218 protein-coding genes, 4 tRNA genes, 4 other RNA genes, 1 pseudogene and 1 other annotated feature (2 of these 228 only partly in view) are annotated in these 230,686 nt (G+C 52.7%); of the genes and pseudogenes, 121 read left to right on the top strand and 106 right to left on the bottom strand.

Going from position 1 to position 230,686, the window contains the following annotated elements; all coding sequences use genetic code 11:
• The 8 genes in view from CHU32_RS05285 to CHU32_RS05250 are tightly spaced (at most 12 nt apart) and all read left to right on the top strand, a layout consistent with a single transcriptional unit that may run on beyond the window.
• A protein-coding gene (locus tag CHU32_RS05285; RefSeq protein ID WP_103674734.1) for an ABC transporter ATP-binding protein crosses the window boundary here: on the top strand, window positions 1-154 show its final stretch. 614 nt of this gene lie to the left of the window's left edge; 154 of the gene's 768 nt are visible here — the last part of the coding sequence; its start codon lies beyond the left edge, outside the window; the stop codon is at window positions 152-154.
• Window positions 155-928: an ABC transporter permease gene (locus CHU32_RS05280; protein ID WP_103674733.1), complete on the top strand. Its 774-nt coding sequence runs from the start codon at window positions 155-157 to the stop codon at window positions 926-928.
• Window positions 929-932: 4 nt separating this feature from the next.
• Window positions 933-1,913: an ABC transporter substrate-binding protein gene (locus tag CHU32_RS05275; RefSeq protein WP_103674732.1), complete on the top strand. Its 981-nt coding sequence runs from the start codon at window positions 933-935 to the stop codon at window positions 1,911-1,913.
• A gap of 12 nt (window positions 1,914-1,925) precedes the next feature.
• Complete coding sequence (locus CHU32_RS05270) at window positions 1,926-2,942, top strand: quinone oxidoreductase family protein (protein WP_103674731.1); 1,017 nt, start codon at window positions 1,926-1,928, stop codon at window positions 2,940-2,942.
• 10 nt (window positions 2,943-2,952) lie between these two features.
• Entirely contained in the window at window positions 2,953-3,366 is a 414-nt protein-coding gene (locus CHU32_RS05265) for a PaaI family thioesterase (protein ID WP_103674730.1), read from the top strand.
• Between the two features lie 10 nt (window positions 3,367-3,376).
• The gene (locus CHU32_RS05260; RefSeq protein ID WP_103674729.1) at window positions 3,377-4,165 is read left to right on the top strand and encodes a VOC family protein; all 789 of its coding nucleotides are present in this window, start codon (window positions 3,377-3,379) and stop codon (window positions 4,163-4,165) included.
• Window positions 4,162-5,667: a class I adenylate-forming enzyme family protein gene (locus CHU32_RS05255; RefSeq protein WP_103750797.1), complete on the top strand. Its 1,506-nt coding sequence runs from the start codon at window positions 4,162-4,164 to the stop codon at window positions 5,665-5,667. The genes CHU32_RS05260 and CHU32_RS05255 overlap by 4 nt, the downstream gene beginning before the upstream one ends.
• On the top strand, window positions 5,664-7,286 hold the full coding sequence (locus CHU32_RS05250) for a gamma-glutamyltransferase family protein (RefSeq protein WP_103674727.1): 1,623 nt from the start codon (window positions 5,664-5,666) through the stop codon (window positions 7,284-7,286). The genes CHU32_RS05255 and CHU32_RS05250 overlap by 4 nt, the downstream gene beginning before the upstream one ends.
• Here CHU32_RS05250 and CHU32_RS05245 read toward each other — a convergent pair.
• Window positions 7,283-8,254: an AraC family transcriptional regulator gene (locus CHU32_RS05245; RefSeq protein WP_103674726.1), complete on the bottom strand. Its 972-nt coding sequence runs from the start codon at window positions 8,252-8,254 to the stop codon at window positions 7,283-7,285. The two genes, CHU32_RS05250 and CHU32_RS05245, sit on opposite strands and share 4 nt — an antisense overlap.
• Before the next feature lie 98 nt (window positions 8,255-8,352).
• Here CHU32_RS05245 and CHU32_RS05240 point away from each other — a divergent pair, with 98 nt between their 5' ends.
• Window positions 8,353-9,573 (top strand): MFS transporter, encoded by a 1,221-nt coding sequence (locus tag CHU32_RS05240; protein WP_103674725.1) that lies wholly within the window; start codon window positions 8,353-8,355, stop codon window positions 9,571-9,573.
• 40 nt (window positions 9,574-9,613) lie between these two features.
• Here the strand turns inward: CHU32_RS05240 and CHU32_RS05235 are convergent, their stop codons facing one another.
• Window positions 9,614-10,489, bottom strand: a complete 876-nt coding sequence (locus tag CHU32_RS05235; protein WP_103674724.1) for an alpha/beta fold hydrolase — start codon at window positions 10,487-10,489, stop codon at window positions 9,614-9,616.
• Between the two features lie 161 nt (window positions 10,490-10,650).
• Between CHU32_RS05235 and CHU32_RS05230 the strand changes: the two genes are divergently transcribed.
• From CHU32_RS05230 to CHU32_RS05180, 11 genes are all read left to right on the top strand, one after another.
• A complete protein-coding gene (locus CHU32_RS05230; RefSeq protein ID WP_245880183.1) occupies window positions 10,651-11,232 on the top strand; it encodes a CGNR zinc finger domain-containing protein in 582 nt (193 codons plus the stop codon).
• 135 nt (window positions 11,233-11,367) lie between these two features.
• A complete protein-coding gene (locus CHU32_RS05225; protein WP_103674723.1) occupies window positions 11,368-11,895 on the top strand; it encodes a cupin in 528 nt (175 codons plus the stop codon).
• Between the two features lie 175 nt (window positions 11,896-12,070).
• Entirely contained in the window at window positions 12,071-13,057 is a 987-nt protein-coding gene (locus CHU32_RS05220) for an ABC transporter permease (RefSeq protein ID WP_103674722.1), read from the top strand.
• Entirely contained in the window at window positions 13,050-13,958 is a 909-nt protein-coding gene (locus tag CHU32_RS05215) for an ABC transporter permease (protein WP_103674721.1), read from the top strand. Before CHU32_RS05220 ends, CHU32_RS05215 begins: the two co-directional genes overlap by 8 nt.
• The gene (locus tag CHU32_RS05210) at window positions 13,946-15,712 is read left to right on the top strand and encodes an ABC transporter ATP-binding protein (RefSeq protein WP_245880182.1); all 1,767 of its coding nucleotides are present in this window, start codon (window positions 13,946-13,948) and stop codon (window positions 15,710-15,712) included. Before CHU32_RS05215 ends, CHU32_RS05210 begins: the two co-directional genes overlap by 13 nt.
• Window position 15,713: 1 nt before the next feature.
• Window positions 15,714-17,066, top strand: a complete 1,353-nt coding sequence (locus tag CHU32_RS05205; protein ID WP_103674719.1) for an MmgE/PrpD family protein — start codon at window positions 15,714-15,716, stop codon at window positions 17,064-17,066.
• A gap of 161 nt (window positions 17,067-17,227) precedes the next feature.
• Window positions 17,228-18,862, top strand: a complete 1,635-nt coding sequence (locus CHU32_RS05200; RefSeq protein ID WP_176691616.1) for an ABC transporter substrate-binding protein — start codon at window positions 17,228-17,230, stop codon at window positions 18,860-18,862.
• An 85-nt stretch (window positions 18,863-18,947) separates the two neighbouring features.
• Window positions 18,948-21,047: a hydantoinase/oxoprolinase family protein gene (locus CHU32_RS05195; protein WP_103750796.1), complete on the top strand. Its 2,100-nt coding sequence runs from the start codon at window positions 18,948-18,950 to the stop codon at window positions 21,045-21,047.
• The gene (locus CHU32_RS05190) at window positions 21,044-22,699 is read left to right on the top strand and encodes a hydantoinase B/oxoprolinase family protein (RefSeq protein ID WP_103750795.1); all 1,656 of its coding nucleotides are present in this window, start codon (window positions 21,044-21,046) and stop codon (window positions 22,697-22,699) included. The genes CHU32_RS05195 and CHU32_RS05190 overlap by 4 nt, the downstream gene beginning before the upstream one ends.
• 79 nt (window positions 22,700-22,778) lie before the next feature.
• Window positions 22,779-23,831, top strand: a complete 1,053-nt coding sequence (locus tag CHU32_RS05185) for a porin (RefSeq protein ID WP_103674715.1) — start codon at window positions 22,779-22,781, stop codon at window positions 23,829-23,831.
• 48 nt (window positions 23,832-23,879) lie between these two features.
• The gene (locus CHU32_RS05180) at window positions 23,880-26,192 is read left to right on the top strand and encodes a molybdopterin-dependent oxidoreductase (protein WP_103674714.1); all 2,313 of its coding nucleotides are present in this window, start codon (window positions 23,880-23,882) and stop codon (window positions 26,190-26,192) included.
• A 14-nt stretch (window positions 26,193-26,206) separates the two neighbouring features.
• Here CHU32_RS05180 and CHU32_RS05175 read toward each other — a convergent pair whose 3' ends face one another.
• The gene (locus CHU32_RS05175) at window positions 26,207-26,833 is read right to left on the bottom strand and encodes a GntR family transcriptional regulator (protein WP_245880181.1); all 627 of its coding nucleotides are present in this window, start codon (window positions 26,831-26,833) and stop codon (window positions 26,207-26,209) included.
• Between the two features lie 275 nt (window positions 26,834-27,108).
• Between CHU32_RS05175 and CHU32_RS05170 the strand changes: the two genes are divergently transcribed.
• From CHU32_RS05170 to CHU32_RS05140, 7 genes are all read left to right on the top strand, one after another.
• Window positions 27,109-28,488 carry an MmgE/PrpD family protein gene (locus CHU32_RS05170; RefSeq protein WP_103674712.1) on the top strand — a complete coding sequence of 460 codons (1,380 nt, stop codon included), beginning with the start codon at window positions 27,109-27,111 and terminating at the stop codon, window positions 28,486-28,488.
• On the top strand, window positions 28,488-29,810 hold the full coding sequence (locus CHU32_RS05165) for an MmgE/PrpD family protein (protein WP_103674711.1): 1,323 nt from the start codon (window positions 28,488-28,490) through the stop codon (window positions 29,808-29,810). The genes CHU32_RS05170 and CHU32_RS05165 overlap by 1 nt, the downstream gene beginning before the upstream one ends.
• A gap of 8 nt (window positions 29,811-29,818) precedes the next feature.
• Complete coding sequence (locus CHU32_RS05160) at window positions 29,819-30,580, top strand: sulfite exporter TauE/SafE family protein (protein WP_103674710.1); 762 nt, start codon at window positions 29,819-29,821, stop codon at window positions 30,578-30,580.
• Between the two features lie 126 nt (window positions 30,581-30,706).
• Window positions 30,707-31,756, top strand: a complete 1,050-nt coding sequence (locus CHU32_RS05155) for an amino acid ABC transporter substrate-binding protein (RefSeq protein ID WP_103674709.1) — start codon at window positions 30,707-30,709, stop codon at window positions 31,754-31,756.
• Window positions 31,757-31,782: 26 nt separating this feature from the next.
• The gene (locus tag CHU32_RS05150; RefSeq protein WP_103750794.1) at window positions 31,783-33,003 is read left to right on the top strand and encodes an amino acid ABC transporter permease; all 1,221 of its coding nucleotides are present in this window, start codon (window positions 31,783-31,785) and stop codon (window positions 33,001-33,003) included.
• Window positions 33,004-33,012: 9 nt separating this feature from the next.
• Entirely contained in the window at window positions 33,013-34,077 is a 1,065-nt protein-coding gene (locus CHU32_RS05145; protein WP_103750793.1) for an amino acid ABC transporter permease, read from the top strand.
• Window positions 34,077-34,829, top strand: coding sequence for an amino acid ABC transporter ATP-binding protein (locus CHU32_RS05140; protein ID WP_103674706.1), 753 nt, complete (start codon window positions 34,077-34,079; stop codon window positions 34,827-34,829). Before CHU32_RS05145 ends, CHU32_RS05140 begins: the two co-directional genes overlap by 1 nt.
• A gap of 147 nt (window positions 34,830-34,976) precedes the next feature.
• Here CHU32_RS05140 and CHU32_RS05135 read toward each other — a convergent pair whose 3' ends face one another.
• The 9 genes from CHU32_RS05135 to CHU32_RS05095 all read right to left on the bottom strand — a co-directional run bounded on the left by CHU32_RS05135 (window position 34,977) and on the right by CHU32_RS05095 (window position 46,284).
• Complete coding sequence (locus CHU32_RS05135) at window positions 34,977-37,370, bottom strand: phosphoketolase family protein (protein WP_103674705.1); 2,394 nt, start codon at window positions 37,368-37,370, stop codon at window positions 34,977-34,979.
• A gap of 10 nt (window positions 37,371-37,380) precedes the next feature.
• Complete coding sequence (locus CHU32_RS05130; protein WP_103674704.1) at window positions 37,381-37,944, bottom strand: nucleotidyltransferase family protein; 564 nt, start codon at window positions 37,942-37,944, stop codon at window positions 37,381-37,383.
• Entirely contained in the window at window positions 37,944-38,882 is a 939-nt protein-coding gene (locus CHU32_RS05125; protein ID WP_245880180.1) for an XdhC family protein, read from the bottom strand. The genes CHU32_RS05130 and CHU32_RS05125 overlap by 1 nt, the downstream gene beginning before the upstream one ends.
• A 4-nt stretch (window positions 38,883-38,886) precedes the next feature.
• On the bottom strand, window positions 38,887-41,094 hold the full coding sequence (paoC, locus tag CHU32_RS05120) for an aldehyde oxidoreductase molybdenum-binding subunit PaoC (protein ID WP_103750792.1): 2,208 nt from the start codon (window positions 41,092-41,094) through the stop codon (window positions 38,887-38,889).
• 4 nt (window positions 41,095-41,098) lie between these two features.
• Window positions 41,099-42,049 (bottom strand): FAD binding domain-containing protein, encoded by a 951-nt coding sequence (locus CHU32_RS05115; protein WP_103674702.1) that lies wholly within the window; start codon window positions 42,047-42,049, stop codon window positions 41,099-41,101.
• Window positions 42,046-42,606 (bottom strand): aldehyde dehydrogenase iron-sulfur subunit PaoA, encoded by a 561-nt coding sequence (paoA, locus tag CHU32_RS05110; RefSeq protein WP_103674701.1) that lies wholly within the window; start codon window positions 42,604-42,606, stop codon window positions 42,046-42,048. Before paoA ends, CHU32_RS05115 begins: the two co-directional genes overlap by 4 nt.
• Before the next feature lie 157 nt (window positions 42,607-42,763).
• The gene (locus CHU32_RS05105) at window positions 42,764-44,089 is read right to left on the bottom strand and encodes a cation:proton antiporter (protein ID WP_103674700.1); all 1,326 of its coding nucleotides are present in this window, start codon (window positions 44,087-44,089) and stop codon (window positions 42,764-42,766) included.
• 125 nt (window positions 44,090-44,214) lie between these two features.
• Window positions 44,215-45,225, bottom strand: coding sequence for a type I glyceraldehyde-3-phosphate dehydrogenase (gap, locus tag CHU32_RS05100; protein WP_103674699.1), 1,011 nt, complete (start codon window positions 45,223-45,225; stop codon window positions 44,215-44,217).
• A 78-nt stretch (window positions 45,226-45,303) separates the two neighbouring features.
• Window positions 45,304-46,284: a GlxA family transcriptional regulator gene (locus CHU32_RS05095; RefSeq protein ID WP_103674698.1), complete on the bottom strand. Its 981-nt coding sequence runs from the start codon at window positions 46,282-46,284 to the stop codon at window positions 45,304-45,306.
• Between the two features lie 146 nt (window positions 46,285-46,430).
• Between CHU32_RS05095 and CHU32_RS05090 the strand changes: the two genes are divergently transcribed.
• Together CHU32_RS05090 and CHU32_RS05085 are read left to right on the top strand one after the other, a co-directional pair.
• The gene (locus tag CHU32_RS05090; protein WP_103674697.1) at window positions 46,431-47,522 is read left to right on the top strand and encodes a fatty acid desaturase; all 1,092 of its coding nucleotides are present in this window, start codon (window positions 46,431-46,433) and stop codon (window positions 47,520-47,522) included.
• On the top strand, window positions 47,419-48,186 hold the full coding sequence (locus CHU32_RS05085; RefSeq protein ID WP_103674696.1) for a phosphate/phosphite/phosphonate ABC transporter substrate-binding protein: 768 nt from the start codon (window positions 47,419-47,421) through the stop codon (window positions 48,184-48,186). Before CHU32_RS05090 ends, CHU32_RS05085 begins: the two co-directional genes overlap by 104 nt.
• Before the next feature lie 76 nt (window positions 48,187-48,262).
• Here the strand turns inward: CHU32_RS05085 and ychF are convergent, their stop codons facing one another.
• Entirely contained in the window at window positions 48,263-49,354 is a 1,092-nt protein-coding gene (gene ychF, locus CHU32_RS05080; RefSeq protein ID WP_103674695.1) for a redox-regulated ATPase YchF, read from the bottom strand.
• Window positions 49,355-49,470: 116 nt separating this feature from the next.
• Window positions 49,471-50,055 (bottom strand): aminoacyl-tRNA hydrolase, encoded by a 585-nt coding sequence (gene pth / locus CHU32_RS05075; RefSeq protein ID WP_103674694.1) that lies wholly within the window; start codon window positions 50,053-50,055, stop codon window positions 49,471-49,473.
• A gap of 255 nt (window positions 50,056-50,310) precedes the next feature.
• Between pth and ychH the strand changes: the two genes are divergently transcribed.
• Complete coding sequence (gene ychH / locus CHU32_RS05070; RefSeq protein ID WP_103674693.1) at window positions 50,311-50,583, top strand: stress-induced protein YchH; 273 nt, start codon at window positions 50,311-50,313, stop codon at window positions 50,581-50,583.
• Between the two features lie 38 nt (window positions 50,584-50,621).
• On the opposite strand, the gene dauA is transcribed toward ychH, so the two are convergent.
• From dauA to lolB, 4 genes are all read right to left on the bottom strand, one after another.
• Window positions 50,622-52,286 (bottom strand): C4-dicarboxylic acid transporter DauA, encoded by a 1,665-nt coding sequence (gene dauA, locus CHU32_RS05065; RefSeq protein WP_176691621.1) that lies wholly within the window; start codon window positions 52,284-52,286, stop codon window positions 50,622-50,624.
• A gap of 147 nt (window positions 52,287-52,433) precedes the next feature.
• Window positions 52,434-53,381 (bottom strand): ribose-phosphate diphosphokinase, encoded by a 948-nt coding sequence (gene prs / locus CHU32_RS05060; RefSeq protein WP_003856663.1) that lies wholly within the window; start codon window positions 53,379-53,381, stop codon window positions 52,434-52,436.
• A 126-nt stretch (window positions 53,382-53,507) separates the two neighbouring features.
• Window positions 53,508-54,377: a 4-(cytidine 5'-diphospho)-2-C-methyl-D-erythritol kinase gene (gene ispE / locus CHU32_RS05055; RefSeq protein ID WP_103674692.1), complete on the bottom strand. Its 870-nt coding sequence runs from the start codon at window positions 54,375-54,377 to the stop codon at window positions 53,508-53,510.
• The gene (lolB, locus tag CHU32_RS05050; RefSeq protein ID WP_103674691.1) at window positions 54,374-54,994 is read right to left on the bottom strand and encodes a lipoprotein insertase outer membrane protein LolB; all 621 of its coding nucleotides are present in this window, start codon (window positions 54,992-54,994) and stop codon (window positions 54,374-54,376) included. The genes ispE and lolB overlap by 4 nt, the downstream gene beginning before the upstream one ends.
• A gap of 192 nt (window positions 54,995-55,186) precedes the next feature.
• Between lolB and hemA the strand changes: the two genes are divergently transcribed.
• The 7 genes from hemA to CHU32_RS05015 all read left to right on the top strand — a co-directional run bounded on the left by hemA (window position 55,187) and on the right by CHU32_RS05015 (window position 61,333).
• Window positions 55,187-56,443, top strand: coding sequence for a glutamyl-tRNA reductase (gene hemA, locus CHU32_RS05045; RefSeq protein ID WP_103674690.1), 1,257 nt, complete (start codon window positions 55,187-55,189; stop codon window positions 56,441-56,443).
• 35 nt (window positions 56,444-56,478) lie between these two features.
• On the top strand, window positions 56,479-57,561 hold the full coding sequence (gene prfA / locus CHU32_RS05040) for a peptide chain release factor 1 (protein WP_103674689.1): 1,083 nt from the start codon (window positions 56,479-56,481) through the stop codon (window positions 57,559-57,561).
• Window positions 57,561-58,400, top strand: coding sequence for a peptide chain release factor N(5)-glutamine methyltransferase (gene prmC / locus CHU32_RS05035; RefSeq protein ID WP_103674688.1), 840 nt, complete (start codon window positions 57,561-57,563; stop codon window positions 58,398-58,400). Before prfA ends, prmC begins: the two co-directional genes overlap by 1 nt.
• A 7-nt stretch (window positions 58,401-58,407) precedes the next feature.
• Complete coding sequence (sirB2, locus tag CHU32_RS05030; RefSeq protein WP_103674687.1) at window positions 58,408-58,800, top strand: invasion regulator SirB2; 393 nt, start codon at window positions 58,408-58,410, stop codon at window positions 58,798-58,800.
• 3 nt (window positions 58,801-58,803) lie between these two features.
• A complete protein-coding gene (gene sirB1, locus CHU32_RS05025) occupies window positions 58,804-59,610 on the top strand; it encodes an invasion regulator SirB1 (protein WP_103674686.1) in 807 nt (268 codons plus the stop codon).
• Between the two features lie 39 nt (window positions 59,611-59,649).
• Window positions 59,650-60,504, top strand: coding sequence for a 3-deoxy-8-phosphooctulonate synthase (kdsA, locus tag CHU32_RS05020; protein WP_103674685.1), 855 nt, complete (start codon window positions 59,650-59,652; stop codon window positions 60,502-60,504).
• 190 nt (window positions 60,505-60,694) lie between these two features.
• A complete protein-coding gene (locus CHU32_RS05015; RefSeq protein WP_133159225.1) occupies window positions 60,695-61,333 on the top strand; it encodes a hypothetical protein in 639 nt (212 codons plus the stop codon).
• Between the two features lie 132 nt (window positions 61,334-61,465).
• On the opposite strand, the gene chaA is transcribed toward CHU32_RS05015, so the two are convergent.
• Window positions 61,466-62,560: a sodium-potassium/proton antiporter ChaA gene (gene chaA / locus CHU32_RS05010; RefSeq protein WP_103750791.1), complete on the bottom strand. Its 1,095-nt coding sequence runs from the start codon at window positions 62,558-62,560 to the stop codon at window positions 61,466-61,468.
• A gap of 263 nt (window positions 62,561-62,823) precedes the next feature.
• On the opposite strand from chaA, the gene chaB reads away from it, so the two are divergent.
• Both chaB and CHU32_RS05000 read left to right on the top strand, forming a co-directional pair.
• Window positions 62,824-63,054 carry a putative cation transport regulator ChaB gene (gene chaB, locus CHU32_RS05005; protein WP_103674682.1) on the top strand — a complete coding sequence of 77 codons (231 nt, stop codon included), beginning with the start codon at window positions 62,824-62,826 and terminating at the stop codon, window positions 63,052-63,054.
• 160 nt (window positions 63,055-63,214) lie between these two features.
• Window positions 63,215-63,895, top strand: a complete 681-nt coding sequence (locus tag CHU32_RS05000) for a gamma-glutamylcyclotransferase (protein ID WP_103674681.1) — start codon at window positions 63,215-63,217, stop codon at window positions 63,893-63,895.
• Between the two features lie 33 nt (window positions 63,896-63,928).
• On the opposite strand, the gene CHU32_RS04995 is transcribed toward CHU32_RS05000, so the two are convergent.
• The 4 genes from CHU32_RS04995 to CHU32_RS04980 form a co-directional block, all read right to left on the bottom strand.
• Complete coding sequence (locus tag CHU32_RS04995; RefSeq protein ID WP_103674680.1) at window positions 63,929-64,174, bottom strand: DUF1883 domain-containing protein; 246 nt, start codon at window positions 64,172-64,174, stop codon at window positions 63,929-63,931.
• Between the two features lie 212 nt (window positions 64,175-64,386).
• A complete protein-coding gene (locus CHU32_RS04990) occupies window positions 64,387-66,171 on the bottom strand; it encodes a methyl-accepting chemotaxis protein (RefSeq protein ID WP_103674679.1) in 1,785 nt (594 codons plus the stop codon).
• Between the two features lie 107 nt (window positions 66,172-66,278).
• Window positions 66,279-66,632, bottom strand: a complete 354-nt coding sequence (locus CHU32_RS04985; protein ID WP_103674678.1) for a DsrE/DsrF/TusD sulfur relay family protein — start codon at window positions 66,630-66,632, stop codon at window positions 66,279-66,281.
• 95 nt (window positions 66,633-66,727) lie between these two features.
• Window positions 66,728-67,243 carry a YbhB/YbcL family Raf kinase inhibitor-like protein gene (locus CHU32_RS04980; protein ID WP_245880184.1) on the bottom strand — a complete coding sequence of 172 codons (516 nt, stop codon included), beginning with the start codon at window positions 67,241-67,243 and terminating at the stop codon, window positions 66,728-66,730.
• 189 nt (window positions 67,244-67,432) lie between these two features.
• Between CHU32_RS04980 and CHU32_RS04975 the strand changes: the two genes are divergently transcribed.
• Complete coding sequence (locus CHU32_RS04975) at window positions 67,433-68,818, top strand: YchO/YchP family invasin (RefSeq protein WP_103674762.1); 1,386 nt, start codon at window positions 67,433-67,435, stop codon at window positions 68,816-68,818.
• Window positions 68,819-68,823: 5 nt separating this feature from the next.
• Here CHU32_RS04975 and narL read toward each other — a convergent pair whose 3' ends face one another.
• Window positions 68,824-69,474 (bottom strand): two-component system response regulator NarL, encoded by a 651-nt coding sequence (narL, locus tag CHU32_RS04970; protein ID WP_103674676.1) that lies wholly within the window; start codon window positions 69,472-69,474, stop codon window positions 68,824-68,826.
• Window positions 69,467-71,263, bottom strand: coding sequence for a nitrate/nitrite two-component system sensor histidine kinase NarX (narX, locus tag CHU32_RS04965; protein ID WP_103674675.1), 1,797 nt, complete (start codon window positions 71,261-71,263; stop codon window positions 69,467-69,469). The genes narL and narX overlap by 8 nt, the downstream gene beginning before the upstream one ends.
• A 309-nt stretch (window positions 71,264-71,572) precedes the next feature.
• Between narX and CHU32_RS04960 the strand changes: the two genes are divergently transcribed.
• From CHU32_RS04960 to CHU32_RS04900, 13 genes are all read left to right on the top strand, one after another.
• Window positions 71,573-72,970 carry a NarK family nitrate/nitrite MFS transporter gene (locus tag CHU32_RS04960; protein ID WP_103674674.1) on the top strand — a complete coding sequence of 466 codons (1,398 nt, stop codon included), beginning with the start codon at window positions 71,573-71,575 and terminating at the stop codon, window positions 72,968-72,970.
• A 381-nt stretch (window positions 72,971-73,351) separates the two neighbouring features.
• Window positions 73,352-77,095 carry a nitrate reductase subunit alpha gene (locus CHU32_RS04955; RefSeq protein WP_103674673.1) on the top strand — a complete coding sequence of 1,248 codons (3,744 nt, stop codon included), beginning with the start codon at window positions 73,352-73,354 and terminating at the stop codon, window positions 77,093-77,095.
• A complete protein-coding gene (gene narH / locus CHU32_RS04950; RefSeq protein WP_103674672.1) occupies window positions 77,092-78,627 on the top strand; it encodes a nitrate reductase subunit beta in 1,536 nt (511 codons plus the stop codon). Before CHU32_RS04955 ends, narH begins: the two co-directional genes overlap by 4 nt.
• The gene (gene narJ, locus CHU32_RS04945) at window positions 78,624-79,334 is read left to right on the top strand and encodes a nitrate reductase molybdenum cofactor assembly chaperone (protein WP_103674671.1); all 711 of its coding nucleotides are present in this window, start codon (window positions 78,624-78,626) and stop codon (window positions 79,332-79,334) included. The genes narH and narJ overlap by 4 nt, the downstream gene beginning before the upstream one ends.
• Complete coding sequence (gene narI / locus CHU32_RS04940) at window positions 79,334-80,011, top strand: respiratory nitrate reductase subunit gamma (RefSeq protein WP_103674670.1); 678 nt, start codon at window positions 79,334-79,336, stop codon at window positions 80,009-80,011. The genes narJ and narI overlap by 1 nt, the downstream gene beginning before the upstream one ends.
• Window positions 80,012-80,117: 106 nt before the next feature.
• Complete coding sequence (locus tag CHU32_RS04935) at window positions 80,118-81,125, top strand: 3-oxoacyl-[acyl-carrier-protein] synthase III C-terminal domain-containing protein (protein WP_103674669.1); 1,008 nt, start codon at window positions 80,118-80,120, stop codon at window positions 81,123-81,125.
• A complete protein-coding gene (locus CHU32_RS04930) occupies window positions 81,122-82,138 on the top strand; it encodes an NAD-dependent epimerase/dehydratase family protein (RefSeq protein ID WP_103674668.1) in 1,017 nt (338 codons plus the stop codon). Before CHU32_RS04935 ends, CHU32_RS04930 begins: the two co-directional genes overlap by 4 nt.
• Window positions 82,116-82,922 carry an MBL fold metallo-hydrolase gene (locus CHU32_RS04925; protein WP_103674667.1) on the top strand — a complete coding sequence of 269 codons (807 nt, stop codon included), beginning with the start codon at window positions 82,116-82,118 and terminating at the stop codon, window positions 82,920-82,922. Before CHU32_RS04930 ends, CHU32_RS04925 begins: the two co-directional genes overlap by 23 nt.
• A complete protein-coding gene (locus tag CHU32_RS04920) occupies window positions 82,919-84,214 on the top strand; it encodes a F390 synthetase-related protein (RefSeq protein ID WP_103674666.1) in 1,296 nt (431 codons plus the stop codon). Before CHU32_RS04925 ends, CHU32_RS04920 begins: the two co-directional genes overlap by 4 nt.
• Before the next feature lie 22 nt (window positions 84,215-84,236).
• A complete protein-coding gene (locus tag CHU32_RS04915; RefSeq protein WP_103674665.1) occupies window positions 84,237-85,196 on the top strand; it encodes an NAD-dependent epimerase/dehydratase family protein in 960 nt (319 codons plus the stop codon).
• Complete coding sequence (locus CHU32_RS04910; protein WP_103674664.1) at window positions 85,196-86,323, top strand: glycosyltransferase family 2 protein; 1,128 nt, start codon at window positions 85,196-85,198, stop codon at window positions 86,321-86,323. The genes CHU32_RS04915 and CHU32_RS04910 overlap by 1 nt, the downstream gene beginning before the upstream one ends.
• Window positions 86,320-86,862, top strand: a complete 543-nt coding sequence (locus tag CHU32_RS04905) for a hypothetical protein (RefSeq protein ID WP_103674663.1) — start codon at window positions 86,320-86,322, stop codon at window positions 86,860-86,862. The genes CHU32_RS04910 and CHU32_RS04905 overlap by 4 nt, the downstream gene beginning before the upstream one ends.
• Window positions 86,862-88,049 carry a glycosyltransferase gene (locus tag CHU32_RS04900; protein WP_103674662.1) on the top strand — a complete coding sequence of 396 codons (1,188 nt, stop codon included), beginning with the start codon at window positions 86,862-86,864 and terminating at the stop codon, window positions 88,047-88,049. The genes CHU32_RS04905 and CHU32_RS04900 overlap by 1 nt, the downstream gene beginning before the upstream one ends.
• Window positions 88,050-88,323: 274 nt before the next feature.
• Here the strand turns inward: CHU32_RS04900 and CHU32_RS04895 are convergent.
• The 7 genes from CHU32_RS04895 to CHU32_RS04865 all read right to left on the bottom strand — a co-directional run bounded on the left by CHU32_RS04895 (window position 88,324) and on the right by CHU32_RS04865 (window position 90,545).
• Window positions 88,324-88,457, bottom strand: a non-coding RNA gene (locus CHU32_RS04895) — RtT sRNA.
• 39 nt (window positions 88,458-88,496) lie between these two features.
• A non-coding RNA gene (locus tag CHU32_RS04890) (RtT sRNA) lies at window positions 88,497-88,630 on the bottom strand.
• Between the two features lie 39 nt (window positions 88,631-88,669).
• Window positions 88,670-88,803, bottom strand: a non-coding RNA gene (locus CHU32_RS04885) — RtT sRNA.
• Between the two features lie 39 nt (window positions 88,804-88,842).
• A tRNA-Tyr gene (locus CHU32_RS04880) sits at window positions 88,843-88,927 on the bottom strand.
• A 22-nt stretch (window positions 88,928-88,949) separates the two neighbouring features.
• Window positions 88,950-89,034, bottom strand: a tRNA-Tyr gene (locus CHU32_RS04875).
• Between the two features lie 160 nt (window positions 89,035-89,194).
• Complete coding sequence (gene purU / locus CHU32_RS04870) at window positions 89,195-90,037, bottom strand: formyltetrahydrofolate deformylase (RefSeq protein ID WP_103674661.1); 843 nt, start codon at window positions 90,035-90,037, stop codon at window positions 89,195-89,197.
• Between the two features lie 49 nt (window positions 90,038-90,086).
• Window positions 90,087-90,545, bottom strand: coding sequence for a YchJ family protein (locus CHU32_RS04865; protein ID WP_103674660.1), 459 nt, complete (start codon window positions 90,543-90,545; stop codon window positions 90,087-90,089).
• Window positions 90,546-90,665: 120 nt separating this feature from the next.
• Between CHU32_RS04865 and CHU32_RS04860 the strand changes: the two genes are divergently transcribed.
• From CHU32_RS04860 to galU, 3 genes are all read left to right on the top strand, one after another.
• Complete coding sequence (locus CHU32_RS04860; RefSeq protein WP_133159224.1) at window positions 90,666-91,148, top strand: hypothetical protein; 483 nt, start codon at window positions 90,666-90,668, stop codon at window positions 91,146-91,148.
• A gap of 96 nt (window positions 91,149-91,244) precedes the next feature.
• Entirely contained in the window at window positions 91,245-92,258 is a 1,014-nt protein-coding gene (rssB, locus tag CHU32_RS04855; RefSeq protein WP_103674658.1) for a two-component system response regulator RssB, read from the top strand.
• Between the two features lie 196 nt (window positions 92,259-92,454).
• On the top strand, window positions 92,455-93,363 hold the full coding sequence (gene galU / locus CHU32_RS04850) for a UTP--glucose-1-phosphate uridylyltransferase GalU (RefSeq protein WP_103674657.1): 909 nt from the start codon (window positions 92,455-92,457) through the stop codon (window positions 93,361-93,363).
• A gap of 138 nt (window positions 93,364-93,501) precedes the next feature.
• Here the strand turns inward: galU and hns are convergent, their stop codons facing one another.
• Window positions 93,502-93,915, bottom strand: a complete 414-nt coding sequence (gene hns / locus CHU32_RS04845) for a histone-like nucleoid-structuring protein H-NS (protein WP_103674656.1) — start codon at window positions 93,913-93,915, stop codon at window positions 93,502-93,504.
• Window positions 93,916-94,472: 557 nt separating this feature from the next.
• On the opposite strand from hns, the gene tdk reads away from it, so the two are divergent.
• Entirely contained in the window at window positions 94,473-95,096 is a 624-nt protein-coding gene (gene tdk / locus CHU32_RS04840) for a thymidine kinase (protein WP_103674655.1), read from the top strand.
• 98 nt (window positions 95,097-95,194) lie between these two features.
• Here tdk and adhE read toward each other — a convergent pair whose 3' ends face one another.
• Window positions 95,195-97,873, bottom strand: a complete 2,679-nt coding sequence (gene adhE / locus CHU32_RS04835; protein WP_103674654.1) for a bifunctional acetaldehyde-CoA/alcohol dehydrogenase — start codon at window positions 97,871-97,873, stop codon at window positions 95,195-95,197.
• A gap of 472 nt (window positions 97,874-98,345) precedes the next feature.
• On the opposite strand from adhE, the gene CHU32_RS04830 reads away from it, so the two are divergent.
• From CHU32_RS04830 to CHU32_RS04800, 7 genes are all read left to right on the top strand, one after another.
• The gene (locus tag CHU32_RS04830) at window positions 98,346-98,993 is read left to right on the top strand and encodes a YchE family NAAT transporter (RefSeq protein ID WP_103674653.1); all 648 of its coding nucleotides are present in this window, start codon (window positions 98,346-98,348) and stop codon (window positions 98,991-98,993) included.
• 769 nt (window positions 98,994-99,762) lie between these two features.
• Entirely contained in the window at window positions 99,763-101,397 is a 1,635-nt protein-coding gene (oppA, locus tag CHU32_RS04825) for an oligopeptide ABC transporter substrate-binding protein OppA (protein WP_103674652.1), read from the top strand.
• 84 nt (window positions 101,398-101,481) lie between these two features.
• Entirely contained in the window at window positions 101,482-102,402 is a 921-nt protein-coding gene (oppB, locus tag CHU32_RS04820) for an oligopeptide ABC transporter permease OppB (RefSeq protein ID WP_103674651.1), read from the top strand.
• A gap of 14 nt (window positions 102,403-102,416) precedes the next feature.
• Entirely contained in the window at window positions 102,417-103,325 is a 909-nt protein-coding gene (oppC, locus tag CHU32_RS04815; RefSeq protein ID WP_103674650.1) for an oligopeptide ABC transporter permease OppC, read from the top strand.
• 11 nt (window positions 103,326-103,336) lie between these two features.
• Window positions 103,337-104,341, top strand: coding sequence for an ABC transporter ATP-binding protein (gene oppD, locus CHU32_RS04810; protein WP_103674649.1), 1,005 nt, complete (start codon window positions 103,337-103,339; stop codon window positions 104,339-104,341).
• Window positions 104,338-105,342 (top strand): murein tripeptide/oligopeptide ABC transporter ATP-binding protein OppF, encoded by a 1,005-nt coding sequence (gene oppF / locus CHU32_RS04805; protein WP_103674648.1) that lies wholly within the window; start codon window positions 104,338-104,340, stop codon window positions 105,340-105,342. Before oppD ends, oppF begins: the two co-directional genes overlap by 4 nt.
• Before the next feature lie 46 nt (window positions 105,343-105,388).
• Entirely contained in the window at window positions 105,389-106,228 is an 840-nt protein-coding gene (locus CHU32_RS04800; protein WP_103674647.1) for an ion transporter, read from the top strand.
• Between the two features lie 26 nt (window positions 106,229-106,254).
• On the opposite strand, the gene CHU32_RS04795 is transcribed toward CHU32_RS04800, so the two are convergent.
• The gene (locus tag CHU32_RS04795) at window positions 106,255-106,584 is read right to left on the bottom strand and encodes an HI1450 family dsDNA-mimic protein (RefSeq protein ID WP_103674646.1); all 330 of its coding nucleotides are present in this window, start codon (window positions 106,582-106,584) and stop codon (window positions 106,255-106,257) included.
• Between the two features lie 34 nt (window positions 106,585-106,618).
• Window positions 106,619-108,079 (bottom strand): cardiolipin synthase, encoded by a 1,461-nt coding sequence (gene cls, locus CHU32_RS04790; RefSeq protein WP_103674645.1) that lies wholly within the window; start codon window positions 108,077-108,079, stop codon window positions 106,619-106,621.
• A 145-nt stretch (window positions 108,080-108,224) separates the two neighbouring features.
• Between cls and CHU32_RS28010 the strand changes: the two genes are divergently transcribed.
• Window positions 108,225-108,398: a YciY family protein gene (locus CHU32_RS28010; RefSeq protein ID WP_133159223.1), complete on the top strand. Its 174-nt coding sequence runs from the start codon at window positions 108,225-108,227 to the stop codon at window positions 108,396-108,398.
• 32 nt (window positions 108,399-108,430) lie between these two features.
• Here CHU32_RS28010 and CHU32_RS04785 read toward each other — a convergent pair whose 3' ends face one another.
• Window positions 108,431-108,727: a YciI family protein gene (locus tag CHU32_RS04785; RefSeq protein WP_103674644.1), complete on the bottom strand. Its 297-nt coding sequence runs from the start codon at window positions 108,725-108,727 to the stop codon at window positions 108,431-108,433.
• A gap of 221 nt (window positions 108,728-108,948) precedes the next feature.
• Between CHU32_RS04785 and tonB the strand changes: the two genes are divergently transcribed.
• Entirely contained in the window at window positions 108,949-109,662 is a 714-nt protein-coding gene (gene tonB / locus CHU32_RS04780) for a TonB system transport protein TonB (RefSeq protein ID WP_176691620.1), read from the top strand.
• 30 nt (window positions 109,663-109,692) lie between these two features.
• Here the strand turns inward: tonB and CHU32_RS04775 are convergent, their stop codons facing one another.
• The 3 genes from CHU32_RS04775 to pfkB form a co-directional block, all read right to left on the bottom strand.
• Entirely contained in the window at window positions 109,693-110,553 is an 861-nt protein-coding gene (locus CHU32_RS04775) for a fructosamine kinase family protein (protein WP_103674642.1), read from the bottom strand.
• A gap of 103 nt (window positions 110,554-110,656) precedes the next feature.
• Window positions 110,657-110,947 carry a type V toxin-antitoxin system endoribonuclease antitoxin GhoS gene (gene ghoS, locus CHU32_RS04770; RefSeq protein WP_103674641.1) on the bottom strand — a complete coding sequence of 97 codons (291 nt, stop codon included), beginning with the start codon at window positions 110,945-110,947 and terminating at the stop codon, window positions 110,657-110,659.
• 88 nt (window positions 110,948-111,035) lie between these two features.
• Complete coding sequence (pfkB, locus tag CHU32_RS04765; RefSeq protein WP_103674640.1) at window positions 111,036-111,968, bottom strand: 6-phosphofructokinase II; 933 nt, start codon at window positions 111,966-111,968, stop codon at window positions 111,036-111,038.
• 315 nt (window positions 111,969-112,283) lie between these two features.
• Here pfkB and CHU32_RS04760 point away from each other — a divergent pair, with 315 nt between their 5' ends.
• The 15 genes from CHU32_RS04760 (at window position 112,284) to selO (ending at window position 126,178) form a co-directional block, all read left to right on the top strand.
• Window positions 112,284-113,042 (top strand): DUF481 domain-containing protein, encoded by a 759-nt coding sequence (locus CHU32_RS04760; protein ID WP_103674639.1) that lies wholly within the window; start codon window positions 112,284-112,286, stop codon window positions 113,040-113,042.
• A gap of 323 nt (window positions 113,043-113,365) precedes the next feature.
• Window positions 113,366-115,294, top strand: a complete 1,929-nt coding sequence (gene thrS, locus CHU32_RS04755; protein WP_103674638.1) for a threonine--tRNA ligase — start codon at window positions 113,366-113,368, stop codon at window positions 115,292-115,294.
• A gap of 3 nt (window positions 115,295-115,297) precedes the next feature.
• The gene (infC, locus tag CHU32_RS04750; RefSeq protein ID WP_071828920.1) at window positions 115,298-115,840 is read left to right on the top strand and encodes a translation initiation factor IF-3; all 543 of its coding nucleotides are present in this window, start codon (window positions 115,298-115,300) and stop codon (window positions 115,838-115,840) included.
• Between the two features lie 91 nt (window positions 115,841-115,931).
• The gene (gene rpmI / locus CHU32_RS04745) at window positions 115,932-116,129 is read left to right on the top strand and encodes a 50S ribosomal protein L35 (protein WP_001124225.1); all 198 of its coding nucleotides are present in this window, start codon (window positions 115,932-115,934) and stop codon (window positions 116,127-116,129) included.
• Window positions 116,130-116,179: 50 nt separating this feature from the next.
• Entirely contained in the window at window positions 116,180-116,536 is a 357-nt protein-coding gene (rplT, locus tag CHU32_RS04740; protein ID WP_002440151.1) for a 50S ribosomal protein L20, read from the top strand.
• 106 nt (window positions 116,537-116,642) lie between these two features.
• Window positions 116,643-116,766: a sequence feature (Phe leader region), on the top strand.
• Window positions 116,648-116,692, top strand: a complete 45-nt coding sequence (pheM, locus tag CHU32_RS28205) for a pheST operon leader peptide PheM (protein ID WP_001386830.1) — start codon at window positions 116,648-116,650, stop codon at window positions 116,690-116,692. It overlaps the preceding feature by 45 nt.
• Window positions 116,767-116,804: 38 nt before the next feature.
• Complete coding sequence (pheS, locus tag CHU32_RS04730; protein ID WP_103674637.1) at window positions 116,805-117,788, top strand: phenylalanine--tRNA ligase subunit alpha; 984 nt, start codon at window positions 116,805-116,807, stop codon at window positions 117,786-117,788.
• 15 nt (window positions 117,789-117,803) lie between these two features.
• Entirely contained in the window at window positions 117,804-120,191 is a 2,388-nt protein-coding gene (gene pheT, locus CHU32_RS04725) for a phenylalanine--tRNA ligase subunit beta (RefSeq protein WP_103674636.1), read from the top strand.
• A 4-nt stretch (window positions 120,192-120,195) separates the two neighbouring features.
• Complete coding sequence (gene ihfA / locus CHU32_RS04720; protein ID WP_006820203.1) at window positions 120,196-120,495, top strand: integration host factor subunit alpha; 300 nt, start codon at window positions 120,196-120,198, stop codon at window positions 120,493-120,495.
• A 175-nt stretch (window positions 120,496-120,670) separates the two neighbouring features.
• Window positions 120,671-121,651, top strand: coding sequence for a vitamin B12 ABC transporter permease BtuC (gene btuC / locus CHU32_RS04715; protein WP_103674635.1), 981 nt, complete (start codon window positions 120,671-120,673; stop codon window positions 121,649-121,651).
• A 27-nt stretch (window positions 121,652-121,678) separates the two neighbouring features.
• Window positions 121,679-122,230 (top strand): glutathione peroxidase, encoded by a 552-nt coding sequence (locus tag CHU32_RS04710; protein WP_103674634.1) that lies wholly within the window; start codon window positions 121,679-121,681, stop codon window positions 122,228-122,230.
• Window positions 122,230-122,979: a vitamin B12 ABC transporter ATP-binding protein BtuD gene (gene btuD, locus CHU32_RS04705; RefSeq protein ID WP_103674633.1), complete on the top strand. Its 750-nt coding sequence runs from the start codon at window positions 122,230-122,232 to the stop codon at window positions 122,977-122,979. The genes CHU32_RS04710 and btuD overlap by 1 nt, the downstream gene beginning before the upstream one ends.
• Window positions 122,980-123,059: 80 nt before the next feature.
• Complete coding sequence (locus tag CHU32_RS04700) at window positions 123,060-123,524, top strand: C40 family peptidase (RefSeq protein WP_103674632.1); 465 nt, start codon at window positions 123,060-123,062, stop codon at window positions 123,522-123,524.
• A gap of 435 nt (window positions 123,525-123,959) precedes the next feature.
• Window positions 123,960-124,670, top strand: coding sequence for an EAL domain-containing protein (locus CHU32_RS04695; protein WP_103674631.1), 711 nt, complete (start codon window positions 123,960-123,962; stop codon window positions 124,668-124,670).
• Window positions 124,671-124,735: 65 nt separating this feature from the next.
• A complete protein-coding gene (selO, locus tag CHU32_RS04690) occupies window positions 124,736-126,178 on the top strand; it encodes a protein adenylyltransferase SelO (RefSeq protein ID WP_103674630.1) in 1,443 nt (480 codons plus the stop codon).
• 6 nt (window positions 126,179-126,184) lie between these two features.
• Here selO and hemP read toward each other — a convergent pair whose 3' ends face one another.
• The 3 genes from hemP to CHU32_RS04675 form a co-directional block, all read right to left on the bottom strand.
• Window positions 126,185-126,364, bottom strand: coding sequence for a hemin uptake protein HemP (hemP, locus tag CHU32_RS04685; protein ID WP_103674629.1), 180 nt, complete (start codon window positions 126,362-126,364; stop codon window positions 126,185-126,187).
• A gap of 131 nt (window positions 126,365-126,495) precedes the next feature.
• Window positions 126,496-127,542, bottom strand: coding sequence for a 3-deoxy-7-phosphoheptulonate synthase AroH (aroH, locus tag CHU32_RS04680; protein ID WP_103674628.1), 1,047 nt, complete (start codon window positions 127,540-127,542; stop codon window positions 126,496-126,498).
• 158 nt (window positions 127,543-127,700) lie between these two features.
• Complete coding sequence (locus tag CHU32_RS04675; RefSeq protein ID WP_176691615.1) at window positions 127,701-128,477, bottom strand: MurR/RpiR family transcriptional regulator; 777 nt, start codon at window positions 128,475-128,477, stop codon at window positions 127,701-127,703.
• A gap of 196 nt (window positions 128,478-128,673) precedes the next feature.
• Between CHU32_RS04675 and CHU32_RS04670 the strand changes: the two genes are divergently transcribed.
• Genes CHU32_RS04670 through CHU32_RS04660 form a run of 3 tightly spaced genes read left to right on the top strand, consistent with a single transcriptional unit; the run spans window position 128,674 to window position 131,958 of the window.
• On the top strand, window positions 128,674-129,939 hold the full coding sequence (locus CHU32_RS04670) for a PTS sugar transporter subunit IIC (protein WP_176691614.1): 1,266 nt from the start codon (window positions 128,674-128,676) through the stop codon (window positions 129,937-129,939).
• A gap of 14 nt (window positions 129,940-129,953) precedes the next feature.
• Entirely contained in the window at window positions 129,954-130,973 is a 1,020-nt protein-coding gene (locus CHU32_RS04665) for a Gfo/Idh/MocA family oxidoreductase (RefSeq protein WP_103674625.1), read from the top strand.
• 1 nt (window position 130,974) lies between these two features.
• Window positions 130,975-131,958 (top strand): Gfo/Idh/MocA family protein, encoded by a 984-nt coding sequence (locus tag CHU32_RS04660; protein WP_103674624.1) that lies wholly within the window; start codon window positions 130,975-130,977, stop codon window positions 131,956-131,958.
• Between the two features lie 18 nt (window positions 131,959-131,976).
• Here the strand turns inward: CHU32_RS04660 and ppsR are convergent, their stop codons facing one another.
• The gene (gene ppsR, locus CHU32_RS04655) at window positions 131,977-132,810 is read right to left on the bottom strand and encodes a posphoenolpyruvate synthetase regulatory kinase/phosphorylase PpsR (protein WP_103674623.1); all 834 of its coding nucleotides are present in this window, start codon (window positions 132,808-132,810) and stop codon (window positions 131,977-131,979) included.
• A 333-nt stretch (window positions 132,811-133,143) separates the two neighbouring features.
• Here ppsR and ppsA point away from each other — a divergent pair, with 333 nt between their 5' ends.
• A complete protein-coding gene (gene ppsA / locus CHU32_RS04650; protein ID WP_103674622.1) occupies window positions 133,144-135,522 on the top strand; it encodes a phosphoenolpyruvate synthase in 2,379 nt (792 codons plus the stop codon).
• A gap of 72 nt (window positions 135,523-135,594) precedes the next feature.
• Here the strand turns inward: ppsA and rprA are convergent.
• Together rprA and ydiK are read right to left on the bottom strand one after the other, a co-directional pair.
• Window positions 135,595-135,702: antisense sRNA RprA (gene rprA / locus CHU32_RS04645), an RNA gene on the bottom strand.
• Between the two features lie 192 nt (window positions 135,703-135,894).
• A complete protein-coding gene (gene ydiK, locus CHU32_RS04640; protein WP_103674621.1) occupies window positions 135,895-137,010 on the bottom strand; it encodes an AI-2E family transporter YdiK in 1,116 nt (371 codons plus the stop codon).
• 198 nt (window positions 137,011-137,208) lie between these two features.
• Here ydiK and ydiJ point away from each other — a divergent pair, with 198 nt between their 5' ends.
• The 3 genes from ydiJ to lpxP all read left to right on the top strand — a co-directional run bounded on the left by ydiJ (window position 137,209) and on the right by lpxP (window position 141,786).
• Entirely contained in the window at window positions 137,209-140,265 is a 3,057-nt protein-coding gene (gene ydiJ, locus CHU32_RS04635) for a D-2-hydroxyglutarate dehydrogenase YdiJ (RefSeq protein ID WP_103674620.1), read from the top strand.
• A complete protein-coding gene (gene menI, locus CHU32_RS04630) occupies window positions 140,262-140,672 on the top strand; it encodes a 1,4-dihydroxy-2-naphthoyl-CoA hydrolase (protein WP_103674619.1) in 411 nt (136 codons plus the stop codon). The genes ydiJ and menI overlap by 4 nt, the downstream gene beginning before the upstream one ends.
• 193 nt (window positions 140,673-140,865) lie before the next feature.
• Window positions 140,866-141,786, top strand: a complete 921-nt coding sequence (lpxP, locus tag CHU32_RS04625) for a kdo(2)-lipid IV(A) palmitoleoyltransferase (protein WP_103674618.1) — start codon at window positions 140,866-140,868, stop codon at window positions 141,784-141,786.
• 37 nt (window positions 141,787-141,823) lie between these two features.
• Here lpxP and iraP read toward each other — a convergent pair whose 3' ends face one another.
• On the bottom strand, window positions 141,824-142,162 hold the full coding sequence (gene iraP, locus CHU32_RS04620; RefSeq protein WP_103674617.1) for an anti-adapter protein IraP: 339 nt from the start codon (window positions 142,160-142,162) through the stop codon (window positions 141,824-141,826).
• 435 nt (window positions 142,163-142,597) lie between these two features.
• On the opposite strand from iraP, the gene sufA reads away from it, so the two are divergent.
• The 7 genes from sufA to ldtE all read left to right on the top strand — a co-directional run bounded on the left by sufA (window position 142,598) and on the right by ldtE (window position 149,255).
• The gene (gene sufA / locus CHU32_RS04615) at window positions 142,598-142,975 is read left to right on the top strand and encodes a Fe-S cluster assembly scaffold SufA (RefSeq protein WP_103674616.1); all 378 of its coding nucleotides are present in this window, start codon (window positions 142,598-142,600) and stop codon (window positions 142,973-142,975) included.
• 2 nt (window positions 142,976-142,977) lie between these two features.
• Window positions 142,978-144,462 carry a Fe-S cluster assembly protein SufB gene (gene sufB / locus CHU32_RS04610; protein ID WP_103674615.1) on the top strand — a complete coding sequence of 495 codons (1,485 nt, stop codon included), beginning with the start codon at window positions 142,978-142,980 and terminating at the stop codon, window positions 144,460-144,462.
• 18 nt (window positions 144,463-144,480) lie between these two features.
• Window positions 144,481-145,227, top strand: coding sequence for a Fe-S cluster assembly ATPase SufC (gene sufC, locus CHU32_RS04605; RefSeq protein ID WP_103674614.1), 747 nt, complete (start codon window positions 144,481-144,483; stop codon window positions 145,225-145,227).
• Window positions 145,202-146,476 carry a Fe-S cluster assembly protein SufD gene (gene sufD / locus CHU32_RS04600; protein WP_103674613.1) on the top strand — a complete coding sequence of 425 codons (1,275 nt, stop codon included), beginning with the start codon at window positions 145,202-145,204 and terminating at the stop codon, window positions 146,474-146,476. Before sufC ends, sufD begins: the two co-directional genes overlap by 26 nt.
• Entirely contained in the window at window positions 146,473-147,693 is a 1,221-nt protein-coding gene (sufS, locus tag CHU32_RS04595) for a cysteine desulfurase SufS (protein WP_103750790.1), read from the top strand. The genes sufD and sufS overlap by 4 nt, the downstream gene beginning before the upstream one ends.
• 12 nt (window positions 147,694-147,705) lie before the next feature.
• Window positions 147,706-148,122: a cysteine desulfuration protein SufE gene (gene sufE, locus CHU32_RS04590; protein ID WP_103674611.1), complete on the top strand. Its 417-nt coding sequence runs from the start codon at window positions 147,706-147,708 to the stop codon at window positions 148,120-148,122.
• 98 nt (window positions 148,123-148,220) lie between these two features.
• A complete protein-coding gene (ldtE, locus tag CHU32_RS04585) occupies window positions 148,221-149,255 on the top strand; it encodes a L,D-transpeptidase LdtE (RefSeq protein ID WP_103674610.1) in 1,035 nt (344 codons plus the stop codon).
• 57 nt (window positions 149,256-149,312) lie between these two features.
• On the opposite strand, the gene CHU32_RS04580 is transcribed toward ldtE, so the two are convergent.
• The 3 genes from CHU32_RS04580 to ynhH form a co-directional block, all read right to left on the bottom strand.
• A complete protein-coding gene (locus CHU32_RS04580; protein WP_049840772.1) occupies window positions 149,313-149,549 on the bottom strand; it encodes a major outer membrane lipoprotein in 237 nt (78 codons plus the stop codon).
• A gap of 310 nt (window positions 149,550-149,859) precedes the next feature.
• Entirely contained in the window at window positions 149,860-151,272 is a 1,413-nt protein-coding gene (gene pykF / locus CHU32_RS04575) for a pyruvate kinase PykF (RefSeq protein ID WP_103674609.1), read from the bottom strand.
• Window positions 151,273-151,279: 7 nt separating this feature from the next.
• Window positions 151,280-151,474, bottom strand: coding sequence for a protein YnhH (gene ynhH, locus CHU32_RS28890; protein WP_425444879.1), 195 nt, complete (start codon window positions 151,472-151,474; stop codon window positions 151,280-151,282).
• Between the two features lie 259 nt (window positions 151,475-151,733).
• Here ynhH and fumD point away from each other — a divergent pair, with 259 nt between their 5' ends.
• Together fumD and CHU32_RS04565 are read left to right on the top strand one after the other, a co-directional pair.
• Window positions 151,734-151,949, top strand: a complete 216-nt coding sequence (gene fumD, locus CHU32_RS04570; protein WP_103674608.1) for a fumarate hydratase FumD — start codon at window positions 151,734-151,736, stop codon at window positions 151,947-151,949.
• A 14-nt stretch (window positions 151,950-151,963) separates the two neighbouring features.
• Window positions 151,964-152,764, top strand: a pseudogene (locus tag CHU32_RS04565) (sugar phosphate isomerase/epimerase family protein); the annotation flags it as partial.
• 29 nt (window positions 152,765-152,793) lie between these two features.
• Here CHU32_RS04565 and CHU32_RS04560 read toward each other — a convergent pair.
• From CHU32_RS04560 to mdtK, 3 genes are all read right to left on the bottom strand, one after another.
• A tRNA-Val gene (locus CHU32_RS04560) sits at window positions 152,794-152,870 on the bottom strand.
• 9 nt (window positions 152,871-152,879) lie between these two features.
• Window positions 152,880-152,956, bottom strand: a tRNA-Val gene (locus CHU32_RS04555).
• A 141-nt stretch (window positions 152,957-153,097) separates the two neighbouring features.
• The gene (gene mdtK, locus CHU32_RS04550) at window positions 153,098-154,471 is read right to left on the bottom strand and encodes an MdtK family multidrug efflux MATE transporter (RefSeq protein ID WP_103674606.1); all 1,374 of its coding nucleotides are present in this window, start codon (window positions 154,469-154,471) and stop codon (window positions 153,098-153,100) included.
• Window positions 154,472-154,702: 231 nt separating this feature from the next.
• Here mdtK and CHU32_RS04545 point away from each other — a divergent pair, with 231 nt between their 5' ends.
• Window positions 154,703-155,341, top strand: a complete 639-nt coding sequence (locus CHU32_RS04545) for a riboflavin synthase subunit alpha (RefSeq protein ID WP_103674605.1) — start codon at window positions 154,703-154,705, stop codon at window positions 155,339-155,341.
• A 33-nt stretch (window positions 155,342-155,374) separates the two neighbouring features.
• On the opposite strand, the gene cfa is transcribed toward CHU32_RS04545, so the two are convergent.
• Together cfa and punC are read right to left on the bottom strand one after the other, a co-directional pair.
• On the bottom strand, window positions 155,375-156,523 hold the full coding sequence (gene cfa, locus CHU32_RS04540) for a cyclopropane fatty acyl phospholipid synthase (protein WP_103674604.1): 1,149 nt from the start codon (window positions 156,521-156,523) through the stop codon (window positions 155,375-155,377).
• 278 nt (window positions 156,524-156,801) lie between these two features.
• Entirely contained in the window at window positions 156,802-157,998 is a 1,197-nt protein-coding gene (gene punC / locus CHU32_RS04535; protein ID WP_103674603.1) for a purine nucleoside transporter PunC, read from the bottom strand.
• Window positions 157,999-158,107: 109 nt separating this feature from the next.
• Between punC and punR the strand changes: the two genes are divergently transcribed.
• The gene (punR, locus tag CHU32_RS04530) at window positions 158,108-159,037 is read left to right on the top strand and encodes a DNA-binding transcriptional activator PunR (protein WP_103674602.1); all 930 of its coding nucleotides are present in this window, start codon (window positions 158,108-158,110) and stop codon (window positions 159,035-159,037) included.
• Window position 159,038: 1 nt separating this feature from the next.
• Here the strand turns inward: punR and purR are convergent, their stop codons facing one another.
• Entirely contained in the window at window positions 159,039-160,064 is a 1,026-nt protein-coding gene (gene purR, locus CHU32_RS04525; protein ID WP_103674601.1) for an HTH-type transcriptional repressor PurR, read from the bottom strand.
• A 296-nt stretch (window positions 160,065-160,360) separates the two neighbouring features.
• Between purR and cydH the strand changes: the two genes are divergently transcribed.
• Window positions 160,361-160,450 carry a cytochrome bd-I oxidase subunit CydH gene (gene cydH, locus CHU32_RS04520; RefSeq protein WP_103674600.1) on the top strand — a complete coding sequence of 30 codons (90 nt, stop codon included), beginning with the start codon at window positions 160,361-160,363 and terminating at the stop codon, window positions 160,448-160,450.
• 166 nt (window positions 160,451-160,616) lie between these two features.
• Window positions 160,617-161,783, top strand: coding sequence for an MFS transporter (locus tag CHU32_RS04515; RefSeq protein WP_103674599.1), 1,167 nt, complete (start codon window positions 160,617-160,619; stop codon window positions 161,781-161,783).
• A gap of 38 nt (window positions 161,784-161,821) precedes the next feature.
• Here CHU32_RS04515 and sodB read toward each other — a convergent pair whose 3' ends face one another.
• Entirely contained in the window at window positions 161,822-162,403 is a 582-nt protein-coding gene (sodB, locus tag CHU32_RS04510) for a superoxide dismutase [Fe] (RefSeq protein WP_103674598.1), read from the bottom strand.
• 119 nt (window positions 162,404-162,522) lie between these two features.
• Complete coding sequence (locus CHU32_RS04505) at window positions 162,523-163,332, bottom strand: C40 family peptidase (protein ID WP_103674597.1); 810 nt, start codon at window positions 163,330-163,332, stop codon at window positions 162,523-162,525.
• Window positions 163,333-163,671: 339 nt separating this feature from the next.
• Between CHU32_RS04505 and CHU32_RS04500 the strand changes: the two genes are divergently transcribed.
• Entirely contained in the window at window positions 163,672-164,019 is a 348-nt protein-coding gene (locus CHU32_RS04500) for a Grx4 family monothiol glutaredoxin (protein WP_103674596.1), read from the top strand.
• 47 nt (window positions 164,020-164,066) lie between these two features.
• On the opposite strand, the gene rnt is transcribed toward CHU32_RS04500, so the two are convergent.
• The 4 genes from rnt to CHU32_RS04480 all read right to left on the bottom strand — a co-directional run bounded on the left by rnt (window position 164,067) and on the right by CHU32_RS04480 (window position 167,066).
• On the bottom strand, window positions 164,067-164,714 hold the full coding sequence (gene rnt / locus CHU32_RS04495; RefSeq protein ID WP_103674595.1) for a ribonuclease T: 648 nt from the start codon (window positions 164,712-164,714) through the stop codon (window positions 164,067-164,069).
• Between the two features lie 104 nt (window positions 164,715-164,818).
• Window positions 164,819-165,226 (bottom strand): lactoylglutathione lyase, encoded by a 408-nt coding sequence (gene gloA, locus CHU32_RS04490; RefSeq protein ID WP_103674594.1) that lies wholly within the window; start codon window positions 165,224-165,226, stop codon window positions 164,819-164,821.
• Window positions 165,227-165,316: 90 nt separating this feature from the next.
• Entirely contained in the window at window positions 165,317-166,414 is a 1,098-nt protein-coding gene (gene nemA / locus CHU32_RS04485) for an alkene reductase (RefSeq protein ID WP_103674593.1), read from the bottom strand.
• 55 nt (window positions 166,415-166,469) lie between these two features.
• Window positions 166,470-167,066 (bottom strand): TetR/AcrR family transcriptional regulator, encoded by a 597-nt coding sequence (locus CHU32_RS04480; RefSeq protein ID WP_103674592.1) that lies wholly within the window; start codon window positions 167,064-167,066, stop codon window positions 166,470-166,472.
• Between the two features lie 109 nt (window positions 167,067-167,175).
• Here CHU32_RS04480 and CHU32_RS04475 point away from each other — a divergent pair, with 109 nt between their 5' ends.
• From CHU32_RS04475 to sodC, 3 genes are all read left to right on the top strand, one after another.
• Entirely contained in the window at window positions 167,176-167,415 is a 240-nt protein-coding gene (locus CHU32_RS04475; RefSeq protein WP_103674591.1) for a DUF1289 domain-containing protein, read from the top strand.
• A gap of 48 nt (window positions 167,416-167,463) precedes the next feature.
• The gene (locus tag CHU32_RS04470) at window positions 167,464-168,360 is read left to right on the top strand and encodes an aldo/keto reductase (protein ID WP_103674590.1); all 897 of its coding nucleotides are present in this window, start codon (window positions 167,464-167,466) and stop codon (window positions 168,358-168,360) included.
• A gap of 82 nt (window positions 168,361-168,442) precedes the next feature.
• The gene (sodC, locus tag CHU32_RS04465; RefSeq protein WP_103674589.1) at window positions 168,443-168,964 is read left to right on the top strand and encodes a superoxide dismutase [Cu-Zn] SodC; all 522 of its coding nucleotides are present in this window, start codon (window positions 168,443-168,445) and stop codon (window positions 168,962-168,964) included.
• On the opposite strand, the gene CHU32_RS04460 is transcribed toward sodC, so the two are convergent.
• Genes CHU32_RS04460 through CHU32_RS04450 form a run of 3 tightly spaced genes read right to left on the bottom strand, consistent with a single transcriptional unit; the run spans window position 168,965 to window position 172,078 of the window.
• Complete coding sequence (locus tag CHU32_RS04460) at window positions 168,965-170,977, bottom strand: FUSC family protein (protein ID WP_103674588.1); 2,013 nt, start codon at window positions 170,975-170,977, stop codon at window positions 168,965-168,967.
• On the bottom strand, window positions 170,974-171,837 hold the full coding sequence (locus CHU32_RS04455; protein ID WP_103674587.1) for an efflux RND transporter periplasmic adaptor subunit: 864 nt from the start codon (window positions 171,835-171,837) through the stop codon (window positions 170,974-170,976). The genes CHU32_RS04460 and CHU32_RS04455 overlap by 4 nt, the downstream gene beginning before the upstream one ends.
• A gap of 4 nt (window positions 171,838-171,841) precedes the next feature.
• The gene (locus CHU32_RS04450; RefSeq protein ID WP_103674586.1) at window positions 171,842-172,078 is read right to left on the bottom strand and encodes a DUF1656 domain-containing protein; all 237 of its coding nucleotides are present in this window, start codon (window positions 172,076-172,078) and stop codon (window positions 171,842-171,844) included.
• A gap of 195 nt (window positions 172,079-172,273) precedes the next feature.
• On the opposite strand from CHU32_RS04450, the gene slyA reads away from it, so the two are divergent.
• Window positions 172,274-172,714, top strand: a complete 441-nt coding sequence (gene slyA / locus CHU32_RS04445) for a transcriptional regulator SlyA (protein WP_281258284.1) — start codon at window positions 172,274-172,276, stop codon at window positions 172,712-172,714.
• 28 nt (window positions 172,715-172,742) lie between these two features.
• Here slyA and CHU32_RS04440 read toward each other — a convergent pair whose 3' ends face one another.
• Together CHU32_RS04440 and slyB are read right to left on the bottom strand one after the other, a co-directional pair.
• Window positions 172,743-174,107, bottom strand: a complete 1,365-nt coding sequence (locus CHU32_RS04440) for a sensor domain-containing diguanylate cyclase (RefSeq protein WP_103674585.1) — start codon at window positions 174,105-174,107, stop codon at window positions 172,743-172,745.
• A 255-nt stretch (window positions 174,108-174,362) separates the two neighbouring features.
• Window positions 174,363-174,830 carry an outer membrane lipoprotein SlyB gene (gene slyB, locus CHU32_RS04435; protein WP_103674584.1) on the bottom strand — a complete coding sequence of 156 codons (468 nt, stop codon included), beginning with the start codon at window positions 174,828-174,830 and terminating at the stop codon, window positions 174,363-174,365.
• A 259-nt stretch (window positions 174,831-175,089) separates the two neighbouring features.
• Here slyB and anmK point away from each other — a divergent pair, with 259 nt between their 5' ends.
• The 4 genes from anmK (at window position 175,090) to tyrS (ending at window position 178,743) form a co-directional block, all read left to right on the top strand.
• Complete coding sequence (anmK, locus tag CHU32_RS04430) at window positions 175,090-176,214, top strand: anhydro-N-acetylmuramic acid kinase (protein ID WP_103674583.1); 1,125 nt, start codon at window positions 175,090-175,092, stop codon at window positions 176,212-176,214.
• An 87-nt stretch (window positions 176,215-176,301) separates the two neighbouring features.
• On the top strand, window positions 176,302-176,625 hold the full coding sequence (gene mliC, locus CHU32_RS04425) for a C-type lysozyme inhibitor (RefSeq protein ID WP_103674582.1): 324 nt from the start codon (window positions 176,302-176,304) through the stop codon (window positions 176,623-176,625).
• A gap of 61 nt (window positions 176,626-176,686) precedes the next feature.
• Window positions 176,687-177,343 (top strand): pyridoxamine 5'-phosphate oxidase, encoded by a 657-nt coding sequence (pdxH, locus tag CHU32_RS04420; RefSeq protein ID WP_103674581.1) that lies wholly within the window; start codon window positions 176,687-176,689, stop codon window positions 177,341-177,343.
• Window positions 177,344-177,468: 125 nt separating this feature from the next.
• Window positions 177,469-178,743 carry a tyrosine--tRNA ligase gene (tyrS, locus tag CHU32_RS04415; protein WP_103674580.1) on the top strand — a complete coding sequence of 425 codons (1,275 nt, stop codon included), beginning with the start codon at window positions 177,469-177,471 and terminating at the stop codon, window positions 178,741-178,743.
• 56 nt (window positions 178,744-178,799) lie between these two features.
• Here the strand turns inward: tyrS and gstA are convergent, their stop codons facing one another.
• From gstA to blr, 13 genes are all read right to left on the bottom strand, one after another.
• Window positions 178,800-179,402 (bottom strand): glutathione transferase GstA, encoded by a 603-nt coding sequence (gene gstA, locus CHU32_RS04410; protein WP_103674579.1) that lies wholly within the window; start codon window positions 179,400-179,402, stop codon window positions 178,800-178,802.
• 112 nt (window positions 179,403-179,514) lie between these two features.
• Window positions 179,515-181,020, bottom strand: coding sequence for a dipeptide/tripeptide permease DtpA (gene dtpA / locus CHU32_RS04405; protein WP_103674578.1), 1,506 nt, complete (start codon window positions 181,018-181,020; stop codon window positions 179,515-179,517).
• Window positions 181,021-181,596: 576 nt separating this feature from the next.
• Window positions 181,597-182,232, bottom strand: coding sequence for an endonuclease III (gene nth / locus CHU32_RS04400; RefSeq protein ID WP_103674577.1), 636 nt, complete (start codon window positions 182,230-182,232; stop codon window positions 181,597-181,599).
• Complete coding sequence (locus tag CHU32_RS04395) at window positions 182,232-182,930, bottom strand: electron transport complex subunit E (RefSeq protein ID WP_103750789.1); 699 nt, start codon at window positions 182,928-182,930, stop codon at window positions 182,232-182,234. Before CHU32_RS04395 ends, nth begins: the two co-directional genes overlap by 1 nt.
• A gap of 3 nt (window positions 182,931-182,933) precedes the next feature.
• Window positions 182,934-183,554: an electron transport complex subunit RsxG gene (gene rsxG, locus CHU32_RS04390; RefSeq protein ID WP_103674575.1), complete on the bottom strand. Its 621-nt coding sequence runs from the start codon at window positions 183,552-183,554 to the stop codon at window positions 182,934-182,936.
• Between the two features lie 9 nt (window positions 183,555-183,563).
• Window positions 183,564-184,616 carry an electron transport complex subunit RsxD gene (gene rsxD / locus CHU32_RS04385; protein ID WP_103674574.1) on the bottom strand — a complete coding sequence of 351 codons (1,053 nt, stop codon included), beginning with the start codon at window positions 184,614-184,616 and terminating at the stop codon, window positions 183,564-183,566.
• Window positions 184,617-186,803: an electron transport complex subunit RsxC gene (gene rsxC / locus CHU32_RS04380; protein WP_103750788.1), complete on the bottom strand. Its 2,187-nt coding sequence runs from the start codon at window positions 186,801-186,803 to the stop codon at window positions 184,617-184,619.
• Window positions 186,796-187,374 carry an electron transport complex subunit RsxB gene (gene rsxB, locus CHU32_RS04375; protein WP_103674760.1) on the bottom strand — a complete coding sequence of 193 codons (579 nt, stop codon included), beginning with the start codon at window positions 187,372-187,374 and terminating at the stop codon, window positions 186,796-186,798. The genes rsxC and rsxB overlap by 8 nt, the downstream gene beginning before the upstream one ends.
• On the bottom strand, window positions 187,374-187,955 hold the full coding sequence (gene rsxA / locus CHU32_RS04370) for an electron transport complex subunit RsxA (RefSeq protein WP_103674572.1): 582 nt from the start codon (window positions 187,953-187,955) through the stop codon (window positions 187,374-187,376). The genes rsxB and rsxA overlap by 1 nt, the downstream gene beginning before the upstream one ends.
• A gap of 77 nt (window positions 187,956-188,032) precedes the next feature.
• Window positions 188,033-188,473, bottom strand: a complete 441-nt coding sequence (locus tag CHU32_RS04365; RefSeq protein ID WP_103674571.1) for a DUF2569 domain-containing protein — start codon at window positions 188,471-188,473, stop codon at window positions 188,033-188,035.
• An 80-nt stretch (window positions 188,474-188,553) separates the two neighbouring features.
• Window positions 188,554-188,769: a transcription modulator YdgT gene (ydgT, locus tag CHU32_RS04360; protein ID WP_103674570.1), complete on the bottom strand. Its 216-nt coding sequence runs from the start codon at window positions 188,767-188,769 to the stop codon at window positions 188,554-188,556.
• 265 nt (window positions 188,770-189,034) lie between these two features.
• Window positions 189,035-190,435 carry a glycoside hydrolase family 1 protein gene (locus CHU32_RS04355; protein ID WP_103674569.1) on the bottom strand — a complete coding sequence of 467 codons (1,401 nt, stop codon included), beginning with the start codon at window positions 190,433-190,435 and terminating at the stop codon, window positions 189,035-189,037.
• Between the two features lie 110 nt (window positions 190,436-190,545).
• Complete coding sequence (gene blr, locus CHU32_RS04350) at window positions 190,546-190,683, bottom strand: division septum protein Blr (protein ID WP_103674568.1); 138 nt, start codon at window positions 190,681-190,683, stop codon at window positions 190,546-190,548.
• A 211-nt stretch (window positions 190,684-190,894) separates the two neighbouring features.
• Here blr and CHU32_RS04345 point away from each other — a divergent pair, with 211 nt between their 5' ends.
• On the top strand, window positions 190,895-191,938 hold the full coding sequence (locus tag CHU32_RS04345; protein ID WP_103674567.1) for an oxidoreductase: 1,044 nt from the start codon (window positions 190,895-190,897) through the stop codon (window positions 191,936-191,938).
• A gap of 38 nt (window positions 191,939-191,976) precedes the next feature.
• On the opposite strand, the gene add is transcribed toward CHU32_RS04345, so the two are convergent.
• The 3 genes from add to malX form a co-directional block, all read right to left on the bottom strand.
• Entirely contained in the window at window positions 191,977-192,978 is a 1,002-nt protein-coding gene (add, locus tag CHU32_RS04340) for an adenosine deaminase (protein ID WP_103674566.1), read from the bottom strand.
• Window positions 192,979-193,077: 99 nt separating this feature from the next.
• Window positions 193,078-194,250 (bottom strand): MalY/PatB family protein, encoded by a 1,173-nt coding sequence (locus CHU32_RS04335; RefSeq protein WP_103674565.1) that lies wholly within the window; start codon window positions 194,248-194,250, stop codon window positions 193,078-193,080.
• Between the two features lie 67 nt (window positions 194,251-194,317).
• Window positions 194,318-195,910 (bottom strand): maltose/glucose-specific PTS transporter subunit IIBC, encoded by a 1,593-nt coding sequence (gene malX / locus CHU32_RS04330; protein ID WP_103674564.1) that lies wholly within the window; start codon window positions 195,908-195,910, stop codon window positions 194,318-194,320.
• A 168-nt stretch (window positions 195,911-196,078) separates the two neighbouring features.
• Here malX and malI point away from each other — a divergent pair, with 168 nt between their 5' ends.
• On the top strand, window positions 196,079-197,107 hold the full coding sequence (malI, locus tag CHU32_RS04325) for a Mal regulon transcriptional regulator MalI (protein ID WP_103674563.1): 1,029 nt from the start codon (window positions 196,079-196,081) through the stop codon (window positions 197,105-197,107).
• Between the two features lie 24 nt (window positions 197,108-197,131).
• On the opposite strand, the gene CHU32_RS04320 is transcribed toward malI, so the two are convergent.
• Both CHU32_RS04320 and manA read right to left on the bottom strand, forming a co-directional pair.
• Window positions 197,132-198,742, bottom strand: a complete 1,611-nt coding sequence (locus CHU32_RS04320; protein ID WP_103674562.1) for a YdgA family protein — start codon at window positions 198,740-198,742, stop codon at window positions 197,132-197,134.
• A 100-nt stretch (window positions 198,743-198,842) separates the two neighbouring features.
• Window positions 198,843-200,021 (bottom strand): mannose-6-phosphate isomerase, encoded by a 1,179-nt coding sequence (gene manA / locus CHU32_RS04315; protein ID WP_103674561.1) that lies wholly within the window; start codon window positions 200,019-200,021, stop codon window positions 198,843-198,845.
• 198 nt (window positions 200,022-200,219) lie between these two features.
• On the opposite strand from manA, the gene fumA reads away from it, so the two are divergent.
• Both fumA and fumC read left to right on the top strand, forming a co-directional pair.
• Window positions 200,220-201,866: a class I fumarate hydratase FumA gene (gene fumA, locus CHU32_RS04310; RefSeq protein WP_103674560.1), complete on the top strand. Its 1,647-nt coding sequence runs from the start codon at window positions 200,220-200,222 to the stop codon at window positions 201,864-201,866.
• Window positions 201,867-202,030: 164 nt separating this feature from the next.
• Window positions 202,031-203,434: a class II fumarate hydratase gene (gene fumC / locus CHU32_RS04305; RefSeq protein ID WP_103674559.1), complete on the top strand. Its 1,404-nt coding sequence runs from the start codon at window positions 202,031-202,033 to the stop codon at window positions 203,432-203,434.
• Here fumC and tus read toward each other — a convergent pair.
• From tus to rstA, 3 genes are all read right to left on the bottom strand, one after another.
• Window positions 203,421-204,356 carry a DNA replication terminus site-binding protein gene (gene tus, locus CHU32_RS04300; protein WP_103750787.1) on the bottom strand — a complete coding sequence of 312 codons (936 nt, stop codon included), beginning with the start codon at window positions 204,354-204,356 and terminating at the stop codon, window positions 203,421-203,423. The two genes, fumC and tus, sit on opposite strands and share 14 nt — an antisense overlap.
• Window positions 204,357-204,428: 72 nt before the next feature.
• On the bottom strand, window positions 204,429-205,730 hold the full coding sequence (rstB, locus tag CHU32_RS04295; protein WP_103674557.1) for a two-component system sensor histidine kinase RstB: 1,302 nt from the start codon (window positions 205,728-205,730) through the stop codon (window positions 204,429-204,431).
• A 26-nt stretch (window positions 205,731-205,756) separates the two neighbouring features.
• Entirely contained in the window at window positions 205,757-206,473 is a 717-nt protein-coding gene (gene rstA / locus CHU32_RS04290) for a two-component system response regulator RstA (RefSeq protein ID WP_103674556.1), read from the bottom strand.
• A gap of 126 nt (window positions 206,474-206,599) precedes the next feature.
• Here rstA and CHU32_RS04285 point away from each other — a divergent pair, with 126 nt between their 5' ends.
• The gene (locus CHU32_RS04285) at window positions 206,600-206,935 is read left to right on the top strand and encodes a GlpM family protein (protein ID WP_103674555.1); all 336 of its coding nucleotides are present in this window, start codon (window positions 206,600-206,602) and stop codon (window positions 206,933-206,935) included.
• On the opposite strand, the gene folM is transcribed toward CHU32_RS04285, so the two are convergent.
• The 3 genes from folM to ydgH all read right to left on the bottom strand — a co-directional run bounded on the left by folM (window position 206,932) and on the right by ydgH (window position 210,226).
• Window positions 206,932-207,651, bottom strand: a complete 720-nt coding sequence (folM, locus tag CHU32_RS04280; RefSeq protein ID WP_103674554.1) for a dihydromonapterin reductase — start codon at window positions 207,649-207,651, stop codon at window positions 206,932-206,934. The two genes, CHU32_RS04285 and folM, sit on opposite strands and share 4 nt — an antisense overlap.
• 36 nt (window positions 207,652-207,687) lie before the next feature.
• Entirely contained in the window at window positions 207,688-209,070 is a 1,383-nt protein-coding gene (locus tag CHU32_RS04275) for an amino acid permease (RefSeq protein ID WP_103674553.1), read from the bottom strand.
• A gap of 211 nt (window positions 209,071-209,281) precedes the next feature.
• Complete coding sequence (gene ydgH, locus CHU32_RS04270) at window positions 209,282-210,226, bottom strand: DUF1471 family protein YdgH (RefSeq protein ID WP_103674552.1); 945 nt, start codon at window positions 210,224-210,226, stop codon at window positions 209,282-209,284.
• 508 nt (window positions 210,227-210,734) lie between these two features.
• Between ydgH and pntA the strand changes: the two genes are divergently transcribed.
• Both pntA and pntB read left to right on the top strand, forming a co-directional pair.
• On the top strand, window positions 210,735-212,264 hold the full coding sequence (pntA, locus tag CHU32_RS04260) for a Re/Si-specific NAD(P)(+) transhydrogenase subunit alpha (RefSeq protein WP_103674551.1): 1,530 nt from the start codon (window positions 210,735-210,737) through the stop codon (window positions 212,262-212,264).
• Between the two features lie 10 nt (window positions 212,265-212,274).
• The gene (pntB, locus tag CHU32_RS04255) at window positions 212,275-213,663 is read left to right on the top strand and encodes a Re/Si-specific NAD(P)(+) transhydrogenase subunit beta (protein WP_103674550.1); all 1,389 of its coding nucleotides are present in this window, start codon (window positions 212,275-212,277) and stop codon (window positions 213,661-213,663) included.
• 89 nt (window positions 213,664-213,752) lie between these two features.
• On the opposite strand, the gene uspE is transcribed toward pntB, so the two are convergent.
• From uspE to ogt, 3 genes are all read right to left on the bottom strand, one after another.
• Window positions 213,753-214,703, bottom strand: a complete 951-nt coding sequence (gene uspE, locus CHU32_RS04250; protein WP_103674549.1) for a universal stress protein UspE — start codon at window positions 214,701-214,703, stop codon at window positions 213,753-213,755.
• 140 nt (window positions 214,704-214,843) lie between these two features.
• Window positions 214,844-215,596 carry a fumarate/nitrate reduction transcriptional regulator Fnr gene (gene fnr, locus CHU32_RS04245; RefSeq protein ID WP_133159226.1) on the bottom strand — a complete coding sequence of 251 codons (753 nt, stop codon included), beginning with the start codon at window positions 215,594-215,596 and terminating at the stop codon, window positions 214,844-214,846.
• 184 nt (window positions 215,597-215,780) lie between these two features.
• Window positions 215,781-216,296: a methylated-DNA--[protein]-cysteine S-methyltransferase gene (gene ogt / locus CHU32_RS04240; protein ID WP_103674548.1), complete on the bottom strand. Its 516-nt coding sequence runs from the start codon at window positions 216,294-216,296 to the stop codon at window positions 215,781-215,783.
• Between the two features lie 561 nt (window positions 216,297-216,857).
• On the opposite strand from ogt, the gene smrA reads away from it, so the two are divergent.
• Complete coding sequence (gene smrA, locus CHU32_RS04235; RefSeq protein WP_103674547.1) at window positions 216,858-217,421, top strand: DNA endonuclease SmrA; 564 nt, start codon at window positions 216,858-216,860, stop codon at window positions 217,419-217,421.
• Window positions 217,422-217,425: 4 nt separating this feature from the next.
• Here smrA and CHU32_RS04230 read toward each other — a convergent pair whose 3' ends face one another.
• The 4 genes from CHU32_RS04230 to CHU32_RS04220 form a co-directional block, all read right to left on the bottom strand.
• Window positions 217,426-218,229, bottom strand: coding sequence for a trypsin-like serine peptidase (locus CHU32_RS04230; protein ID WP_103674546.1), 804 nt, complete (start codon window positions 218,227-218,229; stop codon window positions 217,426-217,428).
• Between the two features lie 100 nt (window positions 218,230-218,329).
• The gene (gene ydgU / locus CHU32_RS29020) at window positions 218,330-218,413 is read right to left on the bottom strand and encodes a small membrane protein YdgU (protein WP_483883553.1); all 84 of its coding nucleotides are present in this window, start codon (window positions 218,411-218,413) and stop codon (window positions 218,330-218,332) included.
• A gap of 69 nt (window positions 218,414-218,482) precedes the next feature.
• Window positions 218,483-218,833 carry an acid resistance repetitive basic protein Asr gene (asr, locus tag CHU32_RS04225; RefSeq protein WP_103674545.1) on the bottom strand — a complete coding sequence of 117 codons (351 nt, stop codon included), beginning with the start codon at window positions 218,831-218,833 and terminating at the stop codon, window positions 218,483-218,485.
• A gap of 141 nt (window positions 218,834-218,974) precedes the next feature.
• Window positions 218,975-220,225: an MFS transporter gene (locus tag CHU32_RS04220; protein ID WP_103750786.1), complete on the bottom strand. Its 1,251-nt coding sequence runs from the start codon at window positions 220,223-220,225 to the stop codon at window positions 218,975-218,977.
• Window positions 220,226-220,332: 107 nt separating this feature from the next.
• On the opposite strand from CHU32_RS04220, the gene CHU32_RS04215 reads away from it, so the two are divergent.
• From CHU32_RS04215 to bioD, 3 genes are all read left to right on the top strand, one after another.
• Entirely contained in the window at window positions 220,333-221,235 is a 903-nt protein-coding gene (locus CHU32_RS04215; RefSeq protein ID WP_103674543.1) for a LysR family transcriptional regulator, read from the top strand.
• Window positions 221,236-221,348: 113 nt separating this feature from the next.
• A complete protein-coding gene (mlc, locus tag CHU32_RS04210; RefSeq protein ID WP_103674542.1) occupies window positions 221,349-222,569 on the top strand; it encodes a sugar metabolism global transcriptional regulator Mlc in 1,221 nt (406 codons plus the stop codon).
• Window positions 222,570-222,696: 127 nt separating this feature from the next.
• Entirely contained in the window at window positions 222,697-223,392 is a 696-nt protein-coding gene (bioD, locus tag CHU32_RS04205) for a dethiobiotin synthase (protein ID WP_103674541.1), read from the top strand.
• Here the strand turns inward: bioD and clcB are convergent.
• From clcB to CHU32_RS04165, 8 genes are all read right to left on the bottom strand, one after another.
• A complete protein-coding gene (gene clcB, locus CHU32_RS04200; protein ID WP_103674759.1) occupies window positions 223,366-224,640 on the bottom strand; it encodes a voltage-gated ClC-type chloride channel ClcB in 1,275 nt (424 codons plus the stop codon). The two genes, bioD and clcB, sit on opposite strands and share 27 nt — an antisense overlap.
• A 188-nt stretch (window positions 224,641-224,828) precedes the next feature.
• Entirely contained in the window at window positions 224,829-225,977 is a 1,149-nt protein-coding gene (gene osmV, locus CHU32_RS04195) for an osmoprotectant ABC transporter ATP-binding protein OsmV (RefSeq protein WP_103674540.1), read from the bottom strand.
• Window positions 225,977-226,624 (bottom strand): osmoprotectant ABC transporter permease OsmW, encoded by a 648-nt coding sequence (osmW, locus tag CHU32_RS04190; protein WP_103674539.1) that lies wholly within the window; start codon window positions 226,622-226,624, stop codon window positions 225,977-225,979. The genes osmV and osmW overlap by 1 nt, the downstream gene beginning before the upstream one ends.
• A 9-nt stretch (window positions 226,625-226,633) precedes the next feature.
• Window positions 226,634-227,536, bottom strand: a complete 903-nt coding sequence (osmX, locus tag CHU32_RS04185; RefSeq protein WP_176691613.1) for an osmoprotectant ABC transporter substrate-binding protein OsmX — start codon at window positions 227,534-227,536, stop codon at window positions 226,634-226,636.
• 19 nt (window positions 227,537-227,555) lie between these two features.
• Window positions 227,556-228,272, bottom strand: a complete 717-nt coding sequence (gene osmY / locus CHU32_RS04180) for an osmoprotectant ABC transporter permease OsmY (RefSeq protein WP_103674538.1) — start codon at window positions 228,270-228,272, stop codon at window positions 227,556-227,558.
• Between the two features lie 317 nt (window positions 228,273-228,589).
• Window positions 228,590-229,204 (bottom strand): Tat proofreading chaperone DmsD, encoded by a 615-nt coding sequence (gene dmsD, locus CHU32_RS04175; RefSeq protein WP_103674537.1) that lies wholly within the window; start codon window positions 229,202-229,204, stop codon window positions 228,590-228,592.
• A 30-nt stretch (window positions 229,205-229,234) separates the two neighbouring features.
• A complete protein-coding gene (locus CHU32_RS04170) occupies window positions 229,235-230,092 on the bottom strand; it encodes a dimethyl sulfoxide reductase anchor subunit family protein (RefSeq protein ID WP_103674536.1) in 858 nt (285 codons plus the stop codon).
• Between the two features lies 1 nt (window position 230,093).
• Window positions 230,094-230,686, bottom strand: the 3' portion of a protein-coding gene (locus CHU32_RS04165) for a DMSO/selenate family reductase complex B subunit (protein ID WP_103674535.1). 28 nt of this gene lie beyond the right edge of the window; the window shows 593 of its 621 coding nt (coding positions 29-621); its start codon lies off the right edge, out of view; its stop codon occupies window positions 230,094-230,096.

Here is a 230,686-nt window from a genome sequence, read left to right as displayed (position 1 = left end):
GGAAGAGGCGGTGATCCTCGCGGACCGGATCGTCATTTTGCAGCCCAATCCCGGGCGCATCAAACAGAGCGTGGCGCTTACGCTGCCGCGCCCAAGACTGCCCACCGGGCGCGATGTCGCAGAGAAAGTTCGCCTGCTGAGGCTGGAGGTGTAGATGCGTATATTACGTAAAAAAGGTTCGCTGATCGTTCAACGGCTGGCGCTGCTGGCCATCTTCTTTCTGCTGTGGCTGCTGGCCGCACGCAATATGCCGGCCTTTGTGCTGCCGGGGCCGGAAAAAACCTTTCAGGCGCTGCTGGCATTATGGCGCAACAATACGCTATGGCAGGACATCGGCGTAACGTTTTCACGGGTATTCAGCGGGTTTCTGCTGGCGACCATCGTCGGCACCCTGGCCGGGTTAGCGTTGGGAGCCAGTCGTCGGCTGGCGCAATTTTTTGAACCGCTGCTGGCGGTATTTAACACGGTCTCGTCTGCGATCTGGGCCATCTTCGCCATCATCTGGTTTGGCATTTCCAGCGCCACCACCGTCTTCGTGGTGTTTATGACCGCTATGCCACTGATACTGACTAACGTCTGGCAGGGCGCACAGACCGTCGAGCGGCAGTATGTCGAACTCGCGCGCAGCGTTCGTATGAGTCGGCTGCAAACCCTGACCAAAATCTATCTGCCGACCATCCTGCCGTATTTCTTCTCCGGCGCGCGGCTGGCGTTTGGTTTCGGCTGGCGCGTGTCGCTGGTCGCTGAAACCCTGGGCGCGTCGGACGGAATTGGCTACCGGCTGCGTCAGGCCGGAGATCTGGTACAAACCGATCAGGTCTTCGCCTGGACGCTGTTGCTCGTTTCATTGATGCTGCTGCTGGAAGGCGGGCTGCTTAAGCCGCTGGAGCGCCATCTTTTTCGCTGGAAATCACCCACACAGGAATAACGGTATGAAAAACTGGTTAAAGGCGGCCACCCTGGCTGCCGGGGCGCTCTTTGCCCTGAACACGGCAGCGGCAGAAAAAGTCCGCATCGGCTACTGGAGCAGCGGCGTGAGCCTCGGTTACGGTACCGTGCTGGAAAATAAGGATTTTTTAGCCAAACGCGGCATTGACGCCGAATTCGTTCACTTCCCGGACGTTAACGCGCCGATCAAAGCACTGGCCTCGGGGTCCATCGATCTGGCCTTTGCAGCGCCGCTGGCGGGCGTGTTCAGCAGCGCAGCGCAAGGGGTGCCGATCAAAATTTTTGTCGCCACCCAGCCTGCCGACGTGCAATTTGTGGTGCCGCAAGGCTCGCCTATTACCTCGCTCGATCAGCTTAAAGGTAAGAAGATCGGCATGTCGCCCGCCGGATCGTCAGTAGCAGTGGTGGCCTCCACACTGTTACAGAACAACAATCACATCGCCCCGAATGAATTCCAGCTTATAGGCGGTAACGAGTCGCGGCTGGCGCAGTTCCTCGCGCAAAAGCAGGTGGATGCTGCCGCGCTGCGTTCGCTGACTATCGCCCAACTTGATGAACTGAACGTCACCTCGCTCGGCAACTTTGCCGATGAATGGAAAAAAATGACCCACAGTGATGCGGTGCCATACATCGGCGTCGGCGCGGTGCGCAGCCAGCTCATTGATGAACATCCTGACACCGTCGCGCGGGTGATCGCCGCCCTGCGCGACACGCTGGCGTGGGGCAAATCTCACCCGCAGGAGGTCGTCGCGCTGCTGCAAAAAAATGCCAATCTGCCCAAACACGATGCTGAGGTCTATTACAGCCGCTGGGACAGTATTAATCGGGTCACCTTTGAGCCTGCTGATATCGACACCCTGAAACACCAGCACCAGGTGTTTGTCACCAGCGGAACGGTGAAAGGCGATGTTCCCGACAGTCTGTACAACGATACCGCGTATCGCGCGGCCAAATCCATTCACTAACCGGAGATCACCGTGAGCCATACCATGAAAGCGTTACAGCTCAACGAGCACGGCAGTCTGGACAATCTGTCCGTCGTCACCGATAAACCGCGCCCGACGTTGCAGGCAGGGCACGTGATTGTGCGCGTCAAAGCCTCGTCGTTTAACTACCACGACGTGTTTACCGTCAACGGCATGCCGGGGATCAAAGTCCCGTTGCCGGTGGTGCCGGGCCTTGATTTAGCCGGGATCGTGGATGAGGTAGCCGACGACGTGACGGGCTGGAAAACCGGCGATCGCGTGCTGGTCAACCCGCTCAAACCGGGCATCGGGCTGATGGGGGAGATGACCGACGGCGGCATGGCCGAGTACGCGCTGGTCGACGTCGCCCAGTTAATTCGGCTGCCGGACGCGGTGAGTTTTTCCCAGGCCGCCGCGCTGCCCGTCGCCTACGGTACCGCCCACCGCATGCTGGTCACCCATAACACCATCAAAAAAGGCGATCGGGTACTGATCCTCGGGGCCAGCGGCGGCGTCGGCAGCGCCTGCGTGGTGCTGGCGAAAAAGCTGGGCGCGGAAGTCATCGCCTGTGTCGGCAGCGCTGAAAAAGGCGAGGCGCTTACCGCTCTGGGGGCGGATCAGGTCGTGAATTACCGCGAAGAGGATTTTTCCCGCTGGGCCATTAGCCGCTACGGCAAGCCGCAGCGACGAACCTATGAAGGCGGCGTGGATGTGGTGATTAATTTCACCGGCGGCGATACCTGGCGTCCGTCACTGAAATGCCTGAAGCGCGGCGGCACGCTGCTGGTCTGCGGCGCAACGGCAGGCTACGACCCGGCGGAAGACCTGCGCTATGTCTGGAGCTTCGAGCTGAACATCAAAGGTTCCAACAGTTTTTATCAGGAGGATCTACAGGCCTTAGTGCAACTGGTGGCCGACGGCGACATCGTACCGTTGATTGACCGGGAAGTGCCGCTGGAGCAGGCCGCGGAAGGGCTGCGTCTGATCCGCGATCGTGAAGTGCTGGGCAAAGTCATTGTCACCCCATAAGGAGAATCCGATGAGTGAAACAACGTTAAGCGCCGCCGGGGTGCAGGAAAAACTGCTGAAAGGGCCATATCACCAGTGGCTGGGGCTGGAAGTGGAGGAAGTGGCGGAAGGGGAGATCACCCTGCGCGCGCGCTTTCGTGAGGAATGGGTGGTTAACCCGGTAGGCGGCTACATTCACGGCGGTATCCTCGCGGCGCTGGTGGATCTGACCGCCGACTGGGCGCTGGTGGCCTGGACCGGAAAGGGCGTACCGACGCTGGATATTCGCGTCGATTACCATCGTGCGGCACGCGGCGATCTGCGCATTAAAGGCAAGGTTATCAAGGTCGGCAAACAGGTCTCCAGCGCGGAAGCCTGGGTGTATGACAGCGAAAACCGCCTGGTAGCAAGCGGGCGCGGGCTGTACGCCATGCCTGCTGCCTGAGGAAATCGCCATGCCGCTGGTGCTCGATCATCTCGTCATCAATAACCATTTTGAGCTCGCCCCCACGCGCGATCTGTTTGCCGCGCTGGGGTTTACGCTCACGCCGGAAAGCCATCACACGCTGGGGTCGATGAATCAACTGGTGATGTTCCGCGATCATTATCTGGAACTGATTGGTCTGCCGCGCCACAGCGCGACGATCCGCCAGGAATTGCTCGACAGCCCGCGCGGCATTGACGGCCTCGTTTTTCGCAGCCACGATGCGGAAAAGACCGCCCGACAGCTCGCACAGCAGGGGTTTTCCGTGCAGCCGGTACAGCATTTCTCCCGCGCGGTGGAGGCTGACGGCGAGCGCGGAGAGGCGCGGTTCAGCACTGTGCGCCTGGCCCCCGGCAGCTTCGCGGCGGGCCGGGTCTATTTTTGCCAGCATCATACGCCGCAGTGGCTGTGGCGTGCGCCCTGGTTGTGCCATGCCAATGGCGTTGCCGGTATTGAACGCCTGACGCTGGTGACGGAGGACGCCGAACGGGAAAGGCTGGCGTGGCAGCGTCCCGGCCCGCTGGCGGTAGGCTTTGCGCTTCAGATACTGTCCCGCGAGCAATGGCGAGCGTACGCCGCCGGACTGCCGGGGCTGGACGATACGCGTCGCAGCCAGTTTGCTGCCATCACCTTTCGCGGCGGTGACCCGCAAACACTTGTCAGCGCTGCCGATAATGCCGGGCTGGCGTATGTTCAACATCCGGGGCGGCTACTCATCGCCGTTCCGGCCATCCACACTTTACTCGAGTTCAGGCTATGACCCTTACCAATCTCGGCGCGCTGCCGCTGGCGGCACGCGACAATTCTCAGGCGGCCTTCATCCTGCCCTCAGCGCCTGACGCGCAGACGATTACCTTTAGCGAACTGGATGCGCAGGCCGATGCGGTTGGCGCGGCATTGCGCGATCGGGGATTCCCGGCGGGTGCCCGGGTGGCGCTGCTGGGGCGTAATTCCATTGCCTGGATGGTGGCCTTTTTAGGTGTTCTGCGCGCCGGGCTGGTGGCTGTGCCGGTGAGCATTAAATTCCCGCCCACCATGCTGGATAACATTCTGGCCGACTGCGATGCCCGGCTGGTGATGGGCGAGCGCGAACAGCTTGATAACCTTACGTTCGCCGCGCCGCAGTGGGCATTTGAAGCGCTGCACGATCTTGAGCCCGTCACCGGTTTCACGGTTTTCCAGCCGCAGCCCGACAGTCTGGCGATGCTGCTTTACACTTCAGGCTCGACCGGCATGCCCAAAGGCGTGCGCCTGACCCACGCCAGCCACCGCTGGGTGGTAGAAACCCGACTGGCTGACGATGAACTGACCGGGCAGCGGGTGCTGATTGCCGCCCCGTTTTATCATATGAATGCCCTGGCGCTGGCGCTGCTGACGCTTGCCAGCGGTGTGACTACCGTCCTGCTCGCGCAGTTTCAGGTCCGCGATTACATTGCCGCTATCGCCCGCTACCGCTGCACCTGGCTGACCGCCGTGCCGCCGATGATCGCCATGATGATGAAAGAAAAAACGCTGCTCGCCGAAAGCGATCTCTCTTCGGTACGCGTGGTGCGGATGGGTTCGGCCCCGGTGAATGAGGGATTGTTTCAGCAAATCCGCCAGATTTGGCCGCAGGCGCGGATTATCAATGCTTACGGCACCACGGAGGGTGGGCCGATTGTGTTTGGTCCGCATCCGCAGGGGCTGGCGGCCCCGCTGTCTTCAAATGGCTATCCGCATCCGGCGGTCTCGCTGCGCCTGCGTGACGAGCACGGGGCGCTTGCCAGCCACGGCGTGCTGGAGATTAAAAGCCCGGCGCTGATGCAGGGTTATCACCAGCGACCGGACGTCGCCAGCCCCTTCACCGCCGATGGCTATTACCGCAGCGGCGATGTGTTTAATCGCGATGAAAATGGCTTTTATTTCTTTATTGGCCGCCAGGACGACATGTTCGTGTGTGGCGGCGAGAATATTTATCCGGGCGAAGTGGAGCGGCTGCTTGAGCAGCATCCCGACGTGCAGCAAGCCTGCGTGGTGGCGGTTGCCGATGAGATCAAAGGCAGCAAGCCGGTGGCCTGGGTGATTGCGCGTGAAGGGCATTTCCCTGAGCCGCAAGCCATTAAAGCCTGGACCTTACAACATGGCCCGGCCTACCTGCATCCCCGGCATATCTGGCTGGTGGAGCGCTTTCCGCTGGCGGGCACCAATAAAGTGGACCGTCATGCATTACGTGCGCAGGCCATCCGGCGACTTGCGGATAAGCAGGCAGGAGACGCAGCATGATATTTAACTGGGATAACCCGTATCCGACCACGCGCACGCCGCTGTTTGCCCGTAACGCGGTGGCGACCTCGCATCCGCTGGCGGCGCAGGCAGGTAATCAAATCCTGATCGACGGCGGCAACGCGGTTGATGCGGCCATCGCGGCGGCGGCAACATTAACCGTGGTCGAACCGGTCTCAAATGGCCTTGGCAGTGACGCCTTTGCGATGGTCTGGGACGGGCAGCAGCTTCACGGGCTGAATGCCTCGGGCACCGCGCCTTCACACTGGGACAGCGGATGGTTTTCCCGCCGTTATGGCCTCGACGAACGCGGTCATGCCCGGCGTCCGGAGCGCGGCTGGGACAGCGTTACCATTCCCGGCGCGATTGCCGCCTGGGGCGCATTGCATGAACGCTTTGGTCAATTACCCTTTTCCCGCCTGCTGGAAACCGCCATTGAGATTGCCGAACGCGGAGTGACTATTGCGCCAATGGTGGCGCGTAAATGGCAGGCAGCAGTGCCCATCCTAAAAGATAAACCCGGTTTCGCCCGCACGTTTATGCCGCAGGGCCGCGCGCCCGCCATTGGTGAAAAATTCGTCATGCCGGAGGCGGCACGCACGCTGCGTCTGCTGGCGGACCAGGGTGCACGGGCGTTTTATGACGGGGAGATTGCGCAGGCTATCGTGCGGTTTGCCGTGCAGAGCGACATCCCGCTATCAGCTGAGGATTTTGCCCGCTATCAACCCCAGTGGGTGACGCCCATTTCTCGTCGCTATCGGGGATCTGATGTTTATGAACTGCCGCCGAACGGGCAGGGTATTGCCGCGCTAATGGCGCTTGGTATCCTCGAAAAGTTCGACCTGTCCGGCGTTTCATGTGACAGTGTCACATCACAGCATTTGCAAATTGAGGCTATGAAACTGGCCTTTGCCGACATTTACCGCTACGTCGCTGACCCGGCCAGTATGGACGTCACGCCCGAACAGATGCTCGACGACAGCTACCTGAGCGAGCGGGCAAAACTCATCGATCCCCGGCGCGCCTCTCAGCCGCAGGCCGGGATGCCACGCAGCGGCGGTACGGTGTATCTGACCACCGCCGACGAGCGGGGCATGATGGTCTCTTTTATCCAGTCCAACTACATGGGGTTCGGCTCAGGAGTGGTGGTGCCGGAATGGGGGATCAGCCTGCAAAACCGTGGCGCGGGTTTCTCCAGCGATCCACGATCGGCCAATGTGGTTGCGCCAGGCAAACGGCCATTCCATACCATTATTCCAGGTTTTTTGATGAAAGACGGTCTGCCGCAAATGAGCTTCGGCGTGATGGGCGGCGATATGCAACCGCAGGGACATGTCCAGACGCTGGTGCGGATGCTTGATTATCAGCAACAGCCGCAGGCTGCCTGCGATGCGCCGCGCTGGAAGGTCAACCGCGATTTTACGCTGGATCTGGAAGCGCGTTTTGATCCACTCGTGATGCAACAGCTGGCGCAGCGCGGGCACACATTTAAATCCGTCAACGATCCGTATATGGATTTTGGCTCCGGGCAGTTTATCTGGAAACTGACTACGCAGGGCAGCGACGGCTACGTGGTCGCCAGCGACAGCCGCCGTGACGGACAGGCGGTCGGTTTTTAATCGCGGGCGTCAGGCCGTTTCAGGCGGCTGGCCCCCGGTGGCAGACCGGTGACGCGTTTGAACGCCCGGCTGAATGCCGCCTGCGAGGTGTAGCCAAGCCGCTGGGCGATGGTATCAATCGGCAGCGTATGTTCGCTGAGCCACTGGCTGGCCAGATGCATACGCAATGTGGTCGCATAACGTAGCGGAGAGGTGCCGATGGTCGCCTGAAAACGGTCGGCAAAAACCGAGCGCGAAACATGGCATTCCGCGGCCAGCTCGCTTACCGTCCAGTCGCGTCCCGGTTCGCGGTGCAGTGCCAGAATGGCGCGCGCCAGCCGGGGATCGCGCAGGGCGGCGACCAGACCGGAAGCGTTATCGCAGCCGCATTCCACCCAGCCACGAACGATCATCGCGGCAACCACATCCGCCAGCCGGGCGAGGATACCGGCAAAACCGATGCGGGACGAACACATCTCCCGCTGCATGGCGTCCAGAATCGGCACTAAGCCGGGATAGCGGCCGCCGGTGGTATCAATCAGCATAAGATCCGGCATTAACGGTCCGAGGCCCTGCATACCGCCAAGACTGAACTCCATACAACCGTAAAAGAAGACCGCCCCCGAGGTGGCGTCCGCTTTTGCGCAGGTCTTCACTGCACACACGGTTTCGCCCAGCGGTGCGGCATCAAGACTCTCCAGGCACTGCACTGGCGCAGAAGCCTGCGACACCAGTTGATGCGCCGATCCTGCGGGCAGGAAAACCGCGTTTCCGGCGTTCAGCCGGTGAAGCTGCCCATCATGCATACGCAGCAGCATGGAACCGACGGCGAGAAAATGAAAATAAGCGCGCCCGGGTTTAGCAGGAAAATCAAGGCCAAATTCCGCGCCGGTGACCACGCGCCGGTACTGCACGCCGCGCAAGCGCATTCCGGTTAATAGCTCGCTAATCAGTTCTGATGACAGGGCAAAGGGCGTTAACTGGCTCATTTCAGGTGTTCTGGTCAAAAATTGCGGGTTTCACATCATAGACCATCCGGCTCTTCGCCTCCAGAATTTCACTTCCCTCTTTTTTCAGGATTGATGTGATGAGTCAAAGTGTTTGCGAGAGCCGTTCCCTGTCACCCGAGCATGTCGCACCCGCGACGCCCGCCTGGATGGCCGTCTTCTCCCTGGCGATGGGCGTGTTTAGTTTACTGACGGCAGAATATCTGCCCGCCAGCCTGCTAACGCCAATGGCCGCCGAACTTGGCGTTTCTGAAGCGCTGGCAGGGCAGGCGGTTACCGTCACCGCTGGCGTGGCGCTGTTTGCCGGACTACTGGTGCCGGGGCTGACCCGGGGGATTGACCGCAGGGCAGTGCTATTGATTTTCACTACTTTGATGATCGCCTCAAACCTGCTGGTGGCCTGGTCATCAAGCCTGACGGTGTTGCTGCTGATGCGCGTTCTGCTGGGTATTGCCCTGGGCGGCTTCTGGAGCATGGCGGCGGCGGTGGCGATGCGACTGGTGCCTTCTGCGCTGCTGCCACGCGCGTTATCGATTATTTTTAGCGGCGTGGCGGTGGGCACTGTTGTTGCGGTGCCGCTCGGCAGTTATATGGGAGGATTATTCGGCTGGCGCAGCGCGTTTATGGCTTCCGCCGCGGTCGGCGCGCTAACGTTGGCTTTTCAGTTTTTCACTTTACCATCGCTGGTGCCCGGCAAGCCTGCACGGTTGAGGACCATTGTGGAGGTTTTACTACGACCCGGTATTGCGCTGGGCATGTTCGCCTGTATCCTGGCGCATGCGGGGCATTTTGCGTTATTTACCTATATCCGTCCCTTTCTGGAACGGTCAGGCGGGCTGGATGCACAAGGCATCGCGCTGATGCTGCTGGGGTTCGGGGTGGCTAATTTTGCCGGGACGCTGCTGGCCGGAGGATTGCTGGCGCGTAGCATCCGCTGGACGATGGCCGTGATGCCTGCGCTGGTGGGACTGGCGGCGCTGGGGCTGGTCGTCCTGCCAGCCTCCCTTTTCATACAGACGCTACTGGTGGTGCTATGGGGACTGGCGTTTGGCGCTATTCCGGTTGCCTGGTCAAACTGGGTGACGCGCGCTGTGCCGGACCGGGCGGAGAGCGCCGGGGGAATGGTCGTCGCCTCGGTGCAGTCGGCCATTGCCGCTGGTGCAGCCGGTGGCGGGATCATGTTCAGTTTTAGTGGTATTAACGGCGTCTTTATTGCGGCAAGCGTAGTGATGTTGGCCGCCGGGTTGCTTATCGCATGGCGGGTACGGGTAGATATTGCCACTGTCCTTGCAGCACGTTAATAGCCCAGGTCGCGCGGCACGACGCCGCGCGGTTTTTAACTTATTGCACGGCGTCACCAATGACGTCGCGAATACGCCTGGCGATGTGTTCGACGTGGGTTTCCAGCGCGAAGTGGCCGGTATCCAGCAGTTCCACTACCGCACGTGGGTTATCACGTTGCCAGGCGTGGGCACCGGGTGGAATAAAGAACGGATCGTGTTTACCCCAGATCACCAGCGTGGGTAACTGCCTGACACGGAAAAATGCCTGAAAATCCGGGTAGCGCGTCAGGTTATTGGCATAATCGAGAAATAAATCCAGCTGAATATCTTTATTACCGGGCCGCTCCATCAGCAGGGTGTCAAGATGCCAGGTTTCCGGCGCGACCAGTTGCGGATCGCTGACGCCGTGTAAATATTGCCAGCGTATTCCTTCCATATTTAACACCGCGTCGTTGACCACCTGACGATTTGCGGCCGACGGATCGTCCCAGTAAGCACGCACGGGAGCCCACGCGTCGCCCAGCCCTTCGAGATACGCATTGCCGTTTTGTGAGATCAGGCCGCTAACCCGCTCAGGATAATTGAGCGCCAGACGCAGACCGGCGGGCGCGCCGTAATCAAATACGTACAGCGCATAACGTTGCAGATCCAGCGCATCGACAAAGGCAGTCAGTGTCTGACCGAACGCATCAAATGAGTAGTGATAACGGCGTTCGTCGGGCACCTCCGTAAAACCAAACCCCGGCAGGTCAGGTGCAATCAAATGGAATTTATCCGCCAGCAGAGGAATTAACTGCCGGAACTGATGCGAGGAGCTGGCAAAACCGTGGACCAGCAGCAGGGTGGGGAGCGACGGATCGCCCGCTTCCCGGTAAAAAACGCGCACGCCATCGGCGTCGGCAAACTGATAGCGAACAGGATAGTGAGTATTCATGGGCACAGGGATCTCCAGATGTAACTGTTAAAAACCATTTAAGGGGTTACTCAATTTCAGTATGCGAGAAATAAGTAACCAGTCAAGTTGTTTTTAAGGGTTACATGCGTCAGCGATATCGGCTATCATTTGCGCAAAGTAAGTGAATGTTGAGGCGATTTATGTCTTCTGAGATGGCGGCACATAGTGACAATGCTCCCCTTTTTCTGGCTGACCACGTGGCGCTGGATTTTCTTAATACCGTGATGCAGGTCAACGGGCAGCCGCAGGACTTATGGCAGTCAGATGACGATGTGCTGGCCTGGCTTGCGCGCGCAGAGCTGGCTACTCCCGGGGAGACCGTGTCATGGCCAGCGGGAACGTTGCTGCATGAAGCGCGACGGTTGCGGGAGATCATTCGCACGCTGGTGGCGCAGAAGAAAGCCGGAGAAAAGCTGCAACCCGAGGCCCTGAATGCTTTTCTGGCCACCATCCCCGCCTGCAAGCAACTCCATGCTGGCGAAACGTTGCACATCGTAAAGGTTTATGTCAGCAATAACCCGGCCCGCCTGCTGGCACCGGTGGCCGAACTGGCGGCCTCGCTGCTGGTTGATCCGCATGGTGAACTTATCCGGACCTGTGAGCATCCCGACTGCACGCTGTGGTTTTACGATCGCACTAAATCGCATCGCCGCCGCTGGTGCAGCATGGCCCTGTGCGGCAACCGGGCAAAAGTGGCCCGCTTTCGCCAGCAGCAAAAATAACGACCGCCTTGCATCGGTATGAAGAATAAGAGAAGGACAAGTCGGATAAGGTGGCGTCTTAAAAACCCTGAACGACAGGGGACTATCTCAATAATGGCTAAACTAAAAGGGTGTTGACTACCACGGAGAATAGCGATGCCCGCCCATCCTCATCAGACCGTTTTACCGCAAACCCAGCATTTTGTTGCCCATGAATGGGTACCCAATCATCCGCATCTGACCGTGCTGATTTATCAGCGTGTCGTCACAGAGGGGGATATTGCTCGCCAGTTCGAACAGCGATTTGCGGCCAACGGCTGGCCGCCCCAGTGGCGCGACGGTATTTTTGATTATCATCATTATCACTCTACTGCCCATGAAGTGCTCGGCATCGCCGCCGGTACAGCGCGGCTACTGCTGGGCGGACCGGGAGGAAAAGAATTTGATGTACGAAAAGGCGACGTTATTTTGCTGCCCGCAGGTACCGGGCACCGGCGGTTATCGGCCTCGGATGATTTCCTTGTCGTCGGGGCCTATGCACCGGGGCAGGAGCCTGATTTGTGCAAAGAAGCCCCTGACGCCGCGATGCTTGCCCGCATCGCCTCGTTGCCGTTTCCCGGGAGCGATCCGGTAAATGGTAAAACACATCCGCTGACTGAATATTGGCAAAACGCAGAAAAATAAATGCCAGCTGCTTTTCTGAAATAAGACTTTTCTTTGCTGATTTTGGCATTTCAGCATTACTGTATACATTGGTATTCTTTCCCGGTTTCTGTTGCATTGCAACCTGGTGGCTTCAGTTGAATATCGCATCATGCGATCTGAAGCCGCTATTTCATGAGCCGGAGCGTTACTGCCTATGTTAAATCTGATAATCAAACGCCTGTTGCAGGCATGCCTGGTGATTTGGTTAATGGCAACGCTGGTGTTTTTTGCGCTACATGTCATTGGTAGCCCGGTTGATATTTTATTATCCCCCGATGCCACTGAGCGGGACAGGCAGCAACTGATCGCGGAGCTTGGTCTTAATCTTCCGCTTTGGCAGCAGTATGGTCTTTTTTTACAGGGCCTCCTGCACGGCGACTTAGGCCGCAGTTATGTCTTTAATCAGCCGGCCTTAACGCTTATTCTGCAACGTTTTCCGGCCACGCTGGAACTGGCGATAAGTGCGACAGTGCTGGCTATTGTTATTGCGCTTCCCCTCGGACTTTATGCGGGGCTTAAACCTGATAGCTGGCTGTCAAAAACCATTATGGCGGGCAGTATTCTGGGGTTTTCACTGCCCACGTTCTGGGCCGGATTACTGTTGATTATGTTTTTTTCAGTCGGTCTGGGATGGTTGCCCAGCGGTGGGCGTGGCGAGATGAAAACATTCCTCGGCATTCAATGGTCTTTTATGACCGTCGATGGCTTACGTCATCTTATATTACCTGCCATTAACCTGGCCTTATTTAAAACTTCGCTTTTATTACGTCTTACCCGTGCGGGTGTACGGGAAGAAATGTCGGCGAATTATATGCGACTGGCCAAAGCGCGGGGGCTATCGGGCCTGCGGATCACCTTTGTTCACCTCTTAAAAAATATTGTGATCCCGCTTATTACTATCGTGGGAATGGAGTTTGGTTCGGTGATCTCCTTTTCCGTGGTGACCGAGACAATATTTGCCTGGCCCGGGATGGGTAAATTGATTATTGACAGTATTAATATGCTCGACCGGCCGGTTATTGTCGCGTACCTGATGATCATCGTCACGATTATCGTAGTCATTAATCTCGTCGTCGATATTTTGTCATCGCTGCTTAATCCACGGATCAGAATGAACACAGGAGCCAACGCGCATGGCTGAGGCAAATGTGGTACTTCCATCAACGCCGTCGCGCACGCCCGGCATACGATATTTTTTGCGGCTTTACGCACGGTCAAAAAGCGCGCTATTTGCCGCGCTGCTGATGGCGTTGATTATTGTTATCGCCTTTGCCGCGCCGCTGCTGGCCCCGCAGAATCCCTACGACCTACAGCAGCTCAGCATCATTGACGGCCAACTGGCCCCCGGAGCACAGAGTAGCGCTGGTTTTATTTTTTGGTTGGGCAGCGACGACCAGGGACGAGACATGCTATCGGCAATCATGTACGGGTTGCGTATTTCGCTGGGCGTCGGTTTTATTTCTGTGGTGTGCGCGGCGATTATCGGTGGGTCGCTGGGCCTGCTGGCGGCTTATCGCGGCGGCAAAACCGATGCACTGATTATGCGGCTGGTGGATTTACAGCTCTCGTTTCCGGCCATTCTGGTGGCGCTCATGTTATTGGCGTTTCTGGGTAAAGGCATTGGCAATGTGGTGCTCGCACTGGTGATCGTCGAGTGGGCGACCTACGCCCGGACCACACGCAGCACGGCACTGGTCGAGAGTAAGAAAGGTTACATTGAGGCTGTGCTCTGCCTCGGTCTGCCTTTACATCGCATTCTTTTTCGCCATCTTTTACCGCAGTGCCTGCCGCCGCTGATTGTCATTTCTACCGTACAGGTGGCGCGGGCGATTGCGCTGGAAGCGACGCTGTCTTTTCTGGGCTTAGGCGTACCGGTGACCGAACCGAGTCTCGGCCTGCTTATTGCCAATGGCTATCAATATATGTTGTCGGGTGAATACTGGATCTGCTTCTACCCAGGCATTGCACTGATGATCACCATTGTCGCCCTCAATATGGCCGGGGATCGCCTGCGGGATGTGCTTAATCCATGGACACGATAAATGATTTAGCCCCGACGGGGAGAGGCATTATGACGCCGGTTCTGCAAGTCGATAATCTCTGTGTAGACATTCAGTCTGACAGCCAGTGGCGGTCTGTTGTGCGCCAGGTTTCTTTTGTCCTGGAGGCAGGCAAGACGCTGGCGCTGGTTGGCGAGTCTGGATCGGGGAAAAGCGTGACGGCGGCGGCGATCATGCGTTTGTTGCCTGAACATAATACCCGTATTACTGGCAGCGTAACGCTGAACGGGCAGGCGCTATTACCGCTGAGTGAAAAACAGATGCGCGCCGTGCGCGGTGGTGATATCGGCATCGTTTTTCAGGAAGATTGCCTGAACCCGGTTTTTACCATTGGTTATCAGTTAAGCGAGCATTTGATTCAGCATCAGCAGATGCGCCGCCGCGAGGCACGACAGGAAGCCATCGGCCTGTTAAAGAAAGTGCGGATACCCGCCGCTGAAAAACGGATGCAGGATTATCCGCATCAGCTTTCCGGAGGAATGCGCCAGCGGGTGATGATTGCTCTGGCGCTGGCAGGACGTCCGAAGGTGCTGATTGCCGACGAGCCTACCACCGCGCTGGATGTCACCATCCAGGCGCAAATTATGGCATTGCTGAGGCAATTGCAGCGTGAAGAGGGAATGGCAATTCTGTTTATCACTCATGATATGGGCGTGGTCGCTGAAATGGCCGACCGCACGCTGGTGATGCAGGCAGGAGAGGTGAAAGAGATGAATGCCACCGCCGATCTGTTTGCGCATCCCCGTCATGACTACACCGCGCGGCTGCTTGCGGCCGCCCGCCATCTTATCCATCCGCCCGCCTTGCCCGCCGTGGCGGAGCCGCTGCTGGAAGTTGAAGGCCTGACCTGCCGTTTTAACCTCCGCGCGGGTGTGCTGGGGCGAGTGACGCAGCGTATTCATGCGGTGGAGCAGATTTCCTTGCAGCTCAATCGCGGCGAGACGCTGGCCCTGGTGGGGGAATCGGGTAGCGGCAAATCCACGCTGGGCCGAACGCTGGTGGGGCTGGTTGCGCCCCAGGCGGGGCGCGTACGCCTGAATGGTGAAGAAATCCTCGCAGCGGGACGTCCGCTACGCACTGACCTGGCGCGCCGTGTGCAGATGATCTTCCAGGACCCATGGTCCAGCCTCAATCCGCGGATGACCATCGGTGAGGCCATTGCCGAACCGTGGGTCTATCATCATCCGGGTGAACGGCGACAGGCGCGTGACCGGGTGGCAGAACTCCTGCACCTGGTGGGACTTACGCCGGAGATGGCATCGCGGTATCCCAATCAATTTTCAGGCGGCCAGCGCCAGCGCATCTGCATTGCGCGGGCGCTGATGCTGGAACCCGACGTGATCATTGCTGACGAATCGGTTTCCGCCCTGGATGCGCTGGTGAAAATGCAGGTTATGCAGCTCCTGAGCGAGCTACAGCAGAAATTTGGCACGGCTTTTTTGTTTATTTCTCATGATATGTCGGTCGTCAGACAGTTCAGCCACCGCGTCGCCGTGATGCAACGCGGCGTGATAGTCGAAGCGGGGCGCAATGAGGATATTTTTCACCGGGCGCAACATTCCTACACCCGGCGTTTACTTGGTGCAGTACCGGTCGCCGATCCGGCGCGGCGCAACAGGACGCCAGAACTGGATAACAGCGAAATCGCCCACGCCATTATGCCAGTCAATACCGTGATCCCGCCGTTAGTCTACCGTCAGGTAGCGGCGGAACATCAGGTGGTGGTGAACTGCTGATATGGTCAGAATGCTTACCCGCGAATTTGGCGATATGATTGCCAGCGCCAGCCAGAGACCGATTAGCGATGCAGCACTGGATTATGCCAGGCGCGATCTGATCGATACGATTGCTGTGATGCTGGCCGGACGAAACGATGATACCGTCGTCAGGCTGGTACAAACGCAGCGCCTGCTGGCAGATGGCACGCCGCCGGATATTCTTGCCCTCGCGCTTCAGGCGGGGACTGCCGCGCATATACTGGACTATGACAACGTTGCGCTGGGCGGGCATCCGGGTGCGACGCTGATCCCGGCATTGCTGGCGCTGGCAAAGCGCTTTCCGCTGTCAGGACGTGCGTTACTGATGGCCTGGGCCACGGGGTACGAAATCTGGGGCGAACTACGTCGACGCCACCCGGTACTGGCTCATGCGGCGGGTTGGCATCCCAGTGGTTTAATCGGTCCTGTGGCAGCTGCCGCAGCCTGTGCGTCGGCGCTTGCACTGAATACGGATCAGGCCCGGCATGCGCTGGCGATTGCTGCCTCGCAAAGCGCGGGACTGATGGCGAATTTCGGCACGCCGGTTAAAGCGTTGCATCTTGGTTTTGCCGCCAAAGCAGGGGTGTTTTCCGCATTGCTGGCACGTCAGGGTATTACGGGCAATGACGCTATTCTGGAGCAGGATAACGGCTGGCTGAATACCTGGTCGCCGCATCATCCCGCAGACAGAACGACGGCCCTGGCATTGGGGCAGCAGGACTGGTTACTGGCGCGTCAGCCTACAGCGATCAAATATTATCCGCTATGTTATGCCGCCCACCGGATTGTGGATGCCGCCTGCCAGCTTCATCCGCTGGTGGCGTCGCGCACGGCGGATATTGTGCGTATTCGCCTGACGACCAGCCAGCGCCATAGCGATATTTTGCGCTTTCGTGAGCCACAAGACCGCACGCAGAGTGGCTTTAGTCTGGAGTTTGCGGCGGCAAGCGCGCTTGTTGATGGCGAAATCACGCTGTATTCCTTGCAGCAAGAACGGCGTGCACGTGCACAGGTGAAGCTCCTTATGGCTTGCTGTGAACGCATCGCCAGTGCAAAGGCCGATCCCGAGCGAGAAGGTTTCGCATTGCATGACCAGATCGAGATTGTGTTTCGACAAGGTGACACGCTTTGCAGTCCGCCGATACGCTATGCCACCGGCGATCCGCGAGTGCCATTAACTGCGCAACAGCGGCGTAAAAAATTTGATGATTGCCTGCGCTGGGGCGGCATATCAGAAAATATCACTGGCTTGTGGCATACATTACAGAATATTGAACAGGTACCCTGCATTGGTGAAATGGCTATTTATCATTTGTTAGAGTGTGACCAATAATAGTTATTCAATATTAAATATATCCATAGTGATATTGTTTATTAAAATAAAACTGCGCCATGGTTTATTCTGTCGCAGGTACGGAAAATGCACTTTCGGTTTTTAGCATAAAACAAGTTAATAAATATAATTTATCCAAAATTAATCACCAGGAGACAGTCATGGGTATTAACAGAAGACAATTTCTCTTCCGTACTGGCGCGCTGGCAGCAGCGTCGTTTATTCCTCTCGCGGTCAGCTGGCCAGTGACGGGCTGGGCTGCCCAGTCAGCGGATAGCCTGGTATTGGGGTTCAGCAATGAGCCATCTTCGCTCGATCCGCATTGGCATATTGTCAGTGCCAATGCGGCATTAACGACCTATTTATTTGACCGTCTGGTAAAGTCTGATAATACACAGCGCCCGCGGCCAGGATTAGCGAAATCCTGGAAAGTGATTGATGATACGACCTGGGAATTTGAATTACAGCCAAACGTGAAGTTTCATAACGGTGAGCCATTAACTGTCGATGATGTTATTTTTTCTTTTGACCGCGCCAGCCATATTGTTGGATCACCCTTCGCGTTACGAACCTATTTGCATGATAAAACCGTTGTCAAAATCAGCGATAGCGTATTCAGAATAAAAACCGCGGCCCCCAATCCAATCGTGCCTAACGAACTGGCAACAGTGGCGATTATTAGCCGCAGCGCCGCAAAGGCGACCACCGCAGATTATAACAGCGGCAAGGCTGTGAATGGTACGGGGCCGTATAAGTTGGTTAACTACATTCCCGGCAACCGTATTGTCCTCACCCGTAATGAGAACTACTGGAGTGACAAGCCACAATGGAAAGAGATCACCATTCGGCCCATTAGCGCAGACGGTGCGCGCGTGGCAGCACTGCTGTCAGGCGATGTCAATGTCATTGAAAAAGTGGCACCCACCGATATTGCCCGTCTGAAATCCAATGGCGCGATTAACCTGACCCGCAGCGTGACCAATAGGGCGATTTTTCTCAGCTTCGATCACGGGCGCAAGCGTTCGCCGTTTATTCGCGATAATGCGGGTCAGCCGATAGATAATCCGCTGCTGGATTTGCGGGTCCGCCAGGCATTTCAACTGGCGATTGATACCCAACTGATCGTCAGGCACATTCTGACCGACGCCGCGGAAGTTGCCAGCCAGCTAGTACCGCAGGGTATTTTCGGCCATAGCAATGCTATTAAACCCGTGCGCGCAGATCCGCAAAAAGCCAAAGCGCTGCTTACTGCTGCCGGGTATCCGCAGGGCTTTCGCATTACGCTGCATTCACCAAACGATCGGTTTATTCGTGACAGTGCCGTGGCGCAGGCCGTCGCGCAAATGCTATCGCGAGTGGGTATCAAAACCGAGGTCGAGACCATGCCCAGCAGCGTATTCTACAAGCGTGTGACCGGCGATGCTAACGGCAGCGACTTCAGCTTCTTTCTCGTCGGCTACGGCAGCGCCACCGGAGAATCATCCTCACCCCTGCGTTCGCTGCTGCACACCATCGACAAAGAGAAGGGGTTCGGCTCCAGCAACCGCTCTTTCTACAGCAATAAAAAAGTGGATGCGCTTATCGAGCAGGGCCTGATTACCCTCGACGATTCAAAACGTGAAGCGCTTTTTTCCTCTGCCATTGAACTGGCTATCGCGGATGTGGCGCTGCTGCCGCTTTACCATCCCATCAACGTCTGGGGACTGCGTAAACCGCTGGTCTATCCGGGGCGCAGCGATGAACAAACTATCGCCATGGATATCGGCACGACTGGCAGTGTGGAATCGCAAAAATGAAACATTGGCCAAACGGGCGCACTGTTAATCCGCTGTACCAGTCTGCTGTCAGCAACTCATTAAGTTTATAAAACGGAAACCGGTTATGTCACAACGAGGAACCCGAATAGCTGTCGATATCGGCGGTACCTTTACCGATATTGTCTTGCAGCGCGCCGACGGCACGCTGGTGTCCGCCAAACGACTGACGACGCACGGTGCGCCAGAAGAGGCGGTCTTGCAGGGTATTGACGAACTGCTACATGAAACGGCGACGTCAGCCGCTCAGGTCAGCGCCATTGTGCATGGCACAACCCTTGCCACCAATGCGCTGATTGAGCGTAAAGGGGCCAAAACGGCGTTAATTACTACCGCAGGCTTTCGCGATACGCTGGAAATCGCCCATGAACATCGCTTTGATGTTTCAGATCTTTATATGCAACGCCCGCAGCCGCTGGTTCCGCGTGAGCGGCGATTCGAAGTGGCTGAGCGGCTGGCTGCCGACGGTAGCGTATTGAAACCGCTGGATCACCAGTCGCTTGCGGCGCTGCTGCCGCAACTGGATGCGCAGGAGATCACCTCCGTCGCGATTGGATTTCTGCACAGTTATGTTAACGGCGATCACGAGCTTCAGGCGGCGGCATTTCTCCGTCAGGCGCGGCCTGAGCTGGCGATTACTCTGTCGCATGAGGTATGCCCGGAGATCCGTGAGTATGAGCGGATTTCCACCGCCTGCGCCAATGCTTACGTCCAGCCGGTCATCGCCCGCTATCTGCAACGGCTGGATCGCGGGTTACGCCTGCGCGGTATCGCAGGTCAGACCCTGCTGATGATGTCAAATGGCGGTCTGACTTCGCTTGAACAGGCCTGCCGCTTTCCGGTGCTGCTGGTGGAATCCGGCCCGGCGGGTGGGGCTGTTTTTGCCGCGCATATTGCCCGTGAAGCGGGGATCGCACAAGCCGTTGCTTTTGATATGGGCGGTACCACGGCAAAAGTGGTGTTTATTGATAATGGCGTTCCGCAATACGGTCGTGAGCTTGAGGTGGCACGAGCGTATCGCTTTCTGAAAGGCAGCGGTATGCCGCTGCGTATTCCGGTAGTCGATATGGTCGAAATCGGCGCGGGTGGCGGTTCGCTGGCGAAGCGTAATGCACTGGGACTGATCGATGTCGGCCCTGAAAGCAGCGGCTCGGAGCCTGGCCCCGCCTGTTACGGGCGTGGCGGTGAATTACCGGCAATCACCGATGCCGATCTGTTGCTGGGCAAAATAGAGACATCACGCTTTGCTGGCGGCAAGATCGCGCTGTCGAAGGCCAATGCCGTGCGTGCGCTGCAAACCCATCTTAGCGATGAGAGCGATGATGAGGGGCAGCAGGCCGCGATGGCGATGGTTGAAGTGGTTGATGAGAATATGGCCAATGCCGCGCGGGTTCATGCGACTGACCGGGGGCTAACTCTGGAAGGGAGGACGCTGATTGCCTTTGGCGGCGCGGCACCGATGCATGCGGCGCGTGTCGCGCAAAAAATGGGCATTACGCAAATTATTGTGCCCAAAGGCGCGGGCGTCGGCTCGGCCCATGGTTTTCTGCTCGCGCCGCTGGCCTGCGAAGTCGTGAAAACACACCTTCTGGCACTGAATAGCTTTGATGCTCAGCAGGTAAATGCCATTTTTGACCAGTTATATCAGCAGGCAAAAGCCACACTGGCGGTCAGTCCTCAGCAGGATGCCGCACTGCATCAGGAACACACGGTTTACATGCGTTATCAGGGACAGGGGCATGAAATTCCGGTGCGGTTAAGCGGAAAAATACGCTATGAGGAGCGCGATGTGGCCTGGCTTACCGCTCGCTTTGAAGAAGAATACGCCCGTCATTTTCACCGCATTATTCCCGGGATGCAGGTGGAGTGCCTGACCTGGGGTTTGAGGCTTAGCCTCCACACCCCGGTCCAACCGCTCCCCGCCGCGCTGGTGCAGGAAGTTTACACGCCTGAGCCGCAGCACGAGCAGAGGCTGGTCGACCTCGCCACGCTTACCGCACAGCCCGCGGGCGTTTTCCGGCGTGAAGATTTACGCCCCGGCGCACGCTTACAGGGGCCGGCAATTATCGCGGAAAGTGAAACCAATACTGTTGTGCCGCAGGGCTTCAGCGTCAGTGTAAGCCGCGATCAGCATCTGATTTTGCATGCCAACCGGGAGGGAAAATGAGCGCCACTATTTCCGATATACAGTTACAGGTTATCTGGAGCCGCCTGATTGCGGCGGTAGAAGAGCAGGCGCGGAGCCTTATCCGTGCCGGTTTTAGTACGTCGACCCGTGAGGCGGGAGATGTGTCCGCCGGGGTCTTTTCCCGCGACGGTGACATGCTGGCCCAGGCGGTGACCGGCACCCCGGGCCATGTGAATTCGATGGCCCGCTCGGTGAAACATTTTTTGGCTGCTTTTCCGCTGGACTCGCTGGCGCAGGGCGATGTACTGATTACTAATGATCCGTGGAAAGCGACCGGCCATCTGTCTGATATTTCGGTAGTGACACCGGTGTTTCGTCACGGTCGCGCGGTGGCGCTCTTCGCCTGTACGACCCACGTTGTGGATATCGGCGGCAATGGGCCGTCGCCGGAATCGCGTCAGGTGTTTGGTGAGGGGCTATTTATTCCCATCATGAAGCTCGCTTCGGGCGGAGTAGTGAACGAAAGTCTGCTACACATTATTCGCGCTAACGTCAGGGAGCCGGTACAGGTTGAAGGCGATATTTTCGCCCTGATGGCCTGTAATGATGTGGGCAATCGCCGTCTGCAAAAAGTGATGGACGAGTACGCACTGGATGATTTTACCGGGGTCGGCGCGCGTATCCTCGACTTTAGCCAGCGGGCGATGATGGCCGCTATCAGCCGCTTGCCGCACGGCACCTGGCGCAACAGTATGCGCGTTGACGGCTATGAACAGCCCATCGACCTGATGGCCGCAGTCACCATCAACGACAGTGGTATTCACATTGATATGGAAGGCACCTCCGGGCCGTCGCGCTTTGGCATCAACTGCCCGCTGTGCTACACCGAAGCCTACGCGGCGTTTGGCGTGAAGAGCCTGATCGCCCCCGCGCTGCCGAATAATGCGGCGACGCTGGGGTGCATTACGCTAACGGCACCTGAAGACTGTATTGCGAACGCCCACTGGCCACGCCCGGTGGTGGCCCGCTCGCTGGTCGGCATGTTTTTGCCGGACCTTATTTTCGGCTGCCTGCGCCAGATCCTCGCCGATAAAACCCCGGCGGAAAGTACCGGCAGCCTGTGGAATGTAAGGCTGGCCGCGCCTGCCTCCGCATGGGGTAAAGCCTATATGACGACCAGCTTTCACAGCGGCGGTGCGGGAGCCAGGCCGCAGAGCGACGGGCTTTCCGCGACGCCGTTTCCTTCGGGCGTTAAAAACGTGCCGGTGGAAATCACTGAAGCCATGACCAGCGTGGTGGTGTGGGAGAAATCCCTGCTTCAGGATTCCGGCGGCGCGGGACAATTTCGCGGCGGGCTGGGGCAAAAAATGGTGATCGGTAATCGCTTTCCTGTGCCGCTGGCACTCTATGCGCGCTTTGACCGGGTTAATCATCCCGCACGCGGCAGCGAAGGTGGGCTGCCAGGGCGTACCGGGCGACTTTATCTGGCCTCGGGTCAGGCGCTCAACCCTAAAGGTATCCAGGAAATTCCCATCGATGACCGACTGGTGCTGGAGATGCCCGGTGGTGGCGGCTGGGGAAAACCGCAGCAACGGGCAGAAAACGATATTCTTGCCGATGTTGCCGCCGGGTATATCAGTAAGACGCAGGCTATCGCCGTTTATGGCATTGACGCGCAGCGCCTGAAATAACGTTATTAACGATGTTAGTACATTGGTTCATTCGGGTGAATGGACTGATGATTTTATTATCTTCACTCTGGGAAACGTAATGAAAAAAATAATTCTTATGGCATTATTTGTTAGCGCCTCCGCAAGCCATGCGGCGGAAATTTTTAATAAGGATAAAAATAAGCTGGATTTATACGGCAGCGTCAGGGCCAGGCATTATTTCAGCGATAGCGACAGCGTTGATGGCGACGCCTCTTATGTCAGGTTGGGATTTAAAGGTCAGAGTCAGATTAACGATAGCCTGACCGGATTCGGCCAGTGGGAATATAATTTCCAGGCCAATAACTCTGAGGGTAGCGATGCGCAGGATGGCAATAAAACGCGCCTGGCGTTTGCCGGTCTCAAGTTTAGCCGCTTCGGATCTATCGACTATGGCCGTAACTGGGGGGTGACGTATGACGTGGCATCAATCACCGATAAAGCGCCCATCTTCGATGAGCTTACCTACAGTACCGCGGATAACTTCATGACCGGCCGTTCCACCGGGCTATTGACCTGGCGCAACAGCGATCTTTTTGGTGCCGTTGACGGGCTGGACGTGACGGCCCAGTATCAGGGACGCAATTCAGATCGCTCGGCCACCGCCACCAATGGTGATGGCTACGGCTTCTCGCTGAGTTATGAACTGGTCGATAATCTGACGGTGCTCGGTACGTATAGCACCTCGAAAAGGACGGAGGCCCAGCAGCAGTTGAAATGGGGTGAGGGCGAGCGCGCCGAGATATGGGCCACCGGCATCAAATACGACGACAATGATCTCTATCTCGCTGCGCTGTATTCGAACAGCCATAACCTGAACAAAATTAGTTCGTCAGGCTATGCCAATGAAGCCAATAGTTTTGAAGCTGTCGCCTCTTATCTTTTTTCCTCGGGTATCAAACCGTTTGCAGGCTATTTCCAGTCGCGCGGCGAGGATATTGAAGGCGTAGGTAAGGCGGATATTATTAAGTATGTTGATGTCGCCATCTCATATTTTATTAATAAAAATATGCTGGCCTATGCCGATTATAAAATCAACCTGCTGGATGATGATAATCCACTGGGCGTCAACAGCGATGATAAATTTGGTATCGGGCTGACTTATCAGTTCTGATAAAAGCATACAGGCACAATAACGTAGTATTAATCACAGGGTGGCGGCATGAGCAGTGAAAAAATGCATAGTTCGCATTGGGGAGTCTTTCGCGTGTCGGAAGGGGATCATGACCTGAGCGTTACAGCATGGGGGGATGATCCGGACCCCAGCCCGCTGTTGGGTAATTTTACTGATGCTGCCGACCACCCGGTGCGAATTGGTAAGCCCGCTGTCCGACGCGGCTGGCTTGAGCACGGCCCGGGCCCTGATAATCGCCGTGGCGCAGATGAGTACATTGAGGTTGAATGGGAGCAGGCGCTGGACCTGGCGGCGGCTGAACTGGCACGGGTTAATCGTGTTTTCGGAGCGGAAGCGGTGTTTGGCGGTTCCTACGGCTGGTCAAGCGCAGGCCGCTTTCATCATGCCCAAAGCCAGGTGCATCGCTTTCTGAATACCACCATTGGCGGCTATGTTCGCTCGGTCAACAGTTACAGCTCAGGGGCAGCAGCAGTGATCCTGCCGCATATTATCGGCGAGCTAAACGAAGTGGCGCGGCGCGGCGTGAGCTGGGACGATATTGTGGCCCATACCGATATCATCCTTTCATTCGGGGGGATGGCGCTGAAAAATTCCCAGGTCGCCAGCGGGGGTATTAGTCGTCATACCGAGCGGGAGTCGATGCGCCTGGCCGCCGAAAGAGGGGCCAGATTTATCAATTTCAGCCCGCTGCGCAGCGATATGCCGCCGGAAGCCCGTGCCAGATGGCATGCCATCGCGCCCGGAAGCGATGCGGCGCTGATGCTGGCGCTGATCCATGACATTGTGGTCAACGGTGATGCGGACAAGGCGTTTCTGGAGCGCTACTGCGAGGGCTGGTCGCAGTTTGAAGACTATGTTCTGGGGAAAGCCGACGGACTGGCGAAGACGCCGCAGTGGGCCGCGGGGATTTGTCGCTACCCGGCGCAGGCCATCGCCGCGCTGGCGCGCGAGCTGGCCGAAAAGCGGGTCCTGATAACGGTGTCGCATTCGCTACAGCGGGCGGAACACGGCGAACAGCCGGTATGGCTGGGACTGGCGCTGGCAGCGGTTCTCGGCCAGCCTGGCCTGCCGGGAGGCGGTTACGCCTATGCGCTGGGTGCGATAGGACATTATGGCAAGCACCATAATATCGTCGCCTTCCCGCCGTTCCCGCAGGGCGTTAATCAGGTTAACACCTTTATTCCGGTCGCCAGAGTTGCCGATATGCTGCTTCACCCCGGCGAGCATTATGATTTTAACGGTCAACGGCTGACTTATCCGCATATCCGACTGGCATGGTGGGCGGGTGGCAACCCGTTCCATCACCATCAGGATCTTGGCAGGCTGCGGCGTGCCTTTAGCCAACTGGATACGCTTATCGTCCACGAACCGTTCTGGACGGCCACGGCTCGACATGCCGATATTGTCCTGCCTGCCACCATGACTCTTGAGCGTGACGACGTTGGCGGCACGCCGACCGATCCGCTACTGGTGGCGATGCAAAAAGTGCGGGAGCCGCAGGGTGAGGCGCGGGATGACTATACGATTTTTAGCGCGCTGGCGCGACGTCTTGGCGCGGAACACACCTTTACGCAAGGGCGCAGCAGCCAGCAATGGCTACGCCATCTTTACCGCCAGATGCAGGATAAACTGGGCCAGCACGGTTTGAGTGCTCCTGACTTCGATACTTTCTGGCAGGCCGGATCGCTGCTCTTGCCGCAAACGAAAGATGGCGACCGCCTGTTACGCCATTTCCGCGCTGACCCTGGTGGCGCGCCACTGCCCACGCCCAGCGGCAAAATCGAACTCTTTTCCCGCACCATCGCGGGCTTCGGCTATGCGGATTGCCCCGGGCATCCGGCGTGGCTGGCAGCGAGACAACAACCCGATGCGCATCATCCACTGTGGCTTATCGCCAACCAGCCCGCCACACGACTGCACAGCCAGCTCGACTTTGGTCAGTGGAGTGCAAGCCATAAGCAAAACGAACGCGAAATATGCCAGATTCACCCCTGCGACGCTTCGAAAAGAGCGATACGCAACGGCGATATCGTCAAGATTTTCAATCAGCGGGGAGCATTGCTGGCCTGCGCGCGGATAACAGAAGATATCATGTCGGGTGTGGTTCAGGTGCCCACCGGGGCGTGGTTCGCGCCACTCGAACCGCTGGCCGATAAACCGTTTTGCGTTCACGGTAATCCGAATGTTGTTACATCCGACACCGGCACCTCATCGCTGGCGCAAGGGTGTACCGGACAGATCGCCATTGTTGAGATTGTTAAATTTGACGGACCATTACCAGCGATGAACGCCTTTAAACCGCCGCACCTGACGAAGGGGCTTAACCCCGCGTCAGAGTGAGGGGTATAGGGCGTTTAGTTCTCCTGCTGACTGATAATTGCCAGCCGGGCGCGATAACCGTTGCGGATATGTTGGCAGGCCGCAGCCTGTGCCGCATCGGTATCGCGGCGGGCGAGGGCGTCAACGATGGCCTGATGCTCACATTTCGCCTCCTCCGCGCGATCGGACAACGCATAGGTGGTGCCGCGCAGCAGCGAGAGATGAATACGCAGGTTATCAAGCATTTCATTGAGATAGGGATTGTGCGTGGAGCGATAAATCTGACGATGAAACAAGCGATTATGATCGTGCAGCATTTTACTGTCGGTCAGGGTTTTTTCCGTATCTACCATCCGTTGCAGAAGGGCGATCTCTTCGTCTGACGCGGCAGCGACCGCCAGCTGCATGGCGATGTTTTCCAGCCCTTCACGGACGGCAAAAAGCTGACGCAGGCGGTCATAGCTGATACTGGCGACGATCAGTCCACGGTGCGGTCCTGGTTCAGCTAAACCCAGGGTTTCCAGCCGGTGAAGCGCTTCACGAATCGGCGTCCTGCTCAACCCAAACTGCGCGGCCAGCCGCGTTTCCTGTAAACGTTCGCCGGGTAAGATCTCTCCCCGTTCAATTGCTGCAATCAGTACCTCAAAGGGTGACAGTGTCACCTTATTCTCGCCGGTCTTTAAGTTCATAATAATGTGAGTAATTATCCAGTTTACAGGCTGTTTTCATCGGCAATAGCGGCCGAAAGGATAAGGTCATATTGCCACAACCTGTCAGGTTTTATTGTTCATTTTGTTCTTAGCATAGCTAAAAATCATCTTTTGACCTTTGCGTCCGCGCTGGTATGTTGAAGATAGTATTTTATTGTATACAAATGAATCCAATAAGGCATCTTGCTGTTTTGTCATGTTTATTTGTCAGCATCAGGGAAACTATTATGACCACTCCACAGCGTTGGCCTCGCAACGCGCAGCTTAGCCATTTTATTCATCATGCGCAGACAATGCCTGTCCCGCAGGCGGTATTGCATGAGGCGAAACGCGCGCTGATTGATTACCTGGGCGTGGCGCTGGGCGCGGTTAATGACGACGCCGTGCGCGCTGTGCGTCAGGTCGCCCGTCAGTGGAATGCCAGCGGCGCGGCGCGTGTGATCCTCGGCGAAACCACCACGCCGGGACTGGCGGCGCTGATTAACGCCACCATGGCGCATGCCGCGGACTATGATGATACCCATCCGGCAGGCGCGGGGCATCCTGGCGGGCCGTGCTGGTCGACGGCACTGGCGATGGCGCAGGCGCATCCTGTCAGCGAAGAGCAGGTGTTAAAAGCGTTTATTGCCGGGTTTGAAGTGATGGCGAAACTGGGCGGCGGCTGGGTGCCCGGTGTCGGGCGCAATCTGCAACGCCGTGGTTTTCATCCGACCTCAATCGTGGGGCGCGCCGGGGCGACGGCCGTGGCAGCGTCAGTACTTGGTCTTGACGAACTGCAAATACAAAACGCGCTTGGCGCAGCGGCAACCATGATGGGCGGACTGCAAAAATCCTCCGGCACCCACGGCAAGCCTTTTCATGCCGGGAAGGCGGCAATGGACGGCATTCTCGCCGCGCAACTGGCCGCCGAAGGCTTTGTCGGCGCGCATCACTTTTATGAAGCCGACGGCTGGGTAAAAAACTTTATTCAGGACGGCAGCGCGGAAATTCCGCCGCTGGATTTCACCGAAAGCTGGGAGTTGTTAACCAATGGCTACAAGCTGTATGCCAGTTGTCGGGGAACGCACGCCTCTATTGAAACCGCACGGCAGCTTTATCCACACCTGAAAGGCCGCGGGATCACGCGCATTGAAGCAAAAGTGCATCCGATGGGAATGGTGAATGCCGGAATACTGAACCCACAAACGCCGCTGGAGAGCAAATTTAGTATTCCTCACTGCATTACGCTGGCGCTCTGCGGTTATGCCCTGACCGATACCGATTTCACGCCGCAGACGGTTGCCGACCCTGCGCCGCGCGCACTGCTGCCGCTGCTGCATGTCGAGGCCGTCGAAGGGCAGTCGGCCAGTTCTGCCTTTATAGACGTCTGGCTGGAGGATGGCGAGGTACTGCACGCCCGGACGGAGGTCTATCGCGGTCACGCACAAAATCCGCTGACAGACCAGGAGCTGCGCGCCAAATTTGACGCGCTGGCGATCCCGGCGCTCGGCGCTGAAAAAAGCGAGGCGCTGTATCAGGCGGCCGCCCATTTTGAACGTCCTGGCTCACTGGCAACCCTCACCGCGCTGCTGGCAGGCGATAACACTGCATGTAAGGATAACCATTGATGACTATCGCCCGACAATTCGCCGCCAACCTGCTGCACTTCTCGCGCCAGACCTTTTCTTCGCAGGCGCACGAGCAGGCGCGAACCGCCATTATTGACACCCTCGGCGTAACGCTGGCCGGTGGCGTCCAGGACGGGGCGCAAAAACTGCGTCGCGTGGTGGCTCCTTCGGCGGCAGCCGGAAAAAGCCGGGTACTGGGTACCGATTTGCGCCTGAATGCGCTGGATGCCGCGTTGCTTAACGGCACATCGGCGCATTTACTTGATTTCGACGACTCCAATTCCTGGCTGCACGGCCACATTTCGGTTGCCGTCTTACCCGCCGTACTGGCGCTGGCGGATGAGCATGGCCTTAACGGCGAGGCGATCCTTCGCGCTTATCTGTGCGGCTATGAAACGGCGGTGCGGATGGGAAAAGCTGTCAGCCCGTTCCAGTACCGCCACGGCTGGCATCCGACCACCACGGTAGGGATTTTTGCCGGTGTGGCCGCCTGCGCCGTACTGCTGGAATTAACAGAAGAACAAACTGCCACGGCGCTGTCTATTTGCGCCTCGCTGTCGTCGGGGATTAAATCCAATTTCGGCAGCCAGACCAAAGCGCTGGTGGTTGGTCAGGCGGCGCGCAGCGCAGTGATGGCGACATTACTGGCGCAGGAAGGTTTTAGTGCCGGACAAACCGCGTTCGAGCATCATCACGGTTATTTCAATGTCTTTAACGGTAGCGAGAATGTCGATCCTTCAGCGCTGACCGAACGCTGGGACGGCACGCCGTATATTCTTGATCGCGAAAAGAGCAATAACTTTAAGTATTTTTCCTGCTGCTACGCCATTCTTTCACCGCTTGACGGCGTGCTGGCGCTGCGCGAGCAGACGGGTCTGACACCGCAGCAGATCGAACGCATCGACGTTCAGGTACATCCGATCCGCTTCCCGCATATCAATATTCCGCAGCCGGAAAATCCGCTGGCCGGAAAATTCAGCCTGCATTACTGCGTGGCACGCGTCTTTGTTGTCGGGACCCTGACGCTGGACGATTTTATTGATACCGCGCGCTTTGCCGATCCGGCCACCCAGGCGCTGATGCACAAGGTGACGCTGAGCTGCCACGACCAGCCGACGACCCACAGCGCGACTGTGACGCTGACCACTACCGACGGGCGTCAATTTCACCAGCAGATCAGCGGCGCGCGCGGCTCCAGCCCGGCGAATCCGTTACCGGAAGGGTTACTGGCGCAAAAATTTATGGATTGCGCTACCCGCGTGATGACCCCGGATGATGCGCAGGCGTTGTATGCCCGTCTGCTGCACGATGATTATCGCTGAGAGCCGTCATGACCTTATCGCTTATTCCCGCTGAGATCTCGCCGCTGTTTGCCGCCGTCATGGTGTTTTGTAGTTTTTTGACCTCGGCGCTGACCGCGGCGATGGGGCTGGGCGGAGGCACGGCGCTGCTGGCGGTGATGGGACTGGGAATGCCGGTTGCCAGCCTGATGCCGGTGCACGGGATGGTTCAACTGGGATCGAACCTGAGCCGTACGCTTATCCAGCGCGTCTACGTGGTCTGGCCGCTGGTGCTGTGGTTTTTACTCGGCAGTACGGTGGGCATCGCGCTCGGTGCGCCGCTGGCCGCGGCGATCCCGGACAGCATCGCGCGCATCGCGCTGGCGCTGTTTATCTTGTGGACGGTATTTCACAAACGCAGCGCGGCCAGGCCGACAAATAAATTGTTTTTTGTGATTGGCGGCGGGCTAAGCAGCATCGGGACAATGATTGTTGGCGCGACCGGGCCGATGGTCGCAGGACTCATCAGCGCCCAGGGGCTGAAAAGACAGCCGCTGATAGCCACGCATGCCACCTGCATGGTCCTCCAGCACGGGCTAAAAATTCTTGCTTTTGGCCTGATGGGATTTGCCTGGGCTGCGTGGCTACCGGTGCTGATAGCGATGATCGTCAGCGGCGCGCTGGGCACCTGGCTCGGCTCGCGCCTGCTCGACAACCTGCCGGAAAAGCTGTTCCGGGTGGTATTTCGTCTCACCATGCTGTTGCTGAGTCTGCAACTGCTCTGGCAAGGCGTTCAGGGGTGGTTGCGTTAGATGATTTTTGCATGAGCTGCGCCAGAATCCTTCTTTGCCACAGGCAGGGCGTAACGCACAACATAAGCAGATACGTTGATAGCAAAAGCGTTGTAAATACAAAATTAACCAGGAAAAAAGGCGATTATGCGCAATAAAATAAAAACGTTAGCGGCGGTCTTATTGATCGCCACCGGTAACCTTGCCTTTTCGGCGCACAGCGCAGACGCGCCTGCCACTAACGGTGAGACGCTGAAGAAAATTAAAGCCCGTGGTGAACTGGTATGCGGCGTTCATCCGGCGCGCCACGGCTTCTCCGCCATTGACAGTAAAGGGCAGTGGGTCGGGCTGGACGTTGATTTCTGTCGTGCGCTGGCGGCGGCGGTATTTGGCGATGCCAAAAAAGTCCGCTTTACGCCACTGTCTACCGCGCAGCGCTTCCCGGCCATTCAGTCAGGTGAAGTGGATGTTCTGTCGCGCAATATTACTGCCTCGCTGACCCGTGACGTGTCGCTCGGGCTGAATTTTGCCCCGCCAAACTTTTATACCGGTACCGGTTTTATGGTCCGCGCCAATAGCGGGGTGAAGAAAATCGAGGATTTGGACGGGGCCACTGTCTGCATCACGCCTGGCAGCAGTACCGAGCAGAACGTGGCGCAAATTTTCACTTCCCGCCATCTGCACTACACCCCGGTGGTTATTGAGAATAACAAAGAGTACGTGGCGGCCTACCTCGCCGGGCGCTGTGACGTCCTCGCGCGTGACAAAGTAGCGCTCCCCGGCGTGAAAAACTTCGACGCGGAAAACCCGGATGACCATGTGATCCTGCCGGGCATTTATTCAAAAGAGCCGCTGGCGATGGCGGTGCGTAAAGGCGACGACCAGTGGTTTGATATCGTCAAATGGGTGGTTTATGCCACCTTCAACGCAGAAGAGTTAAAAACCAGCCAGGCGAATGTCGATGAGCAACTGAAATCGACCGATCCGGATGTGCAGGGACTGCTGGGCGTCAGCGGCGGTTTCGGCCAGAAGCTGGGGCTGGATAATAAATGGGCTTACAACGTGGTTAAACAGGTGGGTAACTACGGCGATATTTACAACCGCCACTTTGGTCCACAAAGCACGGAGCCGCTCGACCGTGACCTCAATAAGTTATGGAACGACGGTGGCCTGCTGTATGGCTTACCGATTCGCTAACCCACGTTTGTGCCTCCGATCCTGACATGATGAAACACTCACAACATACCGCCAGTACGGAAACCCTGAATGCGCCGACGCAGGCTGGCGCATTCAAGCCCATTACCCTTTTAGGCAGTAAAACCACCCGCGGCTGGTGCTATCAAATCCTGCTGGCCCTGGTGCTGGTCGGCTTTTGCGGCTGGCTGTATCACAACGTGGTCGAAAACCTGCAAACGCAGCGCATTACGACCGGCTTTGGTTTTTTACAGCAAAGCGCACAGTTTGCGATTGGTGAAACGCTGATCGACTATACACCGCGCGATACCTATGCCCGCGCCGTGCTGGTCGGTTTACTTAACACTCTATATGTAACGGCATGCGGCATAATTCTGGCGACGGTGCTGGGATTTATTGTCGGTCTTGGGCGCGTGTCAAAAAACTGGCTATTGGTAAAACTGGCCGAAGGTTATGTGGAATTGCTGCGCAATGTGCCGGTGATCTTACAGGTAATTTTCTGGTCGGTGACCATCCGCAATCTGCCATCACCGCGGGGAGCCATTGAACTGGCGGGGCTGGGCTTTCTGACCAATCGCGGCCTGACGTTTGCGGTGCCAGAAGCGCATCCTGGCTGGCAGTGGACGTTGTGGGCGCTGCTGGCGGGTATTGTCCTCAGCGTTGCACTGTCAATGCTGGCGCGACGGCAGCGTGAACGCGGCGGACGGCTGTGGCCGGTCGCCCGCCTGCGGGTGGCGCTTATCGTCGGCTTACCGCTGGTGGTCTGGTGGCTGTGCGGCGCACCGCACGGTATCGATCGCCCGACGCTGCGCGGCTTTAACTTTCGCGGCGGTTTCACCATCAGCCCGGAATTTACCGCGCTGCTACTGGGGATTGCGCTCTATTCCTCAGCGTTTATCGCGGAAATTGTCCGCGCCGGGGTTCAGTCGGTGCCAAAAGGGCAGCTTGAAGCGGCGCGCTCGCTGTCATTCTCACCCTGGCATGTGATCCGCCACGTCATTATACCGCAGGCGATGCGGGTGATCGTCCCGCCGCTGGCCAGCCAATATGTTAGCCTGGCGAAGAACAGCTCCATTGCCGTGGTGGTGGGCTATCCCGAACTGGCAAATATCAGCAACACCCTGATGAATCAGACCGGGCAGGCGCTGGAAGCCATTGCCATCATGATGGTGGTCTACCTGATTATTAGCATTACCACGTCGCTGCTAATGAATATCTTTAACCGCTACGTCGCCATTAAAGAGCGCTGAGGAGTGGCAATGCAACATACTGCAATTGACTGGCTGCGGCGTAATTTGTTCAGCAGCCTGCTGCAAACGCTTTTAACGCTGGTCCTGCTGACGATCCTGGCGATTGTCGGTGCGGCATTAGTGCGCTGGGGCATAACGGACGCGGTATTCAGCGGTGGGGCGGCACAGTGTCGTGCCGCCGCGGGTGCCTGCTGGGCGGTGATTGGTGAAAAGTACCGGCCCATCCTGTTCGGCCTCTATCCTTACGATCAGCAGTGGCGTCCGGCGCTGTGTATGCTGATCTGGTTTGTATGCACCGGGCTTTCCTTGTCGCCCGCGTGCTGGCATTCCCGCGTGTTGTGGCCGCTGTGGGTGGTGGCGCTGGCGGCGATGTCCTGCCTGATGAGCGGCGGCGTGTTTGGCCTGCCGCCGGTACAATCTGCCGAATGGGGCGGGCTGCCGCTGACGTTGCTGCTGTTTTCTGGCACGGTGATTATTGGCATGCCGGTATCGGTGGCGCTGGCGCTGGGACGTCGCTCACCGCTGCCGTTTTTGCGTGGGCTGTCGGTTACCTTTATTGAGGGGCTGCGCGGGGTGCCGCTGATTACCATTTTGTTTGTCGCAGTAAACGTGTTTCCGCTGTTTCTGCCTGCGGACATGGAGGTGAATAAACTGCTGCGTATTATTATTGGCATCGCGCTGTTTTTTGCCTGCTACCAGGCTGAGGTCATCCGCGGCGGCTTACAGTCCGTGCCGCGCGGTCAGTATGAAGCGGCGACGGTGCTCAATCTCGGTTACTGGCACACGACAACCAAAATTATCCTGCCACAGGCGCTGCGCATCTGCCTGCCGGCGGTCACTAACCATATTATCGCCGCCATGAAAAATACCTCATTTGTGATCATCATCGGCCTGTTCGATGTGCTTACCGCCACCAGCGCGGTGATGCAGGACCCGCAGTGGCGGCGCTATTACATCGAAACCTACGTTTTTATCTCGGCAATTTATATTTTGTTCGGCTTTGTGCTTTCCCGCTACGCCATCTGGGTAGAAAAACGCATTGATGCCAGCCACCACTCAGAAGGAGTCGCCTGATGTCCGCCGCATTACCAAAACCGATCATCGAAATGAACGCCGTCAGCAAATGGTACGGAAAATTTCAGGTGCTGGACAACGTCTCGCTGAATGTGCAGAAGGGGGAGCGAGTGGTGATTTGCGGCCCGTCCGGGTCGGGGAAATCGACGCTGATCCGCTGTATCAACCGGCTGGAGGAGCATCAGCAGGGGCAAATTTGGGTCAACGGCATCGAAATGAACGACAACGTGCGTAATATCAACCGCATCCGGTTAAGCATCGGGATGTTGTTCCAGCAGTTCAACCTGTTCCCGCACCTGAGTGTACTGGATAACCTGACTATCGGCCCCCGGTTGGTGCGCAAGATGAGCCAAAAGCAGGCGACGGAGCTGGCCATGCATTATCTGGAGAAAGTGCATATCGGCAATCAGGCGCATAAATTTCCGCTCCAGCTTTCGGGTGGTCAGCAGCAGCGGGTAGCGATTGCCCGTGCGCTGTGTATGCAGCCTGAAATTATGCTCTTTGATGAGCCAACGTCAGCGCTCGACCCGGAGATGATTAAAGAAGTGCTGGATGTGATGCTGGATCTGGCCGAGGGCGGAATGACAATGATTGTCGTCACCCACGAAATGGGATTTGCCCGCACCGTGGCGGATAACGTGATCCTGATGGCCGATGGCCGGATTGTAGAATCCGCGCCGCCAGCCCGGTTCTTCAGCCAGCCGGAGCATCCGCGCACCCGGCAGTTTTTAGAGCAGATTTTGAGCCATTAAACCCAGCGGATCGCTGGATAAGCCGCGCACTGTAATAATGCCGGATGGCGGTTACGCCTTATCCGGCCTGCACTCGTTGAAACGTTAGCTCGTTTTTGCAGGCCGGATAAACGAAGCGGCATCCGTTACGCGACGGCCTGCATTGCGCTACTCGGGAATATTCTCTCCCCCTTGCTGCGACGGCCATTTCCATCCCTGGACTTCCGGCAAATCTTCACCATGTTCCCGCACATAACGATGATGTTCGGCAATTTTTTCCGCCAGCGCGTCGAGAATATCGTCGGCTTTCCCCTGGAGCGCGGGCACGCGCAAAATTGCTTCCTGCGCAAGGTGAAAGCGGTCCAGCTCGTTCATCACCGTCATATCAAATGGCGTGGTAGTGGTGCCTTCTTCCATAAATCCGCGAACGTGGAAGTTCCGGTGGTTATTACGCTGATAGGTTAAGCGGTGGATCAGGCTCGGATAGCCGTGAAAGGCAAAGACGACCGGTGTATCGGCGGTGAAAAGGGCGTCAAAATCCTCGTCGCTCAGACCGTGAGGATGCTGATCCTGGGTTTGCAATGCCAGCAGGTCAACGACATTGACCACCCGTACGCGCAGATCCGGAAGATACTCACGCAGCAGATCGACCGCTGCCAGCGTTTCCATGGTCGGCACGTCGCCAGCGCAGGCCATCACCACATCCGGGGCATGGCCCTCTTGCTCGTTCCCGGCCCAGCGCCAGATGCCCATTCCTGCCGCGCAGTGTTTTTCCGCCTCCGCAAGCGTCAGCCACTGTGGCGCGGGTTGCTTGCCTGCGATCATCACATTGATGCGGTCCCAGGTTTTCAGACAGTGATCGGCCACGCACAGCAGAGTGTTGGCATCCGGCGGCAGGTAAATGCGCACAATATCGGCTTTCTTATTGGCGACATGATCGATAAACCCCGGGTCCTGATGACTATAGCCATTGTGATCCTGCCGCCAGACATGTGAGGACAGCAGGTAATTGAGCGAAGAAACCGGCTTGCGCCATGCCAGGGCTCGGGAAACTTTGAGCCATTTGGCATGCTGGTTAAACATTGAGTCGACAATATGAATAAAGGCTTCATAGCAGTTAAACAGGCCATGCCGCCCGGTAAGTAAATAGCCTTCCAGCCAGCCCTGACACTGATGCTCGCTGAGAATTTCCATTACCCGCCCATCTTTTGCCAGTTGCTCGTCATACGATTTAACCGGCTCCTGCCAGGTACGGCTGGTGACGTTGAAGACTTTGCCCAGCCGGTTAGAGGCCGTTTCATCCGGGCCGAACAGGCGGAAATTATCGGCATTGTGCTGGAAAATTCCGGCGAGGTAGCTGCCAAGGGCATCGGTTGATTCTGCCTGGGTTTCGCCGGGTGACTGAACATTAATCGCGTACGCCGTCAGCGACGGGGTCACCAGCTCGCGCCTGAGCCGTCCACCGTTGGCCCATGGTGTTGAACCCATTCGCTTGTCGCCCTTCGGGGCCAGGGCTTGTAGTTCACGCTTAAGCTGTCCATGTTCATCAAACAGATCCTCCGGGTGATAGCTGCGCATCCAGCCCTCGAGGATGTCCCGGTGCGCATCATTTTCCCGGCAGGCTGATACCGGCACCTGATGCGCGCGCCAGAAATCTTCGACTTTTTTGCCGTCCACGGTCTGCGGTCCGGTCCAGCCTTTCGGGCTGCGCAGAATAATCATTGGCCAGCGGGGAAGTTCAGCGGGAGCCGTGCCGCTGCGCGCCTGCTGCTGATAGCGCTGAATGCTGTCCAGCGCCACAGCCAGCGTCCCGGCCATTGCCCGGTGCATTTTCTCCGGCTCATGACCGCTGACCAGCAGCGGTTCGTAACCCAGACCGCTGAAATACTGACGCAGATTATCGTCGCTTTCGCGTCCCAGAATGGTCGGATTGGCAATCTTATAGCCATTGAGATGCAGGATTGGCAATACCATACCGTCGCGGGCGGCATTTAGAAACTTGATGCCCTGCCAGCTTGAGGCCAGCGGTCCGGTTTCCGCTTCACCGTCGCCAATGACGCAGGCGGCAATAAGCGATGGATTGTCAAACACCGCGCCAAACGCGTGCGAGAGCGAATAGCCCAGCTCGCCGCCTTCGTTAATCGAACCGGGCGTTTCGGCGGCAGCGTGGCTCGGAATACCGCCGGGAAAGGAAAACTGTTTAAACAGTTTTTTCATACCGTCAGCATCCTGGCTGATATCGGGATAAATCTCGCTGTAACTGCCCTCAAGCCAGGTATTCGCCACCATGCCCGGCCCACCGTGGCCCGGACCACAAATATAAAGGATATCCAGATTGCGCTGGCGTATGGCGTGATTGAGATGAGCATAAATAAAATTGAGGCCCGGCGTGGTGCCCCAGTGGCCGAGCAGGCGCGGTTTGATATGCTCCGGTTTAAGCGGCTCACGCAAGAGCGGGTTATCCATCAGATAAATTTGCCCCACCGAAAGATAGTTCGCGGCGCGCCAGTAGCGGTCCAGCAGATGAAGATCGTTATCGGTGAATGAGGATGCTTCTGTCATGCCTTTCTCCTTAAGGTGTGTTATCGCGCAGGGCGCGCCGGCGGACGATCCGCCTTGCCCTGACGAGATCGCCTGGGGTATCAATGTCGTAAATAATCCCCGCGTCGTTGAGCGCCAGATCCCGCACGCCGCCACTGACTCTGGCGGCACGAACAATGGACGCTGCGCCAGTGTCGGCGCTCAGTGCGGTAAGCGCAGTCAGATGGTTTCGCGCAAAGCCGACCGGGTGACCAGCACGCTGACGAAACCGGGGGACCACGACGCAATGAGAGGCGAGGGCACTGGCGACGCGTTGCAGGGTAAGAGGGCGGATCAGCGGAAGATCGCCTGGTAAAATAAGCCAGCCGTCGGCGTCAAGGGTGGCGTTGACGCCGGCGGCGATTGACGCACCCATCCCGGCCGTCCCGCCTGCGGGACGTACCAGATGCCAGGGCAGGCCGGAGGCTTCTGCCGCCGCCAGCACATGGTGCAGTACAGAGTGGCCTGCCAGCGAGGCGTCGAGCTTATGGCACGTTCCGCCCGCCGCCAGAAATCGCGCTCCCCGCCCCGCAGCAAGAATAATAACGGTCGGCATCAATGCCCTTCCAGCATGGCGGTACGCGCGGCGGCCACGTCGGCCAGCACCGAAAGCGCCAGTGAACTGACGTCGCGGGCTTTGGCAAACAAGCCGATGGGGGCTTTAATGCGGGCGATAGCCTGCGGCGCGTAACCGAGCTGAAGGAGCCTCTCACTGCGCCGTTGATGGGTGCGGGCGCTGCCCAGCGCACCGATATAAAACGGCGAAGCGCCAAGCGCGGCGTCAAGAAACGGCAGTTCCTGATGCAAATCATGGTAGAGCACGATCACCGCCGTATCGTCATCAATACCTCCGGCGGCATGGGCTGGACGCCAGCCGTCGCAGGAGAACACCTCATAGCCTGCGGCCTGAGCAATTTTTGCCGTCACCTCGGGAGCAATAGCACGGCCTGCGATCATCAAACGCGCGCGCGGGCGGTAGCCGACCTGAAATGTCTGCCCGTCCCGACCGGTTTTCACCGCGCCGGTAACTGCCGTCACACCTGGCATATCCGCATTCCAGCGTAATCCCGCCGCCTGCCGCCGCCCAAGCGCGTTAAGCACCGTCAGTAGCGGCTGCGCCTGGTACAGCGGACGGATGTGCAGGGTAATGCTACCCCCGCAGGGCAGGACAATATCCATATACGGCGATCCCTGCCCGTAAACCACATCGCGATAGCAGCCGGTATGGATCACCTCCAGCGCTTCGCAGGCCGCGGCGGCTTCCACGCAGCCGCCGGAGACTACCCCGCAATACTGGCCATCTTCCCGTACCGCCATCTGCGCACCCCGGGGACGGGAGGAACCGCCGCGAATATCGGTGAGCGTGACCAGCGCGGTCGCCATCCCGGCGAGTAGGGCATCGGCGGCGAAGCGCAGCACAACCAGTGGATCGTCGGTATGTAGTGCCGCATGCGGCGTACATTGCGGCGGATGAAACGTTACGTGTTGCAGCACGGCATCATCCTTCTGGCGTCGGTTCAGGCATCGCTGCCAGCAGTTTGTCGAGTGTAATGGGATACTCCCGCACCCTGACGCCGGTGGCGTTGTAAATCGCATTGGCAATCGCTGCGCCAACACCGCACAGCCCCAGTTCGCCCACGCCTTTGGCTTTCATGGGGGAGGAAACCGGGTCGGTCTCATCAAGGAAAATCACCTCCTGCTCGCCGATGTCGGCATGCACTGGTACTTCATAGCTTGCCAGATCGTGATTGACGAAATAGCCTCGCCGGGTATCCACCACCAGCTCTTCCATCAGCGCCGCACCGACGCCCATCGTCATTGCGCCAATCACCTGGCTGCGGGCGGTTTTCGGATTCAGAATGCGTCCCCCGGCGCACACGGCCAGCATGCGCCGGACCCGTACTTCGGCGGTAAACCGGTCGACCCCGACTTCAACAAAGTGGCCGGCAAACGTGGACTGCTGGAACTGTTTGTCCAGATCGCCATATTCCATCGTGTCCTCTGCGCTCAACCGGCCGGCGCGAGCCGCATCGGTCAACGGAAAACGCTGGTGGCCCGCCTGTACATAACCGTCACAGAAATCCAGCCCGGCGGCGTCAAGGCCGAGCTTTTCCGCCACTTGTTCACGCAGTTTAACGCAGGCGGCGTACACGCCCGCGGTAGAGGTGTTCGCTCCCCACTGACCGCCCGAGCCTGCCGAAACCGGGAAATCAGAATCGCCCAGTTTCACGATGACCTTTTCCAGCGGGACGCCGAGCATTTCCGCTGCCGTCTGACCGATGATGGTATAGCTGCCGGTGCCAATGTCGGTCATGTCGGTTTCGACCGTTACCGTGCCGTCCGGGTCCAGATGCACGCGTGCTGCGGATTTGTCGACCATATTGTTACGAATGGCGGCGGCAACGCCCATCCCCACCAGCCAGCGTCCGTCACGAACCTGTCCGGGTTGCGCAACGCGATCCTGCCAGCCAAAGCGTTCCGCGCCCTCGCGCAGGCAGGTAGCGAGCTGGCGATGGGAGAAGAAGCGCTCAGGTTGCGTGGGATCGACCTGCGTATCGTTAAGGATGCGAAAAGCGATCGGATCGATGCCGACTTTTTCTGCCATCTCATCAATCGCAATTTCCAGCCCCAGTAATCCCGCCGCTTCGCCCGGGGCGCGCATCGCATTGCCTTCCGGCAGATCAAGTTCGGCCAGTCGCAGGCCGGTATGACGATGCTTGCCGGCATACAGCAGATTGGTTTGCTGTACGGCAGTTTCCGGTGTGCCACCCGGCAAATTACCGGACCAGCTAATGTGCGATATGGCAGCAATATGCCCGGTAGTATCGGTGCCGATGCGAATCTGCTGGATAGTCGCCGGACGATGGGTGGTGTTATTCGCTATCAGCGGGCGTTGTAGCATTACTTTTACCGGACGCTGTAGCGCTTTCGCGCCGAGTGCCGCCAGCAGGGCGTCGCTGCGCAAGAATAATTTACTGCCAAAGCCGCCGCCAATATACGGCGAGTAAATACGCACGTTCTCTGGTTCAATGTTCAGCGTCGCAGCCAGTTCTTTACGACACCAGGCAATCATCTGGTTTGAGGTCCAGAGGGTGACGTTATCACCATGCCAGGCGGCCATTGACGCGTGAGGCTCCATGGCAAAATGCGACTGGTCCGGCGTGGTGTAGATGGCATCCAGTTGCACCGGGGCGGCGGCAAATGCCGTTGCAAAATCACCGGTAACGTTGTCCGGCGTATCCTCAGGTGGCTCTTTCACCTCCGGTCTGGCTTTCGCCAGGTCGTATTCCCCCGCCTGTTTTTCGTAGGTCACCTCCACCAGACTCGCCGCCGCGCGCGCCTGCTCAAAGGTCTCCGCGACCACCAGCGCCAGCGCCTGGTGATAATGTTCAATCTGTGGACCGCCGAGCAGGGTGGCGGTGTTCATTTCGCCTTTGCCGAGAGGCCCGGCGTTTTCCGCCGTGACGATGGTCAGCACGCCGGGCGCACGGCTGGCGGCGCTGGTATCAATGCTACTAATTCGCCCTTTAGCGATGGCCGATCCGACGACATAGCCGTAGGCCACATTGTCGACCTCTTCGTGCCATTCATAGGCATAATGAGCGGAGCCAGTGGTTTTCAGTGGCCCGTCAATGCGGTCACGGGGCTGGCCGACGACTTTTTGTCGATCGATGGGATTTTGAGTGGCTGGTTGATCGAATTTCATTTTATTATCCCCTCGCTTGCGCCAGTACTAAGGCGAGTGTGCGTTCCGCCAGAGTGAGTTTGAACTGATTTTCAGGCGTGGGCTGCGCACCGGCAAACAGATGCTGGCAGACCGCTTTGGCCCCATGGGGGAGTTCGGCGTCCGCCTGCGCTGTGCGCCACGGCTGATGCGCCACACCGCCCATGGCGACGCGACCGCTGCCGTCGGGATGAATAATGGCGGCTACAGATACCAGCGCAAATGCGTAGGAGGCCCGGTCGCGCACTTTATGATAGATCTGCACGCCGCCCACGGGCGCGGGCAGGGTAACGGCAACGATCAGTTCGCCTGGCTGAAGGTGCGTTTCAAGGTGCGGTGTGTCACCTGGCGGGCGATAAAACGCCTCCAACGGTATCTGACGTTCTGTGCCATCCGCTAATACCGTTTCAACCACTGCATCCAGCACGCGCATCGCTACCGCCATGTCGCTGGGGTGGGTTGCGATACAGTGCTCGCTGGCCCCGACCACTGCCAGTTGACGGCTATAACCGTCGAGGGCAGAACAGCCGCTGCCGGGCAGACGTTTATTACAGGGTTGATTAGGATCGTAAAAGTAGGGACAGCGGGTGCGCTGAAGCAGGTTACCCGCCGTGGTGGCCTGATTACGCAACTGACCGGAAGCGCCAGCCAGCAGCGCCCGGGACAGCACCGGGTAATCACGGCGCACGCGCAGGTCAGCGGCCAGATCGGTATTGCGCACCAGCGCACCGATGCGCAGACCGCCTTCAGGCGTGCCATCAATTTGATCCAGTGGCAGACCATTAACATCAATCAGGTGCCCCGGCGTTTCGATTTCCAGCTTCATCAGATCCAGCAAATTGGTGCCGCCGGCGATAAATCGCGCGCCAGTATGGCTGGCCGCGCTGCTTGCCGCCTGGGCGAGGGTTGCCGCACGCTCGTAGGTGAACGATTTCATGGTTTTTCACCTCCGGCAACGTCGTTAATGGCGGCAAGAATGTTGCTGTAAGCACCACAGCGGCAGATGTTACCGCTCATCCGTTCCCGCACTTCATCGGGCGTCAGGCCTGCGGGTGCCAGAAGGTCGTCGGTAACGTGGCTGGGAATGCCTTGTTCAATCTCACTGAGCATGGCAATTGATGAACAGATTTGCCCGGACGTGCAGTAGCCGCATTGAAAACCGTCGTGTTTAACGAAGGCCGCCTGCATGGGATGCAAATTGTCTGCCGAACCCAGGCCTTCAATAGTAGTGATCTCAGCCTCCTGGTGCATCACAGCAAGCGTCAGGCAGGCATTGATCCGTCGTCCGTTTACGATAACAGTACAGGCTCCACACTGACCGTGGTCGCAGCCTTTTTTGCTGCCGGTAAGATGCAGATGTTCGCGCAGGGCGTCCAGTAATGTGGTTCGGGTATCAAGATTCAGTTCGTGTATCTCACCATTGACGGTGAATTTCAGAAACGCCGTTTCAACGGGCAACGATGCGCCAGCGGCGATGGACGATTGCTTACACATAAAGATTCTCCAGGATTCAGGGAGCAAAAAAGGACTCAGGGCGCAGTGCGCTATTTTTTATGTAGCTTTAAGCGTAGTCGGCTTTTCTGGCTTATGAAGCGTGCTGAAGGAAGGTAGCAGGGCGCGACGCAGGCAGTAAGGGGCGCGCCCTGGCGTTTTAATGCTGTTCTTTCTTGCGCCGTAAGGTCAGCAATGGCGTCACCGTAATGCCATGGACCAGTACGCTAATCGTGACAATAGTGATGGCGGTATCGGTGACCAGCGTAGCGTCATCGCCCTGGAAGCCATGCAACCATGCGTAAGCAATATAATTTAAGCTGCCAATGCCGCGTATGCCGAGCCATCCGAGGCTTAGCCGGTGTAGCCACGGGCTTTGTGAGCGCCATGTCACCAGCAATACTGCAAGTGGTCTAATTAAAAAGAAGATCAAAAAGGCCAGCGGCAATGCACTACTATTCCAGTGCTGGGCCAGGGTCACGCCAAGGATAATGATAAGCGCGGCGGCGAAGAGCCGTTCCACCGTGTCGCCAAAGGACAGCGCGTCACCAATGATAAGCCCCACCGACTTGATCGGACTCTGGATGTCCAGTCCGTGTCGGGTGTGCGGATTGACGAGCATTTCAGCCGGTAAATCATCGTCATCTTCTTTCTGGTCCGCATGCCTTTTTTGCACGCTCACCTCGGTACTGCGCAATCCTACGCCCGCCGCGAAGGCGGCCAGAAATCCGGATGCGCTGACCCACTGCGCCAGGGCAAAGCTCAGACAGATTAGCGCCAGCGCGACAAAATCACTGGGCGCGACTTCTCCCTGTGCATGGCGCGAGCGGGTCGCCATGATGCCGATAAAGCGGCCGAGCAAAAAACCAATCGCTAATCCGCCCATCAGCGCCCAGACCAGATCGACGCTAAACCATTTAAGCAATTCTTCACCGCTGAGCGCCGACCCGGCTTGATTCCACAGCAGCGCGAGGATAAGAAAAGGCAACGCCGTGCCGTCGTTCAGTCCCGCCTCGCTGGACAGCGAGACGCGCAACCGGTCGCCATCCTGGGCATCGTTAATAGCGACCAGACTCGCCAGCACCGGGTCCGTGGGGGCGAGGATCGCCGCCAGCGCCAGCGACAGCGGCCAGGAAATGCCGGTCAGAAAATGCGAAACGACCATAATGCCGCCAATGGTTAATAGCATGCCCGGCAGCGCCAGCATAATGCCGGTTTTCCAGAAGGCGTACTTCAGCGGCAGGCGGATTTTTAGCCCGGTAATAAATAAGGAGGCCGCCATCGCAATCTCTGTGATACGGCTGGTTAACGGCGCATGATCCACGATATCAATGCGCAGGATGCCAAGCTCCCACGGGCCGCAGACGATACCGACCAGCAGATAAAGCCCAAATACCGGAACCGCAAAGCGGCTGATCCAGCCATAAGATAACGACATTAACAATAGCAAAACGCCCGTCGCCGCTGTCCACCCCAGATACCCCATACTTCACCTCTAAACGAACAGCTCAATCAATAGGTTATAGTTGCTAACGAAAGGATGTTCCAGAAAGGCGGGCAGGGAGACGTGAGGTACAGAGGGAAGCGGCTGGGCGGCCAGCCGCGAAAAGATTATTGTTCGCGCTGCGCCATCAGCAACGCCAGGTCGACGAGGCGGTTTGAGAATCCCCATTCGTTATCGTACCAGGCGAGAATTTTTACCATGTTGCCGCCAATCACCAGCGTTGAAAGACCGTCAATAATCGATGACCGTGGATCGCCCTGATAATCACTGGAGACCAGCGGTTCGTCGCTGTAGCCGAGGATACCCTGTAACGGACCAGATGCAGCAGCTTCCCGGAAGGCGGCGTTTACCTCCTCTGCCGTCACGTCGCGACTGAGGGTAACGGTAAGATCGACAACAGAGACCACCGGCACCGGGACGCGCAGCGAATAGCCGGTCAGACGACCGTCAAGTTCCGGAATCACTTTGCCCAGCGCTTTAGCCGCGCCACTGGAATAGGGGACGATGGACAGGGCGGCCGCCCGTGCGCCGCGCAGATCTTTTTCCGGCTGATCGTGCAGCGCCTGGCTATTGGTATAGGCGTGCGTGGTGTTCATCAGGCCATGTTCAATACCAAAATGCTGATGCAGGACCTGCGCCGCCGGAGCCAGCCCATTAGTGGTGCAACTGCCGTTACTGACCACCTGGTGTTTTGCCGGATCGTACAACTGATGGTTGACGCCCATCACCACCGTCAAATCATCGTTTTTGCCCGGCGCGGAGATGATGACGCGTTTCGCGCCGCCGCTGTCAATATGCACGGCAGCCTTGTCACGTTCGGTGAAGAAGCCCGTCGCTTCGATGACAATATCTACACCGACATCACGCCAGGGAATATTCGCCGGATCGCGTTCACTGAACACGCGTATCTGCTGGCCGTCAACCTGTAGCAAACCGTCTGCAGCCTCAACCGGGACGCGGAGAGTACCGAGCAGCGAGTCATATTTCAGCAAATGGGCAAGGGTTTTACTGTCCGTTAAATCATTGATTGCCGTAATCTGAATATCCGGGTTGCCCAGCGCGGCGCGTAAAACATTGCGGCCAATCCTGCCGAAACCATTAATACCGACCTTAACCATAATCAACTCCTTCTCTCAGTTGTCTGGTATTACTGTAGGGAGCAGGCATAATGGCGTAAATGACAAAAATAGATCACTTTACGCCATTTTGCGGCAGTGGAAGCGCTGACGATAATCGCCAGGGGTAAGGTGCAACTGCTTTTCGAAAATTCGTCGCAGATTAATGCTGCTGCCAAAGCCGGTGTGTTCTGCAATGCGCTCCAGCGAATCCGTGGTTTGTTCAAGACGTTCTCTGGCGGCAGCAAGACGCGCTTCCGCTACGTAGCGTGCCGGGGATACGCCGGTTTCGCGGGTAAACACGCGGGTAAAATTGCGCGGGCTCATCGCCACCTGTTCCGCCAGTTTTTCGACGCACAAGTCATCAGCGATATGCTGCAAAATCCACGGCAGTAATGCGCTGATGGGGCCGGAGGCGGTGGCTTGCTTGAGATTGAAGCGGCTGAACTGTAGCTGACCGCCGGGACGACGTAAGTACATCACAAGGTCTTGGGCAATGTTGCGTGCCAGGGTAAAACCATAGTCTTCTTCAATTAACGCCAGGGTTAAATCGAAACCTGAAGTGACGCCGCCGGAGGTCCATATCGGGCCGTCCTGAATATACAGCGGTCCACTCTCAACGTTGACGGCCGGGTAAGTCGATTGCAGGGTTTCCAGTAGCCGCCAGTGGGTAGTCGCACGTCGTCCATCAAGCAGACCCGTCTGCGCCAGCAGCATCGCCCCGCCGCAGATTGAGGCTATGCGCCGGGCGTGTGGCGCAGCGAGGCGCAGCCAGTCAACTACCGCAGTGCCTTCCTGCTCGTCGAGCCCACGCCCGGTGATCAGGATCGTGTCACACGGCGCGCGCGGGTCGATATCGGACAGACGGTGGTCGGCAAGCAGGTTCAGTCCTGACTGACCGTGGATCACCGGATGAAGCTGCGGCGTGGCGAGGGTGATGCCGTAGCGCGGGGAAACGACGCCTTCCATTTGCAGGCGATTGGCCTGCATCAGAATGTCAGCAATACCCGCGGCTTCAAAGAGCATTCCACCATCAGGGACAATAATCAGTATTTTCTTCATGTCCTGAAAAGTACATCTTATATAAAATAAGTCAATCCTGATAATAACGATTTCTGGCAAAGCTAAGTTATTTAAATTCGTTGTCATAGCCCCTGCATTACCACATCGTCACAGCAATCAGAAGAGCGAAGACGGTGTAAGGATAAATGCGTAAACATGAAACGGCTTATTTAGATCAACAGCAACGCGCGCTTATCCGTCAGTGGGCGGGAAGCTGGCTGTGGCGCAGCGAATTGCCTACCTGGATTATCATCGTCATTATTTATGGCGGCTGGTTGATGACGCTGGCGCACTGGAAAACGCTGGGATTGCTGCCCGCGACAGCTTTACTTATCTGGTTCAGCAGTTGGTATATGTCCCTACAACATGAACTGATCCACGGCCATCCCACCCGTTATCCGCGAGTGAATCAGCTATTGGGTCTGATGCCGCTGGCGATATGGTATCCGTACGGTTTATATCGTGACTCACATCTGGCGCATCATGATAATCATCATCTGACAGTGCCGCCAGACGATCCGGAGTCTTACTATGTTACTGACGCCAGCTGGCGCAGTTTTCCACCATGGCGGCGAAAACTCATTCATATGCGAAATACCTTTTGTGGCCGTTTACTTCTTTCTCCGCTGCTGGATATCGCCAGTACGCTAAATCATGCCGCCACGGCCTTTCGCCAAAGGCAGAGCAAAGCGATAGCGATGTGGCTGGGGCATGGCGTGCTGCTGCTGGCGACATTTGCCTGGCTTAGCAAGTGTGATTTTCCGCTGTTCTGGTATGTTCTTGCGGTCAGTTACCCGGCATTGGCGCTCACCAAAGTGCGCTCGTTTCTGGAACATCGCGCGGCAGAGGACCCACTGGCTCGTTCGGTAATAACTGAAGCGGCGCTGCCCTGGCGTCTTTTGTTTCTGAATCTTAACTATCATTCAGTACATCACGATCTTCCTGGTGTGCCGTGGTACGGATTGCGAAAAGTGTATTTATACGAAAGCGTCCGTTATCAACAGCGTAATGGTGGATTTATTGTGCACGGGTACGGGCAATGGCTACGTCAGTTCTTCCTCAAACCCGTTAACGTCAACGTACATCCTGGCTTTGAAAAGGGCAGCAAAAATGGATCGGATGCTTTCGCTCCCGATGTACCGAATGAAGAGTGTCGAAACGCTGGCGCTCCTTCAGGCCATTCAACAACTTCTGGCAGCGCGCAACATCCGCGCAGGCCTGGTTTTTCCGGCTTCTGATCTGCTTGCCCACTGGCGCAGCCGCGATCTGTTGTTGAGCCAGACCTGCGGTTTTCCCTTAATGACGCAGCTGCCGGATGTACAGGTAGTGGGCTGTTTTCATTATTCCGCACCGGAATGTGAAGGGGTGAATTACCGTAGCCTGCTGGTAACGCGCCGTGAGGACGGGCATAAAACACTGGCAGATTTTTATGGCCGATGCGCGGTGTATAACGCGGCGGATTCGCAGTCCGGCTATAACGCGCTGTTAAAAATGGTAGCCCCGTTAGCAAAGAACGGCGCGTTTTTCGCCCGGACTATGGTCAGCGGCAGTCATCATCAATCGCTGGCACAAATCGATCGCGGTAAAGCAGATATTGCGGCTATCGACTGCGTAAGCTGGGCATTAATGCAGCGTTATGAACCGCAACGGTGCAACGGGTTGTCCGTCATTGATGCCTCTGCTGGCGTGCCGGGGCTACCGCTAATTACCTCGGCGGATACGTCAGGCCAGATGCTGCAGTGCCTTAGAGAGGTGTTACACGAACTGGTGACGTCTGCGCGCTACAGGAAAATCTGTGCGGCGTTGTTGATTACTGGTTTCAGTGAGGTAATGCGTCAGTCCTATACGGTGCTGACGGACTGGCGCAGGCAGGCGCAGGAGCAGGGGATTACCCGACTATGAATAAGCGCGGGGGCGGAATGCAAAAATCCACGCCGTAGCGTGGATTGACAGAGACAGGCCGTAACAGCAGGGATAATTAAACGTTGAACAGGAAGTTCATCACATCGCCATCTTTGACGATATAGTCTTTCCCTTCCGCACGCATTTTGCCTGCTTCCTTCGCGCCCTGTTCGCCTTTATACGTTATGAAATCTTCAAAAGCGATAGTTTGTGCGCGGATAAAGCCTTTTTCAAAGTCGGTGTGGATTTTGCCCGCCGCCTGTGGCGCGGTAGCACCGACCGGGATAGTCCACGCGCGCACTTCTTTGACGCCTGCGGTAAAGTAGGTTTGCAGGTTCAGCAGCTCGTAGCCTGCGCGAATAACGCGGTTCAGACCCGGCTCTTCAATGCCCAGCTCGGCCATGAATTCGTCACGATCGGCATCGTCCAGTTCGGCGATGTCAGATTCGACGGCGGCGCAGACAGCGACAACCACCGAACCTTCTTTTGCCGCGATTTCACGGACTTTATCCAGATACGGGTTATTTTCAAAGCCGTCTTCATTAACGTTGGCGATGTACATGGTCGGCTTCAGGGTCAGGAAGCTGAGATAGCGGATCGCCGCTTTATCTTCGTCCGTCAGATCCAGGGCACGCAGCATCCCGGCGTTTTCCAGCTGCGGCAGACATTTTTCCAGGGCGGCCTGTTCAGCTTTAGCGTCTTTATCGCCGCCTTTGGCTTTTTTCGACACCCGGTGCAGGGCACGTTCGCAGGTATCGAGATCCGCCAGCGCCAGTTCGGTATTAATGGTGTCAATGTCTTCTGCCGGATCAACTTTGCCAGCAACGTGGATGATGTTGTCGTTCTCAAAGCAGCGGACAACGTGACCGATGGCTTCAGTTTCACGGATATTGGTAAGGAACTGGTTGCCAAGGCCTTCACCTTTGGACGCGCCTTTAACCAGACCAGCAATGTCGACAAACTCCATGGTCGTTGGCAGTATGCGCTGCGGTTTAACGATTTCGGCGAGCTTATCCAGACGCGGATCGGGCATCGGAACGACACCCGTGTTCGGCTCAATGGTACAGAACGGGAAATTGGCCGCTTCAATACCGGCTTTAGTAAGCGCATTGAACAGAGTGGATTTTCCGACGTTAGGTAAACCGACGATACCGCATTTGAATCCCATGATGTAAATCACCTTAATATCTTGATAATCAACCTGTTATAACTAACAGATTGCAGAAAAGTAAATAACTTAGCCTATTATACACGGAGCCAGGCAAAAATACCGCACATCGCCGCTTAAAGCGCGCGGAAAGCATGTAAGCGATTAGTCGCTTTGGTCAGGCCATCCTTAAACCATACCTCGGTACAACGTGCCGCTTCGTCAATCGCATCATCAATAAGTTTTTGTTCTGCCGCCTGTGGTTTACCCAATACAAACCCAACAACTTTGTTTTTATCGCCGGGATGGCCGATACCCAGCCGTAAGCGGTAAAAATTGGGGTTATTCCCTGATTTGCTGATGATGTCTTTTAAGCCGTTGTGGCCGCCATGTCCGCCGCCGAGCTTGAATTTCGCCACACCCGGCGGTAAATCCAGTTCGTCATGCGCCACCAGAATTTCATCCGGATTAATACGATAAAAAGTGGCCATCGCAGCGACCGCTTTGCCACTCAGGTTCATAAAGGTCGTGGGGACCAGCAGGCGGACATCTTCCCCTGCCAGATTAATGCGCGAGGTATAGCCAAAAAACTTACCTTCTTCACGCAGCGGAGCGCGATGACGTTCGGCCAGTAAATCAACATACCAGGCACCCGCGTTATGACGCGTCGCCGCATATTCTGCGCCGGGATTCGCCAGCCCGACTATCAGTTTTATGGTCACTATTCTTTCCTGAAGGGTCGATATATTGCGCGTAGTGTACTGTGTGTTACGGTCAATAACAAAGGGACGAGTAACAGCATTAATTGCCAAAATGAACTATTAGAATTTGATGCGATTCAACGGCTTATTTGTAAATTTATGTTGACTTTATCATCGGGAATGTGATCGGTTACGCAATCCTCACCCGCGCTGATGGCTATACTTTACCCACAAGGAGAAGGAGTTTCCCTTCCACCCAACGATCCGGAGGTTCCTGTGAAACGTAAAAACGCGTCGTTATGCGGTAATACACTTATGGTGTTGGGCCTGGTGGTAATGGTCGTCGGCGTAGGATATTCCATCTTAAATCAGCTTCCTCAGCTTAATCTGCCGCAGTTTTTTGCCCATGGTGCAGTGTTCAGCATCTTTCTTGGGGCAATACTGTGGCTTGCCGGAGCGCGTATTAGCGGACATGAGCAGATTAGCGATCGTTACTGGTGGGTTCGTCATTATGACAAACGCTGCCGTCGCGACGGTCGTCATAGCTAACGACAAAAAATGGCCCTCACAGGAGGGCCGTTTACGTCTTAATCTGCTGTTGGCACATCTGCCAGAGCGGCGTCACGGTTGGGGTAGAACGCCAGACGACCCGGCATCGGTTTTATGCCAGCGCGCGCCATGGTGCGCAGCGGCTGAAATTCCAGATTTGACACCCGCAGCTCGCAGCCTTCCGGCAGTTTGTTAACAAAGCGCTGGAAGGCATCCAGGCCCCCCGCGTCAAGCACCGGTACCGCATCCCATTTCAGAACCACGATTCGTTTACCGACAATGCGTGATTCAAGCTCGGTAAATAGTCCTTCTGCCGCCGCAAAAAACAGCGGACCAATCACCCGCAGCACCAGCACATCGTCTGGGACAGTGACATTGACCGCAGCAAAGCGGGTCATGCGGGCAATTCGACGCATAAACAGTAATGATGCGAGCACGATACCAACGCTAATCGCAATAACCATATCAAACAGCACCGTCAGCGACATGCAAATCAGCATTACAATGATGTCGTCTTTTGGCGCACGGCGCAGCAGGTTAATGACTTTGTGCGCTTCACTCATATTCCACGCCACCATCAGCAATAGCGCCGCCATTGCCGACAACGGAAGCCATGACAGCAGCGGGGCCAGTACCAGCAGCGCAAGGATAACCAGCACCGAGTGGATCACCGCTGATACCGGGGAGGTTGCGCCGGCACGCACGTTTGCCGCCGAGCGGGCTATAGCGGCAGTAGCGGTGATGCCGCCAAAGAACGGCGCGACCAGGTTACCCAGCCCCTGACCAATTAACTCGCTGTTTGCTTTATGCTTGGTGCCGGTCATGCCATCGAGCACCACCGCACAGAGTAGAGACTCAATCGCCCCCAGCATCGCCATAGAAAAGGCGGCGGGAAGCAGCGCGCGCAGAGAGTCCCAGCTCAGGGTAAAGGTGGAGCCGGGCAGATCCCACGGCAGGATAAGCTGCGGTAGCAACTGAGGAATACCGTTGCCCGTTGAGCCGTCGGCCAGCACATAGTGGAACTGTGAGCCGATCGTCGCCACATTGAATCCCATCATGTTGACGAGCGCCATCACGGCGCACCCTGCCAGTAGCGCGGGCAGATGACCAGGCAGGCGAATGCCCAGCCGGGGCCAGAAAATCAATGTACCCAGCGTGACGATGCCGATCGCTGCATCGCCGACGTTAATGGTAGGCAGCGCCATCACCAGCGCAGCAACTTTTTGCAGGTAGTGTTCCGGCACGTGCGCCATGTGCAGACCGAGAAAATCTTTAATCTGCATGGTACCGATGGTAATACCGATCCCGGAGGTAAAACCGAGGGTCACTGAGAGTGGAATATACTCAATCAGTCGTCCAAAGCGCGCCAGCCCAAAGAGCACTAAAAACAGGCCGGAGATCAGGGTCGCCATCAGCAGCCCAGACAGGCCGAACTGCTGTGCTACCGGGTAGAGGATCACCACAAAAGCCGCGGTCGGGCCGGAAACGCTGAAGCGTGAACCGCCGCTCAGCGCAATGACGATACCGGCCACGGCGGAAGTATACAGGCCGTACTGGGGCGCAACGCCACTGCCAATCGCCAGCGCCATTGCCAGCGGGATCGCAATAATGCCAACGGTGATGCCCGCAATTAAATCGCGCGTAAAGCGTGAAGCGGTATACTTTTCTTTCCAGCACGCATCAATTAGCGCGCGAAAAGGCATCACATGTGGAGAAAGAATATTTTTCACGATGGTGATCGTCCGTGAGCGCATCATCGGTGAATAAGACCGATGAAGGAGGCATTAGTCATACAAATAAACATAACCGATAAAAAAACCCGCCGTAGCGGGTCTTTTATACTGGCCCGATTAATGCTCGAACATAGCAGAAATCGACTCTTCGTTGCTGATACGACGAATCGCTTCCGCCAGCATGCCTGACAGCGTCAGAGTACGCACGTTCGGTAACGCTTTGATTTCATCAGATAGCGGAATGGTGTCACAGACGACAACTTCGTCAATCACGGAGTTGCGCAGGTTATTTACCGCATTACCTGAAAAAATCGGGTGAGTCGCGTAGGCAAACACACGTTTTGCACCACGTTCTTTTAATGCTTCCGCCGCTTTACACAGCGTACCACCGGTGTCGATCATGTCGTCAACCAGCACGCAGTCGCGACCGGCCACATCACCGATGATATGCATCACCTGAGAAACGTTAGCGCGGGGACGACGTTTGTCGATAATCGCCATGTCGGTATCGTTGAGCAGTTTGGCAATCGCACGTGCGCGAACCACGCCGCCGATATCCGGAGAAACCACGATCGGGTTATCCAGATTTAACTGCAGCATATCTTCGAGCAGGATGGGGCTACCAAATACGTTATCAACCGGTACATCAAAGAAGCCCTGAATCTGTTCAGCATGCAGGTCAACGGTCAGTACGCGGTCAACGCCAACGCTTGACAGGAAGTCAGCGACGACTTTCGCGGTGATGGGTACACGGGCGGAACGTACGCGACGATCCTGACGAGCATAACCAAAATAAGGGATAACGGCTGTGATGCGGCCTGCAGAAGCACGACGCAGGGCATCAACCATAACAACCAGTTCCATCAGATTGTCATTGGTGGGAGCACAAGTGGACTGGATGATGAAAATATCACCACCGCGTACATTTTCATTGATTTGTACGCTGACTTCGCCATCGCTAAAGCGACCTACGGCGGCATCGCCAAGGGAAGTGTACAGGCGGTTGGCAATACGTTGTGCTAGTTCCGGGGTAGCGTTACCAGCAAAAAGCTTCATATCAGGCACGAGAAGAACCTCAGGCATGCGTCCAGTGGTGGATGAAATGTGCCAAAAACTGTGCGGGCCAGGTACGATTTCATCCAGGCGGTGTATTAAAGAGCGCGGTGCAACGTCTGAAACAAGGTGACGTTGTCACCGAAACTCAGTGAGCCCCGAAAGGGTTTGCTGTAGCGGCGAGTGATTCACACCACGTGCTACAAAGCCTTGCAGCCATTCCGGGGCTTGCTCTAGCACCTGACGAGCGGCGGATTCGGTCTCGAATTCAGCAAAGACACAGGCTCCTGTGCCAGTCAGGCGCGACGGCGCGTATTCTAACAGCCAGGAAAGCGCCGCATCAACCTCATGAAAACGTTTTCTTGCGATAACCTCGCAATCGTTGCTGAATTCACATTTTAATAACGTTTCAATTGACCTTTGCGGGGTATTACGCGGCAGGTCAGGATCGTTAAAAATAACCGGCGTCGGAATGCTCACGCCAGGATGTGCCACCAGATACCATTTTTCTGGTACCGTCACCGGCGTCAATATCTCACCGACCCCTTGCGCAAAGGCGGCATGGCCGCGAACAAATACCGGCACATCCGCACCCAGCGTCAGCCCCAGCGCCGCCAGCTCATCAACCGACAGCCCGCATTGCCACAGCGTATTTAACGCCACCAGTACCGTGGCGGCATTGGAGGAGCCGCCGCCAAGGCCCCCGCCCATGGGCAGACGTTTTTCAATGCTGATATCAACACCGCTGCCAACGGGCAGGCGGCCTGACTCGGCGGCAACGTGCATTAATTGTCGTGCAGCACGGATGATCAAGTTTTCGTCATCTGCGACGCCGCTGACCGACGTCAGCAGGCGCACCTGACCGTCATGACGCCGATCAAAGGTGAGCGTATCGCCGTAGTCGAGAAATTGAAACAACGTTTGCAGCGTATGATAACCGTCCGCACGCTGCCCGGTGATATACAAAAACAGATTCAGTTTCGCCGGAGAAGGCAAGCGTAGCGTCATTTAACGATCCAGTTGTCCATTTTCAGCTTGATACGCTGAGCGCCTTCGGTCAGTTCCATGTTGGATGGCAACGCTGGCTGCGTTTTGCTGTCGTAGCCGCTGTAGACCACTTTCCAGGTTTTACCGTTCTGAGTGTAATTCAGCTCGCTTAAGCGGTACTGGCTGTCGAGTTTATAATCTGTCGCCTCGCCAGGCAGGCCAAGTATCCATTGGCGTAAACTGTTAAGCGGGATAGGCATTCCAGTCAATTTGCCGATCATCTCTTCCGCGTCGTCTGCGTTGTAGTGCTGGCCCTTATTATCCACCAGTTCAACCGAACCCGGTTTGGCATTCAGTTCGAGCTCGGTGCTACCCAACGGGTTAGTCAACAGCAGGCGATAGTTATCCTGCCCGGTTTGTTGCCAGAAGAAGCGGGCATAGACTTTCTGGCTATCGGAGAGATAGGCAAACGCACCCCGCGTCTGATACTGGTTCAGTTGACGAATTTGCTGTTGGTGCTGACGCCACTGCGGTGAGTCAGGACTGGTCGCTGGCCCTTTAGGTGGATGAATTACACAGGCGCTCAGAACCAGCGCAGTTAGCGGCAGCAGGCGAAATAAACGGCGTTTTATCATCATAAATCCTTGATGTGCGTTGCGAAGTTATCACTTAATGCTAGCGTTACAGTAAGAGACCGTCTACGTTCACGTTATCTTAAATACGATTATCGTCAGGTACCCCAAAAGGGTAGCGTCTCTTTTATTGACTCCGCGCATCCTGTATGATGCGCTCAGACTAACCTTATCAACGCTGGTACTACTCCCGCATCCATGACCCTTTTAGCGCTTGGCATTAATCACAAAACCGCTCCTGTCGCACTGCGAGAACGCGTTGCGTTCGCGCCGGACACGCTCGATCAGGCGCTGGAAAGCCTGCTGGCGCAGCCGATGGTGCAGGGTGGGGTGGTGCTGTCAACGTGCAACCGGACCGAGCTTTATCTGAGCGTTGAAGAACAAGGCGACCTGCGCGAGGCATTAATTCGCTGGCTGTGTGATTATCACAATCTCAATGAAGACGATCTGCGCAGCAGTCTGTACTGGCACCAGGACAACGACGCGGTCAGCCATCTGATGCGCGTGGCCAGCGGCCTCGACTCGCTGGTGCTTGGCGAGCCGCAGATCCTCGGTCAGGTTAAAAAAGCGTTTGCGGATTCCGAGCGTGGGCACCTCAACGTCAGCGAACTGGAGCGGATGTTCCAGAAGTCGTTCTCCGTTGCCAAACGCGTGCGCACAGAGACAGACATCGGTGCCAGCGCGGTGTCGGTGGCGTTTGCTGCTTGTACCCTGGCACGGCAGATTTTCGAATCGCTCTCTACGGTAACGGTGATGCTGGTGGGCGCGGGTGAAACCATTGAGCTGGTGGCCCGTCATCTGCGCGAGCACCGCGTCAATAAAATGATTATTGCCAACCGTACCCGTGAACGGGCGCAGGCGCTGGCGGAAGAAGTGGGTGCGGAAGTGATTGCCCTGAGCGACGTCGATGCCCGTTTACAGGATGCCGATATTATTATTAGCTCCACCGCCAGTCCGCTGCCGATTATCGGCAAAGGGATGGTAGAACGTGCGTTAAAAGCGCGGCGCAATCAGCCGATGTTGCTGGTAGATATCGCCGTCCCGCGTGACGTGGAGCCGGAAGTGGGCAAGCTGTCCAACGCCTATCTGTACAGCGTTGACGATCTGCAAAATATTATTCAGCACAACCTGGCGCAGCGTAAGGCGGCGGCAGTGCAGGCTGAGACTATCGTGGAGCAGGAAGCCAGTGAGTTTATGGCGTGGCTGCGCGCGCAAAGCGCCAGTTTCAGCATCCGCGAATACCGCAGTCAGGCCGAGTCAGTGCGTGATGAACTGACGGCGAAAGCGCTGGCGTCTCTGCAACAGGGGGGCGATCCGCAGGCCATTATGCAGGATCTGGCGCGTAAACTAACCAACCGCTTGATCCACGCACCAACCAAATCTCTTCAGCAGGCCGCCCGTGACGGGGATGACGAACGCCTGCATCTTTTGCGCGACAGCCTCGGGCTGGAGTAGCACAACCATTCTTATAACAGGGTGCATTAACGCCTATGAAGCCTTCTATCGTTGCTAAACTGGAAGCTCTGCATGAGCGCCATGAAGAAGTTCAGGCGCTGCTGGGCGATGCGGGAACCATCGCCGACCAGGAGCGGTTCCGGGCGCTGTCGCGGGAGTACGCGCAGCTTAGCGATGTTTCACGCTGCTTTACTGACTGGCAACAGGTTCAGGAAGATATTGAAACCGCGCAACTGATGCTCGACGATCCTGAAATGCGCGATATGGCGCAGGAAGAACTGCGCGACGCAAAAGAAAAAAGCGAACAACTGGAGCAGCAGCTTCAGCTGTTATTGCTGCCCAAAGATCCGGATGACGAGCGCAATGCGTTTGTCGAAGTCCGCGCCGGGACCGGCGGCGACGAAGCGGCGCTGTTTGCCGGCGATCTGTTCCGTATGTACAGCCGCTATGCAGAATCCCGCCGCTGGCGCGTTGAAATTATGAGCGCCAGCGAAGGTGAGCACGGCGGTTATAAAGAAGTTATTGCCAAAGTGAGCGGCGAGGGCGTTTATGGTCGCCTGAAGTTTGAGTCCGGCGGACACCGCGTACAGCGTGTCCCGGCCACTGAGTCGCAGGGCCGTATCCATACCTCGGCCTGTACGGTAGCGGTGATGCCAGAACTGCCAGAGGCGGAACTCCCGGACATCAACCCGGCGGATCTGCGTATTGACACGTTCCGCTCCTCCGGGGCGGGTGGTCAGCACGTTAACACCACCGATTCGGCGATTCGTATTACCCACTTGCCCACCGGGATTGTGGTCGAATGCCAGGACGAACGTTCTCAGCATAAAAACAAAGCGAAAGCGATGTCGGTGCTCGGCGCACGTATCCACGCCGCCGAAACCGCGAAGCGCCAGCAGGCAGAAGCTTCGACGCGGCGTAATTTGCTGGGCAGCGGCGATCGCAGCGATCGCAACCGCACCTATAACTTCCCGCAGGGCCGCGTGACGGATCATCGTATCAACCTGACGCTCTACCGTCTGGATGAAGCAATGGAAGGAAAGCTGGATATGCTGATTGAACCCATCGTCCAGGAATTCCAGGCCGATCAACTGGCGGCGCTGGCCGATCAGGAATGATGGATTTTCAGCAGTGGCTGCGTCTCGCCGTTGACCGCTTAAGCGAAAGCGAAAGTCCGCGCCGCGACGCGGAAATCTTGCTGGGCTACGTCACTGGCAGGGCGCGCACGTATATTCTGGCGTTTGCGGAAACGACGTTAAGTCCCGCTGAGCTGGAACAGCTTGATACGCTCCTGGCCCGGCGTGAGCGCGGCGAGCCGATTGCCCACCTTACCGGACAGCGTGAGTTCTGGTCGTTGCCGTTATTCGTCTCGCCGGTGACGCTGATCCCGCGCCCGGACACCGAGTGTCTGGTCGAGCAGGCGCTGGCGCGTGTGCCAGCCGGGGCGTGCCGTCTTCTCGACCTCGGGACAGGTACTGGCGCGATAGCGTTAGCCCTGGCCACCGAACGGCCAGATTGTCAGGTGACGGCGGTCGATTTTCTTCCCGAGGCGGTGGCGCTGGCAACCCGCAATGCGCAGCATCTCGATGTCGGTAATATAAACATCCTGCGCAGCGACTGGTTCAGCGCGCTGGCAGGACAGCAATTTGCGCTCATCGTCAGCAACCCTCCGTATATTGACGAAGCCGATCCGCATCTGGCGCAGGGCGATGTGCGGTTTGAGCCGAAAAGCGCGCTGGTGGCGGCGGAAAAAGGGCTGGCCGATCTGGCGCATATCGTGACTGCCGCGCGCGATTTCCTGCTGCCCGGTGGTTATTTACTGCTTGAGCACGGCTGGCAGCAGGGCGACGCGGTGCGGGCGTTATTTACGGCGGCGGGCTATCAACAGGTGGAAACCTGCCAGGATTATGGCGGCAACGATCGCCTGACGCTGGGGCAGTTACGCAGACAGGAGTGACGCACGGATGACGCTTTTTATGCTGGTGTTTTATACCCATATTACGGCGGTGATACTGTCGGTGAGCCTGTTTGTGCTGCGCTACTGGTGGCGTTACCGCCGCAGCCCGCTCGCGGCAATGCGCTGGACGCGGATCGTGCCGCATATTGTCGATACCGTTTTATTGTTAAGCGGCGTTGGGCTTATCGCAATAACGCACTATCTGCCCTTTACCGACCGGGGCGCATGGCTGACTGAAAAGCTATTTGGCGTTATCATCTACATCGTTTTGGGTTTTGTTGCGCTTGGCCGTCGTTGCTCGCGCAGCCAGCAGACGGGTTTTATCGCCTTTATGCTGGGGCTGGTGGTGCTCTACATCATCATTAAACTCGCCACCACAAAAATACCGTTATTGGGGTAAGCTATGAGGTCGTTAGCCGATTTCGAATTTAACAACGCATCGCTGTGTGAAGGTGTGATCCGGATTTCAAATATCGTTCGTGATGATTTTCCGACGCAAAGCGTCTATCACGAACTGGAAAATCTGGTGAGCCTGGCGCAGGAAGAGATCAGCGCGGCCTGGAGTGAAGAGCGGCAGCTTGAAAAGCTGTTGGAACTGTTTTTTACCGAGTGGGGATTTGGTGCCTGCCGCGGTGTGTATCGACTTTCTGATGCCTTATGGCTGGATCAGGTCCTGCAAAAACGCCAGGGCAGCGCGGTGGCCCTTGGTACGATCCTGCTTTGGATTGCCAGCCAGCTCTCGTTGCCGCTGGCACCGGTCATTTTTCCGACCCAGCTGATCCTGCGGGCTGAAACCGCAGAGGAATTATGGCTGATCAACCCTTTCAACGGCGATACGCTTGATGAACATACGCTTGAGGTATGGTTGAAAGGTAATATTAGCCCGATTGCGGAACTTTTTAACGAAGATCTTGACGAAGCTGACAATGCGGAAGTCGTGCATAAAATGCTTGATACCCTTAAAGCGGCGTTGATGGAAGAGGGTCAGATGGAAATGGCACTGCGGGCCAGCGAAGCGCTGTTAGCCTTTAACCCGGAAGACCCGTATGAAATCCGGGACCGCGGTCTGATTTACGCGCAGCTTGAATGCGATCACATTGCGCTGACGGATTTAAACTATTTCGTCGAGCAGTGTCCTGAAGATCCGATCAGTGAAATGATCCGCGCGCAAATTAACGCGATTTCGCATAAATCTATAACACTGCACTAATCTGGAATGAATCCGATTTAACACTGATAAGGCGATCCTATGAAACAAAAAGTGGTTAGCATTGGCGATATCAACGTCGCAAACGACCTGCCGTTTGTGCTGTTTGGCGGCATGAACGTCCTTGAGTCGCGTGACCTGGCAATGCGCATCTGTGAACATTACGTGACGGTGACTCAAAAACTGGGCATCCCTTACGTATTCAAAGCCTCTTTTGATAAAGCCAACCGTTCTTCCATTAATTCCTATCGCGGTCCAGGTCTGGAAGAAGGCATGAAAATTTTCCAGGAACTGAAACAGACGTTTGGCGTGAAAGTGATCACCGATGTGCACGAAGCCAGCCAGGCGCAGCCGGTTGCCGACGTGGTAGACGTGATTCAGCTGCCTGCTTTCCTGGCACGCCAGACCGATCTGGTCGAAGCGATGGCTAAAACCGGCGCGGTGATTAACGTAAAAAAACCGCAGTTCGTCAGCCCTGGACAGATGGGCAATATCGTCGATAAGTTTATTGAAGGCGGTAATGATAAGGTGATCCTTTGCGACCGCGGTTCGAACTTCGGTTACGACAACCTGGTTGTGGATATGCTGGGCTTTGGCGTGATGAAAAAAGCGTCTAACAACGCTCCGGTTATCTTCGATGTGACCCACTCCCTGCAATGCCGTGACCCGTTTGGTGCTGCCTCCGGCGGTCGTCGTGCTCAGGTCACTGAACTGGCGCGCGCCGGAATGGCGGTGGGCCTGGCGGGTCTGTTTATTGAAGCGCATCCGGACCCGGCTAATGCGAAATGCGACGGCCCGTCCGCACTGCCGCTGGATAAGCTCGAACCGTTCCTGAAACAAATGAAAGCGATTGACGACCTGGTTAAGAATTTTGAAGCGCTGGATACCAGCAACTAATTACCAGGCACATTAACCGAATTGATGAAGCTCTGACGTTCTGCGTCAGGGCTTTTTTTGTGCCTGTTGCACGCTTTTCCGGCGCTAAAATACGCGGCAAATCACAAGGCGGTGGGGCGCTCAGCGAGTTTGTCTTTTGCGGTGCTGAGCTTTTCTTGCGCTGCTTCGGGTTTAATCAGGGAACGAAAACATGAGCAGATGGTTAAATTTAATCTGGTTACTATTGCCTCTTAGCGCCACATTGGCAGGTACGCCTTGTGATGGTGTGAGTCGGGATTTGGGGCTGACGCCCGAGCAAATTATTACGCTAAAGGCGAATATTGGCTTACAGGTCGACTCTGACCATGTTGATATTGAAGATGTTTATCAAGAACAGGGATGGTCGATTATCTTTATTGATTCTCATAATGCCGATAAATCTTATCTTGTTTTTTCCGATGATGTTCTGACTTCTCGCTATATTACTCGATGGAGTGGCGCGGCGACGATTTTTGAAAGAGCGAAACTGACGGCACAGTTTAAAAAAGAAGCACCGGGGATACCGGAGCATTCAGCTCACTGTATAGCCTGGCATATTGCTGAACAGGGTAAACTTCCCGGGGTTTATTCCAGCATGAAATTTCATTCGTCAGATACAGGTGATGTTCTGGGTGATGAAATCATGATTGGTTTTACGGATGACGGCAATTACTGGGCTGTATTTCAGCATGCGGAAGGTGGGTTAATGCAACCGGTTATCGTCCCGGTTAAAAGAGATCGTTCAAACGGAATTTCACCTTTCGTTTACCTGGCGACATGGCGACATGGGGTGAATTTCACGGCATGGTAACGTTGGATGATGAACTGATTGGCGTCTTTGATAATGGCTATTCGGTAAAACTGCCGCGAAAAGCGAGTTTCTGGCAATAAATTCCAGAAAGATTTTACCGGGCAGGGCGTAGCCGCTACCCGGTATCCAGTGTCAGGCAAAGATCGTCATCAAATAAGCGATAAACAACGCCAGGTGCGCTGCACCGTTCAGTACGTTGGTGCGTCCGGTCGAAAACGAGATCTGGCACAGCACCAGCGAGGCGAGCATAACGATCATTTCCGGCCTGCCCAGCGCAAACATCAATTCGTTACCCGTCAGGTAGGCAATCATCGTTACTACCGGTACGGTTAAGGAGATGGTTGCCAGTACCGAGCCAAAAAACAGGTTCATTGCGCGCTGGACCTGGTTATTGAGCACCGCTTTTAGCGCACCCAGACCTTCCGGCGAGAGAATTAACAGCGCAACCAGGAAACCAGTAAAGGCGACAGGCGCATTTAACTCTGTCAGTAACGCTTCCAGCGGCGAGGCGTTCATCTTGGTGACGGCAATGACTGCAATCAGATGGACGATCAACCAAAGGGTATGCCACACGCTGCTGTGGGCGGAAGGCTTACCATGGTGCGGATCGTCACCGTCATCTTCATGCTCATAGACAAACAAACTCTGATGCGTTTTGGTCTGGATCAGCAGAAATACACCATACATCGCCGCAGAAATTACCGCGACCAGCAGCGCCTGCGCGGTGCTGAAATTGCCGCCGGGGAGCGCCATTGGAAATACCAGCACAATAATCGCCAGCGGGAATAGTGCGATCAGATACTGCTTAATGCCGAACAGGTTGACATATTGGGTGGCAAATTTACGTCCGCCAAGCAGAAGGGCAAAGCCAACTAACCCGCCCGTAACAATCATAATGATCGAATAAAGCGTATCGCGCATTAATGTCGGTGCCGCATCACCTGTGGCCATTAATGCAGAAATAAGGCTGACTTCAAGAATAACGACTGAAAGGCTTAAAATAAGAGAACCAAAGGGTTCACCCAGACGGTGGGCCAGAACATCTGCATGGCGAACAACGCTGAATGCGCTGGCCAGGATACCGACTAATGCCAGCGCATTAATACCGATAACCACTGGCAGTGACTGACTGTTTCCCCAAAACAGCAGCACTGCCAGGGCAAGCACCGGGAAAATCAGCGAGGTCTCCTTATGGCGGGTTTTAACCGCCTCTGAGGTATGAGGCATGAAACATCTCCATGGTTGCAGGTATTGTAATTATAGATATCCAAAGACCATAACGTAGCAGAATAGAAGGGTTTTCAGATGCATTTTTACTTTTATTTACCTCATGCACTAAAAACCATCCAGGTATGATAATCTCCACTTTTATGAAATATTATTCTTAAATTACAACAGGATAATAAAAAGCGATTATCACTTTGGTTAATGACTGGCATGTCAGCCCATTCTGAACCAGACTTAATGTTTATGGTTAAAAGGGGAAGGTTATGCCGTACAAAAACAAAAGCGATCTGCCTGACAACGTGACCAATGTATTACCTGCGCACGCACAGGACATTTATAAGGAAGCGTTTAATAGCGCGTGGGAACAATATAAAGACAAAGAAGACCGGCGGGGCGATGCCAGCCGGGAAGAAACTGCACACCGGGTTGCCTGGGCGGCGGTGAAAAATGATTATGAAAAAGGCGACGATGATAAGTGGCATAAGAAAAAATAGCCGCTGGCCTCCACCACGCTTTTTTCCTGCGCAGCGGCGCTTGTGCGGTTGCATCCGGTCTGTATTTTGCATATCGTGGGTACAGGCTGAGTAATAAAGCATCAGCGCAGGGATGAACGACAGTCGCAGGACGCCGTAGTCGTGGTGGAGGTAGATAAACGTGTTAACCCGTGATTTCTTACTGAATGCAGATTGCAAAACGGCATTTGGTGCGATTGAGGAATCGCTGTTGTGGAGCGCCGAACAGAGGGCGACCTCGCTGGCGGCAACGCTGGCCTGCCGGCCGGATGGCGGCCCGGTATGGATTTTTGGCTATGGTTCGCTGATGTGGAACCCGGTGCTGGAATATACCGAGTCAGCCACAGCCACCCTGCCGGATTGGCACCGCGCCTTTTGTTTACGCCTTACCGCCGGGCGCGGCACTGCCTGTCAGCCGGGCCGCATGCTTGCCCTGAAAGAGGGCGGGCGCACTACCGGAGTGGCCTACCGCCTGCGCGATGATGTGCTGGAAGATGAATTAACCTTGTTGTGGAAGCGTGAGATGATCACCGGTTGCTACCTGCCAACCTGGTGTCAGCTTGATCTGGATGACGGTCGCACGGTCAACGCGCTGGTATTCATCATGGACCCACGCCATCCCCTTTACGAATCGGATACCCGTGCCCAGACGATTGCACCATTGATCGCTGCGGCCAGCGGTCCGCTCGGGACAAACGCACAATATCTTTTCTCGCTTGAAGAAGAACTGATCAAACTGGGTATGCACGATGATTGTCTGAATGAGCTGGTGGGGAAAGTACGTACGCTGCTGCGTGGGACGCGGCTGTCGGGAATGGCCTGAAGAGATGCCCGGCAGAGTTACCGGGCATTAAAATCAGGCGGCTACGTAGCTGATAGAGTGTTCCAGCGACTGGCTGTGGCTGTCAATCAGCACGTTCCAGGTCCCGCTATAAGGTACCGTCATATACGCATTCTCACGATCCTGTACGCTAAGAATATCAGACTGCGGACCCTGAGCTTGTTGCTGAGCGCTCATTAAATGGATATGGCAGCGCTCAGAACAACGAACGACCACCGTATCGCCACCAAATAACCTTAAACTTGCTTTCACCAGTGCCATTTTTTACCCCATAGAAAGAATCAACGCATTCCCTGCCGGAAAATCCTGTCTGTGATGTTGTTCACAATTCACTCTCTGCATAACACCAAATGGGGAGGTGACGAATGCTGATTTCGATCAAATAAAACTATAAAGGTTAAACAAAAATGACAATATTCCTGAAATGTTTCGGCTGACGCGCTAATCAGGGGCATACGCGCGTCAGCGTAATATTAAATCCGGAAATGGCCGGCGGTTTCAGCAAGGTCACCCGCCTGGCCCTGTAGCGCGCCGGCAGCGGCGGCAGATTCCACCACCAGCTCCGCGTTCTGCTGAACCATGCGATCCAAATCGTTAACCGCATGATTTATTTCACGAATACCACGCATTTGCTCGCTGCTGGCGACGCTAATTTCACGCATTATGCCCGATACACTGCCAATACTGGCGACAATTTCCTGCATACTTTCACCAGCAAGGCGCACATAGCGCGAGCCGGTAGCTACGCTTTCGGTGGTAGCATCAATCAGGGATTTAATTTCTTTTGCGGCCTGTGCACTGCGGCTGGCCAGATTGCGTACTTCGCCTGCGACCACGGCAAAGCCTCGTCCCTGTTCACCTGCTCGCGCGGCCTCAACCGAGGCATTCAACGCCAGGATATTGGTCTGGAAAGCAATCCCGTCAATCACGCTGGTAATGTCACCAATTTTAGTCGATGCACTCTCGATAGTGAGCATGGTCTCAATAGCATGAGAAACGACCTCGCCGCCACGTGATGCGGCCTGGCTGGCTTTTTGCGCTTGCTCATTGGCATCTACAGCAGACTCGGTAGATTGGGTGACAGAAGCGGTGATTTGCTCGACGGCGCTGGCGGTTTCACGCAGGCTGGAAGAGGCCCGCTCGGTACGCGTGGACAGATCCTGATTGCCCGCTGCAATCTCACGGGCGGCGGTTTGTACCGAGGTACTGGCGTCACGAATCTGCACCATCACCACGGCCAGTTTGTCGCTGAAGGCGTTAAATGCGTGGGCAATTTGCGCTATTTCATCGCGGCCGGTTTCCGGCAGGCGCTGTGACAAATCGTTGGTACCATTGCTGATGGCAAGCATGGCATCGCGAATGGTCAGCAGCCGTTTTAGCAGGGCAGCGACAATGGTATGTACGACGGCACCGCCAAGCAATACCAGCACGATGAGCGATAACGCGGAGGCTTTTAACAGCGACACCATCCCGGCGGTGGCATCTTTACGATCCAGCGCGATAACCAACAGCCATTGCGTACCTTTGACCGGCGTTGCTGACAAGATTTTATCTGCACCTGCAAGCTGACCGTCAATCGTGTGTCCTGCCGACAGGGCAGTAAAATCCGCCCCGTTCACCGCCTCGCCAAAAGGTTTCATTGTCAGCGCGGGATCGCTTGCTGCAATGATGGTGCCGTCGTGGTCGAGTAAAAGTCCACTGCTGGCCGGGGTTGGGTGAATTTCATGCACGTTAGCGACGACGTTATCCATGGAAACGTCCCCGGCGACGACGGCCTTCAGTTCACCGTTTTCTGTCACCGGCACGGCAAATGTCACCACCAGCTTACCGGTGCCGGCATCAATATAAGGTGCGGTGACAACTGGTGCCTGGCTCTTTGCCGCCTGCTGATACCACGGACGAATAGTGGGATCATAGTCAGTGGGAATGCCGTTGGCATCAGAGAAGGTGGCCTTATGACTGGCATAGCCGATGTAAACGTTAATAAACCCGCCCGCGCTGGCAATTTGCGACAGCATCGGCAGCGGGTCGGCAGAGAGCGCCGCCGATTGCAACGACGCGATCATGCTCAGTTTACCTCTCGCCCAGTCGGCTATCGCCATACCGTGGCTGTCCTTCGCGCTGGTCAATATCTCCTGTTGAGAACGCTGATTATTCTGGCGCGTGACCTGATAATTGATCACGGTATTGAGAAGCAGAGCAATGGCTAAACAGGCGGCCGTTGCGGCAATAATACGAGTGCGAATTGACCTGAACATAATAAGTGTACCTGCGGTGTTGTTTGACAACATATCGGCAACACCGCGGGTAAACTTGATGCTATGATTTAAGCCATAAGAAAAAAATATGAAGTGGCGCTACAGTTTTAAAACGTTAATACTTTTTCGGCTGCCAGCGTCCACTGCGCAAGCTCTATAAGCGTGCCCACTTCAACACCGTCAACCAATGGCAGGGCGGTTATACCGCGGCCATCAGTGCATGTTTTACACAGCTTAACCGGAACATTTTGTGCCGTCAGAATTTCCAGCATTTGCTGGATATTATAACCCTCTGCTGGTTTTTGTCCGCGAAGTCCCGCCGTTACCGCATCTGACATCAGGAACAAACGTAAATCCAGATCCGACTGCTGCTCGCGCAAGGCAATGGCCAGGCGTAGGCTATTAAACAGGGATTCGCTGCCATAGGCTGCGCCGTTGGCAATAATCACGATACGTTGCATCACTATTCCTTTTACATAGTCAGGGATTCAAAGCCCTATGCTACCGCGATGAGGTGAGGCTTCCAACGCCTGTGCACTAAATTAACGATGCGACTCTACTGTCCGAAACGACCGATTAACCCCGCAGCAGCCAGTGTTTTTCCCTTCAGCTTTTCAAAAAGCTGCTCCCGGGTCAGTCCCGCCGGGAGGTCAGGGGCCTGAGTGGTGGCAATAAGGGTAAACGTGTAGTGATGTGCACCACTGCCGGGCGGCGGACAAGGCCCGTGCCAGCGATCGTTGCCGGGCGTATTTTTACCGCCGGTAAAACCTTTACCGTCGCGTAGCGCATCGGCAGCGAATCCGGTTGCTGAGGCCGGGATGTTATAGGCCACCAGATGTGTCACGCCCAATCCTTTTGCACCTTCGGGATCGTGAACGATAAGCGCCAGGCTTTTCGTTTCCTGCGGTAAGTTGCTCCAGACTAGCGGTGGGGAGTTATTCTCACCAGTACAGTTGGGATTGTTACTGGCGTTACCGGCAAATTTCTTATCCATCATCCCGTTGTCGGCAAAGGCGGGAGATTGCAGCATAAAAAGTGGCTCGGCCATTGCGCCGCCGGCGTATATCAGCATTGCGCCGCACAATAAAGGTTTAAGGGTTGTTAGCATGGTGATGCTCTCCAGAGGGTCACGCATTAACTGTAGTTAAACCGCAGCGGCAGGGTTAGGGATTTTCCTGAAATTTCGTCCAGGGATGAAAACTAACGGCAAAAAGGCTAAGGTAACGTTATGCCATTGCCTGCCTTTATCTCTGCGAGGTTGATGTCCAGAGACTACCTCTTATTACCTCCCGTCACCTTACTCTTGCTGCTGGCAGGAGGCGTCGCCTGTGCTCAAAACGCCTTCGTTCAGCAGGCGCAAAATCCGCTGGATAATAATCAGGACGGATTACCGGATCTGGGGCTGGCAGAGCCGACGCGGGAAGGTGAAAAAAGCCTCGCGGAGATGGCAAAAGCCTTTGGTGAAGCCAGCATGACGGATAACGGACTGGATGCGGGCGAGCAGGCGAGGATTTTTGCCCTCGGTCAGGCCCGTGATGCGTTAAGTTCGCAGGTCAATGATCAGTTGCAGAGCTGGCTGGCCCCGGGTACCAACGCCAGCGTTGAACTGCGCGTCAATGATGAGGGTGATTTCACCGGCAGCCATGGCAGCTGGTTCTTTCCTCTTCAGGATCGCGAGCACCGTCTGAGCTGGAGCCAGTTCGGCGTTACCCGGCAGGAAGACGGGCTGGTGAGCAATGCCGGGATTGGGCAGCGCTGGACCGCCGGGCACTGGCTGGTGGGCTATAACACCTTTTATGATAATCTGCTGGATGAACATCTCTCCCGGGCGGGCCTTGGGGCCGAAGCGTGGGGAGAGAATTTGCGCCTGTCAGCGAATTATTATGAACCGCTACAAAGCTGGCACGACACCTCAATGACCCTCCAGCAGCGGATGGCGCGCGGTTACGATGTCACCGCGGCAGCACGTCTGCCTTTTTATCAACATCTCAATACCAGCCTCAGTCTGGAGCAGTATTTTGGTGACAGTGTGGATTTGTTCAGCAACGGTTCAGGAGAGCACAATCCGCTGGCCGTAAATCTGGGACTCGATTATACCCCAGTGCCGCTGGTTACGTTGAATGCCCGGCATAAGCAAGGTGAGGGCGGCACCAGCCAGAACGATGTCGGACTGAAGCTCAATTACCGTTTCGGCGTGCCGTTAAAGAAACAGCTCCAGGCCAGCGAAGTGGCGGCCAGCCGATCGCTGCGCGGAAGTCGTTATGATGAGGTGCAACGCAGTAATCTGCCAGTAATCGAATCGCGCCAGCGCAAGACACTGGGGGTATATCTGGCGACGCCGCCCTGGGATCTTAAGCCCGGCGAAACGGTGGCACTTAAAATCCAGATCCGCAGCCACTATGGCATCAAAACCCTGGAGTGGCAGGGGGATACGCAGCCGCTCAGCCTGACACCGCCGGCGCAGGGCAATTCAGCCGAGGGGTGGACGATTATTATGCCGGCATGGGACGCCACACAAGGGGCAGAAAACCGCTGGCGACTGGCTGTCACGGTGGAGGATAACCGGGGACAGCGCGTCTCATCCAATGAGATCGTGCTGGCGCTGACCGAACCACTGGTGGCCCTCAAAAATGAGGGTATGCAGTAGCGGACTTAAAAAATGCGTTCCTGATGAACCCAGACGGCGGCTTCGACGCGGGATTTAAGCTTCATTTTCTTCAGCATGTGTTTAACGTGGACTTTTACCGTGCTCTCGGTAATGTCCAGACGGCGAGCGATCATTTTATTCGGCAGGCCCTGCGCTATCAGTTTGAGGATATCCCGCTCGCGCGGCGTCAACTGGCTGACATCCCGGTCGGACGTCGCGCGATTCGCCCGCAGGCTGGCCGCCAGCACCGGGGTTAATGCCTCGCTCAATACCATTTCTCCCGCAGCGGCTTGCTGAAGGGCTTTCAATAAATCTTCCGGCTCCATGTCCTTCAATAAATAACCATCCGCGCCACGTTTGAGGGCAGTAATCACATCTTCTTCGTGATTAGAGACGCTGAACACCACAATGCGCCCGGACAGGGTTTTCTCTCGCAGTTTATCCAGCGTTTCGAGGCCATTCATACCGGGCATGTTCAAATCGAGCAGGATCAGGTCCGGGTCCAGCGACTCCGCCAGTTCAATGCCCTGTTCGCCATTGCTGGCTTCGCCAACGACCTGAATATCCTGCGCCATGCTAATAAGTTGTTTGACGCCGGTGCGCAACATCGGGTGATCGTCAATCAGCAGGATCGTTGCCCGTTCCTGATTACTCATGGGTATCTCCTTGTTGTAATGAAAGTGATTTTTCGGGGATAAAATTGACAATAACTTCAGTGCCGCCCGACTCGCGACGGCGGACCTGACAATCGCCGCGCAGGCTTTGCGCCCGGTCACGCATGATGATCAGGCCATAATGATTAGTCCGCTCGGCACTATCCGGCACGCCGCAACCGTTATCCGTGACGACCAGTTTTACCTGATTATCTTTCTGGGTCACACTGACGTTTACGTCGCTTGCACCGGCATGTTTAAGGCAGTTACTCAGCGCCTCACGGGCTATTTGCAACAAATGAATGGCCTGATGAGAAGGTACAAGGCGTGGCGGAAGCTGGTAATCCAGCCGTACCGGAAAACCAAAATGGGCGCTGTATTCCAGACAGCTTGCTTCCAGCGCCGGGCGCAGTCCCGGTTCGCTGAGTTGCAGGCGGAAGGTGGTCAGCAGTTCACGAAGCTGCGCCCAGGAGGTATTCAGCTCATGACGAATTTGGCCCAGCAATTGACGGCTACTTTCCGGCAGACTGTCGCCCTGCATTTGCAGACAACTGATCTGCATTTTCATGCAGGAGAGGGACTGGGCAATGGAGTCGTGCAACTCGCGGGCAATGGTGGCACGCTCTTCCATCACAATCAGCTGCTGCTGGCGCTCCTGATGGCGATCCAGTGCCAGGGTGGCAGTAATTTGTTCGACCAGGGTATCCACCAGTTGTTGTTGGTCGTGACTCAGATGACAGCCAGCGGGAAGCGTGGCCAGCAGTATGCCGTACTGGTTGTGCGCGTCCGTAAGCCGCCACTTCAGCGTGGTCCCACCCCCAGGCACCAGCGGAATATCACGCGGGCAAAGATGGCAACCCATATCATCGCAGCGGATGCTGGAGTTGCAGGTAAATTCCTGATGGTTCTCTTCGTCTTCTATGTCGTAGACCCGCACTTCGATTCCGCGCAACAGGGTCAGACCCTGCAAGCCGTTCAGCACCGGAGAGAGACGTTCGCACAGCGAGGCCTGGGAATGCAGGCGGCGGTTAGCCTGCCATAAAAAGGACAAAATTTGATTTTTCTGTTCAAGACCGGCGGTTTTCTCCCGCACCCGCTGTTCCAGTACCGCATAACTTTCAGCCAGCTCTCCTGACATGTTATTCAACGACGTGCCGAGGGTTGCCATTTCATTACGCCCGCTGATATTCACCCGCTGAGTAAAGTCACGCTGGCTGACGGCCCGCGCCATTTGCAGTAACTGTTGCCACGGCCGGAGTAACCGCGCACGCAGCCAGATAATCGTAAATACCAGCAGCAGTGCCATGAAAATGGCCATCGCCCGCTGAAGCCAGACCACGCGCTGAATACGCGTTTCGGTGGTGCGATCGAATGACGATACCAGATCGTCAATGCGGGCGACGAATTTAACAATATCACCTTTCACCGCCGCGGGATCGCGGGCGCGCTGGATGTCCGGAGCCAGTTCCGTTTGCCAGTATTGCTGCAATGCGGTTAACTGATCGACCTGGCCGTCACGGCGGGCAGCCTGCGCCAGCTCTTCACTGAAGGCGGTTTTCTGCATGTGATCCAGAAGATACCGATCTTCCTCATGCAGGGGGATGGCAGAAAGCAGACGGTAGCTCTGCATCCGCAGTGAGCCTGCTTTATTAATCGCATGCGCACTTCCCTGGACCCCCTGGATCAGCCAGCCTGATACCGCCATGTTGGCAATGCCAATGGCGGTAGAAAGCAGAACAATCAACGCAAGCTGATTAACCAGCGTTAGTGGGGTGAACAGGCGTTTAAACATGGCGGTATGGCTCCTGACCGGGAATATTGTCCGGCGTGCGGCTATTCTGAGACATCACCTGGAGTATACCCATACCCCAAAAGGATTACCCCTTTATTGCCAGTAGGTATCAGGTCTGAGAGGCGACGTTGTCAAATGTCATCAGCCATGTGAAAAACCACATCTTTTTTGCCGGTTTAACCTACCTATTTAGAAGGATAATGATTTTCGGTCAAAGATAACCCTGACTTTTCCTTTGATTTATATCAACTTACCGTCGGTGATAAACCCTATGGTGACTGCGGTGAATATCAATAATCAGAGGTGTCTATGAGTCACTCAAGCGTCCCGTCACGGGATACGGGCCCGGTCATTAGTGACTGGCGTCCGGAAGATCCGCAGTTCTGGCAGCAACGTGGTCACCGCGTGGCAAGCCGTAATCTGTGGATTTCCGTTCCCTGTCTGCTGCTGGCGTTTTGTGTCTGGATGTTGTTTAGCGCTGTTGCGGTAAATCTTAACAAAGTAGGATTTCATTTCGAAACCGATCAGCTGTTTATGCTGACCGCTCTACCGTCGGTTTCCGGCGCGTTACTTCGCGTTCCGTACTCTTTCATGGTCCCTGTTTTTGGCGGTCGCCGCTGGACAGCCTTTAGCACCGGGATTTTAGTGATTCCCTGTGTCTGGCTGGGATTTGCCGTGCAGGATACCTCCACGCCGTTTAGTACCTTTATTATTATCGCGTTATTGTGCGGTTTTGCCGGGGCAAACTTTGCGTCCAGCATGGCGAACATTAGCTTCTTTTTTCCTAAGGAAAAACAGGGCGGGGCATTAGGTATTAATGGCGGGTTTGGTAATCTGGGGGTGAGCGTAATGCAGTTGGTCGCCCCGCTGGCCATATCACTTTCCCTGTTTGCGGTGTTTGGCGGCACGGGTGTAGAGCAGCCTGATGGTACGCGTATTTATCTGCAAAATGCGGCCTGGATTTGGGTGCCGTTCCTGATTGTGTTTACTCTTGCGGCCTGGTTTGGCATGAATGAGCTGTCAACCTCGAAAGCCTCTTTGAAAGCGCAACTACCGGTGTTAAAACGCGCACATTTATGGATTCTTGGTTTTCTGTATTTGGCCACGTTTGGTTCGTTTATCGGCTTTTCCGCCGGATTTGCCATGTTGGCAAAAACGCAGTTTCCGGACGTTAACATTCTGCACTTTGCCTTTTTCGGCCCGCTGGTGGGAGCACTGGCGCGCTCGGTGGGCGGGGCGATGTCTGACCGCCTGGGTGGGATTCGGGTGACGCTGGTTAACTTTATCTTTATGGCATTATTCAGTGGCTTGTTATTCCTTACGCTGCCATCTGCGGGTAGCGAGGGCAATTTTATCGCTTTCTTTGGCGTGTTCTTGCTGCTGTTTTTAACCGCCGGGCTGGGAAGTGGTTCCAGTTTCCAGATGATCGCGTTTCTTTTCCGTAAGATGACGATGGCGCGGGTAAAAGCGGCGGGCGGCACAGAAGAACAGGCGATGCGTGAAGCCGCTACCGATACGGCAGCCGCGCTGGGCTTTATTTCCGCCATTGGTGCTATCGGCGGCTTCTTTATTCCAAAAGCGTTTGGCACGTCGCTGGCGTTAACCGGCTCGCCCGCCGGAGCCATGAAAGTGTTCCTCGTGTTCTATATTGCCTGCGTTGGGATCACGTGGGTGGTGTACGGACGTAAAAAATATAATAACAAGTAATGTTTGATTATCCTGCGCGGTGTATACCGCGCTTTTTTTTTACACCTGTTAGTTACAACATACTTTTATGCGAAATAATAGTGTACAACGCAGGCGACTGACCAAATTCATTCTTTCAGATCTCTCTACCCCCTAATACCCGGGGAGCAGCAGTAATACCATTTTACTCCGCGATTTAGGAATAAAGTTCAATAAAAACAATGTATTGAAAAATAACTTTTTATGCCACTTTGGTGGTATTTACTGATTTCCGCTCACGCCATAACCACCCGCGCCTTGATCGCCGTCAATTATCCCAATGTTTCAAAAGGTTAATTTCGCGGCATATGCAGCAATGTCGATTTATCAGAGAGCCGTCAGGCTCCATACAGGAGAGACCAGATGAGTAAATTCCTGGACAGGTTTCGCTACTTCAAACAGAAAGGTGAGACTTTTGCCGATGGGCATGGACAGCTTGTTGAGACCAACCGCGACTGGGAGGAAGGCTATCGTCAGCGCTGGCAGCATGACAAAGTGGTGCGTTCTACCCACGGCGTGAACTGCACTGGCTCCTGTAGCTGGAAGATCTATGTTAAAAGCGGCCTGGTGACGTGGGAGACGCAGCAAACCGACTACCCGCGTACCCGTCCGGATATGCCGAATCATGAACCGCGTGGTTGCCCGCGCGGGGCCAGCTATTCCTGGTATCTCTACAGCGCTAACCGCCTGAAATATCCGCTGATGCGCAAACGCCTGATGAAGATGTGGCGCGAAGCGAAAGTTCAGCACAGCGATCCGGTTGATGCCTGGGCTTCAATCATCGAAGACAGCGCGAAAGCCAAAAGCTTTAAGCAGGCGCGCGGTCGCGGCGGTTTTGTGCGCTCTTCCTGGCAGGAAGTCAACGAACTGATTGCCGCATCCAACGTTTATACCGTGAAAACCTACGGCCCGGACCGCGTGGCGGGTTTCTCACCGATCCCGGCGATGTCGATGGTGTCTTATGCTTCTGGCGCGCGTTACCTGTCGCTTATCGGCGGCACCTGCCTGAGCTTCTACGACTGGTATTGCGACCTGCCGCCCGCCTCGCCGATGACCTGGGGCGAGCAAACCGACGTGCCGGAATCTGCCGACTGGTATAATTCCAGCTATATCATTGCCTGGGGATCAAACGTTCCGCAAACGCGTACCCCGGACGCTCACTTCTTTACTGAAGTTCGCTATAAAGGCACCAAAACCGTGGCCGTCACGCCGGACTACGCCGAAATCGCCAAACTGTGCGACCTGTGGCTGGCACCAAAGCAGGGCACCGATGCGGCCATGGCGATGGCGATGGGCCACGTGATGCTGCGTGAGTTCCATCTTGATAATCCGAGCCAGTATTTTACCGACTACGTGCGCCGCTATACCGATATGCCGATGCTGGTAATGCTGGAAGCGCGCGACGGCTACTATGCCGCTGGCCGTATGCTGCGCGCCGCCGATCTGGTGGATGCGCTGGGTCAGGAAAATAACCCGCAGTGGAAAACGGTTGCCGTCAACAGCAATGGCGAGATGATCGCGCCGAACGGTTCCATTGGCTTCCGCTGGGGCGAGAAGGGCAAATGGAATCTTGAGCAACGCGACGGCACCTCTGGTGAGGAGGCTGAACTGAACCTCAGCCTGCTGGGCAGCCATGACGAGGTGGCAGAAGTCGGCTTCCCGTACTTTGGTGGCGAAGGCACTGAACACGTTAATAAAGTCGAACTGCAAAATATCCTGCTGCACAAACTGCCGGTGAAACGCCTGCACCTGGCTGATGGCAGCAGCGCGCTGGTCACCACAGTTTATGATTTGACCCTCGCGAACTATGGTCTGGAACGTGGTCTTGGCGATGAAAACTGTGCCAGCAGCTACGACGACGTTAAAGCGTATACCCCGGCCTGGGCGGAGAAAATCACCGGCGTTCCGCGCGCCCACATCACCCGTACCGCGCGTGAATTTGCTGATAACGCGGACAAAACCCACGGTCGTTCAATGATCATCGTCGGTGCCGGGATGAACCACTGGTACCACATGGATATGAACTACCGCGGCCTGATCAACATGCTGATTTTCTGCGGCTGTGTCGGTCAGAGCGGCGGCGGCTGGGCGCACTATGTCGGCCAGGAAAAACTGCGTCCGCAAACCGGCTGGCAGCCGCTGGCATTTGCTCTCGACTGGCAGCGTCCACCGCGCCATATGAACAGCACCTCTTACTTCTATAACCACTCAAGCCAGTGGCGTTATGAGTCGCTGACGGCGAAAGAGTTGCTTTCTCCGCTGGCCGATGCGTCGCGCTATACCGGCCATTTGATTGACTTCAACGTCCGCGCCGAGCGGATGGGCTGGTTGCCATCAGCGCCGCAACTGGGCACTAACCCGCTGCGCATCGCCGCGCAGGCGGAAAAAGCTGGCATGTCGCCGGTGGATTACACCGTCAAATCGCTGAAAGAAGGTTCGATTCGTTTTGCCGCTGAACAACCGGAAAACGGCAAAAATCATCCGCGCAACCTGTTTATCTGGCGCTCCAACCTGCTCGGGTCTTCCGGTAAAGGGCATGAGTACATGCTTAAGTATTTACTGGGGACGGAAAACGGTATCCAGGGCAAAGACCTGGGCAAGCAGGGCGGCGTAAAACCGGAAGAGGTCGAATGGCATGATAATGGCCTCGACGGCAAACTGGACCTGGTGGTGACGCTGGACTTCCGCCTGTCGAGCACCTGCTTGTATTCCGACATCGTGCTGCCGACCGCGACCTGGTATGAAAAAGACGACATGAATACCTCGGACATGCATCCGTTTATTCATCCGCTCTCTGCGGCTGTCGACCCGGCCTGGGAGTCAAAAAGCGACTGGGAGATCTATAAAGGCATCGCGAAGAAATTCTCGGAAGTTTGCGTCGGTCATTTGGGTAAAGAAACCGATATCGTGACGTTACCGATTCAGCATGACTCGAGCGCCGAACTGGCGCAGCCGCTGGACGTGAAAGACTGGAAAAAAGGCGAATGTGACCTGATTCCGGGGGTAACGGCTCCGCATATTATGACCGTCGAGCGCGATTACCCGGCAACTTACGAACGCTTTACCTCCATCGGTCCGCTGATGGACAAAATCGGTAACGGCGGTAAAGGCATTGCCTGGAACACCCAGAGCGAAATGGATCTGCTGCGCAAACTCAATTACACCAAAGCGGACGGCCCGGCGAAAGGCCAGCCGATGCTGAATACGGCGATTGATGCAGCAGAGATGATCCTCACCCTGGCCCCGGAAACCAACGGCAACGTGGCGGTAAAAGCCTGGGCCGCGCTCAGTGAATTCACCGGGCGTGACCATACGCACCTCGCCACCAATAAAGAAGAGGAAAAAATCCGCTTCCGCGATATTCAGGCGCAGCCGCGTAAGATTATTTCCAGCCCGACCTGGTCCGGTCTTGAAGATGAGCACGTTTCTTACAATGCCGGGTATACCAACGTTCATGAGCTGATCCCGTGGCGTACGCTGTCCGGTCGTCAGCAGCTGTATCAGGATCACCAGTGGATGCGTGATTTCGGTGAAAGCCTGCTGGTGTACCGTCCGCCCATTGACACTCGCTCGGTAAAAGCAGTGATGGGCGAGAAGTCCAACGGCAACCCGGAAAAAGCGCTGAACTTCCTGACGCCGCACCAGAAGTGGGGTATCCACTCCACCTACAGCGACAACCTGTTGATGCTGACCCTGTCGCGCGGCGGTCCGATTGTCTGGATGAGCGAAGTCGACGCCAAAGAACTGGGCATCGAAGATAACGACTGGATCGAAGTGTTCAACAGTAATGGTGCGCTAACCGCTCGTGCGGTGGTGAGCCAGCGCGTCCCGTCCGGGATGACCATGATGTACCACGCGCAGGAACGTATTGTGAACCTGCCGGGGTCGGAAATTACCGGTCAGCGTGGTGGCATCCATAACTCGGTCACCCGTATCAGCCCGAAACCGACCCACATGATTGGCGGCTACGCGCAGCTGGCTTACGGCTTTAACTACTACGGCACCGTAGGCTCTAACCGCGATGAGTTCGTGGTGGTACGTAAGATGAAAAATATTAACTGGCTGGATGGTGAAGGCAATGACCAGGTACAGGAGAGCGTAAAATGAAAATTCGTTCACAAGTCGGCATGGTGCTGAATCTTGATAAATGCATCGGCTGTCATACCTGTTCTGTGACCTGTAAAAATGTCTGGACCAGCCGGGAAGGGATGGAGTACGCGTGGTTTAACAACGTGGAAAGCAAACCCGGCATCGGTTATCCGAACCAGTGGGAAAATCAGGATAAGTGGAAAGGCGGCTGGATACGTAAAATTAACGGTAAATTGCAGCCGCGCATGGGCAACCGCGCGCTACTACTGGGTAAAATCTTTGCTAACCCGCATCTGCCTGGCATCGACGATTACTATGAGCCGTTCGATTACGATTATCAGCACCTGCACAATGCGCCGGAAAGCAAGCATCAGCCGATTGCACGTCCGCGCTCGCTGATTACCGGCCAGCGAATGGACAAAATCACCACCGGTCCGAACTGGGAAGAAATTCTCGGCGGTGAGTTTGAGAAACGCGCGAAAGATCAGAACTTCGCTAACATGCAGAAAGCCATGTACGGCCAGTTCGAAAACACGTTCATGATGTACCTGCCGCGTCTGTGCGAGCACTGCCTCAACCCGGCATGCGTCGCCACCTGTCCAAGCGGTGCTATCTACAAACGTGAAGAAGACGGCATCGTACTGATCGACCAGGACAAGTGCCGTGGCTGGCGGATGTGCATCACCGGCTGCCCGTACAAAAAAATCTACTTCAACTGGAAGAGCGGTAAATCCGAGAAGTGCATTTTCTGTTACCCGCGTATTGAAGCCGGGCAGCCGACCGTGTGTTCCGAAACCTGCGTAGGCCGTATTCGCTACCTCGGCGTGCTGCTGTATGACGCCGATGCGATTGAGCAGGCCGCCAGCACCGAGAATGAGAAAGATCTTTACGAGCGTCAGCTCAGTATCTTCCTCAATCCGAACGATCCGGCAGTGATTGAACAGGCGCTGAAAGATGGCGTACCGCAAAGCGTGATTGACGCCGCGCAGCAGTCGCCAGTGTATAAAATGGCGATGGACTGGAAGCTGGCCCTGCCGCTGCATCCTGAATACCGCACGCTGCCGATGGTCTGGTACGTGCCGCCATTGTCGCCGATTCAGTCCGCCGCCGACGCGGGTGAACTGGGCAGCAACGGCATACTGCCGGACGTGGATAGCCTGCGTATCCCGGTTGAATACCTGGCGAACATGCTGACCGCGGGCGACACCAAACCGGTGCTGCTGGCGCTGAAACGGATGCTGGCGATGCGCCACTATAAACGTGCAGAAACCGTTGACGGCAAGCTGGATACCCGCGCGCTGGAAGAGGTGGGCTTAAGCGAAGCCCAGGCGCAGGAAATGTACCGCTATCTGGCGATTGCCAACTATGAAGATCGCTTCGTGATCCCGAGCAGCCATCGTGAACTGGCGCGTGACGCCTTCCCCGAGAAGAGCGGTTGCGGCTTTACCTTCGGCGACGGTTGCCACGGGTCCGACAGCAAATTCAACCTGTTTAACAGCCGTCGCATTGATGCCATCGATGTGACCACCAGAACGGAGCCGCACCAATGATTGAACTCGTCATTGTTTCGCGCCTGCTCGAATACCCGGATGCTGCCCTGTGGCAGCATCAGCAGGAATTGTTTGATGCGCTGGCATCGTCAGAAAATCTGCGTAAAGAGGATGCGCAAAAACTGGGCATTTTCCTGCGCGATTTAACCGCGCAGGATCTGCTCGATGCGCAATCCGCCTACAGCGAATTGTTCGATCGCGGTCGTGCGACGTCGCTGCTGCTCTTTGAACACGTTCACGGCGAATCCCGCGATCGCGGTCAGGCTATGGTGGATCTGCTGGCGCAATACGAGCGTCAGGGTCTGCACCTCGACAGCCGCGAACTGCCGGATCATCTGCCGCTGTATCTCGAATATCTGGCGCAGCTCCCGGTGAGTGAAGCGCTCGGCGGTTTGCAGGATATAGCTCCCATCCTGGCGTTACTCAGCGCGCGTCTGCAACAGCGGGAAAGTCGCTACGCGGCCTTGTTCGATCTGCTGCTGCAGCTTGCCAATACGGCCATTGATAACGTCAAAGTCGCGGAAAAGATCGCCGATGAAGCCCGCGATGACACGCCGCAGGCGCTGGACGCCGTCTGGGAAGAGGAACAGGTGAAGTTCTTTGCCGAACAGGGCTGTGGCGAGTCGGAAATCTCCGCGCACCAGCGTCGTTTTGCCGGTGCCGTGGCCCCGCAATATTTGAATCTCTCCACTGGAGGACAGCACTAATGCAATTTTTGAATATGTTCTTCTTCGATATCTATCCTTATGTTGCGGGTACGGTATTTCTGGTGGGCAGCTGGCTGCGCTATGACTACGGTCAGTACAGCTGGCGCGCGGGTTCAAGTCAGATGCTGGATCGCAAGGGTATGAACATGGCGTCAAACCTGTTCCACTTTGGCATTCTCGGGATTTTCGCCGGTCACCTGCTGGGTATGCTGACCCCGCACTGGATGTACGAAGGCTTTTTACCCATCGACGTGAAGCAGAAAATGGCGATGATCGCGGGCGGTGCCTGCGGCGTGATGACCCTGGTCGGCGGCTTGTTATTACTGAAGCGTCGTCTGTTCAGCCCGCGTATTCGGGCAACCACTACCGGCGCGGATATTCTGATCCTGACCTTGCTGATGGTGCAATGCGCGCTTGGCCTGCTGACCATTCCGTTCTCCGCGCAGCATATGGATGGTAGTGAAATGATGAAGCTGGTGGGCTGGGCACAGTCAGTGGTCACGTTCCACGGCGGTGCATCTTCTCATCTTGATGGCGTGGCATTTATTTTCCGCGTCCATCTGGTGCTGGGCATGACGTTATTTGTACTGTTCCCGTTCTCACGGCTGGTGCATGTCTGGAGCGCGCCAGTGGAATATTTAACGCGGAAATATCAGATTGTTCGTGCTCGTCGTTAATTAACACCCTAACACTATAAAACCCGGGGACCATTTTTCCTGGGTTTTTTTTGCTTTTGATTTCTATATCATGATGCGAATCGTGGAATTAAGAAGTGAAAGCATAATGGAATATTTAACCGATCCCGGCGCTCCCCTTGCGTTAAAAATCATTGCGACGGGTATCGCGGTTCCGCCAGCGCGGATTACCTCATCAATGCTGGATACCCGACTCGGCAAGCCAGCCGGCTATGTACAAAAACGCTCGGGTATTGTCTGGCGCTATCATGCTACAGACGACGCCAGCCAGGCAGAACTGGCCGCTCAGGCGCTACACAACGCGCTGAATGCTGGTTCGTTGTCTCCGTCTTCGGTTAATCTGCTAATTTGCGCCTCGGCGATTGCCGTACAGGCGTTGCCCTGTAGCGCGACGCATATCCTGAAAGCTGCCAGCATGCCCGCAGGTATGGCAGGTTTCGATATTAATAGCAGCTGCGTAAGCTTTATTTCCGCGATGGAAGTTGCTGCCGGATTGCTGAATACGGGAATATATCGCCGTATCGCCATTGTGTCGGCGGATATCGCCTCCCGCGGAATCGACTGGGCGCATGAAGAATCATCGCTGATTTTTGGTGATGGTGCGGCCTGCGCAATTGTGGAGCGCGGTGATGGTTCATCCGGTATTCTTGCGAGCCTGATTGAAATGTATCCGCAGGGCAGTGAACTGTGTGAAATTCGCGCTGGCGGTACGCGCCGGAATCCACGAGCGGGCATGAACGACAGTGATTTTTTGTTTCATATGCAGGGCAAACCGCTGTTCCGCTATGCTTCATCATTAATCAATGGCTACCTTGCCAGGCTACTGGAAAAAAGCGGCGTTACGCTGGCAGAGATGGCGACGGTGATCCCGCATCAGGCAAGCCATCTCTCGCTCGAACATATGCGCAAGCGGCTAAATATACCGCAATCGGTACTGATTGATATCTACCGTCATTATGGGAATCAGGTGGCGGCATCGATTCCCACCGCGCTGCACGAAGCGGTAATCAGTGGACGATGGATTAGCGGTCGACCCGCGATGATGATTGGCACGGCGGCAGGGCTGACGCTGGCGGGTATGGTATTGCTGCCGTGAAGATCCTGCTAACAGGCGCAACCAGTGGACTTGGACGCAATGCCGCAACCTATTTGCTTCAGGGCGGGCATGAGGTTATCGCCGTCGGGCGTAATCCGGTGCAGGGAGCGGAACTTCAACAGAGCGGAGCCACCTTTATCCCGTTTGATTTGACGCAGGCAGACGCGAAAGATTGTCTCAGGCTGGTCGCAGGCTGTGATGCAGTATGGCACTGCGCAGCAAAATCTTCCCCCTGGGGCAGCCGTACTGACTTTTATAATGCCAATGTACTGGTGACGCAGCGTCTGGCGCAGGCGGCGGGAAGGGCGCAGATCCCCCGGTTTATTCATATTTCCACCCCGGCGGTGTATTTTGATTTTCAGCATCATTATGACGTGCGGGAAAGTTATCTTGCGCGGCGGTTCAGTAGTCACTATGCCCGGAGTAAGTATGCAGCGGAACACGTCATTGCTGACGCGGTGAAACAGTTCGCCTCGACAACCTGGATTCTGCTGCGCCCGCGCGGTTTGTTTGGTCCACACGATAACGTGATTGTCCCCCGACTGTTGCAACAACTTCAGCGTGATAAAGGCGTGTTGCGCCTTCCGCGCGGCGGCGAGGCGCTACTGGATCTGACTTTTGTGCAGAATGTGGTTTATGCCATGGCGCTGGCGACCCGCGGGGAATCGCTGCGTTCGGGGAGCATTTATAACGTCACCAATCACCAGCCGCAGCGTCTGAATGTGATGCTGGATGCGTTGCTTGGTGAACAACTGGGGCTGCGGTATCAGATCCGGTCAGTGCCGTGGCCAGTGCTGTCGCTGGCGACGCGCAGTCTGGAAGTTCTGGGACATTGTTTTAACAGGGAGCCGCTGGTAACCCGCTACAGCGCAGGTACAGTCTGTTTCGATATGACGTTAAGTGCAGAGAAAGCCATCACTGAACTTGGCTACCGGCCCCGGTTTTCGATGGCGGAAGGCATTGCGCTGACCGGAGAATGGATGAGGGAACATGGCAAAAATTACCACCTTTGAAATCGGCTATTGTACGCATATTGGTTGCATGGCGCTGAAAGGGGCCGGACTGCGCGTATGTAAATTTCCGTCACGGGCGTATCTGCTGGAGGCCGGAAATCAACGCTGGTTGTGGGATACCGGCTATGCGTCCTGGTTTGAACAGTATACCCGCTCCGGCGTTTTCAGAATTTATCGCCAGGTAACGCCAGTGTATTTTGACTCTGAAACCTCCCTGGTCAAACAGCTGCTGGCGCAGGGGCTGGTCGCTGGCGATATCAGCGCCATTATTCTTTCGCATTTTCATGCAGATCATGTCGCCGGGTTACGCGATTTCCCTGATAGCAAGTGTATTTGTTCTGGCGAGGGTTGGGCGCAGGTCAGAGCGCTACGCGGATTGGCCGCCCTACGTCAGGCGTTTGTACCAGGACTCTTCCCGGCGGGTTTTGAGTCGAACCTGACCTTTATTGAACATTTCCCCACGCTGGGACTGCCTGCGGTGCTGGCTCCCTTTGAGCAGGGGTATGTCCTGCCGGGGAGCGAGGGGCAAATCATTTTAGTGCCGCTGCCGGGTCATGCCGCCGGACATATTGGCGCATTTATTCTTACGGATGACGGCTGGACCCTGCTGGCGGCTGACGCGGCCTGGTCGCCGGCAAATTACCGCGAGCTGCGTGGACCTTCACGGCTGGCCCACCTGGTGATGTCTGACACAGCGGCGTATTACCAGACGCTTGGTCGACTCAATCAACTCTGGCATAACGGCGTAACGGATATTCGGCTCTGTCATGAGGGCGACTTATGATCCCCGTCAGGCTTCTGTGGCACTATTTTCGTACCCGCCGGCTACATTTCACCGACCGCGCTGCGCTGGAGGCGTGGCAGGCAAAAAGATGGCGGACCTTTCAGCGCCGGGTGCTGGTGAAAAGCCCGTGGTTCCGTCGTTATCTCTCGCTGCCATTAAGCGAATGGCCGACGATGAACAAAGCGCTAATGATGGCCCACTTCGATGAAATGAATACCGTCGGGCTGCAACGTGAAACGCTGCTGACGTGTGCGTTGCGCAGTGAACAAAGCCGTGATTTTTCGCCGACAGTCGGGCCGTTCAGCGTTGGTTTATCGTCCGGTACCTCCGGACAGCGCGGTCTTTTTGTGGTGAGCCCGCAGGAACAATCGCTCTGGGCGGGGGCGATTCTGGCAAAAGTTCTGCCCGAAGGATTGCTGGCGGGAGAACGCGTCGCCTTATTTTTACGGGCAGATAATAATCTGTATCGCAGCGTGAATAATCGCTGGCTGAGTCTGGCATTTTACGATCTCCTCGCCCCGTTTCAGCCGCAACTTGCAAAGCTTGAAATGCAATCACCCACGCTCATCGTCGCACCCGCTCAGGTGCTGCGTGCGCTGGCGCTGGCCGTGCTCGACGGCACGCTGAAGGTACAGGTGAAAAAAGTCATTTCGGTGGCGGAAGTGCTGGAAGAACAGGATCGGAATCTGCTGCGCCAGGTGTTTGGCCAGGTGGGCGAGATTTATCAGGCGACGGAAGGGTTTCTGGCCTCGACCTGTGCTTTCGGTACGCTGCATTTGAACGAAGAATTTATTCACGTGGAGCCTGAGTGGCTGGATGAACATCGTTTTATTCCGGTTGTGACTGATTTTACCCGTTCTACCCAACCGATTGTCCGCTACCGCCTTGATGACGTGCTGGTGGCGAGTGATGTCCCTTGTCCTTGCGGTAGTGTGACGCGCGCCATTGCACATATTGAGGGGCGTCACGACGATCAGTTACTGTTTCCTGATGCTACGGGAAAAGGTCAGGTGGTCTTCGCTGACGCCTGTAGCCGGGTGCTGGCAATGACGCTGCCGCCCACGGCGGATTATCGGCTGGTGCAAACGGCGGCGAATGCGTTAAGACTGACGGCTAACTGCCCATTGCCGGTTCTGACATCGTGCCAGAAAGCGTTAGATGATTTGTTTGCCCGTCAGGGGATCAACGTGCGACAACTGACATGGACGCTGGAAAAACGGGACCCCGGTTCGCTGTTCGCGGCAAAACGGCGACGCATCATTCGCCAGTGGGCCCGGGCATCAGGACGCTAATTTTTTCTCAGGGAGACAGGCAGTGAACATAGTGCTGACCGGCGCGTCCGGATTTATTGGCGGCGCTTTTCTGCGGCGTTTTGCCAACGTTCCCGGCCTGTCGCTGTGCGGCGTGGGTCGACGAAGTGTGCGTGATTTACCTGCATCGGTACGCTATTACAATCTTCCTCTGGACAGGCTGGGGGAGATTAATGTTGCGCCGGATGTGGTGATTCACGCGGCGGGCAGGGCCTCTCCCTGGGGAACCGCCCGCGAATATTATTGTGATAATGTACAGACCACGGAATGGGTCATCGATTTTTGTCTGGCCCGTGGCCTGCCGCGCCTGATCTTTCTTTCCACGGCGGCGGTTTATTACCGCTTTGCTCATCAATACCACCTGACTGAAGATGCTATCGTGGGACCTGCATTCACCAGCGAATATGGTCGCAGTAAATATCTTGCTGAACAACGGGTCGGTCAGTATAGCGGTGAGAAAACGATTTTCCGTCCCTGCGGGGTGTTCGGCGCTGGCGACAAACTGTTATTTCCGCCGCTGCTGGATGCGGCGCGCAAAAAAAGGCTGATTAATTTGCACAGTGAAAGCCCGGCGCAGGCGGAGTTACTGTCCGTTGATATCCTCTGCGATTACCTGCTGCAGGCGGCAACCGCCCCTCAGGTGAGGTCCTGCTATAACATTTCGGCTGCCCATCCTGTTGCCACGCGGGATTTACTGCATGAGGTACTCAGCCGGCTTGATTTGCCGCCGCCGACCCGCACACTGTCGGCGACTGCCGCGCTGCGTTTCGCAGGTGCACTGGAATGGTGTTGGCGCAAATTACTTCTGCCGGGTGAGCCGCCAATTACCCGCTTTGGCATTGGTGTTTTCAGTTATTCAGCGGTACTTGACGTTAGCCGAATGCTGGCCGATTTCGGTGCGCCAAAGGTGGCTTTCGACGATTGTCTGAGCCAGTTTTTGCAACAATATAAGGCGCAACAGTGATGATAGCGATAGCGTTATTCTGGCTGGCGATACTGCTGTTTAAGCTCTGGTTCGCACTGAAAATGCTGTATACGCCAGCGCAATCCTCCCCGCACGACATCAGCGACGTCAGCGTGATGCAACCGATCTTAAGTGGCGATCCGGCGCTGTCTGCGGTCCTTGCCTCTAATCTGCACAATTTACCTGAAGCGCATTTCTTGTGGCTGTTGGATGACGATGACGAGCAAGGCTGGCGCGTGGCGCGAGCATTACAGCAATGTCATCCGCAATGCGATATCACATTGCTTCGTTACCCCACTGCGCCAGAAGGGTGGAATCCCAAGCTGTATAAACTGGAGCAGGCGAGGGCGCAGGTCAAAACCCGTTGGATGATGGTGCTGGATGACGATGTCACGCTGAGTGCCGCCTCGCTGCACAGCATGTTAAGCCAGCTGACGGCGCAAAATCTGGTAACCGCGCTCCCCTGGTATCGTGCGGCGGATAATCTGTCCTCACGTCTGCTGGCGCAATTTGTCAATGATAATGCGGCGCTGACCTACCTTCCGTTATTACCTTTTGCGCCGCCGCTTACGTTGAACGGCATGTGTTATATCCTCCCTCTGGCCGTGCTGGAACAGGTTGGGGGATTTGCGCCTGTGATGCGCCACTTGACCGACGATTTGGCGCTGGCAACGTTGTTGACTCGTGAAAAAGTCAATATTGTTCAGTCTGTAGCCCCCGTTCAGGTGCAAACCAGCGTCCCCGATCTCAGGCGGTATAGTCGGCAAATGCACCGCTGGTTTTTATTTGCCACCTTGCTGATGCGGGAGAAGTCGTTAGCGGTAAATCTGGCGATTTTTATTCTTCAGGGACTGCATCCACTGTTGCTCTGGGTGATGCTTATTCTGACCTGTAATGGCGGCGCTTTCGAGGTCGTTACTCTGGCTATGGTGCTGGCGATTCGTCACGCGGGGCTACGCCGGGTGCAACGGGCGGTCTCAGGGCAAATACCGTCCCATCCATTATTATCGCTGTTATCTGAACTGCTCCAGCCAGTGCATCTATGCCATGCGATATTTAAGCGGACTGTTCATTGGCGCTCACGGCGCTATCGTATCTTCAGCAACGATCGTTTTACCTCACGATGAGCTTACAAATTGCGTTCATTACTGGCAGAAGCCAGCCGGGGAAAACCGCGTTAAGTCCGCCGCAACGCGCGTTTATCAACACCTTGTCACGGGAAGGCGAGGTGGTACCGGCAAATTTTCCATGGGTCATTCAGCGCGATGTCTGGCAGGAAACGCCGCTTGTACAAGCCAGTATTAATAATGCACGAGATTATCTGGGGTCGCGTCGCCCTGCCTTTGTCCGCACGTATCAGGCTGCAGCAGTGGCGTTGCTGGAGTCGGCTGAGCATACGTTGTTGCTTTCCGGAAGTTGCGGGCTTGAGCTGTTTAATAATCTTCAGTTGCCGAACTCGCTAATGTCACGCGTCAGCCTGTTTGCCTGGGGGCCGGTTGCGCAATGCCGCCCTGACTGCCGTCATCTGTTGGTTCAGGGGCGGCAGGACTGGATTTCCCGCCTCTGGTTTCGTAAACCGGATGTGTATATCACCTGCGGGCATATGAATTATCTTACGCAGCCCGCGCTGGCCGATCTCTGTATTCGTTTTATCAGGACGTTTTAATGCAACGCTTATTCGATCTCATCCCCGCCGGGGTAACCTACATTGACCTGCTTGCCCCACCTTTTGCCGGACATCTGCATCCGGTTCTGGCAATGGGAAAAGCGTTATCGGCGCATTATCAGGTACGGATCATCAGCACCCATGGGGCAAAAAAGAGAATTGAGGCGGCCGGGCTATCTGCGCTTATCCTGCCGGGAGAATATGACCAGCCTCTGTTGGCTGTTGCGAATCCCCGTTATGCCATTAAATCCAGCCCGCTTAAGCTTTATCAGCAGTTTCGCCATGTTGTGGGACTACTGAAAAATTTTGCCGATGAACTGGAACAGATCTGGCAGCAAAACGGTAAGCCTGAGCTGGCGATTGCGGATTTTACGTTGCCGATTGCAGGCGAGGTCTGCCGTAAAGCTGATGTGCTTTGGTGGACCAGCATGCCGTCCCCCTGTGTACTGGAAAGCCCTGATGGGACGCCTGCCTACTGCGGTGGTTTAATGCCAGCGAAAACAATGCTGGGGCGCAACTGGCATTTCCTGCATCGTAAAAAAGTCAGGCTGTTTAAGCTGGCCATATTCTGGCTTTTCCGTGATGCAATCCGCCAGACCGGTATCACACGTCTTTATCGACACGATGGCAGTGAGAGTGCATATTCACCGACCCGTATCCTTGCCTTGAGCGAACGAGATTTTGAGTTTCCGCAGCGCTGGCCCGCTGCGCTGACCTTTATAGGGCCAGCACTTTATACCCCGGCGCTCGGTTATCAGGCTCCGCCTTTTAAAGTAGGGAAAAGGCATGTGCTGGTCACGCTGGGAACACATCTTGACTGGCATAAAGATGCTGTGGCTGACGCGGTACGTGTACTGGCCGGAACAATGCCGGACTGGGAATTTCATTTTACCGATGGTAACGCCGCGGGGGACGACAACCAGCAGCAGGGTAATTTCTGCCGGATACCATGGGTGGATTACGATTGCTGGCTATCTCACTACGATGTCGTGATCCACCACGGTGGCGCGGGGATTATGTGGCACTGCCTGAAACGTGATATTCCAGCGCTCGTCTACCCGGTGGATTATGACCAGTTCGATCATGCAGCAAGGCTGGCATACAGCGGAAAAGGGATCTGGTTGCGCGGTGGGTTGAAAAAGCTAGAACAGGCAGGGGCACTGCTACGTGAGGTTGTGAGGAAATAAATCTGTGATGGTGGTGGGGGAAGGATTATTCGGCGCTGAAGTTTCTGAGATTAATGATAAACCTGTGTTCGCCGTTTTGCCGGGTGGCGGCTTCGCCTTACCCGGCCTACAATCCGCTGAATATTAATAGCTTATTGGTAACTCGTAGGCCTGTGCAAGCGAAGCGCCGCCAGGCATAATTCCACGGTATACGTTTGTCAGCAGTCAGTCTCATTTTTCCCCTCAGGGACTGGCGTAAATCTGATAGCGTGAAAAAATGCGAGGATATCTGTGATGGTGGTGGGGGAAGGATTATTCGGAGCTAAAGCTCCTCACCCTTCGGGTCGTTGCCTGACGGCAACGCTTTCTCGCTATCGCTCGAATCGAACCTTAGTCGAAGCTTCTCATCCTTCCCCTCAGGGACTGGCGTAAATCTGATAACGTGAAAAAATGTGAGGGTATCTGTGATGGTGGTGGGGGAAGGATTATTCGGAGCTAAAGCTCCTCACCCTTCGGGTCGTTGCCTGACGGCAACGCTTTCTCGCTATCGCTCGAATCGAACCTTAGTCGAAGCTTCTCATCCTTCCCCTCAGGGACTGGCGTAAATCTGATAACGTGAAAAAATGTGAGGGTATCTGTGATGGTGGTGGGGGAAGGATTATTCGGAGCTAAAGCTCCTCACCCTTCGGGTCGTTGCCTGACGGCAACGCTTTCTCGCTATCGCTCGAATCGAACCTTAGTCGAAGCTTCTCATCCTTCCCCTCAGGGACTGGCGTGAATCTGATAGCGTGAAAAAATGTGAGGATATCTGTGATGGTGGTGGGGGAAGGATTCGAACCTTCGAAGTCTGTGACGGCAGATTTACAGTCTGCTCCCTTTGGCCGCTCGGGAACCCCACCAGGGGGATATATCGATTTGAAGTGGTGGTGGGGGAAGGATTCGAACCTTCGAAGTCGATGACGGCAGATTTACAGTCTGCTCCCTTTGGCCGCTCGGGAACCCCACCACGGGGTAATGCATATTTACTGGCCTGCTTCCATCTCGGGAAGCGGGGCGCATCATATCAAATGACGCGCCGCTGTAAAGCATTCCTTTGCTCAACATGAATCGTTTGCGTACTTTTCATCCGTAACGCAGCAATGCTAATCAATTCATTTTGTTAACGATTAAAGAATAATCGTGCGATTGCCGTAAACAAACACCCTTTGGGCCAGAACCTGATACAGCGCACGGCTTAATACATTTTTCTCGACGTCCCGTCCGGCACGCATCATATCTTCAGCAGTGTAAGTGTGATCAACATGAATCACATCCTGCATAATAATTGGCCCTTCATCCAGGTTGTCATTCACATAATGCGCGGTGGCACCAATAATCTTTACACCGCGCTCGTACGCCTGATGATAAGGACGTGCGCCAATAAAGGCGGGCAGGAATGAATGGTGAATATTGATGATTTTATTCGGGAAACGCGACACAAACTCCGGGGTCAACACCCGCATATACTTTGCCAGAACAACGTAATCAGGCTGATGGGCATCAATTGCGTCAGCCATTAAGCGATCGTGTTCTTCACGGGTATGGCCTTCGTGGCTGACCAGCTCAAACGGTATATCAAATCGTTCGACCAGGGAACGCAATGTTTCATGATTACCAATAACGGCGGAAATTTCTACGTCCAGGCCGCCATAATTGGCTTTCATCAGCAGGTCGCCCAGACAATGCGCCTCTTTGGTCACGAGGATAACAACACGGCGGCGACCGGCTGGATTTAACTCGCGAATTGAGCCTTCTGGCAGGGCGCTATCAAGGTCGGCCAGCAACGTGGTGTCATTAAAAATCCCCTCAAGCTCGGTGCGCATAAAAAAGCGCCCGGTGCGATGATCGACAAATTCGTTGTTCTGCACGATGTTAAGTTCGTGCTTGTAGCAAATATTGGTAATTCGCGCGATTAAACCTTTTTGATCGGGGCAGATAGTGCGCAGTACTTTACGTTGTAGTGAATGCATTGCAGGGAAAATCCTGTTGATGATGTTGTCGTGAGTTATGCTGGCCCGGCTATTGTCCACAGCACTTTTTAAATTTTTTACCTGACCCACAGGGGCAAGGGTCGTTTCGACCAAACTGTGGGTGGGTTCCGTCGATATAATACCACTTTCCCTCTACCTTTAAGAATCGGGAACGTTCGAGGATAACGCCCGGCTTACCCTTCTCGCTGAATTTGGCAATGAAACTGACGAAACCCTCTTCCGGGTTAGTGCTTTCTTGCGTCGCAAAAACGGTTAGCCCATGCCATTCGGTCTGCGCAAAGCTACGTTCGATGTCAGCGCGGAAGTTACTGGCCTGACAAGAGGGATGCCAGGTATTGATCAGATAGTCCGCGTTTTTCATCACAAAGGCGCTGTAGCGCGAGCGCATAAGATGTGATGGATCTGGCGCAACTTTCTCGCCGGACACAAATTGCTGGCAACATAGGCTATACTCGACAGCGCTGCCACAGGGACAGAGTTTTAACAAAATTGTCACCTTGTTTAAATAATAACGGCGTGAGTGCGCCAGGTTGCATTATGTTAACTGAGGGATGCCAATGATGCACGCGACACGCAGAGGAGAAGTTTACCGGCCATAATGAAAATAATGACAACGGAGATAGCGTATTACCATGACGTTATCCAGGGTTTTTCACCGTTCACGATGCTAAAAGCCCGGCAAAAATCACAGACTCAACATTATATTGGCGCAAACTTCTTACTTTGTTGTCTGGTAGAGGCTGTTGTTGGTAAACCTGTTATTTCCATGTTCAGGGTAAGGTTGTTATCTCTTCCTACGATTGTCAGGCCCTCTCACGTATTTTTCTCCTCCATTTTTCGGATATCTGATAAAGATACCGGCTTTCTGTCGCAACCTAATGCCGCCCGTGGCAGACTGTATAGCTGCACCGGGCGTGGGAGAAAAGTTGTTAGCAACCATAAGCAAAAGGTTGATATTTTGTTACAACTTTTCCATCATTATATTTTTATGGGTGGATTACTCCTGCGCAGGTGGTTACGGGTTGCCATGATGTTGTCAGCCGGAGAAAAAACTCTAAATAACAAATTTGTGGTTCTTTGCAATGTTTAAGCGTGCTGTGTTTTTAAGATTACTTCAGCAAAATCTGACAAGCGATAGCGCAGATAGCATGCCAGTATTAAGTTATCGTAAGTCAGAGGAGATACCATGACGCAGCCACTGGCGGGAAAACATATTCTCATAGTTGAAGACGAGCCCGTTTTCCGTACTCTGCTGGACAGCTGGTTATTGTCACTTGGCGCAAGTACTACCCTGGCCGAGGACGGTATGGATGCCATTGAGAAAATGAATGCTCTTCAGGTTGATTTGATGATTTGCGACATTGCGATGCCGCGAATGAATGGTCTGAAATTGATCGAGCATCTGCGCAATGCGGGTGATCCGCTTCCAATACTGGTGATATCGGCGACGGAAAACATGTCGGATATCGCGCGTGCGCTTCGTCTTGGGGTGCAGGATGTGCTGCTAAAACCAGTTAATGATTTTAAACGACTTCGCGAGACCGTCTTTGCCTGTCTCTACCCGGACATGTTTAATTCTCGGGTGGAAGAAGAAGAACGTTTGTTTGAGGACTGGGACGCGCTGGTAAGTGACCCGGCGTCGGCCGCTAAACTCCTTCAGGAATTACAGCCTCCTGTACAGCAGGTGCTTTCACATTGCCGGATCAACTATCGTCAACTGGTTTCCGCCGATAAATCTGGCCTGGTGCTGGACATTGCGCCTCTTTCAGATGATGACCTGGCATTTTATTGCCTGGACGTTACCAGAGCAGGGGATAACGGCGTGCTGGCAGCATTGCTATTGCGGGCGTTGTTTAATGGATTACTGCAAGAGCAACTTTCACAGCAAAGGCAACGTCTGCCAGAGATGGGAAGTTTACTCAAGCAGGTTAATAATTTGCTGCGTCAGGCCAATTTACCCGGACAGTTCCCGCTATTTATTGGTTATTACCACAGTGGTTTAAAAAATTTAATTCTGGTCTCAGCAGGGCTTAATGCCACGTTAAATACGGGTGAACATCAGATTCAGATCAGCACCGGCGTTCCACTTGGTACGCTGGGAAATACGTATTTTAATCAAATCAGTCAACGTAGCGAGGCCTGGCAGTGTCAGATTTGGGGCGCGGGCGGGCGTTTGCGTTTAATGCTGTCTGCAGAATGAGCAAATGAATGTTGTCACGGCGATAGGTTTACCTGCCAATCTGGCGCAGTGATACTATGCTTATGTTTATGCGTAAAAATCCTAATTCGAGGTTATCGCGCCTGTTTCAGACCAGGATTGCCTTCCGGTACTGATATACTCAACGCGTTAATTTATTAATGAGAAGTTCAGATTTCGAACACTTCAGGAGAGTGCAATGGCTGCTTTAAATTCAAAAGTCAAAAAAGCCGTTATCCCGGTTGCGGGATTGGGTACGAGGATGTTGCCAGCAACCAAGGCTATCCCTAAGGAAATGTTACCACTGGTTGATAAACCTCTTATCCAATATGTGGTGAACGAATGTATTGCAGCGGGCATTACTGAGATTGTACTGGTTACCCACTCTTCCAAGAATTCGATTGAGAACCACTTCGATACCAGTTTTGAACTTGAGGCTATGCTGGAAAAGCGTGTAAAACGTCAGCTTCTGGAGGAAGTGCAATCTATTTGCCCACCTCACGTCACTATTATGCAGGTACGTCAGGGACTGGCTAAAGGGCTGGGGCATGCTGTACTTTGCGCACAACCGGTTGTTGGCGACGAGCCTGTGGCGGTCATTCTGCCGGACGTTATTCTGGATGAATTTGAATCCGATCTTTCCCAGGATAACCTGGCTGAAATGATTAAACGTTTTGATGAAACGGGTTGTAGCCAAATAATGGTTGAACCTGTCGACGATGTTACGGCTTATGGTGTGGTTGATTGCAAAGGTGTCGCTTTGCAGCCGGGCGAAAGTGTACCTATGGTGGGAGTTGTTGAGAAACCTAAAGCCAACGTTGCGCCGTCAAACCTCGCCGTGGTTGGCCGCTATGTGCTGAGCGCAGAAATTTGGGCTCTATTGGCTAAAACGCCTCCAGGTGCAGGCGATGAAATTCAGCTGACAGACGCGATTGATATGCTGATTGAGAAAGAAACTGTTGAAGCCTACCATATGAAAGGTAAAAGCCACGATTGTGGTAACAAGCTGGGCTATATGCAGGCTTTCGTCGAGTATGGTATCCGTCACAATGCCCTGGGCGAAGAATTTAAAAGCTGGCTGGAAGATACCGTTGGTATCGCGAAGTAGTCATTAATGACAAAAAAAACCGGGGCATACCCCGGTTTTTTATGCTCATCCTATGCTGAGACAGGGATATTGATAAAGAACAGGATGATATTCAGATAAAAAAAATCCCGCCGTAGCGGGATTTCAGAGAAGGTAAGATTAATTTTTAATCAGGAAATCATCCAGCTGTTTACCTTGCTCATCCATGGCTTTTTTGATTACTGCCGGAGTACGACCCTGGCCAGTCCAGGTTTTAGTTTCGCCGTTTTCATCGGTGTAGCTATATTTAGCCGGGCGCGCAGCGCGTTTTGCTTTAGTACCCGTTTTTGCTGCAGTGATGCTATTCAGTAATTCATTAGGATCAATACCATCAGCAATCAGCATTTCACGATATTGCTGCAGCTTGCGCGTACGTTCTTCAACTTCCGCAGCAGCGGCGCTATCTTCTTCACGACGCTCGTTTACAACAACTTCTAATTTTTCCAGCATCTCTTCTAAAGTCTCAAGGGTGCATTCTCTGGCCTGAGCACGAAGAGTACGGATGTTGTTCAGAATTTTAAGTGCTTCGCTCATTGTAGTAATCTCAAACTTATATTGTGGGGTGGTTTGTTAAGCTAATAATAGAGCGTTAATTTGAGATGTGCAATAGGGAGAAATGTAAGGAACTCAAAATTGTCTATTATTTTTTGCAGCGGTATTTCCTGTTAACTTAAATTTTGCTCGCTATCACGCTTTCGCTATTCATATAGTGTCCGTTAAAAACCATCGTTAACCCCTGATGAGATATGATTTTTTCCGGGAATGATCTGCAATGAATTATACGCATAAGGGATAAATATCGAACCTGTGTATTAGTAGAACGATACCCTTGCAGCCCTGAAACTTAATACACTGTTAGCGTCTGCAAGTGAAATCAACGGTGGCTATGGTTGTTAGAAGAATGTAATGACCAGAAAAAAACGGACGGCGATGAACAATTGCATCAAAATAGTGCTTAGCGTCACTATATCAGCAGTCTCACTGATGCCAGCAAAGCGCGTTTTGCGTATACGGCAGTCACAGAGTTGAAGCCGAAAATATGCTACACTCGCCACCGCTATTATTACACTTTGATTGGGGTTATGCGGCCAATGGCACAACTATATTTCTACTATTCAGCAATGAATGCAGGGAAATCCACCGCTTTGTTACAGTCTTCATACAATTACCAGGAACGGGGTATGCGGGCTGTTGTATATACTGCAGAAATTGATAACCGTTTTGGTACCGGTAAGGTGAGCTCCCGTATCGGCCTGTCGTCGCCCGCGAAACTTTTTAACCAGCAGACTTCATTGTTGGCCGAAATTCGCGCTGAGCACGCTCAGGAAGCGATCCACTGCGTGCTGGTCGATGAAAGCCAGTTCCTCACGCGCCAGCAGGTCCACGAGCTTTCTGAAGTCGTAGATACGCTGGATATTCCTGTACTGTGTTACGGTCTCAGGACGGATTTTCGTGGTGAGTTATTTGTCGGCAGTCAGTATCTGCTGGCGTGGGCAGATAAACTGGTTGAGCTAAAAACGATCTGCTTTTGCGGGCGTAAAGCCAGTATGGTACTTCGTCTCGATCAGACCGGTCGCCCTTATAACGAGGGGGAACAGGTAGTGATTGGCGGTAATGAGCGCTATATCTCGGTATGTCGTAAGCACTATAAAGAGGCGCTTCGTGTAGGTTCGTTGACCGCCATTCAGGAGCGTCATCGTCAGTCCCCGTGTTAAGGCGTGGCATAGCTGTCATCGCTCACGACAGACGACATCACAGCCATAAAAAAAGCCTCATCCAGGATGAGGCTTTTTAGTCAGTATCAGCTTAAGACTTAAGCGGTTTTTTTCGCTTTTTTGTCAGCTTTTACAGCCGGAGCTGCCACTGCTTTCTCTGCAGGGGTACCTTCGGTGTATTCACGACCGTAGTAGGTATCCATCAGAATCTGTTTCAGTTCGGAGATCAGCGGATAGCGCGGGTTAGCACCAGTACACTGGTCATCGAAAGCATCTTCAGACAGTTTATCAACGTGAGCCAGGAAGTCAGCTTCCTGTACGCCAGCTTCACGGATAGATTTAGGAATACCCAGTTCAGCTTTGATTTCTTCCAGCCATGCCAGCAGTTTAGCAATCTTCGCTGCGGTACGGTCGCCCGGCGCGCTCAGACCCAGGTGGTCTGCAATTTCAGCGTAACGACGACGAGCCTGCGGACGGTCGTACTGGCTAAAAGCTGTCTGCTTGGTCGGGTTGTCGTTCGCGTTGTAGCGAATCACGTTGCTAATCAGCAGGGCGTTAGCCAGGCCGTGCGGAATGTGGAACTGTGAACCCAGTTTGTGTGCCATGGAGTGACATACACCGAGGAAGGCGTTCGCAAACGCGATACCGGCGATGGTCGCTGCACTGTGAACGCGTTCACGGGCAACCGGGTTTTTAGAACCTTCATGGTAAGACGCCGGCAGGTTTTCTTTCAGCAGTTTCAGTGCCTGCAGAGCCTGGCCGTCAGAGAACTCAGACGCCAGAACAGAGACATACGCTTCCAGAGCATGCGTCACGGCATCCAGACCACCGAAAGCACACAGTGATTTCGGCATATCCATCACGAGGTTTGCATCGACTACCGCCATATCCGGCGTCAGCGCGTAGTCTGCCAGCGGATATTTCTGACCGGTTGCATCGTCGGTAACAACCGCGAACGGCGTTACTTCGGAACCCGTACCGGAGGTGGTAGTAACGGCGATCATTTTCGCTTTCACACCCATTTTCGGGAACTTGTAGATACGTTTACGGATATCCATAAAGCGCAGCGCCAGTTCTTCAAAGTGAGTTTCCGGATGTTCGTACATTACCCACATGATTTTCGCGGCGTCCATCGGGGAACCACCACCCAGCGCGATGATCACGTCTGGTTTGAAGGAGTTCGCCAGTTCAGCACCTTTACGGACTACGGTCAGTGTCGGATCGGCTTCTACTTCGAAGAAGACTTCAGTTTCTACGCCCGCGGCTTTCAGTACGGAGGTGATCTGATCGGCATAACCGTTGTTGAACAGGAAGCGGTCAGTCACGATCATAGCGCGTTTGTGACCGTCAGTAATCACTTCATCCAGCGCGATAGGCAGTGAGCCACGGCGGAAGTAGACAGATTTCGGAAGTTTATGCCACAACATGTTTTCAGCTCGCTTAGCAACGGTTTTCTTGTTGATCAGGTGTTTTGGACCAACGTTTTCAGAGATGGAGTTACCACCCCATGAACCACAACCCAGCGTCAGGGAAGGTGCGAGTTTGAAGTTATACAGGTCACCGATACCACCCTGTGAAGCCGGGGTGTTAATCAGGATACGCGCGGTTTTCATTTCAGCGCCAAACTTCTGCACGCGCTCAGGCTGGTTATCCTGATCGGTGTACAGACAGGAGGTATGGCCGATACCGCCCATAGCAACCAGTTTTTCGGCTTTAACAACGGCGTCGTCGAAATCTTTCGCACGATACATTGCCAGCGTCGGAGAAAGTTTTTCGTGAGCGAAAGGCTCGCTTTCATCAACAACCGTAACTTCACCCACCAGAATTTTGGTGTTAACCGGCACGCTAAAGCCTGCCAGTTCAGCAATTTTATAAGCTGGTTGGCCAACGATACCGGCATTCAGCGCACCGTTTTTCAGGATGACGTTCTGAACCGCTTTCAGTTCACTGCCCTGAAGCATGTACGCACCGTGGCTGGCGAAACGTTCGCGAACAGCATCATAAACCGCGTCAACGACGATAACAGACTGCTCAGACGCACAGATTACGCCGTTATCGAAGGTTTTAGACATCAGAATAGAGGCGACAGCACGTTTGATGTCAGCGGTTTCATCAATAACGACTGGGGTGTTACCTGCGCCAACACCGATTGCTGGTTTACCGGAGCTGTAGGCTGCTTTAACCATGCCCGGACCACCGGTCGCAAGGATCAGGTTAATATCAGGGTGATGCATTAAAGCGTTGGACAGTTCAACGGACGGTTGATCAATCCAGCCGATCAGGTCTTTTGGTGCACCAGCAGCAATGGCAGCCTGCAGCACAATGTCAGCCGCTTTATTAGTAGCATCTTTTGCACGTGGGTGCGGAGAGAAGATAATGGCGTTACGGGTTTTCAGGCTGATCAGTGATTTGAAGATAGCGGTAGAGGTTGGGTTGGTCGTCGGAACAATACCGCAGATGATGCCGATTGGCTCAGCGATAGTGATAGTACCAAATGTGTCATCTTCAGACAGCACACCACAGGTTTTTTCATCTTTATAGGCGTTGTAGATATATTCAGAAGCAAAGTGGTTTTTAATCACTTTATCTTCGATAATACCCATACCGGATTCGGCAACGGCCATCTTAGCGAGAGGGATACGAGCATCAGCAGCGGCCAGGGCGGCAGCACGGAAGATCTTATCAACTTGCTCTTGAGTGAAACTGGCATATTCACGCTGGGCTTTTTTTACACGCTCTACGAGTGCGTTAAGTTCAGCGACATTAGTAACAGCCATAATGGTCTCCTGATAATGTTAAACTTTTTTAGTAAATCACCGGCCTGATTGGTCAGTATAGACAGACCCGACACAGCTTGCGAAAGTACTTACAAAACAATGACTTTCTTACACTTGATTTACTGATTTACTAAAACAGCTTCACTTGACGCATCATCTGGCATTTTCATGCTCCCCCGTGATGTCAGTAAGGTTACTCACTTCTGAGTACGAAATACGTGATCTACATCAAGTTTAAGCAAAGCTGACTCCTTTCAGCAGGCTGTTTTAGCCGATTTGTATCAAGTGTTAAATGATTACAGTTAAACCAAAATCAACATTATCATAACTACTACAAATATATAACATGGTGGAATGTCAGGTTTTTTTGACAGATTTGTGGTGAAGTGTGCTGACAAAAAGCGTATCTTCAGCGCGGAATTATACTAACGTGTCGTCAACTACCACTTTGGATGAAGGTGCGGAGCCTGCCGTGAGCCAATCGCTTTTTGATTTTCCAACGTATTTTAAGTTTTTTATTGGCCTGTTCGCCCTGGTAAACCCCATCGGGATCATGCCCGTTTTCATTAGCATGACCAGTTACCAGACGGCGCTGGCGCGTAACAAAACCAATTTGACGGCAAACGTTTCTGTTGCCATTATCCTCTGGACCTCTCTTTTCCTTGGTGACAGCATTCTTCAGGTGTTTGGGATCTCAATCGATTCCTTTCGTATTGCTGGGGGTATCCTGGTTGTCACGATTGCCATGTCGATGATTAGCGGTAAGCTGGGCGAAGATAAACAGAATAAGCAGGAAAAATCAGAAACGGCAATCCGTGAAAGTGTAGGGGTCGTTCCTCTGGCGTTGCCGCTGATGGCAGGGCCGGGTGCCATCAGTTCCACTATTGTCTGGGGAGCGCGCTACCACAATTTGATGCATCTGCTTGGATTCTCGGTGGCGATAGCCCTGTTTGCATTTTGCTGCTGGAGCGTTTTCCGCATGGCACCCTGGCTGGTCAGACTCCTGGGGCAAACCGGTATTAACGTTATTACACGAATTATGGGGCTACTGCTCATGGCGCTGGGCATTGAATTTATTGTTACTGGCATAAAAAGCATCTTTCCTGGTCTTGTTCACTGAATCCTTCCTTTATTACCCTCTGCGCAAATGGAGGCACCTTCGTTTGCGCCATTATTAGCAAAGCAGATATATAAAGCTGATTTTGTACTTATTCATAATAAAAACCATTGATAGCTAACTGCATTACATTTCAACGAGTTAAAACCAAGTCGCCGTTTCAGCTGTACAGATTATCACCGGGTGATGTGTTATTTTTCTCACACCATACTCTTGGGCTTGCTCCGGGATAATTGAAATGTTATTAGTAATTTGAAGGTCACAGCAGATAAATGTGCTAAATAGTAAGCAAATGTTAATGTTTTGCAAAATTACCAGCAATGAGGGATCGTCGCCTCGCTTTGATGTGACTTTTTCAACTATTGTGCTGAAAACTAATGTATTTCATGCGTTGTCGTGTGATTTGTAACCACTTTTACGATGAATTGTTATTGCATAAAAGAGAATTAGTTAACAAATTTGCAAATTATATTGGCGGCGCGGCAGGGCATTTGATACTTTCCGGCCAGTTAATTTGTAGCATAACCTGCGTAGATGAGAATTATTTTCAAATAGATTGTCGCACGCTGTAAATCAATATGTCTCGACAGGGGAGACGTATTAAAGAATCGACAGAAGGTGGCCCTCAGAGCCATCCGTAATAAATAAGTCGGTGATAGCAACAAGAAAGCAACCCGGCAGTCGCCTAAAGCTCCTGCATTGACCGGGCCCCTAACGGGAACTGAAGAGGCTGGCTCAGGCCAGTAATTATAATTATTGGAGTCTTAACACAATGTCCATCATCACGAAAAAAAGTCTGGCTGCGGCGAGCGTTCTGGCAGCGCTTATTGCAGGAAATGTTGCCCTCGCGGCGGATATCCCGGCGGGTGTCACGCTCGCTGAAAAGCAAACCATGATCCGTAATAACGGTGCTGAACCTCAGTCACTGGACCCAAACAAGATTGAAGGGGTGCCTGAGGCAAACGTCAGTCGTGACCTGTTTGAAGGTCTGCTGGTCACCTCCCCGGTAGACGGCCATCCGGTGCCGGGCGTGGCTGAGAGCTGGGATAACAAAGACTTTAAAGTCTGGACGTTCCATCTACGTAAAGACGCCAAATGGTCAAACGGCGAGCCCGTTACCGCGCAGGATTTTGTCTATAGCTGGCAGCGTCTGGTCGATCCTAATACCGCTTCTCCTTACGCAAGTTATCCTCAATACGGACATATCCTCAATGTTGATGAAATCGTTGAGGGTAAGAAAAAGCCGTCTGAACTGGGTGTGAAAGCAATTGATGCAAACACGCTGGAAGTCACGCTGAGCGAGCCGGTACCTTATTTTTATAAGCTTCTGGTAAACCCGGCCATGTCACCTGTGAATAAAGGTGCCATTGATAAATTCGGTGAGAAATGGACTCAGCCAGCGAATATCGTCTCGAACGGCGCTTACAAACTAAAAGACTGGGTCGTTAACGAACGTATCGTGATGGAGCGTAATACCAACTACTGGAATAATGCGAAAACCGCCATCGACCAGGTCACTTACCTGCCTATCTCCTCGGAAGTTACCGATGTGAACCGCTATCGTAGCGGTGAAATCGATATGACGTATAACAATTTGCCGATCGAGCTTTTCCAGAAGCTGAAAAAAGAAATCCCGAATGAAGTGCATGTTGACCCGTATCTGTGCACCTATTACTACGAAATCAACAACCAGAAAGCACCATTTACCGACGCACGTGTTCGTACCGCGCTGAAGCTGGGTCTGGATCGCGATATTATTACTAACAAAGTGAAAGCGCAGGGCGACCTGCCAGCCTTTGGTTATACGCCGCCCTACACCGACGGTGCCAAACTGACTAAACCGGAATGGTTTAGCTGGACCCAGGAAAAACGTAACGAAGAAGCGAAAAAACTGCTGGCAGAAGCGGGTTACACGGCGGATAAGCCACTGACCTTCAATTTACTGTACAACACGTCCGATCTGCATAAAAAACTGGCTATCGCCGCTGCGTCCATCTGGAAGAAGAACCTGGGCGTAAACGTTAAACTGGTCAATCAGGAATGGAAGACATTCCTTGATACCCGTCATCAAGGGACCTATGACGTGGCGCGTGCGGGCTGGTGTGCGGATTACAACGAACCGACCTCCTTCCTCAATACTATGCTCTCTGGCAGCTCCATGAACACCGCGCACTATAAGAGTCCGGCGTTTGACAGCATTATGGCTGATGCGGTTAAGGCTACCGACGAAGCAAAACGTACCGAGCTGTATGATAAAGCCGAACAGCAACTGGGCAAAGATAGCGCCATTGTTCCGGTCTATTACTATGTGAACGCGCGTCTGGTAAAACCATGGGTGGGCGGTTATTCCGGTAAAGATCCGATGGACGATCTCTACACCAAAGATATGTACATTATTAAGCACTAATGGCAATAAGCGGGGCAGCGTATTTCTGCCCCGCAGTGTCTTATTTCATCGCACTACAAAGGCACACGCCAGAAGGTACGGGCAATGTTAAAATTTATTCTACGTCGCTGTCTCGAAGCGATTCCAACGCTATTTATTCTTATTACGATTTCTTTCTTTATGATGCGCCTCGCGCCGGGCAGTCCTTTTACCGGAGAGCGCACCTTACCGCCAGAAGTCATGGCGAATATTGAGGCGAAATATCATCTTAACGATCCTATCTCCACGCAATACTTCAATTATCTGAAGCAACTGGCGCATGGTGATTTCGGACCCTCGTTTAAGTACAAAGATTATTCCGTTAACGATCTGGTTGCGGCCAGTTTTCCGGTCTCCGCGAAGCTCGGTGCAGCGGCATTCATCCTGGCTGTGATCCTCGGCGTTTCCGCTGGCGTCATTGCGGCGCTAAAGCAAAATACGAAATGGGATTATACCGTGATGGGGGTGGCGATGACCGGGGTGGTCATTCCCAGCTTTGTGGTTGCTCCATTGCTGGTGATGATATTCGCCATCACCCTTAAATGGCTGCCGGGAGGCGGCTGGAATGGCGGGGCGCTCATTTATATGATCCTGCCGATGGTGGCGTTATCGCTGGCGTATATTGCCAGTATCGCGCGCATTACCCGTGGTTCGATGATTGAAGTGCTGCACTCCAACTTCATCCGCACCGCCAAAGCCAAGGGATTGCCGATGCGCCGCATTATTCTTCGCCACGCGTTAAAACCCGCGCTGCTACCGGTGTTGTCCTACATGGGGCCAGCGTTTGTCGGCATTATCACGGGTTCCATGGTTATTGAAACCATTTATGGTCTGCCGGGGATTGGCCAGCTGTTCGTTAACGGCGCGCTTAACCGCGATTATTCGCTGGTATTGAGCCTGACTATCCTGGTTGGCGCGCTGACTATTTTGTTTAACGCGGTTGTCGACGTGCTGTATGCCGTCATTGACCCGAAAATTCGTTACTGACGCTGGAGTTCGCCATGATGTTAAGTAAGAAAAACAGCGAGGCGCTGGAGAACTTCAGTGAAAAACTCGACATTGAAGGACGCAGTTTATGGCAGGATGCGCGACGTCGCTTTGTGCATAACCGTGCGGCAGTGGCCAGCTTAATTATGCTGATTATTATCGCGTTATTTGTCATCTTAGCGCCGATGCTGTCGCAATTTACCTACGATGATACCGACTGGGGCATGATGTCAGCGGCACCGGATACGGAATCCGGGCACTATTTTGGTACTGACTCGTCGGGGCGCGATCTGCTGGTGCGTGTGGCTATCGGCGGGCGGATCTCACTGATGGTCGGCATTGCTGCCGCACTGGTGGCGGTGATTGTCGGTACGCTGTATGGCTCGCTGTCCGGCTATCTTGGTGGCAAAGTTGACTCGGTCATGATGCGTTTACTGGAGATCCTGAACTCGTTCCCGTTTATGTTCTTCGTGATTCTCCTTGTCACCTTTTTTGGGCAAAACATTCTGCTGATTTTTGTCGCGATCGGCATGGTTTCCTGGCTGGATATGGCGCGTATCGTGCGTGGTCAGACGCTAAGCCTGAAACGTAAAGAGTTTATTGAAGCAGCCCAGGTTGGCGGCGTATCCACGGCGAATATCGTGGTGCGTCACATTGTGCCCAACGTGCTGGGGGTGGTGGTAGTGTATGCCTCTTTGTTGGTGCCAAGCATGATCCTGTTTGAATCTTTCCTGAGCTTCCTTGGGCTGGGTACACAAGAGCCTCTTAGCAGTTGGGGAGCGTTATTGAGTGACGGCGCTAACTCAATGGAAGTGTCTCCCTGGCTATTACTTTTTCCGGCAGGTTTCCTGGTGGTCACCCTGTTTTGTTTTAACTTTATCGGCGATGGCCTGCGTGATGCCCTCGACCCGAAAGATCGCTAAGGAGCGCCGCCATGAGTATGATTGCTACTTCTCCGGTGGAACAGAAATCCGGTCTGCTGCTGGATGTTAAAGACCTGCGCGTGACGTTTAAAACGCCGGATGGTGATGTCACCGCCGTCAACGACCTTAATTTTAGTCTGCGGGCTGGTGAAACGCTGGGGATCGTGGGTGAGTCCGGCTCCGGTAAATCACAAACAGCATTCGCGTTAATGGGGCTACTGGCTTCCAACGGGCGGATTAATGGCTCTGCGTTGTTTAACGGCAAGCAAATCCTCAACCTGCCTGAGGGTGAGCTGAACACCCTGCGGGCGAAGCAAATCTCAATGATATTTCAGGACCCGATGACCTCGCTTAACCCTTATATGCGAGTAGACGAGCAGCTCATGGAGGTCCTGATGCTGCACAAGGGGATGGGGAAAGCCGAGGCATTTGAAGAATCGGTGAAAATGCTGGATGCCGTTAAAATGCCGGAAGCGCGCAAACGCATGCGTATGTATCCGCATGAATTTTCTGGCGGCATGCGCCAGCGCGTGATGATTGCGATGGCATTACTGTGTAAACCAAAGTTGCTTATTGCCGATGAACCAACCACGGCACTGGATGTAACGGTTCAGGCGCAGATCATGACCTTGCTAAATGAACTCAAACGTGAGTTCAACACTGCGATTATCATGATTACTCACGATCTCGGGGTGGTTGCCGGTATCTGCGATAAAGTGCTGGTGATGTATGCCGGACGCACGATGGAGTATGGCCAGGCACGGGATGTGTTTTATCAGCCCGCCCATCCGTACTCTATTGGCCTGCTAAACGCCGTTCCGCGTCTGGATGCTGAGGGCGAGTCGTTGCTGACCATTCCCGGTAATCCGCCAAACCTGCTGCGCCTGCCAAAAGGTTGCCCGTTCCAGCCGCGCTGTCCGCACGCGATGGAAATCTGTAGTAGTGCGCCGCCGCTGGTGGAGTTTGCCCCAGGCCGCCTGCGCGCCTGCTTTAAGCCGGTGGAGGAGCTGGTATGAACGCCGTGACAGAGAACAGAAATGTACTGCTTGAAATCGCCGATTTAAAAGTGCATTTCGATATTAAAGATGGCAAACAGTGGTTCTGGCAGCCAGCCAAAACGCTGAAAGCCGTGGATGGTGTTACGCTGCGGCTTTACGAAGGTGAAACCCTGGGGGTGGTGGGGGAGTCAGGATGCGGTAAGTCAACCTTCGCACGGGCCATCATCGGGCTGGTTAAAGCTACGGACGGTAAGGTCGCCTGGTTAGGCAAGGACCTGCTGGGGATGAAGCCGGACGAATGGCGCAATGTCCGCAGCGACATTCAGATGATTTTTCAGGACCCACTGGCATCACTAAATCCGCGCATGACCATCGGCGAAATTATTGCCGAGCCACTGCGTACCTATCATCCGAAAATGCCGCGCCAGGAAGTGCGCGATCGGGTGAAAACGATGATGATGAAAGTCGGTCTGCTGCCTAACCTTATCAACCGTTATCCGCATGAATTTTCCGGCGGGCAATGCCAGCGTATCGGCATTGCCCGGGCGTTAATTCTTGAGCCCAAACTTATCATCTGTGATGAACCGGTCTCGGCGCTGGATGTGTCAATCCAGGCGCAGGTCGTCAACCTGCTTCAGCAGCTACAGCGTGAAATGGGCTTGTCGCTGATTTTCATTGCCCACGATCTGGCGGTGGTCAAACACATCTCCGATCGCGTGCTGGTGATGTATCTGGGCCACGCGGTAGAACTGGGCACCTATGATGAGGTGTATCACAATCCGCTGCACCCTTACACGAAAGCGCTGATGTCCGCGGTGCCAGTACCCGATCCGGATCTGGAAAAGAATAAAACTATCCAGTTGCTTGAAGGCGAGTTACCTTCACCCATTAATCCGCCTTCCGGCTGTGTTTTCCGCACCCGTTGTCCGATCGCCGGGCCAGAATGCGCCAAAACACGCCCCGTACTGGAAGGAAGTTTCCGTCATGCGGTGTCCTGTCTGAAGGTCGACCCGTTATAATCGTAAGGGCTGACACTGGTCAGCCCTTCTTTAATGAGGTTGCAGCGTGATTGCCATTGGTCCATTTCGTCAGCACGTTTATCATTCATTATTCGATCATCATACTCCGTGCGCTCGGCGCTTTGAGGCGCTGTGTGGATTTTTGGCTCTTCTGAGCGTTATCACTATTTTCTTTGAGTCAGGAATAGGGACCACATTTCGTCTTTCCTGGATTGAATGGCACTTTTTTGTTTGGCTGGAGGCCGGGTTTACTTTTCTCTTCACCCTTGAATATTGTCTGAGAGTGTTTAGCTGGCCGAAACCAGCAAAATATGTTTTTGGTTTTTGGGGGATCGTCGACCTTGTCACCATACTGCCGCTGTATGTTATTTTATTGTGGCCAGAGATAGGTCTTGAATATGTCTTTGCCTGGCGTGCACTCCGCGTTATTCGCGTGCTGCGGATATTAAAATTACTCCGACTGATGCCAGCCCTGAACGGGTTATGGGCCGCGATGGTCAACTCCCGGCATCAACTGATCTTATTTTATTCCTTCATCGCCATCATTATGGTGATTGCCGGGGCATTAATGTATGGCATAGAAGGGCCAGCCAATGGTTTTACCACCCTAAGCACTGCGGTGTATTGGGCAATTGTTACTGTTACAACGGTCGGCTATGGTGATATTGCACCCCATACCCCGGCAGGCAGAATTGTGGCGTCAATACTTATTTTGATCGGCTATTCTGTCATTGCGATCCCAACCGGCATTATCACCTCGCAAATGACCAGCGAAATACAAAAACGCCGGCTGGCGAGAATATGCCCTTATTGTCAGCAAAACGGCCATGACATCATGGCAAAATTTTGTAAATCCTGCGGACATCCGCTTAAAGAAGAGAAATAAAAAGGGCAGCGTCGCTGCCCTTAAAACTACTCACGCCACAGAATGTGGCACAGCTTATGATCTTTTTCCCGGCACAAAAGCACGCGCGCAAAAACGTCGTTCAGTTCGCCGCCATCGGTATCAGCAAGGCCGATCACCACTTCGGCAAAAAAGTCCGGGTTCAGGTCATAATCGACGTGCTCCTGCCAGTCTTCTGCCGGATCGAATAATTCAGCGCCGCCACGTTCTTCAAACTGTAAATTGAACAGGATGATATCAGCGGGATCGAGGTTATCCGCCGCCAGCTCAAGAAAAATGTCATACGCTTGTTCAAGCGTTTCGTCTTCGGTCAGACGGTTGTTGAGATCCATATCCATAATAAGTACCTGTTAGCTATCTATTGCGCTCGTTTTACAGCAACGGACTGAAGAAGTAAAACAGTCGCTCAGTGATCCGCTGCCACAGCGGGCGTTTTACCCACAGACGGATATCCAGTAACCGTGAGCGGGAAATATAATCATCCTGAACTGCCGCTAAATCACCGCCAAAGCCTGCATCATCAATAACCAGCGTAATCTCAAAGTTCAGCCACAGGCTACGCATATCAAGGTTGACCGTACCAACCAGACTCAGCTCGCCGTCCACGAGCACGCTTTTGGTATGTAGCAGGCCACCTTCAAACTGGTAAATCTTGACGCCTGCCGCCAGCAATTCCGTAAAGAAGGCGCGGCTGGCCCAGCCGACCAGCAGCGAGTCATTCTTTCGCGGTAAGATTATGCTAACGTCAACCCCACGCTGGGCAGCAGTACAAATTGCATGTAGCAGGTCATCGCTGGGCACAAAATAGGGCGTGCTCATGATTAAATATTCGCGGGCCGCATAGGTTGCTGTCAACAACGCCTGATGGATAAGATCTTCAGGGAAACCGGGCCCCGAGGCAATAGTATGGATAGTGTGCCCGCTGGCCTCTTCAAACGGCATGATATTGTTGTCAGGCGCAGGAGGTAAAATGCGTTTACCCGTTTCTATCTCCCAGTCGCAAGAATAGACAATCCCCATTGCCGTAGCGACCGGACCTTCCATACGCGCCATCAGGTCAACCCACTGACCTACGCCTGCGTCCTGTTTAAAGAAGCGCGGGTCGACCATATTCATACTGCCGGTATAAGCAATATAATTGTCAATCATGATCATTTTGCGGTGCTGACGCAGGTCCATGCGGCGCAGAAATACACGCATTAAATTAACTTTTAAAGCCTCAACCACTTCGATACCCGCATTGCGCATCATGCTTGCCCACGGGCTGCGAAAGAAGGTGACGCTGCCTGCCGAGTCCAGCATTAAGCGGCAATGAACGCCACGGCGCGCCGCAGCCATCAGCGATTCCGCCACCTGATCGGCCATCCCGCCCGGCTGCCAGATGTAGAACACCATCTCAATATTATGTCGTGCGAGCTGAATATCGCGGATCAGCGCCTGCATCACATCATCTGAGGTGGTCAATAGTTGCAGCTGATTGCCTTTCACGCCGGCAATACCCTGCCGACGTTCACAAAGTTTGAACAAAGAGGAAGCAACGGCACTATTTTCTTCGGCAAAAATATGCTTACAGGCTTTGAGGTCGTTGAGCCATTTCGCGGTAGAGGGCCACATCGCCCGGGCGCGCTCGGCCCGTCGTTTACCAAGATGCAATTCGCCTACCGACAGATAAGCGATGATACCGACCAGCGGTAAAATATAAATAATTAATAGCCATGCCATCGCGGAAGGAACTGCACGGCGCTTCATCAGGATGCGTAAGGTAATACTCGCAATGAGCAACCAGTATCCAAGAACGAGCAGCCAGCTCATCACCGTGTAGAAGGTTGTCATAGATGAAAAAATCCTTTTGATAGCCTGTTGTTATGAGTGTACGCGGACTGAAACTTCTGGCAAATAAAAAGCGGCAATGAAAAGCGCTGTTCTGACGGCTGCAAGGGTTTATAATGCACGTTCTTCCTTTATAAGAGCGGTAAAAATGAAGCGTAGTAGAACGGAAGTGGGACGCTGGCGCATGCTGAGGCAGGCAAGTCGTCGCAAGTCCCGCTGGCTTGAAGGCCAGTCTCGTCGCAATATGCGTATTCACTCCATTCGTAAGTGTTTACTTAATCAGCACCGCAATATTCTGCTGTTTGCGATTTACGACCTTTAAGTAAAAAGGGCACCTGAACGGTGCCCATTATCTTAGAAGACTTTTTTGTACGGTTTTATCGTCACATTCTGATAAACCCCCGCCGCGACATAAGGATCGGCATCAGCCCACTCTTTCGCCGCTTCTGCGGATTCAAATTCAGCAATCACGGTGGAGCCGGTAAACCCTGCGGCACCAGGATCGTTACTGTCAACCGCAGGCATTGGGCCTGCGGTCAAAAGACGGCCTTCATCATGAAGTAATTGCAGGCGTGCCAGATGAGCAGGGCGCACTGCCTGACGTTTTTCCAGAGAATCAGCGACATCTTCAGCGTAAATAACGTACAGCACGGTAAAACTCCTTATCTACAGTTTGCTGAAACACGGTAAGTGAAAGTGGGGCAGACTGCAATCATCAACCTCTGTCATTGGTAAAAGCCTTGCGAAAAATGCGGATAAATCGTGCCAATTCAGGGAAAAAATGGGCGAAGGGGAAATGCCTTATTGAATATGATTGCTATTTGCATTTAAAATTACGCCATCATTTTTCAACTGAAACGACTATGACTTCAATGGCCCTTGATTTACCACGCCGCTTTCCGTGGCCAACATTGCTCGCTTTGTCTATCCACGGTGCCGTAATAGCAGGTTTGCTGTACAGCTCGGTAAATCAGGTTATTGAACTGCCCGCGCCCGCCCAGCCCATCTCCATCACTCTGGTTGCACCACCGGAGCCTGAACCGGTAGTTCAGCCTCCGGCACCTGAGCCGGTTGTGGAACCTGAACCGGAGCCGGAACCTGTGGTTGAAACGCCAAAAGAAGCGCCGGTGGTCATCGAAAAACCTAAGCCCAAACCTAAACCAAAGCCGAAACCTAAACCGGTTAAAAAGGTTGAGCAGCCAAAACGGGACGCGAAACCAGCGGAACCCCGTCCGGCGTCGCCGTTTGAGAATAGTACGCCGACGCGTCAGGTAAATAATACGCCACCTGCAGCAAAACCGGCGGTTGCAACACCTTCCGGTCCGCGAGCGCTCACGCGTAACCAGCCTTCCTATCCGTCCCGGGCGCTGGCCCTGCGCGTGGAAGGAAAAGTAAGAGTGAAATTCGACGTAACTGCTGACGGGCGTGTTGATAACGTGCAAATTCTGTCAGCCCAGCCAGCGAACATGTTTGAGCGAGAAGTGAAAACAGCTATGCGCAAATGGCGTTATGAATCAGGCAAGCCGGGCTCCGGGCTGATTATGAACATCGAATTTCGCATCAACGGCGGCGTTCAGATAAATTAATAACTCTACGCCTCCCGTTCTTCGGGAGGCTCAGGCTCCCAGTACCCTTTCTAACGCTTTCTGCGCCGTCACCAGATGCTGTCCGCCAAAAAGAATCGCCCGGTTCAGGAGCGTATAGAGCTGATAAACGGGTTGTCTGTCCAGAAAGCCTGACGGCAGGGGCGAAATGGCCTGATAGCCGTCATAAAGTTGCGGCGGTTGATCAGGATGTAATGGCAACATCGCTAAATCACACTCTCTGTCGCCCCAATAACAGGCAGGATCGTAAATAAACGGCCCATCAGGTCCCAGCGCGCAGTTTGCTGACCATAAATCACCGTGCAACAGCGATGGCTGCGGCTGATGATTGCTCAGGCGCTGCTGGATTTGCGCAACAATCGTGTCGATATTGCCAAATTCCAGCCCTTTTTCCGCGGCCAGTTCCAGTTGCCAGCCGATACGTTGCTCGGCAAAAAAAGTGGACCAGCGACGTTGCCAGGCATTGGGTTGGGGGGTGGTAGAGATATGGTTGTCAAAATCCAGACCAAACTGGGGTTGATCGCTCCATTGATGAAGGCGTGCCAGCTGTTGTCCTAACTGAAACGCACTGTGGGCATCAAGCGGCCTCGCAGGAAGATAGTCCATTACCAGAAAAGCATAATCCCTTTCGCTACCTACTACCCACACATGAGGCACAGTGACGGTTTTACTGCGCGACAACAGCTCCAGTTGATCGGCCTCAGCGGTAAAACAGGGCAACAATTCACGCTCATCGCATTTGACAAAAAAATCGCGGCCAGCATAACGGATTTGCCATGCGGCATGAATTTCTCCGCCGGGCAGTTCGTGACGTTGTTCGATCTCACCGTCGCCAAGTTGCTCACTTAACAGTCGACTAATAGCCTGCCACATGTGTTCTCTCCCATGTTTATTGCCATATCATAACGTTAGCGCACAAATGCTCTGAAAAAACCGAACTCACGCACAATTGAAAAAGCTGCTGGCCGAATGGCACTTATTGCTTATGCGTTAACCATTCGTCAAAAGCCACAACGTCAACATCGGGGGAGACGTCGAGCACACCCTCGGCAAGACCCGTTGCCAGATCCCTGACCTCATTCTCGCTCTGAGGGGTAATAATACCAAATGTGTTTGTCCCCAGTTCATGCACCTTACCGTGTTCATCGCTGAGTGTCAGTGTGAATCCGGCGCGGGTAAGCTGGTTGTTCAGTTCATTAATTTGGGTTAGCGTCTCTTCGTGAAACCGTATCGTCACCACATAACGCTTTATATCACCTTCGCTCATTATTCACCTCGCGAGTCAGTTGAATTTTTTTAGCATAGTAGAGGGTTGTTATTTAGCGACCTGCGTTTCGTTAGCTCACGCCGGGTGACTAAATACGCCGCAGGTAATCATATATTTTTTGCGTATTTTCTCGTGAGCACAGTCGCGTGCCCTGATTAATCGTGGCGGCACTCCCGGCAGCAACGCCGTAACTAACCATTTCTTCAAGAGTGGCATTTTCTGCCATTTTTAAGGTCATTGCGCCAACCATGCTATCGCCCGCACCAACGGTGCTCTGGCTTTTAACCGGTGGGGGGACGACTTGTACGCAGTTATCACCATCGACGGCCAGTGCGCCCTGAGGACCAAGAGATACCACTACGCGCAAGGCTTTGCCACTGCGCACGATTTCTTGTGCCGCCTCCCGAACATCATCAGGTTGCGTGAGTTCCCGCTGCACTAATGCACTTAATTCCTTTTGGTTGGGTTTTACCAGTTCGATATTGCCGACAGCCAGGGCAGCAGCGAGGGCATCTCCGGAACTGTCAATAATGCAGCGGATTCGATGCTGTTGTACTGCTTTCACCAGTTGTACCAGCCGTTCAACGTTAATACCTGGAGGAAGGCTTCCGCTTATTACCAGAAGTGAGTTTTCTTCAATCTCCAGTACGCGCTCCTCAATCTGGCGAAATTCATCGTCAGTGAGCGAGGCTCCAGGCATAACAAAACGATATTGCTCACCGCTGGATTCGACGTGCACATGTAGATTCTGCCGGGTCCAGTCCGTAGTCTCAATGGCTTGTACCGGTACCTGTTCATCGGCCAGTAAATTGACCAGATGCTCTCCTGTGGCACCACCAGCCGGAAAAATAGCGGTGGCTTTACCGCCAAGGAAGGTGATGGCCCTTGCTACATTAATGCCACCGCCGCCAGGTTCGAAAACCGGCGCGCTACAGCGTAACTTTCCTTCAGGATAAATTTGCGGCGTCAGGGTCGCGCTGTCCAGAGAAGGCGCAAGCGTGAGAGTATAAATTTTAACCATGTTAATGCCTCCTTTTTATATTCCTTCAAACAAGGTCCAGTTACGGATTTCATTAAGCCTGGCATCGAACTGCCAGGAAGGGTAGGGCAACAGCATGATTTTACAAATAAATACGCTATCGGTATATCAATGCCATTGCGAACAGAAGTGCCGTTTTGGGAGCGTTCTTATTCAAAAAATCCTGCAATATTTCATTGCTATGTTAAATGAGCCTTTTTATAATTTGTTACCTTTCTCTGGATCGTTAACGTTGATCCCCACGAAAGTTTCCAGGACCGTGATGGTCTCTTATTTGGTTGTACGGACTTATTATAAATGAAGCTCTTAAAGACAGTTCCCGCCGCTATGCTGCTGGCGGGAGGCGTGTTTGCGTCAATGTATGCAACAGCCGACGATACCGTTTTTACTGTCATGGACGATCCCTCCACTGCGAAAAAACCGTTTGAAGGCAATGTTAACGCGGGCTATCTCTCTCAGTCAGGGAATACGAAAAGCTCCTCGCTTACTGCCGACTCCACCTTGACCTGGTACGGTAATACTACCGCCTGGTCTTTGTGGGGTAATGCCAGCAATACCTCATCAAATGATGAACGTTCTTCAGAGAAATACGCCGTCGGTGGACGTACCCGCTATAACCTTTCAGATGAAAACTATCTGTTTGGTCAGGGGAGCTGGTTAACGGACCGTTACAATGGCTATCAGGAGCGCGATATTTTAACTGCAGGTTATGGTCGCCAGTTCCTGAACGGGCCGGTACACAGCTTGCGTTTTGAATTCGGTCCGGGTGTGCGTTATGACGAATACACGGATGGCGGTAACGAAACGCAGCCACTGGGCTATGCATCCGGTACTTACGCGTGGCAGATGACTGATAATGCTAAATTCACGCAGGGCGTTTCTGTTTTTGGTGCTGAAGACACAACTGTTAACTCGGAAAGTGCGCTTAATGTCGCGATTAACGAGCATTTCGGTCTGAAGGTTGCTTATAATCTGACCTGGAACTCGAACCCGCCGGATACTGCGCCAGAGCATACAGACCGTCGTACCACGCTTTCACTGGGTTATAAAATGTAATATTACCGGGCCGAATAATTGCGGCCCGTTTTATCATATCTCTCCTCCGTCAGCTATTATCCCTACGCAAGTTCATCATCTCCGGCGGGTAAAAGACGGAAAGCAAAAAAAGCCATTTGAACCAATATCAAACACAGTGGTGCACACACTCTTTTTTTAATGTTACTATTCTCAGGCGGTGTGAATACCGCGCACCGATTTTCAAATTGCGTGCCAATTTAGCAATTGTTGGTTAGATGGCTTCGCAATTTACTGTTCATAAACGATTATTCTCTTTGTATGTGATCTTTCGTGTGGGTCACCACTGCAAATAAGGACATAGAATGCCTGTAATTACTCTTCCTGATGGCAGCCAACGCCAATTCGATCGCCCTGTAAGCCCCCTGGATGTTGCTCTTGATATCGGCCCCGGTCTGGCAAAAGCCTGTATCGCTGGTCGCGTTAACGGCGAACTGGTGGATGCTTCCGATCTCATTGAAAACGATGCGCAATTAGCCATTATTACTGCGAAAGATGAAGAGGGCGTGGAGATTATTCGCCACTCCTGTGCGCATCTGCTGGGCCATGCCATCAAACAACTTTGGCCTACTACTAAAATGGCGATTGGCCCGGTTATCGACAACGGCTTTTATTACGACGTTGACCTCGATCATACGCTGACCCAGGAAGATATCGACGCGCTTGAAAAGCGGATGCACGAGCTCGCCGAGAAAAACTACGATGTCATCAAGAAAAAGGTTAGCTGGCATGAAGCGCGTGAAGCGTTTGTACAGCGCGGCGAAACCTACAAAGTCTCCATTCTTGATGAAAACATTTCCCATGATGACAAGGCCGGTCTTTACCATCATGAAGAATATGTTGACATGTGCCGTGGACCGCACGTGCCAAACATGCGTTTTTGCCATCATTTTAAATTGATGAAAACGGCCGGTGCATACTGGCGTGGCGATAGCGATAACAAAATGCTTCAGCGTATTTATGGTACTGCCTGGGCAGACAAAAAAGCGCTGAATGCTTACCTGCAACGTCTGGAAGAAGCCGCCAAGCGCGATCACCGTAAGATCGGTAAACAGCTTGATCTGTACCACATGCAGGAAGAAGCGCCAGGCATGGTTTTCTGGCACAACGACGGCTGGACCATTTTCCGTGAACTGGAAACGTTCGTGCGCAGCAAGCTGAAAGAGTACCAGTATCAGGAAGTAAAAGGCCCGTTTATGATGGACCGTGTACTGTGGGAAAAAACCGGTCACTGGGACAACTATAAAGATGCAATGTTTACGACCTCTTCTGAGAACCGTGAATACTGCATCAAACCGATGAACTGCCCCGGCCACGTACAGATCTTTAATCAGGGGCTTAAATCCTATCGCGATCTGCCGCTGCGCATGGCAGAGTTTGGTAGCTGCCACCGTAACGAGCCGTCAGGTGCGTTACATGGTCTGATGCGGGTCCGTGGTTTCACCCAGGATGACGCCCATATTTTCTGTACCGAAGAACAGGTGCGTGATGAAGTCAACGCCTGCATTCGTTTAGTCTATGATATGTATAGCACCTTTGGCTTCGAGAAGATCGTCGTCAAACTTTCCACTCGTCCGGAAAAACGTATCGGCAGTGACGAGATGTGGGATCGTGCTGAGGCGGACCTGGCCGTTGCGCTGGAAGAGAACAATATCCCGTTCGAGTATCAGCTCGGTGAAGGGGCGTTCTACGGTCCGAAAATTGAATTTACATTATATGACTGCCTCGATCGTGCATGGCAGTGCGGAACAGTACAGCTGGACTTCTCTCTGCCGTCTCGTCTGAGCGCCTCTTATGTAGGTGAAAACAACGAGCGTCAGGTACCGGTAATGATTCACCGTGCTATTCTCGGGTCGCTGGAGCGCTTTATCGGCATCCTCACCGAAGAATTTGCCGGCTTCTTCCCGACATGGCTTGCACCAGTGCAGGTCGTTGTGATGAATATTACCGATTCTCAGTCCGAATATGTCAGTGAGTTAACGCAAAAACTGCAAAATGCAGGCATTCGCGTAAAAGCGGACTTGAGAAATGAGAAGATAGGCTTTAAAATCCGCGAGCACACTTTACGTCGTGTCCCTTACATGTTGGTCTGTGGCGACAAAGAGGTTGAAGCCGGCAAGGTTGCCGTGCGCACCCGTCGTGGCAAAGACTTGGGCAGCCTGGACGTAAACGAAGTTATCGAGAAGCTGCAACAAGAGATTCGCAGCCGCAGTCTTCAACAACTGGAGGAATAAGGTATTAAAGGCGGAAAACGAGTTCAAACGGCACGTCCGAATCGTATCAATGGCGAGATTCGCGCCCTGGAAGTTCGCTTAACAGGTCTTGAAGGCGAAGCTTTGGGTATTGTGAGTCTGAGAGAAGCTATCGAAAAAGCTGAAGAAGCTGGAGTAGATTTAGTTGAAATCAGCCCTAACGCCGAACCGCCAGTTTGTCGTATTATGGACTACGGCAAGTTCCTTTATGAAAAGAGTAAGTCTTCTAAGGAACAGAAGAAGAAACAGAAAGTTATCCAGGTCAAGGAAATCAAATTCCGTCCTGGCACCGATGATGGCGACTACCAGGTAAAACTCCGCAGCCTGGTTCGCTTTCTGGAAGATGGCGATAAGGCTAAAATCACGCTGCGTTTTCGCGGTCGTGAAATGGCCCACCAACAGATTGGTATGGAAGTGCTGACGCGCGTTCGTGACGATCTGAGTGAACTGGCAGTAGTCGAATCCTTCCCAACGAAGATCGAAGGCCGTCAGATGATCATGGTGCTCGCTCCTAAGAAGAAACAGTAAGGCCATCAAGTAATCTTACCTGTGGGCTTCGGTCCACAGGTGGATTCGCCTTTGTTTCGTTTATTAACAATGCGAAGTGGAAGTTATTAAAATGCCAAAAATTAAGACCGTACGCGGTGCTGCTAAGCGCTTCAAAAAAACCGGTAAAGGTGGTTTTAAGCACAAGCACGCTAACCTGCGTCACATTCTGACCAAAAAAGCTACCAAGCGTAAACGTCACCTGCGTCCGAAAGCCATGGTTTCTAAAGGCGATCTGGGCCTGGTCATCGCGTGCCTCCCGTACGCATAAGTCGTTAACCCTTTTAACTTTTTAATTAGAATAGATACAGGAGAGCACATATGGCTCGCGTAAAACGTGGTGTAGTTGCCCGTGCACGTCACAAGAAAATTTTGAAACAAGCCAAAGGCTACTACGGTGCGCGTTCACGCGTCTACCGCGTTGCCTTCCAGGCTGTTATCAAAGCTGGTCAGTATGCTTACCGTGACCGTCGTCAACGTAAGCGTCAGTTCCGTCAACTGTGGATTGCGCGTATCAACGCAGCAGCACGTCAGAACGGTATTTCTTACAGCAAATTCATCAACGGCCTGAAAAAAGCCTCTGTTGAAATCGACCGTAAGATCCTGGCTGACATCGCCGTATTCGACAAAGTAGCGTTCACCGCTCTGGTTGAAAAAGCGAAATCAGCTCTGGCATAAGCCAGACAGAAGAGGGAGCCTGGCTCCCTCTTTTTTGTTTTGATTGACATTTTTCCGCTAAGCCTTTTCAATAACGCTTTACGGCCCTGATTTACACAAGGTAACGCAAGCATGAATGCTGCTATTTTCCGCTTCTTTTTTTACTTTAGCACCTGAAACCAGGAGGCTAGCGCGTGAGAAAAGAAACGGAAAACAGCGCCAGAAAGCCTCCCAGTGGAGGCTTTTTTTGTATCTGGCGTTTATATATCGTCACATAATGAGGAAAATCATGTCACATCTCGCAGAGCTGGTTGCCAGTGCGAAGGCAGCCATTAACCAGGCGTCAGATGTTGCCGCGTTAGATAACGTACGCGTTGAATATTTGGGCAAAAAAGGGCACCTTACCCTGCAAATGACGACCCTGCGTGAACTGCCGGCAGAAGAGCGTCCTGCGGCAGGTGCAGTGATCAATGAAGCAAAGGAGCAGGTTCAGCAAGCGCTGAACGCGCGTAAAACCGATCTGGAAAGCGCCGCGCTCAATGCCCGTCTGGCTCAGGAAACGATAGATGTTTCCTTGCCGGGACGCCGTATCGAAAACGGCGGTTTACATCCGGTCACCCGCACCATCGATCGTATCGAGAGTTTCTTCGGTGAGCTGGGCTTTACCGTGGCTACCGGCCCGGAAATTGAAGACGATTATCATAATTTTGATGCTCTGAATATTCCCGGTCATCATCCGGCGCGTGCCGATCACGACACCTTCTGGTTTGATGCTACCCGTCTGCTGCGTACCCAGACCTCCGGCGTGCAGATCCGCACCATGAAAAATCAGCAGCCGCCAATCCGCATCATTGCGCCAGGCCGCGTTTACCGTAACGATTACGATCAGACCCACACCCCAATGTTCCACCAGATGGAAGGGCTGATTGTCGATACCAATATCAGCTTTACCAATCTGAAAGGTACCCTGCACGACTTCCTGCGTAATTTCTTTGAGGAAGATTTGCAGATCCGCTTCCGTCCGTCTTATTTCCCGTTCACCGAGCCGTCTGCGGAAGTTGACGTGATGGGTAAAAACGGCAAGTGGCTGGAAGTGTTGGGTTGCGGCATGGTACATCCAAACGTACTGCGTAATGTCGGTATCGACCCGGAAATTTATTCTGGTTTCGCCTTTGGCATGGGAATGGAGCGTCTGACCATGTTACGTTACGGTGTCACCGATTTGCGCGCGTTCTTCGAAAACGATTTGCGTTTCCTCAAACAGTTTAAATAAGGGCAGGATAAAAAAATGAAATTCAGTGAACTGTGGTTACGCGAATGGGTAAACCCGGCAATGGACAGCGCAGCGCTGTCCGATCAAATTACGATGGCAGGCCTTGAAGTTGACGGCGTCGAGCCAGTCGCAGGGGCCTTTAATGGCGTCGTAGTTGGGGAAGTGGTGGAATGTGGCCAACATCCGAATGCCGACAAGCTGCGTGTAACGAAAGTCAACGTGGGTGGAGAACGCCTGCTGGATATCGTCTGCGGTGCGCCAAACTGCCGTCAGGGACTGAAAGTAGCGGTAGCGACTATCGGCGCAGTACTGCCGGGCGATTTTAAAATTAAAGCCGCTAAACTGCGTGGTGAGCCGTCAGAAGGCATGCTGTGTTCTTTCTCCGAGCTGGGGATTTCCGACGATCACAGCGGTATTATTGAACTGCCAGCCGATGCGCCTGTTGGCACGGACATTCGTGAGTATCTTAAGCTTGACGATAACACCATTGAAATCAGCGTTACCCCGAACCGCGCCGACTGTTTAGGCATCATCGGCGTGGCACGCGATGTCGCCGTGCTGAACCAGTCACCGCTGGTCGAGCCGGAAATTACTCCCGTCGCGGCGACCATCGACGATGTCCTGCCAATTACCGTTGAAGCCCCTGACGCTTGCCCGCGTTACCTGGGCCGGGTGATCAAAGGTATTAATGTTGGCGCGCCGACACCACTGTGGATGCGTGAAAAGCTGCGTCGCTGCGGCATTCGATCCATTGACGCGGTGGTAGATGTAACCAACTACGTCCTGCTTGAGCTGGGCCAGCCGATGCACGCGTTTGACAAAGATCGCATCGAAGGCGGCATCGTCGTGCGCATGGCGAAAGAGGGTGAAACCCTGGTTCTGCTTGATGGCAATGAAGCAAAACTTAGCAGCGACACCCTGGTGATTGCCGATCGCCAGAAAGCGCTGGCAATGGGCGGGATCTTTGGCGGCGAGCATTCTGGCGTCAACGGTGAAACGCAAAACGTCCTGCTGGAATGTGCCTTCTTCAACCCGCTGTCCATTACTGGCCGTGCTCGCCGTCATGGCCTGCATACCGATGCGTCCCATCGCTATGAGCGCGGCGTCGATCCTGCGTTACAATATAAAGCGATGGAACGCGCCACGCGCCTGCTGCTGGACATCTGCGGTGGTGAGGCTGGTCCGGTTATTGACGTCACGCATGAGGCCGCGCTGCCAACACGCGCAACCATCACTCTGCGTCGCAGCAAACTGGATCGTCTGATCGGTCATCCTGTTGCTGATGAGCAGGTTAGCGATATCCTGCGTCGCCTGGGTTGTGATGTCACCGAAGGTCAGGATGAATGGAAAGCTGTCGCCCCGAGCTGGCGTTTCGACATGGAAATCGAAGAAGATCTGGTCGAAGAAGTGGCCCGTATCTACGGCTATAACAATATTCCGGATGCGCCTGTGCAGGCGGGCCTGATCATGGGCCACCATCGTGAAGCGAATCTGTCGCTCAAGCGCGTAAAAACACTGCTTAACGATAAAGGCTATCAGGAAGTCATCACCTACAGCTTTGTCGATCCTAAGCTGCAACAGCTGATTCATCCGGCACAGGACGCGTTGATCCTGCCAAGCCCGATTTCCAGCGAGATGTCAGCCATGCGTCTGTCCTTGTGGACGGGGCTGCTGGGCACGGTGGTATATAACCAGAACCGCCAGCAAAACCGGGTGCGGATTTTTGAATCAGGTTTGCGCTTTGTCCCGGATACGCAGGCGGATTTAGGCATTCGTCAGGATCTTATGCTGGCGGGCGTCATCTGTGGCAACCGTCATGATGAGCACTGGAATCTGGCAAAAGAGAGCGTTGATTTCTATGATTTGAAAGGCGATCTGGAATCTATTCTGGATTTGACTGGCAAGCTTGCCGACATTCGGTTTAAAGCGGAAGCTAATCCTGCGTTGCATCCTGGCCAGTCGGCAGCGATTTATCTGAAAGATGAACGTATTGGTTTCATTGGTGTTGTTCACCCAGAACTGGAACGTAAACTGGATTTGAATGGTCGCACGCTGGTGTTTGAACTGGAGTGGAACACGCTTGCAGACCGCGTGGTACCTCAGGCGCAGGAGATTTCTCGCTTCCCGGCAAACCGCCGCGACATCGCTGTGGTCGTGGCTGAAAATGTCGCTGCAGCAGAAGTTTTGGCAGAATGTAAGAAAGTTGGCGTAAATCAGGTAGTTGGCGTAAACTTGTTTGATGTGTACCGCGGTAAGGGCGTAGCGGAGGGTTACAAGAGCCTCGCTATTAGCCTCATCCTTCAGGATACCAGCCGTACACTCGAAGAAGAGGAGATTGCCGCTACCGTTGCCAGATGCGTAGAGGCACTGAAAGAGCGATTCCAGGCATCATTGAGGGATTGAACCTATGGCGCTTACAAAAGCTGAAATGTCAGAATATCTGTTTGATAAGCTGGGGCTTAGCAAACGGGATGCCAAAGAGCTGGTTGAGCTGTTTTTCGAAGAGATCCGTCGCGCTCTGGAAAATGGTGAGCAGGTTAAACTGTCCGGTTTTGGTAACTTTGATTTGCGTGATAAAAATCAACGCCCGGGACGTAACCCGAAAACGGGTGAAGATATTCCCATTACAGCCCGGCGCGTGGTGACCTTCAGACCCGGACAGAAGTTAAAAAGCCGTGTCGAAAACGCTTCGCCCAAAGCAGAGTAATCTGAACTAACTAAAAAGGCCGCTTTTGCGGCCTTTTTTCTTGCCACAAGTCTGGCTGGCGAAGTATTTCTATTCATTGAAAAATCCCGTATATTTCAGCGGATTCTTCTCCACGGGCGTGGGGAATTTATTAGCAGAAACCGCTACAACTGCCCGGTGTCAAGGAGGCGTACACATGCTGGTCTGGGAACAACGACAACAGCGACGCAACCGATATTGGCTTAGTGGTCTTTTTCTGACGCTGGTGTTGGTCATGCTATTTGGTATTTGCGCAGGTGAGCAGTGGATCGGCCCCGCCTCATGGAACTCTGCGCAAGGACACCTTTTCGTCTGGCAAATACGATTACCCCGCACGCTGGCGGTGATGCTGGTCGGCGCATCACTGGCGCTGTGTGGCGCGATTATGCAGGCGCTTTTTGATAACCCGCTTGCTGAGCCAGGATTATTAGGCGTCTCAAACGGTGCGGGTGTCGGGCTTATTGCTGCCGTATTAGCTGGGCAGGGCAGATTACCCCAATGGTCGCTGGGGCTATGTGCCATTGCCGGGGCGCTCACCATCACGCTTATTCTGCTGCGATTTGCCAGATGTCATCTTTCAACAAGCCGCTTATTGCTCGCGGGCGTCGCGCTGGGCATTATTTGTAGTGCTTTTATGACCTGGGCTATCTACTTTTCCACCTCATTCGATTTGCGTCAGTTAATGTACTGGATGATGGGCGGCTTTGGCGGTGTGGACTGGCAGCAGGTCTGGCTAATGACAGCATTGCTACCAGTAATGATATGGGTCTGCTTTCAGTCGTCGGCGCTGAATTTGCTGGCGCTGGGGGAAACGTCTGCTCGCCAGCTTGGATTGCCAATGGGACTATGGCGCAATTTGCTGGTAGTGGCGACCGGCTGGATGACAGGAATTAGTGTGGCCCTGGCGGGGGCGATTGGTTTTATTGGGCTGGTTATTCCGCATATCCTGCGCCTGTGTGGCCTGTCCGATCACCGCGTCCTGTTGCCAGCCAGCGCTCTGGCCGGGGCGATCGCATTATTGATTGCCGATATTATTGCCCGCCTGGCACTGGCTTCTGCTGAATTACCCGTGGGTGTGGTTACCGCAACATTAGGCGCACCTGTTTTTATCTGGCTATTATTAAAGGCCGGGCGATAAGACCCGTAAATTGACTAAGGGGACGCTATGCAACACGATATTCTGACTACCGGTGTGACGACCATAGATGGCGAAAACACCACGCTTGAGCACTATAAAGGGGATGTTCTGCTCATCGTCAACGTCGCATCGAAATGCGGCCTTACGCCACAGTATGAAGGGCTGGAAAATATTCACAAAGCCTGGGCTGATGCGGGATTTAAGGTGTTAGGTTTCCCCTGCAACCAATTTTTGGGGCAGGAGCCAGGCAGTGAAGAGGAAATCAAAACCTTTTGTAGCACCACCTACGGCGTGACGTTCCCATTATTCAGCAAGATCGACGTCAATGGTGAAAACCGTCATCCGCTGTATAAAAAACTTATCGCGGCGGCACCCACAGCCGTTGCTCCTGAAAGTAGCGGCTTTTACGAACGTATGGCAAGTAAAGGTCGGGCACCGCTTTATCCTGATGATATTTTGTGGAATTTTGAGAAATTCCTTATCGGACGGGATGGACAGGTCGTTCAGCGTTTCTCACCCGATATGCAGCCAGAAGATCCTATTCTGATGGAAGCTATCAAACTGGCTTTAGCAAAATAATGCCGACGCTGCTGCAAATGCGCAATGTCGAGGAGGACGGGCGCTTAGGCCCGCTCTCTGCCGAAGTTAAGTCCGGCGAGGTTATTCACCTTGTCGGTCCTAACGGCGCGGGTAAGAGCACGTTATTGAGCCGTTTAGCCGGCCTTACCGGAGGTAAGGGAACAATTCTCTTCAACGATCGCCCCCTGATGCAATGGTCCGCTACGGTACTGGCGCGTCACCGTGCTTTTTTGACCCAGCAGCAAACGCCCCCTTTTGCTATGCCTGTGTGGCACTATCTGAAACTGCATCAGACGGGTCAGGCGCACGAGGAAATACTGGAGGCGTTTGCCGGCAAACTCGACCTGAGCGATAAGCTGGGGCGTCAACTCAATCAGCTATCAGGCGGTGAATGGCAGCGCGTGAGACTGTGCGCGGTCATTTTGCAAATCCATCCCGCCAGCAATCCGCAAGGACAGCTATTATTACTTGATGAACCCATGAACAGCCTTGATGTTGCTCAGCAGGCAGGGCTTGACGCTGTGCTCAGAGAACTTAGTGAGGCCGGGATTGCCATTGTGATGAGCAGTCACGATCTTAATCATACGTTACGCCACGCGCACAGGGTCTGGTTACTGCGCGGCGGAAAAATGATTGCGTGCGCCACGGCAGATAAAGCGCTCACGCCTGTACGGCTTGCTGCCGCCTATGGCATGCCGTTTCGTCGTCTGGAGGTGGAGGGACACAATATCCTGCTTACCGGCGGGTAGCACGAATGGTCTCTTGCCAGCCAGATAATTACCAGGGTAAATTATTCCGTCATCTAAAAGCGTAGAAGGATCGCACGGACATGCGTTGCTGGTTTATTTTATTCACGGCACTCCTTTTAGCCGGTTGTAGTTCGCATCGGGCACCGCCGCCAAATCCGCGACTGGCAGACTCTATTGTCGTCATCGCGAACCTTAATGAACAACTTCACGACTGGCGCGGCACACCTTATCGTTATGGGGGGATGAGCCATCGAGGGGTCGACTGCTCGGGTTTTGTCCTGATGACGTTCCGCGATAAATTCGCGCTCAAGCTACCGCGAGAAACGCGTCAGCAGGCGAGGATAGGGACTGAGATCGACAAAGACGATCTCCTCCCGGGCGATCTGGTATTTTTCAAAACAGGGTCCGGTGAAAGCGGCCTGCATGTCGGCATTTACGATACCGACAATACGTTTATTCATGCCTCTACCAGCCGGGGTGTGATGCGCTCTTCGCTGGATAACGTTTATTGGAGTAAGAACTTCTGGCAGGCCCGCCGCATTTAACAGGTCACCCTGTTAAATGCGCCTCCCCGCAATAAAAGATGATTTAACGCAAACTTCTGAAATAGTTCTGAACGTATTATCTGCGTTCCGGTTACAGAAACGTTTGTTAATCTGCAACATTCTGGATTAAACCTTCTTTCATCCCTGGTTTATAAAAGCCTGCTCATCATGACGATCTTTTTACGAAAAGAGAGTCTGCTAAGTAATGACTCAGCGAATGTTTCATTAGAAGGCCGCGCTTAAATCAGAGATTTCTGCCGGTGGCTGTAATTGTGTTACTTACCCAATATAGATTACACTGAGTCTCTGAGGGTAGGGAAAATCCGTAATGAAAATGGACAATATGCAATACTCTTCATTAAAAGCCATGTGGCTGAACTACTTAACTTATCATTTTAAAAAGCTTGTTCACGCCCTTAATGAGGGGTTAGTGCAATGATAGTTTCTCTGGATAACGATTATCGTTCAGATTTATTATTTCTGCCTGCCAGAAATGGTAGTGGAGAATTGGCAGGGCTGGAAGTTATCGCAACGTTCTCTGCCGACAGAGCGGATGTGCGGTTTCCCGTTGAACTGCTTACCCACCATCTCAGTAGTGAGCAAGAGCTTTGTCTTTTCCGGGAAAAACTGGAGTTACTGGCAACCTGCCAGATATTTTTTATTCAACAGCATTTATTAGCCTGGATTGCTATTACTCCAGTCATTGTTGACGCCCTACTAACAGATGCCGAATTTGCCTCCCTTATTGAACGATTTCCTTTTCTGGAATTGACGTTAAATGAGAATTATCCAGGGCTGGATTCATTAACAGAGACGCATCCGCTGGTGGCGTTATCTAAGCGCTATCCATTGGTACTTGCCAATTTTGGCGCGGGCGATACGAACATGAATGCTGTATTCAGCGGCCTATTTAAACGTGTCGCGCTTGATAAGAATTTTGTTCAGCGGCAATTATCCGGTATCGCGTTTGAGCCCTTTATGCGTGCCCTATTTGCGCAGATTAGCCCGTTCTGTGAATCCGTAATGATCGCAGGAATAGATAGCGAAGAAATGCGCCAGCATGCCACTGCATTTCCGTTTAGTGCTATGCAGGGGGCATTGTGGCCAATGGTTAACAAAGCGCAGGTCACGTCGCTGGTGCAGTGATAACCCTGCAGATTCTCCGTGTTTAGTCCCGCCGCAACACACTACACTTACAGACAGGAGGATCTATGAACCTGTCTTTTATCAACAGCTGGCGCGATGAACTGCCAGATTTTTATACGGCGCTGTCCCCAACGCCACTGCACAATGCCCGTTTACTCTGGCGCAACGACTCTCTGGCAGAACAACTGGGTATTACGGAGAATTTATTTAGTCCGGCTCAGGGCGCTGGTGTCTGGGGAGGAGAAATACTGTTACCCGGTATGTCTCCTCTCGCTCAGGTATATAGCGGACATCAGTTTGGCGTCTGGGCCGGGCAACTTGGTGACGGTCGCGGGATTTTACTCGGTGAGCAGCAGTTAGCAGACGGGCGAAAGTTTGACTGGCATCTGAAAGGGGCCGGGAAAACGCCTTATTCCCGTATGGGCGATGGACGAGCAGTTCTGCGCTCGGTCATTCGTGAAAGTCTTGCGTCAGAAGCCATGCACTGGCTGGGTATTCCTACCACCCGTGCGCTTTCAATCGTGACCAGCGATACCCCGGTACAACGTGAAACCACCGAGCAAGGTGCGATGCTGATGCGCATTGCCGAAAGTCACGTTCGTTTCGGCCATTTTGAGCATTTCTACTATCGCCGGGAGCCAGAAAAGGTACGCGAACTCGCCGACTATGTTATCCGTCATCACTGGGCGCACTTGCAGGATGAGTCGGAAAAATATGCGTTGTGGTTTCGCGACGTGGTTGAACGCACGGCAGTGATGATTGCCCGCTGGCAGAGCGTCGGCTTCGCCCACGGGGTCATGAATACCGACAATATGTCGATTCTTGGCCTGACCATTGACTATGGTCCCTACGGCTTTCTGGATGATTATCAACCCGGTTTTATTTGTAATCATTCCGATTATCAGGGCCGTTATCGTTTTGATAATCAGCCAGCGGTCGGGTTATGGAACCTGCAACGTCTGGCGCAAACACTGTCTGTGCTCATGGATGTTGATACGCTAAATACTACGCTCGATCATTACCAACATACCTTGTTAACCCAGTATGGCCAGGCGATGCGACAAAAGCTGGGATTCCTTACGCAACAAAAAGCCGATAATGAATTATTGAATGCGTTTTTTGCGCTGATGGCACGTGAAGGGAGCGACTATACGCGCACGTTTCGCCTGCTGAGTCGGACGGAACAGTCTAATGCCGCTACGCCGCTGCGTGATGAGTTTATCGATCGCGGTGCGTTTGATGCCTGGTTTGCCCGCTATCGCGAACGTTTACAGATGGAACACATTGACGATAGCCAGCGTCAACAGGCTATGCAGGAGGTTAATCCTGCTGTTGTGCTACGCAACTGGCTGGCCCAGCGTGCTATTGAACAGGCAGAGCAGGGGGATGTGACGGAACTTGAACGGCTGCATGCCGTGCTACGGGAGCCTTTCCGCGAGAGAAATGATGACTACTCCCGTCGCCCACCTGACTGGGGCAAGCGACTTGAGGTCAGTTGCTCAAGTTGAAGCGTCTCACTTCGTCAGGATGAGTTTACCCGCCTGAGTTTGACGCAGAAGATACTGTTGGCCATCATGTTCGATGACGACGCGGCCTTCGCTGCCCAGTAATGTATCACTGTCGATACGCCGATCGTCTGGCTCCGGGTGCGGGGGGCGTGGTTTGCAGGTGTCCGGAAGATCTGTTGGTTGCATAGCCTAATTATACAGAATGATTATCAATTGCTTAGTGATAATCATTATCATAAATGTTGCGTCAGGCATCAAGCATTATTGTTGCAACAGGTATAACGCCAGCGCGTGTGCGAAAGCGTTATATTGGCAGGTTAAAAACGCGTATCGACCGCGTCAGCCAGTTTTTCCAGCAGACGCTCGCTGTCTTCCCAGCTCAGGCACGGATCGGTGATCGACTGGCCATAAATGAGGGGCTGGGCGGCGATAATCTTTTGCGAGCCTTCACGCAGGAAACTTTCTGCCATGATCCCGGCGATGGCGGTTGAGCCATTGCGAATCTGTTGACAGATGTCATCGCAAACCTCCAGTTGCCGGCGGTGCTGTTTTTGACAGTTACCATGGCTGAAGTCGACCACCAGATGCTCGGGTAAATCAAACTCATGCAGTGTATCGCAGGCGGCGGCAATATCCTCCGCCTGGTAATTAGGTTTCTTACCGCCACGCATGATGATGTGGCCATAAGGATTGCCTTGAGTCTGGTAAACGGTCATCTGACCATTTTTATCCGGCGAAAGAAACATATGGCTGGCACGGGCTGCACGAATGGCATCAACAGCGATACGCGTATTACCATCGGTGCCGTTTTTAAAACCCACCGGACAGGAAAGGGCGGAAGCCATCTCGCGGTGGATCTGGCTCTCGGTCGTTCGTGCACCAATGGCTCCCCAGCTTATCAGGTCGGCGATAAACTGACCGGTCACCATATCCAGGAACTCAGTTGCCGTAGGCACGCCCAGTTGGTTAACCTGGAGTAAAAGCTTACGCGCCAGCTCAAGGCCATAATTAACGCGGTAGCTGCCGTTCAAATCCGGATCGGAAATCAGTCCTTTCCAGCCTACGACTGTGCGCGGTTTTTCAAAATAAGTGCGCATCACGATTTCAAGGCGCGACTGGTATTTCTCGCGTACGGGTTGCAGTCGGCGTGCGTAATCCAGCGCCGCATCCAGATCGTGAATGGAACACGGACCAATGACCACCAACAATCGGCGATCTTCTCCGTTAAGGATTTTTTCAATACCACGTCGTGAGGTGGTGACATGTTCCGCGACGCCAGGCGTGACGGGATAACGTAACGCCAGTTCAGCAGGTGTCACGAGGCTGTCGATCTGCGCGGTACGCAGTTCATCTGTCTTATTCATCAGGTGTCTCAAAATTTTTTACTTACCCGACATCAGCGCCGGAAAGTGATGCGCATCACGATAAACCAATCCCATACGATTTCAAGTACGGCGGGATTATCTCAAGAGACAAAGAATAACAGCATTTCATGAATCATTGAACTAGTTTGATAGTACGGTCAGGGCATCTTTTGAATAAGGCCAAACCATAACGCATTGAAAAGATAATTCAGTGAGTCTGCTTCAATAAGTCGTGCTAATGGATGCGGGGTAGATTTGTACCAGAAAGGCAGAACTAATGGACAGCGCAACGACAGTGGAGATGGATGGCTACCCGTGATGGCAATGACGGTTTGGTTCATCTGCAGTAAAAGGTCGGCCGCATAAAGGCATAGCGGATTGTTGCCCGTGCGAGAGAGAATGATGGAAAGATTATCTGCGGTTATATTATTGATATGATCGTCTTCAACATAATGAAACGTCTGAACTGTTTTACCCGTAGTGGAGAGTTTACGTGCCGCAATATGCGCATAGGGTAAATTGTTGCCTGTAGCATAGATATCAATGTTGTTCGTTTGACGTAATGCATCTAGCGATAGCCTGAAATTTTCAGCACATGCCTGTAAAAGCCTGCTATTTTGCTGGTCGATTGTATTCCTTAATGTTTGAGAAAATGCCTCTGGAGTCATTTCCGGAACGGCAAAATTCTCAAGAAAGCTATCACAATCCAGACAGCGATTTTTAAGATCGGCCACCGCATTCAGTTTAAAGTCAGCAAAGCCTTTATAACCTAATTTACGACCCAGACGATTGAGCGTGGCGGCACTCGTCCATGTTAATTGTGCAAGTTGTTCGGCAGAATGATTTGCAATAGCCTGGGGATGCTGATGCAGATAGTCAAGGATTCGTTTTTCCTGCGGCGTAAAGTGAAGGGGCGAGGATGTTGTCGAATTCATTTTATCTCTCCGGGAGATGAAAGAACCTTTCATTTTCACGGCCAGTATGATTCTCATAAATGAAAAGTTCAACCTTTATTCCTCGCTGACTTGATTTGGTTAAGAAAGCGGGTTTATAAGAGTTGCACAGGTTCTGAGATTTTTATCATGTATCCACTCTACATTAATGGGTTACTTCAGACAATGGATTAGTAGAATGAATAAAAAGAAAATTTCAATAGAAAAAGTATCTGACTATATTATCAACGTAGTCGCCAGCCCTATGATTCGGTTAGGTGAATATCCGGCGGTATGTTCAGTACGTGATGGACTTGTGGCAACCGTGCCGTTTGTTATTCTTGGCAGTTTATTGTTGTTACTGGCTATGTTAGGACAGGACAATACGTTCAGCACACATGCATTATTGCCGATTATTACACCGTACTCCGCAAAAATGATTTTGTTTTTTCAGTTAACTATGGGATTTGTTGCATTGTATGCTGCTGTAGCCATAGGTATTATTTACGCAGGCTTTTTATCTGTTGATCGCATCAGTGCCGCGTTACTGTCGCTGGCATCGTTCATACTCTTTAATATTGATAATATAGAGCATGGCATGAACGTTTCCGGTTTTTCCGCTGGCGGGTTGTTCACTGCGATTACCAGCTCACTGCTAAGTATTCGTTGTTATCATTTTTTTGTACAGCGGAATATTGTGATAAAAATGCCGGAAGGGGTTCCGCCAAATGTGATTAATGCGTTTGTAGCGTTAATTCCATATACTGTGATATTAACTGCCTTCTGGCTAATTCGCTCATGTTTCAATTTCGATTTCAATCAGTTTTTAAACGCTTTTTTAATCCCCTTTGTCAATGCCTCGGACAATATTGTTGTTTATACGGTCATTAAATTTATCACGCTAATGCTATGGGGAGTGGGGATGCATGGCGATAATATGCTTTCTCCGGTCGTATCTCCAATGCTGCTGCAGTGGGTGGGTGAAAATGCAAAAGCAGTAGCGGAGGGTGTCGCCCTGACTGAACTGCCTCATATTTGGACAACGGTTGTCGATCGTCTTAGTATGTGGCCTGCAGCGGTATGGAGCGTCTTGTTCCTGATGTGGCGTTCGCCGCTTAAGCACGCGCGTCAACTGGCAATGATGGCGACGCCCGCTTCAGTATTCACCATTGTTGAACCAATTGTTTTTGGTTTACCGCTGGTCCTCAATCCTTATCTCTTTGTCCCGTTCATCCTTTCAGGAACGGTGGGTTCATTAGTGACTTATGCTTTCTTTGACCTGCATTTAATTAACCGGGTATTTGTTGAACTTCCCTGGGCAACGCCCCCTTTTATTTCTGGCTATATCGCTACTGGTGGTGACTGGATGGGGGTTGTGGTCGTTATTATTAACTTTTGCCTTGGCACTTTGATCTACTATCCGTTCTGGAAGGCCTGGGAAAAATCACAGCTCAACACTAACTGAATGAGGATGTTTCAATGTTGAAAATAGCTTTTGTTGGCTATGGAAATAGCGTGCGCAATTATCATCTCCCTTATCTTGTTAACGTAAATGAAATTGTTGTGAAAAAAATATTTCGGCGGGAGCAGGATCGTATTAATGATATGAAGGCTGAAGCCTGGTATCCTGATGTCGAGTTTACTTCACAGATAAAAAATATTTATTTAGATGATGAAATTGAGTTGATTGTAGTAAATACGCACGTCGATACTCATGCCGAATATGCAATAGGAGCATTAAAGCATGGAAAAAATGTCCTCGTGGAAAAACCTTTTGCGCACAATGCTGAAGAAGCACGTCGTATTTTCGCCCTGGCAGAGGAAAAAGGTCTCATTGTCATGGCGAATCAAAATCGCCGCTATGATGGCGATTTTTTAACACTGAAGAAAGTCATTGATAGTGGGAAGTTAGGTAACATCGTTGAAATACAATCACACTATGACTATTTTAATCCTGTGGCCGTTAAGCCCGGATTTGGTATGCTTTATGGTTTAGCCGTGCATACGTTAGATCAAATGTGGTCTATATTCGGCCAGCCGGATCGGGTGGTATATGATGTACGCAGTTTTTATTATCCGGGAGAAGGTGATGACTTTGTCGATATAGATTTATTTTATGGCGGCACCAAAGTAACCATTAAATGTAGTCAGTTCGTTAAAAAAGAGTTCCCAAAATTTGTGGTCCATGGAGATAAGGGAAGCTTTATAAAATACAGTAGCGGGCATCAGGTAAAAAATCCACATGGGCCAACGGTAGTCAATTTTAGCCCAGAAGAAGAAAAACAATGGGGCGAGCTTTATTATCGCGACGAGCATGGGCAGGATCGCCTGGAGAAGGTGCCTTCAGAAGTCACGGATTATGGACTGTTGTATCGCGCACTTTACCAGTCTATTCGCACGGGTGCGGCTAAGCCAGTTAGAGATGACGAGGTTCTGGGCGTGATGCAATTACTGGAACAGGGCGTGGCCCACGCGCGAAGTCAAAAAGCGGAGGCATAACATGCGTATTGGTACCATCGGTAGCGGAGCAATTACCGCCCAATTTATCTCTGCAGTTCAGGCGACACCCGGCATGGAAATTACGGCCGTGTATTCCCGCCAAAAAAGCCGGGCCGAAGCATTTGCTGCCCAGACCGGTGTGAAAAGCGCCTATGACAACTTGCTGGACCTTGTGTCAGATGATGACATCGAGGTCGTTTACGTCGCTTCTCCTAATAGTATGCACTATAACCACTGCAAACAGGCGCTGGAGGCAGGTAAACATGTTATTTGTGAAAAACCATTTACCTCAACTGCGCTGCAGTTAAGCGAGCTTATTACCCTGGCAAAAGAGCACAACCTGATGTTGTTCGAGGCGATATCTGTAATTTATATGCCTAATTTTGCACTTATAAAGCAGTACTTGCCGGTACTGGGACGAATTCGCATGGTACAGTGCAATTACAGCCAATATTCATCTAAATATCCTGCTTTTCTCGAAAAGCGCCTGCCCAACGTTTTTAATCCTGCCTTTTCTGGCGGTGCGCTGATGGATATCAATGTATATAATTTGCATTTCCTGTGCGAACTTTTTGGCGAGCCACAACAGGTACATTATCTGGCGAATAGATGTGAGGGTATCGATACTTCCGGGATTGTTACTGCGCAATATGCCGACTTCGTCGCCGTCTGCAGCGGCGCGAAAGACTCATTTAGCCTTAACTTTGCGCAAATTCAGGGTGAAAAGGGCTATCTTAATGTGACGGGTGGAATTAATGGTTGTGCGCAAATTCACCTGCAAACCGCTCAGGAAACCACCATACTCAATGCCCAGTTACCGCTAAACAGATTGTTGCCCGAAGTGCAGGCATTAAAGGACATGCTGATACAGAAAGATTATGCGCGTTGCCATTCCCGGCTGGAGCAAAGTTTGCGTGTAATGAGATTACTGGATGCCGCGCGCTCATCAGCAGGAATTCATTTTCCTGCCGATTCGCTAAGCTGAAGCGTTAAAGATAAGAGGTTAGTACATTCGGCGGCTTAATCCCATAATATCAAGGATCTTAGTCGCCATTTCTTCTACTGAAAAGTTAGTACTATTAAGGAAAGGGATTTGGTGTTTGCGATAAAGCGCTTCTACCTCGGCCACTTCCATTCGGCACTGACGCATTGAGGCGTAGCGGCTATTTTCCCGGCGTTCTTCACGAATTGCCGCCAGCCGCTCGGGGTGGATGGTTAAGCCAAACAGCTTAGGCTGTAGAGGTTTTAGCGCTGCTGGCAACGTGAGATTATCCATATCATCAGCAATAAAAGGGTAGTTGGCTGCGCGGACCCCAAACTGCATTGCCAGATACAGACTGGTTGGCGTTTTACCACAGCGCGAGACGCCAAGCAGGATGACCTGCGCCTGATCAAGATTACGTAACGAAATACCATCATCATGGGCCAGCGTATAATCAATGGCGGCAATACGCGCATCATATTTGGTCAGATTGCCCGGCGTCAGGCCGTGCGTGCGATGAGCGATTGGCGTAGGATCGAGTTTTAACTCCTCCTGCAGCGGCGCGACCAGCGCCTGAACAATATCCTGGCAAAAACCTTCGCTCTGTAAAATTATCTGCCGGATCTCAGGGATCACAATCGAATAGAACACCAGTGGACGAATGCCCGTTTGTTGAAAAATGGCATCAATTTGATCTTTCACAACCCGGGCGCGACTTTCACTTTCCACAAAGGGCAGCGTAATACTGTTTATTGCGACCGGAAACTGTGACATCACAGCATGCCCCAACACTTCAGCGGTGATGGCGGTACCATCAGAAATATAAAAAACGTGGCGGTCTACAGAATTATCCATTTTGTTGATCTCGTTTATTTTGTCTGGTCATAGGATGGATGAAATAAGTTAAACACATTGCTGCCATTTTTGTCTTTGATTTAGAAAATGAAATGGCGTTTTTATTTTTTATGAAATGTCAGGTTCAATTTAGTTGTAAGCAATATACCGGTGGTCTGCAGGGGAATCTATCTGAATCATAGAGTTAGCAAGGGCGGGTAAACTCTCCTAAAATTAAAAAAATCCGCTTGCTTGAACGATTCACCGTTTTTTTTAACGAGATAATTATGTCAGGATAAATGACGAATCAGTTGATTCTTATCTCTCGCACATAAATCACAAAAGGATTGATCGATGTCCAACAATGGCTCGTCACCGCTGGTGCTTTGGTATAACCAACTCGGCATGAATGATGTAGACAGAGTCGGGGGCAAAAATGCCTCCCTGGGAGAAATGATTACTAACCTGGCATCCGTGGGTGTTGCCGTACCCAACGGATTTGCCACGACCGCTGATGCGTTTAATCAGTTTCTTGATCAAAGCGGTGTCAACCAGCGTATTTATCAACTGCTGGATGAAACTGACATTGATGATGTCTCCGAACTGGCGAAAGCCGGGGCGCAGATCCGCCAGTGGATTGTCGATACGCCATTCCAGGGTGAGCTGGAACACGCTATCCGGGAGGCTTACGATCAGCTTTCATCTGATGACAGCGAAGCTTCGTTTGCCGTACGTTCATCGGCAACGGCGGAGGATATGCCAGATGCCTCTTTTGCCGGGCAGCAGGAAACCTTTCTTAACGTGCAGGGCTATGACGCCGTGCTGGTAGCGGTAAAACACGTTTTTGCCTCGCTATTTAACGACCGTGCAATCTCATACCGGGTGCATCAGGGATACGATCACCGCGGTGTGGCGCTGTCTGCTGGTGTTCAGCGCATGGTACGTTCCGATCTGGCATCGTCAGGCGTCATGTTCTCCATTGACACCGAATCCGGCTTCGACCAGGTCGTCTTTATTACCTCAGCGTGGGGCCTGGGGGAAATGGTGGTACAGGGTGCGGTTAACCCGGATGAATTCTATGTGCATAAACCCACTCTGGAGGCCGGCCGACCGGCGATCGTGCGCCGCACCATGGGGTCAAAAAAAATCCGCATGGTTTACGCGCCGAGTCAGGAACATGGTAAGCAGGTTGATATTGAAGATGTGCCGCAGCAACAGCGCGATGTGTTTTCTTTGACCAATGACGAAGTACAGGCACTGGCGCAACAAGCGGTGCAAATTGAGAAGCATTATGGCCGGCCTATGGATATCGAGTGGGCGAAGGATGGCCATACCGGTAAATTATTTATTGTTCAGGCGCGTCCGGAAACCGTGCGTTCTCGTGGACAGGTGATGGAGCGCTACACACTGCACGCGCAGGGTAAAATCATTGCTGAAGGCCGGGCCATTGGTCATCGCATTGGCGCGGGTCCGGTAAAGGTTATTCATGATATCAGCGAAATGAACCGTATTCAGCCGGGCGACGTGCTGGTCACCGACATGACCGATCCTGATTGGGAGCCGATCATGAAAAAAGCGGCCGCCATTGTCACTAACCGGGGGGGACGGACCTGTCACGCGGCAATTATTGCCCGTGAGCTGGGGATACCTGCGGTAGTCGGTTGCGGTGATGCGACTGAGCGAATGCAGGATGACGATGACGTAACCGTCTCCTGTGCCGAAGGCGATACTGGCTACGTTTACGCCGAAAAACTTGAGTTCAGCGTGAAAAGTTCCAGTGTGGATAAAATGCCTGACCTGCCGCTGAAGATTATGATGAACGTCGGCAATCCGGATCGCGCCTTTGACTTTGCTTGCCTGCCTAATGAAGGCGTTGGACTGGCGCGGCTGGAGTTTATTATTAACCGCATGATCGGCGTCCATCCGCGTGCGTTGCTCGAATTCGACGACCAGGACGTTAAGCTACAAAACGAAATTCGCGAACTGATTAAGGGCTATGACTCGCCGAAGGAGTTTTATGTCGGGCGTCTGGCGGAGGGAATAGCCACCCTCGGCGCGGCCTTCTGGCCGAAACGGGTGATTGTGCGCCTGTCCGATTTTAAATCGAATGAATACGCAAATTTGGTCGGCGGTGAGCGTTACGAGCCGGAAGAAGAAAACCCGATGCTGGGCTTCCGTGGCGCGGGCCGTTACGTTTCAGACAGTTTCCGTGACTGTTTTGCCCTTGAGTGCGATGCGGTGAAACGTGTGCGCAATGAGATGGGGCTAACCAACGTTGAAATCATGGTTCCCTTTGTACGGACCGTGGAGCAGGCGAAAGCGGTGGTTGAGGAGCTGGCGCGTCAGGGGCTGAAGCGCGGTGAGCAGGGGTTAAAAATCATCATGATGTGCGAGATCCCGTCCAATGCCCTGCTGGCTGAGCAGTTCCTCGAACATTTTGATGGCTTCTCGATTGGTTCTAACGATATGACTCAGCTGGCGCTGGGACTGGATCGCGACTCCGGCGTCGTTTCTGAACTGTTTGACGAACGTAATGAGGCGGTAAAAGCGCTGTTGTCGATGGCAATCCGCGCCGCGAAGAAGCAGGGGAAATATGTCGGTATTTGTGGTCAGGGTCCCTCCGACCACGAAGATTTTGCCGCATGGCTGATGGAAGAGGGCATTGACAGCTTGTCTCTTAACCCGGACACCGTGGTACAAACCTGGCTGAGTCTTGCAGAGCTAAACAAATAAGTAGAAGAAAATCATGTTAATCCCTGGCAGAAATGCCGGGGATTTTTTTATTATAAATAATAACGAAAATACATAAAAAAAAGCCCATCATAGGAGATGGGCAAAGACTACACACAGCAATTCATTGTTTCACTCAGGGGATTTCCATGCTTATAAATCAAGGCGTTGATTTATAACCGTGATCTGATAATAGAATGCGACACCCCGGGCGTCGATCGGATTCATCTCATTAGTTTAATAAATGTGATAGGTCGACAGAATATATTTTCCCCGAACGCGTGAAATAATGGCCTGCATTGCTGATGAGCTTAACTATTAATTAGTAATACTTAACTATTTGCGGCAGCCTGTTTATTCACAGGCTGCCGAAGATTAGCGATCGGAAGAGGAATCCGGCAGCGGATACTCTTCCAGCACCTCGTCAGTATTGTCCTGCGGGGGCGGAACTTCCTTAACCCAGGCATCAAACAGACGCCACGACACAGCCAGCAAAACCGGGCCAATAAACAGACCTATCATGCCAAATGCGACCAGTCCGCCGATAACCCCGGACAGAATCAGGATCATAGGGAGATCTGCGCCCATACGAATCAGTATGGGACGCAGCACGTTATCGATAGTGCCGACGACGCAGCTTATCACCAGCAGTACCGTTCCCCACGTGGTATCACCGCTCCAGTACAGCCAAATGATAGAAGGAACCAGTACTGGCAATGGGCCAAGCTGAATAAGACAGGAAAACAGCATGACCACAGTAAGAATCGTGGCATAGGGCACGCCAGAGATAGCCAGACCAATTCCCCCCAATACGGCCTGTACCAGGGCGGTAACCACGACACCCAGCGCGACAGCACGGACAGCTTGCGCAGCCAGCACTACTGCCGCGTCGCCGCGTTTAGCCGCAAGGCGCGTAGCAAAATGGCGAATGCCGCGGGCGACTTTTTCTCCCTGCCAGTACAACAAAGCGCTAAATAGCAGCATTAGCGTACAGTGCATCATAAAACGTCCGATATGCGCGGCTTGCCCGACAAACCAGGTCGTCGTTGTACCGATATAAGGGCGAATTTTCGCCATGATGGCCGTACCGCCCATATCGAGAAGATTATGCCAGCCGGTGTACAGGCGCGCGCCGATAACCGGAACACTGTTAAGCCAGTTCAGATCAGGCAGCGTCATTTCGCCTGAGGAAACAGAGCGAATCAGCGGTACGCCGCTATCGACCATGCTGTTGACCAGAAGCGCTATCGGAATGATAAAGAGTAAAAACAGTAACAGCGTCATCACCAGCACGGCCAGCGAACGGCGACCAAAAAGCAGACGTTGTAAACGAATTAACACCGGCCATGTGACAATAACCACCGTCCCTGCCCACATAAAGCCCAGGATAAAGGGTCGGACTATCCACAGACAGGCGACAATCATGAGCGATAAAAACAGTACCGACAGTAAAATTTGCGGCACATCCCTGGGCTGGCTTGAAGTAACCATAACGTAAATTTACCTTTTTCATCTCGCCACAATGCGGGCGCGGCATAAAGCTGGACCAATAATGATACCAGTGATTTCGACAGTGGTTATAGTCCGTAATTCTATCAGGCAGGTAAGAAAAAAATGTGGTAAAACGATGAATGCACAACGCAAACGATTAATCACTCACATTACAACAGTCAGGCAGGGTCAACAGTAATGATCCCACAGATTTCTCAGGCTCCAGGCGTCGTTCAACTGGTGCTGAATTTTTTGCAGTCACTGGAGCAACAGGGTTTCACAGGTGATACCGCCACCAATTATGCCGACAGGCTTACGATGGCGACCGACAACAGTATTTATCAGCTTCTTCCCGATGCCATTGTTTTTCCCCGGTCAACGGCGGATGTTTCATTGCTGGCACGGGTCGCAGCAGAAGAACGTTTTAAATCACTGATCTTTACTCCACGAGGCGGCGGAACCGGGACTAACGGGCAGGCGCTGAACCAGGGCATTATCGTGGACATGTCCCGCTATATGAATCGCATCATAGAAATCAACCCCGAAGAGGGGTGGGTGCGCGTCGAGGCCGGGGTTATTAAGGATCAGCTTAATCAGTATTTGAAGCCGTATGGTTACTTTTTTGCTCCGGAGTTATCAACCAGTAACCGTGCGACGCTCGGCGGGATGATCAATACGGATGCGTCCGGGCAAGGGTCGCTGGCCTACGGTAAAACCTCCGATCACGTGCTTGGTGTTCGCGCGGTGCTGACCGGCGGCGATATCCTTGATACGCATCCTATGCCAGTGGCGCTGGCAGAAACCCTGGCAAGAGAACAGTCCGCCTCCGGGCGTATCTATCGCACCGTTTACCAACGCTGTCTGGAAAATCGGCAGCTGATAGTGGATAAGTTTCCAGCGCTGAATCGCTTTCTTACCGGTTATGACCTGCGTCATGTATTTAATGATGCGATGACGGAGTTTGACCTTACCCGCATACTGACTGGCTCAGAGGGAACGCTGGCGTTCATAACCGAAGCACGGCTGGATATCACCCGCTTGCCGAAGGTCCGCCGTCTGGTCAACGTTAAATATGATTCGTTTGACTCTGCGCTGCGCAATGCGCCATTTATGGTGCAAGCCAACGCGCTTTCAGTTGAAACCGTGGATTCAAAAGTGTTGAACCTGGCGCGAGAAGACATTGTCTGGCATTCGGTCAGTGCGCTAATTACCGACGTACCAGACAAAGAAATGCTGGGGCTGAATATTGTTGAGTTCGCCGGTGACGACGATATCCTGATCAATGAGCAGGTCGCTACGCTGTGCGCGGGCCTGGACGCGTTAGTGGCGCAGGGGAAAGGTGGCATTATCGGCTGGCAGGTTTGCGACGACCTGACGGGCATTGAGCGCATCTATGCAATGCGTAAAAAAGCGGTGGGGCTGCTGGGTAATGCAAAAGGCATGGCCAAACCGATTCCTTTTGCCGAAGATACCTGTGTGCCACCGGAACATCTGGCGGATTATATTACCGAATTCCGCGCGCTACTTGATGGGCACGGTTTAAGCTATGGCATGTTCGGTCACGTGGATGCCGGAGTACTGCATGTTCGCCCGGCGCTGGATATGTGCGATCCGCAGCAGGAAATGTTGATGAAACAGATTTCTGATGAGGTGGTAGCACTGACGGCAAAATATGGCGGCCTGCTGTGGGGCGAGCATGGAAAGGGATTTCGCGCCGAGTACAGCCCGGCCTTTTTCGGCGAACAACTCTATAGTGAGCTTCGCAAAATTAAAGCCGCATTTGATCCGGAAAACCGTTTAAACCCGGGAAAAATTTGCCCGCCGGAAGGGGTTGATGCGCCAATGATGCAAGTCGATGCCGTCAAACGCGGCACCTTCGACCGCCAAATTCCGATCGCTGTCCGCGGCGCATGGCGAGGGGCTATGGAGTGTAACGGCAACGGTCTGTGCTTCAACTTTGATGCAAAAAGCCCGATGTGCCCGTCAATGAAAATCACCAGCAACCGTATTCATTCGCCGAAAGGGCGCGCTACGCTTGTGCGAGAATGGTTACGCTTACTGGCCGACCGCGGCGTTGATCCTAATCAACTGGAAAAAGAGCTTCCTGGGCAACGAGCCAGTCTGCGCACATTAATTGATCGTACGCGAAATAGCTGGCATGCACGCAAAGGCGAGTATGACTTTTCACACGAGGTGAAAGAGGCCATGTCAGGCTGTCTGGCCTGCAAAGCTTGTTCCACCCAGTGTCCTGTAAAAATTGACGTTCCGGAGTTTCGCTCGCGCTTTCTGCAGCTTTATCATTCCCGTTACCTGCGGCCATTACGCGATCATCTGGTCGCGTCGGTAGAGAGCTATGCGCCATTGATGGCGCGGGCACCCAGGACGTTCAACTTTTTTATGAGCCAGCCGTGGGTGCGTAAGCTGTCAGAAACGCACATCGGCATGGTCGATTTACCGCTCCTGTCTTCTCCCTCGCTGGCACAGAAGATGGTGACCCACCGTTCGGCTAATATGACGCTTGAAGAGCTTGAAGCTATAGATGCCGGGCAAAAATCCCGCATCGTGCTGGTGGTGCAGGACCCCTTTACCAGCTATTACGATGCGCAGGTTGTTGAAGATTTTGTCCGTCTGGTTGAAAAAACCGGTTATCAGCCCGTGCTGTTGCCCTTTTCACCCAATGGCAAGGCTCAGCATATTAAAGGCTTTATGACGCGCTTTGCGAAAACCGCCAGTAAAACGGCAGACTTCCTTAACCGGGTCGCTAAGCTTGAGATACCGATGGTCGGCGTGGACCCGGCGTTGGTGCTGTGCTATCGCGATGAGTATAAGCAGGCTCTGGGAAATCAACGTGGCGATTTCCACGTGATGCTGGTTCATGAATGGCTGACGCAGATCCTTACCGAAGAGGCGCGTCGTGAGCTCAGCGGGGAGTCCTGGTACTTGTTTGGTCATTGCACTGAGGTCACTGCACTGCCTTCTGCCCCCAGTCAGTGGGCGAGCATTTTTGCCCATTTTGGAGCAAAACTGGAAAGTGTGAGTGTTGGCTGCTGCGGTATGGCAGGCACCTACGGCCATGAAATAAAAAACCATGCGAATTCGCTCGGGATTTATGCGCTTTCCTGGCAGCAGGCGATGCAGCGTTTGCCACGTAACCGCTGCCTTGCGACCGGCTATTCGTGTCGTAGCCAGGTGAAGCGAATTGAAGGCAATGGCGTGCGCCATCCGCTACAGGCGCTACTGGAAATAATGGGATGATCTGGAAACGTGCGGTGACGCTTGAGGCGCTGAATGCGATGGGCGTAAATAATATGGTCGGACTGCTGGATATTCGCTTTGAGACTATCGCTGATGATTATCTTGAAGCTACGATGCCGGTGGACGAGCGAACTCACCAGCCGTTTGGGTTACTGCACGGCGGTGCGTCTGTGGTGCTGGCAGAAACGCTGGGCTCGGTGGCAGGATATCTTTGTACGCAAGGTGAACAAAAAGTGGTTGGTGTTGAGGTTAATGCCAATCATCTTCGTTCCGTCCGTAGCGGCCGGGTACGTGGCGTATGTAAAGCGCTACATACTGGTGGCCGACATCAGGTCTGGCAAATCGATATTATGGATGAACAGGGGCGGCTATGCTGCTCCTCACGGCTAACCACAGCAGTGTTATAGCCGTTCGGGCACCTGTCTGAAAAGATATGTGCCCGCATGAAATATCCTTTTACTTTAATTCCCCCGTGATATGCTGCGCCGACGGATTTCTTTCCCTTTTTGCTTGTCTCAGTTAAACCCGTATCGCGTAATGACTAATGAATACGTTCGTTTCTCCTTTAAGCGCTACTCCACTTCCGCTTAAGGAAACACTATGGCTCGTCCGCCGTTTTCACTCGCCTTTCTTCACCCGCGTCACTGGCTCACCTGGTTTGGTTTAGGCGTCCTCTGGCTGCTGGTACAGTTGCCGTATCCTTTTTTGTTCTGGTTTGGTTCTGCCCTTGGTCGAACTTCGCAGCGCTTTCTCCAGCGGCGGGCAAATATTGCCAACCGCAACATTGAACTCTGCTTCCCCGGCATGGGGGATGAGCAGCGCAAAATGATGATAGAGAAAAACTTCGCCTCCCTGGGTATGGCGCTGCTTGAGACCGGCATGGCCTGGTTCTGGTCCGATCGGCGTGTGCGGAAATGGTTCGATGTTGAAGGCTATCATTATCTGCTGGAAGCGCAGCGCAAGCAGAAGGGGGTGATGGTGGTCGGCGTGCATTTTATGTCGCTGGAACTGGGAGGGCGTGTCATGGGGCTGTGCCAGCCAATGATGGCCACCTATCGCCCGCATAACAGCCCGGTCATGGAGTGGGTGCAAACGCGGGGTCGGCTGCGCTCAAATAAATCGATGATAGACCGGCATAATCTTAAGGGGCTGGTTGGCGCGCTGAAAAGTGGCGAAGCTGTCTGGTTTGCCCCAGATCAGGACTATGGTCCAAAGGGAAGTACATTTGCGCCTTTTTTCTCCGTGCAGAATGCAGCAACCACTAACGGGACGTATGTTATATCCCGGTTATCCGGCGCTGAAATGTTAACTATCTCAATGGTACGTAAAGAGAATGCGCGCGGCTATGCGCTACATATCGGGCAAAAAATGGAAGACTTCCCGCGCGGGAGTGAATTCGAAGCCGCCAGTTATATTAATAAAATGATTGAGCACGAAATTTTACGTGCGCCAGAACAATATCTGTGGATACATCGCCGCTTCAAAACCCGTCCGACGGGCGAAGCCTCTCTCTATGTCTGATTAACGTAAGGTTATCGGGGCAGCGGCCCCGATAACCTTATTCCTTATTCTCATCGTTTGATGTCACCGCTTTTATTGCGTCGATATCAAGCTCAGCCTCTACTCTGGTTAGCAATTGCGCCATAGACAAGATTTCATTGAATTCATTAAGCAGAATTTCTGCGTCAGATTTTAACGGGCTCTCGGCCAGCTCAACGGCGGCGTTAATGGCTTTTTTGACCGCTTCAACCATCTCCAGTGCGCCACCTTCTTTCCCGGTAGCCAGTAAAAAAGCACCCAATAACAGTGATTGTGCCTCAATGCGCGCGGTAAGCTGTTTCGTCTCAGCGTCCATTCTTGATATCTTGGCAATCATACCTAAAATGATATTAGTCATCTTTTTCTCCCGGAGAGTACCAGCGCTAATGGCAAAAGTGCCCCTTTAACGGAGGCGAGTTTGTAAAGTCCCACTAACTGTGATGAATAGCGTTAAGCCAGTGTTGCACTTTCTTATCCATCCCGCACGCAGATTAAAGCGAAATTATTATGTCATATCGCATAATTGCCTTTTTTTGATTTCAAAAATAGGTATTGCCTATACATCTTTCCAATGTGCCTGTGCAGCCCCTGTTATCTTTTATAAAAGTAATCAAAATCAATAGGATAATTCACGCAGAATCCTTTCTATAAGATGTGATCGACGGTCTATGCTTAATACATGAGCAATAAAAAGAACATTATGATCAATACCCGCACTGCGAGTGGGTTGAAGTGATAATCATTATCACTAACATAGTGTTAACTTTTCAGTCTCTTAACGTGAGGTGGACCGATGGATGTGCATGCAGGGACTTTTGATCCCAATGAATTTGCCTGGCGTGGTTTGACGATGACGGCGTCTGCAGCTGAGCATATTCGTCAGCTGGTCAGTAAGCAACCGGGTATACAAGGTTTGCGGCTTGGCGTGAAGCAGACAGGCTGTGCAGGCTTTGGCTATGTCCTGGATACGGTTAATGAGCCACAGAAAGACGATCTTCTTTTCGAGACCGATGGCGCACGCCTGTGGGTACCTTTGCAGGCAATGCCTTTTATTGATGGTACCGAGGTTGATTATGTCCGTGAAGGCTTAAACCAAATCTTCAAATTTCATAACCCAAAAGCGCAGCATGAATGTGGCTGTGGCGAAAGTTTTGGGGTGCAGGCGGAATAATTATGTCACGTAATACTGAAGCAACTGACGATGTCAAAATGTGGTCCGGACCGCTGAATTATAAAGAGGGTTTTTTCACTCAACTCCAGACGGACGAACTCGCGCATGGGATTAATGAAGAGGTTGTGCGTGCGATATCCGCAAAACGTAATGAACCTGAGTGGATGCTGGAGTTTCGTCTTAATGCGTACAATGCCTGGCTGGAAATGGAAGAACCGCATTGGCTGAAAGCCCATTACGATAAGCTGAACTATCAGGATTACAGTTATTACTCCGCACCATCCTGCGGTAACTGTGATGACACCTGTGCTTCCCAGCCCGGTGCGGTCCAGCAAACGGGGCCAGCCTCTTTTCTGACTGATGAAGTGGAAGCGGCGTTTAACCAGCTTGGGGTGCCGGTCCGTGAGGGGCGTGAGGTCGCCGTTGACGCTATTTTTGACTCCGTTTCCGTCGCCACCACCTACCGGGAAAAACTGGCTGAACATGGGATTATCTTTTGCTCTTTTGGCGAAGCCATCCACGATCATCCGGAGCTGGTGAAAAAATATCTCGGAACCGTGGTCCCGAGTAACGACAACTTTTTTGCCGCGCTCAATGCGGCAGTGGCCTCTGACGGCACGTTTATTTACGTACCAAAAGGCGTGACCTGCCCGATGGAGCTTTCAACGTACTTCCGGATTAACGCGGAGAAAACCGGCCAGTTTGAACGCACGATCCTGGTGGCCGATGAAGGCAGCTACGTGAGCTACATTGAAGGCTGCTCTGCGCCAGTGCGCGATAGCTATCAGCTTCATGCGGCGGTGGTCGAGGTCATCATCCATAAAGATGCCGAGGTGAAATACTCTACGGTGCAAAACTGGTTCCCTGGTGATAACCATACCGGCGGTATCCTTAACTTCGTGACCAAGCGGGCGCTGTGTGAAGGTGAAAACAGTAAAATGTCCTGGACCCAGTCAGAAACCGGTTCGGCTATCACCTGGAAATATCCAAGCTGCATTCTGCGTGGCGACAACTCGATCGGTGAATTCTTCTCTGTCGCGTTGACCAGTGGTCATCAGCAGGCGGATACCGGTACGAAAATGATCCACATTGGTAAAAACACCAAATCGACCATTATTTCGAAAGGGATCTCTGCCGGCCATAGTCAGAACAGCTATCGTGGCCTGGTCAAGATCATGCCCACCGCCACCAATGCACGTAACTTTACCCAGTGTGACTCTATGCTGATTGGGCCGGACAGCGGGGCGCATACGTTCCCGTATGTGGAATGCCGTAACAACAGTGCCCAGCTTGAGCATGAGGCGACGACATCGCGTATTGGCGAGGACCAGCTTTTTTATTGTCTGCAACGCGGGATCAGTGAGGATGATGCCATCTCCATGATCGTCAATGGTTTTTGTAAGGACGTTTTCTCGGAACTGCCGCTGGAATTTGCCGTTGAAGCGCAAAAACTGCTGGCTATCAGCCTCGAACACAGCGTCGGTTAAGTATTAAAGGGAACAGCCATGTTAAGCATTAAAGATTTACAGGTATCAGTAGAAGACAAAGAAATCCTGCGCGGCCTCAATCTTGAGGTTCGCCCCGGAGAGGTGCATGCGATCATGGGACCGAACGGTTCCGGGAAGAGTACCCTGTCAGCCACTCTGGCAGGCCGTGAAGATTATGAAGTAACGGGCGGCAGCGTGGAATTTCGCGGCAAGGATCTGCTGGAACTTGCGCCTGAAGATCGCGCGGGCGAGGGCATTTTTATGGCCTTCCAGTATCCGGTTGAGATCCCTGGCGTCAGTAATCAGTTTTTCCTGCAAACGGCGCTGAACGCGGTGCGTGCATACCGTGGTCAGGAGTCGCTTGACCGTTTTGATTTTCAGGATCTGATGGAAGAAAAAATTCAGTTACTGAAGATGCCGGAGGATTTGTTGACCCGTTCGGTGAACGTGGGCTTTTCCGGCGGCGAGAAAAAGCGCAATGACATTTTGCAAATGGCGGTACTGGAGCCTGAGTTGTGTATTCTCGATGAGTCCGATTCCGGTTTAGATATTGATGCGTTGAAGATCGTTTCAGAAGGGGTCAACGCGCTGCGTGATGGCAAACGCGCCTTCATCATTGTCACCCATTATCAGCGTATTCTCGACTACATCAAACCGGATTTTGTTCACGTCCTCTATCAGGGGCGCATTGTGAAATCGGGTGATTTTACTCTGGTCAAACAACTGGAGGAGCAGGGCTATGGCTGGCTTACCGAACAGCAGTAACGCACTGCAACAATGGCATCATCTTTTTGAAGCTGAGGGCGCAAAACGCTCGCCGCAGGCCCGTCAGCATTTGCAGCATATGCTGCGTCTCGGTCTGCCGACGCGCAAGCATGAAAACTGGAAATATACGCCGCTGGACGGGCTACTGGACAGCACCTTTGTGGCGGTTGCGCCAACAGAGGTGACTGCCGGGCAGCGTGATGCACTGGCGTTGACTATTGATGCCGTCAGGCTGGTTTTTGTCGACGGGCAATTCAGCGCGGCACTGAGTGACAACGTTGAGGGCAGCGGCTTTGACGTTCAAATGGCGCAAGAAGGGCAGACATTACCCCAGGCAATCCAGCCTGAAGTCTTTCTTCATCTGACCGAAAGCCTCGCGACTGCTGCCACCCTGATCCGCGTTGCCCGCAATCAACGCCCGGCAAAACCGTTGCTGTTAATGCATATTACCCGTGGCGTAGCGGGGGCAGAAATGAACACCGCGCATTATCGCCATCATATTGAACTGGCTGAAGGTGCCGAAGCGACGCTGATTGAACATTATGTCAGCCTGAACGACGAACGCCATTTTACCGGCTCGCGGGTAACAATGAATGTCGCAGCAAATGCGCACCTGCATCATCTGAAACTGGCGTTTGAAGCGCCGGTAAGCTATCACTTTGCCCACAACGACATTGTGCTGGCGCAGGATGCTGCCGCGTTCAGTCATAGTTTCCTGCTGGGTAGCGCGGTATTGCGGCACAATACCAGCAGTCAGCTTAATGGCGAAAATACGACGCTGCGGCTTAACAGCCTGGCAATGCCGGTCAAATCAGAAGTGTGTGACAGCCGTACCTGGCTTGAGCATAACAAAGGTTACTGTAATAGCCGTCAACTGCACAAAACCATCGTCAACGATAAAGGCCGCGCGGTGTTTAATGGCCTTATCAATGTGGCACAGCATGCGATTAAAACCGACGGTCAGATGACCAACAATAATCTGCTTTTAGGGCGTCTGTCGGAAGTGGACACTAAACCGCAGCTGGAAATCTACGCCGATGATGTCAAATGTAGCCATGGCGCGACAATTGGCCGCATTGACGATGAACAGCTTTTTTACCTGCGTTCGCGCGGCATTGATGAACAGGCGGCGCAGCAGATGATTATCTATGCCTTTGCCGCTGAACTCACGGAAGCTATCGGCGACGAGGCGCTCAAACAACAGGTGCTGGCCCGCATTGGCCAGCGTCTTCCCGGGGGCAAAGCATGACATTTTCCGTTCAGCGGGTGCGGGAGGATTTCCCTGTACTGACGCGCGAAGTTAACGGACAGGCGCTGGCATATCTGGACAGCGCAGCAAGCGCGCAAAAACCCAATCAGGTGATTGATGCAGAAAGCGAATTTTATCGTCATGGCTATGCAGCAGTGCACCGTGGCATTCATACGCTCAGCGCGGAAGCCACGCAGCGCATGGAGCAGGTGCGCCTGAAGGCGGCGTCATTCCTCAATGCACGCTCGCCGGAGGAGCTGGTTTTTGTCCGTGGTACCACTGAGGGCATCAACCTGGTCGCCAATAGCTGGGGCGAAAGCCAGATCCAGCCGGGCGATAATATTGTGATTACTGCCATGGAACATCACGCCAATATCGTACCGTGGCAGATGCTGTGCGCGCGTAAGCAGGCGGAACTGCGAGTGATACCGCTGACGGCGGAAGGCACGCTCGCGCTGGAGGCGCTTGCTGGTCTTCTGGATGCCAAAACGCGTTTAGTGGCCGTTACCCATGTATCAAACGTGCTGGGTGTTGAGAATCCGGTCGCGGATATTATTCGCATCGCTCATCAACACGGTGCGAAGGTGCTGGTGGACGGCGCGCAGGCGGTAATGCATCATGCGGTAGACGTGCAGGCGCTGGACTGCGATTTTTATCTTTTTTCAGGGCATAAACTGTACGGGCCGACCGGTATTGGCGTGTTGTACGCAAAAGAAGAGATCCTTCAGGATATGCCACCCTGGGAAGGCGGCGGTTCGATGATTGCTACCGTCAGCCTGACGGAAGGGACGACGTTCGCTAAAGCGCCCTGGCGGTTCGAAGCCGGGACGCCGAATACAGGAGGCATTATTGCTCTCGGCGCGGCGCTGGATTACGTCAACGCGCTGGGGCTTGAAAATATCCACGCTTATGAGCAGACGCTAATGGAGTATGCGCTTGCCGGACTCGCCAGCGTACCCACTCTTACTGTTTATGGTCCATCTCAGCGGCTGGGCGTTATCGCCTTCAACCTGGGGCAGCATCATGCGTATGACGTCGGTAGCTTCCTTGATAACTACGGCATCGCCGTGCGTACCGGGCATCATTGTGCGATGCCGCTGATGGCGCATTACCAGGTCCCTGCGATGTGCCGGGCATCGTTCGCTATGTATAACACCCATGAAGAAGCGGATCGGCTGGTGGCAGGGTTAACACGTATTCATCAGCTACTGGGCTAGCAGGGAGACTTTATGGCTGAACTACCGGACAGAGAAAAGCTGCTGCGCAATTTTCAGCGTTGCGCCAACTGGGAAGAGAAGTACCTTTACATTATTGAGCTGGGGCAGCGTTTGCCTCCGCTGAGCGAAGAGGCTCACAACCCGAAGAATATTATCCAGGGCTGCCAAAGCCAGGTATGGATCGTTATTCAGCGCAATGAAGACGGTATTATCGAATTGCAGGGCGACAGTGATGCCATGATTGTAAAAGGGCTTATTGCCGTCGTGTTTATTTTATACCACCAGATGACGGCACAGGATATCGTCGCCTTTGATATTCGCCCCTGGTTTGAGAAAATGGCCCTTACCCAGCATCTTACCCCATCCCGCTCACAAGGGCTGGAAGCCATGATCCGCGCAATTCGTACCAAAGCTGAAAATCTCGGCTAAACTCTAAAAACAGCTTTCATTCTGTTACGCGAGGCGGTTATTCCGCCTCGCTGGTTTTCAGCTTTCTGGCATTCAGCCGGTGATTAAGGAATTCCAGTATGAAACGCGCGTCTCTTATTACTCTAAGTCTTATCGGATCGCTCAGCGCTGCTCAGAGCGTTTGGGCCGTGGATTATTTATTACCTGCTCCGGGCAGTCGACTTATCGGGCAAAACCAGACTTACGTGGTCCCCGGTGACGGTAAAAATCTGGAGGCCATTGCCCAGCGTTTTGACACAGGTATCCTGCTGTTGCTGGAGGCAAATAATACGGTCGATCCGTTATTGCCGACACCCGGCAGCGAACTGACCATCCCTTCACAAATGTTGCTCCCGGATGCGCCACGGGAGGGGATCGTTATTAACCTGGCTGAGCTACGGCTGTATTATTATCCTCCGGGTAAAAATATCGTTCAGGTCTTCCCGATTGGTATCGGGCAGCAGGGGCGTGAAACGCCGGTAATGACTACACGCATTATCCAGAAGATCCCTAATCCAACATGGACGCCAACGGCCAATATCCGCGCCCGCTCTCTGGCGCAGGGAATTAAGTTGCCTGCGGTCATCCCGGCCGGGCCAAATAACCCGCTGGGACGCTTTGCCTTACGTTTAGAGCAGGGCGGAGGGGAGTATCTGATTCACGGTACCAATGCGCGCAACAGCGTGGGTTTACGGGCCAGTTCTGGCTGTATGCGTATGCGTGCGGCGGATATTCAGACGCTGTTCTCTCAGGCGTCGTGGGGAACGCGGGTACAGATCGTCAATGAGCCAATAAAATTTTCCGTAGAGCCTGATGGCCGGCGTTATGTTGAGGTCCATCAGCCGCTTTCGCAGAATGACTGGGAAGATCCCCAGACGGTGCCCATTGCCGTTACTGCAAGCTTTGGTCGTTTTGCAGATGATGCGGGCAGTGATGGTCAGGGTATCAGCAGCGCAATTACGCGGCGAGCGGGTTATCCGGTGCAGGTCAATGCCACTATGACCCCCTCCATGCCAGCGACAGGTATACAAAGCGTCAGAGCGACGCCTGCGCCTGTTACTCAGGCCGTGGGAACGTTAGTGACAGCGAATAGTCTTGTCGTGCAGCAGCAGTAAATAAAGGGCAAAAAAAATGGCGCACAATGTGCGCCATTTTCATTAGACCAGTAACACTTATTTTTTGTAAGTGCGAGTCTGGTTGTCCAGACGCTGGTTAGCACGAGCTGCGTCGTCTTTAGCAGCCTGAACGTCGGAACGGATTGCGTTCACGTCGTTGCTCAGCTGGTCAACTTTAGCGTTCAGAGTCTGAACGTCAGAAGACAGCTGATCGATTTTAGCGTTGCTGGAGCAACCTGCCAGCAGAGTAGAACCCAGGATTACCGCGCCCAGTACCAGTTTAGTACGATTCATTATTAATACCCTCTAGATTGAGTTAATCTCCATGTAGCGTTACAAGTATTACACAAACTTTTTTATGTTGAGAATATTTTTTTGATGGGAATGCGCTTATTTTTGATCGTTCGCTCAAAGAAGCATCGAATGGCGCTGTTACATCAAAAAAACTGTGTGAAAACAGGAAGCTTCCATCGGATTCATCTTAGATAATTGGCATTTTAAATAGTAAAATACGATTTGCTTTTCTATTGACAGCTTCGGCACAGCAAATAAAAAAAGCGCCCCGAAGGACGCTTTTTAAACAAATCAACACATCTGGAAATAATTACAGTACGTGAACGGAAGCCGTATTGGTAGTGCCGCTTGGAACCAGCGCACCAGAAACCATTACTACGACGTCGCCTTTCTGTGCCAGACCGCTGTCTACGGCAACTTCTTTGCCGAGACGGTAGAAATCATCGGTGGAGTTAATTTCTTTCACCAGCTGCGCGACAACGCCTTTGCTCAGAACCAACTGACGGGCGGTCACTTCATTGGTGGTCAGTGCCAGGATAGTGGCATCAGGGAAATATTTACGTACAGCACGTGCAGATTTACCGCCGTTAGTCGCCACAACGATCAGCGGCGCGTCAAGTTTCTCCGCGGTTTCAACTGCGCCACGGCAAACCGCTTCGGTGATACGCAGTTTACGGCTGTCGTGATTATCATCCAGACGGCTGGTCATGACACGGTCAGTACGCTGGCAGATGGTCGCCATGATGCTAACGGCTTCCAGCGGGTATTTCCCTTTGGCAGATTCGCCTGACAGCATGACGGCGTCGGTACCGTCAAGAATGGCGTTGGCAACGTCACCGGCTTCCGCACGGGTCGGACGTGGGTTTTTGATCATGGAGTCAAGCATCTGGGTAGCAGTAATCACCACTTTACGTGCGCGGATGCATTTCTCAATCATCATTTTCTGCGCGAAAATAACTTCTTCAACCGGAATTTCAACGCCCAGGTCGCCACGCGCAACCATGATACCGTCAGAAGCCTCAAGAATTTCGTCGAAGTTGTTCAGGCCTTCCTGGTTTTCAATTTTGGAGATGATCTGAATGTGTTCACCGCCATGCGCTTTCAGATGCTCACGAATTTCTACAACGTCAGAACGCTTACGAATGAACGAGGCAGCAACAAAGTCAACGCCTTGTTCACAGCCGAAGATCAGGTCCTGTTTGTCTTTTTCAGCCAGAGCAGGCAGGGCAATGGAAACGCCCGGCAGGTTAACGCCTTTGTTCTCGCCCAGGTCACCGTTGTTCAGTACTTTACAGATAACCTTGTTACCTTCGATAGCCGTTACTTCCATACCAATCAGGCCGTCATCCACCAGAACGGTGTTGCCAACGGACAGGTCAGAAGTGAAACCTTCGTATGTGACCGCCACGGTATCGGCGTTGCCGACAACGGTTTTATCCGTTGTGAAAGTGAATGTCTGGCCGGCTTTCAGCGAGACGTCATTACCACCTTCAAGTTTGATGGTACGAATTTCCGGACCTTTGGTGTCCAGCAAGATCGCCGCTTTTTTACCGGTTTTGCTCATCACGTTACGCAGATTCTGAATGCGCTGACCATGTTCTGCATAGTCGCCGTGGGAGAAGTTAAGACGCATAACGTTCATGCCCGCGTCGAGCATTTTGGCTAACATCTCTTCGGATTCGGTTTTTGGGCCGATGGTGCAAACAATTTTGGTCTTTTTCATGACAGTCTTAGTCTTTAAGTTGAGAAGAATATGAAGGTGACGGACCGGGGATATAGCGCCACGGTGTCAAACCAGTGATGCGAAAACTGCGATGCCACAGGATAAGGATAGGTGACATCAAAAAAGCGTGCAGAGGAATGTGCGCTGGCGGTTCAGCCCATGACGTTAAATGAAGATGTACGCGTTTGAGTAAATAGTTCAAGGCGCTGAAACCATTCAATTAAGAAACGGTGCGCATTATACGATGTTACAAAGTAAAAGGAAAATAAAAACAGCGTTTTAATAAATATTTGGGCGTTCGAATAGTGGTTGTTGGATGAATGTTAGAAGCGCGTAAGCAACCGCAGTAGAAGGTGTGAAATCTTAGCCTTCGTCAGGAGCACTTTATCAGGTTGTTGTTTGATTCAGCATGGTTTTTTGGCAATAATGTAAGCATGTTGTTAAAATTTCAGGACTAAAATATGGGCAACAGAGCAAAAGGTGATGAGCTCTATCAGGAGATGTGTCGGGTGGTAGGCAAAGTCGTGCTTGAGATGCGTGATTTGGGCCAGGAGCCGAAACATATCGTCATTGCCGGGGTAGTAAGAACCGCTCTGGCTAATCAAAAAATTACCCGTTCAGCGTTAAACCGTGAAGCGATGGAGCAGGTGATAAGCGCACTGGCCGGTCACTCCTGACCTGAGGATAAAAAATGCGACGTTCTATTGCCACCGTTTCACTGGGTGGCAGCCTGCCAGAAAAGCTACACGCCATTGCGGCGGCTGGTTTCCACGGCGTTGAAATCTTCGATAAAGACCTGGAGGATTACCCCGGCACGCCGGCTTCTGTACGTCGGCTGGCTACCGAACTGGGACTTACTATTACGCTTTTTCAGCCATTGCGTGATGTGGAGGGAGGAACGCGCGCCGCTTTCGCTAACGCACTGGAACGTGCAAAGCGTAAAATTGGGGTGATGCACGAGCTTGACTGCGATACCTTACTGCTCTGTAGCAATACCTCCCCAGAGTCATCTTCTGACATTGCACAACAATATGAGGATTTACGGACAATTGCCGACCTTGCGGAGCAGGAACAAATTCGGGTTGGCTACGAGGCGCTGGCGTGGGGGCGCTATGTCCGACGCTGGCGACAGGCATGGGAGCGGGTGAATGCTGTCAATAGCCCGGCAATGGGCATTGTGCTGGATAGCTTTCATATTCTGTCATTGGGCGACACGCTTGACGGCCTGGATAAGGTGCCGCTGGAGAAGCTGATTTTTGTGCAGTTGGCGGATGCGCCCGGGATGCAGATGGATGTCCAGCAATGGAGCCGTCATTTCCGCTGTTACCCTGGAAAAGGGCAGATGCCTGTGGTTAGCCTGGCGCGTGAAATCGATCGGCGTGGCTATAATGGTCCCTGGTCGCTGGAAATTTTCAACGACAGCTATCGGGCAGCTTCAGTACAGGATATGGCAAAAGAAGGTAATCGCGCTTTGCTCTGGCTGGAAAAACAACTTAATGAGTAAAACGGGAAGATTATGAATGGTGCGTCCGAGTGGACTCGAACCACCGACCCCCACCATGTCAAGGTGGTGCTCTAACCAACTGAGCTACGGACGCACTGAGAGATGGTGCGTTCAATTGGACTCGAACCAACGACCCCCACCATGTCAAGGTGGTGCTCTAACCAACTGAGCTATGAACGCATTGTTGTGCCTGACAACGGGGACGAATATTAGCGGCAGTGGGAGAATGTGGCAAGCGCTTTTCTTTCCAAATTCACCCGACTGCGGAACTACTGTGCAATGTGTTGAGAAAGTAGCCGCCTGGCGACGGCTACTTCAGGCTTAACGCGCTGCGCGCTGTAAAATCACACTCGATGGTTGACGTTGCAGAAAACGCATTCTTACCATCATCATTATTGCCGCCGAGGTCAGGCCGATAATAAAACCAAGCCAGAACCCGGCCGGACCCATCGGTGCTACGATCCAGTCCGTCAATGCCAGCATATAGCCACTCGGTAAACCCAGCACCCAGTAGGCGATGAACGTAATAAAGAAAATGGAGCTGGTGTCTTTATATCCTCGCAAGATCCCGCTGCCAATCACCTGAACAGAGTCTGAAATCTGGTAAATTGCCGCCAGCAGCATAAGTTGTGCGGCCAGCGTCACTACTTCGGGGTTGTCATTGTAGAGCAGCGCGATGTGCTCACGCAGTGAAACCGTGAAGATAGCCGTGATGATGGCCATACAAACGCCAACGCCGAGGCCCGTGCGGGCTGACGTCTGCGCTTCAAGGGTTGAGCCCTGACCGAGACGGTAGCCCACCCGAATAGTGACCGCTGCTCCCAGTGACAGAGGTAACACAAACATCAGTGAGCTAAAGTTCAGCGCAATCTGGTGTCCGGCGACGTCAACGATGCCCAGCGGGGAAACCAGCAGGGCGACGACCGCAAACAGCGTAACCTCAAAAAACAGCGCCAGCGCGATGGGCAGGCCAAGTTGCACCAGACGCAGCATAGTGGCTAACTCCGGCTTACCAAAACGCATATCGTTGCGAATATCACGCATCGACCGTGCTCTCTTAATATAAGAGAGCATACAGAACAACATGACCCAGTAAACAGACGCCGTTGCCACGCCGCAGCCGACGCCGCCCAGTTCCGGCATGCCAAAGTGACCGTAGATGAAAATGTAGTTCACCGGAATATTGACCATTAGCCCGCAAAAACCAATAAACATTGCCGGTTTGGTCTTCGCCAGCCCGTCACACTGGTTACGAGCGACCTGAAAGCACAGATAACCCGGCGCACCAAACAGCAGGGCGCGCAAATAGCGAACCGCTTTATCCGCCAGTTCAGGATCGATGTTATGCATGGCATGAATAATATGCCCGGCATTCCATAGCACGACCATCACCAGCACGGAGACAAACCCCGCCAGCCAGAACCCCTGGCGAACCTGATGTGCAATGCGATCGCGACGGCCTGAACCATTAAGTTGCGCAATGACAGGGGTCAGAGCCAGTAACAGACCATGACCAAAGAGAATTGCGGGAAGCCAAATGGAGGTGCCGATGGCCACGGCGGCCATATCGGTGGCGCTGTAGCCACCCGCCATTACCGTATCGACAAACCCCATTGCCGTTTGCGCTACCTGGGCAATGATGACCGGAATTGCCAGCGCCAGAAGCTGACGCGCTTCACTGAAATACTTCTGCACGTGAACACCTTGAGTATTGTTGTTATTAGAGAGACTAAAAAAGCCGCCGTAAATGGCAGCAAGAAGAATTAACAAGAGGTTATGCTGCTATTGTAACGAGGATTAATTATTACGCCAGTGAAAACGTCGATAGCGCACACTCCGCACTGGCAAGGCTATTTTCCACCTGTTATTGTGCCTGACAGAACAGCGGGGATAAGACCGTTTTTATCGTATACAGGAGTTAATGGCATGTTTACTGGAATCGTACAGGGCACGGCAAAAGTCGTGTCCATCGAGGAGAAACCCAATTTTCGAACTCACGTTGTGGCCCTGCCTGACAATATGCTCGCAGGACTGGAGACGGGCGCGTCGGTAGCGCACAACGGTTGTTGCCTGACAGTGACAGAGATCGACGGTAATCACGTCAGTTTTGATTTAATGAAAGAAACGCTGCGCATCACTAACCTGGGCGATTTACAGCCGGGTGATGAAGTTAACGTCGAGCGGGCGGCAAAATTCAGTGATGAAATTGGCGGGCATCTGATGTCAGGCCATATTATAACAACGGCAGAAGTGTCGAAAATCATCACTTCAGAAAATAACCGGCAGATCTGGTTTAAATTGCAGGATGCCACGCTGATGAAATATATCCTGTATAAAGGATTCATCGGCATTGATGGTATTAGCCTGACCGTGGGTGAAGTCACGGCTAGCCGTTTTTGCGTGCATCTGATCCCGGAAACACTACAGCGCACTACGCTTGGGCAAAAAAAACTGGGACAGCGGATTAACATTGAAATCGACCCACAAACGCAGGCGGTGGTAGATACCGTGGAACGGGTGCTGGCAGCCCGTGAGGCCGCGCTATTGCAAAAAGAAGCGGAATAAGAGGAAAACCCCGGCGTGCCGGGGTTTTATATATCAGCGGGCAACACGTAAGCCATTTTCTACGCCGCGCGAGAAAACCACCTGCCAGAGCTGAATATCCCGCGCACGAAATGCGCCCGCGCAGGCATTCAGATAGTAACTGAACATGCGCTTAAAGCGCTCAGAGTAATTATCGGCAATGTCGGGCCATGCAGCCTGAAACCGCTCGAACCACGCCATCAGCGTTTTGTCATAATCAGCGCCAAAATTATGCCAGTCTTCCATAATAAAATGGGTTTCACTGGCAATGGCTATTTGACGCACTGAAGGTAAACAGCCGTTAGGGAAGATGTATTTATCAATCCACGGATCGACATTATTATCAGTTTTTTTCGAGCCAATAGTATGCAACAGGAATAACCCATCCGGCTTGAGGTTACGATCCACGACTTCAAAATAGGTTTTGTAGTTTTTAGGCCCGACATGCTCGAACATGCCAACGGAAACAATACGATCGAACTGGTCATCCAAATCGCGATAATCCTGAAGCAGAACGGTAACGTCAAGCCCCGCGCAGCGTGCCTGGGCCAGTTTTTGCTGTTCGGCGGAAATGGTCACACCGGTCACGCTAACCTTGTAATGTTTAGCCATCCACGAGGCGAGACCGCCCCAGCCACACCCAATATCCAGTACCCGCATGCCTGGCTCAAGCTGCAGTTTTTCGCAAATAAGCTGTAATTTTGCTTGCTGGGCATCGACCAGGTTATCGGCCTCTTTCCAGTACCCACAGGAATATTGCATATACGGGTCGAGCATGCGGGTAAACAGATCGTTTCCGAGATCGTAGTGTTCTTTGCCAACAATCCACGCGCGCTTTTTACTTTGCAAATTAATCAGGCGGGTCGCGGCGATGCGAAGCGTGTCTTTCAGATGATGCGGTAGCTGGCTTTCCAGTCCGGCACGCAGGACCCGGGTGAAAAAAATATCCAGCCGATCACATTCCCACCAGCCGTCCATATAACTCTCGCCAAGACCGAGCGAGCCTTCCTGCAGCACACGCTTAAAGAAATGCGGATTTTTAATCCGTAAATCATAAGGAGCGGTACCGTTAATCGCAATCCCCGCACGGCTCAACAACTCATTAGTAATGCGATACCAGTCGTCGTCCGGTATGCTAACGTCTTCTATACACGATGAACTCATAGCTTCTCCATCACGCGTATGTGATCAGAACCTTAAAACAGCGTAGATGCTATTTTGGATTGTGAGAAATCTTACGGAAACTCCGTAAGCCTGCTATCCGACGTAGAAACAGAGGAAGGGAGAGTACCCTTACCGAAATGCCGTCCGTGGTGGAAACGGGTGAGATCCATCACCCGTTAAATAATTCTGGTTTTATTGTAGTTATGAGGTAACGAGAATGAGTATAGGACGCCAAACCGGCTGATTCAATACAAAAATGTTAGCATGCTAATCACTCGTCACTGACCTGCCTGCGTCTTGTTAGCCTCCGATGTTCTTATTGCTTGCGCCGTCTGTTGCATTCGGTAGCCTGAGCCTGCCAGCAGTACTGTTACCAGCATGACGCTGGTGGTGGTTAACAGCGGGGTCGCCACCAGCCAGGACACACCGAGGCTTGCCAGAAAGCACAATCCAAGCTGCAACGTATTTTGTAGCGCGGCGGCGCGGCCCGTTGCCTGAGGAAAGGGACGCAAAGCCTGAGCGACAACGATCGGGTATATTGCGCCGTTCGCCATCGCCATCACGCAGAAAGGAATTAACAGCGCTGTCAGCGAGACACCGCCGAGCAGCCCTGTGCCCCAGGTTGCAACCACACTTAACGCATAGAGGCTTAACAGCCAGGGTAATAACTGCTGACCCTGCCATTTTTGCAAAGCTGAACGACAACCGTAACCCCCTGCCAGAAATGCTATTGTCTGCGGAACGTAACTCAGACCAATCACCGCCGGACCATAACCCATTTCACTGAGAATAAAGGGCGAGCCGGTTAACCAGGCAAAGAAACTGGCCGAGCAGGCGGCATAAATCAACACATTGCCAACATATAAGCGCGAGCGTAGTAGCGTGGCGAACGTCAGCGCAGGAGCGCTTTCCTGTTTTTTGGCCGCAGCGGGCTTCAGGCGCAGCGCTGGTAGCATCAGAATAAGGGTAATAATAAATAAGGTGGCAAAAATAGCCTGCCAGTCAAAATGCGTCAGTATCCAGCTGCCGAGCAAAGGAGCCAGCGCCGGCGAGAGTCCGACCAACGGCATGATAGTGGCGAAGATACGATTCACCCGCTGTGCCGGATAATAATCGGTGACCATCGCCTGCCAGGTTACCGCAGCGGCACAGACGCCTGCGGCCTGGACAAAGCGTAATACCAGTAGCATCGTGGCATCCTTGACCCACAGCATGCCCAGGCAACCCGCCGCAAAAATACTCAGCCCGGCGAGTAACACCGGGCGACGACCAAAACGATCCGATAGCGGTCCCCAAATGAGCTGAGCCAGGGCAAAACCCGCCAGAAACAAACTCAGGCTGGCGCTGACCGCAGCGGCCGGCGTATTAAGATCCTGCTGAATCACCGCAAAGGCGGGCAGGTACATATCGGTGGCCAAAAATCCCAGCACGCTTAATCCGGCGAGCCAGACCAGAAACCCTTTTCCAGGCTGCATAAATATTCTCTTTAGACGCAGATGACAGGCGGGAAAGTGTAGGCAGTGCATTGTGGCTTGTGAAACGCTAATATTTGCGTGGTGTTATCAAAAAATTTGCAGGCATAAAATGTGGTCAGAATATTCACTTGAAGTGATTGATGCGGTAGCCCGGAATGGTAGCTTTAGCGCAGCCGCGCAGGAACTGCATAGGGTGCCATCTGCAATCAGTTATACGGTGCGGCAAATGGAAGAGTGGCTGGGCGTTCCTCTGTTTGCGCGGCGTCATCGCGATGTGGAGCTCACCCCGGCAGGCAGCTGGTTTTTAAAAGAAGGGCGCTCTGTTATCAAAAAAATGCTGATCACCCGACAGCAGTGTCAACAGATCGCTAATGGCTGGCGTAGCCAATTGCCGATTGCCGTTGATAACATCGTCAGGCCGGAACGAACCCGCCAAATGATTGTTGATTTCTATCGCCATTTTCCTGATGTCGAATTGATAGTCTTTCAGGAAGTATTTAATGGGGTGTGGGATGCGCTGGCAGATGGCCGGGTTGAGCTGGCGATTGGGGCAACGCAGGCGATCCCTGTGGGGGGACGCTACGCGTTTCGCGATATGGGCATGCTGAGCTGGGATTGTGTGGTGGCCTGCGACCATCCGCTGGCGAAACAGGCGGGACCGTTGAGCGACGATGCGTTGCGCAACTGGCCTTCGCTGGTGCGAGAAGATACTTCTCGCTCGTTACCCAAACGTACGACCTGGTTGCTGGATAACCAGAAGCGGGTCGTGGTACCAGACTGGGAGTCATCGGCAACATGCATCTCGGCAGGATTATGTGCAGCGATGGTGCCATCACATTTTGCCAGACCATGGATAAACTCGGGGCAATGGGCGTCGCTCATTCTGGAGAACCCTTTTCCTGATGCGGCATGTTGTTTAACCTGGCAACAAAGCGATGTTTCACCCGCGCTGGGATGGCTGCTGGAATACCTGGGGGACAGCGAAACTTTGAACAAAGAATGGTTGCGGGACCCGGAGGGACCGGTTCCCGCTGGCTGACTTAACGGCGATAATCGAGGAATGGACCGTCGGCTACCGAACGGCGCTCAATCAGGCGAGGATGGACCTCAATCGATTTTGACTCCACGCGCTTATTCACAATACGGTCCAGCAGGGTATTAAAGGCCGCTTCGCCCAGCGAATCTTTCGGCTGGTGGATAGTGGTCAGGGCGGGGGTAAAGAAACGCGCATTACGCACATTATCATATCCGATCACCGAAATATCCTGTGGCACGCGCAGGCCCATTTCATCGGCGGCGCAGAGCGCACCCATCGCCATGATATCCCCGCCGCAAAAGACGGCCGTCGGGCGTTGAGGCTGATTAAGGATTTGCTGCATGGCCTGATAGCCGGATTCCGGCTCAAAATCACCCTGAACGATCCACTGTGGCGGAACGCTTACCTGCGTCTCTTCCATCGCTTTCATAAACCCGGCCAGCCGTCCGGCACCGGTATTACGTTCCAGTGGTCCGGGAATAATACCGATGTCACGATGGCCGCGCTCAATGAGATAGCGCCCGGCCATATAACCCCCTTTAAAGGCGTTATCAATCACTGAATCGGTGAAATCGGCTTTGGATTCGCCCCAGTCCATTACCACCATAGGAATGTGGCGATACTCTTCCAGCATACTTAAAAGCGATTCAGGATATTCTGAACACATAACCAATAACCCATCGACGCGTTTTTGCGCCATCATGGACAGGTAAGCACGCTGTTTTTCGATATCATTCCAGGCGTTGCCGAGGATCAGGGTATAGCCTTTCTGGAAACAGCTTTTTTCTACCGCTTCAATGATTTCGGCAAAATAGGCAGCTTCGCTGCTGGTTGCCAGCAGTCCAATGGACTTAGTATGGTTGACCTTCAGGCTCCGTGCGACGGCGCTTGGAGAATAGTGAAGTTCTTTAATTGCCGCCCACACCGCATTACGCGTATCTTCAGCAACAAAACGGGTTTTGTTGATCACGTGTGACACAGTTGTAGTGGAAACGTTTGCGCGTTTCGCGACATCTTTAATTGTTGCCATTAAATCTTACTCCGGACCCTGGCCTGAACGCCTGCAAATGGGAGGGTAAACGTTTGCCTTTATACACCCCTGGCGCAATTTTTTGTCATTGCTTGTAGGTCGGGAAAACGACACTGGTCAGGTGGGGGGTCAATGGCTGGTACGCTTATTATTAAGCGTGGAATTTTGGCCGATCCTGATGAAAAGTGAAAGCGAAAAAATGTATATCAATCTAAATCCTGCAAGATTTTCACCGTCAAGTGTGTAAAAATGAACAGGCTCACTTTTCACAAGGGTATAACAAGGAGTAAAAATTGATGAGTACCGATCTTAAGTTTTCTCTGGTAACCACCATTATTGTGCTCGGTCTGATCGTGGCAAGCGGTCTGGTTGCGGTATTACACTGATTTATCCGGGGGAGAACTCTCTCCCTCACACCGTTTTTGCTGATTTTTCACCAAATTGCAAAACTCTTTTGCGTTTTCATTCACTTTTGTTTTTTTGTGATTGATGTCATGCTTTTGACTTCTTTTTGTCGTGTCGTGGTGATAACGGCTAAAACGGAGTCTGTTCATGAAAGTTAATTTTCCCCTGCTGGCGCTGGCTATCGGTGCGTTTGGCATTGGAACCACCGAGTTTTCCCCGATGGGGCTACTGCCAACCATTGCCAGAGGCGTTGATGTTTCTATTCCGACCGCAGGGATGTTAATTAGCGCTTATGCGGTGGGCGTTATGGTCGGTGCGCCGATCATGACGTTATTACTCTCGCACCGTGCCCGCCGACATGCGCTGGTTTTTCTGATGGCGATATTTACTCTGGGTAATGTGCTTTCAGCACTATCCCCGGATTACACCACACTACTACTGTCCCGCATTGTCACCAGCCTCAATCATGGCGCGTTTTTTGGTCTCGGATCGGTTGTGGCCGCGAGTCTGGTGGCGAAACATAAACAGGCCAGCGCAGTTGCCACTATGTTTATGGGATTAACCATCGCCAACATTGGTGGCGTTCCGGCAGCAACCTGGCTGGGCGAAGCCATTGGCTGGCGGATGTCTTTTTTTGCGACCGCAGGGCTGGGCGTCATTGCCATGCTGAGTCTGTGGTTCTCGCTGCCAAAAGGCAGCGCCGGCGTACGGCCAAATGTGCGTCAGGAACTGTCTGTGCTGATGCGTCCCCAGGTTCTCAGCGCGTTGTTAACGACTGTACTGGGAGCAGGGGCCATGTTTACGCTCTACACCTATATTGCCCCGGTTCTGCATAGTCTGGCTTCTGCAACACCACTCTTTATCACCGCGATGCTCGTGCTGGTCGGCGTTGGGTTTTCCATCGGTAATTATCTCGGCGGTAAATTTGCTGACAGGTCGGTCAATGCGACTCTGAAAGGTTTTCTGCTGTTATTAATGGCGATTATGCTGGCGATCCCACTTCTGGCGCGTAACGAAGCAGGGGCTGCGCTAAGTATGCTGATCTGGGGAACCGCGACCTTTGCTATTGTGCCCCCGCTTCAGATGCGTGTCATGCGGGTAGCCAGCGAAGCGCCGGGACTCTCATCTTCAGTAAATATTGGCGCATTTAATCTGGGCAATGCGTTGGGGGCGATGGCGGGCGCGGCGGTAATCTCCGGCGGTCTGGGGTACAGCTTTGTACCGGTCATGGGGGCGATTATCGCGGGTCTGGCGCTGCTGCTGGTAATAGTGTGTGCACGACGATCAGCACACGAGACGTGCATTAGCCAGTAATAAACCATGCAGAAGGCGTAAGCCTTCTGCACAGGACCTCAGGCAGCCAGGTTTTTAGCCACAAAAGGCCAGTTTACCAGCGCCCAGAAGTGCTCAAGATAACCGGGGCGGGCGTTGCGATAATCGATATAATAGGCGTGTTCCCACACATCGACGGTGAGCAAGGGGGTGTCACCCGTGGTCAACGGAGTGCCCGCGTTAGAGGTTGAAACAATTGCCAGACTACCGTCCGCTTTTTTTACCAGCCATGTCCATCCGGCACCAAAGTTTTTAATCGCCGCTTCGGTAAACCGCCTTTTGAACTCCGCGACGCTGCCAAAAGCCTGAGTAAGTGCCTCAGCCAGCGCATCCGTTGGTTCACTGCCTGCCGCTGGGGCAAGACAGTTCCAGTAAAAGGTGTGGTTCCAGACCTGCGCCGCATTGTTGAAAATTCCGCCCTCAGCATGACGGACAATATTCTCCAGCGATTTATTTTGCCATTCTGTACCCTCAATAAGATTGTTGAGATTAGTGACGTAGGTCTGGTGATGTTTGCCGTGATGGTAAGTCAGGGTCTCTGCAGAAATGTGCGGCTCAAGCGCGTCTTTTGCATACGGTAACGCAGGTAATTCGAACGACATTGCATGCTCCTTTTTAATTTTGATAACCTAATATCCACATAATAATCATGGTTATATTAACAAATTAACGGAGAGGGCAGAAGAAGAATTATCCTGCCGCTTTCACAGCAGGATAACGATTAGCGGATGGTTTTAGGCGTCATTACCCGACGAGCGCCAACATAATGGCGAACCCAATAATCTTCACTTAATGAGGAGATTTGAATATCCTGACCGCTACGGGGTGACTGAATAAATTTACCGTTACCCACATAAACACCTACGTGATCGGCAGTGCCCCGGCCCTGTGTGCGGAAAAAGACCAAATCGCCGCTTTCCAGACTACTACGTTCGATTGGTGCGGCATCACGCAGGTGATACATCTCGTTTGCCGTTCGTGGGATCTGGAACTTAACCAGATCTTTATAAGCGTAATAAACCAGACCGCTGCAATCAAAGCCGGTACGAGGAGACGACCCGCCCCAGTGATACGGCTTACCAATCTGATTCATCAACTTAGACATGGCCGTTTTTTGCGCTTTCTGCATCCGCGCTTTATGAACTTCGCTCAACGCCAGCGGTTTGGCTGAGGCGTTAAGGCATTTATTCTTGTAACCCTTGCGGACCGTACATTTTTTATCTGCCAGTTTCACCGCCGCCGTTTTCATCGGTTTCGTCTTATCGCGTCGGGATTTACTGGAGGTGAGGGTGGTTTTGGTTTTGGTCTTGCTGGTGCTTTTGCTGGATTTTGTCGCTGTTTTAGTCGCGTTTTTGCTGGATTTTTTACTGTTCGTTTTAGCGTTGTTTTTGTGTTCCGACGTTTTAACCAGATGCGTTTTTTGTACGGCAGACGCTCTCGCCTGCTCAGAGGCCTGAGCAAGTGGAGTAAAAGCAAGCGATGTAAACAGTAAAGCACAGAGCGTGATTGAGACGTTATTGATCCGCGCCACTGAGCATTCCCCTGATTCGGGCAGGCATACCGGGATACCTGCGGATGATGACAAAAATCCTGTCGATTCTAATGCATAAAAAGCCAGAAAGTTAATAGTCTTTTTGCATCAATGATAGCGATTCGTTACCTGGCGCAAAAAAAACATCCTCGATGGTGCGAAATGTGTGCAATTGACGCGATTAATTAATGTGGCAAATAATAAAAACGTATTGATAAAGCATCTTCAGGCTTCAGACGATACAATACTGACGAGTGAATAAAATGTTATTTTCGGTCAGGGGTCTTAAACGCTACAATGTCAGACTACTGCCGTAAAAGAAGTTAAGGAAGCATGACAATGAGTACGACAATTGAAAAAATCCAGCGCCAAATCGCTGAGAACCCGATCCTGCTGTACATGAAAGGGTCACCAAAATTACCGAGCTGTGGTTTCTCGGCGCAGGCGGTTCAGGCGCTGTCAGCCTGTGGTGAGCGTTTCGCCTATGTGGATATCCTGCAGAATCCGGATATCCGCGCAGAGTTGCCGCAATATGCTAACTGGCCGACGTTCCCGCAACTTTGGGTCGATGGTGAACTGGTTGGCGGCTGCGATATCATTATTGAGATGTATCAGCGCGGTGAGCTTCAGTCTCTGATCAAAGAGACGGCTGCAAAACATGCCACCGATGGTTCTGACGCCCAGTAAGGGTTACCGGAAAATAAAAAAGCGACGCTGAGTCGCTTTTTTTATCGCTATTGCTCGCTGACCAAAGGAAGCGGCCAGCCGCCAAGGCGTTTCCAGCGGTTAACGATCTCGCAAAATAGTAGCGCGGTTTGTTGCGTATCATACAGTGCGGAATGGGCCTGAGTACTGTCAAAGTTGAGACCAGCAGCTGTACAGGCTTTAGAGAGAACGGTTTGTCCAAGTGCTAATCCGCTAAGCGAAGCGGTATCAAAAGTGACAAATGGGTGGAAAGGGTTACGCTTCAGCGAAGCACGCTCGGCGGCAGCCATCATAAAGCTATGATCAAATGTCGCGTTATGCGCCACCATAATCGCCCGATTACAATTCTGATCTTTGATTCCTTTGCGTACCGCTTTGAAAATGGCGTGTAGCGCATCATGTTCGCTGACAGCGCCCCGCAAGGGATTAGTCGGATCGATACCGTTAAATGCCAGCGCTTCTGGCTGTAAATTTGCCCCTTCAAAAGGCTCAACGTGAAAATGCAGCGTAGTATCCGGCATCAGCCAGCCGTGATCATCCATTTTCAGGGTAATAGCAGCGACTTCGAGTAGCGCATCGGTTTTGGCATTAAAACCAGCCGTTTCGACGTCAATTACAACAGGATAAAAACCGCGAAAACGGTCGCACAGACCAGTCAGTTGAGCGTTATCGGACATCAGTATCTCTTAACAAAAAAAAGTAGCGCGCATTATGGCAAATTTTGCCAGCGGATGCAGTAGCCGCAAGAGAAAAGGGCGGGCCAGAGCAGGCCCACCGCAGATTAATCGCCCAGACCTTTACCCGCGTCTTTCGCTTCAATCAATTCAATTTTATAGCCATCCGGATCTTCAACAAAAGCGATAACAGTCGTGCCGCCTTTAACCGGACCAGCTTCGCGGGTGACATTCCCTCCGCTCTGACGAATTTTTTCACAGGCTTCAGCCGCGTTATCAACGCTGAGCGCAATATGCCCATAAGCGGTGCCTAAATCATAATGATCGGTACCCCAATTGTAAGTCAGTTCAATGACTGCCTCTTTACTTTCCGGGCCATAACCGACAAAAGCGAGGGAATATTTGTATTCCGGGTTTTCACTGGTCCGCAACAGCGACATGCCCAGCACGTTGGTGTAGAAATCAATTGAACGTTGCAGGTCACCAACGCGCAGCATAGTGTGAAGTAAGCGCATCTCTTCCTCTCAGGTAATGGATTGTCTTTCATTTCAAACAGAAACGTCATTTTAGTATAGCGGCGGAACCTCGCCGCTATCAATGAAGGATTACAAAGAGGGGTAATCGGTATAACCTTCAGCGCCACCGCCGTAGAAGCTCTCCGGACGCTGCGGGTTTAATTCGGCTTTCCGCGCCAGGCGTTCAACCAGGTCAGGGTTGGCGATATAGTCGCGACCAAAAGCAACAGCATCGATCAAACCTTTGGCGATCAGAGGGGCAGCTTTCTCGAGGGTGTATGCGCCCGCGCCAATGATCGCGCCATCAAAACGCTCGCGGACTTTCTGGCGGAACGACTCGGAATAAGGTTGGCCCCCAGCCCAGTCTGGTTCAGACATGTGCAGATAAGCAATACCGCGTTTGTTAAGCTCTTCAATCAGATACAGCGCATCTTCTTCTTCATTCGGACCGTTGTCGGTGTTCTGGAACGTACCGACCGGCGATACACGGATGCCAATGCGATCGGCGCTCCACTCTTTACTCACCGCATCAATCACCTCCAGGACCAGACGAGCACGATTTTCGACACTGCCGCCATACTCATCGGTACGCTGATTAGAGGAAGGAGACAGGAACTGGTGCAGCAAATAACCATGCGCCGAGTGCAGTTCGACTAAATCAAAACCTGCCTCACGCGCATTCGCCACAGCCTGACGGAAATCGTCGACAATGCCTGGGATTTCACTGGTTTCCAGCGCACGTGGGGTAGACGTTTCTACCCGGATAGCATGGCCGTTTTCATCACGCAGAGAGGTACGCGTACCGGCGTTAATCGCTGAAGGCGCAACCGGGGCCTGACCACCAGGCTGAATGCTGCTGTGGGAGATACGACCAGTGTGCCAAAGCTGGACGGCAATACGACCATTTTCTGCATGCACGCCTGCGGTAATTTTCTGCCAGGCTGCAATTTGCTCGGCGCTGTGCAGACCCGGTGCGCCCGCATAGCCCTTGGCCTGGGCGGAAATCTGCGTCGCTTCTGAAATAATCAGCCCTGAGCTGGCGCGCTGGCGATAATATTCCGCCATTAGCGGAGTAGGAATATCGCCCGGCTCAATGCTGCGCAGGCGAGTGAGCGGGGCCATAAAGACCCGATTAGGCACGGTAATAGCCCCCACGTTTAGGGGGGTAAACAGTTTTTCAGTTGACATATTCACTCCTGAGTAGACCGGTCGTCTTGAAAATTGGTTAAAAAAAGCACCTGAGCTACTCAGGTGCGGCAATGATTGTTTTGACGTGGGCAAGCGCACTTTCCAGCGGGAGAGTGTTGCGGGACATTTTGGTCTGCAAATTAGCGCCCAGCCAGAGAGAATAAAGAACTTGTGCCTGAATCTGTGCATCACCTTTAAACACCAGGCTATTTTCTTTTCGCCCTTGTTCCAGCACCTGCGCCAGCAGCGAAATAACCATACTAACGCCCGTATGCATCTCGGTACGCATCGCTTCCGACAGATCGCAGACTTCGGCAGACAGTTTCACCGTTAAACAACCGCCAATCGTGCCGTGCTGGCAAAATTGTTCAATCAGTTGCTGATACCACGCCAGCAGGCGAGCGCGGGCGGTGCCTTGCGATGGGAAAAAATGCTGGTGGATCGTATGTTGATAACCCGCGTAATGTCGGTGAAGCATGGCAACGCCAAAGGCTTCTTTAGAGCGAAAATAGTGATAAAACGACCCCTTAGGAACGCCGGCCGTTTTTAGTAGCTCGCTTAATCCCATGCCGGTAAAGCCTCGCTGTATGCAAAGCTCCTCGCCGACGGCAAGGATATGTTCACGCGTATCATGTTCAGTATGTCTGGTCATCGGGATACTGTAATAGACCAGTCGGTCTAATGCAAGTGAGTATTTAACCTTGCATGTCTTGCGATGTGCGTCTTCAATAACAGTAATTACCTGTACGCGGGAGGCGCTTATGGCAGAACAACTGGAGTTTTTCCCGCTGCAAAGCCCTTGCCGTGGGATTTGTCAGACCGATGAACGCGGTTTTTGCCGAGGCTGTATGCGTAGTCGGGAAGAGCGTTTTAACTGGCAACAGTTTAGCAATGCGCAAAAACAAGAGGTTTTACGGTTGTGCCGCCAGCGCTTACTGCGCAAATTACGTGCAAACAGATCCTCTCATGATGAAGAACCGCAGCAACCCTCACTTTTTTGATGTCGACATTACGTATACTCACCCCAAATCTTCATTGAGGGAAATATAATGGTTCAGCGTATTACTATGGCTCCGCAGGGGCCGGAATTTTCACGTTTTGTCATGGGTTACTGGCGTCTGATGGACTGGGGTATGTCAGCCCGGGAATTAGCCGGTTTTATTGAGTCCCATCTGGAGCTTGGGATCACTACCGTTGATCATGCCGATATTTATGGTGGATATCAGTGTGAAGCGGCTTTCGGCGAGGCGCTAAAACTCGCCCCGCAGCTGCGGGAGCGGCTGGAGATTGTCACAAAATGCGGCATCGCCACCACCGCCCGCGCGGAAAATAAGCTGGGGCATTATATTACCGATCGCCAGCACATCATTGACAGTGCCGAACAGTCGCTTAAAAATCTGGCGACAGATTATCTCGATTTATTGCTCATTCATCGCCCCGACCCGTTAATGGATGCAGATGATATCGCGGAGGCGTTCCTCGCCCTTCATCAGAGCGGCAAAGTGCGCCACTTTGGTGTATCCAATTTTACGCCTCGCCAGTTCTCGCTCTTGCAGTCCCGCTTGCCTTTCACGCTGACAACTAATCAGGTGGAAATTTCTCCCGTCCACCAGCCGCTGCTCCTGGATGGAACATTAGATCAGCTTCAGCAATTGCGGGTGCGCCCCATGGCGTGGTCGTGTCTTGGCGGAGGGCGGCTGTTTAATGATGAGTCCTTTAAACCCTTACGTGATGAACTTGAACAGGTAGCAAAGGAACTCAACGCCGGGAGCATTGAGCAGGTGGTTTACGCCTGGATACTACGTTTGCCCTCACAGCCGCTGCCTATCATCGGTTCCGGTAAAATTGCGCGCGTGCGCTCAGCGATTGCCGCCGAAAACCTGCAATTAACCCGGCAACAGTGGTTCCGTATACGTAAAGCCGCGCTCGGCTACGATGTGCCCTGACGCACGCTTTTAAGTACTTTCCGGTGAAAGCAGTATCGTTGGTTTACACTTATTCGCGGATACTGAATTTACCGGAGGTTATATGAAGCGTTTTAGTCTGGCTATGTTAGCACTCGTAGTCTGTAGTGGCGCGCAGGCTGCGAGTGAAGAGGTAAAGATGAATTTGGTCACCTCGCAGGGAATTGGTCAGTCGATCGGTAAGGTAAAAATTAGTGAGACCGACAAGGGGCTGGAGTTCGCACCGGATCTTAAAGCATTGCCCCCGGGTGAACGCGGGTTTCATGTCCATGCCATGGGCAGTTGTGAGCCGGCAATGAAAGACGGTAAACCGAGCGCAGCAGAAGCCGCTGGCGGGCATCTCGACCCACAGAAAACAGGTAAGCATGAAGGTCCAGAAGGGCATGGCCATGCCGGAGACCTCCCTGTGCTGGTGGTGGACAAAGACGGCAAAGCAACAACGCCAGTCGTTGCCCCGCGCCTGAAGAAACTGGATGAAGTAAAAGGTAAAGCGCTGATGATCCACGTCGGGGGGGACAACATGTCCGACAAACCTGAACCGCTGGGCGGTGGCGGGGCACGTTTCGCCTGTGGCGTTATTAAATAATTAGTGTTGAATTGTCCCGGCGTCTGCCGCAGCCTCCAGCTGTGAAAGTGAACATTGTAATCGCCATACAATCGCCGCCAGGTCCCTGGCGGCAGGCTGGTGATGCCTGGAAAGTGTGTCGCTGATGCGCTGTAATTCCGTTAACGTAACCGCCAGAGGACGCCGCTGTACACCGCGTTCACTCATCACATTTCGCAACAGCGCCAGGCAAATATCCTGTACCTGGGCCAGTGGATCGGAGCGCGTCTCCCAGTCACGAAGTTCCCATACGACATGCGAGCAATTAAGAAGCACCACCCCCCAGCGCAATAGCCAACGTCGTGCCAGCGCATCCTGACTGTTACTTAACTGATTAATCCGGTGATAAACCAACGATTCAAATTCAGCCTCACTATGTACCGGATGGGAATGCAACTGATCGATAAAGTGACGCCGTAACGCCCTAATGTGACGGCGACCTTTTCGTGCATCAGAGCCGGGACGCAAGACAGCAAAAGCCAGCCATGCCATCCCGACGCCAATTATTTTCGCGATATTATCATTGAGAAAGTCTGCGAAATCATAAACGGGTGGATTGGTCACAGCGATAAACGATCCCATAAATACGATCAACTGCCCCCACAAACCCGCTTGCTTCGGAATTTGCAATTTGAACAATTGCATAGTGGTCAATAAAGGAAATAAAAACAGCAAAAACTGCCATAGCTCAGTGATCTGTACCATAAGGCCAAATTTCACTATGAAGCTAAAAAGTGAGAGTAGTAGCAATGTACGCATGAGAAGCGTGAGCGAGTTAAACGGCGATGGGACCGTCGAGTAAATTACGCAGCCGATGGCCGTCATCGTTAATGCTGCCGCGCCTGAATCCCATTGGGTATTGATACTCCATGCGCCCACTATCATCAGAGCACTAAAAGCGCGAAATCCGTTCCACAGCGCCTCGGTATAATCAGTATGCCGTGATAGTGCCGGGCTGGCAGGGACATCAAATTGTGTCACCGCTGAGGCATTTTCAAGCGCTTTTAGCCACCGGCTGTTGCGCAGATAAATACGACAAAAATAGCGCAGTCGTTGCCAGAAAGCATGGTGGCGATAATCCTGTGGGTCATGAGGCGCAAGCGGCGCAATAATTCGTGACAGGGTATAGATATCAGCATCGGTGCGTGCAAGGGCCTGAATCAGATTGCTCAGGATCTGCTGGATATTTTCTGGTGGATTGGGCCAGTTCATTAGCATTCGTCGCTGACTGGAGATAAGGCTGGTCATGCGTAGCTGTTGATGCAGCAGATAATTAAGCAAATTATTTTGCCGGCGAAAGCGATAATGACTCCAGAAGGCCTGAATACGTAGCAGGTTCATTGTCAGTATCTGGCGAATAACCCCTTCATGCGCGGTGCGAATTGCATCCGTTATTTCAGGTTGCCAGAGAAGATCGGCATGCTCCAGCAGTCGGGCATGCATGTTTTTAAGTGAAGCCAGCAGCGTCGTGCCGTCCGGGGTACTGGGCAGTATCATCATCATCAACCCACCGCACAGAATACCGAGCATCACTTCGCAGACGCGTGCCTGCGCGATATGCCATAGCAGAGTAGCATCGACAATATTAATAACCGGAAAAGCGATAATGGCGGCGGTATACCCTGACAACTGGAACGCGTAGGTGACATTATTATTAAACAACGCACAGATAAATGTGCACAATGTTATCCATGCTGAAATGCAAAAAAGAAAAAGCCACGGGTCAATCAACGTATGTCCGGCGATAATCAGTGCCGCCATTGCGCCGAAAAGACTGCCTGCAATGCGGCCAAAACTTTTACTGATAACACCGCCCACCGTCGGAAAACTAACCACTGCGGCAGACGTCATTGCCCAATACGGTTCATCCAGATTTAAACAATAAGCGATACTGAGTGCCAGACACATCGCAATGGTATTGCGCAGCGCATAACGCCACTGGGCCTGCGTCGCTTTATACCAGGGCAGTACTCGCCAGAAGTGCAGGGAGATCATTTGCGCTCGCCAATTGCCACACTGCATGTCGTACCGGATACCAGAGTCAGGCCAGAGGGAATCTGGTCAAATTCGATGCGGACCGGGACGCGCTGTGCCAGTCTGACCCACGGAATGTTGGGTTTAATATCGGCAACCAATCCGCTGTCGCTTTCCACACTTTGGTCGTAGATCGCTCTACCAATGCTGGAAACGTGACCCTGTAACGTTTGATCGCTGCTGTAAAGGATGATTTTTGCTGTGTCTCCGGGGTGAATATGACGCAGCTTGGTTTCTTCAAAATAGCCAATAGCATAAAAAGAATGGCTATCGATAAGGGCAAACACCGGTTGTCCTTCGGAAGCGTAATTACCGGTGCGCGTGGAAAGGTTAGTTATCCAGCCGTCAACAGGCGCTTTGACTGTGGTTTGCGCCAACTGCCACTTTGCATGATCGAGCGTTGCTTGCGCCGCCTCGACGCTTGCTTTCATTGCATCAACCGTAGTGTTAGCCGTATCAAGGTCTTCCGCAGAGATATAGTTTTGCGGCAGGTTATGCCGCCGACTGGCTTCATGGCTGGCTCTGGCAAGGTCGGCACGTGCTTTAGCCAGTTGCGCCTCAGCATTAAGCACGGCGATGCGCCAGGGGGTTTCATCAATGCGGAACAGCTCGTCGCCGGCATGAACAAACTGGTTATCAATGACGTTTAAGGACTGTATGGTGCCAGACACTTGCGGTGTGATATTAACCAGCTCTGCGCGAATTTTTCCATCGCGGGTCCATGGGGATTGCATATAGAAATTCCACATCGCCCAGACCGCAGCCACTGCAACGACTGCCACCAGTAAGGTAGAAAAATATTTTAATTTTTTGAAGGACATAGCATCACCATGAAATCAGGATAGCCAGCGCCAGGCAGACTGAGAGCGCAAAGAATGAGAGATCCATTAACATTGGGTGCCAGATGTCACCTGCATACATCCAGTCACGCAACAGGCGATGGACAATAAGCCAAATGAGAAAACCCACGATGACGGCTTTAAAAAGGGGCGGAAAGTAGATTGATGCCCCTGCCACCAGATCCTCCAGGAGTAATCCTGAAGCGTTGAAAATCGACTCCACGGACAGAAATCCTTTGCGATAAATAAGTATTGACGTGCCAGCATCAACTAAGCTTGCAAACGGTGCGCCGGTTTTACACAGTGTAAATCATTGCAATTCCCGGGGTGAATGCAGTAATGCATTTGTTTTGGCAATACAAATGCTGCACACTATTCTAAAATCAGTATAATAACTTAGCAAGCTAATTATAAGGAGATGAAATTGGAATCGCCATTAGGGTCTGACCTTGCACGATTAGTGCGAATCTGGCGTGCTCTGATTGACCATCGCCTGAAACCTCTGGAGTTAACGCAGACACATTGGGTTACGCTGCATAATATTCATCAGCTACCTCCCGAACAGTCGCAAATTCAGCTGGCAAAAGCGATAGGCATTGAGCAGCCCTCCCTGGTCCGTACGTTAGATCAACTGGAAGAAAAAGGGCTTATCTCCCGGCAAACATGTGCAAATGACCGGCGGGCCAAACGCATCAAACTCACGCCAAAAGCTGAGCCTCTCATCGCAGAGATGGAAGGCGTCATCAGCAAAACGCGTGCAGAGATCCTTTCTGGTATCTCTGCTGAGGAGCAGGACGCTCTCATCAGTATGATTCATCGCCTGGAGCGCAATATCATTGATCTTCAGGCGAAAGGGTAATAACCGGGCCTTGCCGCAGGCAAGGCTCTTATTCTTTCCACACGACGACCCGATTACGTCCTGTTTCCTTAGCCTGGTACATGGCCTTATCCGCTCGCTCTACGCACGCTTCGGCGGTAAGTTCAGGGCTGGTGGCAGTATACACCCCCAGTGAAAGGGTGATGGATTCGGGTAACTGCTGTTGGCTGGAGGTGGCATCGTGACCCGCAATGGTTAGCCGGATACGTTCGGCAACATGTTGTGCATCTTCAGCCGTAGTATTATTCAGTAGCAGGGCAAATTCTTCGCCGCCAATGCGTGCAGCCACATCATCCAGCCGAATAACGTGCTGCAGTACGCTGGCAACAAACTGAATCACCTTATCGCCCTGAAGATGTCCATAGGTATCATTAATACGCTTAAAGCGGTCAAGGTCACTGACGATGATTGAGACCGGCTTTAGTGGCGACGCTTCAGCGAGTTGCCTGACAAGCGTGTCGTAAAAATAGCTACGATTGTGTAACCGGGTAAGAGGGTCGCGGATCGAATTTTGATACGAATGGAGGTATTTATCCTGCGAATCGCGATAAAGATTAAAAATGTCATACAGCAGGGTAAAGATAATGAAGAGGGTTGAAGTTGTTTCAAAAAAACGCGCCTGGTACCAGGCAAGCCCGTCACTGTTACGATCGGACAGTAAAAAAAGCATGGTGAAAATATAGCAGATGCAAAAGAATCCGCCGCTAAACCAGAAAAAACTGCGCAATTGGGTAATGCGTAGTAATAGCAGTAATGTCATGGTCCATAATGCTATTAATAACCAGCTGAAAAAGTGATTCCACAGGGATGTAAACGCATGTGTTTTATTATCGACCAGCGAGATGTCCAGTGTCGGATTAAAGCTTGAGTATAAATACGCCAAAAGTAGCATCATTAATGTAAAAAGGATAATCCCAGAAACCACCATCGTATGAAACCACGCACCGCGAGCGGCCCATTTTTGCTGGTGAAATAATACGATTGAGGTGGTAAACAACATCGCCATCATCATATTACGGAAGGTAAAAAAGATGATGGCATCATTATAATTAGCCACGGTCGTAGAATGGCATATAAACCATGCTGGAAAACTGTTGAGCGTGCCGAGCATCATGATGGCAGAACCCGCGAAAGCGCAGGCAATGGCGACCAGGTAAAGATGCTTTTTGTCGCAAAAGTATTTCATCAACATAAAACCCGCCACCATAATATGAAATACCAGTAAAAATATGGTCATCGCCGGAAACAGCAGGGGTGAAGGCGACGAGTCCAGTTGGGCAACCTGTCTGAAAGCCAGTTCCAGCAATGTAATGGCAACAAAACCGATGGCAAAGAGAAAAAAATAGCGATGCAGGTGATTTTTCGTTTCAATCATGTATGACTTCCTGTTGTCTTGTTAAATACCAGCAGGCGTTTCTGTCCATTGTTAGACTTTTAGCCGACTTGTTAACGATTTTATAACGTTAACCGGCTAAAAATATTGCGCGGAAACAAATTATTTTGCTGAGGAGAAAATTAATACATTCATGATGTGAATGTATTTAATGGAAATATATTTGTACGGAATGATTTGAGGGTAATTAACGGCAAGAGGAATGCGCGTGGTGAATGTCCACCACGCGCATAAGCATTAACGCGGAGAGACGGTGATTTGGCTACCATTACTGGCCATCGCAACACGCTGGCCGGCAGAAAATTTAGAATCACCCTGTTTCTGTACCACCATGACGGTGTTACCGTCATCCTTACGAATTTCCAGTTCCACGCCCTGGGTTTTATTCATGGCACCCTGGACGCCCTGTCCCGCGACGCCACCCGCTACAGCACCCGCAGCAGTTGCCAGTGAACGGCCAGCGCCACCACCAATCGTATTGCCGAGGAAGCCACCCAGGACAGCGCCGCCAATGGCACCGATAGCATTTGAATCATTGCCACCCTGAATTTGTACCGGACGGACATGAACAATTGTGCCGTAAGTCACATTTTGTACCTGCTTGGCTTCTGATGCAGAGTAAACGTCCCCTGACAGGCCACTGTTATTGACACAGCCTGCCAGCGTAAAACCTATCATCGAAACGGCTAAAACACGTAAAATCATCTATGAATCTCCTGTTCACCAAGAAAGCTCAGGCGAGCATCCGTCTAACACTAATTATATGCGTTTCAACGCCACAGTTCATAGCCTGTGGCGAAACAATAGCAAAAATAATAGGCTGCTGAATATTAACCACACATAAACAAGTCTGTAGCGAGGCTTCCCATACAGCCTGTTTTGATAAAAAATGGCAATGCATCATAGTAATGGCGGTGGTTTTATGATGCAGTAAAATCCTGACCAGACAAATTAAGGAAGACGTATGATTTCGGGTCGCTATATTGGTGTTATGTCCGGTACCAGCCTTGATGGTGTAGATGTGGTCCTCGCTACCATTGATGAAACCAGAGTGGCGCAACTGGCAAGCCTTTCATGGCCGATTCCGCTGGCCCTCAAAGAGGCGGTGCTGGCAATATGTCAGGGGCAACAGCTGACGTTATCTCAGTTGGGCCAGTTAGATACGCGTCTGGGAAGGCTGTTTGCCGAGGCGGTGCAGGCACTGATGACGCGGGAGAATCTGCGGGCGGAAGATATTGTTGCCATCGGCTGTCATGGGCAAACGGTGTGGCATGAGCCTGGCGGAGATGCGCCACATACTCTGCAAATCGGTGATAACAATCAGATTGCTGCCCGTACCGGGGTGACTGTTATTGGTGACTTCCGCCGTCGGGATATGGCGCTTGGCGGGCAGGGGGCTCCGTTGGTTCCGGCTTTTCACCATGCGCTTTTAGCACATCCTCAGGAGCGCCGGATGGTGCTTAATATTGGTGGTATTGCGAATTTATCGCTGCTGATCCCGGGGACACCCGTGCGCGGTTACGATACCGGTCCAGGAAATATGTTGATGGATGCGTGGATTTGGCGTCAACGGCAAAAGCCCTATGATAAAGACGCGCAATGGGCCAGTTCAGGCCGAGTGGTTATTCCGCTTCTGCAGGCGATGTTAAGCGATCCTTACTTCGCGGCCCCGCCCCCTAAAAGTACCGGGCGCGAATATTTCAACTATGCCTGGCTGCAGTCCTGGTTATCTCGCTATCCGGGACTGGATGCGGGCGATGTCCAGGCAACACTAGCGGAATTAACGGCAGTCACCATTGCTGAGCAGGTGTTACTAAGCGGTGGCTGCGATCGCTTACTGGTCTGTGGCGGAGGAAGCAGAAACCCGCTGTTGATGACCCGGCTGGCCGGGCTTCTTGCCGGCACTGAAGTCACTACCACGGATGCTGCCGGTATTTCTGGCGACGATATGGAAGCGCTGGCATTTGCCTGGCTGGCATGGCGAACCATCGCCGGTAAACCGGGGAATCTACCCGCCGTGACTGGCGCGTCGGAGGCTACCGTGCTGGGCGCTATTTTCCCCGCTAATCCGCGGCAAAATAAGAGTTAACCGAATAACTTGCCGGGGGCTCTGCCGTTAGACTACTTATTTCCAGGGAGGATGCATGTGTCCTCCCGCGTCCGGAGGTTCTGTCTAATGAAAAAAATAGCTATTATTGCGCTCCCGATCCTACTCACTGGCTGCAGTTACTACGGGCAAATGGTTGAGCGAATGCATACCGATACCCTGGAATATCAGTGCGATGAGCAGCCGTTAACGGTCAGGCTCAATAATACGCGCCAGGAAGTGCATTTTGTTTATGACAATAAACCGTTAACCCTCAAGCAAGGACTCTCCGCCTCTGGTGCCCGTTACACTGACGGAATTTGGGTATTGTGGTCTAAAGAAGAGAGTGCCACGGTTTATAATCGCGATCGTATCGTTTTAAACAACTGTCATTTGCCCACGCCGAAGCGTTGAGATTTAGGCCTGGGCAGCGCACAATAGTGTGCTAAATGGTTAACAGTCCAGGTCAAACGCTATGCCAGATAACGACGAATTACAGAATATTGCGCATTTGCGCCGTGAATATACGCAGGGCGGCCTTCGTCGTCGCGACCTTCCTTCTGAACCTCTGGTACTGTTTGAACGCTGGCTCAAACAGGCTTGTGACGCCCGCCTTGCTGATCCTACTGCCATGGTCGTCGCCACTGTCGATGAGCGTGGACAGCCCTATCAACGAATCGTGCTGCTAAAGCATTTTGATGACAAAGGTCTGGTTTTTTATACCAACCTTGGCAGTCGCAAAGCCCATCACCTTGAACGCAATCCTTGTATCAGTCTGCTTTTCCCCTGGCATATGCTGGAACGTCAGGTGATGGTTATTGGTAAAGCAGAACGACTATCTACCCTCGACGTTATCAAATATTTCCATAGTCGCCCCCGTGACAGTCAAATTGGGGCATGGGTATCTCAACAGTCGAGTCGGATTTCTGCACGTGGCATTCTGGAAAGCAAATTTCTCGAACTGAAGCAGAAATTTCAGCAGGGAGAAGTTCCGCTGCCGAGTTTTTGGGGCGGTTTTCGGGTGAGCTTTGAACAAATGGAGTTCTGGCAGGGCGGTGAAAATCGCTTACACGATCGTTTTTTATACCAGCGTGACGGTAATGAGTGGAAAATAGATCGTCTGGCCCCCTGATGATGGCAAAATGTTGTTTTATGTACTGGTACTCCTGATTCCAGCGCTTTATTCTATGTTCCTTCGCATCAGGCGAACAGTCGTGTACCGGCAAAGGTGCAGTCGTTTTATACATGGAGATTTTGATGGCAAGCAGTAACTTGATTAAACAATTGCAAGAGCGGGGGCTTATCGCCCAGATTACGGACGAAGAAGCGTTAGCAGAGCGACTGGCGCAAGGGCCAATTGCACTCTATTGCGGTTTCGATCCTACCGCTGACAGCTTGCATTTGGGGCATCTTGTTCCATTGTTATGCCTGAAACGCTTCCAGCAGGCCGGGCATAAACCCGTTGCGCTGGTGGGCGGTGCAACCGGTCTGATCGGCGATCCGAGCTTTAAAGCCGCTGAGCGCAAACTCAATACCGAAGATACCGTGCAACAATGGGTGGATAAAATCCGCAAACAAGTTGCGCCATTCCTTGATTTTGACTGCGGCGAAAATTCCGCAATTGCGGCCAATAACTATGACTGGTTTGGCGGCATGAACGTGCTGACTTTCCTGCGCGATATCGGCAAGCATTTCTCTGTTAACCAGATGATTAATAAAGAGGCAGTCAAGCAACGCCTGAACAGGGACGACCAGGGCATCTCGTTTACCGAGTTTTCCTACAACCTGCTTCAGGGCTATGACTTTGCCTGCCTGAATAATTTGCATGGTGTTGCACTGCAAATTGGCGGCTCCGATCAGTGGGGGAACATTACCTCTGGTATCGACCTGACTCGCCGTCTGCATCAAAATCAGGTGTTTGGTTTAACCGTGCCGCTGATCACAAAAGCAGACGGCACTAAATTTGGGAAAACAGAAGGGGGAGCCGTCTGGCTCGATCCGAAAAAAACCAGTCCTTATAAATTTTATCAGTTCTGGATTAATACCGCTGACGCGGATGTGTACCGCTTCCTTAAATTCTTCACGTTCATGGACATCGCTGAGATCAATGCCCTGGAAGAAGAAGATAAAAATAGCCGTAAAGCGCCGCGCGCGCAGTATGTACTGGCAGAGCTGGTGACTCGCCTTGTTCATGGTGAAGAAGGGTTGACCGCTGCGAAACGCATCACGGAAAGCCTGTTCAATGGCACCTTAAACGCGCTAAGCGAAGCGGATTTCGAACAACTGGCACAGGATGGCGTACCGATGGTTGAGATGAAAAGAGGGGCCGATCTTATGCAGGCGCTGGTTGACTCTGAGCTTCAGCCTTCTCGCGGTCAGGCGCGTAAAACCATCGCCTCAAATGCCGTCACCATTAACGGCGAAAAGCAAACTGACCCGGAATATACCTTTGCTGATAGCGATCGTTTATATGGTCGTTATACCCTGTTACGTCGGGGTAAGAAAAATTACTGCCTGATTTGCTGGAACTAATCCAGCAACATGTGCAGGGGCGTGGAAATCACGCCCCTGCGTGATGCCATATTTATTTACAGCCCTTCTGCTGCCAGCGCGGCGGCCACGGCTGGCCTTGCCGCCATACGTGCCATATATGCCTTGATATTGCTCAGACCGTCCATCTCCAGTTTTACCGCTTGTGCCCAGCGCAGAACGGTAAAAAGATAAGCATCCGCAATAGTAAAGCGCAGACCATTGATCCATTGCTTATCACTTAAGGCTTCCTCGATAAACTGAAGTTTTTTCTCCAGAAGCCCGCGCACCACGGGTTTATATTCTTCCGGTGTATCCGGACGGAAAAGCGGTGTAAACCCTTTGTGCAGCTCTGTGGCAACGTAATTTAGCCATTCCAGTGCTCTGTATCGGGTGATGCTTCCTGGCGGAGCGAGGAGTTGACGATCTGGTACGCTGTCAGCGATGTACTGCATTATTGCCGTACCTTCTGTGAGCAGCGAATTGTCATCCAGTTGGATCGCGGGCACCTGGCCTTTCGGATTGACATTAAAAAAGTCACCGCCATTTTCCAGATGTTTATTCGCCAAATCTACCTTCTCCAGCGTAAAATCTACGCCGCTTTCGCGCAGAACAATATGCGAAGCAAGAGAGCAGGCACCGGGCTTGTAAAATAGCTTCATTGTAAACTCCTTCGGGGCGACTATATGCATAGTCGTATGGTAGTGCTATGGCAGGTAAAAAAAAAGCCACTAACAACGTTAGCGGCTTAAATATGTCTGTTTCCCGATGATATTACGCGGCAGGCGTTTGCGCTGCCTTAACGTCGTTTTCGTCGTTTTGTGTCATGCGGTTAAGCTTCGGTGCGGTGAGCAGCATCAGGATAGCAATAACGCCAGTCGCTATACCAATCTGCATAAATACATGACCATATACCTGCAAGGACACCAGCGGATCGGTAACATCTTCCGGTACAGCCATCATATTCGCAACATAACCACCAATCAGGTTCGCGCCAGCAGTGGTCAGGAACCAGCTACCCATGATGAAGCCCATCAAACGTTGCGGTACCAGCTGTGCAACCATTGCCAGACCAAGACCAGAGATCATCAGTTCGCCGATACTTTGCAGAGCGTAGCTCAATACTAACCAGCCTACTGAAACGATGCCTGCATCGGTGGCAAGTTTTGCACCCAGCGGCAGGACCAGGAATGCTCCCGCACATAACACCATGCCAATAGCAAACTTAGTAGGCATCGGCAGGGTATCGCCCATTTTGTTATAGATAGCAGCCAGGATAGGACTACCAACAATGATCCAGAACGGGTTCAGCGCCTGATACTGTTCGGGCTGAACATTCATTCCCAAAATGGCATGTTCAACATTGTGAATAGCAAAGAAGTTCAGTGACGTTGGCATTTGACTGTACAGCACGAAGAAGATAATGGCCTGCAGCATCAGTATAAACGCGACGATCATTTTACGGCGCGCTGCGCCATGCATCCCAAACGCCTCTTTAGCAAAGATGCACACAATACCCAGCGCGATAACGCCAAGCACCATACGTGCGATTTGCTGGTTGTGTAGCAGCCATGTCGCGATAGCGATCAAAACGACAACGCCGACCAGCGTCATCAACAGTTTACCCACCTGCAAAGGTTCAAAGTCTGGTTTTGAGCCGTATTGTTTTACCCAGCGCTGGCAGAAAGCAAAGTTGACCACGGTGATAAGCATACCTACGACGCTCAGGGCAAACGCCACGCTCCAGCCAAATTCGGCGGCCAGCCAGGGGGTTGCCAGCATTGAGAAGAAGGAGCCTATATTCACCGCCATGTAATACATGGTGAATGCGCCATCAAGACGAGGGTCATCCTTTGCGTAGCACGTGGACAGCAGGGAGGATGGGTTAGCTTTAAATAAACCATTACCCACAGCAATCGCAGCCATACCCATATAAACGACGGCAACATCATGCCCGGACCAGGCGACAAGCGCGTAGCCAATCGCCAGAACGATTGCACCAAGCATGATGACGCGTTTAGTTCCAAGGACTTTGTCGCCCAGCCAGCCGCCAATGGCGACCAGACCATAGACCAGGGCACTAAAGGATGAAAACAGCGTGATGGAATCCGTTTCGGTCATACCCAGTTGTTTCACCAGGTAGACGGCCATAATCCCTTGCAGGCCATAGAAGCCAAAGCGCTCCCATAACTCAATTGAGAAGATGAGATAGAACGCTTTAGGTTGTTTGAAAGCGTTTAAACTGACGCTTTCTGCTGGTTTTTTGTTTGCAGTTGACACATATACCTCTTTTTTTACATCCCATATCAACGGGGGCGTTTTCGGCGGGATGCATAATAAACATCCGCTTTATAGTTATTCTGGAGGGGAAACGGCAGCTAATGTTCACTATCCTGTCCAGTCAGGCAAGACTTTTGTAATAGTCTGTTACACATAAATTTTACCGTACATTCGACCTGCTATGCAAATGTTATCCAGCGTTTAATTTCAACGATTCGTTTTAAATGGTTTTTTAAACTATCAAAAGCCGGATGGCAGGGCGGCATGGCGATATATTTTGCTGTTTTGGACTTTTTATAGTGATATAGGCCATATTCTGAAAATTATGCAGTTCATTGTTTTGTATTGTGTTGGTTTCATAAAAGTAATTGATTTGTAATTACCTGGAAATTAAACAATTTTTTAACATGGCGTTAAATGTTATCGCCACCCGTGCTGCTTAGAAAATTTTAAGCACAAAAAAACGATTTAACCGCTTTTGGGTTCTAATGCAGGGGAAAATAGGGGCTTAAGAGGGAACTTAACGCTTTTTCATGCATGAGACCGCTGCCGGCAGACAGCGGGTACAACCGGTTCTCAGGCGTACACTTTTTCTTTATATTCACACAGATCTTCGATTATACACGAGCCGCAGCGCGGTTTACGGGCAATGCAGGTATAACGCCCATGCAAAATTAACCAGTGATGACAGTCAACTTTAAAGTCGGTGGGAACCACCTTGAGCAATTTCTCTTCAACCTGCTCTACATTTTTACCTGGTGCAAATTGAGTACGATTACACACGCGGAAAATATGCGTATCGACGGCAATCGTTGGCCAGCCGAACGCGGTATTAAGCACGACATTCGCGGTTTTGCGTCCCACCCCGGGTAATGCCTCAAGGGCTGCTCTGTCTTCTGGTACTTTCCCATCGTGAAGCTCTATTAACATGCGACAGGTTTTAATGATGTTCTCGGCTTTGCTGTTATAAAGGCCAATGGTTTTAATGTAGGTTTTTACACCTTCCACCCCCAGATTAAGTAAGGACTGGGGGGTATTCGCAACAGGATACAGTTTGGCAGTGGCCTTATTGACACTGACATCGGTTGCCTGTGCTGAAAGCAGTACGGCAATCAGCAGCTCGAATGGTGAATTAAAATGAAGTTCGGTGGTTGGATGCGGATTATTTTCCCGCAAGCGAGTAAGAATAGTCAGTCGTTTGGCGTTATTCATTATGCTTTCTCTGATGCTGCTGGTGCGGAATGCACGCTATCAATCACCGCCTGCGCCCGGCGTTTTTTAGCGCGTTCATCAATCAGGTATTTTACCGCTAGCATCATACCAAGGCCAATAAAGGCACCGGGAGGCAACATTGCCAGTAAGAACGGGGTATCGGTATGAAAAACCTCAATGCGTAGCGCTTTCGCCCATGGTCCAAGTAGTGAGTCTGCACCGTCAAAGAGCGTTCCATTACCTAATATTTCACGCAGGGAACCAAGCACAAACATTGCGCTGGTTGCTCCCATCCCAATAGAAAAACCGTCAAGCGCTGATAGCGCAACGCTTTTTTTGGCGGCAAAAGCTTCCGCACGCCCAATAACGATACAGTTAGTGACAATAAGGGGAATAAAAATACCCAGTGACTGGTATAAGCCGTAAGCGTAAGCATTGATCAGCATTTGTACGACACTAACCACACTGGCAATGATCATCACATAAATCGGAATACGTATTTCAGCAGGAACCCAGCGACGCAGGGCCGAGATTGCCGAGTTTGTCAGGGTTAATACCAGCGTGGTCGCCAGCCCCAGTCCAAGGGCATTGGTGGCCGTTGACGTCACGGCGAGAAGAGGGCAGAGCCCAAGCAGTTGAACCAACGCCGAGTTATTTTTCCACAGGCCCTGGACGATAACGTCTTTTACTTCGCTCATGGTTTATTCTCCACAGGCTGGCAATTGCGAGAGTTGCGCAGGTAAGGTTACGGCAAATAGCCCTGTGCGTTTAACAGCGTTGACAACAGCACGAGGTGTAATTGTCGCCCCGGTAAATTGATCAAAGTCGCCGCCGTCTTTTTTTACTGCCCAATGACTGTCATTTTCACCATTAATTTTTTTCCCGGCAAAATGCGTGATCCAGTCAGACAAGCGCAATTCTATTTTGTCACCCAGCCCAGGCGTTTCATGATGCGCTATAACGCGCGAACCGAGGATAGTGCCGTGAAAATCTGCGCCAACCAGAAGTTGTATCGCACCGGAATAACCATCAGGAGCCGTACTCTCCAGCACCGCAGCAACCGGAACATCTCCGCTTTTGGCGATATAAACCCGATGTTGCCCTTTACCGAGTGCCGGCGCACTCACCAGATAGCAACTCTTTTGTAAATCGTTATCATAAAGCTCAGCGGGGACGACCTGATCAAAAAGAGCTCGCTGTTGCCCGGCCGCCTGTTGCGCAATTGTGTTTTGGGTCAACTGATTAATGGCGGCGGTCAGTCCGGTAGAACCCACGGCAAAAAGTGCCAGCGTGACGCCATGTTTACGCATAGTCTTGAGCATAGTCTTTCCTCAGCGATGACCGTAAACGCGTGGACGCGTGTAATAATCAATCAGCGGCACGGTAATATTTGCCAGTAACACGGCAAATGCCACACCATCAGGATAACCGCCAAAGCTACGGATAAGCCATACCAGTAGTCCCACCAGAGCGCCATAAATCAACCTGCCGCGATTGGTGGTAGAGGCGGTAACGGGATCGGTCAAAATAAAAAAAGCACCCAGCATTGTTGCCCCTGAAAGCAGGTGAATTGAGGGCGGGGCTAAGTGTTCGGGATCAATTGCCCAGCCGAGCAAGGAGCATACTGCGAGACTAAAGATAAAGCTCAGGGGAATATGCCAGCGTATTGTTTTTTGCCACAGTAAGTACAGGCCGCCTGCCAGATAAGCCAGGTTCACCCACTGCCAGCCGATACCCGCCAATGCGCCATGATAGATGGTGCTCTGCATAATCTGTGAAACGTCTTTCCCGGCATGCAGGGCGGTTTTGAAGGTATCCAGCGGCGTTGCCTGGCTAATGCCGTCAATGCCAAGGCGCAGCGTATTCATATCATCACCGCTGGCAGCATGCCCGGTAAAAATAATCTGCAATACCTCAATGATGCCCGGTGTACTGGCAGCAATGTCCTGCGGTGGCAGCCAGGATGTCATTTGAACCGGAAATGAGATAAGTAGTACCACATAGCCAATCATCGCCGGATTAAACGGATTATGTCCGAGACCACCATAAAGCTGTTTGGCAATGATTATGGCAAAAAGGGTTCCCAGAACCACCATCCACCATGGTGCGAGCGGCGGGATGCTGATCGCCAGTAATACTCCAGTCAGCCATGCTGAGTTATCCGCCAGCGTCCGACCAACAGGCTGTTTGCGTAATTTAGCCACAAAAGCCTCTGCGCACCAGGCGGCGACACTACTCAGAATAAGTTGAACTAACGTCCCCCAGCCAAAAAACCACAACTGCGCGGCAATGCCAGGCAAAGTCGCCAGCAATACCAGCATCATAATGCGTGAAGTCTGACGCTGGTTATGGGTATAGGGGGAGCTTGCGATTCTGAAAACCATTTAATCCTCGTTAACGGCCTGCTGTGCAGATTTGCGCGCCTGTACACGCGCGATAGCGGCTGCTACCGCCGCCTTACGCGGGTCAGTCTGATCGGTAGGTAAAGCGTCCTGCGTCTGTTCAGCCTTGCGGGCTTTGGCGCGGGCAATGGCCGCTTCAACCGCGGCTTTACGCGGGTCAGTTGTTTCTGGTGTGGCGTCCTGCGTCTGTTCAGCCTTGCGGGCTTTGGCGCGGGCAATGGCCGCTTCAACCGCGGCTTTACGCGGGTCTGCTGTTTCTGGCGCGGCGTCCTGCGTCTGTTCAGCCTTACGGGCTTTGGCGCGGGCAATGGCCACTTCAACCGCGGCTTTACGCGGGTCTGTTGTTTCTGGGGCGGCGTCCTGCGTCTGCTCAGCATTACGGGCTTTGGCGCGGGCATTGGCCGCTTCAACCGCGGCTTTACGCGGGTCTGCCGTTTCTGGTGCGGAGTCCTGCGTCTGCTCAGCTTTACGGGCTTTGGCGCGGGCAATGGCCGCTTCAACCGCGGCTTTACGCGGGTCTGCCGCAGGGGCTACCTGCTGCGCTTTGGCGCTTTGGTTTGCCCGGGCCTGTGCTTTACGTGCCTCACGTGCGGCGATTACCTCGCTGTTATCAGGTGTTTTACCCGCCTGGATAACCACGGCTTCTCCTGTCACCTGATGATTTTCGCGTACCCTGGCGATGGCTGCCTGAATCGCATCTTTATCCTGCGCTGCTGGTTGGGCTGCGGAGCGTTTATGGCGTTCCTGACGGCGTACTTTTTCCCGTTCGAGTCGCGCCTGACGTGCTTCGAAGCGGGCTTTTGCTTGCGCAGCACGTTTGTCTTCCAGACTAATGGCGTAAATTTCGGCCTTCTCCTGACGGAAGTATTGCACCAGCGGAATATTGCTCGGGCAAACCCAGGCACAGGCACCGCACTCAATACAATCCTTAAGATTGTGCGCAGTAGCTTTGTCGTGTTGTTGACCTTTGCTGAACCAGTACAACTGTTGGGGAAGCAGGTCAGCCGGACACGCATCAGCACAGGCGCTACAGCGTATACAGCCTTTCTCTTCCTGAGGTTCGCCCATTTCACTCACTGACGGGGCCAGCAGGCAGTTAGTGATCTTCACCACCGGTACCTCTAACCACGGCAGGGTAAAGCCCATCAGCGGACCGCCCATAATAACCATCTGATCAGATGACGGGCAAAATTCAGCAAATTCCAGTAAATGACGCACCGGGGTGCCCAACCGCGCCCAGACATTACCCGGTCGGGCGACTGCCTCTCCGGTCAACGTAACAACGCGCTCTGTCAGCGGTTCACCATCAATAACGGCGCGTTTAATTGCGTATGCGGTACCCACGTTTTGCATTAAGACGCCTATATCAGATGAGCGTCCGCCCTGGGGAACCTGTTTACCGGTCAGAATTTGGGTAAGCTGCTTTGCGCCACCCGAGGGATATTTGGTTGGAATAACGCGTAGAGAAATATCATGCACGTCAGCCAGCACGGCGCGCAGCATAGAAATCGCCTGAGGTTTATTATCCTCAATACCAATAAGCACCTGACGAGGCTGCAGAATATAGGCAAGAATACGTATGCCGTCGATGATTTGCGCGGCGCATTCCTGCATCAGCCTGTCGTCAGCGGTAATATAAGGCTCACACTCTGCAGCGTTAATAATCAGTGTTTCGATTTTATCTCCACCACCGCGCAATTTATTGCCGGTAGGGAAGCCAGCACCACCTAGCCCTGCCACCCCAAACTGATGAATCCGCTCAATAAGCTGCTCGCGACTTTTGGCTTGATAGTCTTGCCAGCCGTCGCGATCGATCCAGCGATCTTCACCATCAGCATCAATAATCACACTTAACTCAGCCAGCCCGGAAGGGTGGGCGGTTGAGTGGGGGGCAATGGCACTTACCACGCCGGAAGTGGGTGCATGAACGGGAAGCATGCTCCCCCATCCGCGGGTCAATGGCTGACCGCGTAATACACGATCGCCCGCTTTCACACACAACTCGCCCTCAGCACCGATATGCTGCTTTAGCGGAATGATGAATCGCTGCGCCAGGGGCACCTGCCGTAACGGCGTGCCGCTGGACTGGAGTTTCATCTCCGGTGGGTGAATGCCGCCATTGAAATCCCAGATCTTATCTTTTCTGAGTGCCGAAAATAGTTTAAACATGGTGTTCCACAGGAATGATACGGACGGGAATCGTCTGCAAATCCCATTTCCAGTTTTCAGTCGTGGTGGCCGCCGGTTGCAGCGTAATACACCGCGTCGGGCAGGGGTCCACACAAAGATTACAGCCGGTACACAGGTCACTCATCACGGTATGCATAGCGCGCGTTGCACCGATAATGGCATCAACCGGGCAAGCCTGAATACACTTGGTGCAGCCAATACAGTTATTTTCATCAATAATGGCCAGCATGCGAACGGGTTGCTGCGCCTGCACGTCGCCCTCAACAGGTTGCGGATCTACATTAAGCAAGCCCGCTATTTTCAGCATCACTGCCTCGCCACCAGGCGCGCATTTGTTGATGCTCTCGCCATTTCGCCCGACTGCTTCGGCATAGGGACGGCAACCAGGAAAGCCACACTGACCACACTGGCTTTGTGGCAGGATGGCGTCAATTTTTTCGACAATGGGATCTTCCTCAACCGCAAAACGACGGGAGGCATAGCCCAGCACTATACCGAAAATCAGCCCCAACACGCCGATGGCAATAATGGCTACCCAGATTGCCGTCATCATAATTTCACCAGCCCACTGAAGCCCATGAAGGCCAGTGACATAAGACCTGCAGTAATCAGAGCGATCGCATTACCGCGAAAAGGTGCGGGAATATCAGCCACGGCCAGACGTTCGCGAATAGCGGCAAATAACACCATCACCAGTGAGAAGCCTGCAGCGGCAGAGAAACCGTATAAAGCTGACTGAAGAAAATTATGCCCGAGATTAATATTTAACAGCGCTACCCCGAGTACCGCACAGTTGGTGGTAATCAGCGGCAGAAAAATGCCCAATAAGCGGTACAAAGCCGGGCTGGTTTTACGCAATACCATCTCGGTAAACTGCACGACGACGGCAATAACCAGGATAAATGCCAGCGTCCGCAGGTAGACCAAATCCAGCGGGATTAAGATCCAGTTATCAATCAGCCACGCACAGACAGACGCCAGCGTCATCACAAATGTGGTAGCCAGTCCCATCCCCATTGCTGTTTCCAGCTTTTTCGAAACCCCCATGAAGGGGCACAGACCCAGAAACTTCACCAGTACGAAGTTGTTTACCAGGACTGTTCCTGTGAATAGCAATAAATAGTCAGTCATCATTCGACCTGAAACAAAAAAAGCCGTCTATTATCGGTCAAACCGGACCAGGCGACAACAGGTTAACTGTAGGGTTATTACGGGTTAACGAATGTACTTTTAACCCGCTGCGATCGCCTGAAATAAGGAGCGAGTAGCGCTGCGGCGAGAAGTGGGAACAGCAGTTGTCGCATTGCCAGAGCATCTGAAACCGGGGAGAAAGCAAAGGCCTTTATCGCCAGTAAGACGGAGAGAAGTAACCAGAAAATATAGTGTTTAGGCACTGAGCGGCGACGTTTGAAAAAAGCAATGGTCAGCCACAGCGTATAGGACCACATCACCACCGCAAAGGCACAGGAAACAATCCATAGCGTAATATGGGTGGTACTTTGCGCTTTCAATGAAGTGAGCATCTCGGGTGTCAGCAGTGCACCTGCATAAATCAACAACGACAGCGAAGCGCTGAATAATGCCAGTAACAGCCAGGCTAAAGGTGCTAACAGCCATCCGCCAATACGTTCACCGGATTTTACAGACATGCTTACTCCACAAATTAGCGCCAGAAAAGAGGTCAACGAGCGGAGGAGTATAAAACAACTGGCGCTACTATTTACAGACTTTATTGCACGTATCGCCAGACAGTCTTCGGAACCTGACCGATGTCGAACAGTTTGCCGCCTGAAACCAGCTCAGCGCGACGGTGATCGGCTGCCCGGTACATGTTGATGATTTCCGCCTCATCAGTGAGATTATAGTTGAGGTGATCAAACAGTTTTTCCAGGCTTTCAAGAGAGCTAATTTTGCGAAACTTTAATAAATAGTCCTGAACGGTCATATTAAGTAGGTCCATTTTATAATGAGAATAATTATATAAATTAAGATTTATCAAATCTGGATATGCATCGCTGGCAGGGTGTTTATCGCGGTTCTGCCTATCAGAAATCCCCAGAAGTTCCTCTTCTGATTACTGAATACAATACACATTATTTAAGCCACCAAAGGTAACGGCAAAAACACGCATTATCCTGACGTACTTAACAGGGATGTAAAGCGTATCCGATTGATATCGCAGGTGTCGGACGACACCTGCGGTGAGAAGATTAACGCTGTTCGCCGTGGCTGGCAATAACGTTCTGATACCAGTAGTAACTCTTTTTGCGTTTTCGTGCTAAATTCTGTGTATGATCGACGTAAACAAAGCCATATTGCTTTTTGTAACCGTTCAGCCAGCTCAAAAGATCGATAAAAGACCAGGGATAATAGCCGCGAACATCGGCACCCATCGCGATGGCATTTTCCAGTGCATCAATATGCATCCGCAAATAGTCAATGCGTGGATCGTCCACCACTTCTCCATCTACAATAGGGTCTTTAGCACCCAGGCCATTTTCTGTAATGTAGATGGGAATATCGCCGTAGCGCGCTTTAATCATCATAATGCCATCAGTTAATCCCTGCGGCCAAATCTCCCAGTCCCAGTCGGTATAAACCCCTTGCGGATTGCGCACAAATTTAAACAGTCCTTTAAAGCCAAACTCACCTGCACTTTGCCGCTCACCACTGTGGTTAGCCTGAGTACTTGTTTCTCCTGGATTCGCAGCAACGGTTTCGCGGCGATAATAGTTAAGCCCAATAAAATCACAGCGGTTATCGCGTAGCAGCGCCATATCGCCAGGTTCGCACTGTGGTACACCCCATAAACGTTGAGTTTGCTCAAGCAGTTCCTCAGGATAAGCGCCTTTCAGGATCGGATCATAAAACCAGTGGGTATGAATAGCATCGGCCAGTTCGGTCGCGGCGATATCTTCAGCACTTTGGGTCAGTGGCGTGTGCGGCTGTAAGACGTTAACGAAGCCAATTTCTCCCTGAATATCTGTGTTGCGAAACGCCTGTACAGCGAGGGCATGCGCAACAAAAACATGGTGACAGGCCTGGATCGCACGCGCGGTGTTATTCACCGAAGGCGGATGACTTCCGGTTATATAACCATGGCCGATAAACACAATTGTCTCGTTAAATGTGGCCCAACGTTTTACCCGGTCACCATACCGGGCATAACACAAGCGGGCATACTCAACAAACGCCGTGGCGGTGGCACGTGATTCCCAGCCACCTTCATCCTGTAGCGCCTGAGGCAGGTCCCAGTGATAAAGGGTGATCATGGGTTCAATATTATTTGCCAGCAATGCATCAATAAGATCGCTGTAAAAGGCCACTCCTGCTTCATTGACTTCACCACGTCCCGCAGGCAGCAGACGCGGCCAGGAAATGGAAAACCGATAACTTTGTAGCCCCATTTCCGCCATTAACGCAATATCCTCGCGGAAACGATGGTAATGATCGACGGCGACGTCGCCATTGGTATCCTGATAGGTCGTACCAGGTTGATGTGAAAACACGTCCCAGATGGAAAGACCTTTACCATCTTCATCATGCGCGCCTTCTACCTGCCAGGCTGCGGTGGCCGCGCCCCACAAAAAATTATCCGGAAAAGCTGCCATGCTTAGCTCCTTCTGTTAAAGATAACAGTGTAAGAAGACTTTTTACGCAGATGCAACCGGTTTCAGAAACCGGTTACGGCATTGCGAGCACAATCACAGTCTCAGGCGGATCACGTGTGTTGCAAAGGTGTCTCTTTTTGCGGGGGTGTATAGCGATCGATTTGATGTGCCACTAAGAGCAGGATAACGGTGAGGCCCACTACGGCCCAGCCGATAAGTTCAAGGAGGCGTGAAAAGGGGGATGACATATTCTTGATTTTCCCGATGTAAACGTCGGTAAATGCTACCTGGCACAGGCAGCGCCAGCAAGTCTGTCTGCTATTTAATTCAGGCCGCGACTTTCTTTTGTGATTATTGATAATGAACATGAAAACAGTGTTGATATGCTGCGTTAATAATTTGTTGTCGCCTCCCGGGAGATGAGGTGAAATAGAGTCTAATTACTAAGAGGGCGAAAAAATGAGTGATAGTTTACGTGTTGGATTAATTGGCTATGGTTATGCCAGTAAAACGTTTCATGCACCGCTCATTGACGGCACTCCAGGACTGGAACTGGCGGTCGTATCCAGTAGCGATGAACAAAAAGTTAAGGCTGACTGGCCAGATGTGAAAGTCGTGTCCGAACCCAAACATCTGTTTAACGATCCCTCAATCGATCTTATTGTCATTCCTACCCCTAACGATACCCATTTCCCGCTGGCAAAAGCGGCGCTTGAAGCCGGGAAGCATGTCGTTGTTGATAAACCTTTCACCGTGACGTTGTCACAGGCACGTGAGCTTGATGCCCTGGCAAAAAGTTTAGGACGGCTATTGTCAGTGTTTCATAATCGCCGCTGGGACAGTGATTTTCTTACCGTTAAAACGCTTCTTGCAGAAGGCAAATTAGGTGAGGTGGCCTGGTTTGAATCTCATTTTGATCGCTATCGTCCACAGGTGCGTAATCGCTGGCGCGAACAAGGGGGCCCTGGCAGCGGTATCTGGTATGACTTAGGGCCGCATTTGCTGGATCAGGCGGTGAATTTGTTTGGCCTGCCGGTGAGTATGACGGTTGATCTGGCTCAGCTTCGCCCCGGCGCGCAGTCTACTGATTATTTCCACGCGATCCTGAGCTATCCGCAGCGCCGTGTTGTTCTTCACGGAACGTTGTTGGCCGCGGCGGAAACGGCACGTTATATCATTCATGGCTCACGTGGTAGTTATATAAAATATGGCCTCGACCCGCAGGAAGAGCGGTTAAAAAACGGTGAGCGTTTACCGCAGAAAGACTGGGGCTATGATATGCGCGACGGTGTATTGACGCAGGCGGTGGGAGAAGAGCGGATGGAAGAAGCGACGCTACTCACCAGCCCCGGTAATTATCCGGCCTATTATGCTGCAGTACGGGATGCGCTAAACGGTCATGGTGAGAATCCGGTTCCTGCCAGCCAGGCCATTCAGATCATGGAGCTGATTGAGCTGGGCATCGCGTCTTCAAAACAGCGCGCTACGCTTAATCTGGTATAACGTATACCCCGCTCATCAGGCAATGAGCGGGGCGTTCATCAGGATTTCGCGACTCGCTCAATCAGGGCATTTTTTTCCTGGGCGGTCAAAAAGGCCATTTCCAGTCCGTTAATTTGCGCCTGGCGAATTTGCTGCGGGCTTAATCCTGCGGCAGGGGCTGCCACCGTATATTCGTGAATAATATCCACACCCTGCACAGCTGGATCGTCGGTGTTGAGGCTGGCCAGCACGCCTTGTTCAAGAAAGGTTTTCAATGGGTGATGGGCGAGAGTTGACACCGTGCTGGTCTGAATATTTGACGTCAGGCACGACTCAATGCCGATCCGCTGTTCGCGCAGAAATGTCATCAGGTGAGGATCTTCAACGGCTTTAACGCCGTGACCGATACGCTCAGCGCCCAGTTCGCGGATCGCCTGCCAGATGCTTTCCGGGCCAGCGGCTTCACCCGCATGCACGGTGATATGCCAGCCTGCATCTCGTGCACGGTTGAAATGGCTCAGGAACAATGAGCCCGGGAAGCCCAGTTCATCACCGGCAAGATCCAAAGCGGTAATACCTTCGCGATGTGCCAGCAACGCTTCGAGCTCCTGTAAACAGGCCGCTTCGCCGAAGGTCCGACTCATAATACCAATCAATCGAGCTTCGACGCCGAAATCACGGCTGCCTTCGCGCACGCCAGCGATCACCGCCTCAACCACGCCTGCCACAGGCAGATTGTGCGTCATAGCCATATAACCCGGGGAGAAACGTAACTCAACATAATGCAGGCCGTTACGCGCAGCATCTTCCATATTTTCATAGGCCACGCGCCGACAGGCATCCAGCGAGGCGAGAACTTTTACGCCCCAGTCAAGCTTTGCCAGAAAGCTGACCAGATCAGGCTCGTTACGGGTGACCTGAACGTGGGGGATCAGGCCATTAAGATTATCAGCAGGAAGCGCGAGATTATACTGGCGACCCAGGTCAAGAATAGTTTGGGCGCGAATATTGCCATCCAGATGGCGGTGAATGTCAGTCAATGGGAGGGTAGTATCAATCATGATCGCACTCTTTTTTTAAGTAAAGTGCGTTCTATTATAAAAACAAACGAGGGCAAAAAGCTATTTTGCGCAACAGATTTCTCTCTTGCGCAAAAGACATCAGCGTAATGAATGAATCCCGGCAATGAGCCGTTCAACACCTTGCTCAAGCTTGCTGCGTGGGCAACCGGCATTGAGGCGGATAAAATGCTCACCTTCAGCGCCATAGGTATAACCAGGCATAATCGCGACTTTTTGCTGTTCGATCAGCACCTTTTGCAGGGCATGAACATCCACGTTAAGCGGTGCCAAATCAATCCATGCAAGATACGTCGATTGTGGCGGCTGCCAGTTTAATGCAGGGAACGCGCCATTGAGGGCATCAGCGATATACTGCAAATTAGCCTGTAAATATTGGCGCAGTGCGTCCAGCCAGGGGGCACCCTGCTGATACGCAGCGATATGGGCTACCAGCGCGGGCACCGACGGGGAAGAGAGGGCATCGCGATTTTTAAGCGCGTTGAGGTAAGCATCGCGCGATGTATTGTCGCCGATTAAACCATATGCACCGGTGAGCGCAGGGATATTAAAACTCTTTGAGCCAGAGGTTAATAGCGCCCAGCGGCTGCGTGCCACGTCACACCAGGGGATATGCTGGTGGTCTCCCCAGATCATATCCATGTGAATTTCATCACTGATGACCGCAACGTTATGCTTCTCGCACAATGCAGCCATCGTCGTCAGTTCTTCATGCGTCCAGACTTTACCGCTGGGGTTATGCGGGCTACAGAGCAGCAAAATGCGGTTTTGCGGCGCTGCCAGCGCGTGCTCAAGCTGCCCGAAATCACAGTGCCAGTCATTGTTTATCTTCTGTAACGGAACGGCCACCACCTGCCGCTGATTACCTTCAATTGTTTTGTAGAAGGCGTCATAGGCGGGGGTATGCACGATCACGCCTTCACCGGGAGCGGACCACTGGCGGATCATCTCCGCGACCATGTAGATTACCGAGGGGCCATACACCAGTTGCTGGATGTCGATCTGGCTGTTAAAGCGTGAGGCGTACCAGTGGGCGACAGCGGCCAAAAATTGGTCGTTTTTCCAGCGGCTGTAGCCCAGTACGCCATGCTCAAGCCTTGCATGTAACGCATCCAGTATGCACGGGGCGGTAGCAAAATCCATATCGGAAATGGTGAACGGTAAAAGATCGGCCGCCCCAAAGCGGTCGGCAACATAATCCCACTGCGTGCACCAGGTGCCGTGTCGGTCCACCGGGGTTGAAAAATCAAACATGTCAGCGTCCTTATCTTTATTAGTAAGGCTGATTTTCCCCCTTCAGCATGAAGAGGGAAAGGCTAATTTAGGCCTGAACCGAATTCATCAGGGTTGTCATTTCATCTTTCACCGACTGTACCTGAGGACCTATAACAACCTGCAGGTTATGTTGATTAAGCTGGACCACCCCGATAGCGCGCAAATTCTTTAAGGCCACGCTGTCAACTTTACTCATATCCTCTACCGACAGACGCAGACGAGTAATACAGTTATCCAGCGAAACGATATTTTCTGCTCCCCCCAGCGCCGCCAAAATAGCCGGTACGTTATAACCGGATTTACCGGTTGCGCCTGCAACTGCTTTTTCCAGCGTGCTGGTGGTATCCACTTCACGACCCGGCGTTTTGATGTTAAAGCGTACAATAGCGAAGCGGAAGATAGCGTAGTAGGCCACAAACCAGATGATTGCGACCACCGGAACCATGTACCAGCGCGTCGCCAATCCATGCAACATACCAAATACAACAAAGTCGATGATATTGCCGTCGGTATTGCCAATGGTCACGCCGAGAACCGCCATGAGGGTGAAACCCAGACCGGTTAGCAGGGCGTGAATGACGTACAGTACCGGTGCGACAAACAAAAACAGGAACTCCAGTGGCTCCGTGGTGCCGCCCACTACGCAGGCGACAACGCCTGAGATCAGCAGCCCTTTCACTTTAGGGCGATTTTCAGGACGTGCACAGTGGTACATTGCCAGCGCCGCGCCGGGTAGCCCGCCAAGGAAAGATGGCATTTTCCCCTGCGACAGGAAGCGCGTTGCACTTTCAGCAAATCCCTGCGTTTCAGCACAGCCCAACTGGGCCTGGAAGATCGTCAACGCACCGCTAACGCTATGGCCACAAACATCAAGCGTACCACCCGCTTCGGTAAAGCGGATCAGCGCCACCAGAATATGATGCAGACCAAAGGGTAACAACAGGCGCTCACCGGTACCGAAAATCATCGGACCAAAATCACCTGCACTGTTGATGGCATAACCCAGTGCGTTGATCCCCATGGCAAATACGGGCCAGATTAGCGGAATAGCCAGACCGACCAACCCCAGCACTACTGAGGTAATGATAGGCACAAAGCGTGTGCCGCCAAAGAATGCCAGCGCATCCGGTAAGCGAATCGTATGAAAACGCTCGTGCAGCATCCAGACGATGATGCCGGCAATAACCGCGCCGAGAATCCCCGTATCGATTGACTGAATACCCAAAATATTCTGGACGTTGTTTGCTTTCAGAATAGCCGCATCCGTGGTCGGCAGGATGCCTTTGACGGTCAACCAGAAGTTAACCGCGAGGTTCATCACGGCATATCCTACAAACCCCGCAAAGGCGGCAACACCTTTATTGTCACGTGCCAGCCCCAGCGGGATCGCAATACAGAACATGACGGGTAAAAAGCTAAAAGCGAATGAACCGACTTTGCTCATCCAGCCAAAAATGGCCTGCAAAAACGGTGTGTTTAGCCATGGAAGTAGGGTTGTGACATCATGGCTGCTCAGGGAACTGCCTATTCCCATCATGATCCCGCAGAAAGAAAGTAACGCTACGGGCAGCATAAATGTTTTGCCAAGCTGCTGAAAAAACTCCCACAGCGTTATTTTTGGTGTTGTTTTTGCATTCATTGATGACTCCTTGTCAACGCAACGGTCAATAGTAACGAGGCGGCAAGATAAATCGTTTTACCTAACTTTAGTGAGATTTCTATCACATTCTGAAGCTAATATAGTGTCTTTATAATAAAATGATGGATAAAACGTTTTACCTGTCAGCTAACAGTAACGGATGCGCAGATGACAATGACTAAAAAGATTACAATCAATGATGTTGCGCAGGCAGCAGGAGTATCCGTCAGCACGGTGTCCCTGGTATTAAGCGGTAAGGGACGAATCTCGTCGGCAACCGGTGAGCGCGTTAATCAGGCGATTGAACATTTAGGGTTTGTTCGCAACCGCCAGGCGGCCTCGCTCAGAGGGGGGCACAGCGGCGTGATAGGGCTGATTGTGAGCGATTTGCGCGCACCGTTTTATGCTGAACTGACGGCGGGTATTACCGCAAGGCTCGAATCTCAGGGGCGGATGGTATTTTTAATCCAAAGCGCAGGCGAAGCTGACCGCTTATTACCCCGGCTGGAAATGCTGATTTCTCAGGGGGTGGACGGGGTTATTATTGCCGGCTCACTAGCGCACGGAACGGAACTGCGTCAGGCGGCCGATCGGTCGGGTATTCCTGTCGTTTTTGCCTGTCGCGCCAGTTACCTTGATGAAGTTGATCTTATTCGTCCTGATAATATGCAGGCTGCGCAAATTCTCACGGAACAGCTTATCCAGCGCGGGCATCAGCGTATTGCCTGGCTGGGTGGGCAAAGCGCTTCATTAACGCGTGCGGAGCGGGTCGGCGGTTACTGTGCCACGCTGCTCAAATTTGGTTTGCCTTTTCATAGCGAGTGGGTAGTAGAGTGTGAATCCAGCCAAAAACAGGCGGCAGAGGCGGTAGGGATTTTGCTGCGTCAGAATCCGACCATCAGCGCTATTCTGTGCTATAACAGCGTTGTGGCGATGGGAGCATGGTTTGGTTTGCTACGTGCCGGTAAGCACGGTGATGAGAGTGGCATTGAGCGCTACTTTGAACAACAAGTCGCGCTGGCAGCATTTGCCGATGTGCCGGAAAGGGCGCTGGACGATATTCCCATCAGTTGGGTGATTACCCCGGCAAAGGAGATGGGAGAAAGCCTTGCAGAACGGATTATGCAACGTATTGAAAACAACGCCTGCGAACTGCGCAATCACATTATGTCGCCAAGACTGGTCACTAAAAATTAGCCCCTCTGGCGAGGGGCTATATGACTATTGCTGCGGGGCCGCTGGCGGAACCGGCGTGGCCGGGTCAGCAGGCGTGGCAGGGATCGCCGGCACCGCTGGCGTTGCGGGTTCGGCAGGGGCAGGTGAGATCGCCGGGTTACCAGGCTGCGGCGTCGGAATGCCAAGATCGGGCATACCAAACATGCCAACAAAATCGGTTAGCGGCATTTTTTGCCCATTCAATGTCACCTGACCGTTACTGTATTGCAGGCGGGTGGTGATATTATTGTCTTCCATCGTAGTGATGCGGAACATCTGGCCCATTGCCGCGAGGCCTTTCACCTGCTGGTTAGCCAGCTTCGCAGCTTCCTCATTTTGATAACCTTCAAGACGGGCAATCTGCGTCATAAACTCGGTCGCCATGTCGGTCGGGATCACCAGTTTGGTATCCAGGGATTTCACACTGCGATCCACTTCCTGCTCCAGTGTCTGAGCAGGTTCAGTAGCCTGACCCGGATCTTTGAGGAACAAGGAAAGATTAAAGGTGGTTTCACCCTTGCTGTTCTTCCAGCTCAGGGGGGCGACGGTGATCACCGGTTCTCCTTTAAGCAGAATGGGCAACGCGCCGAAAAACGCTTCAGTCATTTTTTGCTGATACAACTGCGGATTTTGTACCACTTCAGGCTGCGCCATCAGCGCGCGGGACTGAGCATTGTATTGTTGGCTGAACTGATGCCATGCCTGACCATCAATTTGACCGATTTTCACCGTCAGTTTGCCGTTACCCATGTCCTGATTTTGCAGCTTCAAACTATTCAGGGTGTAATCAAGCTGGGAGTCAATCGTTTTACCATCTTTACCCAGCTCGGATTTACCAACGATGTCCATGCCTTCCAGCACCGCCAACTCTTTACCTTCAACCGAAATAGACAGTTTTTCGACACTGAGTTTCTGATTGCCAATACGCTCATCAAACGAGGTCAACTTACTGTCACCCTCAGTTTTTAGCTTATTAAAGGTCATTTGCACGCGCTGGTTGTATTCGTTAACGGCATCAACCATCCCGCTTTCGGCATCGCCGGTAAGGGAGAACACATTACCCTCGCGATCGGCATCCAGCTGGAATTCACCGCCGCTGAAGGCGACTTTTTCACCGTCTTTTTCATAATTTAACGGCTTAAAGCTAATATCTGAATGACTATCACCGGAATAACCAATCCGTGTATTAGCCTCGAAAGGCGTTTCACCTTTCGCAATATCGTAAACAGGTTTAGAGGCTTCATTATTCGCCAGTGTGGTTTTAACTGACGCCATGGAGGGAATCAAATTGAATTTCTTCAACTGAGCCAGCGGGAAGGGACCGTGATCGACGCGTTCGTTAAATACCACGCTTTGACCTGTTTTCAGCCACGGACTGGTAGCGCCGTTCACAGGCTTAATCACCAGATCCAGATGACTGGTGAATACACCGCGCTGATAGTTAGCGTAACTCAATTCAACGTTCGCTTCAGGAGCGGTACGTTTGAGCTGTTCATTAGCCTGTTGAACGACCGTCGCAATTCGATTTTCGAACTGTTTCCCGGTATACCAGGCTCCCGCTGTCCAGATGACGCCCAGCGCAACGATAATACCGGCAGCTACCACAGTTTTTTTCATAGTGTTTATCCCTAAAAGAAAAACGGGCGGAACATCCCGCCCGATAAGCATGCAAGGCTACTCTTAAGCGTAGCAAGACTTCTCAAAAAAGTTCAGTAACTTACTTCAACTGGTTATAAACTCGCGCCAGGCGACCCGTTCCGCTTACTGCCACCGGAGATTCAGCACTGCTGATGAAAGCCGACTCGCCTGGTTTTAACACCAGCTGCTGCTGGTCTTTACGCAGGACCGCTTCGCCCTCAACGCAAAACAGGATCGCCGCGCTCTGCTGGGCGATACGGCTTTCCTGATTCGACAAATCGTGCAGGGAAAAAGCAAAATCCTCCACGGGGATAGGAAAATCAAGTTGCTGGCCATTCTTCACCGGCTGGGTAAGCAACTCGGCTGCCGGTTTAGCCACAAATTTCACATTGGCCACCAGCTCCGGGATATCAATATATTTTGGCGTCAGGCCCGCGCGCAGGACGTTATCTGAATTCGCCATCACCTCAAGCGCGACACCCTGCAGATAGGCATGCGGCGTCTCGGCGAACAGGAACATTGCTTCACCCGGGTTAAGCTTGACCACATTAAGTAGCAACGGCGAAAAAAGGCCGCTGTCATCAGGGTAAAATTCAGAAATCAGGCGGATAGTCTGCCACGGCTCGCCTTGCTGGGTATCCAGCGCGGATTTAAGGATCGCCAGCGCACGGCTTTTTTCTTCTCCCTCCAGTGCCAGCAGGCTGGCAAAAAGCTGCTTCAGCCGCTCTTCGTCGGGTTGTTGCAGGAAATGCGCAATGGCAGTATGTGCGCCAGCGACCGGTTGCAACAAAGAGACAATCTCGGAAAATTCGCGAAAAGCATTCATTGCCAGAAAGGGAGTAAGGGCAAAGACCAGTTCCGGTTTATGGTTGGGATCTTTGTAATTACGTTCAGCGGCATCCAGCGGAATGCCTGCCGCATTTTCTTTGGCAAAACCCGCTTCGGAGGCTTTCTTGTTAGGATGCACCTGGATCGAGAGCGGTTGCGCGGCGCAAAGCACCTTGAACAAAAATGGCAGTTCGCCAAAACGGGCAGCAACGTGTTCGCCAAGAATCGCGGTTTTATCAGCTTCAATCGTCTCACGCAGCGAACATTCATTACCGCTGGCGTCCTGAACTTTTGAGCTGCTCTTCGGATGAGCGCCCATCCACAGCTCTGCCATTGGCAGGTTCTGCGGATTGGCGATACCGTAGAGATCCGTTAACGCAGAATGACTTCCCCAGGCGTAGTTTTGCACTGAGTTGATGAGTTTTTGCATTATCAAGCCCTGTATTTAATGGAGTTAATCCCGGTATTAAACCAATAAACCGACAAGAAGTAACCCTCGGGTCTAAAAAGTCGTATTACTCTCAGTTTTTGTTAAAAAGTTGTGTAGGATAAGCGGACTCGCTTTGAACAGGGCAAATGGAATATCTGCCTTTATACATAACCAGATTGAGTCATCAGTGAGAGCAAAATGTCGAACAAACCCTTCTATTATCAGGAACCTTTCCCACTGGCAAAGGATGACACTGAATATTATCTCCTCAGTAATGATTACGTTTCTCTCGAAGAATTTGCCGGCGAGCAAATCCTGAAAGTCGATCCGCAGGCATTGACGTTGTTAGCACAGCACGCCTTCCACGACGCCTCATTTATGCTGCGTCCTGCGCATCAGCAGCAGGTAGCTAATATTCTCAATGACCCCGATGCCAGCGAAAACGATAAATACGTTGCGCTGCAATTCCTGCGTAACTCTGAAATCGCAGCAAAGGGCATTCTGCCGACCTGCCAGGATACCGGCACCGCCATCATTATGGGTAAAAAAGGCCAGCGCGTATGGACCGGCGGTGGCGATGAGGCGGCACTGGCGCGCGGAGTATATAACACGTATATCGAAGATAACCTGCGCTATTCACAGAATGCGGCGCTGGATATGTATACCGAAGTGAATACCGGGACCAACCTGCCTGCGCAGATTGATCTCTACAGCGTAGACGGCGATGAATATAAATTTCTTTGCATCGCTAAAGGCGGTGGCTCGGCAAATAAAACCTATCTTTACCAGGAAACAAAGGCGCTACTGTCACCCGGGAAGCTGAAAAATTATCTGGTCGACAAAATGCGCACGTTGGGCACGGCGGCCTGTCCGCCTTATCATATCGCTTTTGTGATTGGCGGCACCTCAGCGGAAGCCACGCTGAAAACCGTTAAGCTCGCTTCCACCAAATATTATGACGGGCTGCCGCAGGAAGGTAATGAATGGGGCCAGGCATTCCGCGATGTTCAGCTTGAGCAGGAACTGCTGACCGAAGCGCAGAATCTGGGCCTCGGCGCGCAGTTTGGCGGCAAGTACTTTGCCCACGATATTCGGGTGATCCGCCTGCCGCGCCACGGAGCGTCGTGTCCGGTGGGGATGGGCGTTTCCTGTTCTGCAGACCGTAATATTAAGGCGAAAATTAACCGCCACGGCATCTGGCTGGAGCGTCTGGAAAATAATCCGGCGCGTTATATTCCCGAAGCGCTGCGCGAAGCGGGGGAAGGAGAAGTCGTCCAGGTCGATCTCAATCGTCCGATGAGCGATATTCTGGGGCAACTGTCGCAATACCCGGTTTCCACCCGCCTGTCGCTCACCGGCACCATAATTGTGGGCCGTGATATCGCGCATGCGAAGCTGAAAGAGCGTCTGGATCGCGGTGAAGGATTACCACAATACATTAAAGATCACCCGATTTATTACGCCGGTCCGGCGAAAACTCCGCAGGGTTATGCGTCGGGGTCGCTGGGGCCAACCACCGCCGGGCGTATGGATTCCTATGTTGATCAGCTTCAGGCCAACGGCGGCAGTATGATTATGCTGGCAAAGGGCAACCGTAGCCAGCAGGTGACCGACGCCTGCCATAAACATGGTGGATTTTACCTTGGCAGTATTGGCGGCCCGGCAGCGGTGCTGGCGCAAAGCAGCATTAAAAGCCTGGAATGTGTTGAGTATCCTGAGCTGGGGATGGAAGCCATCTGGAAAATAGAGGTGGAAAATTTCCCGGCGTTTATTCTGGTCGATGATAAAGGGAATGACTTTTTTCAGCAGATTAACAGCGGCCAGTGCGCGCGCTGTGTGAAATAATAACCATAACTTATCGTTTCCCGGCAGTGCATCTGCCGGGAAACACGTTGCGTTTCTTCTTAAGCGCACGAAGCATTAAGTGAATTGCCTAAAATATCTGATACTTCATCTCTGTTGCAGGTGAGCAATGTCGACCCTTCCATCATTTATTCAAGGAGCCAGTCATGACAACGCATCGCAGTGAGAAAGATTCGATGGGGGCTATTGAGGTCCCGGCAGACAAACTGTGGGGAGCCCAGACCCAGCGTTCGCTGGAGCATTTTCGTATTTCCACCGAGAAAATGCCGGTCTCACTGATCCGCGCGCTGGCGTTGACCAAACGCGCTGCCGCCAAAGTAAACCAGGATTTAGGGCTGCTGCCCGCCGAAAAAGCCAATGCCATTATTCGTGCCGCCGATGAAGTGCTGGCCGGTCAACATCCGCAGGAGTTCCCGCTGGCTATCTGGCAAACCGGTTCCGGTACGCAGAGCAACATGAATATGAATGAGGTGCTGGCCAACCGCGCCAGCGAGTTACTGGGTGGCGTCAGAGGGATGGAGCGCAAGGTGCATCCTAATGACGATGTGAATAAAAGCCAAAGCTCCAACGATGTTTTCCCGACCGCCATGCATGTGGCCGCGATTATCGCGCTTAAAGAAGAGCTGATACCGCAACTCAATGTACTGAAAAACACGCTGGCCGCGAAATCAGAAGCCTTCCGCGATATTGTCAAAATTGGTCGTACCCATTTGCAGGATGCCACGCCACTGACTCTCGGGCAGGAAATTTCCGGCTGGGTGGCTATGCTGGAGCATAATCTTCGTCATATTGAACACAGTTTGCCGCATTTGAGCGAACTGGCGCTGGGAGGCACCGCCGTCGGTACCGGGCTGAATACGCATCCTGAATATGCACAGCGTGTAGCGCAGGAGCTGGCGTCGCTCACGGGCCAGGCCTTTATTACCGCGCCCAATAAATTCGAAGCCCTGGCGACCTGCGATGCGCTGGTCCATTCTCACGGCGCGTTAAAAGGGCTGGCGGCGTCGATGATGAAGATCGCTAACGACGTGCGCTGGCTGGCATCTGGCCCCCGTTGCGGGATTGGTGAGCTTTCCATTCCTGAAAACGAACCCGGCTCGTCAATCATGCCAGGCAAAGTTAACCCTACTCAGTGCGAAGCGATGACCATGCTGTGCTGTCAGGTGCTGGGCAACGACGTGGCGATTAACCTGGGCGGCGCATCGGGCAATTTTGAACTGAACGTGTATCGTCCGATGGTGATCCACAACTTTATGCAATCTGTCCGCTTGCTGGCAGACGGTATGGAGAGTTTCAACGAGCATTGCGCCACTGGCATCGAACCTAACCGCGAGCGCATTGCGCGGCTGCTTAACGAGTCGCTAATGCTGGTCACCGCGCTGAATACGCATATTGGCTATGACAAAGCGGCGGAAATTGCGAAAAAAGCCCACAAAGAAGGGCTGACCCTGAAAGAATCTGCCCTCAAGCTTGGCTATCTGAGCGAAGAGGAGTTTGACAACTGGGTGCGCCCACATGAAATGGTAGGCAGTATGCCTAAGACTCGTTAGCCACATACAGGTGCAGTCGGGGAATAATCGGCGTCAACGACTGCGCCTCTGGTTTATAGCGGTGCTGCACGTTTTCTGCATCATAATCCAGTAGTTCACCGATATCCGGCACGCTGACGCCGCCAGTGCCGGAAATAAGCGCGATAATCGGGCTGGGGCAGGCGTGCTGAACCTGTTTTTGCTGGCCCGGATACCATACCCGGGCAATGGGCTGCACTTTCACCGGCCGTTTAATTTTGAGTTTTGCCCGTTCCGGCAGCGCGGCCACATCCTGGTGTTCACGCTCAAGCCGGGCCTGCCACTGCTCGCGGGTCCAGGGCGCAACGGCGCGCGGTGACTTGAGACTCTTCTCCAGTTGCGCCAGCACCTCATCACGGGTCAAATTTTTAATAATATGTTTATTCGCCCAGCCAAAGCGCAGGGTGCCCGGGTCGTTGAGCAGCGTTACGGTACGGTAGGCATTGAGCGTAATCAGCCCCGGTAGATAGCGGTGAACCCATTCGAAGCGCGCCGTCGTTGGCAAACCGGATTCAACGGTAACAATATTTTCAAACGTCATTTTTAACGTATTGATATGAGCGACGCGATCCTCAATTATTTTCTGTTGTGGCGGGGTGACCTGAAAGCAGATAACGCCGGGTAAACGAACCGCCGCTTTACTACTACGTGCCTCAGACTGCTGCTGGATAAACAAATGCCCAAAGTGGCCGAGTGCCTGTGCCAGGGCCGCTTTACCCACATGCTGGATCACCCGAATACGGGTGAGCGGTGAATGCTCATCCTCTTTTTTTACTTCCGGTAATTCAAAAACGCGGCCCGCCAGCAGTCGGCAATTTTGCAGATCGTCGCGAAGCGCGGCCAGTTCATGCTCCAGCTCGCGAAAGGTAGAGGTTAATCGCTCAACAATATCATAACTGGCCATCGGGTTTTCCATTAGTTACAACATACTCTATAACGCCTACTGTACGCATACTGAGACTTCAGTGCAACTTTTTCAGGCAGGAACGGGAAGGGCGATGTTATGCCACAAGGGCCAGCTAAAGCGGAAACGTGCGCCGCCCGTTGGGCTGGATTCGCAGGCTACTTCACCAGCCATAGCGTGGGCAATGGACGAGACAATAGCCAGCCCCAGGCCACAGCCGCCGGTAGCGCGATCCCGGCTGGGATCGAGGCGCACAAAGGGTTCAAAGACGCGCAGACGCTCGGTCTCGGCGATGCCGCAACCGTCATCATCCACCGTCAGGCAGGCCCGGTTACCGGTCCGCTCCAGACTTATGGTGACCTGCTGTTGGCTGTAACGCAGGGCATTATTAAGTAAATTATCCAGTACCCGTTCCATAAGGCGCATATCCAGCGCACCGTAGTCTCCGGGAATGATTGTTGCGGCAACAATTTTTCGCTGCGGATTAACGGATTGTACATCCTCAATATGGGCAGCAACCCAGGCTGGTAAATCCGGTGTTGTCAGGGTTAACGCATTTTGTGGTCGATCGAGGCGGGCGTAGGTTAGTAGCTCCTCAATGAGCGCTTCAAGCTGTCCAATATCGCGGTTCAGCGCCCGTAATTCGTCGGGTGTAAGTCCTTCACTCATTTCAAGGCGATAACGCAGGCGCACCAGCGGGGTACGCAGTTCATGGGCTATTCCATCAATCAGCTGCTTTTTGCTGGCTATCAACGCATTGATGTTATCTGCCATCTGATTGAACGCCACGCCAAGACGCTCAAAGCTGGACATGCTGTCAAAATGGATACGCTCAGCTAAATGTCCTGCGCCAAAGCGCTGCGCTGCCGATTCAAGGCGAAGCATATCCTGCCAGTGTGGTCGCATCCAGATGAATACCGGGAATGCCAGCGAGATGCCAATAAACGCCATTAATGCGACGTCAAGCAGCCGCATCTGATGCATAAAATAGAGATACGGCACAGGGCCAACCGCCAGGACGTAATGACTACGCGGAATACGCTGAACGAAAGTATACTGGTCGTCCAGCGCCACAATATCCCCGGCGCGCAGATGCTGCATATCGCCAGCATCAAGTGTAAATTTCGCCAGTGGCTCAATGCGCAAATCGAAAGACAAATTAAGATCCAACTGCTTGAGGGTTTTATTCCACGCATGAGGGGGGATTTCTCGCAGTTCGCTACGCATAAGATAGAGCGAACTTTTCATCAAGTCATCAAGCGACTGGCGTCCTGCGCGCTCGGCGGTAAATTTATAAACCAGCCCGACCAGCATTGTCATCACCAGAAAACAGACAAAAAGCAGGAGGTAAAACTGCACAAACAGTTTCTTCATAACATTACTCTATGCGTGTCTAAACGTTAATTATCCCAGGCATGCGGGGCAAATAAATAGCCTTTATTGCGCACGGTTTTAATGCGATAGGGTTCGGTCGCACTATCCTGCAATTTCTTACGCAGGCGAGAGATGGCAACGTCAACACTGCGATCCATGCCGTCATAGCTAACGCCGCGCAGGTTTTTCAGCAATGCATCACGATCCATAATTTGCCCGGCATGAGTGGCTAACTCCCACAGGAGATCAAAATCAGCCGTAGAAAGGACGATATTATCACTGCCTAATAATATTTGGCGGTTTATCGGGTCTATGGTCAGCGTGCCAAAACGCATAGTTTTATGCGGGGTCAGGGCGGTGGTGACCGGCTTTGACGACGTGGTAATGTGCTGGCGAAGGTGTAAACGCAACCGGGCCAGAAGCACGGCGGGAGGTGTTGTTTTTAGAATATAATCGTTAGCGCCGAGCTCAAGAGAAAGGATATGGTTCATATCGCTATCAAGCGAGGTCAAAAGGACAATTGGGCCCTGCCACTGGCTGCGTAAATCACGACATATCGTCATCCCATCCTTTCCCGGAAGCATAATATCCAGCAACACGAGATCGGGCGCTTCGCGAAGAATTATCTCTTCAGCGCGATCGCCACGCGTTTCAATGATGACCTCAAAATCATGTTTCCCGAGCCAGGCGGCAATGAGCGCGCCAACTTCAGGATCGTCTTCGACAAAAACAATTTTATTCATGCGATTGATACACTACCAAAAAAGCTAACATACACCCCCGGGACAAAAGCTTCCATTAATCGTTCATAAACAGAGTGACTTCCGTTATGCTGCGCTAATTGTTATCTATCTGTTAAAGGCAAAGGAATGGGACTCTTGATCAAAGCGATGCTGGGTGCGCTGGTAGTGGTTCTTATTGGATTATTAGCCAAAACAAAAAATTACTACATCGCTGGATTGGTCCCACTATTTCCAACTTTCGCACTCATTGCACATTATATTGTCGCAAATGAGCGGGGGACTGAAGCATTACGTACCACCATTGTTTTTGGTATGTGGTCTATCATCCCTTATTTCCTCTATTTGCTGACTTTATGGTTCTTCACTGGTGTTATGCGCCTTCCGCTGGCGCTGGGTTGGGCAGTACTGTGCTGGAGCCTGAGCGCCTGGTTGTTGATATTGGTCTGGAGTCGTTTTCACTAACGTAGCGGTCGCCCACCATCAACGGCGAAGCTCCGCCCGGTCACGTAGCAACTGACGAGCAGATAATTAACCAGATCGATAATTTCTTTCTCACCAGGCGCAATTTTCATTAATGATTTGTTCAACACCTGCTGACGATAATCCGCATCGTCCTGTTCATTAAACAGGATCAATGAAGGCGCGATGGCATTAACTTTCACCTCAGGTGCCAGCTTGCGGGCAAAGGAACGGGTCATATTGTCCAGCGCCGCTTTACTGGCAGCATACGCGATGTGCTTGTCGCTGCCACGCTCAACCACGTAATCGGTAAAATGGATAATATCGCTGGCGGCATGACCGCGTCTGCGCAACAAATCTTCCAGCGCATGATTGAGCAAATAGGGAGCATGAACGTGAACATGCAGCATGGCGGAGAGCACGTCAGATAAGGAGGTACCGGATTTTTCCGCCGCCCATGTGCTGGCATTATGGATGATGGCCCGCAGAGATGACGTCTGTTTTTTCACGTCTTCGGCAAATGCCAGAATGCCTTCATCGTGGCAAAAGTCAGCCTGGATACAAATAGCACCGGCTTTTTCCAGACCATCAATGGCGGCGTAGCGGGTGCGATAGCTGACGATAACCGGCTGAAAATGATTCAGGAAGTGATGTGCCAGAGCGAGGCCAATACGCCGGCCTCCACCGGTGATCAAGATCGGATGTGGCTGGCTTCCCATCGTTATCTCCTTAAGCGATTAGCGATGGGGCGCGGCTTACCCCATCAATATCCAGGTTGCTGGAACGGCGGCAACCAGTAAGAAAACTATCAAGGCCTGTTCGCCTGCTCTTAATTTACTGTCATGGTGATGCGTACGGCGTGCGTAGATAAACACCATCAGCCCCGGCGCATACAATATGACTGATAGCAGTAAATGCAGAGGACCGGAGGCATACAATAACCATAAACCATAAATACAGGCTCCGATACCTACGGCACGTTGAAGAGGCCGGATGGCAACTTTCACCAGAAATGCCCCTACCAGGAAATAAGGAACCAGGATCATCTCTGAGGCAATATTCAGTAGCGTGTTGTAATCTGAATGCGTCAGCCAGATAAGCAGCAGACACACCTGCACGCTGATATTCGTTAGCCACAATGAAGCTGCCGGGGCATTATTTTTGTTCTGTCTGGCAAACATGCGCGGGAATGCTTTATACGTTGCTGCTACCAGCGGAACTTCGGCAGCCATAATGGTCCAGCTGAGATAAGCACCGCACACGGAAATAATTAAACCTGTCGCAATGATCACCTCTCCCCATGAGCCCATCATCCTGACCATCAGACCGGCCATTGACGGATTGCGCATTTCTGCCAGTTCGGGGCGCGGAATAACACCCAGAGAAAGCAGGGTGACCAGCAAATAAACGGCCAGTGCGGATAGCACTGCCAGTAATGTGGCCCGCCCGACATCACGCTTATTTTGCGCCCGTGCCGACACAACCACTGCGCCTTCTACCCCGATAAATACCCATAACGTGATCAACATCGTACCTTTGACCTGCTCCCAGACCGGCATCGCTAACTCCACGCCGCGGAAATCGAGCGTGAAGATATCAAGACTAAACGCCATACCGGCCAGCACGATGAACAACCCCAGCGGCAAGAGTTTTGCAAGAGTGGCAACCAGGTTAATCCCCGCCGCGGTTTGTACACCGCGCAGGACCAGCGCATGCACGATCCACAGCAGAATGGAGGAGCCGGTAATGGCTTGCCAGGTATTGCCATCACCAAAGAAACGCAGTTCGGGTGAGTCGGTAAAAAAACTGAGCGCGGAGAAAACAATGACCAGATATGAAACATTAGCAATGACCGCGCACAGCCAGTAACCCCAGGCGGAGCAAAACCCGATTAGCTCACCAAAACCCTCGCGCGCATAGGTAAATATGCCACCATCAAGTTCGGGACGCAGGCGGGTTAATAGCAGCATGGCAAAGGCCAGTAGCAGGATGCCAACGCCGGTAATCGCCCAGCCGATCATCAACGCCATCGGGCTTGCGACCTGTGCCATATTCTGCGGCAGGCTGAAAACTCCCGCCCCTAACATAGAGCTCAACACAAGTGCAGTTAATGCACTAAGACCAAGTTTCTTTTCCATGGCTATCCTGTGGCAAAAAAGGTGCGCTGACGAATATTTATCTTAATAAAGCGCATAAAGATGGTTGATCGCTCTGAGGCGCGGGATTGTACGAAGTGTGTTACTGAGATGCAATAATGAAAGACGGGAATAGAGAGAATAGTGTCAAAAATAGGTTGTGGAACAGGATCACTCTGAAACCCGACTCAGGAGCCGGGTTTAGAGAAAAGGCTTACTTAAAGAGATCGGCACTGATAGTGACATTACCGCCGCGTTCCTGCCACTGGCGAGTAATATGGTAGTATTTAGCGCCTTTTTTGGCGGCGCGTTTGGCTACCTGATAAGATACTTCGGTCATATTTCCGTAATTGCCGGTAAATTTGACACTGTCAAAAGGCACCATTTGGGCAGCAGTGATTTTATTGACCTCTTCGATTTTTGTGCCGTCAGGTAAGGTGACGGTGTAACGTCCACCTTTAGATGATTGCGTTTCGAAGAAACGGCCTATCTCTGCACTTGGCGCAGCGCTGGTTGCAACGCCTGGAATCTCGACTTTTTTCGCTTCTTCCCCACCTTTAGCCAGTGCGGCGCGTCCAGCCTCAGAATCAGCCGGGATCGCATCAGGGCTTTGCAGCACGCGTTTTTTTGCATCAGCTTTATACACGAACGCCGTGATGCGCTGGTTGCCGCCCTGATTCGCATCAACCTGGCGAACAATATAGAAAGAGGCAGCCCCTTTTTGTTTAGCGGCTTTGGTAATCGCGTCATTCACTTCCGGCTGACTGCGGAAAAAACCCTGAATAGTTACAGTGTCAAATGGCTCAAGCGCGACAGCCTGATCTTTCGGTAATTCCATGACCCCGTTAATCACGCGATTTTGCGGCTTATCCGCCTGCGGCGCATTTTCTTTATAGACATCTGCGATTACGCGCCAGTTGCCGCTGTTATTAGCATCAGACGTATCCTGAATGTAGAAAGACGCTGCGCCCATTTTATCTGCACGCCGGGATACGGCACTAACCGCATCGCCGATGGCATTGAAGCGACCAGTGACCACTATGCGGTCATAGGGCTTCAGCGCTGCTGCCTGCTCCGGCGTTAATTCTGTTGCTGCCTGTGCCGAAAGCGCGCTGGCAGACAGGAGTGCGGATGCCAGGAGTGTGTTCTTAAGCTTCATAAAAAAGAGTCCTTCGCCTTGCGCAAACCAGTAACTGGTATCGTTGTTGACTAAAATTCTGCTGATTATTGCATTTAAACGGCGTAATTGTCTGCGTGATTTTTCACCCCCGCTTATTCTTGCGCTCATCAGGCAATGACATCTTGCACTATGATGCCAAAACGGGCGCTTGACCGTTAAAACTGGTAATGAATATGACTTTTATAAGTTAACGCAATGTTAAATCTATTTTTTTGCAGCCCATGATCATTATTTTTAGACCACTTCAGTGAGCTGATTATCAGTCATGCTAATGATTTACCGGTGAAAAACGTGGCCTGTTGCGATCAATCAGGGTGTTTACGCAATAAATTCGCAAATAGTTTTTTCTTGCGGTGGATCACAGCCGTTATTTTCAGTAGGTTATAGAAAGTTTGTTACTGTTTTATTTTTCAGAAGCGATGAGTCACGTTGACATTGCTTCTGACGATATAACAACCATCTTCAAAAATCGATGGAAGGGAAAACTATGCGTATTGGGGTACCAAAAGAGCGGTGGGCCGGTGAAACGCGAGTTGCAGCAACGCCAAAAACGGTTGAGCAGTTGCTAAAGCTTGGTTTTACCGTCGCAATTGAGAGCGGCGCGGGCAAACTTGCCAGCTTTGATGATGAATCATTCACCCAGATAGGGGCTGAGATTGTTGATGAGAACAACGTCTGGCAATCAGATATCATTCTTAAAGTAAATGCACCTGCAGATACGGAGATCGCATTACTGAATCCGGGCACGACGCTTATCAGCTTTATCTGGCCTGCACAGAATGCGGCACTGATGGAGAAACTGGCAGCGCGCAATGTGACGGTAATGTCGATGGACGCGGTGCCGCGTATTTCGCGCGCGCAGTCGCTTGACGCGCTAAGTTCAATGGCGAATATCGCTGGCTATCGCGCCATTGTCGAAGCAGCACATGAATTTGGTCGTTTCTTTACCGGGCAAATCACGGCTGCAGGTAAAGTTCCGCCTGCTAAAGTCATGGTGATTGGCGCGGGCGTCGCGGGCCTGGCGGCCATCGGTGCGGCTAATAGTCTTGGCGCTATTGTTCGTGCCTTCGACACCCGTCCGGAAGTAAAGGAACAGGTCCAGAGTATGGGGGCTGAGTTTCTTGAGCTGGATTTTAAAGAAGAGGCGGGCAGCGGCGATGGCTATGCTAAGGTAATGTCCGAGGCGTTTATTAAAGCGGAAATGGAATTATTCGCTGCGCAGGCGAAGGACGTTGATATTATTGTCACGACCGCGCTGATCCCGGGCAAACCCGCACCTAAGCTCATCACCCGCGAGATGGTCGATTCCATGACCTCCGGTAGCGTCGTGGTCGATCTGGCCGCGCAAAACGGCGGCAACTGTGAATATACTGTTGCCAATGAAGTGGTTACCACCGCAAACGGCGTTAAAATCATTGGCTATACAGACTTGCCGGGGCGTCTACCCACCCAGTCCTCGCAGCTTTATGGCACCAACCTCGTTAACTTGCTGAAACTGCTGTGCAAAGAGAAAGATGGCAACATTACCGTGGATTTCGAGGACGTTGTCATACGTGGCGTGACCGTTATTCGTGATGGCGAAGTCACCTGGCCTGCGCCGCCGATTCAGGTTTCCGCTCAACCGCAGGCCGCGCCGAAAGCGCCTCCAGCGCCTAAAGAACCCGAAAAACCGGCCTCACCATTGCGTAAGTATGTGCTGATGGCGCTGGCGATCATTCTCTTTGGCTGGCTTGCTGATGTAGCACCTAAAGAGTTTCTCGGCCACTTTACTGTGTTCGCGCTTGCCTGTGTGGTCGGTTATTACGTGGTATGGAATGTGTCGCATGCATTACATACGCCACTGATGTCGGTCACGAATGCCATCTCAGGCATTATTGTTGTGGGTGCGCTATTGCAAATCGGGCACGGCGGGTGGGTAAGCTTCTTCAGCTTCATCGCCGTATTAATTGCCAGTATTAACATTTTCGGTGGCTTCACCGTGACTCAGCGTATGCTGAAAATGTTCCGGAAGAACTAAGGGGTAACATATGTCTGGAGGATTAGTTACAGCTGCATACATTGTTGCCGCGATCCTGTTTATTTTTAGTCTGGCGGGACTATCAAAACATGAGACCTCTCGCCAGGGAAATACATTCGGTATTGCCGGGATGGCGATTGCGCTAATTGCCACTATTTTTGGGCCGGACACCGGCAACGTAGTGTGGATCATCGTCGCAATGGTTATTGGCGGTGCGATTGGTATGCGTCTGGCAAAACGCGTCGAAATGACCGAAATGCCTGAACTGGTTGCCATTCTGCACAGCTTCGTCGGTCTGGCCGCGGTGCTGGTCGGCTTTAACAGCTACCTGTATCACGAGCCGGGAATGGAACCGGTACTGGTCAATATTCATTTAACTGAAGTCTTTCTTGGCATCTTTATCGGTGCGGTAACCTTTACCGGTTCGATTGTTGCTTTTGGCAAACTGCGCGGCAAGATTTCCTCAAAACCACTGATGTTGCCGAATCGCCATAAGCTGAACCTGGCAGCGCTGGTCGTTTCATTCTTGTTGCTGCTGGTCTTCGTGCGTACCGAGAGTGTGACCTTACAGGCACTGGCCTTGCTGGTAATGACCATTATTGCCCTGGCATTTGGCTGGCACCTGGTAGCGTCGATAGGCGGAGCGGATATGCCGGTGGTGGTGTCGATGCTGAACTCTTATTCAGGATGGGCGGCCGCAGCGGCAGGCTTTATGCTCAGTAACGATCTGCTGATTGTTACTGGTGCGCTGGTCGGTTCGTCGGGTGCGATACTGTCTTACATCATGTGTAAAGCGATGAACCGCTCGTTTATCAGCGTTATCGCAGGCGGTTTCGGTACCGACGGTAGTTCTGATGGCAGCGAAGGTGAAGTGGGTGAACATCGTGAAATCACCGCTGAAGAAACGGCAGAAATGCTTAAAAGTTCACAAACTGTCATTATCACTCCCGGATATGGCATGGCGGTAGCGCAGGCACAGTACCCGGTGGCTGAAATTACCGAGAAACTGCGTGCTCGCGGTATTAAAGTGCGCTTTGGCATCCATCCGGTTGCCGGACGTTTGCCGGGCCATATGAACGTCTTGCTGGCTGAAGCCAAGGTACCTTACGACATTGTGCTGGAGATGGATGAAATCAATGACGATTTCGCTGACACCGACACTGTCCTGGTTATTGGTGCTAATGACACGGTAAACCCCGCCGCGCAGGACGATCCGCGCAGTCCTATTGCGGGTATGCCTGTATTGGAAGTCTGGAAAGCGCAAAACGTCATAGTATTCAAACGTTCAATGAATACAGGCTATGCCGGTGTGCAAAACCCATTGTTCTTTAAAGAAAATACCCAAATGCTGTTTGGTGATGCCAAAGCCAGCGTAGATGCTATTTTAAAAGCGCTTTAAGGTGTATTCTTTGCAAAGTAAAAACCCGCTTCGGCGGGTTTTTTTATACAGGCGTAAGGTGCTGACCCGGCAAGCCGGGCCTTTTTTGACTAATCGTCTTCGTCGTCGTCCAGTTCTACGGGCGTCTGAAACTGGTCAGGTTTGATCACCAGCAAGTCACAGCGCAGATGGTCGATAACCTGCTCAGCGGTGTTACCCAGAAAGGCGGCTGAGAGACCTGTACGCCCAACGGTCCCGAGCACGACTATGCCGGCTTGTAAATGCTCGGCCAGATCCGGAATGACCTCTTCAGGCAACCCTTTTTCGACATGCGTCATATTCTCGCTAATGCTGAACTTCTGACGTAAGGTTTTCATTGCCAGCAGGTGCTGCCCGCGGATGGCGTCATTGTATACGCTGGGGTCGAAATCGGGGAGTTCGATCGCGATATTGATAGGCGTAACCGGATAAGCGCCACCAAGATGCACTTCAGTATGATTCACATGTTCGGCAAGACTGAGGGTCTCTTTGACCAGTTTCTCATTCAGTGAATTATGATATTCCTCTTCGCTGGCAAGGTTAACCGCGACCAGTGCTTTTCCCCCTTCAGGCCACGGCTGGTCTTTAACCATCCATACCGGGCAAGGGCATTTACGTAATAAATGCCAGTCAGTTGGGGTAAAAATCACAGATTCGAGTTTGTCATGTTGATGGGTCATTTTCAGCAGTAAATCGTGATCGCCAGTTATCACCTCCTGAATGATCGCTTCAAAAGGACGATTATGCCAGACCACTTTAATGTCGACAGGGATGCCAGCATCAAGATAAAATTTTGCCTGCTCACGTATCCACGCCGTGCGTTGTCCAATCACGCCCTGACGCATTGCGGTGCGTTCGTCTGGCGAGAGAAGGGTGGTCATCTCATAAGAAAAATCATAGATGGGCAGAAAGGCTTTGATACGGCCACCGATGCGTTGGTGCAAATAAACGGCGCGCCGCAATGCGGGTTGATCGTCCTGATTCGGGTCGATAGCGACCAGCATATTTTGATATTTTGCCATAGTGGGTCTCCTTACAACTGTCGCCACAGTCTGTAACTACAAGATAACTCATCTATGTAAAATGAAACAGAGGATTACCCTCGCCAGATCAATAAATCAGAAAAATATAACGTCTGGCGAAGGCGGGGGGCAAATGACAATCAGGCAGGGTTGCGGCTATGTCCCGCCAGCTGTGCCAGCGTGTCATTATTTTCAATGGTAATATACTTACCTTTCACTGCCAGCATGCCGCTTTTCTGAAAACGGCCCAGCAGGCGGCTAATGGTTTCAACCGTAAGACCTAAATAGTTACCAATGTCACCGCGAGTCATGGTCAGGCGAAACTCGCGCGGTGAAAAGCCCCGCTGAGCGAAACGACGTGACAGATTGTAGATGAAGGCGGCCAGGCGTTCTTCGGCATTCTTTTTAGACAACAACAGGATCATATCCTGGTCGCCTTTGATTTCGCCGCTCATCAGACGCATCATTTGTTGGCGCAGGTTCGGCATCTTGCCGGACAAGTCATCCAGCGTCTCGAAGGGAATTTCACATACCATTGAGGTTTCAAGCGCCTGCGCGAAGCTTGGATGATGGCCCGTCCCGATAGCATCAAAACCGACTAAATCGCCCGCCAGATGAAAGCCTGTGATCTGCTCATCACCTTGTTCAGTGATGGTATAGCTTTTGATCGTGCCGGAACGAATGGCGTACAGCGATTTCAGTTCATCACCCGCTTTAAAGAGCGTCTGGCTTTTCTGGATGGGCTTCTTCCGCTCGATAATATTATCGAGTTGATCGAGCTCATGCTCATTCAGCGTGAATGGAATGCAAAGTTGGCTGATACTGCAATCCTGACAATGGATCGCACATCCGCCAGACTGAATGCGCCGTATAATTCGCTTTTCCGGGATCATAGGTCTGCTCAGGCCGTTATTGATATTGGTCAATTTTATCATCTTTTTTGTGAGCAAGTAACCCTGCTAAAACCGCATTCGCTGAATAATGAAATAGTTCAAAAAGATATAAATTCATCCCCTTGATATTGCTAGGGTTATAGGACAGGTCAACAAACGTAAACCTGAAACTGCGCACGTATAATCAAAGTAAAAGATAGCCTTCATGGCGCAAAAGCCACTCTTTACGGGCAATGCCACCCGCATAGCCCGTCAGGGTACCGTTTGTGCCAATCACCCGATGGCACGGCACAACGATACTGATCGGGTTTGAGCCATTAGCTGCCCCGACGGCTCTGGCCGCTCCGCTGCGTCCCAGCTTTGTGGCCAGTTGACCATAATGCATGACCTGGCCACAGGGGATGTCACGCAGCGCTTTCCACACTTCGCGCTGAAAAGGGGTGCCAGCAGTTTCCGTCGGGAGTGTGTCAATAATAGCCAGATCTCCCTCAAAATAGTTTGCGAGTTTCTGGCTAAGATCGCCGGGGTTCACGGCATCCTTTCGACAATATCCTGTTTTTTTGTAGTGCAGATCGAGTAGAAGCTCCATGCGCGCGCTATATTCATCCCATTCCACCGCGCGCAGGCGAAATTGCTCATCACAAATCAGCCAGAGCAAACCTAACGGTGTCGAAATTTTATCCTGTAAAAGTGTCAACATTATTTTTTCCCGTTACTGTGAAGGATAAATAATGTGCATCTTTTGCCGGGGACGCAAGCATTACCTTTTTTGCTTATAAATTAATCATGCTCAATATTTTTATCGCAGGTGATCTCAGGGGGAAGCAATATAGATAAGTTATGGTTATGAATTAAGCGGTGAAAGCAAGAGAAAGATAGACCAGTAAAGCGCGAAAGCAGGAGGGTGGCAAAAAACGGATAAAAAACAGAGCCTGCCGACATCCAACAGACTCCAGAGTGATTAAGTATCGGGTTCCTTCGTTTTTTCCACATTTATTTTCCGTGATGCGGATAGATTAAGTTATAACAAGTTATCAGATATTTTCCAGCGCTATCGGGTGATATATTTCACAGATCTTTAAGGATGATCAATATATTAACTCTGGTTAATGACTATTAAGCGCTATTAAACTTTTCACTTCCTGGTATATTTAGCCTACGGCAGGCCACACGCGCTATGCGGGTGAACAGTGTAAATCGCGTTGTGAGTGTGAGATGACGCCGCTATAGTAAATTCGTAAGGGTAGCCGGAGGATAGAACATGAACCTTGACGACAAATCGCTATTTCTTGACGCCATGGAGGATGTCCAGCCACTTAAACACTGTAGTGACGTAAAATGGTATCCGACCCGCAATACTCGCGCGCCTGCGCGTATCGATTTGCTTCAACTGGATAACTTTCTGACAAGCGGTTTTTTAGACGTGATCCCGCTTGCAACGCCTCTGGAATTCAAACGTGAAGGTGTACAAACTGGCGTACTTGAGAAGCTCAGGCAGGGGAAATATCGCCCTCAGGCCAGCCTGAATTTACTTCGCCAGCCAGTCGAAACATGCCGGCAAAATCTGTTCAGATTTATAACTCAGGCCTGTAAAGACGGTTTGCGCAATGTGGTGATAGTCCATGGAAAAGGGCGAGATGACAACGCGCATGCCAATATTATCCGCAGTTATCTTGCCCGCTGGCTGGCTGAGTTTGATGATGTGCAGGCTTATTGTGTAGCCTCTGCACATCATGGCGGTAGCGGGGCCTGTTATGTTGCGTTGCGAAAATCCAGCGAAGCGAAGATAGAGAACCGGGAACGTCACGCTAAGCGGAGCCGTTAAAACGCTATTCTTTTGCCAGTGCTTCCAGCTTGTCAGTAAAGCCGGTCACCGCAATAGCGCGGTTATCGGCCCGCCAGCGGTCTTTTGCGCCAGGAGCCGAGCTTTGTACTGCAATAAGCTGCCAGCCTTGTGCGGTTTTTAACATCAGCGGTGAACCGCTATCTCCCGGTAACGTGTCGCACTGATGTGAGAGCACCGCGTTTTGCGCCCAGCCGGTAACGATACAATCCTGATGGCTGTAAAGATCGTCAAGATGATCAACCGGGTATCCCGACTGAGTCACTTTGCGGTCCGCGGCTTTCAGCGCGGCGGTGAGGGCTGATTTGTTGCCCTCAAATAACGGTAAAGGGGTTATCCCTGACGGCGGATAACGCAACACGATTAGCCCAAAATCCCAGGAAGCGGCTGCAGGGGGGACTATCCAGCCATCGCCGTCAGGAGTAAGTCTTTTGCCCAGGGTTGGGTCTACGCGGCCTTCAATACCGTGAATTTCATACCGCCATAGTCCTTTTTGCGACACAAAACGTAATGCAATGGCCTTATCAGGCTTGCCTTTCGGCGGCGTCAGCAGGCAATGGCCTGCCGTAAGCGCAAGGTTATGCGAAATTAGCGTAGCCGTGCATAAATTTCCGCTGGCGGTTTCGAGTTGTCCAATGGCATCCCACGGCGCATCGCCAGGAGTGGTTACACGCGTTCGGTCATCATGACCAAAAAACAACGTCCTGATATCTTTCGGGCTCATCGTTTCATCACCATGAGCTGCCAAAGAAAACAGTACAGACCCTAAAAGTAAAACAGTTTTACGCATATCACTCTCAGACGGGGTAATTATGATTATTAAAAGTGAACCCAATGAGATAACTATAGACGGGACGCGAGGAAAGTGGGAGCAAAATCAGCGTGCTACATCAAATGAGGAAAAGTCGTCCAGCGACAAATGCGCATATAATTAATGTAATCAGAATGAGCTCAAATCGGTAGCGATGTAACATCACAGCTCTCCACAAAGACCAGCGCTGAAGCAGCGCCGGTCTACCTAAAAACCAGTTAGTACACGTCTTTTATGCAGCAGGCTGAACTGCTGGTTTTGCCGCGGCTGGTTTAGCGGCAGTGTGTTTCACCGTTTTTTTACTTTTCTTTGCCGCCTGCGCTTTCTGGGCAGCCGGTTTAGTGGCGTCCTGTTTTACTGCTTTTTTGTGTTTTTTGGCCGCTTGTGCTTTCTGATCGGCTGCAGGTTTAGCTGCTTTTTTGTGTTTTTTATGATGGGTGGTTTTCGCCGTAGAAGTATGGGTTGTCGTCGTAGTGGTGGTGGACGCTGCCGGAGTTTGCGTGGTGCTGGTAGTTTCAGCAGCGAATGCAGCAGATGACAGACCCATAGCAGCGGCAACAACCAGAGCTAATACTTTTTTCATTCTGATATCCTCGAATTGGTTTTTTCATTCAACCCCACTGCGGGGCCGGTGAAAACACTATATCCCTGACAATTCTGCTTTTCCGTGAGTGTTTGGTTTCCGCGTGTAACCGTTTGTACAAGCCAAAACGAGGACGAATCATTAATGTAAACGCCGGTGTAAAATGCCGCCGGTTATTAAGGCAATTATGAGCATTAACGCAATAAAACTGCCTACGCCGTTCCAGCCAAAACGGTGCCAGAAGACCCCGCCCAACGTCCCGGCGATACTTGAACCCACATAATAGCTGAACAAGTACAGTGAAGAGGCCTGGCCGCGCGCCCGGCGCGCGCGCGGGCCGATCCAACTGCTGGCAACGGAATGGGCGGCAAAGAAGCCTGCTGAAAAGAGCAACATGCCTGAAAATATCAGCCACAATGAAGAGAACAGGGTAAGTAACAAACCGAAAAGCATTACGCCGATCGAAAAAATCATTACCGGTCCGCGTCCATAACGCAGCGTCAGGGTCCCGGCTTTTGGCGAACTCCAGGTACCCGTCAGGTAAGCGACAGAAAGCAGTCCGACGACAGCCTGGCTTAATGACCACGGCGGCAGCATTAATCGATAGCCGATGTAATTAAACAGGGTGACAAACGAGCCCATCAACAAAAATCCCTCCATGAACAGCAACGGTAATCCTTTATCGTGCCAGTGCAGACGGAAGTTAAGTAACAGGGTTTTGGGTCGAAGCGATGAGGCTTTAAAATGCTGCGATTCCGGGAGGATTTTCCAGAACATAATGGCCGATGCAAGAGCAAAACAGCCGATGGCAGCCAGTGCTGTGCGCCATGAAAACAGGTCGGTGATCACGCCGCTCAACAGGCGACCGCTCATCCCGCCGATAGAGTTTCCACTGATATACAACCCCATAGAAAAGGCAACAAAACCTGGATGGATCTCTTCACTGAGGTAGGTCATTCCCACCGCTGCCACGCCGCTTAAAGAAAGACCCGTTAATGCCCGCATAAGTAAAATACCGTGCCAGCTGGTCATCATCGTTGAAAGCAACGTACAGCAGGAGGCGAGTAGCAGTGCCGTTACCATCACTTTTTTACGCCCGATGGCATCTGACAGTGGCCCGGTGAACAATAATCCAATGGCCAGCATAGCCGTTGAGATCGACAGCGAGATACTGCTGCCGGCAGGCGAAACGCCAAATTCATGAGAGAGCACCGGCAGAATCGGCTGAACACAGTAGAGCAGGGCGAACGTAGCCAGGCCAGCAGAAAAAAGCGCCAGCGTGACGCGGATGAACTGGCGGGTGCCGCGCTGAATATATTTTACGGATGGAGTTGATGGGGCGGTGCTTGCGTCACTAACCGGATCGGTTTCGACGGTGGTTGTACGGCTCAATGGAAATTCCTTGCACATAACAGTAAATGAATATCACGGCTAAAAGAGTAGGAAACTGTAAATATTCCGTCTAATATATTATTAATCTTAATTGATATTTTAAAAGTATGAATATTGAATTACGTCATCTGCGTTATTTCATTGCGGTTGCGGAAGAATTGCATTTTGGCCGGGCCGCCTCCCGGCTGAATATTTCTCAACCTCCGCTCAGCCAGCAAATCCAAATTCTGGAGCAGCAAATCGAAGCCCGTCTTCTGAATCGCACAAACCGCAGCGTTAGTCTCACGGCGGCCGGTAAGCAATTTCTTGCCGATAGCCGTCAGGTTTTGTCAATGGTGGACGATGCCGCACTTCGCGCTACGCGACTGCATCAGGGAGAGGCTGGCGAGTTACGCATTGGTTTTACGTCCTCCGCGCCGTTCATTAAATCCGTTTCTGATACCTTGTCATCATTTCGCCAGCATTATCCTGATGTCCACATCCAGACGCGCGAGACGAATACGCGCGAGCAAATTGCCCCTCTGAACGATGGCGCACTGGATTTAGGATTAATGCGCAATACCCAACTGCCGGAGACATTGAACTGGCAAGTGATCCTTCGCGAACCGTTGCTGGCAATGGTCCATCGCGACCATCCGCTGGCGGGCAAAAATGTGATTTCCCTGGCCGACCTTGCAAGTGAGCCGTTTGTGTTTTTCGACCCGCATGTCGGTACAGGCCTGTATGACGATATTCTGGGCTTACTGCGGCGCTATGGCTTATCGCCGGTAATTACGCAGGAAGTGGGCGAGGCGATGACCATTATCGGTCTGGTGTCTGCCGGGCTGGGGGTATCTATCTTGCCGGCCTCCTTTCGCCGGGTCCAGCTGGAAGAGATGCGCTGGCTACCTTTTATTGAAAAAGATGCCGTCTCAGAAATGTGGTTGGTATGGGCAAACCATCGCGCACTTAGTCCCGCTGCAGTTCGTTTCAAAGCGCAACTTTTACGTGGTGCAAAAGCCCAAAAATAACAAAAAAATGTGCGTTAAATCACACGACTAAGCAAAAAGTTGACGCCAGGTATTGAAGTGTTCCACCATAGCCCACAGATTATTTCGAAGCGCGAAAATAAAGGGAGTCAGCGGTGGTATCCGACAGTCAGCCAGGACATATTGATCAGATTAAGCAAACCAATGCAGGAGCGGTTTATCGCCTGATTGATCAGCTTGGCCCGGTATCGCGCATTGATTTGTCACGTCTTGCTCAGCTTGCTCCGGCCAGCATCACCAAGATTGTACGTGAAATGCTGGAAGCGCATCTGGTTCAGGAAACGGAAATTCAGGAGCCGGGAAGTCGTGGTCGCCCGGCCGTGGGGTTGATGGTAGAGACAGATGCATGGCATTACCTCTCTTTACGCATTAATCGTGGTACCATTCAGCTTGCCTTACGCGATCTCAGCAGCAAGTCCGTTGTAGAAGAAGAACTTGAACTTCCGCTGGACGATCCCCAGCCGCTACTTACCCGCATCGTTACCCATATCGATCAATTCTTTATCCGTCATCAGCACAAGCTTGAACGTTTGACGGCTATCGCCATTACGCTGCCGGGAATCATTGATACTGAAAATGGTATTGTGCATCGCATGCCGTTTTATCTCGACGTCAAAGAGATGCCGCTGGGTGAGACGCTGGAAAATCACACTGGTGTTCCCGTCTATATTCAGCATGATATTAGTGCCTGGACCATGGCCGAACTGCTGTTTGGCGCGTCGCGCGGCGCACGGGATGTTATTCAGGTGGTCATCGATCATAATGTAGGCGCTGGCGTAATCACCGATGGTCGCTTGCTGCACGCAGGCAGCAGTAGTCTGGTGGAAATTGGCCATACCCAGGTCGATCCGTGGGGCAAACGTTGCTACTGCGGTAATCATGGTTGTCTGGAAACGATTGCCAGTGTTGAGAGCGTGCTGGAACTTGCTCAGATGCGAATGAGTCAATCAATGAGTTCACGACTGCACGAGCAGCCGTTAACCGTAACGTCGCTTTGTCAGGCCGCACAGCAAGGTGATTTGTTGGCTAAGGACATTATCAGTGGCGTAGGGACGCATATTGGCCGCATTATCGCCATTATGGTGAACCTGTTTAACCCACAAAAAATTCTCATCGGTTCACCCTTCAATGAGGCATCCGAAACGCTGTTTCCTGCCATTGCCGATTGCATTCGCCAGCAGGCACTTCCGGCCTATAGTAAACATGTTACGGTGGAAAGCACCCAGTTTTCCAATCAGGGCACGATGGCGGGGGCCGCACTGGTAAAAGATGCCATGTATAACGGCTCTTTATTGATCCGGCTGTTGCAGGGTTAACAAATATTTACTGTTAACCTAAAAATTGCGCTAACTCAAATTAGGTGCTGACATCTTCACTTAGACTTTCTCCACCCTGATCTATTAATCAGAATGATATTTATCCGATTCAACGGTGGAGTGAGTCATGCTTAAGCGTTTCTTTATTACCGGTACTGATACTGCTGTCGGAAAAACGGTGGTTTCCCGCGCATTGCTACAGGCGATGGCTGCCTGTGGCAAAAGCGTAGCGGGATATAAACCCGTTGCAAAAGGGAGCAAAGTGACACCGGAGGGATTACGCAATAAGGATGCCCTGGTGTTGCAAAGCGTCTCAACGCTTTCCCTACCTTATGACGCCATCAATCCTATTGCCCTGAGCGAAGAGGAGAGTAGCGTGGCGCACAGTTCACCGATTAACTATACCCGCCTGTCTGAAGGGCTGGCCAGTTTAACCCGCCAGGTTGATCACATGGTGGTTGAGGGCACCGGTGGCTGGCGTAGCCTGATGAACGATCTGCGTCCGCTTTCAGAGTGGGTGGTGCAGGAACAGCTTCCTGTGCTGATGGTCGTTGGTATTCAGGAAGGCTGTATAAACCATGCGCTATTGACCGCGCAGGCAATTGCGAATGACGGATTGCCGCTGGTAGGATGGGTCGCCAACCGCATCAACCCTGGACTGGCGCACTATGCTGAAATTATTGATGTCCTCAGTAAAAAACTCCCCGCCCCTCTGGTAGGGGAACTTCCCTACCTGCCGCGAGCAGAACAGCGGGAACTGGCGCAGTATATTCATCTTAACATGTTAACCGACGTGCTAATGGTAGATGGAGTTCCGGCGTAAAGTACGCGATAGCACCGAGGCAATGACGCAGGCCAGCAATAAACCGGGTAGCAACGAATACTGCCCGGTCATCTCGCAAATCATCAGTGATGACATAATTGGTGCATGGGTGGTGGCTGCTAATAATGTCGCCATTCCGCTTAAGCCCAACAAAACCGCAATATCCCCATAACCCGGTAGCCACAAGGCGCACAGGCTGGCAAAAAGCATACCCGTCGCCATTCCCATAAACAGCGTTGGTGTAAATACACCTCCCGGCGCGCCCGATCCGCTGCTGGCCAGAACGGCGAGTAGTTTGCAGATAAATATTCCAGCTACGACGGCAAACGGCGGCGGAAGCTGCAAAAAATGCTGAACGACACTATATCCATTTCCCCAGACGTCCGGTGTAAGTAGCGATAATAAACCGACCGCCAGCCCGCCTGCCGCCAGTTGCAAAGGCGGCGACAGTTTCAAATACACAAACAGACGGTGGCTGGCCGACATCAGCCAAATGAAAAAGGGACCACAAAATCCGGCCAGCAGGCCGGTGGCCAGCATCAGTAGGTAATCAACACCATGGACCGGTGCGGTAAGTTTAACCTCATAGAGCAGAGTGGGGCCGCCGTTCAGCAGTGACGTCGTCAGGAGCGCCGTCACCGCAGCGATAACCACCGGCCCCAACGATGCCAGCATTAATGTGCCAAATAAAATTTCGGCGATAAACAGACTTCCCGCCAGCGGAGCATGGTAAGCACTTGCCATACCTGCCGCCGCGCCGCAGGCAATCCAGAGTTTCCACTCTTCTTTTGCCGTAAAGCGTCGCGCAAGAAAAGAGGCCGCAAGGGCAGAAAGCAGGATCATGGCACCCTCACGGCCAATAGCGCTACCGCTGGCCACCACCAGAAGGGAGGCAAAGGATTTGATCAGGCTTGAACTGACATCAAATTCACTGCTCTCGCTCTCCAGTACTTCCATATAATCTGTCGGCGCATGAGGACGCTGGCGCGTATACCATTGCCAGCAGTAGAGCAGGGTGCCGGCTGCCAGTCCGCCGATGGCGGGAGTGATCAGGCGTCGCCACCAGGGAAGGCCGTCTGCGGCATTGACCAGGCTGCCACTGTCATTGCTCAGAAAAACCCATTCCAGCGCCAGCATGGCGTGGCGGAATAACGCAACAGCCAGCGCAGCCAGCACGCCAACGGCTATCGCAAATAGCAGACGACGGAGCATGACGGGTGAATCAGGGTAAGTATGCAGACGGTACATGGAGGATAACAGGCTATGAATATGTTTTAATATTGTGCCGTTAAAACAAAGCAATGACAAAAGCATAGCGTGCGATAAAACACGGGTATCTGCACCTTACTGTCGCAGGGGGCTGTCCGCGCTGGTGGTAAGTCTATTTCTGACGGGCGTAGCCCCCCGATGAAAAACACTATCGGGGGAAAGGACAATTAATTATCGCTGTGAATATTCAGCGCCCGGCGGGTGCGGCCGGAGCTGAGATAATCCGCGATGTAGTCCTGCGAAATCTCTCCGCTATAGCGTCCTTCTTCATCGACAATGGGCATCCAACTGGTGTTGCTTTCATACAGTTTGGATAGCACTACGCGCAGGTTATCCTCGGCTTTACCGGTGACCTGGAAGGGATGTAACAGCCCGGCGCTTTCACCAGTGGCATTACGCGCCTCACGACGTTTAATAAAGCCTAATGGTTTGCCGTCTTCATCGACCACTGTGATGGCCCGGATATCATTGTCATCCATAATCGCAAACGCCTCTGCCGCAGGGGTTGAGCGACGCACGGTCAAGGTGGGTTGACGATCGGTGACGTCACCCGCAGAGACCAGCAGCAGGCGTTTAAGGGTGCGGTCCTGCCCAACGAAAGAGCCGACAAACTCGTTCGCCGGTTTTGCCAGCAGTTCATCGGGACTGGCACACTGTACAATGCGCCCCTGACGAAAGACGGCTATCCGGTCACCGAGCTTGAGCGCTTCATCAATGTCATGGCTCACCAGCATGACCGTTTTTTTCAGCTTGCGCTGCATTTCAAGAAACTGATTTTGGATCACCTCACGGTTAATCGGGTCCACCGCTCCGAAAGGCTCATCCATCAGTAACACCGGCGGATCTGCTGCCAGTGCGCGGATCACGCCAATACGTTGTTGCTGTCCGCCTGACATCTCTTTCGGATAGCGATGCAGGAATTTTTTCGGGTCCAGTGCCACCATATCCATCAGCTCTTCGGCGCGGCTTTTATAGCGGGCTTTATCCCAGCCGAGCATACGCGGTACCACGGTAATATTTTCTTCAATGGTCATGTTAGGAAACAGACCAATCTGCTGAATGACGTAGCCAATGTTACGACGCAGCGATACGGTATCCATCTCGCTGGTATCCTGACCATTGATCAGAATTTTGCCACCTGAAGGAGGAATGAGCCGGTTGATCATCTTTAACGTCGTCGTCTTTCCGCAACCGGAAGGGCCGAGAAGAACGCACATTTCACCTTCCGGCACGTTAAGATTAACGTTATCGACCGCTTTGAAAATTTGGCCGTTCTTCTGTTTAAATTCTTTTGTCAGGTTTTCCAGTTTTATCATTATCGTATCCCCTTGGGTGTCAGCACGATTTGCAGACGATGCAGCAACCAGTCCAGCACAATCGCCAGCAGACAAATCATTAACGCACCGGCTATCAGCATGCGTATGTCGCTCCCGCCAATGCCGTTAAGAAGTAAAAGGCCCAGGCCACCCGCGCCAATGACAGCGGCGATCGCCATTACGCCAATATTCATGACCACGGCGGTACGAATACCACCGAAAATAACCGGCAGGGCCATCGGGATTTCTACCCAACGCAAACGCTGCCAAAAAGTCATGCCAATCCCCCGTCCTGCTTCACGTAATCCCGGCGGCAGGTTATCCAGAGCGGTGTGCGTATTACGGACAATCGGCAGTAACGAGTAGAGAAAGACAGCGGTGATCGCGGGCAGCGCGCCAATACCCTGGCCAATCAGGGAGAATACCGGGATCATCAGGCCAAACAAGGCAATGGAGGGAATGGTCAATAAAATGGTCGCCAGGCCGAGTACTGGCGTTGCCAGCCATTTATAGCGGACAATAACGATACCCAGCGGTACGCCAATAACAATCGCCAGCCCAACCGCCAGCCCGACCAGCCACAGATGCTGGAATGTCAGGCTGGAAATATAGCCCGCGTTATCGATTATGTAATGAAGAGTGTCCATCTGTGCTCCTTATAGCAGGCCTTTGCTTTGCAGAAAGCCGCGAGCGACCTGCTGAGGTGACTGATGATCGATATCCACTTTGGCATTCAAATCGATAATCGTTTCATTATTCAACTGAGCCGAGAGGGTATTTAATGCCTCTTCGAGGCCTGGATTCGCTTCCAGCGTGTCTTTACGTACGACAGGGGTAACCGCATAGCTGGGGAAGAATCCCTTGTCATCTTCAAGGACCTGGAGATCAAAGCCTTTTATTCGACCATCGGTGGTATATATCAACCCGGCATCCACAAAACCGTCACGAATAGCGTTGTACACCAGTCCCGGGTCCATCTGGCGGATTTGCGGGCGATCGAGCTCCATCTGGTAAGCATTTTGCAGAGGCTTCATACCGTCACTACGGCCAGCAAACTCAAGATCGAGTCCCAACAACCAATTTTTATCGGGATCGGTTTGCCGCAGATGTTCAATTTTCTCCACCATCTGCGACATAGTGGTGATGTGCTCGGCCTGTGCGCGTTTGCGCTGCATGGCAAAAGCATAGGTATTATTCATATCGGCAGGTTTCAGCCATACCAGACCGTGCTTAGCATCCAGCTTTTTCACGGTGTCGTAAGTTTCCTGTGGTGTCATTCTCTTATTAATATGATTAAAAATGATCAGGGAGGTACCGGTATATTCCCAGGTCATGTCGATCTGTTTGTTAATCATCGCATTACGCGAAATGACGGTAGCAATGTTGGTTTGTGGCTGTACCTGAAATCCTTTCTTTTGCAGATACTGCACGGTCATCGCGGAAAGAATATGCTGCTCGGTAAAGCTTTTAGTGGCCAGTACCAGAGGGGCTGCACTGGCCTGACTTGCGACAAATGACAGCGCGGTCATCAAACCAATGAAGTGTTTACGTAACATCATATAACGCTCCTTATTATTGTTATCGGGCGATGTGCGGCGTCAGAATACGGCCCAGACTGGCCAGCAAGACGTCGAGAATCAACGCGAAGAGCGCGGTCGCCGTTGCGCCCAGAATGAGCGTCGGAAAATCGTTGAGATAAATTCCCGGGAAAATAAGCTCGCCATAGCTACTGGCACCGATCAGAAACGCGAGAGGCGCAGTACCTACATTGATCGCCGTCGCAATGCGAATGCCAGATAACATCACGCTCCAGGCATTCGGTAATTCTACCTGACGTAGGCGCTGCCATTTAGTCATACCGATTCCATTGGCCGCTTCCAGCAGTGAGGCTGGCACCGAACATAAACCTGCATAGGTATTACGTACGATGGGCAGCAGGGAGGCCAGGAAGAGCGCAATAATGGCAGGCGTATCACCAATGCCAATAAAGACCATCGCCAGTGCCAGCACCGCCAGTGGTGGCAGCGTATTACCGATATTAAAAATTTGCATCACATGCTCAGCCACGCCGCGCGCTGCGGGACGGCTAAGAAGTATTCCGCAGGGAATGCCGACGATGAGTGCCAGAAACATGGAACTGAACACCAGAATCAAGTGTTGTTGTCCGAGATAAAGGAGATCAACTTTTCGCGCCATGATCGTGTCGGGACCAATCCCCCAGACCAGCAATGCCAGCACGATGATGATTGCTGCGACAAACAAAAGGGCGCGTTGAAGCGCAGTAACGTTATGCATTCTTATCCTTCTCCCTGTATGCATGTGTTATGGCAACCAGTGGTTGCATGTTGTTATGCCATGACTGGCAGGGTCATAGAGCTATAGCAAGGCAGGATAAGGGACGCCAGAAAGTGGCAAAATTAATAGTTACGTCAGGGAAGTGTAACCTTTCGTTATGCCTTATAACGTAACGGCTGAACACCAGATTGCAGAAAAATCTTAAAAAAAGTTGTATTTAGTGACACTGTCACAATAAGGGGGCCCGCTGTAAAACGGATTTGTTTGAGCTATAAAGAAATAATGCCGGACAGAAAGCTGACCGGCATTTTAAGTGATTAGCGGTAGAGCTGCTTTTGTGCGACAGGAATTAACAGCCCGTCCCGCCATTGTTTCAGCGTCAGTTGCGCTAACTCGCCGAGAGCACGATAAAAGGGATGCTCCGCATGTTCAGTTAACAGAGTGAGAAAGCGTGTTGCCCAGGGTAGCAAATGCCAGGCTAACAATTGTTCACACTCCGTATGACGACCGTTTTCACTAAGCCATGCCGCAAGCAACAACAGCGTACCAAAATGGTCCTCAGGTTCATTCTGCTGGCTTTCAAACGCAATACTATTTTCACGCATCCATTGACGCAGTGCGAGCGTTGAATCACCAAACAACACGCTTTCTCGGTCCATCCAGACGGAGCCCCATGGCGGTGCAGGTAAGGCCCATGGACCGACAAAAAGGCGCTGGAATGCACGAGCAAGCGGTTCATCACTGTGTGTTGCAAATGTGACCGCCAGTGGTTGCACTGCCTGCGAGGGTAGCGGCCACTGTTCAACCCAGTCACCACTGACAAAGGCTTCCACCAGTGGGGCTACGTCGGGGGTATCGGGTGGATAATAGAAGAGCGCGCCCAGTACGCGAGCTGTAAAAGCAAGCGAGCCGCCCTCATGTAATTTATTCATTCTCTCTTTCCTGAAAAAACGGCCTGTAAATTATCCCGCGACGGCCATTCCAACCGTCATATGTAGACCGTAAAACACGATTCGCCCCAGTAATTCACCAGCAATAACCAGCACACATCCACATAATATACTGAGAGTGTGCGGCGAGTGACGCCTGACAAGCGGGCATAGCCAACAACCGAGACCCAGCACCAACAATATCAATCGCCCGATTTGCACTGCCGCGTAGTCAGGTACCAGCGCGCTGGCCTGTTGTACCGAGCTATGGACGGTGCCAATTTGCACACCCTGTAATAGCATAATCACCACGCTTACCAGTAAGGCGACAATGCTAAGTGTGGCAAACGCCGAACCTTTAAAAGGAATGCGAGCCGCACGAAGCAGCAGTGCACCAAAAATCGGGCCCGCCAGCAGTGCCGTCAGGAAGAAACTTATGGTGGTGTAGCCGGTATACCACGTCGGGACCGTGTTAATCAGGTAGACGCGTGTCATCGCCCAGATAAAAATCACACCCAGGATCATACTGACAATTAACCAGACTTTACCCAGAAGTGCGGGCATTTTACCTGTTACCGCGACAAGCCACCAAAATCCACCCACGGCAAAGAAGAGTGAACCACTTGCTATTTCATTACTCAGCGCGGAGCTGCCGACACGATTAAGTGAATTAAATGCTCTGAGCGGTGAACCGAGATGCATTACCGAGGCCAAAAAGGCAATGCCCATGACCAGCCAGAGAAAAAACATACTGCGAACCAGTCGTTGCTGACTGGCACGATCGTCCGACGCCGCCATCCAGCCCAGCCCCGTCACGATAAGTCCACCAACAACACATTGTCCTAATACGGTAAATAACACCAGCGGCCATTCATGCCATCCGTTTCCCATTTCAGACTTCCTCCGGGTTTGCCAGATAACCTGTGGTATCACCACTTGAACGGCTGTTGGCATTAGGTTTAATCACGATATTAGGACGGGTGAAATGCGCGCCTGGCAGTGGAGCCACCGCCGCGAGTTCACCGTATTTTTTCCGTAGTTCTGCTATTGGTGCAAAATCCAGCGCGCGTAACGGGCAGGATTCGACACAAATGGGCTTTTTCCCTTCGTTCATCACCCGATCGTGGCAACCGTCACATTTGGTCATATGACCTTTCGCCGCGTTATATTGCGGTGCACCATAAGGACACGCCATGTGGCAATAGCGACAGCCGATGCAAATGTCCTCATCGACAATAACGAAACCATCCTCACGCTTGTGCATTGCGCCACTCGGGCAGACTTTGGTACACGCCGGGTCGTCGCAGTGGTTACAGGCAATCGACAGGTAGTAAGCAAAAACGTTCTGTCGCCAGACACCGTTATCTTCCTGCCAGTCGCCACCGGCATACTCATAAATTCGACGGAAGCTCACCTCAGGGGTGAGATCCTTATAATCCTTACACGCCAGTTCGCAGGTTTTGCATCCCGTGCAGCGGCTGGAAT

It is taken from the genome of Superficieibacter electus (assembly GCF_002915575.1).
GTDB lineage: Bacteria > Pseudomonadota > Gammaproteobacteria > Enterobacterales > Enterobacteriaceae > Superficieibacter > Superficieibacter electus.
Note: the sequence above shows the minus strand (reverse complement) of the source record. Positions and strands in the feature narration are given on the sequence as shown.

Excerpts from the sequence above, each read along its gene's own strand:
- CHU32_RS05280 (WP_103674733.1), top strand. The coding sequence starts at position 155 with ATGCGTATATTACGTAAAAAAGGTTCGCTGATCGTTCAACGGCTGGCG.
- CHU32_RS05275 (WP_103674732.1), top strand. The coding sequence starts at position 933 with ATGAAAAACTGGTTAAAGGCGGCCACCCTGGCTGCCGGGGCGCTCTTT.
- CHU32_RS05265 (WP_103674730.1), top strand. The coding sequence starts at position 2,953 with ATGAGTGAAACAACGTTAAGCGCCGCCGGGGTGCAGGAAAAACTGCTG.
- CHU32_RS05260 (WP_103674729.1), top strand. The coding sequence starts at position 3,377 with ATGCCGCTGGTGCTCGATCATCTCGTCATCAATAACCATTTTGAGCTC.
- CHU32_RS05255 (WP_103750797.1), top strand. The coding sequence starts at position 4,162 with ATGACCCTTACCAATCTCGGCGCGCTGCCGCTGGCGGCACGCGACAAT.
- CHU32_RS05250 (WP_103674727.1), top strand. The coding sequence starts at position 5,664 with ATGATATTTAACTGGGATAACCCGTATCCGACCACGCGCACGCCGCTG.
- CHU32_RS05245 (WP_103674726.1), bottom strand. The coding sequence starts at position 8,254 with ATGAGCCAGTTAACGCCCTTTGCCCTGTCATCAGAACTGATTAGCGAG.
- CHU32_RS05240 (WP_103674725.1), top strand. The coding sequence starts at position 8,353 with ATGAGTCAAAGTGTTTGCGAGAGCCGTTCCCTGTCACCCGAGCATGTC.
- CHU32_RS05235 (WP_103674724.1), bottom strand. The coding sequence starts at position 10,489 with ATGAATACTCACTATCCTGTTCGCTATCAGTTTGCCGACGCCGATGGC.
- CHU32_RS05230 (WP_245880183.1), top strand. The coding sequence starts at position 10,651 with ATGTCTTCTGAGATGGCGGCACATAGTGACAATGCTCCCCTTTTTCTG.
- CHU32_RS05225 (WP_103674723.1), top strand. The coding sequence starts at position 11,368 with ATGCCCGCCCATCCTCATCAGACCGTTTTACCGCAAACCCAGCATTTT.
- CHU32_RS05220 (WP_103674722.1), top strand. The coding sequence starts at position 12,071 with ATGTTAAATCTGATAATCAAACGCCTGTTGCAGGCATGCCTGGTGATT.
- CHU32_RS05215 (WP_103674721.1), top strand. The coding sequence starts at position 13,050 with ATGGCTGAGGCAAATGTGGTACTTCCATCAACGCCGTCGCGCACGCCC.
- CHU32_RS05210 (WP_245880182.1), top strand. The coding sequence starts at position 13,946 with ATGGACACGATAAATGATTTAGCCCCGACGGGGAGAGGCATTATGACG.
- CHU32_RS05205 (WP_103674719.1), top strand. The coding sequence starts at position 15,714 with ATGGTCAGAATGCTTACCCGCGAATTTGGCGATATGATTGCCAGCGCC.
- CHU32_RS05200 (WP_176691616.1), top strand. The coding sequence starts at position 17,228 with ATGGGTATTAACAGAAGACAATTTCTCTTCCGTACTGGCGCGCTGGCA.
- CHU32_RS05195 (WP_103750796.1), top strand. The coding sequence starts at position 18,948 with ATGTCACAACGAGGAACCCGAATAGCTGTCGATATCGGCGGTACCTTT.
- CHU32_RS05190 (WP_103750795.1), top strand. The coding sequence starts at position 21,044 with ATGAGCGCCACTATTTCCGATATACAGTTACAGGTTATCTGGAGCCGC.
- CHU32_RS05185 (WP_103674715.1), top strand. The coding sequence starts at position 22,779 with ATGAAAAAAATAATTCTTATGGCATTATTTGTTAGCGCCTCCGCAAGC.
- CHU32_RS05180 (WP_103674714.1), top strand. The coding sequence starts at position 23,880 with ATGAGCAGTGAAAAAATGCATAGTTCGCATTGGGGAGTCTTTCGCGTG.
- CHU32_RS05170 (WP_103674712.1), top strand. The coding sequence starts at position 27,109 with ATGACCACTCCACAGCGTTGGCCTCGCAACGCGCAGCTTAGCCATTTT.
- CHU32_RS05165 (WP_103674711.1), top strand. The coding sequence starts at position 28,488 with ATGACTATCGCCCGACAATTCGCCGCCAACCTGCTGCACTTCTCGCGC.
- CHU32_RS05160 (WP_103674710.1), top strand. The coding sequence starts at position 29,819 with ATGACCTTATCGCTTATTCCCGCTGAGATCTCGCCGCTGTTTGCCGCC.
- CHU32_RS05155 (WP_103674709.1), top strand. The coding sequence starts at position 30,707 with ATGCGCAATAAAATAAAAACGTTAGCGGCGGTCTTATTGATCGCCACC.
- CHU32_RS05150 (WP_103750794.1), top strand. The coding sequence starts at position 31,783 with ATGATGAAACACTCACAACATACCGCCAGTACGGAAACCCTGAATGCG.
- CHU32_RS05145 (WP_103750793.1), top strand. The coding sequence starts at position 33,013 with ATGCAACATACTGCAATTGACTGGCTGCGGCGTAATTTGTTCAGCAGC.
- CHU32_RS05140 (WP_103674706.1), top strand. The coding sequence starts at position 34,077 with ATGTCCGCCGCATTACCAAAACCGATCATCGAAATGAACGCCGTCAGC.
- CHU32_RS05135 (WP_103674705.1), bottom strand. The coding sequence starts at position 37,370 with ATGACAGAAGCATCCTCATTCACCGATAACGATCTTCATCTGCTGGAC.
- CHU32_RS05130 (WP_103674704.1), bottom strand. The coding sequence starts at position 37,944 with ATGCCGACCGTTATTATTCTTGCTGCGGGGCGGGGAGCGCGATTTCTG.
- paoC (WP_103750792.1), bottom strand. The coding sequence starts at position 41,094 with ATGAAATTCGATCAACCAGCCACTCAAAATCCCATCGATCGACAAAAA.
- CHU32_RS05115 (WP_103674702.1), bottom strand. The coding sequence starts at position 42,049 with ATGAAATCGTTCACCTACGAGCGTGCGGCAACCCTCGCCCAGGCGGCA.
- paoA (WP_103674701.1), bottom strand. The coding sequence starts at position 42,606 with ATGTGTAAGCAATCGTCCATCGCCGCTGGCGCATCGTTGCCCGTTGAA.
- CHU32_RS05105 (WP_103674700.1), bottom strand. The coding sequence starts at position 44,089 with ATGGGGTATCTGGGGTGGACAGCGGCGACGGGCGTTTTGCTATTGTTA.
- gap (WP_103674699.1), bottom strand. The coding sequence starts at position 45,225 with ATGGTTAAGGTCGGTATTAATGGTTTCGGCAGGATTGGCCGCAATGTT.
- CHU32_RS05095 (WP_103674698.1), bottom strand. The coding sequence starts at position 46,284 with ATGAAGAAAATACTGATTATTGTCCCTGATGGTGGAATGCTCTTTGAA.
- CHU32_RS05090 (WP_103674697.1), top strand. The coding sequence starts at position 46,431 with ATGCGTAAACATGAAACGGCTTATTTAGATCAACAGCAACGCGCGCTT.
- CHU32_RS05085 (WP_103674696.1), top strand. The coding sequence starts at position 47,419 with ATGTACCGAATGAAGAGTGTCGAAACGCTGGCGCTCCTTCAGGCCATT.
- ychF (WP_103674695.1), bottom strand. The coding sequence starts at position 49,354 with ATGGGATTCAAATGCGGTATCGTCGGTTTACCTAACGTCGGAAAATCC.
- dauA (WP_176691621.1), bottom strand. The coding sequence starts at position 52,286 with ATGCCTTTTCGCGCGCTAATTGATGCGTGCTGGAAAGAAAAGTATACC.
- ispE (WP_103674692.1), bottom strand. The coding sequence starts at position 54,377 with ATGACGCTACGCTTGCCTTCTCCGGCGAAACTGAATCTGTTTTTGTAT.
- lolB (WP_103674691.1), bottom strand. The coding sequence starts at position 54,994 with ATGATGATAAAACGCCGTTTATTTCGCCTGCTGCCGCTAACTGCGCTG.
- hemA (WP_103674690.1), top strand. The coding sequence starts at position 55,187 with ATGACCCTTTTAGCGCTTGGCATTAATCACAAAACCGCTCCTGTCGCA.
- prfA (WP_103674689.1), top strand. The coding sequence starts at position 56,479 with ATGAAGCCTTCTATCGTTGCTAAACTGGAAGCTCTGCATGAGCGCCAT.
- prmC (WP_103674688.1), top strand. The coding sequence starts at position 57,561 with ATGGATTTTCAGCAGTGGCTGCGTCTCGCCGTTGACCGCTTAAGCGAA.
- sirB2 (WP_103674687.1), top strand. The coding sequence starts at position 58,408 with ATGACGCTTTTTATGCTGGTGTTTTATACCCATATTACGGCGGTGATA.
- sirB1 (WP_103674686.1), top strand. The coding sequence starts at position 58,804 with ATGAGGTCGTTAGCCGATTTCGAATTTAACAACGCATCGCTGTGTGAA.
- kdsA (WP_103674685.1), top strand. The coding sequence starts at position 59,650 with ATGAAACAAAAAGTGGTTAGCATTGGCGATATCAACGTCGCAAACGAC.
- CHU32_RS05015 (WP_133159225.1), top strand. The coding sequence starts at position 60,695 with ATGAGCAGATGGTTAAATTTAATCTGGTTACTATTGCCTCTTAGCGCC.
- chaA (WP_103750791.1), bottom strand. The coding sequence starts at position 62,560 with ATGCCTCATACCTCAGAGGCGGTTAAAACCCGCCATAAGGAGACCTCG.
- chaB (WP_103674682.1), top strand. The coding sequence starts at position 62,824 with ATGCCGTACAAAAACAAAAGCGATCTGCCTGACAACGTGACCAATGTA.
- CHU32_RS04995 (WP_103674680.1), bottom strand. The coding sequence starts at position 64,174 with ATGGCACTGGTGAAAGCAAGTTTAAGGTTATTTGGTGGCGATACGGTG.
- CHU32_RS04990 (WP_103674679.1), bottom strand. The coding sequence starts at position 66,171 with ATGTTCAGGTCAATTCGCACTCGTATTATTGCCGCAACGGCCGCCTGT.
- CHU32_RS04985 (WP_103674678.1), bottom strand. The coding sequence starts at position 66,632 with ATGCAACGTATCGTGATTATTGCCAACGGCGCAGCCTATGGCAGCGAA.
- CHU32_RS04980 (WP_245880184.1), bottom strand. The coding sequence starts at position 67,243 with ATGCTGATATACGCCGGCGGCGCAATGGCCGAGCCACTTTTTATGCTG.
- CHU32_RS04975 (WP_103674762.1), top strand. The coding sequence starts at position 67,433 with ATGTCCAGAGACTACCTCTTATTACCTCCCGTCACCTTACTCTTGCTG.
- narL (WP_103674676.1), bottom strand. The coding sequence starts at position 69,474 with ATGAGTAATCAGGAACGGGCAACGATCCTGCTGATTGACGATCACCCG.
- narX (WP_103674675.1), bottom strand. The coding sequence starts at position 71,263 with ATGTTTAAACGCCTGTTCACCCCACTAACGCTGGTTAATCAGCTTGCG.
- CHU32_RS04960 (WP_103674674.1), top strand. The coding sequence starts at position 71,573 with ATGAGTCACTCAAGCGTCCCGTCACGGGATACGGGCCCGGTCATTAGT.
- CHU32_RS04955 (WP_103674673.1), top strand. The coding sequence starts at position 73,352 with ATGAGTAAATTCCTGGACAGGTTTCGCTACTTCAAACAGAAAGGTGAG.
- narH (WP_103674672.1), top strand. The coding sequence starts at position 77,092 with ATGAAAATTCGTTCACAAGTCGGCATGGTGCTGAATCTTGATAAATGC.
- narJ (WP_103674671.1), top strand. The coding sequence starts at position 78,624 with ATGATTGAACTCGTCATTGTTTCGCGCCTGCTCGAATACCCGGATGCT.
- narI (WP_103674670.1), top strand. The coding sequence starts at position 79,334 with ATGCAATTTTTGAATATGTTCTTCTTCGATATCTATCCTTATGTTGCG.
- CHU32_RS04935 (WP_103674669.1), top strand. The coding sequence starts at position 80,118 with ATGGAATATTTAACCGATCCCGGCGCTCCCCTTGCGTTAAAAATCATT.
- CHU32_RS04925 (WP_103674667.1), top strand. The coding sequence starts at position 82,116 with ATGGCAAAAATTACCACCTTTGAAATCGGCTATTGTACGCATATTGGT.
- CHU32_RS04920 (WP_103674666.1), top strand. The coding sequence starts at position 82,919 with ATGATCCCCGTCAGGCTTCTGTGGCACTATTTTCGTACCCGCCGGCTA.
- CHU32_RS04910 (WP_103674664.1), top strand. The coding sequence starts at position 85,196 with ATGATAGCGATAGCGTTATTCTGGCTGGCGATACTGCTGTTTAAGCTC.
- CHU32_RS04905 (WP_103674663.1), top strand. The coding sequence starts at position 86,320 with ATGAGCTTACAAATTGCGTTCATTACTGGCAGAAGCCAGCCGGGGAAA.
- CHU32_RS04900 (WP_103674662.1), top strand. The coding sequence starts at position 86,862 with ATGCAACGCTTATTCGATCTCATCCCCGCCGGGGTAACCTACATTGAC.
- purU (WP_103674661.1), bottom strand. The coding sequence starts at position 90,037 with ATGCATTCACTACAACGTAAAGTACTGCGCACTATCTGCCCCGATCAA.
- CHU32_RS04860 (WP_133159224.1), top strand. The coding sequence starts at position 90,666 with ATGACAACGGAGATAGCGTATTACCATGACGTTATCCAGGGTTTTTCA.
- rssB (WP_103674658.1), top strand. The coding sequence starts at position 91,245 with ATGACGCAGCCACTGGCGGGAAAACATATTCTCATAGTTGAAGACGAG.
- galU (WP_103674657.1), top strand. The coding sequence starts at position 92,455 with ATGGCTGCTTTAAATTCAAAAGTCAAAAAAGCCGTTATCCCGGTTGCG.
- hns (WP_103674656.1), bottom strand. The coding sequence starts at position 93,915 with ATGAGCGAAGCACTTAAAATTCTGAACAACATCCGTACTCTTCGTGCT.
- tdk (WP_103674655.1), top strand. The coding sequence starts at position 94,473 with ATGGCACAACTATATTTCTACTATTCAGCAATGAATGCAGGGAAATCC.
- adhE (WP_103674654.1), bottom strand. The coding sequence starts at position 97,873 with ATGGCTGTTACTAATGTCGCTGAACTTAACGCACTCGTAGAGCGTGTA.
- oppA (WP_103674652.1), top strand. The coding sequence starts at position 99,763 with ATGTCCATCATCACGAAAAAAAGTCTGGCTGCGGCGAGCGTTCTGGCA.
- oppB (WP_103674651.1), top strand. The coding sequence starts at position 101,482 with ATGTTAAAATTTATTCTACGTCGCTGTCTCGAAGCGATTCCAACGCTA.
- oppC (WP_103674650.1), top strand. The coding sequence starts at position 102,417 with ATGATGTTAAGTAAGAAAAACAGCGAGGCGCTGGAGAACTTCAGTGAA.
- oppD (WP_103674649.1), top strand. The coding sequence starts at position 103,337 with ATGAGTATGATTGCTACTTCTCCGGTGGAACAGAAATCCGGTCTGCTG.
- oppF (WP_103674648.1), top strand. The coding sequence starts at position 104,338 with ATGAACGCCGTGACAGAGAACAGAAATGTACTGCTTGAAATCGCCGAT.
- CHU32_RS04795 (WP_103674646.1), bottom strand. The coding sequence starts at position 106,584 with ATGGATATGGATCTCAACAACCGTCTGACCGAAGACGAAACGCTTGAA.
- cls (WP_103674645.1), bottom strand. The coding sequence starts at position 108,079 with ATGACAACCTTCTACACGGTGATGAGCTGGCTGCTCGTTCTTGGATAC.
- CHU32_RS28010 (WP_133159223.1), top strand. The coding sequence starts at position 108,225 with ATGAAGCGTAGTAGAACGGAAGTGGGACGCTGGCGCATGCTGAGGCAG.
- tonB (WP_176691620.1), top strand. The coding sequence starts at position 108,949 with ATGGCCCTTGATTTACCACGCCGCTTTCCGTGGCCAACATTGCTCGCT.
- CHU32_RS04775 (WP_103674642.1), bottom strand. The coding sequence starts at position 110,553 with ATGTGGCAGGCTATTAGTCGACTGTTAAGTGAGCAACTTGGCGACGGT.
- ghoS (WP_103674641.1), bottom strand. The coding sequence starts at position 110,947 with ATGAGCGAAGGTGATATAAAGCGTTATGTGGTGACGATACGGTTTCAC.
- pfkB (WP_103674640.1), bottom strand. The coding sequence starts at position 111,968 with ATGGTTAAAATTTATACTCTCACGCTTGCGCCTTCTCTGGACAGCGCG.
- CHU32_RS04760 (WP_103674639.1), top strand. The coding sequence starts at position 112,284 with ATGAAGCTCTTAAAGACAGTTCCCGCCGCTATGCTGCTGGCGGGAGGC.
- thrS (WP_103674638.1), top strand. The coding sequence starts at position 113,366 with ATGCCTGTAATTACTCTTCCTGATGGCAGCCAACGCCAATTCGATCGC.
- rpmI (WP_001124225.1), top strand. The coding sequence starts at position 115,932 with ATGCCAAAAATTAAGACCGTACGCGGTGCTGCTAAGCGCTTCAAAAAA.
- rplT (WP_002440151.1), top strand. The coding sequence starts at position 116,180 with ATGGCTCGCGTAAAACGTGGTGTAGTTGCCCGTGCACGTCACAAGAAA.
- pheS (WP_103674637.1), top strand. The coding sequence starts at position 116,805 with ATGTCACATCTCGCAGAGCTGGTTGCCAGTGCGAAGGCAGCCATTAAC.
- pheT (WP_103674636.1), top strand. The coding sequence starts at position 117,804 with ATGAAATTCAGTGAACTGTGGTTACGCGAATGGGTAAACCCGGCAATG.
- ihfA (WP_006820203.1), top strand. The coding sequence starts at position 120,196 with ATGGCGCTTACAAAAGCTGAAATGTCAGAATATCTGTTTGATAAGCTG.
- btuC (WP_103674635.1), top strand. The coding sequence starts at position 120,671 with ATGCTGGTCTGGGAACAACGACAACAGCGACGCAACCGATATTGGCTT.
- CHU32_RS04710 (WP_103674634.1), top strand. The coding sequence starts at position 121,679 with ATGCAACACGATATTCTGACTACCGGTGTGACGACCATAGATGGCGAA.
- btuD (WP_103674633.1), top strand. The coding sequence starts at position 122,230 with ATGCCGACGCTGCTGCAAATGCGCAATGTCGAGGAGGACGGGCGCTTA.
- CHU32_RS04700 (WP_103674632.1), top strand. The coding sequence starts at position 123,060 with ATGCGTTGCTGGTTTATTTTATTCACGGCACTCCTTTTAGCCGGTTGT.
- CHU32_RS04695 (WP_103674631.1), top strand. The coding sequence starts at position 123,960 with ATGATAGTTTCTCTGGATAACGATTATCGTTCAGATTTATTATTTCTG.
- selO (WP_103674630.1), top strand. The coding sequence starts at position 124,736 with ATGAACCTGTCTTTTATCAACAGCTGGCGCGATGAACTGCCAGATTTT.
- hemP (WP_103674629.1), bottom strand. The coding sequence starts at position 126,364 with ATGCAACCAACAGATCTTCCGGACACCTGCAAACCACGCCCCCCGCAC.
- aroH (WP_103674628.1), bottom strand. The coding sequence starts at position 127,542 with ATGAATAAGACAGATGAACTGCGTACCGCGCAGATCGACAGCCTCGTG.
- CHU32_RS04675 (WP_176691615.1), bottom strand. The coding sequence starts at position 128,477 with ATGAATTCGACAACATCCTCGCCCCTTCACTTTACGCCGCAGGAAAAA.
- CHU32_RS04670 (WP_176691614.1), top strand. The coding sequence starts at position 128,674 with ATGAATAAAAAGAAAATTTCAATAGAAAAAGTATCTGACTATATTATC.
- CHU32_RS04665 (WP_103674625.1), top strand. The coding sequence starts at position 129,954 with ATGTTGAAAATAGCTTTTGTTGGCTATGGAAATAGCGTGCGCAATTAT.
- CHU32_RS04660 (WP_103674624.1), top strand. The coding sequence starts at position 130,975 with ATGCGTATTGGTACCATCGGTAGCGGAGCAATTACCGCCCAATTTATC.
- ppsR (WP_103674623.1), bottom strand. The coding sequence starts at position 132,810 with ATGGATAATTCTGTAGACCGCCACGTTTTTTATATTTCTGATGGTACC.
- ppsA (WP_103674622.1), top strand. The coding sequence starts at position 133,144 with ATGTCCAACAATGGCTCGTCACCGCTGGTGCTTTGGTATAACCAACTC.
- ydiK (WP_103674621.1), bottom strand. The coding sequence starts at position 137,010 with ATGGTTACTTCAAGCCAGCCCAGGGATGTGCCGCAAATTTTACTGTCG.
- ydiJ (WP_103674620.1), top strand. The coding sequence starts at position 137,209 with ATGATCCCACAGATTTCTCAGGCTCCAGGCGTCGTTCAACTGGTGCTG.
- menI (WP_103674619.1), top strand. The coding sequence starts at position 140,262 with ATGATCTGGAAACGTGCGGTGACGCTTGAGGCGCTGAATGCGATGGGC.
- lpxP (WP_103674618.1), top strand. The coding sequence starts at position 140,866 with ATGGCTCGTCCGCCGTTTTCACTCGCCTTTCTTCACCCGCGTCACTGG.
- iraP (WP_103674617.1), bottom strand. The coding sequence starts at position 142,162 with ATGACTAATATCATTTTAGGTATGATTGCCAAGATATCAAGAATGGAC.
- sufA (WP_103674616.1), top strand. The coding sequence starts at position 142,598 with ATGGATGTGCATGCAGGGACTTTTGATCCCAATGAATTTGCCTGGCGT.
- sufB (WP_103674615.1), top strand. The coding sequence starts at position 142,978 with ATGTCACGTAATACTGAAGCAACTGACGATGTCAAAATGTGGTCCGGA.
- sufC (WP_103674614.1), top strand. The coding sequence starts at position 144,481 with ATGTTAAGCATTAAAGATTTACAGGTATCAGTAGAAGACAAAGAAATC.
- sufD (WP_103674613.1), top strand. The coding sequence starts at position 145,202 with ATGGCTGGCTTACCGAACAGCAGTAACGCACTGCAACAATGGCATCAT.
- sufS (WP_103750790.1), top strand. The coding sequence starts at position 146,473 with ATGACATTTTCCGTTCAGCGGGTGCGGGAGGATTTCCCTGTACTGACG.
- sufE (WP_103674611.1), top strand. The coding sequence starts at position 147,706 with ATGGCTGAACTACCGGACAGAGAAAAGCTGCTGCGCAATTTTCAGCGT.
- ldtE (WP_103674610.1), top strand. The coding sequence starts at position 148,221 with ATGAAACGCGCGTCTCTTATTACTCTAAGTCTTATCGGATCGCTCAGC.
- CHU32_RS04580 (WP_049840772.1), bottom strand. The coding sequence starts at position 149,549 with ATGAATCGTACTAAACTGGTACTGGGCGCGGTAATCCTGGGTTCTACT.
- pykF (WP_103674609.1), bottom strand. The coding sequence starts at position 151,272 with ATGAAAAAGACCAAAATTGTTTGCACCATCGGCCCAAAAACCGAATCC.
- fumD (WP_103674608.1), top strand. The coding sequence starts at position 151,734 with ATGGGCAACAGAGCAAAAGGTGATGAGCTCTATCAGGAGATGTGTCGG.
- CHU32_RS04545 (WP_103674605.1), top strand. The coding sequence starts at position 154,703 with ATGTTTACTGGAATCGTACAGGGCACGGCAAAAGTCGTGTCCATCGAG.
- cfa (WP_103674604.1), bottom strand. The coding sequence starts at position 156,523 with ATGAGTTCATCGTGTATAGAAGACGTTAGCATACCGGACGACGACTGG.
- punC (WP_103674603.1), bottom strand. The coding sequence starts at position 157,998 with ATGCAGCCTGGAAAAGGGTTTCTGGTCTGGCTCGCCGGATTAAGCGTG.
- punR (WP_103674602.1), top strand. The coding sequence starts at position 158,108 with ATGTGGTCAGAATATTCACTTGAAGTGATTGATGCGGTAGCCCGGAAT.
- purR (WP_103674601.1), bottom strand. The coding sequence starts at position 160,064 with ATGGCAACAATTAAAGATGTCGCGAAACGCGCAAACGTTTCCACTACA.
- cydH (WP_103674600.1), top strand. The coding sequence starts at position 160,361 with ATGAGTACCGATCTTAAGTTTTCTCTGGTAACCACCATTATTGTGCTC.
- CHU32_RS04515 (WP_103674599.1), top strand. The coding sequence starts at position 160,617 with ATGAAAGTTAATTTTCCCCTGCTGGCGCTGGCTATCGGTGCGTTTGGC.
- sodB (WP_103674598.1), bottom strand. The coding sequence starts at position 162,403 with ATGTCGTTCGAATTACCTGCGTTACCGTATGCAAAAGACGCGCTTGAG.
- CHU32_RS04500 (WP_103674596.1), top strand. The coding sequence starts at position 163,672 with ATGAGTACGACAATTGAAAAAATCCAGCGCCAAATCGCTGAGAACCCG.
- rnt (WP_103674595.1), bottom strand. The coding sequence starts at position 164,714 with ATGTCCGATAACGCTCAACTGACTGGTCTGTGCGACCGTTTTCGCGGT.
- gloA (WP_103674594.1), bottom strand. The coding sequence starts at position 165,226 with ATGCGCTTACTTCACACTATGCTGCGCGTTGGTGACCTGCAACGTTCA.
- nemA (WP_103674593.1), bottom strand. The coding sequence starts at position 166,414 with ATGTCAACTGAAAAACTGTTTACCCCCCTAAACGTGGGGGCTATTACC.
- CHU32_RS04480 (WP_103674592.1), bottom strand. The coding sequence starts at position 167,066 with ATGACCAGACATACTGAACATGATACGCGTGAACATATCCTTGCCGTC.
- CHU32_RS04475 (WP_103674591.1), top strand. The coding sequence starts at position 167,176 with ATGGCAGAACAACTGGAGTTTTTCCCGCTGCAAAGCCCTTGCCGTGGG.
- CHU32_RS04470 (WP_103674590.1), top strand. The coding sequence starts at position 167,464 with ATGGTTCAGCGTATTACTATGGCTCCGCAGGGGCCGGAATTTTCACGT.
- sodC (WP_103674589.1), top strand. The coding sequence starts at position 168,443 with ATGAAGCGTTTTAGTCTGGCTATGTTAGCACTCGTAGTCTGTAGTGGC.
- CHU32_RS04460 (WP_103674588.1), bottom strand. The coding sequence starts at position 170,977 with ATGATCTCCCTGCACTTCTGGCGAGTACTGCCCTGGTATAAAGCGACG.
- CHU32_RS04455 (WP_103674587.1), bottom strand. The coding sequence starts at position 171,837 with ATGTCCTTCAAAAAATTAAAATATTTTTCTACCTTACTGGTGGCAGTC.
- slyA (WP_281258284.1), top strand. The coding sequence starts at position 172,274 with ATGAAATTGGAATCGCCATTAGGGTCTGACCTTGCACGATTAGTGCGA.
- CHU32_RS04440 (WP_103674585.1), bottom strand. The coding sequence starts at position 174,107 with ATGATTGAAACGAAAAATCACCTGCATCGCTATTTTTTTCTCTTTGCC.
- slyB (WP_103674584.1), bottom strand. The coding sequence starts at position 174,830 with ATGATTTTACGTGTTTTAGCCGTTTCGATGATAGGTTTTACGCTGGCA.
- anmK (WP_103674583.1), top strand. The coding sequence starts at position 175,090 with ATGATTTCGGGTCGCTATATTGGTGTTATGTCCGGTACCAGCCTTGAT.
- mliC (WP_103674582.1), top strand. The coding sequence starts at position 176,302 with ATGAAAAAAATAGCTATTATTGCGCTCCCGATCCTACTCACTGGCTGC.
- pdxH (WP_103674581.1), top strand. The coding sequence starts at position 176,687 with ATGCCAGATAACGACGAATTACAGAATATTGCGCATTTGCGCCGTGAA.
- tyrS (WP_103674580.1), top strand. The coding sequence starts at position 177,469 with ATGGCAAGCAGTAACTTGATTAAACAATTGCAAGAGCGGGGGCTTATC.
- gstA (WP_103674579.1), bottom strand. The coding sequence starts at position 179,402 with ATGAAGCTATTTTACAAGCCCGGTGCCTGCTCTCTTGCTTCGCATATT.
- nth (WP_103674577.1), bottom strand. The coding sequence starts at position 182,232 with ATGAATAACGCCAAACGACTGACTATTCTTACTCGCTTGCGGGAAAAT.
- CHU32_RS04395 (WP_103750789.1), bottom strand. The coding sequence starts at position 182,930 with ATGAGCGAAGTAAAAGACGTTATCGTCCAGGGCCTGTGGAAAAATAAC.
- rsxG (WP_103674575.1), bottom strand. The coding sequence starts at position 183,554 with ATGCTCAAGACTATGCGTAAACATGGCGTCACGCTGGCACTTTTTGCC.
- rsxD (WP_103674574.1), bottom strand. The coding sequence starts at position 184,616 with ATGGTTTTCAGAATCGCAAGCTCCCCCTATACCCATAACCAGCGTCAG.
- rsxC (WP_103750788.1), bottom strand. The coding sequence starts at position 186,803 with ATGTTTAAACTATTTTCGGCACTCAGAAAAGATAAGATCTGGGATTTC.
- rsxB (WP_103674760.1), bottom strand. The coding sequence starts at position 187,374 with ATGACGGCAATCTGGGTAGCCATTATTGCCATCGGCGTGTTGGGGCTG.
- rsxA (WP_103674572.1), bottom strand. The coding sequence starts at position 187,955 with ATGACTGACTATTTATTGCTATTCACAGGAACAGTCCTGGTAAACAAC.
- CHU32_RS04365 (WP_103674571.1), bottom strand. The coding sequence starts at position 188,473 with ATGTCTGTAAAATCCGGTGAACGTATTGGCGGATGGCTGTTAGCACCT.
- ydgT (WP_103674570.1), bottom strand. The coding sequence starts at position 188,769 with ATGACCGTTCAGGACTATTTATTAAAGTTTCGCAAAATTAGCTCTCTT.
- CHU32_RS04355 (WP_103674569.1), bottom strand. The coding sequence starts at position 190,435 with ATGGCAGCTTTTCCGGATAATTTTTTGTGGGGCGCGGCCACCGCAGCC.
- blr (WP_103674568.1), bottom strand. The coding sequence starts at position 190,683 with ATGTCATCCCCCTTTTCACGCCTCCTTGAACTTATCGGCTGGGCCGTA.
- CHU32_RS04345 (WP_103674567.1), top strand. The coding sequence starts at position 190,895 with ATGAGTGATAGTTTACGTGTTGGATTAATTGGCTATGGTTATGCCAGT.
- add (WP_103674566.1), bottom strand. The coding sequence starts at position 192,978 with ATGATTGATACTACCCTCCCATTGACTGACATTCACCGCCATCTGGAT.
- CHU32_RS04335 (WP_103674565.1), bottom strand. The coding sequence starts at position 194,250 with ATGTTTGATTTTTCAACCCCGGTGGACCGACACGGCACCTGGTGCACG.
- malX (WP_103674564.1), bottom strand. The coding sequence starts at position 195,910 with ATGAATGCAAAAACAACACCAAAAATAACGCTGTGGGAGTTTTTTCAG.
- malI (WP_103674563.1), top strand. The coding sequence starts at position 196,079 with ATGACAATGACTAAAAAGATTACAATCAATGATGTTGCGCAGGCAGCA.
- CHU32_RS04320 (WP_103674562.1), bottom strand. The coding sequence starts at position 198,742 with ATGAAAAAAACTGTGGTAGCTGCCGGTATTATCGTTGCGCTGGGCGTC.
- manA (WP_103674561.1), bottom strand. The coding sequence starts at position 200,021 with ATGCAAAAACTCATCAACTCAGTGCAAAACTACGCCTGGGGAAGTCAT.
- fumA (WP_103674560.1), top strand. The coding sequence starts at position 200,220 with ATGTCGAACAAACCCTTCTATTATCAGGAACCTTTCCCACTGGCAAAG.
- fumC (WP_103674559.1), top strand. The coding sequence starts at position 202,031 with ATGACAACGCATCGCAGTGAGAAAGATTCGATGGGGGCTATTGAGGTC.
- tus (WP_103750787.1), bottom strand. The coding sequence starts at position 204,356 with ATGGCCAGTTATGATATTGTTGAGCGATTAACCTCTACCTTTCGCGAG.
- rstB (WP_103674557.1), bottom strand. The coding sequence starts at position 205,730 with ATGAAGAAACTGTTTGTGCAGTTTTACCTCCTGCTTTTTGTCTGTTTT.
- rstA (WP_103674556.1), bottom strand. The coding sequence starts at position 206,473 with ATGAATAAAATTGTTTTTGTCGAAGACGATCCTGAAGTTGGCGCGCTC.
- CHU32_RS04285 (WP_103674555.1), top strand. The coding sequence starts at position 206,600 with ATGGGACTCTTGATCAAAGCGATGCTGGGTGCGCTGGTAGTGGTTCTT.
- folM (WP_103674554.1), bottom strand. The coding sequence starts at position 207,651 with ATGGGAAGCCAGCCACATCCGATCTTGATCACCGGTGGAGGCCGGCGT.
- CHU32_RS04275 (WP_103674553.1), bottom strand. The coding sequence starts at position 209,070 with ATGGAAAAGAAACTTGGTCTTAGTGCATTAACTGCACTTGTGTTGAGC.
- ydgH (WP_103674552.1), bottom strand. The coding sequence starts at position 210,226 with ATGAAGCTTAAGAACACACTCCTGGCATCCGCACTCCTGTCTGCCAGC.
- pntA (WP_103674551.1), top strand. The coding sequence starts at position 210,735 with ATGCGTATTGGGGTACCAAAAGAGCGGTGGGCCGGTGAAACGCGAGTT.
- pntB (WP_103674550.1), top strand. The coding sequence starts at position 212,275 with ATGTCTGGAGGATTAGTTACAGCTGCATACATTGTTGCCGCGATCCTG.
- uspE (WP_103674549.1), bottom strand. The coding sequence starts at position 214,703 with ATGGCAAAATATCAAAATATGCTGGTCGCTATCGACCCGAATCAGGAC.
- fnr (WP_133159226.1), bottom strand. The coding sequence starts at position 215,596 with ATGATCCCGGAAAAGCGAATTATACGGCGCATTCAGTCTGGCGGATGT.
- ogt (WP_103674548.1), bottom strand. The coding sequence starts at position 216,296 with ATGTTGACACTTTTACAGGATAAAATTTCGACACCGTTAGGTTTGCTC.
- smrA (WP_103674547.1), top strand. The coding sequence starts at position 216,858 with ATGAACCTTGACGACAAATCGCTATTTCTTGACGCCATGGAGGATGTC.
- CHU32_RS04230 (WP_103674546.1), bottom strand. The coding sequence starts at position 218,229 with ATGCGTAAAACTGTTTTACTTTTAGGGTCTGTACTGTTTTCTTTGGCA.
- ydgU (WP_483883553.1), bottom strand. The coding sequence starts at position 218,413 with ATGTTACATCGCTACCGATTTGAGCTCATTCTGATTACATTAATTATA.
- asr (WP_103674545.1), bottom strand. The coding sequence starts at position 218,833 with ATGAAAAAAGTATTAGCTCTGGTTGTTGCCGCTGCTATGGGTCTGTCA.
- CHU32_RS04215 (WP_103674543.1), top strand. The coding sequence starts at position 220,333 with ATGAATATTGAATTACGTCATCTGCGTTATTTCATTGCGGTTGCGGAA.
- bioD (WP_103674541.1), top strand. The coding sequence starts at position 222,697 with ATGCTTAAGCGTTTCTTTATTACCGGTACTGATACTGCTGTCGGAAAA.
- clcB (WP_103674759.1), bottom strand. The coding sequence starts at position 224,640 with ATGTACCGTCTGCATACTTACCCTGATTCACCCGTCATGCTCCGTCGT.
- osmV (WP_103674540.1), bottom strand. The coding sequence starts at position 225,977 with ATGATAAAACTGGAAAACCTGACAAAAGAATTTAAACAGAAGAACGGC.
- osmW (WP_103674539.1), bottom strand. The coding sequence starts at position 226,624 with ATGGACACTCTTCATTACATAATCGATAACGCGGGCTATATTTCCAGC.
- osmX (WP_176691613.1), bottom strand. The coding sequence starts at position 227,536 with ATGATGTTACGTAAACACTTCATTGGTTTGATGACCGCGCTGTCATTT.
- osmY (WP_103674538.1), bottom strand. The coding sequence starts at position 228,272 with ATGCATAACGTTACTGCGCTTCAACGCGCCCTTTTGTTTGTCGCAGCA.
- dmsD (WP_103674537.1), bottom strand. The coding sequence starts at position 229,204 with ATGAATAAATTACATGAGGGCGGCTCGCTTGCTTTTACAGCTCGCGTA.
- CHU32_RS04170 (WP_103674536.1), bottom strand. The coding sequence starts at position 230,092 with ATGGGAAACGGATGGCATGAATGGCCGCTGGTGTTATTTACCGTATTA.